196 protein-coding genes, 1 tRNA gene, 1 other RNA gene and 1 pseudogene (1 of these 199 cut by a window edge) are annotated in these 230,686 nt (G+C 54.6%); 124 read left to right on the forward strand and 75 right to left on the reverse strand.

The genetic code is table 11. The annotated features are described in order from the left end of the window. Positions 1-217: 217 nt before the first annotated feature. On the reverse strand, positions 218-1,045 hold the full coding sequence (gene dkgA, locus PZBJ_RS06650; protein WP_101761794.1) for a 2,5-didehydrogluconate reductase DkgA: 828 nt from the start codon (positions 1,043-1,045) through the stop codon (positions 218-220). A 205-nt stretch (positions 1,046-1,250) separates the two neighbouring features. Between dkgA and PZBJ_RS06655 the strand changes: the two genes are divergently transcribed. Beyond that, positions 1,251-2,162, forward strand: a complete 912-nt coding sequence (locus tag PZBJ_RS06655; RefSeq protein WP_101761795.1) for an AraC family transcriptional regulator — start codon at positions 1,251-1,253, stop codon at positions 2,160-2,162. On the opposite strand, the gene PZBJ_RS06660 is transcribed toward PZBJ_RS06655, so the two are convergent. Together PZBJ_RS06660 and metC are read right to left on the reverse strand one after the other, a co-directional pair. Further along, positions 2,163-2,825: a DedA family protein gene (locus PZBJ_RS06660; RefSeq protein WP_101761796.1), complete on the reverse strand. Its 663-nt coding sequence runs from the start codon at positions 2,823-2,825 to the stop codon at positions 2,163-2,165. Between the two features lie 98 nt (positions 2,826-2,923). Continuing rightward, on the reverse strand, positions 2,924-4,114 hold the full coding sequence (gene metC, locus PZBJ_RS06665; RefSeq protein ID WP_101761797.1) for a cystathionine beta-lyase: 1,191 nt from the start codon (positions 4,112-4,114) through the stop codon (positions 2,924-2,926). Positions 4,115-4,374: 260 nt separating this feature from the next. Here metC and exbB point away from each other — a divergent pair, with 260 nt between their 5' ends. The 3 genes from exbB (at position 4,375) to tcuC (ending at position 7,059) form a co-directional block, all read left to right on the forward strand. Beyond that, a complete protein-coding gene (gene exbB, locus PZBJ_RS06670; RefSeq protein ID WP_192236537.1) occupies positions 4,375-5,103 on the forward strand; it encodes a tol-pal system-associated acyl-CoA thioesterase in 729 nt (242 codons plus the stop codon). A gap of 5 nt (positions 5,104-5,108) precedes the next feature. Next, the gene (exbD, locus tag PZBJ_RS06675) at positions 5,109-5,531 is read left to right on the forward strand and encodes a TonB system transport protein ExbD (RefSeq protein WP_008103349.1); all 423 of its coding nucleotides are present in this window, start codon (positions 5,109-5,111) and stop codon (positions 5,529-5,531) included. 181 nt (positions 5,532-5,712) lie between these two features. After that, positions 5,713-7,059 (forward strand): MFS transporter, encoded by a 1,347-nt coding sequence (gene tcuC, locus PZBJ_RS06680; protein ID WP_101761799.1) that lies wholly within the window; start codon positions 5,713-5,715, stop codon positions 7,057-7,059. A 65-nt stretch (positions 7,060-7,124) separates the two neighbouring features. Here tcuC and PZBJ_RS06685 read toward each other — a convergent pair whose 3' ends face one another. Genes PZBJ_RS06685 through PZBJ_RS06705 form a run of 5 tightly spaced genes read right to left on the reverse strand, consistent with a single transcriptional unit; the run spans position 7,125 to position 12,347 of the window. Next, positions 7,125-8,090, reverse strand: coding sequence for a Csu type fimbrial protein (locus tag PZBJ_RS06685; RefSeq protein WP_101761800.1), 966 nt, complete (start codon positions 8,088-8,090; stop codon positions 7,125-7,127). Further along, positions 8,087-10,522: a fimbria/pilus outer membrane usher protein gene (locus tag PZBJ_RS06690; protein WP_101761801.1), complete on the reverse strand. Its 2,436-nt coding sequence runs from the start codon at positions 10,520-10,522 to the stop codon at positions 8,087-8,089. Before PZBJ_RS06690 ends, PZBJ_RS06685 begins: the two co-directional genes overlap by 4 nt. Next, positions 10,522-11,220: a fimbrial biogenesis chaperone gene (locus PZBJ_RS06695; RefSeq protein WP_206098205.1), complete on the reverse strand. Its 699-nt coding sequence runs from the start codon at positions 11,218-11,220 to the stop codon at positions 10,522-10,524. The genes PZBJ_RS06690 and PZBJ_RS06695 overlap by 1 nt, the downstream gene beginning before the upstream one ends. A gap of 24 nt (positions 11,221-11,244) precedes the next feature. Continuing rightward, complete coding sequence (locus PZBJ_RS06700) at positions 11,245-11,754, reverse strand: Csu type fimbrial protein (protein ID WP_192412114.1); 510 nt, start codon at positions 11,752-11,754, stop codon at positions 11,245-11,247. Positions 11,755-11,777: 23 nt separating this feature from the next. Next, entirely contained in the window at positions 11,778-12,347 is a 570-nt protein-coding gene (locus tag PZBJ_RS06705; protein ID WP_101761803.1) for a spore coat protein U domain-containing protein, read from the reverse strand. 548 nt (positions 12,348-12,895) lie between these two features. Between PZBJ_RS06705 and PZBJ_RS06710 the strand changes: the two genes are divergently transcribed. The 3 genes from PZBJ_RS06710 (at position 12,896) to PZBJ_RS06720 (ending at position 18,741) form a co-directional block, all read left to right on the forward strand. Further along, positions 12,896-14,998, forward strand: a complete 2,103-nt coding sequence (locus PZBJ_RS06710; RefSeq protein ID WP_101761804.1) for a putative bifunctional diguanylate cyclase/phosphodiesterase — start codon at positions 12,896-12,898, stop codon at positions 14,996-14,998. A gap of 158 nt (positions 14,999-15,156) precedes the next feature. Further along, positions 15,157-17,247, forward strand: a complete 2,091-nt coding sequence (locus PZBJ_RS06715) for a putative bifunctional diguanylate cyclase/phosphodiesterase (protein WP_101761805.1) — start codon at positions 15,157-15,159, stop codon at positions 17,245-17,247. Positions 17,248-17,328: 81 nt separating this feature from the next. After that, positions 17,329-18,741: an aminotransferase-like domain-containing protein gene (locus PZBJ_RS06720; protein ID WP_101761806.1), complete on the forward strand. Its 1,413-nt coding sequence runs from the start codon at positions 17,329-17,331 to the stop codon at positions 18,739-18,741. Here PZBJ_RS06720 and PZBJ_RS06725 read toward each other — a convergent pair. Further along, a complete protein-coding gene (locus PZBJ_RS06725; protein ID WP_101761807.1) occupies positions 18,738-19,220 on the reverse strand; it encodes a YlaC family protein in 483 nt (160 codons plus the stop codon). The genes PZBJ_RS06720 and PZBJ_RS06725 overlap by 4 nt on opposite strands. Before the next feature lie 71 nt (positions 19,221-19,291). On the opposite strand from PZBJ_RS06725, the gene PZBJ_RS06730 reads away from it, so the two are divergent. After that, positions 19,292-19,729 (forward strand): endonuclease domain-containing protein, encoded by a 438-nt coding sequence (locus PZBJ_RS06730; protein WP_240632894.1) that lies wholly within the window; start codon positions 19,292-19,294, stop codon positions 19,727-19,729. Positions 19,730-19,938: 209 nt separating this feature from the next. Here the strand turns inward: PZBJ_RS06730 and PZBJ_RS06735 are convergent. Continuing rightward, a pseudogene (locus PZBJ_RS06735) lies at positions 19,939-21,654 on the reverse strand (flagellar biosynthesis protein FlhA); the annotation flags it as partial. Between PZBJ_RS06735 and PZBJ_RS06740 the strand changes: the two are divergent. The 6 genes from PZBJ_RS06740 (at position 21,626) to PZBJ_RS06765 (ending at position 27,426) form a co-directional block, all read left to right on the forward strand. Continuing rightward, a complete protein-coding gene (locus PZBJ_RS06740) occupies positions 21,626-22,540 on the forward strand; it encodes a flagellar motor protein MotB (RefSeq protein ID WP_101762018.1) in 915 nt (304 codons plus the stop codon). The pseudogene PZBJ_RS06735 and the gene PZBJ_RS06740 sit on opposite strands and share 29 nt — an antisense overlap. Before the next feature lie 279 nt (positions 22,541-22,819). Continuing rightward, positions 22,820-23,434 carry a cupin domain-containing protein gene (locus PZBJ_RS06745; RefSeq protein WP_101761810.1) on the forward strand — a complete coding sequence of 205 codons (615 nt, stop codon included), beginning with the start codon at positions 22,820-22,822 and terminating at the stop codon, positions 23,432-23,434. A gap of 110 nt (positions 23,435-23,544) precedes the next feature. Beyond that, positions 23,545-24,984 (forward strand): circularly permuted type 2 ATP-grasp protein, encoded by a 1,440-nt coding sequence (locus PZBJ_RS06750; protein ID WP_101761811.1) that lies wholly within the window; start codon positions 23,545-23,547, stop codon positions 24,982-24,984. Further along, the gene (locus PZBJ_RS06755) at positions 24,978-25,907 is read left to right on the forward strand and encodes an alpha-E domain-containing protein (RefSeq protein ID WP_101761812.1); all 930 of its coding nucleotides are present in this window, start codon (positions 24,978-24,980) and stop codon (positions 25,905-25,907) included. Before PZBJ_RS06750 ends, PZBJ_RS06755 begins: the two co-directional genes overlap by 7 nt. Then, positions 25,904-26,704 (forward strand): transglutaminase family protein, encoded by an 801-nt coding sequence (locus PZBJ_RS06760; RefSeq protein ID WP_101761813.1) that lies wholly within the window; start codon positions 25,904-25,906, stop codon positions 26,702-26,704. Before PZBJ_RS06755 ends, PZBJ_RS06760 begins: the two co-directional genes overlap by 4 nt. Positions 26,705-26,721: 17 nt before the next feature. Beyond that, positions 26,722-27,426 carry a proteasome-type protease gene (locus tag PZBJ_RS06765; RefSeq protein WP_101761814.1) on the forward strand — a complete coding sequence of 235 codons (705 nt, stop codon included), beginning with the start codon at positions 26,722-26,724 and terminating at the stop codon, positions 27,424-27,426. A gap of 35 nt (positions 27,427-27,461) precedes the next feature. On the opposite strand, the gene PZBJ_RS06770 is transcribed toward PZBJ_RS06765, so the two are convergent. After that, positions 27,462-28,082 (reverse strand): response regulator, encoded by a 621-nt coding sequence (locus PZBJ_RS06770; protein WP_101761815.1) that lies wholly within the window; start codon positions 28,080-28,082, stop codon positions 27,462-27,464. 275 nt (positions 28,083-28,357) lie between these two features. On the opposite strand from PZBJ_RS06770, the gene olsF reads away from it, so the two are divergent. The 5 genes from olsF to PZBJ_RS06795 all read left to right on the forward strand — a co-directional run bounded on the left by olsF (position 28,358) and on the right by PZBJ_RS06795 (position 37,020). Beyond that, entirely contained in the window at positions 28,358-30,058 is a 1,701-nt protein-coding gene (gene olsF / locus PZBJ_RS06775; RefSeq protein WP_101761816.1) for a bifunctional ornithine lipid synthase OlsF, read from the forward strand. 96 nt (positions 30,059-30,154) lie between these two features. After that, entirely contained in the window at positions 30,155-31,222 is a 1,068-nt protein-coding gene (locus PZBJ_RS06780; protein WP_101761817.1) for an ABC transporter ATP-binding protein, read from the forward strand. 49 nt (positions 31,223-31,271) lie between these two features. Next, positions 31,272-32,237 (forward strand): ABC transporter substrate-binding protein, encoded by a 966-nt coding sequence (locus PZBJ_RS06785; protein WP_240632900.1) that lies wholly within the window; start codon positions 31,272-31,274, stop codon positions 32,235-32,237. 2 nt (positions 32,238-32,239) lie between these two features. Further along, positions 32,240-33,976: an ABC transporter permease gene (locus PZBJ_RS06790; RefSeq protein WP_101761819.1), complete on the forward strand. Its 1,737-nt coding sequence runs from the start codon at positions 32,240-32,242 to the stop codon at positions 33,974-33,976. 200 nt (positions 33,977-34,176) lie between these two features. Further along, positions 34,177-37,020 (forward strand): bifunctional diguanylate cyclase/phosphodiesterase, encoded by a 2,844-nt coding sequence (locus PZBJ_RS06795; RefSeq protein WP_101761820.1) that lies wholly within the window; start codon positions 34,177-34,179, stop codon positions 37,018-37,020. Between the two features lie 59 nt (positions 37,021-37,079). Here the strand turns inward: PZBJ_RS06795 and ftnA are convergent, their stop codons facing one another. Next, complete coding sequence (gene ftnA, locus PZBJ_RS06800) at positions 37,080-37,586, reverse strand: non-heme ferritin (RefSeq protein ID WP_101761821.1); 507 nt, start codon at positions 37,584-37,586, stop codon at positions 37,080-37,082. Between the two features lie 238 nt (positions 37,587-37,824). Here ftnA and PZBJ_RS06805 point away from each other — a divergent pair, with 238 nt between their 5' ends. The 11 genes from PZBJ_RS06805 (at position 37,825) to mrdA (ending at position 50,609) form a co-directional block, all read left to right on the forward strand. Next, complete coding sequence (locus PZBJ_RS06805; RefSeq protein WP_101761822.1) at positions 37,825-38,928, forward strand: amidohydrolase; 1,104 nt, start codon at positions 37,825-37,827, stop codon at positions 38,926-38,928. A gap of 238 nt (positions 38,929-39,166) precedes the next feature. Further along, positions 39,167-40,756, forward strand: a complete 1,590-nt coding sequence (prfC, locus tag PZBJ_RS06810; RefSeq protein ID WP_101761823.1) for a peptide chain release factor 3 — start codon at positions 39,167-39,169, stop codon at positions 40,754-40,756. Between the two features lie 261 nt (positions 40,757-41,017). Further along, positions 41,018-41,632 carry a molecular chaperone OsmY gene (osmY, locus tag PZBJ_RS06815; protein ID WP_101761824.1) on the forward strand — a complete coding sequence of 205 codons (615 nt, stop codon included), beginning with the start codon at positions 41,018-41,020 and terminating at the stop codon, positions 41,630-41,632. Positions 41,633-41,725: 93 nt separating this feature from the next. Beyond that, entirely contained in the window at positions 41,726-41,887 is a 162-nt protein-coding gene (locus PZBJ_RS06820) for a DUF1328 domain-containing protein (RefSeq protein ID WP_007893192.1), read from the forward strand. A gap of 179 nt (positions 41,888-42,066) precedes the next feature. Then, positions 42,067-43,119: a patatin-like phospholipase family protein gene (locus PZBJ_RS06825; RefSeq protein ID WP_101761825.1), complete on the forward strand. Its 1,053-nt coding sequence runs from the start codon at positions 42,067-42,069 to the stop codon at positions 43,117-43,119. Beyond that, on the forward strand, positions 43,116-43,895 hold the full coding sequence (locus PZBJ_RS06830) for a TatD family hydrolase (RefSeq protein WP_101761826.1): 780 nt from the start codon (positions 43,116-43,118) through the stop codon (positions 43,893-43,895). The genes PZBJ_RS06825 and PZBJ_RS06830 overlap by 4 nt, the downstream gene beginning before the upstream one ends. A gap of 291 nt (positions 43,896-44,186) precedes the next feature. Continuing rightward, positions 44,187-44,966, forward strand: coding sequence for a deoxyribose-phosphate aldolase (gene deoC, locus PZBJ_RS06835; protein ID WP_101761827.1), 780 nt, complete (start codon positions 44,187-44,189; stop codon positions 44,964-44,966). Between the two features lie 157 nt (positions 44,967-45,123). Further along, complete coding sequence (gene deoA / locus PZBJ_RS06840; protein ID WP_101761828.1) at positions 45,124-46,446, forward strand: thymidine phosphorylase; 1,323 nt, start codon at positions 45,124-45,126, stop codon at positions 46,444-46,446. A gap of 94 nt (positions 46,447-46,540) precedes the next feature. Next, complete coding sequence (deoB, locus tag PZBJ_RS06845) at positions 46,541-47,764, forward strand: phosphopentomutase (protein ID WP_101761829.1); 1,224 nt, start codon at positions 46,541-46,543, stop codon at positions 47,762-47,764. A 33-nt stretch (positions 47,765-47,797) separates the two neighbouring features. Beyond that, complete coding sequence (deoD, locus tag PZBJ_RS06850; RefSeq protein ID WP_008103284.1) at positions 47,798-48,511, forward strand: purine-nucleoside phosphorylase; 714 nt, start codon at positions 47,798-47,800, stop codon at positions 48,509-48,511. A gap of 223 nt (positions 48,512-48,734) precedes the next feature. Further along, positions 48,735-50,609 (forward strand): penicillin-binding protein 2, encoded by a 1,875-nt coding sequence (mrdA, locus tag PZBJ_RS06855; protein WP_101761830.1) that lies wholly within the window; start codon positions 48,735-48,737, stop codon positions 50,607-50,609. Positions 50,610-50,683: 74 nt separating this feature from the next. Here mrdA and PZBJ_RS24460 read toward each other — a convergent pair whose 3' ends face one another. Then, a complete protein-coding gene (locus PZBJ_RS24460; RefSeq protein WP_101761831.1) occupies positions 50,684-52,006 on the reverse strand; it encodes a methyl-accepting chemotaxis protein in 1,323 nt (440 codons plus the stop codon). Between the two features lie 193 nt (positions 52,007-52,199). Here PZBJ_RS24460 and PZBJ_RS06865 point away from each other — a divergent pair. Next, positions 52,200-52,275: transfer RNA gene (locus PZBJ_RS06865), tRNA-Phe, on the forward strand. Positions 52,276-52,734: 459 nt separating this feature from the next. Here PZBJ_RS06865 and PZBJ_RS06870 read toward each other — a convergent pair. Next, a complete protein-coding gene (locus PZBJ_RS06870) occupies positions 52,735-53,481 on the reverse strand; it encodes an SDR family NAD(P)-dependent oxidoreductase (RefSeq protein ID WP_101761832.1) in 747 nt (248 codons plus the stop codon). Positions 53,482-53,617: 136 nt separating this feature from the next. On the opposite strand from PZBJ_RS06870, the gene PZBJ_RS06875 reads away from it, so the two are divergent. Beyond that, a complete protein-coding gene (locus PZBJ_RS06875; protein ID WP_240632896.1) occupies positions 53,618-54,217 on the forward strand; it encodes a TetR/AcrR family transcriptional regulator in 600 nt (199 codons plus the stop codon). Between the two features lie 16 nt (positions 54,218-54,233). Then, positions 54,234-54,626 (forward strand): VOC family protein, encoded by a 393-nt coding sequence (locus PZBJ_RS06880; protein ID WP_101761834.1) that lies wholly within the window; start codon positions 54,234-54,236, stop codon positions 54,624-54,626. A gap of 140 nt (positions 54,627-54,766) precedes the next feature. Here PZBJ_RS06880 and PZBJ_RS06885 read toward each other — a convergent pair whose 3' ends face one another. After that, a complete protein-coding gene (locus PZBJ_RS06885) occupies positions 54,767-55,717 on the reverse strand; it encodes an AraC family transcriptional regulator (protein ID WP_101761835.1) in 951 nt (316 codons plus the stop codon). Positions 55,718-55,813: 96 nt separating this feature from the next. Here PZBJ_RS06885 and PZBJ_RS06890 point away from each other — a divergent pair, with 96 nt between their 5' ends. The 3 genes from PZBJ_RS06890 to PZBJ_RS06900 are packed head-to-tail and all read left to right on the forward strand — an operon-like array spanning position 55,814 to position 57,959. After that, positions 55,814-56,557 (forward strand): SDR family NAD(P)-dependent oxidoreductase, encoded by a 744-nt coding sequence (locus PZBJ_RS06890; RefSeq protein ID WP_101761836.1) that lies wholly within the window; start codon positions 55,814-55,816, stop codon positions 56,555-56,557. 17 nt (positions 56,558-56,574) lie between these two features. Further along, on the forward strand, positions 56,575-56,979 hold the full coding sequence (locus PZBJ_RS06895) for a VOC family protein (protein WP_101761837.1): 405 nt from the start codon (positions 56,575-56,577) through the stop codon (positions 56,977-56,979). Continuing rightward, on the forward strand, positions 56,976-57,959 hold the full coding sequence (locus PZBJ_RS06900; RefSeq protein WP_101761838.1) for a saccharopine dehydrogenase family protein: 984 nt from the start codon (positions 56,976-56,978) through the stop codon (positions 57,957-57,959). The genes PZBJ_RS06895 and PZBJ_RS06900 overlap by 4 nt, the downstream gene beginning before the upstream one ends. 158 nt (positions 57,960-58,117) lie before the next feature. Here PZBJ_RS06900 and PZBJ_RS06905 read toward each other — a convergent pair whose 3' ends face one another. Further along, positions 58,118-58,864 (reverse strand): SDR family NAD(P)-dependent oxidoreductase, encoded by a 747-nt coding sequence (locus PZBJ_RS06905; RefSeq protein ID WP_101761839.1) that lies wholly within the window; start codon positions 58,862-58,864, stop codon positions 58,118-58,120. 996 nt (positions 58,865-59,860) lie between these two features. Here PZBJ_RS06905 and PZBJ_RS06920 point away from each other — a divergent pair. After that, entirely contained in the window at positions 59,861-60,250 is a 390-nt protein-coding gene (locus tag PZBJ_RS06920) for a cupin domain-containing protein (protein ID WP_101762019.1), read from the forward strand. A 104-nt stretch (positions 60,251-60,354) separates the two neighbouring features. On the opposite strand, the gene PZBJ_RS06925 is transcribed toward PZBJ_RS06920, so the two are convergent. Then, positions 60,355-61,221, reverse strand: coding sequence for a LysR family transcriptional regulator (locus tag PZBJ_RS06925; RefSeq protein WP_101761841.1), 867 nt, complete (start codon positions 61,219-61,221; stop codon positions 60,355-60,357). A 105-nt stretch (positions 61,222-61,326) separates the two neighbouring features. Here PZBJ_RS06925 and PZBJ_RS06930 point away from each other — a divergent pair, with 105 nt between their 5' ends. From PZBJ_RS06930 to gfa, 5 genes are all read left to right on the forward strand, one after another. After that, entirely contained in the window at positions 61,327-62,697 is a 1,371-nt protein-coding gene (locus PZBJ_RS06930; protein WP_101761842.1) for an MFS transporter, read from the forward strand. Between the two features lie 290 nt (positions 62,698-62,987). Then, a complete protein-coding gene (locus PZBJ_RS06935; RefSeq protein ID WP_101761843.1) occupies positions 62,988-63,263 on the forward strand; it encodes a metal/formaldehyde-sensitive transcriptional repressor in 276 nt (91 codons plus the stop codon). A 173-nt stretch (positions 63,264-63,436) separates the two neighbouring features. After that, positions 63,437-63,925: a helix-turn-helix domain-containing protein gene (locus PZBJ_RS06940; protein ID WP_101761844.1), complete on the forward strand. Its 489-nt coding sequence runs from the start codon at positions 63,437-63,439 to the stop codon at positions 63,923-63,925. Between the two features lie 308 nt (positions 63,926-64,233). Next, positions 64,234-65,343 (forward strand): S-(hydroxymethyl)glutathione dehydrogenase/class III alcohol dehydrogenase, encoded by a 1,110-nt coding sequence (locus PZBJ_RS06945; RefSeq protein ID WP_101761845.1) that lies wholly within the window; start codon positions 64,234-64,236, stop codon positions 65,341-65,343. Between the two features lie 58 nt (positions 65,344-65,401). Continuing rightward, the gene (gene gfa, locus PZBJ_RS06950) at positions 65,402-65,977 is read left to right on the forward strand and encodes an S-(hydroxymethyl)glutathione synthase (protein WP_101761846.1); all 576 of its coding nucleotides are present in this window, start codon (positions 65,402-65,404) and stop codon (positions 65,975-65,977) included. A gap of 109 nt (positions 65,978-66,086) precedes the next feature. Here gfa and PZBJ_RS06955 read toward each other — a convergent pair whose 3' ends face one another. After that, positions 66,087-66,524, reverse strand: a complete 438-nt coding sequence (locus PZBJ_RS06955) for a hypothetical protein (RefSeq protein WP_101761847.1) — start codon at positions 66,522-66,524, stop codon at positions 66,087-66,089. A 117-nt stretch (positions 66,525-66,641) separates the two neighbouring features. Here PZBJ_RS06955 and PZBJ_RS06960 point away from each other — a divergent pair, with 117 nt between their 5' ends. Further along, positions 66,642-67,535, forward strand: a complete 894-nt coding sequence (locus PZBJ_RS06960; RefSeq protein ID WP_101762020.1) for a LysR family transcriptional regulator — start codon at positions 66,642-66,644, stop codon at positions 67,533-67,535. A gap of 25 nt (positions 67,536-67,560) precedes the next feature. On the opposite strand, the gene grxB is transcribed toward PZBJ_RS06960, so the two are convergent. From grxB to PZBJ_RS06990, 6 genes are all read right to left on the reverse strand, one after another. Continuing rightward, positions 67,561-68,208 (reverse strand): glutaredoxin 2, encoded by a 648-nt coding sequence (gene grxB, locus PZBJ_RS06965; protein ID WP_101761848.1) that lies wholly within the window; start codon positions 68,206-68,208, stop codon positions 67,561-67,563. Between the two features lie 33 nt (positions 68,209-68,241). Then, complete coding sequence (locus PZBJ_RS06970; protein WP_101761849.1) at positions 68,242-68,595, reverse strand: putative quinol monooxygenase; 354 nt, start codon at positions 68,593-68,595, stop codon at positions 68,242-68,244. 124 nt (positions 68,596-68,719) lie between these two features. Then, entirely contained in the window at positions 68,720-68,917 is a 198-nt protein-coding gene (locus PZBJ_RS06975; RefSeq protein WP_101761850.1) for a tautomerase family protein, read from the reverse strand. 122 nt (positions 68,918-69,039) lie between these two features. After that, positions 69,040-69,960: a LysR family transcriptional regulator gene (locus tag PZBJ_RS06980; protein WP_101761851.1), complete on the reverse strand. Its 921-nt coding sequence runs from the start codon at positions 69,958-69,960 to the stop codon at positions 69,040-69,042. 159 nt (positions 69,961-70,119) lie between these two features. After that, positions 70,120-70,527, reverse strand: coding sequence for a DoxX family protein (locus PZBJ_RS06985; protein ID WP_007886514.1), 408 nt, complete (start codon positions 70,525-70,527; stop codon positions 70,120-70,122). A 98-nt stretch (positions 70,528-70,625) separates the two neighbouring features. Continuing rightward, positions 70,626-71,528: a LysR family transcriptional regulator gene (locus tag PZBJ_RS06990; RefSeq protein WP_101761852.1), complete on the reverse strand. Its 903-nt coding sequence runs from the start codon at positions 71,526-71,528 to the stop codon at positions 70,626-70,628. Positions 71,529-71,688: 160 nt separating this feature from the next. On the opposite strand from PZBJ_RS06990, the gene PZBJ_RS06995 reads away from it, so the two are divergent. Then, positions 71,689-73,248 (forward strand): carboxylesterase/lipase family protein, encoded by a 1,560-nt coding sequence (locus PZBJ_RS06995; RefSeq protein WP_101761853.1) that lies wholly within the window; start codon positions 71,689-71,691, stop codon positions 73,246-73,248. A gap of 45 nt (positions 73,249-73,293) precedes the next feature. Here the strand turns inward: PZBJ_RS06995 and PZBJ_RS07000 are convergent, their stop codons facing one another. Further along, on the reverse strand, positions 73,294-73,989 hold the full coding sequence (locus PZBJ_RS07000; RefSeq protein ID WP_101761854.1) for a 3-keto-alpha-glucoside-1,2-lyase-like domain-containing protein: 696 nt from the start codon (positions 73,987-73,989) through the stop codon (positions 73,294-73,296). Between the two features lie 248 nt (positions 73,990-74,237). Next, on the reverse strand, positions 74,238-74,555 hold the full coding sequence (locus PZBJ_RS07005) for an ASCH domain-containing protein (RefSeq protein WP_101761855.1): 318 nt from the start codon (positions 74,553-74,555) through the stop codon (positions 74,238-74,240). Positions 74,556-74,758: 203 nt separating this feature from the next. On the opposite strand from PZBJ_RS07005, the gene PZBJ_RS07010 reads away from it, so the two are divergent. Both PZBJ_RS07010 and PZBJ_RS07015 read left to right on the forward strand, forming a co-directional pair. Further along, positions 74,759-74,974: a YdgH/BhsA/McbA-like domain containing protein gene (locus tag PZBJ_RS07010; RefSeq protein ID WP_101761856.1), complete on the forward strand. Its 216-nt coding sequence runs from the start codon at positions 74,759-74,761 to the stop codon at positions 74,972-74,974. 293 nt (positions 74,975-75,267) lie between these two features. Beyond that, positions 75,268-75,726, forward strand: coding sequence for a GNAT family N-acetyltransferase (locus tag PZBJ_RS07015; RefSeq protein WP_101761857.1), 459 nt, complete (start codon positions 75,268-75,270; stop codon positions 75,724-75,726). A gap of 6 nt (positions 75,727-75,732) precedes the next feature. Here PZBJ_RS07015 and PZBJ_RS07020 read toward each other — a convergent pair whose 3' ends face one another. The 7 genes from PZBJ_RS07020 to PZBJ_RS07050 all read right to left on the reverse strand — a co-directional run bounded on the left by PZBJ_RS07020 (position 75,733) and on the right by PZBJ_RS07050 (position 83,698). Next, positions 75,733-77,775, reverse strand: coding sequence for a 2Fe-2S iron-sulfur cluster-binding protein (locus PZBJ_RS07020; RefSeq protein WP_101761858.1), 2,043 nt, complete (start codon positions 77,773-77,775; stop codon positions 75,733-75,735). 10 nt (positions 77,776-77,785) lie between these two features. After that, positions 77,786-78,403, reverse strand: a complete 618-nt coding sequence (locus PZBJ_RS07025; RefSeq protein WP_101761859.1) for a glutathione S-transferase family protein — start codon at positions 78,401-78,403, stop codon at positions 77,786-77,788. 129 nt (positions 78,404-78,532) lie between these two features. After that, on the reverse strand, positions 78,533-79,045 hold the full coding sequence (locus PZBJ_RS07030; RefSeq protein WP_101761860.1) for a ferritin-like domain-containing protein: 513 nt from the start codon (positions 79,043-79,045) through the stop codon (positions 78,533-78,535). Positions 79,046-79,115: 70 nt separating this feature from the next. Further along, positions 79,116-79,298, reverse strand: coding sequence for a con-10 family general stress protein (locus tag PZBJ_RS07035; protein WP_101761861.1), 183 nt, complete (start codon positions 79,296-79,298; stop codon positions 79,116-79,118). Positions 79,299-79,712: 414 nt separating this feature from the next. Continuing rightward, complete coding sequence (locus PZBJ_RS07040; protein ID WP_101761862.1) at positions 79,713-81,119, reverse strand: MFS transporter; 1,407 nt, start codon at positions 81,117-81,119, stop codon at positions 79,713-79,715. Positions 81,120-81,280: 161 nt separating this feature from the next. Beyond that, positions 81,281-82,369, reverse strand: coding sequence for a tartrate dehydrogenase (locus tag PZBJ_RS07045; protein WP_101761863.1), 1,089 nt, complete (start codon positions 82,367-82,369; stop codon positions 81,281-81,283). An 18-nt stretch (positions 82,370-82,387) separates the two neighbouring features. After that, positions 82,388-83,698, reverse strand: coding sequence for an MFS transporter (locus PZBJ_RS07050; RefSeq protein WP_101761864.1), 1,311 nt, complete (start codon positions 83,696-83,698; stop codon positions 82,388-82,390). A 129-nt stretch (positions 83,699-83,827) separates the two neighbouring features. Here PZBJ_RS07050 and PZBJ_RS07055 point away from each other — a divergent pair, with 129 nt between their 5' ends. The 12 genes from PZBJ_RS07055 (at position 83,828) to PZBJ_RS07110 (ending at position 94,438) form a co-directional block, all read left to right on the forward strand. Continuing rightward, positions 83,828-84,736: a LysR family transcriptional regulator gene (locus PZBJ_RS07055; protein ID WP_101761865.1), complete on the forward strand. Its 909-nt coding sequence runs from the start codon at positions 83,828-83,830 to the stop codon at positions 84,734-84,736. 207 nt (positions 84,737-84,943) lie between these two features. Then, complete coding sequence (locus PZBJ_RS07060) at positions 84,944-85,903, forward strand: LysR family transcriptional regulator (RefSeq protein ID WP_206098203.1); 960 nt, start codon at positions 84,944-84,946, stop codon at positions 85,901-85,903. Between the two features lie 340 nt (positions 85,904-86,243). Beyond that, positions 86,244-87,698 carry an NAD(P)-binding domain-containing protein gene (locus tag PZBJ_RS07065; protein ID WP_101761867.1) on the forward strand — a complete coding sequence of 485 codons (1,455 nt, stop codon included), beginning with the start codon at positions 86,244-86,246 and terminating at the stop codon, positions 87,696-87,698. Further along, the gene (locus PZBJ_RS07070) at positions 87,695-88,177 is read left to right on the forward strand and encodes a CMD domain-containing protein (protein ID WP_101761868.1); all 483 of its coding nucleotides are present in this window, start codon (positions 87,695-87,697) and stop codon (positions 88,175-88,177) included. The genes PZBJ_RS07065 and PZBJ_RS07070 overlap by 4 nt, the downstream gene beginning before the upstream one ends. Continuing rightward, a complete protein-coding gene (locus PZBJ_RS07075) occupies positions 88,174-88,740 on the forward strand; it encodes a peroxidase-related enzyme (protein WP_101761869.1) in 567 nt (188 codons plus the stop codon). Before PZBJ_RS07070 ends, PZBJ_RS07075 begins: the two co-directional genes overlap by 4 nt. Before the next feature lie 10 nt (positions 88,741-88,750). Further along, positions 88,751-89,488 (forward strand): amino acid ABC transporter ATP-binding protein, encoded by a 738-nt coding sequence (locus PZBJ_RS07080; RefSeq protein WP_101761870.1) that lies wholly within the window; start codon positions 88,751-88,753, stop codon positions 89,486-89,488. 20 nt (positions 89,489-89,508) lie between these two features. Next, positions 89,509-90,324, forward strand: coding sequence for a transporter substrate-binding domain-containing protein (locus PZBJ_RS07085; RefSeq protein WP_101761871.1), 816 nt, complete (start codon positions 89,509-89,511; stop codon positions 90,322-90,324). Positions 90,325-90,406: 82 nt separating this feature from the next. Further along, a complete protein-coding gene (locus PZBJ_RS07090; protein WP_154155525.1) occupies positions 90,407-91,093 on the forward strand; it encodes an amino acid ABC transporter permease in 687 nt (228 codons plus the stop codon). A 15-nt stretch (positions 91,094-91,108) separates the two neighbouring features. Continuing rightward, on the forward strand, positions 91,109-91,801 hold the full coding sequence (locus tag PZBJ_RS07095) for an amino acid ABC transporter permease (protein WP_101761872.1): 693 nt from the start codon (positions 91,109-91,111) through the stop codon (positions 91,799-91,801). A 172-nt stretch (positions 91,802-91,973) separates the two neighbouring features. Further along, positions 91,974-92,519, forward strand: coding sequence for a winged helix-turn-helix transcriptional regulator (locus PZBJ_RS07100; protein WP_101761873.1), 546 nt, complete (start codon positions 91,974-91,976; stop codon positions 92,517-92,519). A 42-nt stretch (positions 92,520-92,561) separates the two neighbouring features. After that, positions 92,562-93,824 carry a beta-ketoacyl-ACP synthase II gene (gene fabF / locus PZBJ_RS07105; RefSeq protein ID WP_101761874.1) on the forward strand — a complete coding sequence of 421 codons (1,263 nt, stop codon included), beginning with the start codon at positions 92,562-92,564 and terminating at the stop codon, positions 93,822-93,824. 191 nt (positions 93,825-94,015) lie between these two features. Further along, positions 94,016-94,438 (forward strand): MarR family winged helix-turn-helix transcriptional regulator, encoded by a 423-nt coding sequence (locus PZBJ_RS07110; RefSeq protein ID WP_101761875.1) that lies wholly within the window; start codon positions 94,016-94,018, stop codon positions 94,436-94,438. Here the strand turns inward: PZBJ_RS07110 and PZBJ_RS07115 are convergent. The 4 genes from PZBJ_RS07115 to PZBJ_RS07130 all read right to left on the reverse strand — a co-directional run bounded on the left by PZBJ_RS07115 (position 94,421) and on the right by PZBJ_RS07130 (position 100,141). Continuing rightward, positions 94,421-94,834 carry an ester cyclase gene (locus tag PZBJ_RS07115; RefSeq protein WP_101761876.1) on the reverse strand — a complete coding sequence of 138 codons (414 nt, stop codon included), beginning with the start codon at positions 94,832-94,834 and terminating at the stop codon, positions 94,421-94,423. The two genes, PZBJ_RS07110 and PZBJ_RS07115, sit on opposite strands and share 18 nt — an antisense overlap. A 198-nt stretch (positions 94,835-95,032) precedes the next feature. After that, positions 95,033-96,097: a mannonate dehydratase gene (gene uxuA / locus PZBJ_RS07120; protein WP_101761877.1), complete on the reverse strand. Its 1,065-nt coding sequence runs from the start codon at positions 96,095-96,097 to the stop codon at positions 95,033-95,035. Positions 96,098-96,215: 118 nt separating this feature from the next. Then, positions 96,216-96,920, reverse strand: coding sequence for a response regulator (locus PZBJ_RS07125; RefSeq protein WP_101761878.1), 705 nt, complete (start codon positions 96,918-96,920; stop codon positions 96,216-96,218). Then, positions 96,917-100,141, reverse strand: a complete 3,225-nt coding sequence (locus tag PZBJ_RS07130; protein ID WP_240632897.1) for a transporter substrate-binding domain-containing protein — start codon at positions 100,139-100,141, stop codon at positions 96,917-96,919. The genes PZBJ_RS07125 and PZBJ_RS07130 overlap by 4 nt, the downstream gene beginning before the upstream one ends. A 350-nt stretch (positions 100,142-100,491) precedes the next feature. Between PZBJ_RS07130 and PZBJ_RS07135 the strand changes: the two genes are divergently transcribed. Beyond that, positions 100,492-101,439, forward strand: coding sequence for a sensor domain-containing diguanylate cyclase (locus tag PZBJ_RS07135; protein ID WP_101761880.1), 948 nt, complete (start codon positions 100,492-100,494; stop codon positions 101,437-101,439). Positions 101,440-101,562: 123 nt separating this feature from the next. Here PZBJ_RS07135 and treF read toward each other — a convergent pair whose 3' ends face one another. Next, on the reverse strand, positions 101,563-103,221 hold the full coding sequence (treF, locus tag PZBJ_RS07140) for an alpha,alpha-trehalase TreF (RefSeq protein WP_052026007.1): 1,659 nt from the start codon (positions 103,219-103,221) through the stop codon (positions 101,563-101,565). A 413-nt stretch (positions 103,222-103,634) separates the two neighbouring features. Next, positions 103,635-104,489, reverse strand: a complete 855-nt coding sequence (locus tag PZBJ_RS07145) for an SDR family oxidoreductase (protein ID WP_101761881.1) — start codon at positions 104,487-104,489, stop codon at positions 103,635-103,637. A gap of 97 nt (positions 104,490-104,586) precedes the next feature. Here PZBJ_RS07145 and PZBJ_RS07150 point away from each other — a divergent pair, with 97 nt between their 5' ends. Then, on the forward strand, positions 104,587-104,949 hold the full coding sequence (locus PZBJ_RS07150) for a winged helix-turn-helix transcriptional regulator (RefSeq protein ID WP_101761882.1): 363 nt from the start codon (positions 104,587-104,589) through the stop codon (positions 104,947-104,949). A gap of 33 nt (positions 104,950-104,982) precedes the next feature. On the opposite strand, the gene yghX is transcribed toward PZBJ_RS07150, so the two are convergent. Then, positions 104,983-105,873 (reverse strand): YghX family hydrolase, encoded by an 891-nt coding sequence (gene yghX / locus PZBJ_RS07155; protein ID WP_101761883.1) that lies wholly within the window; start codon positions 105,871-105,873, stop codon positions 104,983-104,985. 565 nt (positions 105,874-106,438) lie between these two features. Between yghX and PZBJ_RS07160 the strand changes: the two genes are divergently transcribed. The 4 genes from PZBJ_RS07160 (at position 106,439) to PZBJ_RS07175 (ending at position 110,125) form a co-directional block, all read left to right on the forward strand. After that, positions 106,439-107,860: a cytochrome ubiquinol oxidase subunit I gene (locus PZBJ_RS07160; protein ID WP_101761884.1), complete on the forward strand. Its 1,422-nt coding sequence runs from the start codon at positions 106,439-106,441 to the stop codon at positions 107,858-107,860. Position 107,861: 1 nt separating this feature from the next. Further along, positions 107,862-108,866, forward strand: a complete 1,005-nt coding sequence (gene cydB, locus PZBJ_RS07165; RefSeq protein WP_064738586.1) for a cytochrome d ubiquinol oxidase subunit II — start codon at positions 107,862-107,864, stop codon at positions 108,864-108,866. A 1-nt stretch (position 108,867) separates the two neighbouring features. Then, on the forward strand, positions 108,868-109,035 hold the full coding sequence (locus PZBJ_RS07170) for a DUF2474 domain-containing protein (RefSeq protein WP_101761885.1): 168 nt from the start codon (positions 108,868-108,870) through the stop codon (positions 109,033-109,035). A gap of 223 nt (positions 109,036-109,258) precedes the next feature. Beyond that, a complete protein-coding gene (locus PZBJ_RS07175; protein WP_101761886.1) occupies positions 109,259-110,125 on the forward strand; it encodes a helix-turn-helix domain-containing protein in 867 nt (288 codons plus the stop codon). A gap of 195 nt (positions 110,126-110,320) precedes the next feature. Here the strand turns inward: PZBJ_RS07175 and PZBJ_RS24495 are convergent, their stop codons facing one another. Next, on the reverse strand, positions 110,321-110,377 hold the full coding sequence (locus tag PZBJ_RS24495) for an SEC-C metal-binding domain-containing protein (protein ID WP_137386906.1): 57 nt from the start codon (positions 110,375-110,377) through the stop codon (positions 110,321-110,323). On the opposite strand from PZBJ_RS24495, the gene PZBJ_RS24200 reads away from it, so the two are divergent. The 3 genes from PZBJ_RS24200 (at position 110,378) to PZBJ_RS07190 (ending at position 112,207) form a co-directional block, all read left to right on the forward strand. Beyond that, a complete protein-coding gene (locus PZBJ_RS24200; RefSeq protein ID WP_167391184.1) occupies positions 110,378-110,521 on the forward strand; it encodes a hypothetical protein in 144 nt (47 codons plus the stop codon). A 274-nt stretch (positions 110,522-110,795) separates the two neighbouring features. Then, positions 110,796-111,578, forward strand: coding sequence for a siderophore-interacting protein (locus PZBJ_RS07185; RefSeq protein ID WP_101761888.1), 783 nt, complete (start codon positions 110,796-110,798; stop codon positions 111,576-111,578). 89 nt (positions 111,579-111,667) lie between these two features. Beyond that, the gene (locus PZBJ_RS07190; protein ID WP_101761889.1) at positions 111,668-112,207 is read left to right on the forward strand and encodes a PadR family transcriptional regulator; all 540 of its coding nucleotides are present in this window, start codon (positions 111,668-111,670) and stop codon (positions 112,205-112,207) included. Between the two features lie 69 nt (positions 112,208-112,276). Here the strand turns inward: PZBJ_RS07190 and PZBJ_RS07195 are convergent, their stop codons facing one another. Beyond that, on the reverse strand, positions 112,277-112,564 hold the full coding sequence (locus PZBJ_RS07195) for an Rdx family protein (RefSeq protein ID WP_101761890.1): 288 nt from the start codon (positions 112,562-112,564) through the stop codon (positions 112,277-112,279). Between the two features lie 220 nt (positions 112,565-112,784). Here PZBJ_RS07195 and PZBJ_RS07200 point away from each other — a divergent pair, with 220 nt between their 5' ends. The 5 genes from PZBJ_RS07200 to PZBJ_RS07220 all read left to right on the forward strand — a co-directional run bounded on the left by PZBJ_RS07200 (position 112,785) and on the right by PZBJ_RS07220 (position 118,897). Next, a complete protein-coding gene (locus PZBJ_RS07200) occupies positions 112,785-115,118 on the forward strand; it encodes a TonB-dependent receptor domain-containing protein (RefSeq protein ID WP_101761891.1) in 2,334 nt (777 codons plus the stop codon). A gap of 48 nt (positions 115,119-115,166) precedes the next feature. Further along, positions 115,167-116,189, forward strand: a complete 1,023-nt coding sequence (locus PZBJ_RS07205) for a hemin-degrading factor (protein WP_101761892.1) — start codon at positions 115,167-115,169, stop codon at positions 116,187-116,189. Continuing rightward, entirely contained in the window at positions 116,186-117,028 is an 843-nt protein-coding gene (locus PZBJ_RS07210; protein ID WP_101761893.1) for a heme/hemin ABC transporter substrate-binding protein, read from the forward strand. Before PZBJ_RS07205 ends, PZBJ_RS07210 begins: the two co-directional genes overlap by 4 nt. 95 nt (positions 117,029-117,123) lie before the next feature. Continuing rightward, a complete protein-coding gene (locus tag PZBJ_RS07215; RefSeq protein ID WP_101761894.1) occupies positions 117,124-118,125 on the forward strand; it encodes a FecCD family ABC transporter permease in 1,002 nt (333 codons plus the stop codon). After that, positions 118,118-118,897, forward strand: coding sequence for a heme ABC transporter ATP-binding protein (locus PZBJ_RS07220; protein ID WP_101761895.1), 780 nt, complete (start codon positions 118,118-118,120; stop codon positions 118,895-118,897). The genes PZBJ_RS07215 and PZBJ_RS07220 overlap by 8 nt, the downstream gene beginning before the upstream one ends. 72 nt (positions 118,898-118,969) lie before the next feature. Here PZBJ_RS07220 and acuI read toward each other — a convergent pair whose 3' ends face one another. Continuing rightward, positions 118,970-119,953 carry an acrylyl-CoA reductase (NADPH) gene (acuI, locus tag PZBJ_RS07225; protein ID WP_101761896.1) on the reverse strand — a complete coding sequence of 328 codons (984 nt, stop codon included), beginning with the start codon at positions 119,951-119,953 and terminating at the stop codon, positions 118,970-118,972. Between the two features lie 290 nt (positions 119,954-120,243). On the opposite strand from acuI, the gene PZBJ_RS07230 reads away from it, so the two are divergent. After that, a complete protein-coding gene (locus tag PZBJ_RS07230) occupies positions 120,244-122,394 on the forward strand; it encodes an ornithine decarboxylase (protein WP_101761897.1) in 2,151 nt (716 codons plus the stop codon). Positions 122,395-122,534: 140 nt separating this feature from the next. Here PZBJ_RS07230 and mltC read toward each other — a convergent pair whose 3' ends face one another. From mltC to mutY, 3 genes are read right to left on the reverse strand one after another with little or no spacing between them, the layout of a single operon-like run. Continuing rightward, positions 122,535-123,614, reverse strand: coding sequence for a membrane-bound lytic murein transglycosylase MltC (gene mltC / locus PZBJ_RS07235; RefSeq protein ID WP_101761898.1), 1,080 nt, complete (start codon positions 123,612-123,614; stop codon positions 122,535-122,537). A 54-nt stretch (positions 123,615-123,668) separates the two neighbouring features. Next, positions 123,669-123,941: an oxidative damage protection protein gene (locus PZBJ_RS07240; RefSeq protein WP_007890330.1), complete on the reverse strand. Its 273-nt coding sequence runs from the start codon at positions 123,939-123,941 to the stop codon at positions 123,669-123,671. Next, entirely contained in the window at positions 123,941-125,026 is a 1,086-nt protein-coding gene (gene mutY / locus PZBJ_RS07245) for an A/G-specific adenine glycosylase (protein ID WP_101761899.1), read from the reverse strand. The genes PZBJ_RS07240 and mutY overlap by 1 nt, the downstream gene beginning before the upstream one ends. A 154-nt stretch (positions 125,027-125,180) precedes the next feature. Between mutY and trmB the strand changes: the two genes are divergently transcribed. The 4 genes from trmB to PZBJ_RS07265 all read left to right on the forward strand — a co-directional run bounded on the left by trmB (position 125,181) and on the right by PZBJ_RS07265 (position 129,039). After that, positions 125,181-125,900, forward strand: a complete 720-nt coding sequence (gene trmB / locus PZBJ_RS07250) for a tRNA (guanosine(46)-N7)-methyltransferase TrmB (RefSeq protein ID WP_101761900.1) — start codon at positions 125,181-125,183, stop codon at positions 125,898-125,900. After that, positions 125,900-126,226: a YggL family protein gene (locus PZBJ_RS07255; protein WP_008107231.1), complete on the forward strand. Its 327-nt coding sequence runs from the start codon at positions 125,900-125,902 to the stop codon at positions 126,224-126,226. Before trmB ends, PZBJ_RS07255 begins: the two co-directional genes overlap by 1 nt. 156 nt (positions 126,227-126,382) lie before the next feature. Beyond that, on the forward strand, positions 126,383-127,099 hold the full coding sequence (locus PZBJ_RS07260; protein ID WP_101761901.1) for a YggN family protein: 717 nt from the start codon (positions 126,383-126,385) through the stop codon (positions 127,097-127,099). Positions 127,100-127,275: 176 nt separating this feature from the next. Beyond that, positions 127,276-129,039, forward strand: coding sequence for an Ig-like domain-containing protein (locus PZBJ_RS07265; protein ID WP_101761902.1), 1,764 nt, complete (start codon positions 127,276-127,278; stop codon positions 129,037-129,039). 40 nt (positions 129,040-129,079) lie between these two features. On the opposite strand, the gene hemW is transcribed toward PZBJ_RS07265, so the two are convergent. From hemW to PZBJ_RS07285, 4 genes are read right to left on the reverse strand one after another with little or no spacing between them, the layout of a single operon-like run. Next, positions 129,080-130,231: a radical SAM family heme chaperone HemW gene (hemW, locus tag PZBJ_RS07270; RefSeq protein ID WP_101761903.1), complete on the reverse strand. Its 1,152-nt coding sequence runs from the start codon at positions 130,229-130,231 to the stop codon at positions 129,080-129,082. After that, complete coding sequence (locus PZBJ_RS07275; RefSeq protein WP_101761904.1) at positions 130,224-130,817, reverse strand: XTP/dITP diphosphatase; 594 nt, start codon at positions 130,815-130,817, stop codon at positions 130,224-130,226. Before PZBJ_RS07275 ends, hemW begins: the two co-directional genes overlap by 8 nt. A 20-nt stretch (positions 130,818-130,837) precedes the next feature. After that, entirely contained in the window at positions 130,838-131,392 is a 555-nt protein-coding gene (locus tag PZBJ_RS07280; RefSeq protein ID WP_008107240.1) for a YggT family protein, read from the reverse strand. A gap of 12 nt (positions 131,393-131,404) precedes the next feature. After that, entirely contained in the window at positions 131,405-132,112 is a 708-nt protein-coding gene (locus PZBJ_RS07285) for a YggS family pyridoxal phosphate-dependent enzyme (protein WP_101761905.1), read from the reverse strand. A 16-nt stretch (positions 132,113-132,128) separates the two neighbouring features. Here PZBJ_RS07285 and PZBJ_RS07290 point away from each other — a divergent pair, with 16 nt between their 5' ends. After that, positions 132,129-133,121, forward strand: coding sequence for a type IV pilus twitching motility protein PilT (locus PZBJ_RS07290; RefSeq protein WP_101761906.1), 993 nt, complete (start codon positions 132,129-132,131; stop codon positions 133,119-133,121). Positions 133,122-133,265: 144 nt separating this feature from the next. On the opposite strand, the gene ruvX is transcribed toward PZBJ_RS07290, so the two are convergent. The 8 genes from ruvX to metK form a co-directional block, all read right to left on the reverse strand. Further along, positions 133,266-133,682, reverse strand: coding sequence for a Holliday junction resolvase RuvX (ruvX, locus tag PZBJ_RS07295; protein WP_101761907.1), 417 nt, complete (start codon positions 133,680-133,682; stop codon positions 133,266-133,268). Continuing rightward, a complete protein-coding gene (locus tag PZBJ_RS07300) occupies positions 133,682-134,245 on the reverse strand; it encodes a YqgE/AlgH family protein (RefSeq protein ID WP_101761908.1) in 564 nt (187 codons plus the stop codon). The genes ruvX and PZBJ_RS07300 overlap by 1 nt, the downstream gene beginning before the upstream one ends. Before the next feature lie 82 nt (positions 134,246-134,327). Next, positions 134,328-135,272 (reverse strand): glutathione synthase, encoded by a 945-nt coding sequence (gene gshB / locus PZBJ_RS07305; RefSeq protein WP_101761909.1) that lies wholly within the window; start codon positions 135,270-135,272, stop codon positions 134,328-134,330. 77 nt (positions 135,273-135,349) lie between these two features. Then, positions 135,350-136,081, reverse strand: coding sequence for a 16S rRNA (uracil(1498)-N(3))-methyltransferase (rsmE, locus tag PZBJ_RS07310; protein ID WP_101761910.1), 732 nt, complete (start codon positions 136,079-136,081; stop codon positions 135,350-135,352). Positions 136,082-136,154: 73 nt separating this feature from the next. Then, on the reverse strand, positions 136,155-136,862 hold the full coding sequence (gene endA, locus PZBJ_RS07315; protein WP_101761911.1) for a deoxyribonuclease I: 708 nt from the start codon (positions 136,860-136,862) through the stop codon (positions 136,155-136,157). Positions 136,863-136,950: 88 nt separating this feature from the next. Further along, positions 136,951-137,463, reverse strand: coding sequence for a SprT family zinc-dependent metalloprotease (locus tag PZBJ_RS07320; RefSeq protein WP_137386420.1), 513 nt, complete (start codon positions 137,461-137,463; stop codon positions 136,951-136,953). Positions 137,464-137,545: 82 nt separating this feature from the next. Continuing rightward, positions 137,546-138,940 (reverse strand): sugar porter family MFS transporter, encoded by a 1,395-nt coding sequence (locus PZBJ_RS07325; protein ID WP_101761913.1) that lies wholly within the window; start codon positions 138,938-138,940, stop codon positions 137,546-137,548. A gap of 471 nt (positions 138,941-139,411) precedes the next feature. Next, on the reverse strand, positions 139,412-140,566 hold the full coding sequence (gene metK / locus PZBJ_RS07330; RefSeq protein ID WP_061720231.1) for a methionine adenosyltransferase: 1,155 nt from the start codon (positions 140,564-140,566) through the stop codon (positions 139,412-139,414). Positions 140,567-141,348: 782 nt separating this feature from the next. Here metK and speA point away from each other — a divergent pair. The 10 genes from speA (at position 141,349) to PZBJ_RS07390 (ending at position 172,663) form a co-directional block, all read left to right on the forward strand. Beyond that, positions 141,349-143,328: a biosynthetic arginine decarboxylase gene (gene speA, locus PZBJ_RS07335; RefSeq protein WP_101761914.1), complete on the forward strand. Its 1,980-nt coding sequence runs from the start codon at positions 141,349-141,351 to the stop codon at positions 143,326-143,328. Positions 143,329-144,042: 714 nt separating this feature from the next. Beyond that, complete coding sequence (locus tag PZBJ_RS07345; protein WP_101761916.1) at positions 144,043-144,732, forward strand: EAL domain-containing protein; 690 nt, start codon at positions 144,043-144,045, stop codon at positions 144,730-144,732. A gap of 307 nt (positions 144,733-145,039) precedes the next feature. Next, positions 145,040-161,134 carry an Ig-like domain-containing protein gene (locus tag PZBJ_RS07355; RefSeq protein WP_101761918.1) on the forward strand — a complete coding sequence of 5,365 codons (16,095 nt, stop codon included), beginning with the start codon at positions 145,040-145,042 and terminating at the stop codon, positions 161,132-161,134. A gap of 74 nt (positions 161,135-161,208) precedes the next feature. Beyond that, positions 161,209-162,660 (forward strand): TolC family outer membrane protein, encoded by a 1,452-nt coding sequence (locus tag PZBJ_RS07360; RefSeq protein ID WP_101761919.1) that lies wholly within the window; start codon positions 161,209-161,211, stop codon positions 162,658-162,660. After that, the gene (locus tag PZBJ_RS07365) at positions 162,657-164,828 is read left to right on the forward strand and encodes a type I secretion system permease/ATPase (protein WP_101761920.1); all 2,172 of its coding nucleotides are present in this window, start codon (positions 162,657-162,659) and stop codon (positions 164,826-164,828) included. The genes PZBJ_RS07360 and PZBJ_RS07365 overlap by 4 nt, the downstream gene beginning before the upstream one ends. After that, a complete protein-coding gene (locus PZBJ_RS07370; RefSeq protein ID WP_101761921.1) occupies positions 164,825-166,051 on the forward strand; it encodes an HlyD family type I secretion periplasmic adaptor subunit in 1,227 nt (408 codons plus the stop codon). Before PZBJ_RS07365 ends, PZBJ_RS07370 begins: the two co-directional genes overlap by 4 nt. Positions 166,052-166,541: 490 nt before the next feature. Continuing rightward, positions 166,542-167,690 carry a capsule biosynthesis protein gene (locus PZBJ_RS07375; RefSeq protein WP_101761922.1) on the forward strand — a complete coding sequence of 383 codons (1,149 nt, stop codon included), beginning with the start codon at positions 166,542-166,544 and terminating at the stop codon, positions 167,688-167,690. A gap of 23 nt (positions 167,691-167,713) precedes the next feature. After that, positions 167,714-169,390 carry a polysaccharide biosynthesis/export family protein gene (locus PZBJ_RS07380; RefSeq protein ID WP_101761923.1) on the forward strand — a complete coding sequence of 559 codons (1,677 nt, stop codon included), beginning with the start codon at positions 167,714-167,716 and terminating at the stop codon, positions 169,388-169,390. 12 nt (positions 169,391-169,402) lie between these two features. Next, positions 169,403-171,433 carry a capsule polysaccharide biogenesis protein gene (locus tag PZBJ_RS07385; protein WP_101761924.1) on the forward strand — a complete coding sequence of 677 codons (2,031 nt, stop codon included), beginning with the start codon at positions 169,403-169,405 and terminating at the stop codon, positions 171,431-171,433. A gap of 3 nt (positions 171,434-171,436) precedes the next feature. Continuing rightward, positions 171,437-172,663, forward strand: a complete 1,227-nt coding sequence (locus PZBJ_RS07390; RefSeq protein WP_101761925.1) for a capsule polysaccharide biogenesis protein — start codon at positions 171,437-171,439, stop codon at positions 172,661-172,663. 98 nt (positions 172,664-172,761) lie between these two features. On the opposite strand, the gene PZBJ_RS07395 is transcribed toward PZBJ_RS07390, so the two are convergent. From PZBJ_RS07395 to PZBJ_RS07420, 6 genes are all read right to left on the reverse strand, one after another. Then, on the reverse strand, positions 172,762-173,403 hold the full coding sequence (locus PZBJ_RS07395) for an acyltransferase (protein ID WP_158238600.1): 642 nt from the start codon (positions 173,401-173,403) through the stop codon (positions 172,762-172,764). A gap of 84 nt (positions 173,404-173,487) precedes the next feature. Next, a complete protein-coding gene (locus tag PZBJ_RS07400; RefSeq protein ID WP_240632898.1) occupies positions 173,488-174,606 on the reverse strand; it encodes a Stealth CR1 domain-containing protein in 1,119 nt (372 codons plus the stop codon). A gap of 56 nt (positions 174,607-174,662) precedes the next feature. After that, positions 174,663-175,583, reverse strand: a complete 921-nt coding sequence (locus tag PZBJ_RS07405; RefSeq protein WP_101761928.1) for a hypothetical protein — start codon at positions 175,581-175,583, stop codon at positions 174,663-174,665. Then, entirely contained in the window at positions 175,580-177,982 is a 2,403-nt protein-coding gene (locus PZBJ_RS07410) for a glycosyltransferase (RefSeq protein ID WP_101761929.1), read from the reverse strand. Before PZBJ_RS07410 ends, PZBJ_RS07405 begins: the two co-directional genes overlap by 4 nt. 46 nt (positions 177,983-178,028) lie before the next feature. Beyond that, positions 178,029-178,712 (reverse strand): ABC transporter ATP-binding protein, encoded by a 684-nt coding sequence (locus PZBJ_RS07415; RefSeq protein WP_101761930.1) that lies wholly within the window; start codon positions 178,710-178,712, stop codon positions 178,029-178,031. After that, the gene (locus tag PZBJ_RS07420; RefSeq protein WP_101761931.1) at positions 178,709-179,485 is read right to left on the reverse strand and encodes an ABC transporter permease; all 777 of its coding nucleotides are present in this window, start codon (positions 179,483-179,485) and stop codon (positions 178,709-178,711) included. Before PZBJ_RS07420 ends, PZBJ_RS07415 begins: the two co-directional genes overlap by 4 nt. Before the next feature lie 488 nt (positions 179,486-179,973). Between PZBJ_RS07420 and speB the strand changes: the two genes are divergently transcribed. After that, entirely contained in the window at positions 179,974-180,894 is a 921-nt protein-coding gene (gene speB / locus PZBJ_RS07425; protein ID WP_101761932.1) for an agmatinase, read from the forward strand. Between the two features lie 54 nt (positions 180,895-180,948). Then, positions 180,949-181,353 carry a YidB family protein gene (locus tag PZBJ_RS07430; RefSeq protein ID WP_101761933.1) on the forward strand — a complete coding sequence of 135 codons (405 nt, stop codon included), beginning with the start codon at positions 180,949-180,951 and terminating at the stop codon, positions 181,351-181,353. Positions 181,354-181,514: 161 nt separating this feature from the next. On the opposite strand, the gene loiP is transcribed toward PZBJ_RS07430, so the two are convergent. Next, positions 181,515-182,267 (reverse strand): metalloprotease LoiP, encoded by a 753-nt coding sequence (gene loiP / locus PZBJ_RS07435; protein ID WP_101761934.1) that lies wholly within the window; start codon positions 182,265-182,267, stop codon positions 181,515-181,517. Positions 182,268-182,540: 273 nt separating this feature from the next. Between loiP and tkt the strand changes: the two genes are divergently transcribed. The 6 genes from tkt (at position 182,541) to argO (ending at position 190,109) form a co-directional block, all read left to right on the forward strand. Next, a complete protein-coding gene (tkt, locus tag PZBJ_RS07440) occupies positions 182,541-184,532 on the forward strand; it encodes a transketolase (RefSeq protein WP_101761935.1) in 1,992 nt (663 codons plus the stop codon). A 343-nt stretch (positions 184,533-184,875) separates the two neighbouring features. Beyond that, positions 184,876-185,895 carry an erythrose-4-phosphate dehydrogenase gene (epd, locus tag PZBJ_RS07445; protein WP_101761936.1) on the forward strand — a complete coding sequence of 340 codons (1,020 nt, stop codon included), beginning with the start codon at positions 184,876-184,878 and terminating at the stop codon, positions 185,893-185,895. 51 nt (positions 185,896-185,946) lie between these two features. Further along, entirely contained in the window at positions 185,947-187,110 is a 1,164-nt protein-coding gene (gene pgk / locus PZBJ_RS07450) for a phosphoglycerate kinase (RefSeq protein ID WP_101761937.1), read from the forward strand. A gap of 104 nt (positions 187,111-187,214) precedes the next feature. Beyond that, positions 187,215-188,294: a class II fructose-bisphosphate aldolase gene (gene fbaA / locus PZBJ_RS07455; RefSeq protein ID WP_101761938.1), complete on the forward strand. Its 1,080-nt coding sequence runs from the start codon at positions 187,215-187,217 to the stop codon at positions 188,292-188,294. Positions 188,295-188,481: 187 nt separating this feature from the next. Then, the gene (gene mscS / locus PZBJ_RS07460; RefSeq protein WP_101761939.1) at positions 188,482-189,357 is read left to right on the forward strand and encodes a small-conductance mechanosensitive channel MscS; all 876 of its coding nucleotides are present in this window, start codon (positions 188,482-188,484) and stop codon (positions 189,355-189,357) included. A gap of 128 nt (positions 189,358-189,485) precedes the next feature. Further along, positions 189,486-190,109 (forward strand): arginine exporter ArgO, encoded by a 624-nt coding sequence (gene argO, locus PZBJ_RS07465; protein WP_101761940.1) that lies wholly within the window; start codon positions 189,486-189,488, stop codon positions 190,107-190,109. On the opposite strand, the gene PZBJ_RS07470 is transcribed toward argO, so the two are convergent. Next, positions 190,106-192,364, reverse strand: a complete 2,259-nt coding sequence (locus PZBJ_RS07470; RefSeq protein WP_420818498.1) for an FAD-dependent oxidoreductase — start codon at positions 192,362-192,364, stop codon at positions 190,106-190,108. The genes argO and PZBJ_RS07470 overlap by 4 nt on opposite strands. 57 nt (positions 192,365-192,421) lie before the next feature. Between PZBJ_RS07470 and PZBJ_RS07475 the strand changes: the two genes are divergently transcribed. After that, positions 192,422-193,120 carry an IclR family transcriptional regulator gene (locus PZBJ_RS07475; protein WP_101761942.1) on the forward strand — a complete coding sequence of 233 codons (699 nt, stop codon included), beginning with the start codon at positions 192,422-192,424 and terminating at the stop codon, positions 193,118-193,120. Here PZBJ_RS07475 and PZBJ_RS07480 read toward each other — a convergent pair. Beyond that, entirely contained in the window at positions 193,107-194,414 is a 1,308-nt protein-coding gene (locus tag PZBJ_RS07480; RefSeq protein ID WP_101761943.1) for an MFS transporter, read from the reverse strand. The genes PZBJ_RS07475 and PZBJ_RS07480 overlap by 14 nt on opposite strands. A gap of 217 nt (positions 194,415-194,631) precedes the next feature. Here PZBJ_RS07480 and PZBJ_RS07485 point away from each other — a divergent pair, with 217 nt between their 5' ends. Next, a complete protein-coding gene (locus PZBJ_RS07485; RefSeq protein ID WP_101761944.1) occupies positions 194,632-195,360 on the forward strand; it encodes an oxidative stress defense protein in 729 nt (242 codons plus the stop codon). A gap of 38 nt (positions 195,361-195,398) precedes the next feature. Here the strand turns inward: PZBJ_RS07485 and PZBJ_RS07490 are convergent, their stop codons facing one another. Further along, positions 195,399-196,304 carry a LysR family transcriptional regulator ArgP gene (locus tag PZBJ_RS07490; RefSeq protein WP_007890292.1) on the reverse strand — a complete coding sequence of 302 codons (906 nt, stop codon included), beginning with the start codon at positions 196,302-196,304 and terminating at the stop codon, positions 195,399-195,401. A 181-nt stretch (positions 196,305-196,485) separates the two neighbouring features. On the opposite strand from PZBJ_RS07490, the gene rpiA reads away from it, so the two are divergent. Continuing rightward, a complete protein-coding gene (rpiA, locus tag PZBJ_RS07495) occupies positions 196,486-197,145 on the forward strand; it encodes a ribose-5-phosphate isomerase RpiA (RefSeq protein WP_101761945.1) in 660 nt (219 codons plus the stop codon). Positions 197,146-197,424: 279 nt separating this feature from the next. Then, complete coding sequence (gene serA / locus PZBJ_RS07500; RefSeq protein WP_101761946.1) at positions 197,425-198,663, forward strand: phosphoglycerate dehydrogenase; 1,239 nt, start codon at positions 197,425-197,427, stop codon at positions 198,661-198,663. 38 nt (positions 198,664-198,701) lie between these two features. Here the strand turns inward: serA and PZBJ_RS07505 are convergent, their stop codons facing one another. From PZBJ_RS07505 to zapA, 3 genes are all read right to left on the reverse strand, one after another. Next, positions 198,702-199,298: a 5-formyltetrahydrofolate cyclo-ligase gene (locus tag PZBJ_RS07505; RefSeq protein ID WP_101761947.1), complete on the reverse strand. Its 597-nt coding sequence runs from the start codon at positions 199,296-199,298 to the stop codon at positions 198,702-198,704. Between the two features lie 80 nt (positions 199,299-199,378). Then, a non-coding RNA gene (gene ssrS / locus PZBJ_RS07510) (6S RNA) lies at positions 199,379-199,562 on the reverse strand. Between the two features lie 39 nt (positions 199,563-199,601). Then, positions 199,602-199,931, reverse strand: a complete 330-nt coding sequence (zapA, locus tag PZBJ_RS07515; protein ID WP_007890288.1) for a cell division protein ZapA — start codon at positions 199,929-199,931, stop codon at positions 199,602-199,604. A 170-nt stretch (positions 199,932-200,101) separates the two neighbouring features. Between zapA and PZBJ_RS07520 the strand changes: the two genes are divergently transcribed. From PZBJ_RS07520 to trhA, 9 genes are all read left to right on the forward strand, one after another. Continuing rightward, positions 200,102-200,683 carry a YecA/YgfB family protein gene (locus PZBJ_RS07520; protein ID WP_101761948.1) on the forward strand — a complete coding sequence of 194 codons (582 nt, stop codon included), beginning with the start codon at positions 200,102-200,104 and terminating at the stop codon, positions 200,681-200,683. A 50-nt stretch (positions 200,684-200,733) separates the two neighbouring features. Further along, a complete protein-coding gene (gene pepP, locus PZBJ_RS07525; protein ID WP_101761949.1) occupies positions 200,734-202,056 on the forward strand; it encodes a Xaa-Pro aminopeptidase in 1,323 nt (440 codons plus the stop codon). Continuing rightward, the gene (ubiH, locus tag PZBJ_RS07530) at positions 202,053-203,231 is read left to right on the forward strand and encodes a 2-octaprenyl-6-methoxyphenyl hydroxylase (RefSeq protein WP_101761950.1); all 1,179 of its coding nucleotides are present in this window, start codon (positions 202,053-202,055) and stop codon (positions 203,229-203,231) included. The genes pepP and ubiH overlap by 4 nt, the downstream gene beginning before the upstream one ends. Before the next feature lie 20 nt (positions 203,232-203,251). Continuing rightward, the gene (ubiI, locus tag PZBJ_RS07535) at positions 203,252-204,454 is read left to right on the forward strand and encodes an FAD-dependent 2-octaprenylphenol hydroxylase (protein ID WP_101761951.1); all 1,203 of its coding nucleotides are present in this window, start codon (positions 203,252-203,254) and stop codon (positions 204,452-204,454) included. Positions 204,455-204,876: 422 nt separating this feature from the next. Continuing rightward, the gene (gene gcvT / locus PZBJ_RS07540) at positions 204,877-205,974 is read left to right on the forward strand and encodes a glycine cleavage system aminomethyltransferase GcvT (RefSeq protein WP_101761952.1); all 1,098 of its coding nucleotides are present in this window, start codon (positions 204,877-204,879) and stop codon (positions 205,972-205,974) included. A 23-nt stretch (positions 205,975-205,997) separates the two neighbouring features. Then, entirely contained in the window at positions 205,998-206,384 is a 387-nt protein-coding gene (gene gcvH / locus PZBJ_RS07545; protein ID WP_101761953.1) for a glycine cleavage system protein GcvH, read from the forward strand. A gap of 99 nt (positions 206,385-206,483) precedes the next feature. Further along, positions 206,484-209,357 (forward strand): aminomethyl-transferring glycine dehydrogenase, encoded by a 2,874-nt coding sequence (gcvP, locus tag PZBJ_RS07550; protein ID WP_101761954.1) that lies wholly within the window; start codon positions 206,484-206,486, stop codon positions 209,355-209,357. Between the two features lie 185 nt (positions 209,358-209,542). After that, complete coding sequence (locus PZBJ_RS07555; RefSeq protein WP_101761955.1) at positions 209,543-210,286, forward strand: SDR family oxidoreductase; 744 nt, start codon at positions 209,543-209,545, stop codon at positions 210,284-210,286. 207 nt (positions 210,287-210,493) lie between these two features. Further along, a complete protein-coding gene (gene trhA / locus PZBJ_RS07560) occupies positions 210,494-211,147 on the forward strand; it encodes a PAQR family membrane homeostasis protein TrhA (protein WP_101761956.1) in 654 nt (217 codons plus the stop codon). A 60-nt stretch (positions 211,148-211,207) separates the two neighbouring features. On the opposite strand, the gene ygfZ is transcribed toward trhA, so the two are convergent. Then, positions 211,208-212,191 carry a tRNA-modifying protein YgfZ gene (gene ygfZ, locus PZBJ_RS07565; protein WP_101761957.1) on the reverse strand — a complete coding sequence of 328 codons (984 nt, stop codon included), beginning with the start codon at positions 212,189-212,191 and terminating at the stop codon, positions 211,208-211,210. Positions 212,192-212,409: 218 nt separating this feature from the next. Between ygfZ and sdhE the strand changes: the two genes are divergently transcribed. Continuing rightward, a complete protein-coding gene (gene sdhE / locus PZBJ_RS07570) occupies positions 212,410-212,676 on the forward strand; it encodes an FAD assembly factor SdhE (protein ID WP_101761958.1) in 267 nt (88 codons plus the stop codon). Between the two features lie 34 nt (positions 212,677-212,710). Next, the gene (locus PZBJ_RS07575; protein WP_240632899.1) at positions 212,711-213,070 is read left to right on the forward strand and encodes a protein YgfX; all 360 of its coding nucleotides are present in this window, start codon (positions 212,711-212,713) and stop codon (positions 213,068-213,070) included. Here PZBJ_RS07575 and fldB read toward each other — a convergent pair. After that, positions 213,067-213,585, reverse strand: a complete 519-nt coding sequence (fldB, locus tag PZBJ_RS07580; protein ID WP_101761960.1) for a flavodoxin FldB — start codon at positions 213,583-213,585, stop codon at positions 213,067-213,069. The genes PZBJ_RS07575 and fldB overlap by 4 nt on opposite strands. Positions 213,586-213,685: 100 nt before the next feature. On the opposite strand from fldB, the gene xerD reads away from it, so the two are divergent. Genes xerD through recJ form a run of 3 tightly spaced genes read left to right on the forward strand, consistent with a single transcriptional unit; the run spans position 213,686 to position 217,049 of the window. Then, positions 213,686-214,579, forward strand: a complete 894-nt coding sequence (xerD, locus tag PZBJ_RS07585) for a site-specific tyrosine recombinase XerD (protein ID WP_101761961.1) — start codon at positions 213,686-213,688, stop codon at positions 214,577-214,579. 22 nt (positions 214,580-214,601) lie between these two features. Further along, positions 214,602-215,315 (forward strand): bifunctional protein-disulfide isomerase/oxidoreductase DsbC, encoded by a 714-nt coding sequence (dsbC, locus tag PZBJ_RS07590; RefSeq protein WP_101761962.1) that lies wholly within the window; start codon positions 214,602-214,604, stop codon positions 215,313-215,315. Positions 215,316-215,321: 6 nt separating this feature from the next. Next, the gene (gene recJ, locus PZBJ_RS07595; RefSeq protein ID WP_101761963.1) at positions 215,322-217,049 is read left to right on the forward strand and encodes a single-stranded-DNA-specific exonuclease RecJ; all 1,728 of its coding nucleotides are present in this window, start codon (positions 215,322-215,324) and stop codon (positions 217,047-217,049) included. Positions 217,050-217,144: 95 nt separating this feature from the next. Here recJ and PZBJ_RS07600 read toward each other — a convergent pair whose 3' ends face one another. Further along, the gene (locus PZBJ_RS07600; RefSeq protein ID WP_101761964.1) at positions 217,145-219,907 is read right to left on the reverse strand and encodes an autotransporter domain-containing protein; all 2,763 of its coding nucleotides are present in this window, start codon (positions 219,905-219,907) and stop codon (positions 217,145-217,147) included. A gap of 554 nt (positions 219,908-220,461) precedes the next feature. Here PZBJ_RS07600 and prfB point away from each other — a divergent pair. The 9 genes from prfB to PZBJ_RS07645 all read left to right on the forward strand — a co-directional run bounded on the left by prfB (position 220,462) and on the right by PZBJ_RS07645 (position 228,560). Then, a protein-coding gene (gene prfB, locus PZBJ_RS07605) for a peptide chain release factor 2 (protein WP_101761965.1) occupies positions 220,462-221,560 on the forward strand; the annotation gives its coding sequence in 2 pieces (ribosomal slippage) (positions 220,462-220,536 and positions 220,538-221,560; 1,098 coding nt in all). Positions 221,561-221,569: 9 nt separating this feature from the next. Then, positions 221,570-223,090, forward strand: coding sequence for a lysine--tRNA ligase (gene lysS, locus PZBJ_RS07610; protein WP_101761966.1), 1,521 nt, complete (start codon positions 221,570-221,572; stop codon positions 223,088-223,090). Between the two features lie 249 nt (positions 223,091-223,339). Next, complete coding sequence (locus tag PZBJ_RS07615; RefSeq protein WP_101762021.1) at positions 223,340-224,191, forward strand: MurR/RpiR family transcriptional regulator; 852 nt, start codon at positions 223,340-223,342, stop codon at positions 224,189-224,191. Positions 224,192-224,453: 262 nt separating this feature from the next. Beyond that, a complete protein-coding gene (locus PZBJ_RS07620) occupies positions 224,454-225,290 on the forward strand; it encodes a transporter substrate-binding domain-containing protein (RefSeq protein WP_101761967.1) in 837 nt (278 codons plus the stop codon). A 2-nt stretch (positions 225,291-225,292) separates the two neighbouring features. Further along, positions 225,293-225,925: a DUF1989 domain-containing protein gene (locus PZBJ_RS07625; RefSeq protein ID WP_101762022.1), complete on the forward strand. Its 633-nt coding sequence runs from the start codon at positions 225,293-225,295 to the stop codon at positions 225,923-225,925. Next, complete coding sequence (locus tag PZBJ_RS07630; RefSeq protein WP_101761968.1) at positions 225,909-226,556, forward strand: urea carboxylase-associated family protein; 648 nt, start codon at positions 225,909-225,911, stop codon at positions 226,554-226,556. Before PZBJ_RS07625 ends, PZBJ_RS07630 begins: the two co-directional genes overlap by 17 nt. 3 nt (positions 226,557-226,559) lie before the next feature. Then, positions 226,560-227,210: an amino acid ABC transporter permease gene (locus PZBJ_RS07635; protein ID WP_101761969.1), complete on the forward strand. Its 651-nt coding sequence runs from the start codon at positions 226,560-226,562 to the stop codon at positions 227,208-227,210. Beyond that, entirely contained in the window at positions 227,210-227,875 is a 666-nt protein-coding gene (locus PZBJ_RS07640) for an amino acid ABC transporter permease (protein ID WP_101761970.1), read from the forward strand. The genes PZBJ_RS07635 and PZBJ_RS07640 overlap by 1 nt, the downstream gene beginning before the upstream one ends. A gap of 13 nt (positions 227,876-227,888) precedes the next feature. Next, a complete protein-coding gene (locus PZBJ_RS07645; RefSeq protein WP_101761971.1) occupies positions 227,889-228,560 on the forward strand; it encodes a DUF1989 domain-containing protein in 672 nt (223 codons plus the stop codon). A 198-nt stretch (positions 228,561-228,758) separates the two neighbouring features. On the opposite strand, the gene PZBJ_RS07655 is transcribed toward PZBJ_RS07645, so the two are convergent. Further along, positions 228,759-229,385 (reverse strand): hypothetical protein, encoded by a 627-nt coding sequence (locus tag PZBJ_RS07655; protein ID WP_101761972.1) that lies wholly within the window; start codon positions 229,383-229,385, stop codon positions 228,759-228,761. 362 nt (positions 229,386-229,747) lie between these two features. On the opposite strand from PZBJ_RS07655, the gene PZBJ_RS07660 reads away from it, so the two are divergent. After that, positions 229,748-230,686, forward strand: the 5' portion of a protein-coding gene (locus PZBJ_RS07660; protein ID WP_101761973.1) for an MFS transporter. It continues 225 nt past the right edge of the window; only the first 939 of its 1,164 coding nucleotides appear in the window; it begins with the start codon at positions 229,748-229,750; its stop codon lies beyond the right edge, outside the window.

Consider the following 230,686-nt stretch of genomic DNA (forward strand, 5'->3'; position numbering starts at 1 on the left):
GACATGGTATCTCTCGCATCCCAGGACATAAGCGACTCCATAAACGGGTTCTTATGCCTTAGTTGTAAGTGTCTACCATGTCCCCGAACAAGTGTTCACCATGTCCCCGGACTGTACACCCGCAAGCGGGCGAGGGAGCAGAGCGAGCAAAACGCACCTTACGGTTCCCTCTCCCGCTAGCGGGAGAGGGTTAGGGTGAGGGGAAACGCGCGCCATTCTACCCGTTAAACGCCTCCGGATCCGGTCCCAAACGGTTGCCGCTATCCAGCTTACTGATCTCACTCACTTCAGTTTTATCCAACCTAAAATCAAACACCTGGAAATTCTCACGAATGCGTTCCGGGGTAATCGACTTCGGAATCACCACCAGGCCGCTATCCAGATGCCAGCGAATCACGATTTGTGCCGGCGTCTTGCTATATTTTTTCGCCAGCTCGCGGATAATCTCCTGATCAAACACGCCTTTACCGCCTTGCGCCAGCGGGCTCCAGGATTCGGTTTGAATCTGGTGCAGCGCATTCCACGCATGCAGCGTGCGCTGTTGCAGCATAGGATGCAGCTCGATCTGGTTCACCACCGGCGACACGCCGGTTTCATCGATCAAACGCTTCAGATGCGCCTCGTGGAAGTTACATACGCCGATGCTCTTGGTTAAGCCCTGTTGCTGCAGCTCAATCAAACCTTTCCAGGCTTCAACGTAGTTATCTTTTTCCGGGCACGGCCAGTGCATGAGATACAAATCCACCTGCTCTAACTGCAGCTTCTTCAGGCTGGTTTCCATTGCCTGTTGCCAGTTGGTCTGGTCGTCGTTCCACAGCTTGGTGGTGATAAAAATGTCATCGCGCGCCACGTCGGTCTCTTGCAGCGCTTGCCCAACCGCTTCCTCATTTTTGTAGATAGCGGCGGTATCGATGGAGCGATAGCCAACTTTCAGGGCTTCCAGGATGGCGTTGCGCGCATCCTCAATGCTCGCTTGCCACACGCCGAGGCCAAGCTGCGGCATCATGTTGCCGTCGCGCAATTTAATAATGGGTTGATCTGCCATAATTGCTCCTTATCTGTTGCAGGGACTTACCGTAGAAAAGATGTGCTTAAGTCTAGTCAACAAACCTCACCTCAGGATCATTGTGGCAAGCGGGCGGCACTTTTGCCTGATGGATTTCTGCAAGAATCTTGCCTGATTCTCCAGAATAGTGGAGCTTTGCACAGCCTTGCGGCAAACTGAATTTTTAGCTGCCTGAGAGAGATGCATGCCAAACGACGCCCTTTGCCGCCAGCTAGCGCAGCGCGTAGTTGCGCTGATGAGTGACCTGCATAAGCCGCTGTGCGCGGTAGAAAATGTCAAATTGATCTATGCCTGCGAAACCTTGCCGCGTACGCCGATGATGTATCAACCCGGCATCGTGATTCTGTTTCAGGGGCGTAAAACCGGCTATCTCGGCAGCACCGTTTTCCACTACGACGCCACCAAATATCTGATGCTCACCGTACCGCTGCCAGTGGAGTGCGAAACCGAAGCCACGCTGGCGGAGCCGCTGGCCGGCATGTGTTTGAGCGTGGATGTCGCCAGCCTGCAGGATTTGCTGATGGATATCGGCGATGACGAGCAGTTCCAGCCGCAGGCACAAACTTCCGGCATCCATTCGGCGTTCATGAGCGAAGAGATGCTGTGTGCGGCCGAACGCTTGCTGGATGTGATGAATAACCCGCGCGACGCCCGCGTGCTGGGGCCGCAGCTGGTGCGCGAGATCATCTATTACGTGTTAACCGGACCGATTGGCGGCGCGCTGCTGTCGCTGGTCAATCGTCAGACGCAGTTCAGCCAGATTGCGCGCGCGCTGCGTCGCATCGAAAATCATTTCGCGGAGAGTTTGAGCGTCGACATGCTGGCCGCTGAAGTGAACATGAGCGTTTCGGCGTTTCATCATAACTTCAAAGCGGTGACGCAAACCTCGCCGCTACAATACCTTAAGCGCTATCGCCTGCATCAGGCGCGCCTGATGATGCTGCAGGATGGCATGAAAGCCAGCGCGGCGGCGGTGCGCGTCGGTTATGAAAGTCCATCGCAGTTTTCGCGTGAGTTTAAGCGCTATTTCGGCGTGACGCCGGGAGAAGAGGCGAGCCGCGTGCGTCAAACCTTACCGTTTGACGCCGCGTCGTAATCAGGAGAGTTTCTGGCGGCGTTTTTTCCAGATCACCACAATGCTGCCGGCCAAGCCGATAAACAGCAGCGCGATCGGCAGAATCATCAGGATCGCCATCACCTGATCTTCATGGCGCTTGATAAAGGGCACATGGCTGATGCCGTAGCCCAGCGTCACCACAATCCCAACCCACAACAAGCCGCTCAGCCAGTTAAACAGCTGGAAGCGGCCATTGTTTAAGCCGGAAATCCCGGCCATGGTCGGCAGTAAGGTGCGCACAAAGGCCAGGAAGCGGCCAACCAGCAGCGCCATCAAACCGTGGCGGTTAAACATATTCCACGCGCGCTGATGATATTGCGCGGGCAGATGCAGCAACCAGCTTTTCACCAGTTTGGTGTTGCCGAGCCAGCGTCCTTGCAGATAGCTGAGCCAGCAGCCGAGACTGGCCGCCGTGGTCAGAATCACAATGGTCGGCACGAAGTCCATCACACCTTTGGCGACCATCGCGCCCGCCAGTAACAGCAGGCTATCGCCCGGCAGGAATGACGCGGGCAGCAAACCGTTTTCCAGAAACAGCGTTAAAAACATCACGCCGTAGACAATCCAAACCACATCCGGATTGCCGAGCGCGGCAAAATCCTGATGCCAAAGCGCCTGGACAATCTCATGTAAAACACCCATCAGCTATTCCATCGAGTCACAAGGAGTCTAATTTTAACCTTCTGTGGCATCGCATACGTTGATCTCTCATCGCCGCCACAGCGTGGTTTATCTTCTGTTTAACTTCTTAAACGAGCAAAACCGGCTTTAAGATCATCCAGCAAGTCATCGACATGTTCGAGGCCGATATGCAGACGCACCAGCGTGCCGTCAAAATCCACGCCGCCCGCCGGACGAATCGCCGCCAGCTCTTCAGGCTGGTTCGCCAGAATCAGGGATTCATAGCCGCCCCACGAATACGCCATGCTGAAATGGTGGAAGTGATCGAGGTAATTTGCCAGCTGCTCACGGCTCAGTTTTTCATGCAGGATGAACGAGAACAAACCGCTGCTGCCGCTGAAATCGCGCTGCCAGAATGCGTGGCCTTTACACTGCGCCAGCGCCGGATGATTAACGCGCGCCACTTCCGGCTGCGTGGCCAGCCATTCGGCCACCTGCAATCCGCTCTCTTCGTGCTGACGCAGACGTGTGCCCAGCGTACGAATGCCGCGGCTCGCCATATAAGCGGTATCGGCATCGACCATTTGGCCCATCAGATAGGAGTTCTCGCGCAGCTGCGGCCAGCAACGCTCATTTGCTACCGCCGTGCCAATCATCGCGTCGCTGTGACCAATAATGTATTTGGTGCCGGCCTGAATCGAAATATCGATGCCATGCTCCAGCGCGTTAAACAACACGCCCGCCGCCCAGGTGTTATCGATCATGATGATCGCCTCCGGCGCTTTGGCGCGCACGGCGGCAACAATCGCGGGAATATCCTGCACTTCCATGGTGATCGACGCCGGTGATTCCAGGAACACCACGCGCGTATTCGGCTGCACCAGTTCGCCAATTTCGCTGCCGATGCAGTGATTGAAATAGGTGGTGGTGACGTTCAGCTTACTGAGAATTTTCGAGCAGAAATCCTGCGTCGGTTCGTAGACCGCGCCGCTCACCAGAATATGGTCGCCGGCTGCGACAAAGGACAAAATGGCATTAGAGACCGCCGCCGCGCCGCACGGATAGAGCGCGCAACCTGCGCCGTCTTCCAGCTCGGTCATGGCGTCTTGCAGCGAGAAATGGGTGAGGGTGCCGCGACGACCATAAAACAGCTCGCCTGACGCGCGGCCAGCGGTAGCACGTTTCTTGTCGGCGACCGTGTCAAAAACCAGGGATGAAGCGCGTTGAATTACGCTGTTAACTGAGCCTTGCGTGTAACGTTTACTGCGTCCCGCGCTGACAAGCGTGGTGTCTATTTTTTTCGTTGCCATCACTGCCTTTCCTGACATTTCCCACAAAACATTCACGTTACCACGAATCAGTGTAGCGGGTTGAGCCTGATTGCGGATTATCAGAGTGAGGCCAGTATTGCGCATATCATCCGCTAACTTGTGGAAATAGCGGGCATCTTTGCTTTGTAAATAGTAATGAGAACCACTATCACTTCGGTGGTGTTTTTTGCTATGATCCGCGCTTCAATCGTGAACTGTGCAACAGAAGTTGGAGATGCAGCGTGGTAGCCAGTGATTTGATGCAAACGGATCTCTCCGTTTGGGGCATGTATCAGCATGCCGATATCGTGGTAAAGATTGTGATGATTGGCCTGTTACTGGCTTCCGTTGTCACATGGGCAATTTTCTTCGGTAAGTTTGCTGAGCTGAGCGGGGCGAAACGTCGCCTGAAACGCGAGCAGCAAGCGCTGGGCGAAGCCCGCTCATTAAACGATGCTTACCGTGCTGCTGAAAACTTCAAAAGCAACAGCCACAGCGCTGTGCTGCTAAACGACGCGCAGAATGAGCTGGAGCTCTCCGCTGGTACTGAAGATCTGGATGGCATCAAAGAGCGCACCAGCTTCCGTCTCGAACGCCGCGTGGCTGCATTTAGCCGTCATGCCGGTCGCGGTAATGGATTCCTCGCCACCATCGGTTCCGTTGCGCCGTTTATCGGTCTGTTCGGTACCGTTTGGGGCATCATGAACAGCTTCATCGGCATCGCGAAAACGCAAACCACTAACCTCGCAGTCGTCGCGCCGGGCATCGCCGAAGCGCTGCTGGCTACCGCGATTGGTCTGGTGGCGGCAATCCCCGCCGTGGTTATCTACAACGTCTTCGCGCGTATGATTGCCAGCTACAAAGCGTCGCTGGGCGATGTCGCCGCGCAGGTGATGTTGCTGCAGAGCCGCGATCTGGATCTCGGCAACGTTGATACCGCGAAAGAAGCCAACCGTCCAGCGGCGGCACAGAAACTGCGCGTAGGATAAGTATTATGGCGATGCGTTTAAACGATGACTCGGTCGGCGATGGCGAAATGCACGAAATCAACGTGACGCCGTTTATCGACGTCATGTTAGTTCTGCTGATCATCTTTATGGTCGCCGCGCCATTAGCTACCGTCGATGTGCGCGTTAACCTGCCAGCATCGACCAGCGCGCCGCAGCCGCGTCCGGAAAAACCGGTTTATCTCTCCATCAAGGAAGATAAGCAGATCTTCATCGGAAACGATGCAGTCACCAAAGAGACGCTGGTGAATGCGCTGACGGCACAAACCGAAGGCAAGAAAGACACCACCATCTTCTTCCAGGCGGATAAATCGGTGGATTACGCCACCCTAATGGAAGTGATGGATCAGCTGCGTGAAGCCGGTTATCTGAAGATTGGTTTGATGGGCATGGAAACAGTGAAGAAGTAACGTCACTCCACTTAGCCTTGCCGTAAAGGTCGCTCCCGCAGCGGCCTTTTTTAATGCCTGCACGCGATTTGTTAATTTATTGTTACTATTGGTCGTATTTTTGTAAACTGCAATGGTGAAGAAGATCACGTTTATTCCTGGCCCGGCACGCTACAACGGAAGAAAAACCAGGAAGGACAATATGAGCGCGAGTCACTCTTTACAAAAGTCGCCGCAAAGCGGTGCCAAAACCATCTTTAGCGTTACCAGCGGTAACTTCCTTGAGATGTACGATTTCATGGTGTTTGGCTATTACGCCACGGCGATCGCCAAAACCTTTTTCCCCGGCGATGATCCCTTTGCCTCTCTCATGCTGACGCTGATGACCTTCGGCGCAGGCTTCCTGATGCGCCCGCTCGGCGCGATTATTCTTGGCGCTTACATCGACCATCATGGCCGTCGTAAAGGCTTGCTGTTAACGCTCGGCTTGATGGCGATTGGGACCTTAACCATCGCGCTGGTGCCCGGATACGCCACGCTCGGTGCCGCCGCACCGATCCTGATTCTGCTCGGTCGTTTATTGCAGGGCTTCTCGGCGGGCGTTGAGCTGGGCGGCGTCTCGGTGTATCTGGCGGAAGTGGCGCCGAAAGGGCGCAAAGGCTTCTATGTCAGTTGGCAATCGGGCAGCCAGCAGGTTGCGGTGATCTTCGCCGCGCTGCTGGGTTTGGGTCTGAATCATCTGCTGGCGAAAGACGCCGTCACTGAATGGGGTTGGCGTATTCCGTTTGTGGTGGGATGTATGATCGTGCCGTTCCTGTTCTATATCCGCCGCATGCTGGAAGAAACCGAAGCTTTCAGCCAGCGTAAACATCATCCCTCAATGAGCCAGATTATGCGTTCGGTCGGGCAGAACTGGGCGCTGGTGCTGGCAGGGATGTTGATGGTGGTGACCACCACCGTGATGTTCTACATGATTACCGCCTTTACCCCGACCTTCGGCAAAACCGTGCTGATGATGAGCGATAAAGAGAGCTTCCTGGTGACGCTGTTTGTCGGCATCTCCAATCTGTTCTGGCTGCCGCTGATGGGTTCACTGTCAGACCGCGTCGGTCGCCGTCCGCTGCTGATCATCTGCACCATCTTGATGATTGTCACCACCTGGCCGGTGCTGCATTGGCTGGTGGGATCGCCGACCTTCTCCCATCTGGTTGAGGCCGAGTTGTGGCTGTCGTTCCTGTATGCCAGCTACAACGGCGCGATGGTGGTTTATCTGGCTGAGATCATGCCAGCAGAAGTGCGCGCTTCGGGCTTCTCGCTGGCCTACAGCCTGGCAACCGCGCTGTTTGGCGGCTTTACGCCAGCGGTGTCGAGCTATCTGATTCATGCGACAGGCGATAAAGCGATGCCGGGCGTGTGGCTCTCTTTTGCTGCGGTATGCGGATTGGTCGGTACGCTGCTGATTGGCCGCATGGTGAAGCAATATCAAGCGCAACACCGTTCCCCTCACCCTAACCCTCTCCCGCAAGCGGGAGAGGGAATGTTTAGGTAACGGCGCGATCAGCTCCTTCTCCCGCCTGCGGGAGAAGGCTAGGATGAGGGACAGCGCGCACCCCGCTAAAACGACACATCCACCACCACGCTATCGGTATAATTCCCCGCCGCGGGCGTATTCTGCGTGGTCAAAATCTGCGCCGTATAGGTAAAGTTGCGCGTCACGGTATCCGCATTCAACGATGTCGAGGTGGTGCTGCTCCAGCGATCGGTGCCGGTCGGTCCCCAGCGCGATGTGGTGGTGGTGCCTTTGTAGATGTCATACGCCAGCCGGTTAGTTCCGCTCGCCATCTGCCGCGTGGTGCCGCTGTAGTAACTGCCGTTGCTCAAGCCCACGGTATAAGTGCTGCCCTTCGAACACACCACGTTAATCGTCTGCTGCACCGTTGAGAAACTGCCCACCAAAGGCGCGCTGCCAAAACTGACGTTGGGCGCAATGATGGTGGTGCAATCGTTGGTCACCACCAGATTCACGGTAATCGGCATCGCCGTACCGGTGCTGGACTGCACCGTTCCCACACACAATCCTGCCACGTTCAACCCGGCGCACACCGTATAACTGACGGTCAACGTAATAGTGGTGGTGTAAGTGCCTGCGGCGATCACCTGTCCGGGAATGGTACGGAAATAGAGCGGAATATTGAAGTTAAGGGTGTTTCCCAACGCCAGCAGCGAGGCTGAACTCCAGCGATAGCTGCCGCCCTGCTGTAATTCGGTGGCGCAGGCGCTGTCGATACACAGCTGAATCGGAATGTTATCGGTGCCGCCGCTGGCGGTTTTCAACACGGCGCGCGTGCCGCTGAGGTTTGAGGCGGTGGTAAAAGCGTAGGTAATGTTATCGGAGCCCAGCAGCGAAAGTGTACCCGAACCGCAGTTCACGTTGGTGGTGCTTGAGGTGTTATTCACCGTTGAAGCGACGGAAAACGTGGTAACCGATCCGAACGTGGCGGCGGGGGCCGATAAGCTACACAACGCATAGCTGGTGCCCGGCAGTAAAAACAGCGCCAGCAGGAGCAGAAGCTTTCTCATGGTGAAATCCCTGACGGTGAATTATCCGCGCTGCTCACCGCAGAGCCTTGCGGTGGCGGTGGCAGCGGGCAGGTAAGCGGTCCGTAAGTTTCCAGCGCTTTTGGCTGCCCGTCGGCGATAGCCAGTTGCGTATCGCAGCTGCGTCCATCCGGCGTCACCACATGAATCGGGTTATTAGCACCGAGATCTTCCATCCACACAATGCCGTCCCAGCCGACATATTCGGTGGCCTGATTCGGACGTAACACCTGGCTGGAAATCGGCAGCGGCTGATGATTGCTGTCATGCAGTACCACGCTGGCGGCGCGCAGACGCTCCACCGGGAAATTGAGCAGGTAGCCACTTTTGCGCTTCACCGCAAAGCGTTGTTCAACCTTCGGCGCGGTGCGATCGGCGGGCAGATCCAGCGTATCGATATCGTACTTCGCACCGTAATAGCTGCTGATCGATGGCACCAGCAGATAGCCTTGTTTATCGGTGCGGCCCATGGTCTGGTTCTCATAACGCACCGTTACGTCGGGATAATCAGTTTTCACCACCACAAAGGCATCGTTGATGTCATTGGCAGCGAACACGCGGTTATCCATCAATACCACCGAGCCGGTAAAATCGGCCCATTGCGTGGTGTTGTCGTTATCGCCGTAGAAACCGGCTGAGGTATCAATTTTGTTATTGCGATAACGCAGGCTGCCCTGGCGATAATCGCCGCTGTCGCTGGCCTGATTAGCCCAGGCCGCATCCCAGGAGAAGCCACCGTCGGTTGGCATCGCGCGCGACACATACAGACGCTGGCTGTTATTGCCCTCCTGATCGCGTTCCGTACTTACCGAGGCGCTGCTCTGTTCGCCGAACGGGATGATCAGCGAAATGGCGCCGCTCCAGTTACCCTGATCCTGATCGCGGCTGGCGGAGATATACAGGCTGCTGTTGCCCCACAGATTTTTACTCCACGACAGATTCAGTAAACGGGTGCGGTCACCGTTGCCGCCGGAGATATCAAAATAAGCCAGGCCAAGGCTGCCGTAGTCACTTAGCGACACGCTGGCGGTGTATTGCGCGCTGCGTCGCGCCAGCGAGTAACTGGTGTTCGCGCTGTCGCCACGGCTGCCGACCAGCGCGAGATTCCCGAAATCGACGCTGCGAATGATGTGCTGGGTTCCCAGGCTGAACCAACTATTGTTGTACTGATAGCCCCAGCTGTATTGCGTGCCGGGATTACCGTCCATCTGGCTCTGCGCCAGCGCGCCATTCACCACGCCAAAACTGCCCAGTTTCAGCAATCCACCCGCGCCGCCCATCGCCACGCTGTCGCTGCCTTCCGCATGGCTCTCCAGCGTCAGCCAGTCGTTCAGCCCGTAGCGATAGGAGCCGCTGGCCGCCGCTGCGCCATAATCAAAATTGCTTATGCCGTAGTTTTCGCGCATCGCACCGGCGGAGAACGAGTAATCGGATAATCCGGTTTTCAGCAAGCTGCTGGAGACGTAAAACGGCAGCGTGGTGGTGACTTGTCGGCCCACCGCATCGGTGGTGGTGATCACTGCATCGCCGGCGCCGTTAACGAAAGGGACATTGGTGAGCGACCACGGGCCCGGTTGCACGTCGGCCTGTGTGCTGCGATAGCCATTGATAAACAGATCGACCGAAGAGGGCACCGCCGCCTGGCCGGAAAAGGCGGGCAGCGGATAGGTCACCAGATCCGGCCGTACGCTGAAGTCGCGGCCAATCTGCACGCCACCCAGCCGCACGCTGTTGCTCCAGCTCAGCGCATCAGTAACCAAATCCCCGGCGCGCCAACTGATCGCTGCGTTCTCGTTTTCATTACTGAACCACGTATCGTAGCGGATATAGCCTTCCTGCTGACCGGCAACGCCACCTTCCAGTTGCTGCACGTAAACGCCGTTGGTAGAAAACTGACCAGCCGGGCCAAACAAGCGCAGTTCGTTCCAGCTGGAGAGGCGCGAACCGGCGTTATCGGTACGGGTGGCGTAAAAGTCATAGTTGAGCAGCGCGCCATTGCTGGCGCGACCGGGAAAGCGCGGTGCATTCTGTAACTGGCCAATGGTTTGACCCGGCAGCCAGGCAGGTGGCACCGTCAATAACAGGCGCTGGCGTCGTTCGTCATACTCCACTTTCGCTCCGCTGAGTTGATTGACATCGATCTGCTGGCCTTGCAGTTTCTCGGCCGGAATACCGGCGCGTTGCAGATCGCCGCGTCGCAACCAGAAATCACCATTCTTACGTTCAACCGGCACGATGTCGCCACGTTCGCCCTGATTCACCACCAGTTCCAGCATGTATTGCTGACCGCTGGCATTATTCTCCAGCGCAGGCGGCGGTGGCAATTCGGAGAAGGTCTCCGCGCTGCTACTCATCGGACTGATACAAAGCACGCTGGCGACGGCCAGCGCGCAGGGATGCGGCGTAAACTTCATCAACGCGCGGCCGCGCTGCTCCAGTGACCTTTATTCATTTCGGCCGACAGCTCACCGCTCACGCTGCGGGTTAACGGCCAGCGATGGCTGCTGTTGGCCAGCACATAGCCAAACAAGCCGTTGCCCATTTTGCGTCCGCCAATGGTGACGTTACTTAAGCGCGCGTGGCCATTACCGCGATTAGTCAGCTCCAGCCAGCGTTTGCCGCCGCTGTTCACTTCCTGCCAGCTCAGCTGCGGTTTTGCCGTGTCGCGCGTCACGCCGCTGCCGTAGATGAACAGCGGCACCGAATAGCGCATCTGGAAAGTGAGTCCGGCCTGATTCTCGCCTGGCGTGCGCGGCGTAGGGATCTCATCCAGCACCACGCGAAAGGCCACTTCACGTCCGGCTTCAGGTGGCGTTTGCTTAATTAAACGCACCAGCTGCTTCTGCCCTGGCTCGAGGCGCACCATCGGCGGGCTCGCCACCACTTGCTGCTGGGTTTGATACTGCTCCTGGCCGTTAACCTGCTGCCAGCTGAAGATGCGCACCTGCATCATGGTGGTGGCATTGCCGCGATTCTCCAGCCACAGCTCGCTGGCTTTATCTTCCGGATCAATCGCCGGATCGATCGGCCACACCATCAGCGAATTGGCGGCGTGCACCGCAGGCGTTAGGGCCACAAATAACAACAGGATCAGGGCGCGCAGGTTCATCATCATTCCTCCTTTTAAGTGACGCCATCACCAACTCAGCGTGACGGTTAAAGTGTCGGTATAGGTCCCGGCGCGCGTGGGGCCGGGCAGCGTTAATAAGCCGTAAATCGGCAACGTGATGTTGTTGGCATTGCTGTAGCTCAGCGCCATCGGGCTATTCACCGGAATAGCCGTGGTGTGTGCCGCATTGGTATACAGGCTGTACGCCACGGTATTGGTGTTACTGGTGTGTTTGAGATTGCGCGTGGAGGTGTAATGACTGCCGCCGTTGATGCTCATACTCACGGCGGTGCCTGGCGTGCAGGCGAGCGTGATGGTGGTGCTTTGCACATAGCTGGCGCTGACGCTGCTTGCGGCCACGCCAGATTGGGTACCAAAATTAAGCGTGCCAAATACCCCGGTATTGGTTCCGGAGACAACACAGCCTGCCACTACTGATGCTGAAACCTGAAACGTTGCGGTCGGCAACCCCCAGGCGGAGACGCTCCCTATCAGCAGGGCAAGGCCGCCTGCACTGTGCACCCAACGCTGCACCACGGCCTCCCTGATTATCCTTTCCCTCAGTAATTCACCGCCACGTTGATGGTGTCGGTGTAGGTCCCTGCCGGAATCAAGGGGTTAAACCCGCCGCCCACAACCTGACCGTAAATGGCGTAGTTGGTCCCGAGTGTGGGATCGGTGGTACCACTGGCAGCGATATTGGTGTTGTTGGCGATGGCGGTAGTGAATGCGGCGTCGCTATACAGCGTATAGGCAATGCCTTGCGTATTGTTGGAGCCGAGGATCAGGTAGCGTGGCTGGCCACTCACCGTGCCGTAAACGGTCGCCGGTGCAGCGTTGCTGCTGGTGACCTGCACGTTGAAAGTTTGTCCGGTGGTGCAGCGAACAAAGATGCCGTTACCTGCTGCGCCAACCAGGGTGGCATTGAGTGTATCAAAAGTGGCTGCGCTGCTACCAAAGTTCAGGGTACCGAAGTTCACTCCCGCCGTTGCCGATTGACCGTTCACCAAACAACCGGTGGTCAGCGTCAACGTCGCATTGATGGTTCCCGTTGTGGTGGCGGCAAAAACAGCATGAGGTGCCAGTGCGGCGCTTAGGCTAGACGCCACAAGAAAAAGCTTGAGTTTCATAATCATTCCTTACTGATTATCCAAGGTCAGTGCTTTTTCACCTGGTCATACATTTATGGAAATACATCCGAAATCAAACAAGAGCCGCAATGGACTCGACAGCGTAAGCGCCTGCCGCCTAAGAAAATTCCTGGATGGCGGATTAATGATTTATATCAGTTTTCTTTACTATAGATCAGCAAATTGGCCCCTGTATGCAGATGGTTCAATTTTTCCCTAATCAATTCACACTTTTCGCCGATAACTCAGTAATCACAAGGGGTAGCGAGCGGTTAAAAAAACTAAATAGACGATGATTTCACCCTCTACCGCGCGCTTCGGTTCAATGTTATGTTCGTGCATTAATCAGATATTATTAATTTTTCGCTTAACGACTGACGATGAAAATAAAAAAAATCCGCACGACAACTCCAGATTTTTCTGGACCAGTTCTGTATTGAACTGCGCCGCAGGGGGACATTTATCGCCCTTGATCGGCGCTTTATCATTCTTGTTTTGTTTTGACGACACCGCACCCGCTCCGCAGCGGGTGGAGTTTAGGAGCGCACATGCTGCTGGTTACCTGGGATAGCGTTCTGGTTACCGTTTCACTGATCGTGGCCTTCATTGCCGCGTTCACCGCCTTAGATACCGCCGGGCGCGTGGCCGTTTCACGCGGTTATCTGGCAACACTGTGGTTGATCGGCGGGGGCACCGCGATGGGCATCGGCGTGTGGGCAATGCACTTTATTGGCATGCTGGCGATGATGATGCCAATGACCATGCGCTACAACGTCGAGCTGACCGCCTTCTCATTGCTGGTGGCGATTATCAGCGCCATCTTCGCCTTTGCGCAGGGCGTGCAGGGCAGTCATCTCACCCGACGCCGCTTAATTCGCGGCACCCTTATCATGGGAAGCGGCATCATTGTCATGCACTACCTCGGCATGAACGCGCTGATGATTGCCACCCCGATTTACTGGAATCTGCCGCTGGTGGCGCTCTCGGTGCTGATTGCCTACGCAGCATCAGGTGCGGCGTTATGGCTGGCGTTTCATCTGCGCCAGGGCGAAAGCCTGCTGCTGCTGCGCGCCTGTGCAGCACTGGTGATGGGCATTGCGATTGCCGGCATGCATTACACCGGCATGGCGGCAGCAGAATTCGTTATGCCGGTGAGCATGCAACATCACGGCGCCAGCGAAGAGGGAATGGCGGTGTGGGTCACGATTATCACGCTGAGCATTCTGGGGCTGATGTTGCTGATATCGATGCTGGATGCGCAACTGCGTGCCGCGCGTCTCGCTGCCAAACTCAAGCGCGCCAACAGCGAGCTACGTCAGCTGGCGATGCATGACAACCTCACCGCGCTGCCAAATCGCGTGATGCTGGAGCAGCAACTCACCACGGCGATCAAGCAGGCGACGCTGCAGGATGAAAACTTCGCGCTGATGTTCATGGATCTGGATGGTTTCAAAGCCATTAACGACACATGGGGCCATCACGTTGGCGACCGCTTGCTGATCGCGGTAGCCGATCGTTTGCGCGATGAACTGAGTGAGGAGATTCTTTTGGCGCGTCTGGGCGGCGATGAATTCGTCATACTGTGCCCGCAATTTCATCTGCATCAGGCCACCAAACTGGCGCAGCGTTTGGTTCAAATCATTGATGCGCCTTTCGAACTTGATCGCTATTCGCTGCGCGTCTCGCTCAGCGTCGGTATCGTTATCTTCCCGCTGCATGGTCGCAGCCAGCAGGAGCTGATGTTCAACGCCGACTCCGCCATGTATCACACCAAACACAGCGGGCGTAACGGCTGGTGCCTGTTTGAACCGGCGATGAGCGCGGTGGCGCAGCATCAGTTGGCGCTGGCTAACGATCTGTGGAACGCGCTGGAGTATCAGGAGATGCGCCTGTTCTATCAGCCAAAATTCCGCGCGGGCGGCACCGTATTGATGGGCTTCGAGGCGCTGCTGCGCTGGCAGCATCCGCGTCGCGGCCTGCTGATGCCCGATATGTTTCTGGCGCGCGCCGAGAAAACCGGGCAAATTGTCGCGCTGGGTAACTGGGTGATCAATGAAGCCTGCCGCCAGCTGAAGCAGTGGCACGATGAAGGTAACGGCGACTGGACGGTATCGGTCAATCTCTCGGCTCTGCAGTTTCAGCAGCGTGATTTGATTGAGAGCGTGCGCCAGGCATTGCAGCGCCATCAAATCCCTGACGGGGCGTTGATGCTGGAAATTACCGAGAACATTGCGATGCGCGATCCGCAGTTCAGCCAGCAGCGCATTGCCGAACTGCATCGTCTTGGGGTGAAAGTGGCGATTGATAACTTCGGCATCGGCTACGCCAACTTGCTGCACTTGAAACACCTCGAAGCCAGCGAGTTGAAAATCGACCGCGCCTTTATCAACAGTTTGCGCGCCGGCAGCGAAGACGCCACGGTAGTCACTGCGATGTTGACGCTGGCACAAACGCTTAACCTGCGCATGGTGGCGGAAGGGGTCGAAACCGAGGAGCAGCAGCGTTTGCTCACCGGGTTAGGCTTCGACACGCTGCAAGGTTATCTGCTCGGCAAGCCCACGCCAGCCGATCGCATCGGTGAATTTACCGCTGCGCTTGCGGTGCCGCTAGCCTTTAGCGATAACGTGGTGCCGCTGGCGGGCGCGCAATAAACAATTTTTAGTTTCTTCCCCATCGGAAGGTTTCATCGTTCAAAAACTCATATCGGCAGTTACGCTGCCGATAATTCCTACAATAAAACCAATAGACCGCACTTTTTTAACAACAACACCACAGCTGACTTACACCGGCTTTTACTTGGGAAATCACTATGTTAGTGACTTCGTACGATTCGTTTACCGTCATCGTCTCGATTCTGGTAGCGATGCTGGCCTCGTTTACTGCGCTTGATATGGCAGGGCGCGTGGCTTCCTCAACTGGCAAGGTGGCGCTGGTTTGGTTATTCGGCGGTGGATTCGCTATGGGCGTGGGCATCTGGGCGATGCACTTCATTGGCATGCTGTCGATGAGCCTCGATATGGTCATGAGCTATGATCCCACGCTCACCGTCACCTCCATGGTGGTGGCGGTATTAGCCTCGGTTTTTGCGCTGTGGCTGGTGTGCTCAACGCCGACCTTGCCGTGGCTGCGACTGTGTGGAGGCGCTGTGGTGCTGGGTTCCGGCGTTGTAGCAATGCACTACACCGGCATGGCGGCGCTGATGTTTACGCCCGGCATCACCTGGAATTGGGGTTGGGTGGCGGCATCGGTGGCGATTGCGCTGGTGGCCTCAGGCGCCGCGCTCTGGCTGGCGTTTAACCTGCGCGAAGGCCATGGCCGCGTCACCGCGCTGCGTTTAGGCGCCTCGGTGGTGATGGGCTGTGCGATTGCCGGCATGCACTACACCGGCATGGCGGCGGCCAATTTCCCGATGCACAGCCATGCGACGCACATGGGCGTAAACAGCAACTGGCTGGCGGTGGTGGTGACGGTGGTGACGCTAGCGATCCTCGGCATTACTTTGCTGGTCTCAATGCTCGATGCACGTCTGCAAGCGCGCACCTCGATCCTCGCCCACTCGCTGGCGGAAGCCAACCGTGAGCTGGCACAGCTGGCGCTACACGATAACCTGACGCGTCTGCCTAACCGTATTTTGTTGGAAGATCGTCTGGAGCAAGCCCTCAATAAAGCCAACCGTGAGAAAACGCAGTTTGCGCTGATGTTTATGGATTTGGATGGCTTTAAAGCGGTAAATGACGCTTTTGGCCATCACGTGGGCGACAACCTGCTGATTGGCGTGACCGAGCGCATGACCGAACAGATGAAAGGGCACTACACGCTGGCGCGCATGGGCGGCGACGAGTTTGTGCTGCTGCTGGAAATTGATGAACCCAATGATGCCGCAGCGGTTGCTGATACGCTGGTGAAAGCGGTGGATCGCCCATTCGATATCTCGCGCTATGAGCTGGTGGTGTCGCTGAGTATTGGAATTGCGGTTTACCCTGGTGACGGCAAAGATGATCGCGAGCTGATGTTCAACGCCGATGCCGCCATGTATCACACCAAGAACAACGGCCGCAACGGTTACACCTTCTTCCAGCCGTCAATGAACACGCTGGCGCAGTCGCAATTGCAGCTGAACAACGATCTGTGGCAAGCGCTGGATAACGAAGAGTTACGCCTGTTCTATCAGCCAAAATATTGCGCGCCGAGCGGCCCGATCCTTGGCTTTGAAGCGCTGCTGCGCTGGCAGCATCCTTCACGCGGTTTACTGGCACCGGACGCCTTTCTGCCGATGGCGGAAAAGACCGGCATGATCATTAACATCGGCAACTGGGTGATCAACGAAGCCTGTCGCCAGCTGCGTGCCTGGCATCTGCAGGGCCACCCGCACTGGTCGGTGGCGGTCAATTTGTCGGCTGTACAATTTGAGCAAAGCAATCTGGTGGAAACCGTCACCGAGGCGCTGGCGCAGCACCAGATTCCGGCTGAACTTTTGACGCTGGAAGTGACCGAAACCACGGCGATGCGCGATCCGGAAGAGAGCGTGCGTATCCTCACCGAACTCACCAACATGGGCGTAAAAGCCTCGATTGATGATTTCGGCACCGGTTACTCCAGCTTGTTGTATCTCAAGCGGTTACCGGCCAGCGAGCTGAAAATCGATCGCGCTTTTGTTAATGAACTGCAGGCGCATTCGGAAGATGCCACCATCGTCTCCGCCATTGTGGCGCTGGCGCAGTCGTTGCATCTGAAAGTGGTCGCCGAAGGAGTAGAAACCCAGGATCAACAGGCGTTCCTCACCGGTTTAGGCTGCGATACGTTGCAGGGCTATTTGCTGGGTAAACCGGTGCCGCCGGAACGCATTGGCGAGTTGCCGAATTTTTATCAAGAAGAGTTAGCGCTGGAGCAGGTGCCTTAACGCCTTCATTCCCTCTCCCGCTTGCGGGAGAGGGTTAGGGTGAGGGAAACTAGCCGCCAAATCCTCTACATCGGAGTTCGGGTGGCGAAATATCAGCAGTTGGTCGAGCAGCTTCGCACGCAAATCGAGGCGCGCATCTGGCCGCCGGGCGAAAAACTGCCGTCGCTACGTCAGCAGGCGGAGCAGAGCGGGTTGAGCCTGATGACGGTGATGCACGCCTATGAAGTGCTGGAGAGTCAGGGCTGGATCGTCTCAAAGCCGCAATCCGGCTATTACGTGGCGCCGCGCGCCGCCGAAAGCCGTCCGCGACTGCCCACGCAAGAGATCGGCAAAACCGATCAGGCGGATACCAACAGCTTCGTGTTCGACGTGCTGCAAGCCACGCGCAATCCCGTCATCATGCCGTTTGGCTCAGCCTTTCCCGATCCCGAACTCTTCCCGCAGCGCCAGCTGATGCGCTCGCTGGTAAAAGTCTCACACAACTTAAAGCCCACCGATGCGCTCAACAACCTGCCGCCAGGCAATGAAGCGCTGCGCAAAATTCTCGCCCAGCGCTATGCACAGCAGGGCATCACGCTGTCGCCGGATGACATCGTCATTACCAATGGCGCAATGGAAGCGCTCAACCTCAGCCTGCAAGCCGTCACCGAACCCGGTGATTGGGTGATCCTCGAAAACCCATCGTTTTATGGTGCGCTACAGGCGATTGAACGCCTCAAGCTGAACGCGATTGCCATCGCCAGCGATGTCGAACACGGCATGGATCTGGATGAGCTGGAGCAGGCCTTGCAGCGCTGGCCGGTGAAAGCCTGCTGGCTGATGACCAACCGACAAAATCCGCTCGGCTTTACCCTGAGCGCCGAGCGCAAGCAGCAGTTGGTGGAACTGCTGTCGCGCTACAACGTGGCGATGATTGAAGACGATGTGTACGGCGATCTGTATGAAGGCCATGACAAACCGCTGCCGGCTAAAGCTTTTGATCTTGATGGCAACGTGCTGCACTGCGGAAGTTTCTCGAAGAATCTGGTGGCGGGATTTCGTGTCGGTTGGGTCGCGGCCGGACGTCATGCGCAGCGCGTGCAGCGTATTCAGTTGATGAGCACGCTTTCGACCAGCGCGCCGATGCAGCTGGCACTGGCCGATTTCCTCAGCACGCGCAGCTACGATACGCATTTAAAAAAGCTAAGGCAGACGCTGGCTAAACGTAAGCAGCTGGCGCAACAGGCGCTGCGCCGTGTGTTGCCGGCCGATGCCAGTATCAGCGATACGCCGGGCGGTTATTTTCTCTGGGTTGCGCTGCCAGTGCAGATCAATACCACTGAGCTGTATCATTTGGCCTTGCAGCAGGGCATCAGCATCGCGCCCGGCCAGCTGTTTTCCAGCCGCGAGGGCTTCAGCCACTGTTTCCGCTTCAACACCGCCTGGCCGTGGGATGCACGGGCCGAGGCGGCGGTAGAGACGTTGGGAAAACTGATTGGCAAGCTAAACGGTTAAACCTGGGCCGCCTGCTGGTGGCCCCAGGTGAGATAGTAAACGTCGTAGAAATCCACTTCACCTTTCTGCTTCATCAGGCGATCAATGCCGCTGCGTACGCGCTCCGGCGTGTGGGGGTTATCAAGGATCTTATCCAGCGCTTGTTGAGAAACCGGCTGCACGTAATACCATTCGCCGTTATAACAAACGCGCAAATCCAGCGTGTCGATATCTTCGAAGCGATACTTCGGGTTGATATCCATCAGCATCAGCACGCTCATCACCACCACAAACACCGTGGCAAACCAGAACGCTGGCCAGCCGAGCATGTCGGTTGAAAAGATCAGCGCCACGCACAGCGCGTAGCACAGATACATAATGGCCCAGAGCCCCGGATGGGTTTTGAGGAAGGAAAAGCTAAAGCGCGGCAAATTATCACGCTGTCCTTCGCGGTTCAGCGTGGCGATTTCGTCGAGCAGGATTTGTTTGATCGCGTCCATTGTTCACCTCTAATTATCACTGCCTGCCAGTAAAGCACATAACAGTGAAGCGAATTAGAGACAGATTCGCTGTGTTTTTTTATAACAGTTGCGATGTGTTGCTCAAGATTGCACTGCATGCGTTGAGATTGAGCCATTGCGGAAACAAGATGCGCTTTTTCAGGATGAATAACATGCGACATCATGTGCTGCGCGCGAAGGGACTGAGAAATAACATGACCCCGGCAGAGCGAAAGCTATGGTCTCTGCTGCGTGCCAGACAATGTGGCGGTATGCGATTTCGCCGACAGAACCCTTTCGGCCCGTATATTTTGGATTTCGCCTGCCTGGAGAAGCGGCTAGCGATTGAACTTGATGGATCGCAACATGGTGAAACTATCAGATATGACGATGAACGTACGCAACGGTTAAATAGACATGGCTGGCGGGTGCTGAGATTTTGGAATCATGAGGTGATGCTGCAGCCGGACGCGGTTTTTGCGGTGATTATGGCGGCGTTGATGGGATAGTGCCGGGTGTTCGAATTCGCTCGTGCTCGCTGTCCCCCTCCTCGGTTGGTGCTTGCTGTCCCCCTCCTCGGTCCTCCCCCATAAATGGGGGAGGAAGATGCTGCCACATGCAGCTTCAGCACTGGCATGTGGCAGCGTCTCCTTCCCCCGCTTGCGGGGGAAGGCCGGGATGGGGGACAGCCAGCACAATCTGTGACAGCCAGCACGATCTAACTCACCTGACCCACAATCTGCAAATTCGCATCATCGGGCACTTCGTTGTACGACAACACATTCAATCCATTGGCAAACAGACGGGCGTAGCGCGCAATCAGCGGGCGCAATTGCGGTGTTACCAGCAGCACCTGCGTCAGGTTCTGCGCTTTCAACTGCTCCACCATCACCGGCAGCGTGCTCTGCAGCTGCGTCAGGATATTCGGATCAACCGGGAAGCTATCCAGCGCCACTTTGCCGGCTTGCTGTGCCTGATTCAGCGCCGCCAGCAGCAGATTCTCCAGGCTGTTTTCCAGCGTATAAGCCGACAGCGGTTTGTTGTCCGGCGCAATCGCCGCCACCATGGCGCGACGCAGGGCATAGCGCACATCGGAAGTCAGCAGGATCGGATCTTTGGTGATCGCCGCGCTCTCCAGCAACGTCGTCGCGATGGTGGTGATGTCTTTCAGCGACACCTGATCGTTCAGCAGCAGACGATACACTTTCAGCTGCAAGCTGTAGTTCACCGCTGCGTTCACATCTTCCGACAGCTTAGGCGCCACATTCGCCAGACGCTGATGCAGCTGAGTGATGTCATCGTAGTTAAACAGCTCCGGCAGATTCTCGCGCACCACTTTATTCACATGGGTGGCCACCACGCTGGCGCAATCCACCACCTGATAACCCAGGTTCAGCGCTTTGGCTTTCTGCTCGGGCAGAATCCACGTCACCGCCATGCCGTAGGCCGGATCGGTATCTAATACGCCATCGATTTCGCCGTACTGTTCTGGCGTCGGGATTGCCATCAGACGATCGGCATGCACTTCGCCGACGGCGGTGCGCACGCCATTGATCTTGATTGCGTACTGCGCCGGCTTGAGGTGGAAATCCTCGCGCAGCGCAATCTCCGGCAGCAGTACGCCGCTGGTTTCTGACACCACTTGCCGCACGCCACGCATACGCAGCGTCAGCGGCGCACCTTTGCCTTTATCCACCAGCGTCACCAGCTTGTAGCCGAGATTCAGCCCGATCGGCTCAACCATCGGGATAGTGTCCCAACCGATGGCGGGCTGATCGTCCGGCTGCGTCAGCGCCTGGTTGATCGCTTCCATAGCGTGATGATCTTGCGTCGGCGCTTTGATTTTCTGGCTTTGACGCCACGCAGCGAACAGCAGCAGGCCGGTAAATACCAGGAACACCAGATGAGGCATGCCCGGCACCACCGCCAGCACAAACATCACGGCCGCAGCGGTATATAGCGTACCTGGCTTAGCCAGCAGCTGAGACTTGATGTCATCGCCCATGTCCGCACCATCGCTGATGCGCGTCACGATAATCGCCGCCGCCGTTGAGAGCAGCAGTGAAGGAATTTGTCCGACCAGGCCATCACCGATGGTCAGCAGGACATATTGTTCAAACGCTTGTCCTGCCGGTAAACCGTACTTGAACACGCCAATCAAAATACCGCCAACCACGTTAATCAGCAGGATCATGATGCCGGCGATGGCGTCGCCGCGTACGAATTTGGACGCGCCATCCATTGCACCGTAGAAGTCGGCTTCGTTTGCCACATCCTGGCGACGCGTGCGCGCCTGTTCCTGATTGATTAACCCGGCATTGAGATCGGCATCGATCGCCATCTGTTTGCCTGGCAACGCATCAAGCGTAAAGCGCGCCGAGACTTCAGATATACGTTCGGCACCTTTGGTGACCACCACAAAGTTGATCATCAAACGCGGCGGCAAAAAGGCACACCATGCGCATCATGGCGGCGCGTGGAAAGTGGCCTTTGCGGACTTCACGTTGGCGATGATGGCGCTGTTTATGGTGCTGTGGATCATGGGCGCGGTGAGTGAAGAGGAGCGTAAAGAGATCGTCGCGCAATTGAACGGCACGTCGGTTTTTGATGGCACCAATTTCAATCCTTTTGACGTTGAGAACTCCGGCGGATCGGCGATTATCGGCGAAACCATGGCAATTTCCCCGCCGACGCAAACAGCGACTGTCAGCCAAGGTAAGGCTGACATCAGTTTGAACGCCGGCAGCAAGCCACAGGAAGATTTAGACAGCGTGCTGTCACGCTCGGATGCGGAGTTGGTGTTGTTACACAACCAGCTGCAACGGATGATCAACAGCTATAACGCGCAAAATTACCTGATGCTGGAAACCTTGCCACAAGGGCTGCGCATTCTGATTCAGGACGATCAGGATCGCATGATGTTCCCACGCGGTAGCGCGGTACTAACGCCATTCTTCCAGAAACTGCTTACCGAGCTCGGCCCGGTGTTTAACCGCATCGACAACAAAATCATGATCAGCGGCCACACCGATGCCGCGCAGTACAGTGGCAACGCCGCCTACAACAACTGGAATCTGTCTGGCGATCGTGCGCTGGCGGCACGCCGCGCGCTGGAGCGTGGCGGGCTGGAGAGTGCGCGCGTATTGCAGGTTAATGCCATGGCGTCACGCATGCCGCGAGATCATAACGATCCCATGAGTGCGCGTAATCGCCGCATTGAAATTCTGGTGTTAACCGATGCCGCTGCAGAAACCCTGTTCCAGTTTTATGGCCGCGAAGGGGAGAACGTTGTGAAACCTATCGCTGAGCGCCTGCGATAACCTGTCAGTGCCTTTGAATCGCTTTTTTTGATTCGGCCGGTGGCGAAATCCACCGGTTTTTTTTGCATTAAATTCATGCCGCTTTGCGGCCTGGTGCGCATAAATGCGCGCCAGTTATGGCGATCCTCATTCACCCGCACGAGATGTTAATTATGTTGCTAATAAATTTGGCTTTAGTTAGCTAAATCATTCTTTTTTGTGAATTTTGTTGGTGGGCGCACATTGCAATGCCACTTTGGTAAGCCACAATTAAGCATCGTGATTAACCGGAGAAAGAGTATGACTGCCAACCACTCCAGCCTGCTGTTACTGATGTCTTTCGCCGCCGGCACCTTTTCCGCTGGATCCTCCAGCAATCCGCAACATCTGATGTTATCGCTGCCGTCGGGCGGCGTGCCCAACAGCCCGCTGCCGCTGATCATCTGGCCCGGCATTGTGCCGTATGACGATGAAAATCCGACGGAAGACAGCGCCGCCTGGTTTGAAAAAACCTTTACCCGCAACGGCTGGCCCGCCGCATGGCGTGCGCCGATCTTTCCTTATACGCATTACCATCCGAACACCCATGAAGTGCTGGGTGTTGCGGCTGGCTGGGCGGAAGTGCTGTTCGGCGGCGACAGCGGTCGCATGGTGACGCTGCGTGAAGGCGATGCGGTACTGATCCCGGCGGGTGTCGGCCACAAACAGGTATTTGCCTCAGAGGATTTTTTCACCGTTGGCGCCTATCCTGAAGGCATGTCCCCGGAAACCGTGCGTGATGAGCCGTCGCGTTTACGTGCGTCGAAGGAGAAGATCCAGCAGGTGCCGCTGCCATCCCGCGATCCTTTTACCGGTGGCGAAGGCGCGATGACGGAGATCTGGCTGCCAATCGCGCAGCAGCTAATGCACCAGTAAAGTGCAAAACAGCCATTTCCGTTGATGCGGCGCGTGTGCCTGCCGGGGCAAGCCTCTGGCACAGTTTGTGCAGGAGAGAGTGAGGTCCTCTGACAAGCGCCGGGTAAATCATGAAAGAAAGCTACCAGATAGCATCACAATTCTATGATGAGATGTGGCTGAGCGATGGCCAACACCGCGCTCACTACCAGCAATACTGGGAATGGTTACAACAGGCGGACAAAGAGGCCGTGGCGCGCAAACGTGAAGAAGCGGAACTGCTGTTTCATCGCGTCGGCATCACCTTCAACGTCTACGGTGATGACGGCGGCGCGGAACGTTTAATTCCTTTCGACAGCGTGCCGCGCATCATTCCTGCCAGCGAGTGGGCGATGCTCGATCGCGGCATTCGCCAGCGGGTACAAGCCCTCAACGCCTTCCTGCACGACATCTACCATCAGCAACTGATCCTCAAAGCCGGCATCGTGCCCGCTGAACAGGTGCTGGTGAACGATCAATATCAGCCCTGCATGCAAGGCGTTGATCTGCATCGCCACATCTACGCGCACATTGTTGGGGTAGACATGGTGCGCAATAACGACGGCGAATATTACGTACTCGAGGACAATCTGCGCACGCCGTCTGGCGTCTCCTATATGTTGGAGAACCGCAAGATGATGATGCGCCTCTATCCGGAACTGTTCGCCGGGCAGCACATCGCGCCGGTAGAGCGTTATCCTTCGCATCTGCTGCAAACCCTGCGGGAAAGCTCGCCGGTCAACGATCCGGTGGTGGTGGTGCTGACGCCGGGCCGCTTTAACAGCGCCTACTTCGAGCACAGCTTCCTCGCGCAGCAGATGGGCGTTGAGCTGGTGGAGAGCGCCGATCTGTTCGTCAAAGATGGCGCGGTGATGATGCGTACCACCGCCGGGCCGTGCAAAGTCGATGTGATCTATCGTCGCGTTGATGATGCCTTCCTCGATCCACTGGCGTTCCGCCCGGATTCGATGCTCGGCGTGCCGGGCTTGTTGTCGGTGTATCGATCCGGCAACGTGGTGCTGGCGAACGCGATCGGCACCGGCGTCGCCGATGACAAATCGATCTATCCGTACGTACCGGACATGATCCGTTTCTATCTCGATGAGGATCCGATCCTCAATAACGTACCCACCTGGCAATGCCGCAAACCGCAGGATCTCACCTATGTGCTGGCCAACCTGGCGAAAATGGTGGTGAAAGAGGTGCACGGCGCAGGCGGTTACGGCATGTTGATTGGCCCGGTGGCGAGCCAGCAGGAGCTGAGTGATTTCCGCGATCGCCTCAAAGCGCGCCCGGAAAACTACATCGCGCAGGACACGCTATCGCTCTCCACGTGTCCAACCTTTATCGACAACGGCCTCGCGCCGCGCCACATCGATCTGCGCCCGTTTGCGCTGTGCGGCGCGGATATTCGTCTGGTGCCCGGCGGCTTAACCCGCGTGGCGCTGAACGAAGGTTCGCTGGTGGTGAACTCGTCGCAGGGCGGTGGCACCAAGGACACGTGGGTTCTGGAGGATGACGCATCATGCTAAGCCGCACGGCCAGTGGCCTCTATTGGATGGCGCGCTATCTTGAGCGCGCAGAACAACTTGCTCGCGTGTTAGACGTGACCAACCGTTTGTCGTTAATGCCGGTGCGCGGTGACCAGGGCGACGATCTGCTGCTGCCGCTTAATCTCACCGGCACGCGTGAACTGTTTGAAACCCTCAACGGCCGCTTCACCATGCCGCAGCTGTTCAACTTTTTCGCCCTCGATGATCGCAATCCGTGCAGCATTTTCAGCTGCTGGCAGGAGGCGTGGAACAACGCGCATGCGGTGCGCGGCAGTTTGTCGTCGGAAGTGTGGGAGAGCATCAACTCGACGTGGATTGAGATGCGCAATACGCGGCGGCGCGGTATTACCAGCGCCAACGCCGATAGCTTTTTCGATTGGGTGAAAGAGCGCTCGCACCTGTTTCGTGGCGCGATGTTCGGCACCTTGCTGCGCGGTGATGCCATGAGTTTTATCCGCATCGGCACGCTGATGGAGCGCAGCGACGGCACCGCGCGTTTGCTGAGCGTCAATCAGCAACTGCTGGAACAACAGTCCGATTCGGTGCGCGAATATTATCGCCTCGATACCTTGCTGCGCGCGGTGTCGGCGCGTGAAGCCTACAACGCCATCTTTAAGCAGCAGCTGTTACCGGATCTGGTGAATGAGATGCTGATCCTGCGCAGTGAAAGTCCGCGATCGCTGCACTCCTGTATTGATGAGATCGCTACCCAGCTCGAGCAGATCGGCAGCAGCGGCGAAGATCGTCCGCGTTATCTGATCACCGTGCTGCTGGCGGAAATCAGGTTTAGTACCTGGGAAAGCCTGACCCAGGAAGGGTTAACGCACTGGCTCAATGCATTCCTGACGCGCCTGAACGCGCTGGCAGACAGCATCAATCACACCTATCTGGAGGCGAAATGAGACTGAACATCGAGCACAAAACCCGTTACGCCTACGAGCAGCAGGTGACACTCAGCACCCAGTATCTGCGTTTGACGCCGCAAAATTCGGTGCATCAGCAAATTATCTCGTGGGATTTGGAGCTGCCCTGCGCAGCCACCTGCACGCAGGATGCTTACGGCAACGTGATGCATGTGCTAACGCTGGATACGCCGCATCAGCAACTCGATATCGCCGCGCGCGGTGTGGTGGAGATCCTTGATGCCGGCGAGTGGGCACCCGATCCGGAGTGCGCGTTGTCGCCGCTGGTGTTTCTGCGCGCCACGCCGCTGACGCTGCCCAATCCCGAGATCCGCGAGTTTGCCCAGCGCTACTGGCGGCCGGAAAAGCCGCTCGCCAGCCTGGAAAAGTTGATGGATGAATTGCTGCTGAAGATGCCGTATCGTCCCGGCAGCACCCAGGTAACTGATACCGCCGCGAAAGTATTTGCCGCAGGCAGCGGCGTTTGCCAGGATCACAGCCACGTGTTTCTCGCCTGCTGTCGCACTCTGGGAATTCCGGCGCGCTATGTAAGCGGCTATCTCTATACTGAAAACGTTGAGCACGTCGCCACTCACGCCTGGGTTGAAGCCTGGCTGGATGGCAGTTGGCACAGCTTTGATATCACCAATAATACCCGCAGCACCCGCCAGCATTTACGTCTGGCGGTTGGTGTGGATTATCTCGATGCCTGTCCGGTGCGCGGTATGCGGCTGGGCGGCGGCGGTGAAGATATGCTGGCGGTGGCTGCGGTGCTTCAGGTGCATGCGCAGCAGTAATCAGAACAGGCGTAACTATGACTTATTGTGTGGCAATGCGTTTATCGTCAGGGATGATTTTTGTCTCTGATTCGCGGACCAATGCGGGCGTCGATCATATTTCCTCGTTCCGTAAATTGCATGTGTTTCAGGTCGATGATGAACGCACGCTGGTGCTGCAAAGCGCTGGCAATCTGGCTACCACGCAGAGCGTGCTGAGCCTGCTGCGACGGCATAACGGCGATAACGATCAACCTAATTTGCTGAATGGACGATCGCTGTATGACATTGCGTTGATGGTAGGTGAAACGCTGCGCGAGGTGATCAAGCGCGATGGCGAGGAGTTTGGCGGCACGCTGCTGCTGGGGGGACAGATTCGTGGCGAGGAGCCGCGTCTGTTCCAGATCTATCCGCAGGGCAATTTCATCGAAGCCAGCGTTGATACGCCTTATTTCCAGATTGGTGAGAGCAAGTACGGCAAACCGATTATTGATCGCGTGCTGCGCTATGAAACGCCGCTCAGTCAGGCGATGCAGTGTGCGTTGATTTCAATGGATTCCACGTTAGCGAGTAATATTTCGGTGGGATTACCGCTGGATGTGATGGTCTATCGCACCGACAGTTTCAGCGATAGCGAGCAATATCACATCACCGAACAGCATCCCTATTTTTCACAAATTCGTCAGCTGTGGAGCAAAGGATTGTTGAGCGTGTTTTCGCAGCTGCCACCGTTAAAACTCTAATTGAGTGGGGTCGCCATTCATGGCGACCAGGTTTTTCACACTAACTCATTCAATTTTGCTGTCATATTAATGCCACTAATCCCTTTTAAACCTAATTTACGCAGGATTTTTATTTTATAGGTACTCACGGTTTTACTACTGAGTTGTAATTGTGAGGCGATCTCTTTATTTGTCATTCCCGACGCCAGTTTTACCAATACCATCAGTTCCCGGCGCGTCAGGCTCATCAATTTTTCACTCTCAATTAACTCGTTTACCTCTGCCGCTTCCTCCGTTACCGGATAAAAACGCTTACCACATTCCACCTCTTTTATTGCGGTAAGGAGAGTGTCTAAATTGCCGCGTTTACACACATAGCCTTCCACGCCTAATTGCAAGCAACATCGTTGATAAAAAAGGCTTTCTGAAGCGGTATAAACAATGATTTTGAGGTCTGGCAACGCGCGCTTGATATCTGTAATCAACGGAATGCCAGCGCGTCCAGGCATGGTGAGATCGAGCAGCAAAACGTCCGGACGTGTCCTATGCAGCTCGGTAATTAACAGATCGCTTTTATTAGCAGTGCCAGCGATGGCGTAGTGATATGACTGCAGTAATGCCTGAATGCCCGTACAGATTAACGGATGGTCATCAACAATAAATACCGAATGAATCATATGTGTAGCCCAGAGGAAAAAATAAAAAATAAACGCAAAGTTAAAACACCCTTTAACAAACAATTTAACTGGTGTGACCAGATTAATTCACGCTGCTTAACAATAAGCTTTAAGTCATGTCTTGAATTTGGGGTTTTAAGGTGAGTTTTTGTTTTTTATGCGCAAGAACAATGCAAGTGGCTGCTTTTTAGGCTTTCACGACGCCGCAGTCATAAATCTGAAAACAAGCCGTTTTAACGTCGAGGCGATAAACCGCTGCGTGTAAAAGGTGAATGATGTTTTCCGTTGATCAGCTTCTCGATACCTACTGGCCAGGTCATCAACCGGCAAACTGGCAGAAAAGCGCCCTGAAATGGGCAGTTCGCGAACATGAATTCCAGGCGTTTGCCGCCCGCTATCGTCATCTGAAAGGCGTGGATATGGTGGAGCAGGTACTGGAGCATCTTGATGTGCGCTGTGAACTGAGCGAGCGCGATTTGGAGCAGATTCCCACGCGTGGCCCGGTGGTGATTGTTGCCAACCATCCGCTCGGTGCGCTGGATGGTTTAGCATTGCTGGCGGCGGTTTCGCAGGTGCGACGCGATGTGAAAATTGTCGCCAACCGCATGTTGATGATGCTGGAGCCGATCAACAACATGATGTTGCCGGTGGATAACATGGGCAACCGTACCAGCCGCGAACAGCTAACGCGCATGCAGCAGCATCTCGATAATCAGGGCGTGCTGATTATCTTCCCGGCGGGTGAAGTGTCGCGCCTTTCCAGCCGAGGCGTGCGCGATCGTCACTGGCATCACAGCTTCTTACGCCTCGCGGCCCGCGCTCGCGCGCCCATCGTGCCAGTGCACGTGGTGGGGCGCAACAGCCTGGCATTTTACGCCGCCGCAAAAATTGCCTCGCCGCTCGCGTTACTGATGCTGGTACGCGAAATGTTTCGTCAGCGCGGTTCGCGCATTAAGTTGCACATCGGCGAACAGATCCCGTTTGCCAACTGGCATGATGGCCACACGCCGGGCAAAGAGCTGGCGAAGCGGCTGCGCAAACATCTGTATCGCATTGGTCAGGGACGACGCGGCTTGTTTCAGACCGAAGCGGCGATTGCGCGGCCGGAAGATCGCGCCGAACTGAAAAAAGCGCTGATGGAGAGCGAGCGACTCGGCACGCTGCCGGATGGCAAGCAGATCTACCTGTGGCGACGCAACGGTGCCAGCTGGGTGCCGCTGCTGCGTGAGCTCGGGCGCTTACGGGAAGTGGCATTCCGCGCGGTGGGTGAGGGTAGCGGGCGTCGTCGCGACCTCGATAAATACGATGACGATTACTATCATCTGATTCTGTGGGACGACGATGCGCTGGAGATCGTCGGCGCCTATCGCTTTATTCCGGGCGCCGAGCAGCTGGAGCGTCGTGGGCTGGAAGGCATCTACAGCGACAGCCTGTTTCACTACGACGAGCGCATGTTGCCGATCATCAATCAGGGGCTGGAGCTGGGCCGCAGTTTTATTCAGCCTGCCTATTGGGGCAAACGCGGCCTCGATTATCTGTGGATGGGCATTGGTGCCTACATCGCTAAATATCCCGAAACCCGCTACTTATTTGGTCCGGTCTCGATCTCGGGCGGCATGCCGCTGGCGGCGCGCGATCTGCTGGTAGCGTTCTATCGTCTCTATTTCCCTACCGAACTGCCGCTGGCGACTTCACGCCGCCCTTATCCAGCCTCGTTACCGGAAGTGCTGGCGCAGTTCACCGGCGATAATTACAGCGAAGATTTACGCCGGTTGAAACATCTGCTGGCGAATCTCGGCACCGCCATTCCCACGCTCTACAAGCAATATTCCGAGGTGTGCGAGCCGGGCGGCGTGCAGTTTATCGATTTCGGCAGCGATCCGGATTTCAACAATTGTATTGATGGCTTAGTGCTGGTGGATCTCACGCGAGTGAAGCCCGCACGTTATGAGCGCTATATCGGCATGCATCTGTGAATCGGTCGCGATGAATGGCGACCAGCCTCAATGTCATGGAATCGTCATCACAGTGTCGTAGGGTCTTAGCCGGACGGTTAGCGAAAGGCCAGAAACATGGCATCAATCACACTGCGCGGGCTGCGCAAATCCTTTGCGGCGCAGCCGGTATTGCAAGACATCTCGCTGCAGATTGCGCAGGGAGAATTTATCGCCGTATTGGGCCCGTCAGGCTGCGGCAAAACCACCTTGCTGCGCCTGCTGGCCGGTTTTGAAACCGCCGATGCCGGAGAGATCCACGTGGGCGAACGCTGCTTCGCTGCGCCGGGCGTGCATCTGCCTCCGGAAGATCGTCAGCTTGGCGTGGTGTTCCAGAGCTACGCACTGTGGCCGCATATGACGGTGGCGGAAAATGTTTCCTACAGCCTGAAAGTGAACGGCGTCGCGCGTGCCGAGCGCGAGCGCCGCACGCAGCAGGCGCTGGAGCTGGTGGGATTGGAAGCGTTCGCCGCCCGTCGTCCCGCCGATCTCTCCGGCGGTCAGCGTCAGCGCGTGGCGCTGGCGCGCTGTTTAGTGGCGCAACCGACCTTAGTTCTGCTCGATGAGCCGCTCGCCAACCTCGATGTCCACCTGCGCGCCACCATGGAAGAGGAGTTCCGCCGCTTCCATCAGCACAGTCACGCCACCTTGCTCTACATTACCCACGATCAGCATGAAGCGATGGCGCTGGCCGATCGCATCGTGGTGATGGATGCCGGCCGTGTGATGCAGTTCGCCACGCCGCAAACGCTGTGGCGCGAACCGGCGAACGCCATGGTCGCGCGCTTTATTGACGACGGCAAAGTGCTGCCGATCAGCGATATCGAACCGCTCGGCGAGGGCCGCGCTTATGCCACGCTGTGCGGCCTGCGCGTGTCGTTACGCTGCGCGCCGCATCAGCGCCCGCAGCCGCAGGCGCAAGCCAGTTTTCACGCAGTCGATTTCCACTTAGCCGCGCCGGGCGAACCACAGTTTGCCGCGCGCGTGCAGCGGGTGATCTATCGCGGCGGCCACTATCAGCTCAACGTGACGCCGCTGGCCGCGCCCGAATGCAGCATCACGCTGCTGCTGGCCGATCAGCCTTTACCCGTTGTCGACGCCACCGTGGGTGTGGCGCTGCGTGACGGCTGGATTCTTCCTTCTTAATCTTCTAAACCTTCAGGGAAATGCTATGCGTACGACGTTAAACGTGTTGATGTTAGCCAGTGGATTCGTGATCTCTGCCGCCAGCTTTGCCGACGAGGCGCCAGCAGGGAAATTGGTGGTTTATACCTCGCAGGCACCCGAAATTGCCCAGCAAACCATGGATGCGTTTAAAGCCGCCTATCCCAATGTGCAGGTCGAGTGGACGCGCAACGGCACCACGCAGTTAATGAACGTGCTGCGCACCGAAATGATGAGCGGCGAAGCCAGGCCGGATGTGCTGCTGATTGCCGACGCCATCAACCTCGGCGCGCTGAAAAACGAAAACCATCTCTACAGCTACAGCGATGCGCCGCTCAGCCACATCAATCCATCGTTCTATGACAAAGACAAAACCTTCTTCGGCACCAAAATCATCGCCACGGTAATTGCCTACAACACCCAGCATGCGCAGCCGATTGATAGCTGGAACGCGCTGGCGGTGGAAGCCAACAAAGGGCAGATTGCGGTACCAAGCCCGCTTTACTCCGGCGCGGCACTCTACAAGCTGCACACCGATATCAACACGCCATCGATTGGCTGGAGCTTCTACAAAAAGTTGGCGGCCATCGGCATCGCGCCGCAGGGCGGCAACGGCCCGGCGCTGAAGGCGGTCGCCAGCGGGCTGGATAAGTACGGCATCATCACCGACGCCGACGTGATTCTGGCGAAGAAAAAGGGTTCGCCGGTGGATCTGGTCTATCCCAAAGAGGGGGTGTCATATGTCACCGAACCGGTTGCCATCATGAAAACCGCGCACAACCTGCCGGCCGCCAAAGCCTTCGTTAACTTTATGCTTTCCGAGCCAGGCCAGAAGCTGGTGGTCGAGCAGGGCAACCGTCCGGTGGATGATCGCGTCTCAGCACCGGCAGGTTTCACGCCGATCAATAAAATCAAGCTGCTGTCGCCGGACGTGGCGAAAGCGATCAAAGAAGATGCGGCAGTGCGCGATCGGTTCAGCGCGCTGTTTGGTGGCTAAGCATGAGCGTGTTGAGCAACGAATGGCGCAATGTGACGCGCAAAGCGCCGCGCGTTAACAGCGAACGGCTGATTCTGGCGCTGCTGGTGCTGCTGATTGGTTTGCTGTCGGTGGCGCCGCTGATGCGGCTGGTGTGGACCGCCATTGCGCCCAGCGGCGTGCCGGATATCGCACGCTTAACGCGCCTGCTGGCGAGCGATCGCGTGTTGATCGCCAGCGGCAATACGTTGCTCATCGCGCTCAGTTCTACTCTGATTTCCGTGGTGCTCGGCACTGCCGCTGCGTGGCTGGTGGCGCTTAGCGATCTGCGCGCCAAAACCGCGTGGGTGTTTGCGTTTATCCTGCCGCTGATGATTCCGCCGCAGGTGACGGCGCTGGCCTGGCTGCAGGCGCTGGCTCCGAGCAGTCCGCTGGCGCTGCTGTTCGCCACGCTTGAGTTGCCGTGGTTTGCGCCCGGCGAGCAGCCGCTCTACTCCTTAACCGGCATTGTGCTGCTGCTCGGCACGCACAATGCGCCGTTGGTGTTCCTCACCGTGCGCGCCGGTTTGCGCCGCTTGCCCGCCGACTTGGTGGAAGCGGCCCAGGCCAGCGGTGCGTCACGCGCGCGCATCCTGTTCACCATTGTGCTGCCGCTGGCGCGCCCGGCAATTTTTGCCGGTGCCGCGCTGACCTTCGTTGCGGCGGCGGGCAACTTCGGTATTCAGGCGATGCTGGGGATTCCGGCGCGCGTGCCAACGCTGATCACGCTGGTGTATCAGCAGTTGAATGGCATTGGTCCGAGCGCGCTGCCAAACACCGCGGTGTATGCGTTATTGATTGCGGTAATTACGCTGGCGGGCATGGCGGCCAGCGCCTGGTTGGGCGGACGCCATGATGTGCGCGTCAACGGTGCACCGCGCCTGTGGCAGCAATCGCTGGGGCGCGGGCGTATGGCGGTTGAGGGCGTCGCCTGGCTGTGGATGGCGCTGACCTTGCTGTTGCCGCTCAGCGCGCTGTTGATCACCGCGCTCACCAGCGGTTTTGGCCAGGCGCTGAGCTGGCAAACGCTGACGCTGGAGAACTTCCGCGCCGCGTTGTGGGGTTATCCGGCGGTGCGACAGGCGTTTCTCACCAGCCTCGGATTGACCACGCTGGCGGCGCTGATTTTAACGGTTTGCGCGCTGTTTCTCGCCTATTTCCTCAGCTGGCGGCGAACCAAATTAGTGCGCGGTTTGTGGCTGGCGAGTGAACTGACTTACGCGCTGCCGGGCATTGTCACCGGCGTAGCGGCGATGCTGTTCTTCCTGCGTCCGCTGCCGATCGTCAATGTCTCGCTGTATGGCACGGTGTGGATCATCCTTGCCGCCTATCTGGCGAACTTCCTCGCGCTGGTGCTGCGCCCAACGCTGGCCGGATTCGCCCAGCTGGAACCGGCATTAGATGAAGCGGCACGTTTGTGCGGCGCCGGTTTTCTGCGCCGCATGCGCGACATCTTATTGCCACTGGCGGCACCGTCGGCGCTGGCGGGCAGCGTGCTGGTGTTTCTCACCGCGCTGAATGAAATCCAGGTTTCGGTGCTGCTGGTCACCTCGCAAACGCAAACCATCGGACCGACCATCGTATTCCTTGATGAAGGCGGATCCGCGTCGCTGGCGGCGGCGGTGGGCTGCCTGATGATTGTGGTGGTTTGCTTATTAATGGCGGTTGCCACACGCCTGACGCGACGCTTGCCGCACGGCATTTTACCGTGGCAAGCGTAACGCCAGCCTGCCGTCAACGTATGATGATTTGTGAAGTATCCTACTGAACATTTTCTCGCCACTGCCGATAACTTACCTACCAACATTTGTCTGCGGATGAATAGCGCTTGTCAGCGCTGCGTATTTGCGCTTAAGTCTGCATGATAATTAAGAATTTTCTTAAGTTTCGACGATACCAGCCCAGCAATAGGCGAATAACAATGAATAATAACTCTGACGTCATGTACCGACTTTTGGTACAGAGCGTGGTGGATTACGCCATTTACATGCTCAAACCCGATGGCACGGTGGCGAACTGGAATAGCGGCGCGCAGCGCGCCAAAGGTTACACGCCCGATGAAATCGTAGGGAAGAATTTTGCGCTGTTCTACAGCGAAGACGATCGTAAAAACGGCGCGCCACAGCGCGGACTGGCGACCGCGACAGCAAACGGGCGCTTTGAAACCGAAGGCTGGCGTTACCGTAAAGATGGCAGCGCGTTTTGGGCGCATGTGGTGATCGACGCTATCCGCGATGAGTTTGGTGAGCTGCTGGGTTTTGCCAAAATCACCCGTGACTGCACCGAGCAGCAAGAGCAGCAGCGCAAACAGCGCGAGCAGGAACAGCGCTTTCGCATGCTGGTGGAAGGCGTCAGTGATTACGCCATCTATATGCTCGACTTGGACGGCAACGTGGAAAACTGGAACGTAGGCGCACAGCGCGCGAAAGGCTACGTTGCCGAAGAGATTGTTGGACAGCACTTCTCACGCTTCTACAGCGCCCAGGATCGTAAAAACCATATCCCGGAAAAAAACCTCACCACCGCCTTCAAAACCGGTCGTTTCGAAGACGAAGGCTACCGGTACCGCAAAGATGGCAGCGCGTTTTGGGCACATGTCATCATTGACGCAATCCGTGATGATGCCGGCAAGCTGATTGGCTACGCCAAAATCACCCGCGACTGCACCGAACAACAGGCGCTGCTGCGTAAACAACACGAGCAGGAGAAGAACTTCCGTCTGCTGGTGGAAGGCGTGCGCGATTACGCCATCTATATGCTGGATGTGCAGGGCCGCGTGGTGAACTGGAACAACGGTGCACAGCGCGCTAAAGGTTATCTGGCTGACGAGATTGTCGGTCAGCACTTCTCGGTGTTTTACAGTTCAGCGGAACGTCATGCCAATGCGCCCGAAGCTAACCTCGGCATTGCGTTGAAAACCGGGCGTTTTGAAGATGAAGGCTGGCGCTACCGCAAAGATGGCTCGGCATTTTGGGCCCACGTTGTTATCGAAGCGATTTATGATGAAAACGGCAAACTGATCGGCTTCGCCAAAATTACCCGCGATATCACCGAACGGCGTGAGAACGAGCAGCAACTGCTGCGCGCACGGGATCTGGCGCAGTCGCAGAGCGCGAAAATGTCGGAGCTGTCGGGTTTTCTCGACACCATCATCAGCAATATTCCCTCATGCGTGATCGTTGAAGATGCCATCAGCCGTGAAATCCTGATGGTGAATGACAAAGCTGAGCAGCTGTTTGGCATTAACAAAGCGCTGATCATGCACAAGCGCCCGCACGAATGTATGTCGGCGGAGCTGGGTGATTACTTCAACAGCCTGGCGGATGTGGCGCTGCGCAGCGAAGGCATCCACTCGCGCGAACAGCTGCTGCTGACGGCGGGCGGCGAGCGCATTCTGCATACGCGTGCCACCACCATCAGCGGCAAAGATATGCGTCAGAACTATGTGATGCTGATTGTCGAGGACGTGACCGATCAGCGCGAAGCCGATGCGCGCATTCGTCATATGGCGCATCACGACAATCTCACCAGCCTGCCGAATCGCGTGCTGTTCCGCCAGAAGCTGAGTGAAGCGCTGCGCGTCGATAGTCAGAACCACCAGGTCAGCGCCACGCTGTGTCTCGATCTCGATAACTTCAAAAACGTCAACGATGCGCTCGGCCACCAGATTGGTGATGACCTGCTGCGCGTGGTCGCGAAACGCCTGCGCAGCGCGCTACGCGATCACGATACGCTGGCGCGCATTGGCGGCGATGAGTTTGCCATCGTGTTACCCAATGTTCGTGCTGCCGATGAAGCAGCGGTGGTGGCGCAGCGGCTGATCGAGGCGATTCGTCCGCCGATCAACGTTGAAGGGCATAATCTGTCGGTGGGCTTGAGCGTTGGTATCGCGCTCACCTCGCAGGCCACCAACACGCCGGAGCATATGCTGCGCTGCGCCGATATGGCGCTGTACGAAGCCAAACGTAATGGCCGTAATCGCTTCGAACACTTCACCATTGAGATGGACAATCAGGCGCGCAGCCGTCGCGTGATTGAGAACGATCTGCGTGATGCGATTTCTGGTCGTCAGCTCAAGCTTTACTATCAGCCGATTACCAACGAGCAGGGCATCATCGGCTATGAAGCGCTGATGCGCTGGCATCACCCGATCAAAGGGCTGATCATGCCGAACGACTTCATCCCGATCGCTGAAGAGACCGGTTTGATTCACATGCTCGGCGCCTATGCGCTGTATGAAGCCTGCCGCGAAGCGCAGAGCTGGAACACCGAACAATCGGTGTCGGTGAATCTATCGCCGCTGCAGTTTAAGAACAGCTCGCTGGTGTCGGTGGTGGAAGGTGCGCTGCGGGAATCCGGGCTGGCGCCGCATCGGCTGGAAGTGGAGATCACCGAATCAGTGCTGCTGGACGACACGCTCGGTAATATCCGCACCTTGCAGAGTTTGAAAACGCTTGGCGTGCAGATTGCGCTGGATGATTTCGGCACCGGCTACTCATCGCTCAGTTATCTGCGTTCGTTCCCGTTCGACAAAATCAAAATCGATAAGTCGTTTATCAACGATATGGGCGACAGCCGCGAGGCGCTGGCGATTATCCGCGCTATTACCGGCATGAGCCGCAGCCTCGATATTCAAATTACCGCTGAAGGCGTGGAGAACGGCGAGCAGTTTGCGAAGCTGCGCGAAGAGGGGTGTACGCTATTCCAGGGCTATTTCTTTGGCCGTCCGCAGCCGTCGGAGTTGCGGTTGAAAGAGTTGGAATAGGCATAAAAAACGCCCGACATGTCGGGCGTTCTCTATTTTGCTGTGTGTAATCTTTATTATTATGCGCCGTGGCCGTCGACGGACATGTGGCCGAGATCTTTGTCCACCAGGAACAGGCCTTCGCCTTTGTTGCCGACCATCGCCAGTTTATCCAGCACGGTTTTGAACAGCTTCTCTTCTTCATGCTGCTCGGCAACGTACCACTGCAGGAAGTTGAACGTTGAGTAATCCTGGGTGGTTAAGGCGGTGTGCACCAGCTCGTTGATTTTTTTGGTAATCAGCTGCTCATGCTTCAGCGCTTCTTCCAGCACGTCGTTCAGTGAAGTCCAGCTAATCGCTGGAGCCGCAATGCTGCCCAGCACCGGCAAAGCGCCGGCATCGCTGACGTAATCGAACAGCTTCTGCATGTGCTGCATCTCTTCGCGAGAATGCATTTTCAGGAATGAAGCGGCACCTTCATAGCCTTTATCGCTGCACCAGGCACTCATCTGCAGATAGAGGTTGGCAGAGAAGAATTCGAGGTTCAGTTGGTCGTTTAAACGCGAGGTCATTTCAGCAGTTAACATGGCTGAGTCCTTTTTAATTTGTCAGGTGAAGTACGGCGAATTATGCATCAATCTATACTTTTTTGTGAAGGGTTTTTCGCAAAAAGGTTGAATTTATCTTATTGATTGTAAATGGAATTATTCCACATGTTGAATGCGAGGAGTTCTCATTTTTGACTAATTTTCATTCACGCTGGATTGATTATAGCTGCGCATCGGGCGATGCTGAGGCTTGCCTTTACTTGTCAGGAGCTTAGCGGTGTCGAACGTCTTAGAGCATTACCATTTTCTGCATGAAATTCCCGAACTGGGTTTTCAGGAATTCAAAACCTCTGCTTATATTGCCGAACAGCTGGAAAGCGCCGGAATTAAGGTGACGCGCGGCATCAATAACACCACTGGCATGGTGGCGGAAATCGACAGCGGCGTGCCCGGTCCGGTGCTGGCACTGCGTGCGGATATGGATGCGCTCGGCCACATCATTGATGGCGTAGCCTGTGCGCGTCACACCTGCGGCCACGATGGCCATTCGTCGGTGGTGCTGACGGCAGCGCAAGAGCTGATGAAAGAGGGCGCGATCAAGAAAGGGCGGCTCAAGCTGCTGTTCCAGCCGGCGGAAGAGCTCGGTGCGGGTGCGTTGGCGATGATTGAGGGCGGCGCGCTGGAGGATGTGGAGATGATTCTCGGCTTCCATGTGCGTCCGCTGGAAGAGTGTCATGTGGGACAGGCGACGCCAGCGGTGATCTACTCCGCCTGCAGCACGCTGGAAGCCACCATCAAAGGTGCTCCGGCACATGCGGCGCGCCCGCATTTGGGCGTCAACGCGCTGGATGCGGCGGTGCAAGCGGTACAGGCCGTCAACGCCATCCATCTGCCGCCGGGTTTGACCTGGAGCGTGAAAGCTACACGCTTTCTGTGCGATGCGGGCGTGACCAACTCGGTGCCGGATGAGGCGCGCGTGGTGTGGGATCTACGTTCGCAGGAAAACGCGCCAATGGCGGTGCTGAAAGAGAAAGTCACACTGGCGATTCAGCACAGCGTGGCGGCGCTGGGTGCCACGGCGGACGTGGTGGTGCTAAAAGAGATGCCGGCGGCAGAAATTCATGAGGAAGCCACGGCGGTGATTCGCGCGGCGATTGTCGACGTGCTGGGCGAAGCCGGTTTGCTGGATACCAAAACCACGCCGGGCAGCGAAGATTTCTTCTATTACCCGGTGAAAAAACCGCAGGTGAAAGCCGGTTTCTGGGGATTGGGAACCAATCTGGTGCCGGGTTTACATCATCCTGAGATGCGCTTTGAGCTGAGCTCGCTGGAGATTGGGGTGAAGATCTTCAAGGCGGCAGTGGTGCGGGTGTTGGGGTGATTAGAGGGTTAGGGTGAGGGCTATTAGGGCACCGATTCCCCCTTTCGGCGAAATATTGTATGCTATGCCGCCTCAATGCTGACGGGATTCAGGACTGCCGCCAATGTAGATCGCACACCTCTTGCTGTGAACCGACGCCACTGCGTCGCCATTGGCCGCGTTATCCTGCGGAATGACCTCGAAACGATTTATTCGCAGCGCGCTGTCCGCGTGTTGCCCTTGAAGAAGAATTCACTCAATGTCTAATGCCTCCTTTTTAGAAGAAGTGGCGCGCCGCCGTACCTTTGCGATCATCTCGCATCCGGACGCCGGTAAAACCACAATCACCGAAAAAGTGCTGCTGTTCGGACAGGCGATTCAAACCGCCGGTACCGTCAAAGGCCGCGGCTCCAACCAGCACGCGAAATCGGACTGGATGGAGATGGAGAAACAACGTGGTATCTCCATCACCACCTCGGTGATGCAGTTCCCGTATCGCGACAGCCTCGTGAACCTGCTGGATACGCCAGGACACGAAGACTTCTCTGAAGATACTTACCGTACGCTGACGGCGGTTGACTGCTGTTTGATGGTGATCGACGCCGCGAAAGGTGTTGAGGATCGCACCCGCAAGCTGATGGAAGTGACGCGCCTGCGCGATACGCCAATCATCACCTTTATGAACAAACTCGACCGTGACATCCGCGATCCCATGGAGCTGCTGGATGAAGTGGAGAGTGAGCTGAAGATCGCCTGCGCACCTATTACCTGGCCGATTGGCTGCGGCAAGTTGTTCAAAGGGGTTTATCACCTCTACAACGACGAAACTTACCTGTATCAAACCGGTAAAGGCCACACCATTCAGGAAGTGCGCATTGTTAAGGGGCTGGCGAATCCAGAACTGGATGCCGCAGTGGGCGAAGATCTGGCACAGCAACTGCGCGATGAGCTGGAGCTGGTACAGGGCGCTTCGCACGAGTTCGATCAGGAGCTGTTCCTGAGTGGCGAAATCACACCGGTGTTCTTCGGTACCGCGCTGGGTAACTTCGGCGTTGATCATATGCTGGATGGCCTGGTTAGCTGGGCGCCGCGTCCAATGCCGCGCAACACCGACGCGCGTTTGGTGGAAGCAAAGGAAGAGAAATTTAGCGGCTTCGTGTTTAAGATCCAGGCAAACATGGACCCGAAGCACCGCGACCGCGTCGCCTTTATGCGTGTGGTATCCGGCAAGTACGAAAAAGGCATGAAGCTGCGTCAGGTGCGTACCGGTAAAGATGTGGTGATTTCCGATGCACTGACCTTTATGGCCGGCGACCGTTCGCACGTAGAAGAAGCCTATCCGGGCGACATCATTGGTCTGCACAACCACGGCACCATTCAGATTGGCGACACCTTTACGCAGGGTGAAAACATGAAGTTCACCGGCATTCCGAACTTCGCGCCAGAGCTGTTCCGCCGTATCCGTCTGCGCGATCCGCTGAAGCAGAAACAGCTGCTGAAAGGGCTGGTTCAGCTGTCGGAAGAGGGCGCGGTGCAGGTGTTCCGCCCGGTACACAACAACGATCTGATTGTGGGCGCGGTCGGTGTGCTGCAGTTCGAAGTGGTGGTGGCGCGCCTGAAAAGCGAATACAACGTTGAAGCGATCTACGAAGCCATCAACGTCTCAACCGCTCGCTGGGTTGAGTGTGATGATGCGAAGAAATTCGACGATTTCCAGCGTAAAAACGAAGTAAACCTGGCGCTCGATGGCGGTGATAACCTCACGTATATCGCGCCAACCATGGTGAACCTCAACATCACTCAGGAACGCTATCCTGACGTGAGATTCCGCAAAACGCGCGAGCACTAATCGCCGTTGCCAGCAGGGCCTGTGATTTTCACTGGCCCTGTTTTGTTTGTTACAGACTCCTCCTAATTCCGCTGTTTTTTTCTCTTTTTGGCGATATATCAACCACAAGAGCCAGCAAAAGCTGTAATCCCTACTACTATTATCCTGTCGGACGAGAAAAGAGACCTTTCGGGTTTCATTACGTCCAGTAACTCAGCAACGCCGTTCGTTGCTGGCGCATCCGCGATAACGGATGAGTTAACTGATAGAAGGATGATATCGATGAATAAGACTAAGATTGCTAAAACCCTGATTGCTGCCCTGGCCGGTTCTGCTCTGCTGAGCGGTGCGGCGTTTGCAGATGAATCACTGTCGCAGAAAGCACAGCAAACCTCCGACAGCGCGGGTGCGAAGATCGATAGCTCTATGAAAAAAGTCGATGGCTATATGGATGACAGCGGCATCACGGCTAAAGCCAAAGCGGCGCTGGTGGATGATGACGCAATTAAAAGCACGGATATCTCCGTCAAAACGCACGATGGCGTGGTGACACTGAGCGGCTTCGTGGCTTCTCAGGATCAGGCTGAAAAAGCCGTCGCGCTGGTGCAGAAAGTCGAAGGTGTGAAATCCGTCAGCGACAAACTACACGTTAAAGACAGCAAAAATGCTTCTCTGAAAGGTTATGCGGGCGATACCGCAACCACCAGCGAAATTAAAGCTAAGCTTTTAGCAGATGATATCGTGCCATCACGCAACGTTAAGGTTGAAACCACCGACGGCGTGGTGCAGTTATCAGGGGAAGTGGCGAATCAGGCACAGTCCGATCGTGCTGAGAAGATCGCCAAAGCCATTGAAGGCGTGAAAAGCGTGAAGAATGACCTGAAGGTGAAATCTTAACGCGAGCGACTCGGCACCAGCAGGTGCCGTTTCGTAATAAAAACAAAGGTGTAAATAAGCAGTTCGATTTTCACAATGGTAAAGGAGAGGCTTATGTTTCGTTGGGGTATTATCTTTCTGGTCATCGCTCTGATTGCTGCGGCATTAGGTTTCGGCGGTCTGGCGGGTACGGCAGCATGGGCAGCTAAAATTGTCTTCATTGTCGGTATTATTCTGTTCCTCGTGAGCCTGTTTACCGGGCGCAAACGACCCTGACTACTTGCGTCTCAATAGACGCTAACCCGCGAGTCACCTAAAGCGGAGACCGGTCTTGTGCGGCATACTACGAAGCCGCAACGATTGCAGAAGCAATTGGTCAGGGAACGACAATGACTGGTTCTCCGGGATGCTGCTTCGGCGACTCCCTCAGAGCAAGCAACACTGAGGGACATCCATTGGGCACACGTATTCCGTTGACATTAGGTTCATTCGAACCGCTGGCTTTAACTCCTTTCAAATCAAATAAAATCGCCTTGGTGTGCGAAGGCGGCGGTCAGCGCGGCATCTTTACCGCAGGCGTGCTGGACGAATTTCAACGCGCAGGCTTCAATCCTTTTCAACTGTTACTCGGGACCTCGGCCGGGGCGCAAAACCTGTCGGCTTTTGTCTGTGGCCAGCCTGGCTACGCGCGACGCGTGATCTCCCGTTACACCACCAGCAAACTGTTCTTTGATCCGCTACGATTCGTGCGCGGCGGGCATCTTATCGATCTCGATTGGCTGATCGATATCACTAAACAGGAATTCCCGCTGGCGCTCAACACCGCAGAAGGGCTGTTTGCCAAAGGCAGCGAATTCTATATGTGCGCCTGCCGCAGCGACGATTACCGCGCCGAGTACTTCAACCCGATCAGCACCAACTGGCACGACATCCTAAAAGCGTCCAGCGCGATCCCCGGTTTTTACCGCAGCGGCGTGCAGATGGACGGCGTGAGCTATCTTGACGGCGGCATCAGCGATGCCATTCCGGTACGCGAAGCTGCGCGCCGTGGCGCGGATACCATTGTGGTGATCCGCACCGTGCCGTCGCAGGTGTCGTACACGCCGAAGTGGTTTAAACGCATGGAACGCTTTTTGTCCGACAGCGCATTGCAGCCGATGATCAACATCCTGCATCAGCATGAAGAGAGCTATCGCGAGATTCAGCAGTTCATCGAGCAGCCGCCGGATAATCTGCGCATCATCGAAATCTGTCCGCCAAATCCGCTGGCGAGCATGGCGCTTGGCAGCCGCTTGTCATCGCTGAATCAGGATTACCATTTAGGCCGCCGCAGCGGGCGCTATTTCCTCGCCACGCTTGGTCAATGGTTGAGTGATGCTGAGCCGCTGGTGCGTTCAACCACGGTTACGCCGCCGGCCGCCGTGGCGAATGCGCCTGACAATCGCCCGCTGATTACGCCCGCGCTGGCGGAAAACGATGCCGATTTTGATAAAGGCTCGCTGGCATGAAGTTTATCGACACGCATTGCCACTTCGATTTCCCGCCGTTCGTTGATGATGCGCACGCCAGCATTGCACGCGCTGCGCAGGCCGGCGTGGAACGCATCATTGTACCGAGCGTGGATGCCAGCCGTTTCGCGCTTGTGACGCAACTGGCGCAGCAGCATCCGGCGCTATATGCCGCGCTGGGCCTGCATCCAATCAATATTGCTGAGCATCAGGAAGATGCGCACCTTGATGAATTAGCGCGCTGGCTGAAAAAGCCGGATAGCAAGCGTGTGGCGATCGGCGAGATCGGCCTCGATCTCTATATGGACGATGCGCAATTTGCCAAACAGACGCGCCTGCTCGATAAGCAGCTCAAGCTGGCGAAGCAGCACGATCTGCCAGTGATTCTGCACTCGCGCCGCACCCACGATCAGCTGGCGCTGCATTTACGTCGTCACGATTTACCGCGTCGCGGCGTGGTACACGGTTTTGCGGGTAGCCAGCAGCAGGCGGAGCGCTTTATTCAGCTTGGCTATGCCATTGGCGTTGGCGGCACTATCACCTATGAACGCGCCAGTAAAACCCGCAACACCATCGCCAGCCTGCCGCTCAAGGCGTTATTACTGGAAACCGACGCGCCCGATATGCCGCTGCACGGTTTTCAGGGCCAGCCCAATCGTCCGGAGCGGGCGCGCAACGTGTTTGACGTGCTGTGTCAGTTACGCAGCGAATCCCCTGAAGCGATCGCCGATGCGCTGTGGCATAACAGCCAGCAGCTGTTCGCCTTGCCTGCCTGATTCTCACCCGACAGATTCTGCATTTACGCTGCCTTACGCCTGATTAGCTACATTGATAAAGCTTAGAGTACACTTTTGCGTCCATTTTTGTGATAATAATAACAATGGCCATCACGGCGCATTCCCGCCTGGTTAGCGATTATTTGTGATAATCATCACTAAATAATTGTATTTAAATGACGTGTTTTCTTTTTCGTGTGACGTGAAGCGCAATTTAACGTCACGGTAGTTGTTAGAATTATCACATTCCCCGGTGGGTTGTGCCCGCCGATCTGAATTTTGGAGAGCATCATGACCGACTTGAAAGCAGCAGCACAGCGCGCATTGCAACTGATGGATTTAACCACCCTGAACGAAGACGACACCGACGAGAAAGTGATCGCGCTGTGCCGTCAGGCGAAATCCCCAGCCGGTAACACCGCTGCCATCTGCATCTATCCACGTTTCATCCCGGCAGCACGTAAAGCGCTGCGCGAGCAGGGTACGCCGGAAATCCGCATCGCCACCGTCACCAACTTCCCGCACGGCAACGATGACGTTGAGATAGCGCTGGCCGAAACCCGCGCGGCAATCGCCTACGGCGCTGACGAAGTGGATGTAGTGTTCCCGTATCGTGCGCTGATTGCCGGTAACCGTGATATCGGTTTCGAGCTGGTGAAAGCCTGTAAAGAAGCCTGCGCACAGGCAAACGTGCTGCTGAAAGTGATCATCGAAAGCGGCGAGCTGAAAGATGAAGCGCTGATTCGTGCCGCTTCGGAAATCGCTATCGATGCGGGTGCCGATTTCATCAAAACCTCCACCGGTAAAGTGCCGGTCAACGCGACGCCAGAAGTGGCGGCGATCATGATGCAAGTGATCCGCGACAAAGGCGTGAAGCAGCAGGTTGGTTTCAAACCGGCGGGCGGCGTGCGCACTGCAGAAGACGCGGCGCTTTATCTGCAGCTGGCGGACGACATTCTGGGTGAAGGCTGGGCGGATGCGCGTCATTTCCGCTTCGGTGCCTCCAGCCTGCTGGCAAGCCTGCTGAATACGCTGGGCCACGAAACCGCGACCAGCAAAGCCGGTTATTAATCTCTTTCGCTGATGGTTTCGCGATTCGTAGCGGCGCGATTTATCGCGCTGGTTTTTACGCTTCAGCCCCGACTTAACATCGCGCGATAAATCGCGCCGCTATGGCAGGTGCAAGCTGCCGTATCATTTCAATTTCTATCCCTTCAGGGAGGCAACCGTGTTCCTGCCACAAGAAATTATTCGAAAAAAACGCGACGGCCAGGCGCTGAGTGAAGCGGAGATTCGCTTCTTCATCAACGGCGTGCGCGACAACAGCGTTTCGGAAGGTCAAATTGCCGCATTGGCGATGACCATCTATTTCCATGATATGACGCTCGACGAGCGCGTGGCGCTGACTATGGCGATGCGCGACTCCGGCACGGTGCTGAACTGGAAATCGCTGAATCTCAACGGCCCGATTGTTGATAAACACTCCACCGGCGGCGTTGGCGATGTCACTTCGCTGATGCTCGGCCCGATGGTAGCGGCGTGCGGCGGTTATGTGCCGATGATCTCCGGGCGCGGCCTCGGCCACACCGGCGGCACGCTGGATAAACTGGAAGCGATTCCGGGCTTTGATATCTTCCCGAGCGACGACCGTTTCCGCCAGATTATCAAAGACGTCGGCATCGCGATTATTGGCCAGACCAATTCGCTGGCGCCGGCCGACAAACGTTTTTACGCCACGCGCGATATCACCGCCACCGTGGACTCCATTCCGCTGATAACCGCATCGATCCTCGCCAAAAAACTGGCGGAAGGATTGGATGCGCTGGTGATGGACGTGAAAGTGGGCTCCGGCGCCTTTATGCCGACCTTCGAAGCCTCAGAAAATCTGGCGCAGGCGATTGTTGGCGTCGCCAATGGCGCAGGTTGTAAAACCACCGCGCTGCTCACCGACATGAATCAGGTGCTGGCTTCCACCGCCGGTAATGCGCTGGAAGTGCGTGAAGCGGTACAGTTCCTGACCGGCGAGGCGCGCAATCCGCGCCTGCTGGAAGTGACGATGGCGCTGTGCGCGGAAATGCTGATCTCCGGCAAACTGGCTGAGAATGACGCCGATGCGCGCCAAAAGCTGCAGCAGGTGCTGGATAACGGCAAAGCCGCTGAAGTATTTGCCCGCATGGTGGCGGCGCAAAAAGGGCCGGTAGATTTCATCGAGCGCATGGACAGCTATCTGCCCGCGCCAACGCTGAGCAAAGCGGTATACGCCGATGGCGCCGGTATCGTCAGCGCAATGGATACGCGTGCGCTCGGCATGGCGGTGGTTGCGCTCGGCGGGGGGCGCCAGCGCGCCAGCGACAGCATTGATTACAGCGTGGGCTTGAGCGACGTGACCACGCTCGGCACGCAGATTGACGCGCAGCGTCCGCTGGCAATTATCCACGCCGCGTCGGAAGCGCAGTGGCAGCAGGCCGCCGCCGCCGTTAAAGCAGCCATCACGCTGAGCGATACTGCGCCAGCGATCACGCCGGTAGTTTATCGTCGCATTAGCGAATAACTGGCGCTTCTTCGTGCCAGGCAGCGGCCGTTCGGGTATACTGATCTGATCGCTTTTTTTTGACTTGTCATCGCGCATTGCGCAGGAGACTTGCATGAAACGTGCTTTTATTATGGTTCTCGACTCCTTCGGGATCGGCTCCAGCAAAGACGCCGATAAATTCGGTGATGAAGGATCGGACACGCTCGGCCATATCGCCGAAGCCTGTTTCGAAGGCCGCGCCAATGAAGGTCGCGAAGGCCCGCTGCACTTACCTAACCTGACCAAACTGGGCCTCGGCAAAGCGGCTGAGCTCTCTACCGGTCGTTTCCCGCCAGGCCTCGATCCCAACGCGGAAATCATCGGTGCGTATGCTTACGCCAGCGAATTGTCGTCCGGTAAAGATACGCCGTCGGGCCACTGGGAAATCGCCGGCGTGCCGGTGCTGTTTGATTGGGGCTACTTCAGCGATAAAGAGAACAGCTTCCCGCAGGCGCTGCTGGATACTCTGGTGAAACGTGCCGATCTGCCGGGATATCTCGGTAATTGTCACTCATCGGGCACGGTGATCCTCGACCAGCTCGGCGAAGAGCACATGAAAACTGGTAAGCCGATTTTCTACACCTCGGCGGATTCGGTGTTCCAGATTGCCTGCCACGAAGAGACCTTTGGCCTTGACCGTCTGTACGAACTGTGTGAAATCGCCCGTGAGGAGCTGACCAATGGCGGCTACAACATCGGTCGCGTGATTGCGCGTCCGTTCGTGGGCGACAAAGCGGGTAACTTCGAGCGTACCGGCAACCGTCATGATCTGGCGGTGGAGCCGCCTTCAGCGACCATGCTGAAAAAACTGGTCGATGAGAAGGGCGGTGAAGTGATTTCGGTGGGTAAAATTGCCGATATCTACGCCGAGCAGGGCATCACGCAGAAAGTCAAAGCCACCGGCTTAGACGCGCTGTTCAACGCTACCATCGAGCAGATGAAGAAAGCGCCAGATACTTCGATTGTGTTCACTAACTTCGTTGATTTTGACTCAACGTGGGGACATCGTCGCGATATCGCCGGTTATGCAGGCGGACTGGAGTTGTTCGATCGTCGTTTGCCAGAGCTGATGGAGTTGGTGAAAGAGGGCGACATTCTAATCCTCACCGCCGATCACGGCTGCGATCCAAGCTGGAAAGGCACCGAGCACACGCGTGAGCACATTCCGATTCTGATCTACGGCCCGAATGTGAAGCCAGGATCGCTGGGATACCGCGATACCTTCGCGGATATCGGCCAGACCATCGCAAAATATTTTGGCCTGTCCAGCATGGACTACGGCAAGAGCATGCTGTAAAACAGCGCCCCAAATTTAATAAGGAAAATAACCATGGCAACGCCTCATATTAATGCAGAAATGGGTGATTTCGCGGACGTCGTGCTGATGCCAGGCGATCCGCTGCGCGCAAAGCACATTGCGGAAACCTTCCTCGAAGATGTGGTGGAAGTGAACAACGTGCGCGGCATGCTGGGTTACACCGGGACTTATAAAGGCCGCAAGATTTCGGTGATGGGTCACGGCATGGGCATTCCATCCTGCTCGATCTACACCAAAGAGCTGATCACCGATTTCGGCGTGAAGAAGATTATCCGTGTCGGTTCTTGCGGCGCAGTGCGCGCAGACGTGAAACTGCGTGACGTGGTGATTGGTATGGGTGCCTGCACCGATTCCAAAGTGAACCGCATGCGCTTCAAGGATCACGACTTCGCGGCGATTGCTGACTTCGACATGGTGCGTAACGCCGTTGATGCCGCGAAAGCGCTGGGCGTTGATGCGCGCGTGGGTAACATCTTCTCCGCCGATCTGTTCTATACGCCAGATCCGCAGATGTTCGACGTGATGGAGAAGTACGGCATTCTGGGTGTGGAGATGGAAGCGGCGGGTATTTACGGCGTGGCAGCAGAGTTTGGTGCGAAAGCGCTGACCATCTGTACCGTGTCGGACCACATCCGCACCCACGAGCAGACCACGGCGGCTGAGCGTCAGACCACCTTCAACGATATGATTAAGATCGCGCTGGAGTCAGTGCTGCTGGGCGATTAATCTCTTTTCCCTCACCCTAACCCTCTCCCGCACGCGGGAGAGGGGACCAGTCGGCGCTTTTTTTCTCCCTCTCCCGGTGGGAGAGGGCCGGGGTGAGGGCACCAGACCGCACCATCCCGTAAACATCTGACACACTTTTACCCAGGCTTGTGCATCTTCGTGCTGGCTCTGAAACAATCTCTGCTTATCATTAGCGTGATAACAAAGAGACTAAGCCCACCTGATGAATTTCCGTAATTTCGAAGCAGAAGAAAAGCTGTTTGCCCGCCGTGCGATTGTCGCTTTTGCCCTGGTTGTCATCTGCTTTACCATTTTAGGCATCAACCTGTATCGCCTGCAGGTCGATCAGCACAGCTATTACCAGACGCGTTCCAACGAAAACGACATCAAAATGATCCCCATCGCGCCCACGCGTGGATTGATCTTCGATCGCAACGGCATTCCGCTGGTGCGCAACGTCAGCTGGTATGACATTCACATCACGCCGTACAAAATCGACAACATGCAGGAAACGCTGAAAGAGCTGACGCCGATTGTCGATCTTACGCCGGAAGAGATTGAAACCTTCGAGCATGAACTCAAACAGAACAGCCGCTACAAGCCGGTTGAACTGAAAGCGGAACTGACTGACGAAGAAGTCGCGCGCTTCGCCGTCAATCAATTCCGCTTTAGCGGCGTCACCGTCGATACCTATCAGGACCGTGAATATCCTTACGGTGCCGACCTGGCGCACGTGCTTGGCTATGTTTCGAAAATCAACGATAACGACTACAAACGCCTGAACGCAGAAGGCGTTGGCGAGAACTACGCGGCTGACCACAACATCGGTAAGCAGGGCATTGAAGGCTATTATGAATCGCTGCTGCACGGCAAAACCGGCTATCAGGAAGTGGAAGTGGATAACCACGGCCGCATCGTGCGCGTGCTAAAAGAGGTGCCGCCGGTGGCCGGTCAGAACATCACGCTGACGCTCGATCTGCATCTGCAGCAGTACGTCGAGAGTCAGCTAGCCGGGCAACGTGCCGCGGCGCTGATTGAAGATCCGCACGACGGCAGCGTGCTGGCGATGGTTTCCGCGCCGAGCTACGATCCCAATCCGTTCGTCAAAGGCATCAGCTACAAAGCCTATAAAGCCCTGCTGCAGGATAAAGACCTGCCGCTGATCAACCGCGTTACGCAAGGCTTGTATCCACCGGCGTCCACCGTGAAGCCTTATATGGCGATGTCGGCGCTGCTGACCAAAGTCATCACACCGAGCTTTACCCTATTTGGCGCGCCGACCTGGACGCTGCCGGGCACCGATCGTAAATATCGCGACTGGAAAAAAACCGGTCACGGCATGCTGGACGTCACCAAAGCCATCGAAGAGTCGGCGGACAGCTTCTTCTATCAGGTGGCGTTTATGATGGGCATCGATCGCATCCACACCATGCTGAGCCAGTTTGGCTACGGCAAATCGACCGGCATCGATCTTAACGAAGAGTACGCTGGATTGCTGCCGAGCCGCGAATGGAAGCAGAAGGTGCACAAACACGTGTGGTATCAGGGCGATACCGTTTCGGTGGGCATTGGGCAAGGTTATTGGGTGGCGACGCCGATTCAGATGGTGAAAGCGATGGTGGCGCTCATCAACAACGGGCGTGTGATCAATCCCCATCTGCTGGAGAAATCACAGCGCGGCAAGGAGGTGCAGCTCTACCAGGCAAAACTACCGCAGCCGCAGATTGGCGATGCTAAATCGCCGTATTGGTCGCTGGTGCGCCACGCCATGTTCGGTATGGCGAATGCGCCGAACGGCACCGGCTACAAATACTTTCACACTGCGCCTTATGGCATTGCAGCGAAATCGGGCACCTCGCAGGTGTTCAGCCTGAAACAGAATCAGGTGTATAACGCCAAAATGACGCCGATGCGTCTGCGTGACCACATCTTCTACACCGCGTTTGCGCCGTTTAACGATCCCAAAGTGGCGGTGGCGTTGATACTGGAAAACGGCGGCAACGAAGGCGTCACGGCGGCACCGCTGATGCGTAATATTCTCGACCACATCTTTATGCCGGAAGCCACACCGCCGCCGGTGGCGACGGCGGCGCAGTAAACCATGCGGCCATGGCAGGTTATTGTCATGCCGCATAGTTTGTGGGGGCGCGGTGCATTGCAACCTGCAACGCATCACTCCTCTCGCAATGTCGCGGTAACATGCCCAATCGCGCGTACCACTTCGCTGGAACTGTCACGAATATCCGCCATCATGCCTCCAGCTTCCTTCGCCAACCCCACGCCCTGATCGGCGCGTTTCAGGTTGGAGGCGATACCTTTCAGCGCTTTCTCCGCCAGCGTATGGTTCTGCTGCACCATGTTCTCAATTTCGGTGGTGGCGCGATTGATGTTGGCCGCCAGCGTGCGCACTTCATTGGCCACCACGGCAAAGCTGCGACCATGCTGACCGGCACGCGCCGCTTCCACCGCGGCGTTCAGCGCCAGCAGGTTGGTTTGATCGGCAATCCGGCGAATACTCTCAACAATGGCGCCAATGCGATCCGACGACTGACTCAGATCGTTGATATCACCAGAAATGCCGTGCAGCTCGCCCGCCAAATCATTCATGGTCTGCACGCTGTTCTCAATCACCGTGGCGCCAAGGCGCGTGCTTTCACTGGTTTGCAGCGCAGTTTGATACGCCTGCTGCGCCGCGTCGCGCTCTTGCTGATTCTTCTCCACCTGCGCGGTGACATCGGTAGCGAACTTCACCACTTTGTACAGCTCGCCGGTTTCGTTAAACACAGGATTGTAAGTGGCGCGCAGCCACACCGTTTGGCCGCGTTTATTCACGCGCTGGAACTGGCCGGAGATAAATTCGCCCTGATTCAGCTTGTGCCAGAAGCGGCGATATTCGTCGCTGTTGCGCATCTCCGGCGGGCAGAACTGGCTGTGATGCACGCCGATCACTTCTGACGCGTTATAGCCCATGGTTTTCAGGAAGTTGTCGTTGGTCATCAACACTTCGCCTTTGAGATTGAAGGCGATCACCGCCATCGAACGCTCAATCGCAGTGGTCATGGCGCGCTGCTCTTGCGCGTCCATGATGCGCGCGGTGATATCGCTCGCCAGCTTGACGATTTTAATCACGCGGCCGCTGCGATCCTGCACCGGCACGTAATTCGCCTCCAGCCAGATAGGACGGCTGTGTTTTGCCACGCGCAGGAATTTATCGCTGAAGCCTTCGCCGCGATTCAGGCGTCGCCAGAAGTCGCGGTATTGCGGCGAGTTAAGCATATCTGTGGTGCAGAACATGCTGTGATGCTGACCAACAATCTCTTTGAGCGTGTAGCCCATGCGCTCGAGAAACAGCTCGTTGGCGGTAAGGATCTTCCCTTCTGGGGTGAATTCGACCATGGCGATGGCATCTTGTAATGAACTGAGCGTTGCCTTGCTGTGACCGCGTTTTTGCCACGCAAGGCGTGACAATATTCCTGATGTAATAGTGCTGAACATGGTGGACCTTATTATTGGTATCGGTTGTCAGCAAGGTTATCGGCATAAGCGACTAAAAATTCACCTATACCAGCGATAGGCGAATGAATTTTTACCGGTTGGTCTGGAGGTTGCTGTAAAAGGCATCAGTCAGCTGATTTTTGCCGAAAAGCGTTTGACGGTGCCGCGCGAGTAGGGTTTAATGCGCCCCGTTGCCCGGATAGCTCAGTCGGTAGAGCAGGGGATTGAAAATCCCCGTGTCCGTGGTTCGATTCCGCGTCCGGGCACCATACATCGAAGCACACTGGTTAGAAGTGAGATCTCTAACGGGTGTCTAAACGAAGATGGTGTTCAAAGCAACGGTGACTGCATTTGCAGATGCATCATCCAAGATTGAACATAAAAATCTTCAAGAAAGGGTACCAGTTCGTGCTGGTGCCCTTTTCTCGTTGGCGTAAATAATTGCAATGATTGCGACACCTGTCAATAAAACCTCAGATTTTGTCAATTCTCGCTATCCCTCATCTGCACCAAGAATCGTTTTTGCTATGACAAATATGAATTATCCTTTAGGGTTTATCCGTAATGTCCCCATGTCCGCGAACATCATTTCAACGGCCATTTGAGCTCAATGCTCTAATTCGATAAGAAGCACCAAAATGTCCGCATCTCCAAAGCAGACATCTGCGTTCTGGGCTAACACAACGGGTAAAAGAGTAATTTTGTTAAATGAACATACCTACCCTCTGTCAGTACTGAGAGGCGCCACCGTCAGCGAACAGCTCTATACCATGCACATAACTTGAGGCATCACTGGCTAGGAAAGAAACAATAGAGGCTATTTCTTCCGGCTCTCCGATACGTCCCAACGGACTTTTAGCGGTGAGGAAGGCGATCCCCTCTTCGGCATTATCGCCAAATGCGGCTCTGAGCGACGCTGTATTCACAGGACCTGGGCTGACAATGTTTATGCGTATACCCGATCCGTGCAGCTCTGTAATCCAGCTTCGCACCATGTTTCTGACTGCGGCTTTGGTCGCACCATAAATACTCATGGTAGGACCCGGGTCTGCTGACGCCGTCGAACCAATGATAATCACGCTTGAACCCTTTCCAAGCAGGGGCAAAGCCTGCTGAACAGTCAGCACAACACCTGTAACATTTGTGGCAAACTGGTCGTGGATCTGTTTTTCAGTGATTTCACCAAGCGGAGCATGCACCCCACCGCCAGCATTAGCGACAAGAATATCGATGCAACCGAATTCCACTCTAACCTGTTCATAAAGCTCATCAAGACTAACTTTGCTGCTGACGTCAGCAACGATACCTTTTACATTTTCCCCCAGAGTCTTTAACGCCTCCTGAAGGGTTTGTGCATTCCGGCCAGTGATAATGACGTCTGCGCCTTCGTCGCTCAGATTTTTCGCTATAGCCAGACCAATGCCGCTTCCACCACCAGTGATAACGGCAACCTTTCTATTAAATGACTGATTCATAATTGCACCATGTATTTTTTTGTAGTGGTCACTATAAGAAATTCTGAGCGGGCTGTCACTAACTTCTTGTAGCGGTCACTACAAAAAAGTTTTAAGATGGCAAACAGAAACACTTCTGATGCAACGGATAAAAACTATGAGCGATACCGAAAAAACAATTAAAGCACCCAGGCGGGTATTTGACAGAGAGTCCGGCGTGCAGACAGCTAAAGCGCTGTTTCATCAGCGTGGTTATGATGCTGTGGGTATCACGGAACTGACAAAGATGCTGAATATAAATCCTCCCAGCCTTTATGCCGCTTACGGTAGTAAAGCAGGGCTGTTTGAACGCTGCCTGGATCTCTATGTTGCAGAGGGAAACCTACCGGCGGACAAAATCCTGACTCCGGGCAGGCCGCTGAATGAGGCGGTTGCAGATCTTTTTATGACTGCTGCACGTTTATACGCCCGATCCTCAGTCCAGCGAGGCTGTCTTGTGGCTGAAGGTATGCGTGCCGATGATCCGCAGGCCCGCGAGCTGGCAAGCCGCTATGGTGAGGCAGGAATTCAGTTCATCAGAAGTTATATCCGGCAGTATGAACCTGCACGGGACCGGGAGCTTTCTGATTATGTCGTGACAACGTTGCGGGGATTTTCTGCAGCCGCAGTAACGGGACTGTCAAAAGCCAGGTTAACTGCCGTGGCTCAGCTGGCCGGTCAGGCATTCAGCACTCTCCTGACGCCAAAAAATGTTTAATCAGGAGGTAAAAGTTATGTCTGTTATCGACCATGTTGAGATTGCTGTAAAAAATGCTCTGGTATCGCTCAAATTCTTTGAAGCAGCCCTCGCTCCGCTGGGGTTCAGCTTGGTTGTTTCTGTACCCCCGGATCGGACTCTAACTGGTGGTGCCCGGTATGGATTGGGCCCGGAGGGGTACCCGAGGCTCTGGCTTCATGATAAAGACATAACAGGCGCCTCAACACATCTGGCTTTTGCTGCCAGTGAACGGGCCATAGTTGACGAATTCTGGCGTGCCGCTCTACAGGTAGGCGGTAGAGACAATGGCGAACCGGGAATTCGCAATCATTACCACTCTCACTATTACGCCGCTTATATCTTAGACCCTGACGGTAATAACATCGAAGTCGTCTGTCAGAAAGGATGAGTAAGATGGCCGGACGTCACTTTGCGAAATTGAATCCCATCTGAATTACGGCCTGTTAGTTTCGCCTGGCTGCTACCCGCGAAGTGAAATATCGTGTGGTGAGTTATTGCTTTGTTACGGCAGCAAAATTTACTGCCGCATCAAACGTGGTGATTCAGCGGGCTTTCTGCACCATCAGCGTCGTACCTTAGACTTGCAACGTCTTTCAAAGGAGTGCGGCCAAAGAAACGGGCGTACTCGCGATTAAACTGAGGCACGCTGCGATAACCCACCTCCATGGCAACAGACGTGACGCTCTGCTGGCGCGCCAGTAATTTGGTTCTGGCATGGAGAAGACGGACGCGCTTCTGATACTGGACCGGACTCATGTTTGTCACGGACTTAAAATGACGATGAAAAGCCGATACGCTCATGGCTTCCTGTGCGGCCAGTGATTCAACCACAAATTCATCAGCAAAATTATGTCTTATCCAGCGAATAGCATTACCTATCCGCGCCAGCATGGTTCCCGGTGAAGCAATATCCCTCAGCATCCAGCCATGTGGGCCTTTCAGAACATGATAAAGGATTTCACGTTCATATACCGGTGCGAGAGCCGGGATATCTTCAGGGCTCTTCATCAGGCGAAGCATTCTTACCCAGGCATCCAGCAGCTCGGGCGTGACGGCAGCAACGGAAAAAGCACCCGACTGTGGATCAGCCTTCACGGGAGTTAAATCAGCCAACAACGTCGCTATCCGCTCAGGTGTCAGGGTCAGACTGACCGCGAGATAAGGAGCACCGGTGGCCTCGGGAAGGACTTCGCCTACGGCTGGCAAATCTACTGACATGACAAAGTAAGAAGCAGGGTTGTAGTGGAATACCCGGTCACCTACCGTCATGGATTTACTTCCCCGCAGTATGAGATTAACCATCGGCTCATAGACCGCAGCCAGAGCATGCGCGGGAACGTCCCCCTGCACCATTGCCACACGCGGTATACCGGTTTCGGTTCGCCAGAGTCGGGCATGAGCGGCCAGAAGGCGCAGTTCGTCAAGCAGGGGTTCCAGTGTCAAGGTCAGCCTCCTCAGTATGATGATTAAAGCGAGCATAAAGCAGAAAAAGGCAAGAATCGAGCAGGAACGCAGAGGCAGAGCTGTCCCGGAGGTTTTATCCTTTTTCCTCTCGCAGACAGAAAGGATGAAACCTTGAAAATTGTACTGATTACCGGCGGCAGTGGCGGAATTGGCGCCAGTGTGGCGCAGCAGTGCGCGGCTAAAGGGATGGGGGTGATTGTGACTTATAACAGCCATCCTGAATCTGCCCTGAGGGTTGTGAAGGAGATTGAAGCGTCAGGCGGCCATGCCGTTGCGCTGCATCTGGATGTGGCTCGCACCGAAACCTTCGGCACTTTCCGCGATGCCTTACTTGAGATAGTCAGTATCACCTGGGAACGTGAGCACATTGACGTGCTGGTAAACAACGCCGGGTTTGGACTCTTCAACCCGATTGAAACGGTGACGGAGAGTGAGTTCGACACTCTTTTTGCCGTGCACCTGAAGGGCCCTTTTTTCCTGACCCAGAAGCTGCTGCCACTGATTTGCGATGGAGGACACATCATCAACGTTACCAGCGCCACCACGCGCGTGGCGACGGCAGGTGTTGCGCCCTACGCTGCCTTTAAAGGCGGCCTTGAAGTACTGACCCGCTATATGGCCAAAGAGTTCGGGCCGCGGCGCATCCGGGCAAACGCAGTCTCTCCGGGTGCAATCCGTACGTCGCTTGGCGGAGGGCTGAATGATGAATTTGAGGCGCTACTCGCCTCACAGACCGCGCTGGAACGCGTGGGGGAGCCGGATGATGTCGGCCGGGTTATCGCAGGCCTGGTCTCTGATGACGGCGTCTGGATCAACGCACAATCCATTGAGGTTGCCGGCGGCTACCAAATCTGAATCCTTCCGGAGGTTTTATGCTGGATCATCTGTTTCTTACGGTCAGCGATACAGACCGTTCTGTCCGTTTTTATACGGAAGCGCTTGCTCCTCTCGGCATCACGGTTCGTCATGATTATGACGGAAAAGAGGGGCCGCCCGGCCACCCGGATTTGAAAGGGTTCGGTGCTCAGGGCCGGATTTTTTTCTGGCTACGCGAAGGAACTGTTGCACCAGCTTCTGTACATGTCGGGTTTGTCGCACGAAATCAGACAATGGTGAACGAAGCCTATGCTTCAGCCATGCGTGCCGGCGCGTCTGACAATGGCGCACCTGGCGCCCGGCTTCACTACGATCCCCGCTACTACGCCGCCGGCGTTTTCGACCCCGATGGCTACAGCCTGGAATTTGTTTATAAAAAATGGCAGCACCCTCAACCATGAAAACATTACTGATTTATGGCGCCACCGGTTACACGGGACGCATGACCGCCGCCCAGGCTAAAAGTGCCGGCTTGAATATTATTATTGCCGGCAGAAACATGCAGCGGCTGGCCGCACTTGCCGGTGAACTTGACGTCAGTATGCGGGTATTCGGCCTGGAGGACGCTGCTGAAACCGCGCTGCAGCTGGCGGGCGTCGGCGTTGTGCTGAACTGCGCCGGGCCGTTTGCTGCTACAGCAGAACCGCTGATGAAAGCCTGCATAGACCAGGGTATTCATTACCTTGATATCACAGCGGAAATTAACGTTTACCGGCTGGCTGAGTCACTGGGAGATAGAGCGGCGGTGGCCGGAAGTATGCTACTGCCGGGCGTGGGCTGGGACGTGGTGCCTACCGACTGCCTGGCCGTTCGCCTTGTACGACATGTACCGGAACCACGACGGTTGCGTATAGCATTACAGGTGGCCGGAACGATGTCCCGGGGGTCTGCCGTCAGCGCAGGCGAAATAATCGCAGCCGGCCTGCTGGAACGTGTTAACGGTATTCTGATGACGAAAGAGAATGCGCAGCCCGGCTGGTTTGATTTTGGTGAAGGCCCTGTGGCCTGTGCGCCGCTTTCCTTTGGCGATCTGGTGACGGCATGGCATTCAACCGGTATTCCAGATATTGAGATGTTTGTGAATGTAACAGGGGATGCCTTTCCGCAGGGTGATTTGTCCCTGCTTCCTGAAGGGCCCGGGCAGGATGAACGCGATGCAACTCGTGCACGCGCTGTTGCTGAGGTCACCGGAGCTGACGGAAGGGTCCACCGGGCTGTGATCGGGACGGTTAACGGATATTCCTATACGCCGCTTGCGGCCACAGAGGCTGCGAGGCGTGTTCTGAACGGTGACTGTTTTCCCGGTTTTCAGACGCCGGCGATCGTTTTTGGTAGTGAGTTTGCGCTGAGTATTGCGGGTACGTGGCTCCAGCTCTCCTGACTCTGTTAATAAGCTGCACCGGTCAGCAATGAGCTGGCCGGTGCCCCGCAATTAAACGTCAGGGTAAAAGCGACGCTTTTTTCAGCGTGATAGCAGAGAATTCATTTTTCGTGGTACCGACAGTTGTTTTACTGATGTTGCCCAAAAATATTCCTTAGTCAGATCTGAGATGCACCGCCATCGGCAAAAATTTCCGCGCCGTTAATATAACTGGCATCTTCACTGGCGAGGAAGACTACAGCTTTTGCTATTTCTTCAGTCTGGCCGATACGGCCAATCGGACTGCGGTCACGCAAAGATTGCAGAATGGCGTCAACGGGCTCGGGAAGGAAATCGTGTAAGGATTGAGTATCCACCGGTCCGGGGCTGAGGATATTAATGCGAACGCCAGCACCTTTTATGTCCAAAATCCAGCTGCGTACCATTGCACGTAAAGCAGCCTTGGTGCCTCCATAAACACTGAGGCCCTGACCAGGATTAATGGAGGCCGTTGAGCCTGTGATAATAATGCTGCTGCCTGGTTTCATAAGTGGTAATGCTTTCTGAACGGTAAACGTGATACCCCTTACGTTCGTTGTGAACTGACGATCGAACTTCTCCGGGGTAATCTGCCCGAGGGGTTCAAATTCGCCCATGCCGGCATTTGCTATCAGAATGTCAATACGACCAAACCGGGACAATATTTGCTTATAAAAACTATCCAGTTCGGAGAGGCTGGATACATCCACCTGAAACTGACTCGCATCCGGCCCAAGAGTACTAAGTGCGGATTTAAGTTTATTTTTGTCCCGGCCGGTAATGATCACAGTTGCACCGAGTGCTGCTAATTCCTGTGCGATCCCAAGACCAATGCCAGATGATGCGCCGGTCACAACCGCGATTTTGTTCTGAAAAGAGTGAGTCACTATGTATTCTCCTGATTATCGTGAGCTGGATTTATAGTGATCACTACATTAAAAATTAAATCCTCACAAGTTAAAATTCAAATTAGATTTAAAAGATGATTTATATCAACAATATGATTAAGTTGGTGTATGTAGATTGTTTTAGTGGTTACTACATTAACTTTTTCAGAAATGAAGTTAAAACAAGAGAGCAGGTTGCGACGATCTGCATTTTAACGCGAAGCATTAGTCGCAATTGCACAGGCACTCTTTCATGAGCATGGCTATGACGCTGTCAGGATTGCTGACCTGAAGCGGGGGCTGAACACCAAGCCGGATATCAAGGCACATACCTGACTGTTCATCGATAATCATGAGGGTCCATACAGGACAACGGTCAAACGTGACGTAAAACATTCCAAATCCGGTAAATTTCCGACATTTCAGATCCGGATCGCACTTGAGCTAAAAGCGCAGTTCAAAGTTGCAGCGACAGAGGCGTGGATGGGGCTTGGGAACTGGTTGAAAATGCCTGGACGGAGGGGGTTGGAGCAATGGGGGTTGAATTTAGAAGTAGGTTGTATTAGCTCATGGTTGATGTGATGTGTTTGTTGAACAGCGCAAAAGTTTATTTGATAGTCCGCTGTGTGCCAATAGCGGACGTCGCCGTTCAATTTTTATGAAAAAAAGCCCAAATCATTTGGGCTCGAAATTGTGGAGTAAATATTTTCATTCTTCCCTTTTGCGGTAGGGTTGAGTGAATTGTAATCGTGATTAGCTTCAGCCTTTTATTATTCTATGCTTTAAAGAAATTTGGTGGTTTATTTATCCATCGGTTAGGTGATTGTTTTATCAATATATGCTTTTAATTGGCTTCGTTTCTTGACGGATTTCTCTATAGGTACGATTAATTAATAGGGACATATTTAATGGCTTGGTAATGTTGAGGTTGGAAATTCATAAGGACCAAACTGCTCATTTATCAATATGTTAAATTTAATAACCACAGGGGAAATGATGAAAAAGAACACTAATGAACATACAAATGAATCAGAGACCTTGCTTAAGAGCGGACTTGCCTGGAATGGCCAACGTTTAGAGAGCTATCCCTCTGGCGAACTTGAAATTACTGTTATGAAAATGACCATCCCCGCTCATTCAGAGTTACCATGGCATACTCATCCCATTCCTAATACTGCCTACATTCTGTCCGGCTCTCTGACCATTGAAGACAAAGACAGCGGAGAAACCAAAACCTTTCATGCTGGCGAGGCTTTCAATGAGTCCATCGATATAGCACACCGAGGATTCACCACGGATGAAAGCGTTGACGTCATCATCTTCTACGCAGGCGCAAAGGGTGAGGAGCTCTCCGTCCCTTTACCTGGAGAAGAATCTGAGTATTAAGGCATCCAGTGCTTACTACTAATTGATTTTTAGAATGAATGGCGGTGGTGAAAGCTACCTCCATTCATCTGCATTACCTGTATGAGGCCGACACGTTTGACTCCTTACTGGTTCAACCCTAATCCTTTTTTATCTAAAAACTCAGTAATTGTTTGCGCGAGTTTTCGTATCTGGGAATCGTCACGCAGGTCTGGATGTTTCGCTAACCAGATATCCAGCGTTAGCATTGGTTGTTCAGTGGGCAATTTAATCAGCCGTGGTTCTTTATCCGCTAAAAAACAGGGTAAACCCGCTACACCAATTCCTGAACAAGCTGCCTCATATTGATTGCTCAAATCGCTGACTTCACAACTAACCCGCCTGTTTCCTCTAACCTCATACAGCCATCTTTTATGCGCGAAACTGGGTTCCTTGTGGGAATAAGCAATAAAATCCCAGCTTGAAGGATTTTTAATATTCCTGTAATCAGGCGTGGTATATAAACCAAACTTCATCAGACCTGCTTTTTTTATAATATCGGTCTCTTCTATTGGCGGAGAGAGGCGCAGCGATAAATCAGCTTCCATTTTTGAAAGAGACACAAATTGTGGTTCACTCTGAATAGAAAGCTGTATGTCAGGATTTTGCTGCGTCATCTCAAAAAGAGCGGGAGCAAAAAAATGTCGGGCGAGTATTGGTGGAGCCGAGATCGCTACCCTTGAACGGGTAGATGTTTTACCGGAGGAGGAAAGTCGCGCAACGGAATAAACTTTCGCCTCAATATCCTTTGCCTCTTTTAAAATTTTTTCACCAATCGGTGTCAGGCGTGCTTCACGAGGTCGTCGGATGACAAGTTGAATGCCCAATACTGCTTCAAGCGATGCAAGCCTGCGACTCACTGTGGCTTGATCAACTTTCAAATCTTTTGCAGCACCTGAAATCGTACCGGCTTTAGCAATGGCCAGAAAAAAACGGAGATCTTCCCAATTCATGATGTATGCGTTTTTGCATGGATGGTGTGCAAATTTTAGTATTTACGCATGTCGTGTCAATTCTTATCCTTTAGTCATGATTCACTCATTTTGGCTTAGTTTGTAATGTCGAAAATAACGCCCACTTTAGCGGCAACACTCATCTCATCCTGCATGGGCTTTTTGGTCGTTCAACTCGATGTCAGCGTGGTTAATGTTGGATTGAGCGCATTGAGAGAGGCGTTTAAAACCGACCTTACTGGCCTTCAATGGGTCATCAATAGTTATGCTTTAGTGTTTTCAGCACTGCTAATTCTTGGAGGCGCATTAGGGGATAAGTACGGTGCAAAGACTGTCTTTGCCTGGGGATTTGGCATCTTTACGTTCGGATCGATCGGCTGTGGGTTAGCTGACGGCATGGCAATGTTGATTACGCTGCGTGGTATTCAGGGAATTGGCGCTGCCCTGTTGGTACCCACCTCCTTAACGTTAATCAGGCTGACTTTCCAGGATACAAATACCCGTCGTACGGCCGTTGCTATGTGGGGTGCCTGTGGAGGTATCGCTCTTGCTGCAGGACCGGTGCTGGGCGGCATCCTCATCCAGTATTTGGGCTGGCGAAGCGTGTTTTTAATCAATGTTCCCATTGGCCTTATCGCAATTATCCTCATCCTGCGTTTTGCTCCAGCTTCTCCACGTGTTGATAAGAAAGTCGATGTGCCGGGTCAGATAGCAAGCGCTATTGCCATCGCTTCCCTGACATATGCCCTGACAGAATCGAGCGATCGGGGCTGGACAATGTTGCCTCTTGTAGCGTTATGTCTGGCAATCCTCTCAACCTTAATATTTACAGTCACGGAAAGGCATGTGGCGGATCCTATGCTGCCTCCTCGTTTAGTCAAAAATAAGATGCTGATTGCAATGTGCCTTAGTGGCGCCGTCATCAACCTGGTTTTTTACGGCACCGTTTTTGTTCTAAGCCTCTTTTTCCAGACCGTTAAAGGCTACGGTGCATTCCAGACTGGCATCGCTTTCATTCCTTTGACTGCCGTGCTGACCGTATCAACGATGATATCTTCACGAGTTGCACGTCGGGTAAGTGCGATACGTATCATCACCACCGGATTTAGCGTGCAAATTATCGGGTTTTTATTGTTATCCCAATTATCGGTTAACTCATCTTTATGGCTACTGAATGGCGCACTAATGCTGGTCGGTATGGGTAGCGCGATGTCAGTACCCTCAGTTACAAATACGATGCTCGCTTCAGTTTCACAGCACGATGCCGGTATATCCTCGGGTTTGATGGCGTCAGCAAGACAGTTAGGTGGGGTCGTTGGCGTCGCCATCTTTGGGGCGCTAATAACACATACCGATACTGCAACATTTTCGCGCGGTATGGCTAAAGCGATGCTGCTCTCTGCCTTGGTTTTGTTGTTCTGCATAGTGATAAATCTCATTATGACGAGACGCGCACGCGAAGCAGTCGAGATTTAGTTCTCACTGTCAAGATGGATGCCGACATTGAACACAACCATTGCAAACGCCCTGTTTGTTAACTTCAAATGAACTGACCCTTTATCATGATGCATGACCAAATTTACACTGTAAATTAGAGTTATCAGGGGGTATTGGAGTCATAGTTCCCATCTGGCAAACTGTCCGGCAACGCTCATAGCTGCAGGCAAATAAGTCTATTTTCAGGTGATCAACTGTTATGGCAGTAATCGCTAATGAAGATAGCGCCTTCATGTTATGATATACCCCGGTACAGTATGTGAGGATGTATGCCACACTCTCCTGAAGATAAAAAGCGAGCGCTTAACAGAATTAAAAGGATACAGGGTCAATGCGAAGGCATTCAGCGATCGCTGGAAGCTGGGGTGGATTGTGCTCCTGTATTGATGCAAATGGCTGCTGTCAGAGGCGCAATTAATGGTCTGATGACCGAGATCCTGGAAAGCTACATAAAAGAAGAGTTCGCAGGGAAGTTAACATCCGAAAGCGGTAGCGATCAGGAGATCGGTGAACTGGTTAAATTAGTTCGCTCTTATTTTAAGTAATCAGTTTGACGGTGGCTCATTTAGGGCCTTGGTGAAGCAGCGTTTTTTGGCGCTGCTTTTTTATGTCTACAGTTAAGAAGCTCAGTCTATTAAATTATCATCGTTAAATTATTTGAACGAGCCGCCATTAATCTATGTGCTAAAGTTTGTTCAGTATTTTACGGACGATCAATATGACTATTTCAAGCAATCAGAAAACCGGCCCCAGAGCGATAAATTATTCAATTAAATCAGATGACTGCAATAGTAGGGATCTTGTTTTGCACGCAGTTGTCAGAGACATTATAAAGTGGATTGATGGCAACCTTGATGTAAATCTTAGAGTTGATGTTATTACCAGAAAGAGTGGATATACCCACTGGTATTTTCAACGAAGATTCAAAGAAATAACCGGAATATCAATAGCGGATTACATCCGGATTTGTCGTGTTATAAATGCTACCAGTGCGCTAATCACTACCGACAAAAACATTATGTCGATCGCAATGGATAATGGTTTTAGTAGTCAGCAAACCTTCACGCGCGTCTATCGTCACTACGTTAACGAACCACCAGGAAGCATCCGCAAGGCCTATTGTGGCGAACCTGCATATGTTGAAAATATGAGGTCAGAAATGTTTCAGAGCTATCCTTTCTTCCAGAGTAGAGAAACGACTCATTAACCTTTTCTCACCTTCTTTTATGGCGATAGCTAACAGCGGTCGCCGCTCTCATTGCATCATCATAAAGCGGGCGTTTGCAGAGGTTATGGGAACTACAAACAATTTCGTTGTTGTTTAATGTCATTAAAAAACAATTATATATATTGATTTTCATGTAAGATTCAAAAATTATATATACCCCATAGGGGTATGCGATCTATACTCCCCCTACTCAATAAACATTTACCACCTCTTTAGAGCGGCGTGATTAGCATTTTGCGAATAACCACTCCGCTCAATCCGAACCCTCAATTAAGTGGAGTGCAGTTATGAAATCACGCGCTGCTGTTGCATTTGGCCCAGGCCAGCCTTTAAAAATTGTTGAAATTGACGTCGAGCCACCACGCGCTGGCGAAGTGTTAGTAAAAATCAGTCACACCGGCGTCTGCCACACTGACGCCTTTACCTTATCAGGTGATGATCCTGAAGGCGTTTTCCCTGCAGTACTTGGACATGAAGGTGCTGGCGTAGTCGTTGAGGTTGGCGAAGGTGTTACCAGCGTAAAACCTGGCGATCACGTCATTCCTCTTTACACCGCTGAATGTGGCGAATGCCTGTTCTGCAAATCCGGCAAGACCAACCTGTGCACCGCAGTGCGTGCCACTCAGGGTAAAGGCCTGATGCCAGACGGCACAACGCGCTTCTCATACAACGGTCAGCCGATCTACCACTACATGGGTTGCTCAACTTTCAGTGAGTACACTGTGGTGGCTGAAGTCTCTCTGGCGAAAATAAATCCAGAAGCCAACCACGAGCATGTTTGCCTGCTCGGCTGCGGTGTAACCACCGGTATCGGCGCTGTTCACAATACGGCAAAAGTGCAGCCTGGTGATTCAGTGGCCATCTTCGGATTGGGTGGCATCGGTCTTGCAGCCATTCAGGGTGCGCGTCAGGCGAAAGCGGGCCGCATCATTGCTATTGATACCAACCCATCCAAGTTTGAGCTGGCTAAGCAGTTCGGCGCAACAGACTGCATCAATCCAAACGATTTCGACAAACCTATTCAGGAAGTCATTATTGAAATGACTGGCTGGGGTGTCGATCACTCTTTCGAATGTATCGGCAATGTGAACGTGATGCGTGCAGCGCTTGAGTCTTCACACCGTGGCTGGGGTCAGTCGGTCATTATTGGCGTAGCCGGTGCGGGCAAAGAGATTTCCACACGTCCGTTCCAGCTGGTTACGGGCCGTCAGTGGAAAGGCTCTGCATTTGGTGGCGTTAAAGGCCGCAGTCAGCTGCCAGGAATGGTTGAAGATGCCATGAAGGGTGAAATTGAGCTGAAGCCATTTGTTACTCACACAATGTCACTTGATGACATTAATGATGCATTTGACCTGATGCATGAAGGCAAATCTATCCGCACCGTTATCCACTACTGATCTCTTAACGCATCAGGTGCGGCGCGCTTGTCGCACCTGTTTAATCAAGGATTAATTCATGAACGTTCAGAAAATCCATCCAGCGGTAGACGCCGACATTAAAGCTGCAAATGAGCATTTTTCTGGTGGCGTGCTGCATTGCCACTGCACGGAAAATCAGGTTGAAGTAAAGCTCGATAGCCAGACCATGTTTAATCACGCCTGTGGTTGCACGAAATGCTGGAAACCTTCAGGTGCTTTATTCTCACTGGTTGCAGTTGTTCCCAAAGGTAAAGTCTCTGTAATCGCAAACGCAGAGAAATTGAAAGTCGTTGATGAAAATGCCCTGATTAGACGTCATGCCTGTACCCAATGTGGCGTTCATATGTATGGCCGCATTGAGAACGAGCAACATGCATTTTACGGTCTGGATTTTGTTCATACTGAACTGTCTGATGCCGAAGGCTGGTCTGCGCCAGGATTTGCAGCTTTCGTTTCGTCCATTATTGAAAGCGGTGCGCCTGTTTCTAAAATGGCCGACGTCCGTGAGCGCTTGTCTGAGCTGGCGTTGACGCCATACGATTGTCTGTCACCAGAACTGATGGACATGCTGGCAGCTCACAGCGCCAAACAGGCTGGAACCTGGCAGGAATAAACGTCTCACGGTGAGTGTCGGGCGTTAATATTTTCTACTATAAAAACGATATGCAATGATGCTTAGCCGGTTACTCACCTCGCAGTAACCGGCTTTTTTTGTACCTGAATCATGTGGAATGAATCGCTGTAATTCCGAGGTGGTGGGTTATCTCACGGACAAAAACAAATCCTGCGAGCACCTGCAACGCCTCTTCCGATAAAGAGAGTGGATGGTAGGAAATATCATCCGCCAGTTTATTGAAGGCTTCCTCAATGTGCTCGGGTGTGGCTAAAGATGCATCTTCTAAATAGCCAGTACACACGGCCTTTAACAAAGGATCTCGGCTGCTTGCCTCACCATGGATCGGGGTGATTGTCGAATCGGATTCAATAATCTCCTCAGTGCGGTAAATCATCATTTCAAGGTGCCAGGCGGTAAGCGATGTCTGCGCCGTTATTCCGGATAGGATGTAATCCAGGCCTCTCGCTATATCAATTCTTTTGCCTGATTCGGGCCAATAAAAATGTGTGCTTTCACGTAATAGGGAAAATTCAGCGTTAATCATTTCACACCCTTAAGCTGTTAAAGGAGGTCGTTAAGCGTCCGTCTGACGTTGAACGCGTTAAAAATAGATGACATCATAAATACCACTAACGGGCTCATCTACAACAAGGTGTTTCTAATGGATCGTCTTACCAGTATGACGGTTTTTACGCGTTCCGTAGAATTGGGCTCATTTACCGCCGCTGCTGAAGCGCTGGATATGTCACCTCAGCTGGTTGGAAAAAACGTTTCCTTCCTTGAACAACATCTGGGTGTTCGCCTGATAAACCGCACTACACGACAGCACAGCGTGACTGAAGCTGGTCGCGACTTCTATGAGCGGGCAAAGATTATTCTTGCTGAGCTCGAGGCAGCAGAATCCTTTGCAGCCGAGACACGGGCGACACCGCGAGGCCGCATCCGTATTAATGCTCCTGTCACCTTTGGCGTTCATGCGCTTGCACCATTACTGCCGGTTTACCTTAAGCAAAACCCAGACGTTACTGTTGAACTGATGCTGGCGAACAGAATGGTAGACCTGATTGATGAAGGTTTTGACATCGTTTTTCGGGTTGGACATCTCCCGGACAGTGGTTTGGTTGCGCGCGCGCTACATCCATACCAGCTGATTGCCTGTGCTTCACAAGCTTACCTGGATGATGCGCCGCCTTTGGTTCATCCCAGCGATCTCAGCCAACATGAGTGCCTGATTTTCAGTCATACCTCGTTGAGAACACATTGGGAGTTTGAAAGCGCTGAAGGGATGCTACGTGTTGCCATCGACGGAAGGTTGATGCTGGACAGTGGAGAGGCGCTCATCAATGCTGCTCGCGCCGGACAGGGCGTGGCGCTACAACCTGCAGAGCTGGTTAAGCCACTGATTGATGAAGGCTACCTGATACAGGTATTGAGCGAGTTTAAAATTCCCACGCGTCCTTTGCATATTCTTCACGCACCCGATCGTCGCCTGACGCCTAAGGTACGCAGCTTCCTTGATTTTGCTTCAGACCACTTTGGTTCCGGACGGCTTTGAGTATCTGCCGCCCATAAACATTGAGTCAAATAGCGATGTCGTCATTGAGATTAACCTGTGATCTCAATGCCATCTCTCTGCGCCATGCATCAATTTTTTGCGGCCATTTAATCCCTTTAACGATGGATAATGAGCGCAGTAGTGGGAAGAGACGAATATCCGTGAGCGAGAAATGCCCGGTCTCTTTCTCTTGCTGCGAGAACAACACCTCAAGAATCTCGAGTTTTGCGTTTATCTCAGTCACCATGGTTTCGGTTTGTTCCAGCAAACGTGGGAAGGGACCGAAGACTGCTTCTTTTTTACTGACGAAATATTTTCTCGCCGCATCCTGACGAAACTCTTCAAAATCAGCGCTTGCCCAGCGCGGGATCGCCAGCGGATAAATCACTTTTGTCGCCTCTTCCATCCAGGCTTCGATGGCTGGATCGTCAGCCACGGTTAGGACAGAAGCTCCATAGTTCTCATCAATATACTTAACGATGTCCAGGCTTTCGCCAATCGCTTCATTGCTCTCTGTAACCAGTACCGGGAGCATTTTTTTACCGATGAGGCGAGTTGGTGTTTCTTCGTCATCATTTGGCAGGACAATGATTTCGCACTCAACATCTTTTAAGCCAAAAATCATGCGTGAGCGCACACAGAACGGGCAGTGATCGTACACATAAAGTTTCATAGCGGAGCCTTTCATCGTTTTTAATCTACAAAATTAACGGGTAAATCCATCAAAAGGCGTCATATACACGGCACCAAACGGATCTAAACGTTTACGGATTTCATCATCGGGTTCGCCGTAAACCGTCAGGCCGGTGATGGTGACTAAAGAGAGGAAGGTTTCAGCGAAAGGTGCGAACGTGTGATCAACATGGCTCACCAGGTCTTGCTGACGATAACGCTCAACGATGTGCGCTGTTTTCTGATCGTCGCTGACGCTGTAGACATAACTCAGCGTGCCGGGTTCTTTACTGGTGGCTTCTACAACGCGTGAAACCAATTCTTTAAACGCCGGAAATTGTCCGTCATTAACGGCCAGATTAAACACGCAGGTAATTTCATTTTTCATCGTAATCTCCAGAACTATGGGAGCAGGCGAATGTGCAAAGAAGAGAGGCAGGCATTCCCCGCAAGAGGAATATGCCGTTATGCGCTGGGGCATAACGGCGAATTTGACTAAGGTGCGCTGCTGGTCAGCTCGACTTTTTCAGCGTCTCGGCAAAAATTTCACCTGAGATTGCCCAGTTGTCGGTGGTTACGTCGTTGAAAATGACATAGACATACTGTGGGTCAACTTTAGCGTGGGTTGCGATAGCTTCAGTCACTGCTTTAGCGATAGCAGGTTTAGCATCATCACGACCATCGAACATCTGGATATTAACTACTGGCATGGTAGAACCCCTTCATGAGTGGATGAATTGTCAGACAACCTGACGTTGAAGAAATCCTACGCTGATAGCTGAGGTGGATAAACAGGCTCAAAGGGGACAGAGTGTAGAACTGATGTCTACAATCATTCGAATGCTTTTTGTGCCGCTAATTCAATCAACTCATCAATGATAAAACGTACGCCGGGTAGCAAGTGTCGGGCGCGGGGCCATATGACATTTAGCTCGGTGGGCGCTGGATTGCAGGCGGCAAGCAGGGGAACCAGTTTTCCTGTTTGTATATGTGGTCGTAAAAGCGCTTCAGGAAACTGAATTAAACCGGCACCGGCAATGCAGGCATCGATCATGGCATCGCCATCACTGATTTGATGAAAAGGTGTGGGTTTAAGTCTAATGTCCTTGCCGCTCTCGTCACGAATTAACCAGCTAAGCGGTGCGCCGCCGCGCCAGGCAAGAATACAGCGGTGCCCGGCCAGTTCGGTCAGCGTCTCAGGCTTACCGTACGTCGAAATATAGGCGGGTGATGCGCAGATAATCAGATGCTGGTCGTTCAGCTTACGCGCGATAAGATCGGTGGTGTCTTTAACTGGACCAAACCGGATGGCAAGATCAAAACCAATATCCAGTGGGTCAATGATGCGATCGTTAAACGTGATGGTTAGCTTCAGATGTGGATAGCGCTTAGTCATGTCCATCAATACCGGCATCATCACCGATCGGCCAAAGGCAGCAGGCAGATCGATCCTCACTGTTCCCGTGGGTTCCGTTAGCTTTGAACGCAGCGCCATCTCGGCCATTTGCAGGGTTTCCAGCGCACTCTGGCAGCTTGCCAGATACGCTTCGCCTTCCGTGGTCAGGCTGATTTTACGCGTGGTGCGATGAAAGAGTGGAATGCCGAGATTATGCTCAAGTCGCTGAATACTTTTGCCAATGGCTGATTTCGACACGCCCAACTGTTCAGCAGCTTCGGTAAAGCTACTTGCGTTAGCCGCCGTCACAAAGTGGACGATGCTGCTGAAAGATTCGGTAGAAATCACTGTTGGCATCGTGAGCGCCTGGATGAAAATCAGAGGGTTACTTTAGCGTAAACTCGAAATGCAAAACAGCGAACTGGAAGGATCATCTTGTCGAAAGGCACTCGGCCAAAACGTGGGGGGCAAGGAATGGTTGAATGGCGAACAATCTGTTCGCCATCTTCAGAAATCTTATTTTTTTACTGTCGTAGGTTTAAGGGCAAATTTGCCGTCGCCGGTCAGTGCCAGAACAATCAGACCAACAATCCAGAATGCAGGGAATTCCCAGCCACCGTTAGGATTAGTAAAGAAGAAGCCTGCAGGTCCGTGGACTGTGACAATCGCGCCCAGTAACACCGGAATCAAAACCACAGCAACAATTCGAGTGTAAATACCCAGAATCAATGCAATCGCGCCAATTAACTCGACTGCCATGGTCAGGTAAGCCAGACCACCCGGCAATCCTAGCGATGCAAAAAATTTAGCGGTACCTGCCGGTGTGAAGACAAAAAACTTCAGCCCAAAGTGCGCGAGAAAAAGGATGCCTAAAGACAGGCGCATAACCAGAGCTGCATAAGGTGTTGTACGGGTATCAAACATGGTGTGTTCCTCTCATTAAGTTGATGAGAGAACTCTACACTTATTCCTTTGAGGATATTATCCGATTAAAAAAGGTGACTTTGTTTCCAAATTGGAAATTAATCCCAGCGAGGTGCTCCATCAAAGGCTTCAACCAAAAAATCGATAAGTGCCCGGGATTTATGGGCAATATATTTAGCCGGTGGATAAACGGCATAAAGCCCCATTGGCGGTGCTTCGAAGGATGGAAGAACGGTCTGCAGTTTACCCGCTTTAAGCGCCTTGCTGACCACAAACGATGGCAGGCGGGATATGCCTAACCCTGCAGTGGCTGCATTTAAACAAACTTCGGCATTGGAGAATTTCATCCTTCCTTTAACAGGCTGAGTGATGAGTTGCTTGTTCTCATTCAGAAATGGCCACAAGTAAGGCTCACGAAAGTTCGTGTCCACCACGCAGTCATGCTCAGTGAGTTGCTCCCAATGGCTGGGTGTTCCCCGCGCGGAGAGGTAGTCAGGAGAGGCGACAAGAACAATCCTGATATCACAGAGTTTTCTGGCAATTAAGCTGCTGTCCTCTAACTTTCCAATACGTAAGGCCAGATCAAAACCTTCATCGATAACGTTTACCAGGCGGTCAGCAAAACGCACGTCGAGTTCAATATCAGGATATCGATGTGCGAACTCAATTAATAAATCTGGCATTTGTAGTGTGCCGAAGGTAACCGGCGCTGAAATTCGTAATATACCTGAAGGTGTATTCGAGGAATTTCGGACCGAGTCATTGAGGGCATCATAGTTGGCGATGAGTTGACGAATCTGCTCGTAATAAGCACGGCCCACTTCAGTCGGGGTCAACGAGCGGGTGCTTCGTCGAAGCAAGGTTACTCCCAGATCACGCTCAAGGCGTGAGATCAGCTTTGATGCCTGTCCATGGCTGGCACCCAGGCGCTGCGCTGCCGCCGTAAAACTACCGGTTTCCATTACCGCTATGAACATGCGGTCACACTCAATTCTTTCCATAATCCCTCGGGTTGATCGTCACCCTTCATTAAAAACAAATCATATACAAAGCATCTATGAAATGGACATTTATTTCATTTTGTTCCGAATCTAAGGTGTGAAGCATTAATGCTCAAATCCAGGGGGTTGAGCTCAATTCTTGAATACCGAGGTTAATACTATGGAAGATAATAAGCTAACGGGCCTGAACCGCTGGCTGTCGGATTTTCTGACGCCAGTCAGTGCCCCTCAATGGCCAGGAGAAATTCCACACGAGGTTGACCCACCAATTGGCAAGTTGCGCGGTAGCCGGTCCGACGGCGTCTATATTTATCGTGGCATTCCCTACGCGCAGCCACCGGTGGGAACGCGTCGTTTTGCGCCTCCTGTTCCAGTTCATCCATGGGAAGGCATCAAAGATGCGACTCAGTTTGGACCGATGAGCTATCAAGATGGCGAGGGTAATTTCTCCGAAGACTGCCTGTATCTGAATATCTGGAGCCCGGAGGTCAGTAATACAGCGGCACTTCCGGTTTACGTTTTTATTCATGGTGGCGGCTACGTTTTAGGAAGTGGCTCCCAACCACTTTACGAAGGAAAACACCTGGCTCAGCAAGGTATCGTGGTTGTCACTCTGAACTATCGTCTGGGCACTTTGGGCTTTCTGCCCTCTGCTGCGGCGTATGAAGAACATGGCACTACGGGAAACTGGGGGCTCCTCGATATTGTTTCTGCTCTCGAATGGGTAAAGGAAAATATCCGTGCATTTGGTGGCGATCCTTCGCGCGTCACGGTTGGGGGAGAATCAGCTGGCTCTTACGCGGTCAGTACGCTGATTGTTTCTCCGCTTGCGAAAGGCTTATTTGACCAGGCGATTATGCAAAGCGGAAGTCTGCCCAACGCCACGGCGGTTGCGCCAGAAAATGTTCTCTCTCTTGAACAGGCCCACGGTAAGGCATCACGTTTTTTTGATAAGTTGGGATTGAAGGATGATGCAAAAGGTCTGGCCGCTTTAAGGGAAGAGCCTGCCTATAAATTGCTGGCCGTATCTGCACAGTCAACACTGCAGCCGCCGCAAGTCGCCGGTTTCTGGCCCGTGCCTGACGGGCATGTTTATCATGCTGACCCCATTGAAACTGTCGCGAAAGGTGAGATAAACCCGGTCAGGTTGCTTGCAGGGTTTAATACCGATGAAGGCAGCCTTTTCGTACCGCCAGATGCGACTGAACAGCAATATGTCTCATTAATTAATAGTGCCTTTGGTGACAGTGCCGCTGAGGTTTTGCAACGTTTTCCGGTCAATATGGAACACAGCGCTGCTGCACGCATGAACCAACTCATTACGCTGGGATTACTGCGCAGCGGTCTATATCTGTATGCGGATACGCTGGCACGTCACCGCGAAGTCTATATCTATCATTTCGATTATGTCGATCCGGATATCGCTGCGACAGGATTGGGCGTTATTCATGGCTCTGAGTTAAAGTTTATTTTCAATAATCTTATCGATCATGATAACTGGAATGATGATTCGATTCAGGTTGCGCGCGAAGTGCAATCGGCGTGGATTAATTTTATTAAGTTTGGCAATCCCAATGCGCCGTCTGAAAACCAGCTATGGCAAAAATATGATTCCGCGTCGCCGCAAGAGATGCATATTGCTGAAGAAAGAACTATGCAGCCGGTTTTAGACCGGGATGATGTGGTGTTCATTAATCAACGATTACAACGTCAGCGCTAAATCAGTGTTATCATTAATAGCGGCATATAATTAGCCGCTATTAAATCACTCGCTTACAGGTGTGACTTTTAAATCTTTGAACCATGCAACCGTGCCTGACTCAATCCAGATGCCAACACCACCCTGTGCTGAACTACCCAACTTGAGGTCATTGACCATGAAGGCAGGTGTGGGATTGTTATTCAAATACAGTGTGGCATGCTGACCAGTGACCACGATTTTCATATGTATCCATTGGTCAGGTTCGATATCAGCGTAGGTTTCATAGCGTTCCGGGGCTTCTTTACGCAGCCTATCGAAACGAAAGTTTGGATAGGCAAAATACTGAACGCTGTGATTACGACGAACTTGATCCTGCGACTGGCTATTGGTTGGACGTAGGTAAATGTTTTCAAAACTGCCATCTGGCTGAATGCGAAATGACACACCCGCAAAACCTCTCGCGTAGTCAGGCGCTCCTGTCGCCAGCGTACTGGCAAGATCTACTTCAATAATACCGTTATGAAAGCTGACGGGTAACCATGCCATGAAGTTACGATCGGTTAATGTCTCTTTGTTTGGATCTTGCCAGTGATTGGAGGGTAAAGACATCCGCAATGCTTTACTTCCTTTGAAATTATCGTCCTCCAATGTGACACCTATCAAGTTAAATTCCTCAACAGGCTTAAGTAGCGCTGTATTGGCATCTGAGCTGAAGGCAAGAATGCAGCCAACCGTTAACAATCCACTTTTTTTAATCATGAGTGACGGCCTTAAAAATTGAGTCGTGTTTTCGTCAGATTACGATAGGCGCATTACTGATAAGGATAAATATTAACGTGGTATCGACAGAATATATGTTTTGTTTGGAATAGCCTTAATCAGGTCTATCCATGTCAAAATATTAAGTAATGGAGAATGTAAGTCTTTGCTGTTGGCACACGCAGATAGGTATATTTTTAACACGCCTCCTAATGCTGTAAAAACGACTTGAATGCCTTGGCCAGCTTTCATGAAGAACCTGAAGTAATGTGATGGATTATATCCACAACAGAATCCAATTCGATTTCAGGATAGTGTTCACGCATGCCCAGAAGTAACCCATCATCTGTCCACTCGTTCTGCCTACCCAGATAAAAGGCAACTGCAGATAACGGCATCTTCTCGACCTTAGTCACCAACACTAAGATCTTATCCGAAACATCCGAAGCATTTACGTACAACATTGGGCCCGGGACTATCTTCTTCTCCCGCCAGCGTATGGTATGCGTTTTAAGTCCTGACCGAACTTCAGGTAGCAAGCGTGAAACGATTTTAAGGCTCTGCACAAATACTCCTTCAAGGTTAAGAGTGGGTTATCGCTAAGCATAATAGGACGCAGAGGTGCGCTGATAAGATATGCCTATCAGCGCGATAGTTAGCCCGATCACAATACCAGCATTTATTGTTAACATTGAAATGGTAACCATGGTTATCATTATTCCATCGAAAGCAAACAAGCTTTCAACCATACATACTAAGGAATATGACCATGAAAACTATCAAAGCAATGTCTATCGCCGCTGTAGCCGCTCTTTCACTGATGTCAGCAGCAAGCTTCGCGCAGAGCGTTACTGCGACTTCCCTGACACTGGATGGTGCTGAAGCGAAAATCGCCGCACAGGCACAGCAGCAGGGCCAACAGTATAAAATTCTTGAAGCCAGCAATGGCAATGTTGTTCACATGACCGCTGAGCTGTACAAATAACGGATGGTCTCAAATGGAAGTTCCAGAAGAGGTCACCCTATGGGCGGCCTTTTTTGCGTTTGAATCTATAAGGTGTTTTTGCCTTGTCCCCGGTTCACTAAAACACTTAGGTGTTATCTAGGGCCCTGTTCTCAGCTTAAAACAAATTGAATTATTGATAAGCCTGTAAAAAGGTTAACTCCAGAAATCAGCCTAACCACAGCAGCTATGCCCAAATAAAGAATCGCTTGTCGCCCACAACAATCCTTCATAAATTCTCTTACACCCCAACCCAATTATCGTAGGCCGCAGAGATGAGTGAGTTCGTTACAGAGGAGTGGAACAAAGAGGGTTATTTAATCAGCACGGATGAAAATAAACTGGACCTCGCCGCCATACACCGTTATCTCACCACCTCGACATGGGCAGCAGGCATTGATGAAGAGACGGTTTATACTTCGGTACAAAACAGCCTTAACTTTGGTCTTTACCATCAGGGCGAACAAATTGGGTTTGCGCGGCTCATCACGGATTACGCCACCTTCGCTTATCTGTGCGATGTTTACGTGCTCGACGCGTATCAGGGAAATGGCCTGGCACGCTGGTTGATGGCGTGTATTCATGCGCATCCGGTTTTCGCGCGGCTGCGCAGAATTACGCTGTTCACCAGCACGGCGCCGTGGCTGTATGAAAAGTTTGGCTATCAACCGGTTAACCAGCCGAATTACGCGTGGACGATTACCCGGCCTGATATCTACAAAAACAAAGCGTGATAAATCTCACAGCGCCAGCTGAATCGCCTGCACCTCATCCTCCTGCTGCGCCGGCCGCGCGCAGCAGATCAGCACTTCATCATCCGCCACTTGCGCGCTCGGTGGCGTTGGGTAAGTCACCGCGCCTTGCAGCAGTTTGGTTTTACAGCTGCCGCAATGTCCGGCGCGACAGCTGTACGCTGGGCTCAGGCCACGCGCTTCAGCCAGCTCAAGCAGCGAACCGGTATCCGGCGTCCAACGCGCCTCTTTCAGTGAATCCATGAACTTCACCGGCACCGATTGGGTTGCTATCGGCAACAGCGGTTTTGCTTCTTTAACAATATCGTTGGTGCGCTGCAGCGACGATGGCCCAAAGGCTTCGGCGTGAATGCGATCGTCGGCGATATTCAAGGCGCGCAGCCCGTCGTACAGCGCCTGGGTAAATTGCGGCGGACCGCACAGATAGAAGTCGTAATCGTTAAACGGCAGCACCCGCGAGAGCAGCGCCATATCGATGCGGCCGGCAAAATCGTAATCAACATCCGGTTCTGCATCCGCCGTCTGGCTTAGCACGCGCACCAGTTTCACCGCGCCGTGCGCCGCCGCCAGCAACTGGTCGAGTTCGCGCACAAAAGGGCGCTCGGCTTTGCTGCGCGCCGACTGGAACAGAAACGTAGGGCGCAGGCGCTGTTTGCGCACTCCTTCGTATATCAGATGTCGCAGCATCGCCAGCATCGGCGTGATGCCCACGCCGGCGGCAAGCAGCACCGCCGGACGTGGTTCGCTGGCGTCGAGAGTAAAATCACCCGCCGGCGCACGCGCTTCCAGCGTATCTCCGGTGTGGAGATGATCGTGCAGGTAACGCGAAACCACGCCATCGCGCTTGACGCTGATGCGGTAAAAATTCTCCGATGGCGCGACCGAAAGCGTGTAGGCGCGCATCAGCGGCTTATCCGTACCGGGCAACTGCAGGCGAATCGGCAGATGTTGACCGGCCAGATGCGGCAACAGACCCGCGCCATCATCCGGCACTAAATGAAACGAGCGGATCGTGGCGCTCTCATCCACCACCTTAATCACCTTGAGCGGACGCCAGCGCGAAGCCAGATCTGCTGCACGCAGGCGTTCGGCGGCGGCTTGCCAGTCGCCGGTCATCAGCGAACTGGGTGCGACGCCATCCGGCGGCGTTAACCAGCGTAAGGCGAGGGCGGCACGACGACGCACGATACGGCGCGGGCGAAACGTCCACAGCCGCTCGGCACCCTGAAAAGCGGCGATCTCGGGCGAGTCGAGAATCACTTCGGCATCGCCGCTCAGTTGCAGCGTGTCGCCGCTGGCGTAATCAACAAACAGCAATCCCGCTTTGCCATTATGGTGAATGTTGCCCAGCGTGGAGAAAAACAGATTGCCGTTGAAGTCGGGAATGGTCAGCAGACCATCTTCGCTGACGCGCACGAAACCCGGTTTGCCGCCGCGATGCGAGGCATCAACCTGGCGTTCGGCATAGGTGGCGACGTAGAAGGTATCCGCCGCGCCGATGCTGGCGCGCGCGGCATCATCCAGCGCGCTCAGGGTTTCCACCTCACCGCGATAAGGTTCGGCGGGAGGATGTGCAAAGTGAAAGTCACGCAGCTGGATATAGCGCGGGCAGTTGCCAAAACTCTGCTCCACCTGCACGCGAAAACCAGCGCCAATCGCCTGCAGCACGCCGTTCATGCGGTTACGTCGCCGCGTGTGCAGTTCGATGCCGAGCAGCCCAATCGGCGCGCCATCATGCATGCCCGCCGCCGCGGGATCGCCTTGATGCGGACGCGCCTCGATATCCAGCGTGGTGGCATTGGGCGAGAAGATAAAACCGGGTTGGCCTTCCAGCAGCGTGGCCCACGCATCGCCGTGCGCATCCACGCTGCCCGCCACAATAAACGGCAGCTGCGCGTAGAAGTCGCGGTGTTGATCTGGCATGTGATCGCGGATCACACGCTGGCCGACGTCCGCCATGCGCTCCGCCACGCCCGCCTGTTGCTGAAGCGCAATTTCACCCTGATGCCAAACCGGCAGTTTCTTGCTCATGATGGTGGACTCAGGCGATGCTGCGCAGGCCAGCCGCAGTTTGGGGGAAGGGCACAAAGCCCGGCAGCGCTTCGATGCGACGCAACAGCGCGTTCACCGCCGGATAGCCGGAGAGATCGACATTGCCTTCTGGCGCACCCACGATATAGCTGTACTGCGCAACGTCGGCAATAGTCGGGCGATCGCCAACCAGCCATTCACGGCCTTCAAGATGCTGCTCAATGCGTGACAGCACCAGATGCGCGCGGGCAATCACCTCTTCAGGATTGAACGGGCGGCCAAACACGGTAATCAAACGCGCCGCGGCTGGACCAAAGGCGATATCACCGGCTGCCACGGTGAGCCAGCGCTGTACCGCCGCCGCGCCCAGCGCATCTTCCGGCAGCCATTCGCTGCGACCGCTTTTCTTCGCCAGATAGACCAGAATGGCGTTGGAATCGGCAATAAACACGCCGTCATCCTCCAGCACCGGCACCTGACCAAACGGATTCATGGCGAGGAATTCCGGCGTTTTGTTTTCGCCAGATTTGAGATCAACATCGATGACTTCATGCGGTAAATCCAGCAGCGACAGGAACAGACGTGCGCGGTGAGCATGACCAGAAAGCGGGAAGTGATAGAGTTTCATGTTGCGGTTCCTTAGGTGTTGCTCGGGATAATCCCGAGCCTTGCCATAAGGTTCGCACAGACAATTTAGCGGCAGAATAGCCGGGTTAGCGAAGTCATTGTTGCGAAAAATGGAAGAATCGTGCCGGAGCTACTTCTTAGCTTCCACGCCTGGCGTAGCGGAGCGAACCAAATACTGTTCGGTCACGTCCGGCAAATGCGTCAAGGTCCAGTCGGCCATGGCGATTTCCTGCTCACGGATGCGCGAGAAGATATCGGCACTTTCGTGATCGTTGAGATGCTGCGCCGCCGCAATCAGTGAGGTGTAACTGGCAATCTCAAGGTGCTCAAACACGTGGCCGCTGATCGCGCCTTTCACCACTTCATCTTCCACCATCACGCCGCCAATCGACTGACCGAAAGCAGAGATTTTGCCGGCGAGGTCTTTCAATACCGATTGAGAAGTGGAGTAGCGATCGATCACGCTCTGCACCAGCGTCTGATGTTCACGGGTCTCAACAATATGCTGTTCGATACGCAGTTTAAGGTCGGGATAGTGTTCAAGGCGCGAGGCCATTTTTTCCAGCATGCTTTCAGCCTGTTTTTCCATGGCATGGGCATCTTTTACCCAATCGAGAAAGTGCTCTTCGCTGTTGTGGCTCATAATATTTTCCTGACAAATAAATAAAAGGAGATTGCGGCTGTTGCCGAATTACCGGCCAGCCGCAATAACGTTATGCGGGAGATTTATCGACGACTCGACGGCTTTTTTTACCGCCTTTTCGTCCCGCTTCAATCGCACGCTCTGGATTATTACGAAAATTGCCGCCGCTTAATTGGCCGCCTTTTTTACCCGCTTCGCGGGCTCTTTCCGGGTCCATGGCAAAATTGCCAGAACCGCCACGTGGTGCTGTCATAATGAATACCTCAGATAAAGGGGATAACGCATATTTCATTTGCTACTTAAGGTTAGCCCTAAAAGCCAAACGTACAACCAATTGAAATTAGGAATTATCCTAAGGGTATTGAAATCGTTCAGTTATTTTTTATACTTAAAAAAAGTTGATTTGATAAAAAAGATAATTAAAAATTCGCGATTAATGGATGAGATAAAATAATTGACCGCTGCGCTTATAATTTTTTTCTCTTCCAACGTGATGAAATGAATTAACATTCCTGATGCTTTTATTTTTTTCTCAGACAGAGAGTGGCGACCAGATCATTAGCCATAATCTTAAAAGGGGTTTAATAAATATAAATGCTAATAAAAAGGGATTATTTTAAGCGAAGCGCACTATTTCTGCTTTTTAACCATAAATAGTGCGTTGGGATTATTTTACCAGCACCTGCGCACCGGCGTTTTTCTCCAGTCGCGTTACGTCAAACAGCGACAGCAGCACCAACAGCGCCACACCGGCAAAGGCGATATGAATATCGCTTTGCGCAATTTCGCTATGCTCCTGCCACAACATGGATGCGCGCAGGAACAGCGCCGCCAGCGCAATACCCGCGCTCATGCTGAACTGGAAGAAGATGCTGAACACCACCGAGGCATCGCTCATCTTGTTTTGCGGCACATCGGCGAAGCCCAAGCTGTTGTAGCAGCTGAACTGCAGCGAGCGCGACAGCCCGCCAACAAACAGAATCGCGGCAATCGCGAAGTAGCCCAGCGACGGAGTGAGCAGCAAGCAGCCGAGCATCGCTGCAAGGCTGATCATGCCATTGAACATCAGCACGCGACGAAAGCCCCAGCGCTTCATCAACCAGGTTGTCGCTGGCTTCATCGCCAGGTTTCCGGCAAATACCCACAGCACCATCGCACCGGCCTGCGCCGCGCTCCAGCCAAAGCCAAGCTGAAACAGCAACGGCAGCAAATAGGGCACCGCGTTGATCGAGGCGCGGAAGAACGAGCCGCCAATCACCGCATTACGGAAGGTGGCAATTTTCATCGCGCTAAACGGCAGCAGCGGCTGCGCATGGCGGAAGCTGTGACGATACGCCAGCCAGCTGCACAGCATGCCCAGCAGCAGCAACGGAATGCCAAAACTGAGATGCATCTGCCCGAGCGCTTCCAGCGCGATAATTAATGAGGTGCAGGCGGTGGCGGTAAGCACAAAGCCGCGCACATCAAACGGCCGCCGCTGTTCGCTTTTAAACTGCGGCACCAGATAAGCGGTGGCGATAATGGCGAGGATGCCGAGCGGAATATTGAGCCAGAAAATCCACGGCCAATGCCCGTAGGTGACAATCAAACCGCCCAGCGGCGGGCCGAGCACCGGCGCAATCAAACCCGGCCAGGTAATAAAGGCGATGGTTTTCACCATCTCCTTTTTCTCCGTGACGCGCAGCACTACCATGCGACCGACCGGCACCATCATCGCGCCGCCAATGCCTTGCAGAATGCGGCTCAACGTGAACATCGCGAGCGTGTCGCTCAATCCACACAGAATCGACGCGAGGGTGAAAATCAGGATGGCGCTGGCAAACACCGTACGCGCGCCAAAGCGCTCTGCCAGCCAGCCGCTCATCGGAATAAATACTGCCACCGCCAATAAATAGGCGCTGACGCCAATGTTCAGCGCCACCGGGCTGGAAGCGAAGTCGCGCGCCATCTGCGGAATCGCGGTGGTGATCACCGTGGCATCGAGGTTTTCCATAAAGAAGGTCACGGCGACCAACAACGCTAACAGCAGGGTGCGATGGGAGTTCGGTCTGGCTTCTCTGCCTGAGTCGATCATGCGAGGTCCTGCGAAAACAGAAGGATGCAAAGACTTTTAATGAAAAGCGCGGCAGGTGCAAATCAAAATCACAGAATGTATAAGTCTTAGCGGCGCAATTCATTGCTCGATGAATCGCGCCGCTAAGCAATGTGCGATGACAGGATGCGCACTGGATAAAATCAGATGGTTTCTGCCACGGTAGCTTTTGCCTCAATAAACGCTATCACCGCTTTCGTCACCTCTGCCGTATTCGCTGTGCCGCCAACATCCGGTGTCAAAATGCCCTGAGCGCAGACATATTCAACACCTTGCATAATCAGCGCCGCAGCATCCCGCTCGCCGAGGTGCTCCAGCATCTGTACCGCCGTCCAGAACGTGGCGATCGGATTGGCGATGCCTTTGCCGGTGATATCAAACGCCGAGCCGTGAATCGGTTCGAACATCGACGGGAAGCGACGTTCAGGATCAATGTTGGCGGTGGGCGCCACGCCCAAACTGCCCGCCAGCGCGCCGGCCAGATCCGACAGAATATCGGCGTGCAGATTGGTGGCGACAATGGTATCGAGGCTCTGCGGATGCAGCGTCATGCGATGCGTCATCGCATCCACCAGCATCTTATCCCACTGCACATCCGGGAACTCCTGCGCCACTTCAGCGGCAATCTCATCCCACATCACCATGCCGTGACGCTGGGCGTTGGATTTGGTCACCACCGTCAGCAGCTTGCGTGGACGCGACTGCGCCAGTTTGAAGGCATAACGCATAATGCGCGTCACGCCAACGCGGGTGAAGATCGCCACTTCGGTGCCGACTTCTTCCGGCAAACCACGATGCGCGCGCCCACCATTACCGGAATATTCGCCTTCTGAGTTTTCCCGCACAATCACCCAGTCGAGATCGCCGGGGCCGCGATTGCGCAGCGGCGAGGTGACGCCCGGCAGAATTTTGGTCGGACGCACGTTGGCGTACTGGTCAAAGCCCTGACAAATTGGCAAACGCAAACCCCACAGCGTGATGTGATCCGGCACGTCGGGCGCGCCGACCGCACCAAAGTAAATCGCATCAAACGTCTTCAGCGTTTGCAGGCCATCTTCCGGCATCATTACGCCGTGTTGCTTGTAGTAATCCGAGCCCCAGTCAAAGGTTTGCACCGTAAACGTCAGCTGCGGATCGTGACGCGTCAACGCGTGCAGCACGGCTACGCCAGCAGAGATCACTTCCGGGCCAATACCATCCGCAGGAATCGCGGCAATTGAGTAGTTACGCATGATGTTTCTCCAGTTAGGTCAATGTGTATGAGGATGAGCAAGCTCTGCGGGATGCGGTGTTTTGCCGCGGGCAGAGAGAATCAGAACTACAATCGCCGATAGCACCAGCAGCCCGGCAACAAAATAGAGTCCCCACGTATAGCTGCCCGTTTGCTGACGGATCACGCCAATCATCATTGGGCCGACAAAACCGCCAAGGTTGCCGATAGAGTTGATGGTGGCGATGCCCGCGGCCGCCGCGGGACCGCTCAGGAACAGCGTCGGCATGCTCCACAGCGGCGGTTTGGAGGCGCTGATGCCGACGGTGACCAGCGTCAGGGCGATAATCACCGTAAACAGCGTGCTGACGTTCCCGGCATAAATCAGTCCGGCAGCCGCCAGCAAACAGGCACCGATAACATGCCAGCTGCGCTCTTTGGTGCGGTCCGAATGGCGCGCCCACAGAATCATGCCGATCACGCCCAGTACCGCCGGGAAGGCGTTGAGGAAACCAATTTCTATTGAGGACGCGCCGAAGCTGCGGATGATTTGCGGTGACCAGATGCCGAGGGTGTACAAACCTGCGGATGTGCCGAAATAGACCAGCGCCAGCGCTAACACACGCTTATCGGCCAGTCCGCGCCAGGCGCTGCTGTGGCTTTGATTGGCCGCGCGCGCCTGTTCTTCGGCCTGCATGGTCTTTTCCAGCCACGCCCGTTCTTCATCGGTGAGCCACTTGGCTTTCGCCGGGCGATCGGTGAGGTAAAACAGCACCACGATGCCGAATATCAGTGCCGGTATCGCTTCCAGCACAAACATCCATTGCCAACCGGCGTAGCCAAGCAGGCCATGCATCTCCAGTAATGCGGCGGAAATGGGCGAACCTAACGCAGTGGAAAGTGGGGCCGCAGCCATAAAGATGGCGGTAACCTGCGCACGTTTCGCCGCCGGGAACCAGTAACTGAGATAAAGGATGATGCCGGGGAAGAAACCGGCTTCCGCTACGCCAAGCAGAAAGCGCAGCAGGTAGAAGCTGGTGGTGCCCTGCACAAATGCCATGCAGCCGGAAACCAATCCCCATGTGATCATGACGCGCGCAATCCAGATGCGGGCGCCGACTTTATGCAGAATTAAATTCGACGGCACTTCAAACAGAAAATAACCGAGAAAAAAGATTCCAGCGCCAAAGCCAAATACCGTGGGCGAGAAACCTAAATCCTGATTCATAGTTAATGCAGCAAAACCAATATTGACGCGATCGAGAAAAGCGATGAAGTAGAGCAGCATGATGAAGGGCACAATGCGTAACGTCACTTTACGCATCACCCTTTTTTCGAGGTGAGAGTTCATATTAAAGTGCTCCAGATTGTGTAGGGTGGTGTTATTTTTTGTAATCGAGTTCAGTATGCAGTTTTACTTTGGCTTATCATCAGATGTGGATTATATAAACTATTTGCATAATCAGCGGGTGAGGGGAATGTGGATATAAATCAATTGCGTTGCTTTATTTCGGTCGGTAAAGAACTGCATTTTGGCCGCGCCGCACAAAAGATGGAAATGATGCCTGCGTCACTTTCTCGCTTCATTCGTTTACTGGAAGAGGACCTCGGCGTGCGTCTGTTAAATCGATCGACGCGTAATGTTTCATTAACTGCCGAAGGCGCGCTCTTTTTTGACGACGCCAGCAAATTAATCGATCAATTTGATGCGCTGGCGAAACGTTTTAAAGTGGGATTAAAAGATGAACGCCGCACATTACGTATTGGTGCGATTGATAGTGCCGCGCGTGGGTTAGTTCCGGCGTTACTTAATTTATTTGTTCCGCTGCATCCGCACAGCGATATTCATATTATTGAAGACAAAACCATTAATTTAATTCCGAAATTAAAGTCGGGTTGGCTGGATATGATTTTTATTCGCGAGCCGCAAAGTATTGATGCGTCATTAGCGGTGCGCTTTATCACGCGCGAAAGCTGCGTGCTGGCGGTGCCGATTCAGCATGCGCTGGCGGCTCGTGAACGGGTGGCGGTGGCCGATTTTCAACACGAAGCGATGATCATTCCAGACCGGCGCACACGCCCGCACAGTCACGATCTCACCATGAGCCTGTTTAAACTGGCGGGATTCACGCCGCACATCGCGCAGTTTGCCGAAGAGAAGCAAACCATCCTGAGCCTGGTTGCTGCGGGGCTGGGATTGGCGGTGGTGCCCGCCTCGTATCGCACCATGAACAGCGACAGCGTTAGCTATATTGCGCTGGATCTGCCGGAGCAGATTAAAGGATTGCCATTGAGCATTGCCTGGCAGAAGGGCAACGAAGATCGGTTTCTGCGCGAGATGCTGCGCCTGTTGCATGAGCATCAGCGTGAGCTGACGGATAAGTTGTGATTTCCCTCACCTTAACCCTCTCCCAGAGGGAGAGGAAACTGGCCGCTGCGGAGTTTAACAATTCCCTCTCCCGCCTGCGGGAGAGGGCCAGGGTGAGGGGCAAAGCGCACTTTCCACCCTGTGGCTAATTCCCACCACTCTCTCTATGATGAAAACTTTCCCGCGCCAATGTCGGGAACGATCAATGAGTTAGGGAAAAATTGCGCGATGACCATTTTAAACGACCTGGATTTGCGGCAGCTGGAAGCCTTTTCGGCGGTGATCTCTGCCGGTAGCATCACGGCGGCGGCGAAGGCGCTCAATCGCTCGCAGCCGGCGGTGTCGCGTTTGATTCAGGAGCTGGAACAATCGCTGGGTTATCCGCTGTTTATCCGCAACGGGCCGCGCATTCATCCTTCGGAAGAGGCGCTGCAGCTGCATCAATACGTGCAGAAAGCGCTGCTCTCGCTGCAGCAGATTCGCCTGCGCGCGCAGGAGATCGCCCATCAGCAGCATCGTCCGCTGAGCATCGCCGCCACGCCGGCATTGGCGGCGGGTTTGCTGCCGCAGGCGCTGGCCGCGCTGAATCTGCAGAACAAAGTGCAGATCATCAGCGAATCCGCCGTGCAGACGGCGCATGCGGTGATCACTGCCGAAGCCGATCTCGGTTTATGCAGTTTGCCGCTGGAGCATCACGCGGTGGAACTGCACTGGATTGGCCAGTCGCAATGCGTGGTGGCGCTGCCAGAGCATGACGAGCTGGCGGCGCAATCTCAGCTGTCGTTAAGCAGCCTGGCGGGACGCCGTTTGATTGCACCGTGGAGCCCGCAGCGGTTGCGCGGGCGCTACGAAAAGGCGCTGAAAATGGTCAAAACGCCGCTGCACGAAACCATCGAAACCAACTCCTCCGCCAATATTCTTGGCTGCGTGCGCGCCGGGCTGGGCGTGGCGATTCTCGAACCGGTCACCGGTTGGGGCATGCCGCTGGCCGGTGTGGCGATTCGTCCAATTGAGGAGGATATTCCCTACTACTTTGGCGTGATCACGCCGCAGGGAAGACAGATTTCAGCTGCCGCGCAGGCGCTGGTTGAGGCGTTAGCCAGCGCGGCCGCCGATTTGCTGCCGGGTTTTGAGCGTCTGCCCGCCAGCGAGCATCCGCGTATTATGCGGTTGATTAATCAGGATTAAATATCTCACCCCAATCGTATTTTTTAGCGGTGCGATAAATCGCGCCGCTCCGAAATATACGTGATGTCAGTCATCACCCAGCGTATAAAAATCTTCTTTTAACAAGCCTTATAACATTTCCGGCATAAGATATAAGAAATCCATTGGTCAAAAGCTGAGCGCGATTATTGACTCTGTTTTAGGGCAAGAGGATTATGCGAAGCCTTAGCTCTTACTATGCGTTTTGGTGATTATCAACCATTAACTATGCGTTATCAGGATAATGGAAATGCATAGTCACTCACGCGCTTTGGTGGTTTCGTCCGCACTCTGGCCACCGCTTATTTCTGGGAAAACATGTATGACTTATGCCGCCGATGGCCTTGCCACGCTGGAAGCTCAGCTTCAGCAGGATCTGGAATATCTTGAACTGCCCGCTAAATCCTGGGTGCCCGAGCGCACGCAGGATGGCGCACCCGTGCGTGACGTGGTGGTGATCGGCGCGGGCATGTGCGGGCTGGCGGCGGTGGCGAAATTGCAGTTCAGCGGCATCAGCAATGTGGTGGCGTATGACGCCGCACCCGCCGGGCTGGAAGGTCCGTGGGTGACCTTTGCGCGCATGGAAACGCTGCGTTCACCGAAATCTCTACAAGGCCCGGCGCTCGGCATGGCGCAACTGACGTTCCGCGCGTGGTTCACCGCGCAGTGGGGCAAAGAAACCTGGCAAGCGCTGGATAAAATTCCCAAAGCGCAGTGGATGGATTATCTGATTTGGTATCGCAAGGTGCTGAATCTGCCGGTGCGCAACAATGTGCGCGTCACCCACATTGGCTTTGCTGGCGATCTGATTGCGCTCGATGTAAGCGGTGCCGAAACCGGCCGCATATACACTCGCCGCTTGGTGCTGGCCACCGGACGTTCTGGTCTTGGCGGCTTCGCCGTGCCGGATTTCCTGCAAGGTATTAGCCGCCAGTTCTGGGCGCACTCCGCCGACGACATTGATTTCGCTGCCCTGCAGGGCAAACGCATCGCGGTGATTGGCGCAGGTGCATCGTCAATGGATAACGCCGCCACCGCGCTGGAAAACGGCGCGGGCGCGGTGGATCTGCTGATTCGTCGTAAGCAGATGCCGCGCATCAACAAAATGACCGGCATCGGCAGTCAGGGCGTGGTGCACGGCATGCATCAGCTGCCGGACGCGTGGAAGTGGAAGTTTGTCGATTACACCGCCACCACGCAAACGCCGCCGCCGCGCTCATCGACGCTGCGCGTATCGCGTCATGCCAATGCTCGCTTCTTGCTTGATTGCGGCATCAAAGCGGTCAAGCAAGAGGTCAATGGGCTGCTGATCGAAACCACGCAAGGCGCGCTGCGCTACGACTACCTCATTGCGGCTACCGGCTTTAGTAACGATTTCCACGACCGCCCGGAGTTTGCCGCGCTCGCGCCACATATCCGCAGCTGGCGCGACGGACGTTATCAGCCCGAAATGGGCGCGCCGCGGGCCAATCTGCTGGAAGCGCCGGATCTCAGCCCCGCCTTTGAATTTCGCGAACTGACACCAGGCGCATGCCCGCTATTGGCGCACATTCACTGCTTCAACGATGCCGCGATGCTGACGCACGGCAAAGTCTCCGGCGATATTCCGGCGGTGAGCGCCGGTGCCGATCGTCTGGTGCGCGGCATTACCGCTTCGCTGTTTGCCGAAGACGTCGAGCAGCATTACGCCAACTTACAGGCTTTTGACACCCCTGAATTGCAGGGCGATGAATGGGTGGATTCCACGCCCTTACTCAACCAGGAGAACGCGCAGTGAGTGACGCAATTGATCGCGCAGTCGGCTTAAACGCTGAAGATGCGCTGTACGGCACGCGCCGCCTGCGCCCGGAATTTGTTGACGGCGCGGAGCAGTGCCGCATCTCGGTGCTGGCACCCAACGACGATCAGGGCTTAGCGCCGGATGTACGTTTTGCGCTGGCGCAGCGCATGGCGCAGATGAATAACGATGCCGCGCTGCAACAGGATTATCAGACGCAGCTGGCGGCGTTGCAGCCTTCAGAGGCGCTGCTGGCGCTGGCGGCAGGCGCCACCGATCTGCCAGAACCGCTGGCGACCATCGCGCGCCACGCCGATCTGGTTACCCAGCAGCCAATGCACGCCACCGAGCAGCACATTCGCCTGCTGGAGCAGGCCGGATTGACTCATCCGCAGATTGTGGCGCTCTCCGAGCTGATCGCTTTTATTAACTTCCAGACGCGCGTTGCGGCCGGATTACGCTTGTTGAGGTCTGCATGATTCCGTCGGTTAATCTCAAGCCGCTGCACTGGCATCCGTATATCGCGCCGGTTGAGGTAGAAGAGGCCACGCCCGCGCAGCTCGATGCGATGAAAGTGACGCCATCGAATAAGAAGATCTCCGAATATGTGCGCACGTTAGCACACGATCCCGACAGCTACGTGGCGCGGACCGTGCTGTTCAACGCCATTATGTATGTCGATGGCGGGCTGGATCGCGCGGATCGTGAACTCGGCGCGCTGGGCGCGTCGATCGTTAACGGCTGCAAATATTGCGCGGTGGTGCATGCGCGTCGCCATGCGCAGCTGGCGGAGAGCGATGCGGTGGTGAGCGCCATCTATTTTGATCGTGCGGATGTGCTCGGCGAGCGTGATGCGGCGATCTACCGTTTTGCCCGCCGCCTGTCGGTGACGCCGTCAGAAGCCAGCGTCGAAGATATAGCGGCACTGCGCGCGGTCGGCATGAACGATCAGGAGATTATCGATCTGATCCACGCCATCGCCATTTTTGGCTGGGCCAACCGTCTGATGCATGTGCTTGGCCATGCTGACCTGCACAAATAAGGGCTGCTGCATGTTAGAACTCAACGATATTACGCTCTCTTACGGCAGCACGCCGATTCTGAAAGGTGTCGATCTGTCGGTGAAACGCGGCGATGTGGTGTCGATCATCGGGCCAAGCGGCACCGGCAAAACCACGCTGCTGCGCTGCATTAACTATCTGGCGAAACCGGCGTCGGGCACCATTCAGCTCGATCAGATCCGCATGGATTATCAGTCACCGGATAAAGCGGCGATCCAGGCGATCCGCCTGCGCACCGCGATGGTGTTCCAGCAGTTCAACGTGTTCAAAAACATGACGGTGCTGGAAAACGTGATGGATCCGCTGATCGTCATTCAACGCAAAAGCAAACAGCAAGCGCGCGATATCGCCGTGCAGGAGCTGGAGCGCGTCGGATTGGGCGCCAAACTCGATCACTATCCGTCGCAGCTTTCCGGCGGTCAGCTGCAGCGTACCGGCATCGCCCGCGCGCTGGCGGTGCGTCCTGATGTGATGTTGTTTGATGAACCGACCTCATCGCTCGATCCGGAGCTGGTGGGCGAGGTGCTGAAAGTGATTAAAGATGTGGCGTCCTCCGGCATTACCTCGCTGCTGGTGACACACGAAATGCAGTTCGCCAAAAGTATCTCGAACCGCATCGTCTTTATGGATCAGGGCGTGGTGGCCGCGCAGGGCAGCCCGACTGAGATGTTTGATAATCCAACCCTGCCGCGACTTGCTCAGTTCCTCAATTCAGAACGCGTATTCTAATAATTAAAGGAATCAACGACATGCCTGCAATCAAAACCACTTTACGTCGCCTGGCCGCGCCTGGCATCATCGCGCTGGCACTCATCAGCGGTAACAGCTTCGCCGACGCGGTGCGCACTATCAAAATCGCCACTGCGGCGGAGTCTAAACCGCTGTCGTGGGGCGCGATTGGTCACGAGCCGCAGGGCTACGAGCCGGACGTGCTGAAAGCCATCAACGCTAAACTGCCGCAGTACAAATTTGTGATGGAAGGTGCGGCGGATATCGCCCAGGAAACGGGCCTCGCCACCGGCAAATATGACATGGCGACCGGCGGTTATTACAAAGCGCCAACGCGCAGCAAACAGTTCCTGATCCCGGATGCGCCGATCGGTGCCAGCCTGATGAAGATCTACAGCCGCAGCGATAGCACCATCAACAGCATGAAAGATCTGGTCGGCAAGAAGATTGTGCCGGTTACCGCCGGCGGCGGCGTGTACAAATTCGTGACGCAGTGGCAGCAGGACAACCCGAACGACAAAGTTGAGATCAAAGCTTCGAGCGCTGGCGTGCCTTATCCGGATCGTCTGAAAGAGGTGCAGCGTGGCAAATATGATGCGCTGATCCTGCCTTCGAACCTCGGCGAGCAAACGGTGATCGACAACCAGAAACTGGCGATCAAAGCCAGCGAGCCGGTTGCCATTAACAACACTTACGTGCTGATTCACCGTTCAGCCGAGAACCAGGCGCTGAACGATGACATCAACAAAACGCTGCAACAGCTGAAAGCGGACGGCACGCTGGATAAGCTGGCGCAGAAGTGGTTTGGCGAAGACGTCACGAAGTACATGAAGTAAGGATTCACTAAAGCTGCGCCCGGTGCTGAGCCGGGCGTTGCTTCATTGTTAGCAGGAGTGTTTCACCGTGAATCTGACTTCGATGATTCCCGAGCTGCTCTCGGCGCTGCCGTTGACGCTTGGCATAATGTTTGTCGCGATGATCGTCGGGTTCTTCCTGGCGCTGATCGCCACCGTATTCCGCGTGCGCCGCATCCCGGTTATCAGCCAGTTTGTGGATTTGTACGTCTCATACGCGCGCAGCGTGCCGGTGGTGCTGCAGCTGTTTGTCGCGTTTTATGGCTTGCCGCTGGTGGCCGAGCAGTTTGGCTTCAGCGATTTTGTCACCGCCAACATCGCGGCGATGATTGGCCTGAGTCTGTATCACGGCGGTTATCTGTCGGAAGTGATGCGCCCGGCGTTTCTCGCCGTGGAGAGCGGCCAGCATGACGCCGCCGACAGCATGGGCTACAGCTTCCGCCAGAAAATGCTGCGTATTGTCGGTCCGCAAGCGGTGCACTATGCGCTGCCGGGTTACGGCAATGCGATTATCTATCTGATTCATAACGTGGCGCTGGTGATGTACATCGGTGCGGCGGATGTGATGGCGACCGCGCATCTGATCATGGAACGCGACTACAACCAATATCAGTTCGGCACTTATCTGGTGCTGGCGGTGCTCTATTCGCTGCTGTGCGGCGTGGCCTGGTTGATTATCCGTTTCTTCGAACAACGTCACGCGAAGTACAGCTCGAAAACTGCTGCACGCGTCAAATTCACCAGCGTCTGATAAGGGAGAGAAACCATGTTTGATCTTGAGGTTTTACTGCCGGACTTCTGGAGCATTCTCGATGCGGTGCCGGTGACGCTGCTGATGGCGGTGACGGTGTTTATCTGTTCAACGCTGCTCGGCGGGCTGTTTGCCTTTGTTGAACATCGCCGCCTTCCGGTGCTGCGTCAGTTGGTGATCGCCTACAAAATTGCCTTTAAAGGCGTGCCGATGGTGGTGGTGATTTTCCTCGCCTATTACGGTTTGCCGCCGGCGCTGGATTTCGTCGCCACGCTGTTTGGCGTGAAAGTGAATGCGCACTCGCTGCCGAACTGGGTGATCATCATCGTCGCCCTGAGCGCCTGCGTCGCGGCGTTTCAGGCGGAAGTGTGGAAGGGCGCGCTCAACTCATTTGATAGCGGACAATCGGATGCAGCGCTGTCGCTCGGTTACAGCGGCGGCCAGCTGTTCCGCCGCGTAATGTTCCCGCAGATTATCGTGGCGGCGATTCCTGATCTGGCGAACGCCTTTATGGTGATCATGAAAGCGCTGTCGCTGGCGTTTGCCATCGAAGTGGTGGATATCTTTGCCCAGGCGCAGCTGACCGCGGCGCTGAATTTCTACTACCTCGAAGCCTTCCTGGTGGCGGTGGTGTTTTATATGGTGATTGCCTATGTGGTGACCAAGCTCGCCGATAAGATTGAGGCGAGATTGCGGGTACGGACCTGACCAAATCCGCGCGATAAATTGCGCCGCTACGATCAAGTGCGCCCAACCGTAGCGGCGCACTTTATTGTGCAAAGAAGCCATCGCCAAATCACTTTCACTCTGCAAGTTACTTGCAAAATGAAAGTCACTCTGCAACAGTATCCGCCATCAAACCGATGCGGGATAGCCAACCTTGAAAAACCAAACGCTCCACAACATGCCTTGTCCCATCGCGCGCAGCCTTGGGCGCATTGGCGATGGCTGGAGCATACTGATTATGCGCGATGCGCTGGCCGGTTTTACGCGCTTCGATGAGTTCCAGAAAAGCAGCGGTGTAGCGCCCAACATATTGTCGCGGCGGCTGAAAGAGCTGGTGGACGATGGCTTGCTGGAGAAGGTGTGTTACAGCACCAGCCCGGCGCGCTTCGAATATCACCTGACGGCCGTCGGTCGCGATTTTCGCGGCGTAATTCTGGCGCTCACCGAGTGGGGCAGCACGCATTTCTCGCCGGAAGGTCGCCAGATGCAGCTGGTGGAAAGCGCTACGCAGCGTCCGGTGAAGATGCAGCTGGTCGATAGCGAAAACGGCCAGCCGCTGACGCTGGATAACTATCAGATGGTGCCCGGCCCGGCAGCGGAGCCGATGATGCACTATCGCCATGATTATCTGCAGAAAAAACGCGCTGGAGATAACACCCAGAAATTTGCGCCGCCGCCGCTGCACCAGCCGCAGTCATAACGCTAACGCGCAAGTAAGCATCCGCAGATTAAGGAATGAAAAATGAAACGAATTGTCATTACCGGCATGGGGCTGCTATCGCCGCTGGGCTGCGGCACGGAAGCGGTTTGGCAGTCGCTGCTAGCGGGGAAATCGGGCATCAGCGCCTTGCCGCCAGAGATGGTGCAGGATATCGCCTGCAAAGTGGCGGGACAGGTGCCGACGCTGGAGCAGGATCCCCAGCACGGTTTTAATCCCGACGGCATTATCGCCGCCAAAGATCGCAAGAAAATGGATCGCTTTATCGAGTTCGCGCTGGTGGCAGCGCATGAAGCGCTGACGCAAGCCAACTGGTTCCCGCAGGACAGTGCGCAACAGCAGCGCACCGCCACGGTGATCGCCACCGGTATCGGTGGCTTTAACGAAATCGCCAACGCGGTTGAAACCACCGCCGAGCGTGGGCCGCGTCGCTTGTCGCCGTTTACTATTCCTTCGTTTCTCGCCAATCTGGCCGCCGGACACGTTTCGATTGCACACAGTTTTCGTGGGCCAATTGGCGCGCCGGTAACCGCGTGCGCGGCGGGTGCGCAGGCGATTGGTGATGCGGCGCGCTTGATTCGCAGCGGCGAAGCGGATATTGCGCTGTGCGGCGGCACCGAAGCGGCGATCCATCGCGTGAGCCTGGCCGGATTTGCCGCAGCGAAAGCGATGTCGGGCGGCTTTAACGATCGTCCAGAGCAGGCTTCGCGTCCGTTTGATCGCGACCGCGACGGTTTTGTGATGGGCGAGGGCGCGGGATTGCTGGTGATTGAATCGCTGGAACATGCGCAGGCGCGCGGCGCGACACCGCTGGCGGAGCTGGTGGGTTACGGCACCAGCGCAGATGCTTACCATCTCACCGCCGGTCCGGAAAATGGTGAAGGGGCACGCCGGGCAATGGAAACCGCGCTGGCGCAGGCGGGCATTACGGCGAGCGAGGTACAGCATATCAATGCACATGCTACGTCGACGCCGGTCGGCGACAAGGGCGAATTGGCAGCAATTAGCTCACTGTTCGCTGGCAGCAAGGTAGCAATCACTTCCACCAAATCGGCCACCGGACATCTGCTCGGTGCGGCGGGTGGCGTGGAAGCGATCTTCTCGATTCTGGCGCTGCGCGATCAGGTTGCTCCGCCAACGCTCAATCTGCAGCATCCGGATGAAGCGGCTGTTGGGCTGAATCTGGTGGCGCTGAAACCACAGCCGACGGTGATGACCTATGCGCTTTCCAACGGTTTTGGCTTTGGCGGCGTGAATGCCAGTTTGTTGTTTAAAGCCTGGCAATAGGTTTCCTAATGCTCGTCAGTCAAGACATGAAAACCCTTAATCACTGAGAGCACACATTGTAGCGGCGCAATTCATTGCGCGATAAATCGCGCCGCTACGAAATGTGCGGTGATTTGATAGGGTGCTTAACTGAGGCATTAGGCAAAAGGTTTCCTATAATGGACCGACGATAGCGCGCAGGAATCGCCCCTTTGAGCACTGAAAATGAAACCCAGCAGCTGGCGGAAGAGCTCCGTAAGATGGTCAGTCATTTGGTACGTAACGTCCGCGTCAGCACCGCGACCGTGCGCACCTCGCAATATGAAACCTTAGATCTGCTCGACAGCCATGACGCGCTTTCTATCGCCGATCTCGCGCGGCTGCGCGGCGTGAAGCATCAAAGCATGCGATTAGTGATTAACGAACTCGAGGCGCAAGATTTGGTGCTGCGACAAAAAAGCGCGCAGGACGCGCGGGCGCAGGTGATTGTGCTGAGCGATCAGGCGCGCGCTGCGTTGGCGGCCGCACGTCAACAGCGTGCCGACTGGCTTGCGGCGCGCATCAATGAAACACTCGACCAGCAGGATCGCGACGATCTGCAAAAAGGGCTGGCTGCGTTACGCAAACTGCTTTAACTGCGTCATCACCGCCGCCAGCGTGTTCATGCCCCAATGCTCCGCGTATTTTCCCTCTTCAATTCGCACCATATCGATCACCGCGATCGTTACAGGTAAACCGGTGGGCGCGATGCCCATCAGCGATCCGCTGTGAACGCCGGTTATTGTTTTGCGCGTGGTGACCCAATCGCGCTCGGCGATTTGATCTTCAATGTGCACCTGAAGATGGGAGAAAGCGGGGCGCAGGATCTGATCGAAGGTGTGCCAAAGACTTTCGCGATCGCTGGGCGCGCCGGCTGGCGCTGAGCGGTTAATGAAGTTTTCGCCGACGAGTTGATCGAAAGCCTGGCGATCGCCTTCGGCAATCACCTGCTGATTGAAACGACGCACAACGGCTTTGTTATGTTCTGACATGGTGAGTCCCCGCTGAATATGTACAGTTTAACTGTATATATTTAACGGCAAGTACGGAAGGCGAGTTTGTCAGGTTGTGCGGTGATTATGGTGCGCGCTGATGCCCTCACCCCGGCCCTCTCCCACGGGGAGAGGGAGCAAAAAGTTCCTCGCCCGCTTGCGGGAGAGGGTTAGGGTGAGGGACAAAGCGCACCCAACTCAGCGCTTACTCAGCGCTTCCCACAATCCCAGCAGATAGGTGGTGCCTAGCGCGCGGTCGTACAAACCGTAGCCCGGACGGCCGGTTTCGCCCCAGATAAAGCGGCCGTGATCCGAACGGATGTAGCCATCGAAGCCGTTGTCATGCATTGATTGCAGCACTTTATACATATCCAGCGAACCGTATTCGGTTGGGTGCGCGCACTCGTAGAAATCTTTATCCTGGATAATCTTGATGTTACGCACATGGGCGAACGGAATACGTTTGCGGCGCGAGAACTCCGCCAGAATGGCGTACACATCATTACTCGGATCTTCGGCAATCGATCCGGTACACAGCGTGATGCCGTTAGCCTCGGAATCGACCACGTTACAGATCCAGTCGAGATCGTCGCGGTTCTTCACCACGCGCGGCAGGCCGAAGATCGAATACGGTGGATCGTCCGGGTGGATCGCCATCTTCACGCCCACTTCTTCACATACCGGGATCACCGCTTTCAGAAAGTAAGCGAGGTTTTCACGCAGCTTAGCGTCATCAACATCTTTGTATTGGGCAAACAGATCCTGCACTTTTGCCAGACGCTCCGGTTCCCAGCCCGGCAGGGCGAAACCATTGGCGTTGCCCAGTACTTCCTGCACCACTTCGTCGAGGCTCTTATCAATGCCTTTCTTCTCGAACGCCATGGTGAGCGAGCCGTCTGGCAGCACGTAGTTCATGTCGGTCTTCATCCAGTCAAACACTGGCATGAAGTTGTAGCAAATCACTTTCACACCCGCTTCGGCCAGGTTACGGATGCTCTGCTGATAATTTTCGATGTAACGATCGCGGCTTGGCAGACCGATTTTGATGTCGTCGTGAATGTTGACGCTTTCGATCACTTCCACGGTCAGCCCGGCGGCATGCACCTGCTTAACCAGCGCGTTAATTTTCTCTTTCGGCCAGGTTTCACCTACCGGCACGTCATACAGCGCGCCCACGACGCCGCGCACGCCCGGCACCTGACGAATATATTCCAGCGAAACTTTATCTTCTTTCGGACCAAACCAACGCATTGTCAGTTGCATAATGTCATCCACCGTTATCGTGTCTGTGATAACTGATAAACTACCATTCTAGTAAACATCATGACAGCGCAGCGCGTCCAATAAGCCTTGATCCGCGTCACAGAACACAATTTATGCATCAGTGATGCAGCACAATTTCACCGAAATGCTCTTTGTATTTAAATAATTCCAAATCAGATCGCAGACCCAATTTACGCAGTGCAGTCTGTTTTTGCCCGCTGATGGTTTTACGGCTGCGCGCATATTTTCCGGCGATTTGCGTAATGCTTAATCCATCCAGATAGCAACGGATCACCTCGATCTCACGTGGGCTGAGATTGCGCAGCAGCAGCGTGATATCTTCGCCAGTTTGACGCGGCAATAAATAGTCATGCATTTCCCGATCGCTTTCCTGAAACTTATCCATCTCCAGCAGCATATCGGCGGTGAGAAAACGCTTGTTACGGCATACCTGATGCAGGGCGGTAATCAGCACTTCCTGATCTTCACTTTTACCCACAAAGCCATGCACACCCGCTTTTAACAGCAGTTGCACTATTGCCGGTTTTTCTACTGCCGAGGAGATCAGGATTTTCAAATCGGGATAACGCGCGCGCAGCTGTTTCACCATCTGCAGGCCGTCGAGTTCGTCTTCGCCAAGCATGTAGTCCAGCACCAGCACGTCCACTGAATGACGCTGCAAAAATGCCATCAGCTGCTGGCGTTGCGAAAAGGCGCCAGCCAGCTCCAGCGGCGCTTCCTGCGCCAGACGATACTGAATTGCTTTGCCGATCAGGGGATGATCGTCTAATACGGCAACCTGCCAGATTGCATCTTGTTTCATGGTTTCACCTCATTATCAGGATTATTTTTTAGTGCGTGAAGGAAGATCGCTTCCAGTTCGGCCACTGCTGTAGCGACTTCGGGAATCAGCTGCTGCAGGAACGCACTCTCTCGTTGTTCGGCTGCCTGCTCGGCGGCGAGGCAACTCTGTTGTAGGCTTTCAGCGCGCAGTAATTTGGCGCTGCCAAGTAATTGATGTGCAGCGTGGTGTGCACCAGGGAAGTCCTCCGCCATGGCAGCTTGCTCCAGTTGTGCAAGATCGCGCGCATTTTGCTGCTGAGCGGTGGTGACCAGATCGCGCCAGGCTTGCGGATCATTGGCCGCGAGGTTTTCCAGGGTAAGCAGGGTTTCATTACGCATGCTGCTGGCAGCGCTGCCGGTGACCACTCGCAGCAGCTGGGTGCGCTCCAGCGGTTTAAACAGGCAACCATCCATGCCAGCCTGCGTCGCGAGTTGTGCAACGCGCTCTTCTGCCATCGCCGTCAGGCCATAAATCGGGACTGCGCGGCGATTCATTAGCTTCTCCTCAATACGTAACTGGCGGGTAAATTCAAAGCCATCCATGCCTGGCATATTGCAATCGGTGATCACACGATCAACGTCATGTTCGCGCCACAGTGCCAGCGCCGTTTCACCGTCTTCTGCCACCAACACATGATGCCCGGCGTAACGCAACTGTTGTGCCAGTAGCAGGCGATTGGTGGCGTTGTCATCCACAACCAGCATTCTTAAGGATGCGTGCACAACGTCATCAACTGGCTCAGCTTCTGCTTCAGTCAGCGTGGCGGGCTGGGCGATGAAGCGCAGCATAAATACGCTGCCCTCATCGGGCTCGCTCTCTACATGCAGCTCGGTTCCCAGCATCACCGCCAGACGGCGACAGATGTTGAGACCCAGTCCGGTGCCACTGACGCGATTAGTGCCCTGATCCACCTGAACAAAGGGCTCGAAAATCGCCTTTTGCTGTTCTGGCGTGAGACCCACCCCACTGTCGCAGACTTCCAGTACGTATTCGGGTTTAGTGATATCTGCCTGGTAAAGCGCCACTTCAACTTCACCCCGCGCGGTAAACTTAATGGCATTGCTGACCAGGTTCGCCAGGATCTGCTTCAACGCCACGGGATCGAACAGCACGCTGTCCTGATCGATATCCAGCATGACATTGAGCGCCAGCCCTTTATTTAGCGCCACCTGACGGAAAAGCGCTTCAGTGTCGTAAACCACATCGCTCAGTGACATCGGCATGTGGCGAATGCTGAAATGACCGGATTCGATTTTCGCCAGGTCGAGAATATCGCCGACCAGCGAGAGCAGTGAACGGGAAGATTCCCACGCCAAATCGATATTCTTTTGCCGCTGCGCTTCGTCGCTCTGACCTAAATGTTCAATCTCCAACAGGCCAATCAGTGCCGCCAACGGCGTGCGGATTTCATGGCTCATATGTGAAAGGAAAGTACTTTTCGCCTCGCTGGAGCGCAGTGCCGCACGCTTCGCTTTACGCACGTCCTCTAACAAGGTTTCGATCGTGTGCAGTTGGTTGCTGATTTCGCGCTCGTGCTGGCGCTGCCTCGCCAGCGACGATTTCAGCAGATGGTTGCGCCACAGGAAAAACAGCAGGCAAATGCCGGCCACCGCAGCAATACGCAGCACGTAACTGCGATAGCTCTGCCAGGACGTGCTGGTTGCGGGCGGCGTGTACTTGATCCAGCGCTCCATCAGTGACTGCATGGTTGGCTGCGGAATATCGGACAGCGCTTTATTCAGGATTGAATTCAGATGCTCATCCGCCACATTGGTGGCCATCGCCATGCGAAACATCGGCAACGGTGCGACAAACGCCACTTTGAAGCGATCGTTGAAGTGGTTATTCAGCAAATATTGCGCCGATTCGTAGGGCACGATAAAGCCGTCAACCTCTTTGTCCTGCAGCTGCCCGAGGGAGTCGAGCGAAACCGCATTTTCACTAAAATCGATGGTTGGCCAGCGGCGACGCAGATCAAAGCGGTAATAAGAACGCTCGTAGATGCCGATGCGTTTCCCTGTCATCTCATCGAAACTGTGCCAGTTACTGTCGCTGCGGGTCATCACCACCCAAGGCGAATAGACATAAGATCGCGTGTATTGAATCTGCGGGCTCTGCTTTGACGCGCCGTCACTCACCACAATCAGGGAATCGCGTTGATTAACCAGCGCATCGCGCATATTGCTCAAGCCCCGCATTGGGTTGTAATGAAAACGAATACCGGTGCGTTGCGAGATGAGATTTAACAAATCAACGCTGAGTCCGGCGACACGCTGTTTGCTGTCGAGAAAGGTGAAAGGCAGATGTGTAGGGTCGTAATTCACCGTGATGTCGCGGTGCTCCGCCAGCCATTTTGCTTCGGCTTCGCTAAGGTCCAAAGGATGATTCTTCACCACCGACCGGTAATCAAGCCCCCAGGCTTCGGCAATTTGTACGGCATTACGTAGCGGGATATTTTTAAGAATTTCATTAATGGCGTCGATCAGCTCAGCATTGTCCGCGCGGGCGGCAAAGCGCGCATCCACATCATTCATGTAAGGCGTGCTATGGCCTTCAATGATGTTCTGCAAGCCGCGCTGCGACAAATAGCGCTGCGTGGCGGAGTTACTCCAGAACACCATGTCCTCATTAAAAGCGGTATCGGTATAGGCCCAGAGCGGCGGTGAGGCGGGCGCTAATGTGGCTTCGGGATAGCGTTTATGCAGCAGCGCTTTCAGTTCGTCGTCACCGTAGTACATCAGGCGGTAGCGGCTGTCATTCAGCTGACGATCAAATTTTGCCTGGCGGCGGCTAATCAACACGCTTTGCGCCAGCGAATAGGGAATACTCAGCGCCAGTTTGGTTTCATGATTAGCAGCCTGCGGGTAGTAAGGAATTAAATCGACTTGCTTGTTATTGAGCGCGTTAACCAGATCGAGACGGGTGTTATAGCGCTTAACTTCGACCGGGCGATTCAGCGTTTTCGCGATGATGGCCAGATAATCGGCGGACAGTCCTTCAAAGGTGTCCTCTTCGAATTCAACCGAATAGGGCGGTAACGTATGGCTCCATACGCCGACGCGCAGCACCGGATGACGTTTTAGCCACTGCTGTCCCTCTGCATTCAGCGTCACTTCAGGGGAAACCAGACCGTAACGCGGCGTGAATTTTAAGGTGGTGGCGCTCCAGGCCGACAGGCAAAAGCCCAACAAAAAAATCATGCTAAAAATGCGTTTGACCACGAATTGATTCTCAGTTTTCTTTGCTGCTGTAGGCACTGCCGTGCGGCGGTGCGGCCCTCTGGCTGCGCTTTAATGCGCCAGTGACCCTTCACAGCGGCACGAAACTCAACGGTTATTAAATGCTTTTTAAGAAATTTCTTACGTCTGTAGGCGGGGCTTATTAAAGGCTGGTACTTAAGTAAGTTAAGTCAGCTGTTTTGACAGGAAACTTTCGACGTAACTCCTGAAGTTTCTCCAATTTGCCGCTGCTAATCGGCTTTTCATTTGTTTTATTTACAGAAACTTCCCGGCAGGCAAAATAGCGCTTATTTCCTCTCCTTCAGCCAACCATGTCAGAAGAAGCGCTGCGTCAGCAGATTCAGAACCTGAAAAAACATAATGCGCGGTTAAAGCGTATAGCGCATGACGCGCGTAATAAGCTGAGTGCAGCGCTGGATGGAACCGGTTTATGTTTGTGGCAGCTGGATATTCCCAGCGGCAAGCTGGTGATTTTTAATCGTCGCTGGGGGGCGATGCTGGGTTTTCAGCCGAAAGAGACCAAAGCGCAGTTCGATGTGTGGCGCGGACGCCTGCATCCGGATGACGCCGACGAAGTGCTCAAAGCTTTTTACGATCACATTGAAGGGCGCGCGCCTTATTACGAAGCGCTGCACCGCATGCTGGGCAAAAACGACAACATTAAATGGGTGCTGGATCGCGGACGCGTTACCGAATGGGACGCAGCGGGCAATCCGCTCAAAGTCACCGGCACGCACATCGATATGACCAAAGAGAAGCAGTACGAAGCGCAGCTCTCATCGCTGGCGCATCACGATCCGCTAACCGGACTGACTAATCGCCATGCGCTCAATACGCAGTTCAGCAGGATGAAAGCGCTGGGCCCACTGTGCGTGGCGTTTATCGATCTCGATAACTTCAAACACGTCAACGATACCTTGGGACATCGCAGTGGTGATGAGGTGTTGATTCAACTGAGCCAGCGCATCATCGACGTGGTGCCGCCAAACGTGGTGATTGGCCGACTCGGCGGCGACGAGTTTGTGCTGCTGATGCCGTTCCTGATCGACTATCCGAAAGTGCGCATTATGATGCAGGCGGTGCTGGATGCCGCGCTGACGCCGTTTGATATTGATAATGGACATGCGCAGATTGGTGCGTCAATTGGCATTGCGCAGGTGCAGGAACGCGACAGCTTCGATGAAGCGCTGACGCGGGCCGATGAGGCGATGTATCAGATTAAGAAGAATGGTAAGCAGGGTTTTGGGTTGGCGGGGTAGCTTTTACCCTCGCCCTAACCCTCTCCCGCAGGCGGGAGAGGGGACTGATCGAGCTTACATATGGCAGCGTTTCCCTCTCCCTGTGGGAGAGGGTCAGGGTGAGGGCATCAAGCCGCACCAATCTCAATCCGCCAGCAAATGCCCATACATGGTCATCAATCTGCGGGTGACGCCATTAGTCCAGCCGAAGCCGTCCTGCAGCGGATATTCGCCACCACCACCCGGACGGGCGCGATCGCCGCTGATGTCATACTTCTCCACCAGCTTATGATGCAGTGAATAGAAATTATTCACCGTATTCAGCCAGTTAACGGCAATTTCTGTCGCCAGCGTCTCTTCACCGTAGTGATTCAAACCGACCACCGCCATCCACTGCAACGGCGCCCAGGCATTGGGTTTATCCCATTGTTCGCCGCTCTCCACCATTGAGGTTAACAAGCCGCCTTGCGTCAGTAACAGATGACGCAGCGCAACGGCCTGCAGGTGCGCCTGCTCGGGCGAGGCGAGGCCGAGGAACAGCGGCACCACCGCAGCAGCGGTGAAGGCGCCAAAGCGTTCGCGACGCCAGTCGTAATCGCGGTACACCCCGGCGGTGTTATCCCACAGATAGCGATGAATCGCCTGCTTACGCGCATCGGCTTTTTTCTGCCACGCCAGCGCCGTGAGCTCTTCACCTTTAGCGTGCGACAGCGTCGAAATCATCAGCTCCAGCTTGTAGAGGAATGCGTTGAGGTCGATCGGAATAAATTGCGTGGTGCGGATACTCGCCAGACGCTGCGGATCGCGCAGCCAGCGTGAAGAGTAATCCCAGCCCGATGCAGCACCGGCACGCAGATCGCGATAAACCTCATTAGCCGGACGACCTGATTTCTTCGCGGTTTCAATATCTTCCAGCCACGACTCATCGCGCGGCGTGTCGCGATCGTCCCAGTAACGGTTGAGCAGCGAACCATCTGGCATGCGCACCACGTGGCGATAGGCTTGATGCGGCATCAGCTCACCCGCGCCGTCCATCCAGAACTGGTACTCTTTCATCAGCTGATCGAGATAGCGTTTCGCACCGCGAATGCCATCCTCTTCAAACAGTTCCACCATCAGCGCAAACACCGGCGGCTGCGAACGGCTGAGGTAGTAAGTACGGTTGCCATTTGGCACGTGACCGTAGTTATCAATTAGCCAGGCGAAGTTATCCGCCATATGACGCAGCAGATCGTCGCGGCCTGCATCGGCGAGGCCGAGCATGCTGAAGTAAGAGTCCCAGTAATAGGTTTCTCCAAATCGGCCGCCGGGCACCACGTAAGGTTTCGGCAACGGCAGCAGCGATGAGTGCGCTAAATGTTGCTGTGGCATTTTGGTTAACACCGGCCACAGATCGTCAATATGTTCGGTTAAGGTTTTATCTGGATTGGAAACATAAAAACTCTCATTCACCTGAGGTGAATAAAAATGTTCGTGCACGAATGCTTCCAGATCAAAATCCGCTGCGCGTTTACGGCGACGAAAACGGATTAAAATATCCAGCGGATCGAATTTTGGTGCGCAGTCCGGAAACGTTTTGCTGTCAGCAAATATGTGCGATGTCTGTACCTGCTCAAACAGTTCCATGTAGCGATCGGCAGGCGTCAGCGCATCCGGCGCGGGCAAACCTTCAATCAGCTCGGGTTCCGGCTCCGAATCCTGCATACCTTCGCGAACGAACTCGTGAGGATTATATTGATACTCCAGTTCAGCATCAGCGCGTCGATCCTCGAAAGCGTTATATTGCTGTTGGTTAGTATTAATAGCAGCCTCCTGGTAAATTCTTGAATGCGTAAAGAACAAATTATAGAGCTCTGAACGGGCGAAACAACAATGCGATTTATCTATGAACGTAATAAATCATGTCGATAGATCCGGTGTTTTTATGAATTTTCAGTGATTACAACGGACTATATTTCAGGAAATGAAAGCGGCTTTTAGGATGGATGTTTAAATAGCTGCACAGAAATATCTGTATTTAAGAAAATCGCTAAAATTTGCGCAAAAAAGCGTGGAATGGCTTGATCAATTTATGGCAAACGCAGCGGAAATAGAGCTGTATTTCCCTCACCCTAACCCTCTCCCGCAGGCGGGAGAGGGAACCGATCGAGTTAGCATGTGGCAGCGACTCCCTCTCCCTGTGGGAGAGGGCCGGGGTGAGGGCATCAGGCCGCACCTTATTTCTGCAACGCCGCCTTTATCACGTCCGCATACGGTGTGGTGGGGCGACCAATCAGTTTGCTTAGCGTATGGCTATCGTCAAACAAACCGCCTTTTTCGGCGCCTGCATCTGAATCTGCCAGCATCTCTGACAAGCCATCTGGCAAACCGGCACCTTTCAGCGCGGCGGCAAATTCGGCTTGTGGCAGATTGATGTAATCCACCTGCTCGCCAGACTGTTTAGCAATCTCGGCGCTGAACTGCGCCAGCGTGTAGCTGTCGTCGCCAGCCAGTTCATACACCTTGCCCGCCTGATCGTCACGGCTGATCACTTCGGCCGCTGCCGCCGCATAGTCAGCGCGCGCCGCGGAAGCGATGCGACCTTCGCCGACCGCACCAATAAAGGCATGATGCGCCAGCGCGGGCGCAATACTCGCCGCGTAGTTTTCGGTGTACCAGCCGTTACGCAGCAGCGCGAAAGGAATGCCCGAGGCTTTCAGCTGGGCTTCAGTCGCACGATGCTCAACCCCTAAACCCAACGGCGAGGTATCGGCATGCAGTAAGCTGGTGTAGGCGATAAAGCCAACGCCGGCGGCTTTTGCCGCATCGATCACCGCCTTGTGCTGCACTTCACGCTGGCCGACTTCACTGGAAGAGATCAGCAGCAGCTTATCGACACCTGCGAAGGCGCTTTGCAGCGTTTCCGGTTGGCTGTAATCCGCCGCTCGCAGCGTTACGCCCAGCGCCTGCAGATCGGCCGATTTCTCGGGCGAACGCACCGCCGCAATGATTTCGCTAGCCGGCACTTTTTTCAATAACACGTTAATCACCAGACGGCCCAGTTGGCCTGTGGCACCTGTAATCGCAATCATGTTGTTCTCCTTTTGAACTGGTATGAAAACAGCCTAAGCGATAAACTAACTTTTAGTAAGTACTTACAGATTTGTTAGTTTGGAGAAGCTGAGTTAAATGTCTGAAAAGTTGAGTGAAAAGTTTACACGCGGTGAGTTGCTTAACGTGAATTGCCCCTCACGCGACGTGTTGAAGCGCATTACCAGCCGCTGGAGCGTACTGATTTTGCTGGCGCTGCGCGAAGAAACCCTGCGTTTTAGCGAGCTGCGCCGCAAGATTGGCGGCGTCAGCGAACGTATGCTGGCGCAGACGCTGCGCTATATGGAAGAGGATGGTTTTGTTGAACGCATTGCCTATGACGTGGTGCCACCGCACGTTGAGTATCGTTTGACGTCGTTAGGCCGCGAAGTGGAAGGGCAGGTGACCGGACTGGCGGATTGGCTGGAGAGCAATGTGCATCGGATTTTGAAGGCGCATTGAGAAGGGCCGCCATTTATGGCGACCGCCGCACCCTCAAGCGCGTAAATACTTCTCAAACCAACCCAGCGTGCGGCTCCATGCTAATTCGGCGGCGGTTTTGTCATAACGCGGCGTCGAATCATTGTGGAAGCCATGATTCACACCGGGATATACATAGCCTTCATGGATTTTGTGATTGGCTTTCAACGCCTCTTCATAGGCTGGCCAACCTTCGTTGATGCCTTTATCCAGCGCGGCGTAGTGCAGCAACAGCGGCGCTTTGATGCGCGGCACATCTTCCGCTTTAGGCTGACGGCCGTAGAACGGTACCGCGCAGGCCAAATCAGGGAACGCGACTGCCGCCGCATTGGCTACGCCGCCGCCGTAGCAGAAGCCGGTGATACCCACTTTGCCGGTGCCCTCTTCGTGGTGCATCAGGAAATCAATCGCGGCGAAGAAGTCATTCATCAACTTGGTGGGGTCGACTTTGGCCTGCATCACTTTGCCTTCATCATCATTCCCCGGATAACCGCCCAGCGAGCTCAAACCATCTGGTGCCAGCGCGATGTAACCGGCTTTCGCTACCCGTCGCGCCACGTCTTCGATGTAGGGATTGAGGCCACGATTCTCGTGCACCACTACCACCGCAGGCACTTTGCCGGATGCATTGGCCGGTCGCACCAGATAGCCGCGCACCTCGCCGTGACCTTGCGGTGACGGATAGTGAATGTATTCCGGTTTGATCGCTGGATCGGTAAATTCCACCTGCTGCGCCAGCGCATAATTGGGGCTCATGGCGCTGAGCAGCGTGGCGCCGGTCATGCCGGCGATGGTGAATTTCGCCGCCATCGCGATAAATTCGCGTTTGCTGATTTTGCCGTGCGCGTAGTAATCGTAAAGCTCGAGCAGTTCCTGAGGGAAATCCTGTGCAGTAAGACGGGCCATAACCTCTCCTTCGCTGTTTAACTGGTTGATTACTGCTCTAAAAAAGCACAGCTTGTCGCCGCTGGCAAATACCATGCCGCAGTAGGTTAACGTCACTGCGTTTACATCACCTGTTTAATAAACAGCAGAAATATATCTTTTTGTTCTAAAAATATTAGCTTTTAATTAACAATCCTGATCGTCCTGCGCTGTCCGGAAATATTTACATGCTCAACGTATTTACCGTAAATAACGCCATTTTTCTTCGCACTAAAAAATAAATAAATGAAGTGCTTACCTGATAAGCACAGCGGGAATAGGCGGAAAACAATAACAATATTGTCACAATGAATGAGGGTGATTAACCTTAACGTCGTGATTTTTAAAGTATTAGTTTCTGCTGAAAACAATGATCGAAATCAAAAAACACTGTTATAGTTTTACCGACTTCCCCTGTATCTTTTTGTTCGCACCACTTCCTTTTACATTGGCGCGACATTTCTTTAAGCACGGCGAAATAACCGCTGCGCTCTGCTTGTTAATTATAAGTAAAAATTCGGTGTAATTTGTGGCAATGAGGTAAGCAATGTTTGGATTAGACGCCTTTCATCTGGCCAGGATTCAGTTCGCATTTACTGTTTCCTTCCATATTATCTTTCCAGCCATCACCATCGGTCTCGCCAGTTTCCTGGCGGTGCTTGAAGGGATGTGGCTGAAAACCCGTAACGAGACCTATCGCGATCTCTACCATTTCTGGTCAAAAGCGTTTGCCGTTAACTTCGGCATGGGCGTGGTATCCGGATTGGTGATGGCGTACCAGTTCGGTACTAACTGGAGCGGTTTCTCACAGTTTGCTGGCAGTATCACCGGCCCGCTGCTCACCTATGAAGTGTTAACCGCCTTCTTCCTTGAAGCGGGCTTCCTTGGCGTAATGCTGTTTGGCTGGAACCGCGTCGGTCCAGGCTTGCACTTCTTTGCAACCTGCATGGTCGCGCTCGGCACCATCTTCTCCACCTTCTGGATTCTGGCGTCAAACAGCTGGATGCATACGCCGCAGGGCTACATCATCCAGAACGGCATCGTGGTACCGGAAGATTGGCTGAAAATTATCTTCAACCCCTCGTTCCCTTATCGCTTGTTCCACATGTCGGTCGGTGCCTTCCTGGCCAGCGCCTTCTTTGTCGGCGCGTCGGGCGCATGGCATTTACTGCGCGGTAACGACAATCCAGCGATTCGTAAGATGTTCTCGATGGCGCTGTGGATGGCACTGATCGTGGCACCGATTCAGGCGATGATCGGTGATGCGCACGGCCTGAACACCCTTGAGCATCAGCCTGCGAAAATCGCGGCAATTGAAGGACACTGGGAAAACAAGCCGGGTGAAGCCACGCCGCTGATTCTGTTTGGTGTGCCGGATATGGAGCAGGAGCGCACCAAGTACGCACTGGAAATCCCGTACCTCGGCAGCCTGATTCTGACGCACAGCCTGGAGAAGCAAATTCCTGCGCTGAAGAGCTTCCCGAAAGAGGACCGTCCAAACTCCACCATCATCTTCTGGTCATTCCGCGTGATGGTGGCGCTGGGCCTGCTGATGATTACGCTCGGCGTGGTGTCTTTGTGGCTGCGTTTCAAAGGCCGTTTGTATCACTCGCGTCCGTTCCTGTGGTTCACGCTGTTGATGGGTCCATCGGGTTTGATCGCCATTCTGGCCGGTTGGTTTACCACCGAGATTGGGCGTCAGCCGTGGGTGGTATATGGCGTGCAGCGCACCATTGATGCGGTCTCGGCACATGGCGATATGCACATGAGCATCAGCCTGCTGGCGTTCATTCTGGTCTACTCGTCGGTGTTTGGTGTCGGTTACCTCTACATGATGCGTCTGATCAAAGAGGGTCCGGTGACCGGCGAAGGTAAAGAGGTTGATCACGGTGGTCCGGGTCAGCATCACACGCCAGCGCGTCCGTTGTCGGCGGCCAAAACCCATAGCGAAAAGAGTGGGGAGCACTAAGATGATCGACTTTTCAATTATCTGGTTTGCCATCATCGTGTTTGGCACCTTAATGTACATCGTGATGGATGGTTTCGATCTCGGCATTGGCTTGCTGTTGCCGTTCAATAAAGATCCCATCGAACGCGACATGATGGTTAATACCGTTGCCCCGGTTTGGGATGGCAACGAAACCTGGCTGGTGCTGGGCGGCGCGGCGCTGTATGGCGCGTTCCCACTGGCTTACTCGGTGCTGCTGGATGCGCTGTCGATTCCTTTGACGGCGATGCTGATTGGCCTGATCTTCCGTGGCGTCGCGTTTGAGTTCCGCTTTAAAGCCACGCTAGAACACCGTGCGTTCTGGGATAAGTCATTCATTGCCGGTTCACTGCTGGCCACTTTCAGTCAGGGCGTGGCCGTGGGCGCTATCCTGAATGGTTTCCCGGTGGTGGGCCGTGAATATGCGGGTTCAGCGATGAGCTGGTTAGCGCCGTTCCCGCTGTTCTGCGGCGTCGGTCTGGTCATCGCCTATGCACTGCTGGGTTGTACCTGGCTGATCATGAAAACCGAACACGATCTGCATCGTAAGATGTCTGCGCTGGCGACGCCGCTGACGCTGACGCTGCTGCTGGTGGTGGGCATTATCAGTATCTGGACGCCGCTGACGCACGCGGATATCGCGCAGCGCTGGTTCTCGCGTCCGAACCTGTTCTGGTTCCTGCCGGTTCCGGTACTGGTGGTGCTGTGTTCGTGGGGGATTGTGCGCGCCATCAAACGTGAAGCGCATTACTCGCCGTTCATCCTGACATTGGCGCTGATTTTCCTTGGCTTCTCGGGCCTCGGTATCAGCATCTGGCCGAACATCATTCCACCGTCAATCACCATCTGGCAGGCGGCGTCTCCGGCGAGCAGCCAGGCGTTTATGCTGGTGGGCGGCCTGCTGATTATTCCGGTAATTCTGGGTTACACCTTCTGGAGTTACTACGTGTTCCGCGGAAAAATCAAAGCCGACGAAGGATACCATTGATATGAAAACCGAGGTCAGCAACATGAAAACTCACTCTGAAACGAAGATTCCGTGGTGGAAGCAGGTGATGTGGCTGGTAGTCATTTACGGCGCAAGCGTGCTGGCACTCGGTGTGGTGGCATCACTGTTTCGTATGATGATGACGGCAGCGGGCATGCGTTCGCACTGAGCCCGCGCACCGCTTCAAGCAGTTGATATCACCGCAAGGTCGTCATTCGTGACGACCTTTTTTCTTTTCATGCGCGATAAAAACGTTAGTAACCTAAGCAATTAATGCTTTTCCCGTTGCGCTACCTTTACTCTTCCTTACGTTGGTAATACGTTTTTGTTATATTTATGTGACGAATAACGCAAATTCATGACGTTAACCACCTCATTCGACTATCAAAATCATGCTCAGCCTGAATGTAAAAAAACAGTACATCAACGATCTGGTGGACTGGATAGAAGCGAACCTGACCGACGAGCTCAACATCGATCTGATTACCCTGAAATCCGGTTACTCCAAATGGCACATGCAGCGCATGTTCAAAGAGATGACCGGACAAACGCTGGCGTCCTACACGCGCAAACGTCGTCTGACCATGGCGGCGATGGCGCTGCGTCTGACCAGCATGCCGCTGATCGATATTGCGGTGCGCTTTGGTTTTGATAATCAGCAGAATTTTACCCGTGTGTTTAAAAGCCACTTCTCGATGACGCCGGGTGCTTATCGTCGCATTCCGGAAATGCTGATGAAGGATTTCCACAGCCGCATCTCCACGCAGCGTGAGTGGGTCAATGCGCGTCTGGCGCAGAAGCCGGAGATTCAGCTGTGTGGCGAAGTGATTGAGTGGGAATGCCGCTTCGGGGAATACATCGATCATCAAAATCATGTGGTGGCGCAGCATACGCGCGATTTCATCGCTTTTGCCGGTCAGCATGTGAACCGCGGCTGGCTGGGCTTTCAGTTCAGTCCGGGCGTGCATTCTGCTGACCAGCAACACATCAGCCTATTCCAGGCGCTGGAGAGTCAATACGCCGATGTGCTGCCGCGTAACGTGCAGAACTGGACCGGCGAGAGGGGTTTGTATGCGGAGATTGACTGGCACGGCGCGCCGGAAGAGATCAACGCATTCACCGCGGAGATTTACTACAACCATTTGCCAGCGCTGGGCGTAGCACGCCGTGCGGGCAAAGATTTGCTTAAGCTGGATCTGAAATACAGCACGCCCGATCTGCTGCAAGGCACCTTCTATATTCCGGTGACGGATAAGTAATGCATAATTCGTGCGGTAAACCGTGACAAACCGCACGATTTTATAAACTCACTGGCATAATGAGCGTAAAATTCTTCATCGAAACCTGATTGGCCGCGTAAATCACCAGCCGCCACACATCAGGCTGGATAATCACCTGCATTTCTGGTCCATTCCGGGCCGCTATAGTGAACAGACAAAAAAATTATGCGACTTCTACCGTTGTTCCTCATGACAGCGCTTGTAGCGTTTTCTTCGCTGGCAAGTGCACAAATGGCTGAGCCTTTTTCACCGCCGGGCGGACTGCATCCGCATCAACCGCATTGTGCGCAGCATGAAATTCTGGGCGACAATGTGCTGCCGAAACATAGCCAGGATGATGGCAGTTTCGTGACCTGCGGCAATCGCCAGGCGTAATCCGTTTTTAAAATCCGTGACCGCTGCAATCTAAGCGCGGTCTCGGCAGTCAAACGCATCTATGTATTGCGCAATAAATTGCGCCGCTACAATTCCAGCTTGTCATTTGCACCTTATCCCTCACTGCTCTTCATCGTAGCGGCGCGATTTATCGCGCTGTTTTAACGTGCCAATTTTCCAATAGCATTTTTCGGCATTGCGTCGAAGATATATCATAACTATTCTCTCCCCATCAGATGAGAATGACTTTCACTATCTTTTAGGGAGACACCACTTGCAAACTCACCCTTCCGAACGCGCGCCACGTCGTGTGCGCAATGAACTGCGTTTCCGCCACATCAGCGTGGTCAGCAAGACGCTGATTGCCGGTGAATTCTGGCGCATTGTTTTCAACGGCAGCGATCTGGCCGGCTTCAACTCGCCATCGTTTGACGATCACATCAAAGTGTTCTTCCCGGAACATGCCGGTGCAGAGCTGGCGCTGCCGCAGATCACCGATGAAGGCATCGTTTGGCCGAATGGTGTGCGTCCTGCCGCGCGTGATTACACGCCGCTGGAATTTAACGGCGTCGATTCTCTGACCATCGATTTCTACATCCACGATGGCGGCGTTGCCAGCAGCTGGGCAAACCAAGCCAAAGTGGGCGATCAAATCGCGATGGGCGGTCCGCGCGGTTCGTTGGTGATCCCGGCGGATTACGCCTGCCAGATTTACGTCTGTGATGAGACCGGTCTGCCCGCCTTTAAACGTCGTTACAGCGAAATCCAGGCGCAGGAAATTCACCTGCTGGCCTATGCCGATGAAGCCACCGGCCGCGATTATCTCGGTGATCTGCCAAATGTGCAGGTGAGTTGGTTGGGCAGCGGCACCATGCAGGCCGATAACCTAACACCGATTAAGGCGCAGCTGGATAGGATTGCGCTGCCTGCCACTGAATACTTCATCTGGCTGACGGGCGAGGGCGAAGCGGTGAAACTGCTGAGCGATTACTTCACCCAGGGACGCGGTGCACATACCGATTTCGTGCGCGCCGTAGCTTATTGGCATCAAAAATAACGCCAACGCCGCGCGCGCTGCCGCCTGTGTTGAATTTTGCCAGGTGGCAGACTACTATCAACCTCCCTTAATTAGCGCTCAGGAAGGCAATGAAACAGCAGCGGGATTTTCCATGGCAGTCCGATCACGCACAGCGCACCGTCTGTGCAGGCGCACGCAAGAAGCGTCGGGAGCGGATGCTGGATGCCAGCGATATCCGCTTGTTAATGCTGCACTTTCTCGCCATCAGCTCTGCGCACGGGTATGAGCTGATTAAATCGGTTGAAGAGCTCTCAAAAGGGGAATATTCACCCAGCCCCGGCATTATCTATCCCAACCTTACGTTGCTCGAAGAGATGGATGCGATTCGCGTGGTCGATGCGCAGGCATCTCGTAAAGCCTATGCGCTGAATGAAGGCGGCGAGGCGCTGCTGGCGGAGAATCGTGACAACGTGAATGCGATTATCGAGCGCTTAACCTCGCTGGCGATTCTGGTGAATAACCGCAGCATTCCGCAGGTTGAACAGGCGATTCATCTGATCAAACACACCTTGAATCATCGTCTGGCGCAGGAAGATATTTCGGATGAGGCGCTGGAGATCGTGATCAGCGCGCTGCAGGAAGCGGCGGAAAAAATCGCTAAAAGTTAGCAGGTCGCCATGAATGACGACCTTAGGTGCGTGTACATCCGTTTATTCCGATAACGCACGAACCCCAAATCAACTCTTCTTCTTATCCACATGCCCCAACGCGCGATCCGGCCAGCAGAGGTCGCGCACGCGCTGCTTCAGCGCTGCCGCATCCGGGAATCCGCCTTCCTGCTTACGCTCCCAAATCACCTGACCATCAATGGTAATCTCAAACACGCCGCCGGTTCCCGGCTGTAGCGTTACCGCGCTTAAATCCTCGGCAAAGGTATGCAGCAACTCCTGCGCCATCCAGGCGGAACGCAGCAGCCAGTTACATTGTGTGCAGTAATGAATGGTAATCGCTGGTTTCTGTGACATAACGTGTCTCATTTAAATAATGAAGTTAACAAAATGTGCGGTCCAAGATACATCTTAGCTTACTGCTAGTTGATAATGATTACCACTTGCATTACATTCCTGTCGACATCATTTATTACAAAAAATAAGTCCATAATTTTTACGGTCTTTTAACCAAGGTCCGTACTTTCCGGCAGCAAGCAAGTGAGCGAATACTAACAATTAACCAGGTATTTCGCGCATGTCTTCACTCTTTCAGGGAACAGCCCAGCAACGTCTTTTCAAAGTTGCCATCTTATCTTCAGCTATTCATGCCGCTTGCAGCTTTGCCGCCAGCTATAGCACCAGCAATGAACCGGTTCTCACCGTCACCGCGCCAAAACAGCAGGCCGGCAATAAAACCACCATCACAGCACAAGAGCTGCAAAAACGCGGTGCGAACGATTTCGGTTCGATCATGCGTTATGAGCCGCTGATCAGCGCCACCGGATCCAGCGGCGGATCCTCTGCCGGTAAAAGCGGTTTCGACCGCGCGGGTTACACCGGTTACAACATTCGTGGTCTGGAGAGTAATCGCGTCGGCATGGATATCGACGGCATTCCGATTCCGGATGCCACCGGCCGCCCTTACGTCAGCCGCACCGGCAACAACACCTTTGGTATTGGCCGCGATTACATCGATCCCTACCTGTTCGGCAGCGTTGATATTGAGAAGGGCGCCACGGCGGTGGATCAGCCGAATACCTCGATTGGCGGTAACGTCTCGTTCCACAATAAAACCGCTGACGATTACCTTAGCAGCGATAAAAATAGTTACTTCGGTTACCAGAGCGATTACGACTCATCGAATCGCAGCTGGCACAACGGCATCACCGCCGCTGCTGGCGATGACGAGCTGCGCGGCTTGTTTGTTTACAGCCGTCGCGACGGCCAGGAAACCCGCAACAACAGCGACGTGAAACAGGCTTATCCGGCCAACTGGCACTCTGACGCCTTTATGACATCCGGGATCTGGCAGCCGAATGATCAGCACAAGCTGAGCGCCACCTTTGATTACTACCACAAAACCAACCACAGCCATTACGATACCTGGGATACCAGCGGCAACACCGTTTGGGGCACCGCGCAGCAGCAGAGCGATACGCGCCGTTGGGGCATCAATCTGGCGGATGAGTGGACGCCGTATAACGACTTTATCGATACGCTGACCACGCGCCTTTACTGGCAGCAAACTCAGGCGCACGACAATACCTATCTGCCGACCAGCGCGAGCGAGTACGGCTTTGTCTATTCCGATTTCAACGTCGATAGCTATGGCTTCGACACGCGCGGCACCAAAACGCTTGGCCGCCACGAGCTGAGTGCCGGTGTCAATGCGCGCCTCGACAACAGCGAGCGTCCGTTCCGCCAGGAACCAGCGCCGAGCGCCTTTAGCGCCATCACCCAACCGCAGTCTGACAGCCGCACTTTCGCGGTGGCAGGATACCTGCAAGATAAGATCAATTTCGATCTTGATAGCCACAGCTTCGCGGTCATTCCCGGCGTGCGCGTAATGTATCAAAGCACCAAGCCGAAAAATCTCGGCGATCTCACCACCGGCAGCACGGTGCTGACCGAAGAGCAGGTTGATGCGCTGTATGGCAAAACTAACTCCGATACGCAGGTGCTGCCATCGCTGACCTTCCAATACGATTTAACGCCAGCGCTGACCACCTATCTGCAATACAAACGCGGCGTGCAGTTCCCCACCACCAGCCAGCTGTATGGCTCATGGAACCTGGGTTCCAGCTATGCGGGTAGCGCGCAATATGCGCTGATTGGTAACACCGATCTGAAAACCGAAACCAGCAACAACTTTGAGTGGGGCCTGAAAGGCCAGGCGACAGAAGGCGTAACGGTCAACACCTCGGTGTTCTATAACCAGTACAAAAACTTCATCGCCTACACCCGCTATCGCCGCGCCACCAATCCGGAGATGTTCGTCAACGTCCCGAGCAACATCTACACCAGCTATCAGGCTGAAAACCGCGATAAGGCCTACATTTATGGTGCTGAGATATCCACCAAAGTGAATTACGGCACCTGGTTCCCGCAGGTCAATGGCCTGAGCAGCACCTTTGCGCTGGGCTATAACGAAGGTAAATCCAAGTCCAGCTACGCCGGTGACAAGTACATCGATCTCGATAGCGTCGCGCCATTGAAAGCGATTGTTGGCCTGGCGTGGGATGACAAAGCGCGCGGCTACGGCGCAGCGCTGACCGCCACCTTCGTGAAAGGCAAGCAGGCCACGGCGACCAACCGCGAAAGCTACACCAACACCGGCACGGCGATCACTGATTCCACCACGGAATATATGCGCGTGCCGGGTTACGGCATGGTGGATGCAACGGCTTACTGGCAGGCGACGAAAAACGTCAAGCTGAGCGGCGGTATCTACAACATTACCGATCGCAAATACTGGGATTACACCAGCAGCCGCACGCTGACCAGCAGCAACGCCCAGGAACGCAACGACATCAACCTGGCGGTGATGCCAGGCCGCACCTTCCAGTTGGGTGTGAACGTCGATTTCTAATCCCTTTTCGCCCTGCGGCAGCGCAGGGCATTTTCATGGAGCAAGGCAATGAACTCACGTTACGATCACTATCTGGCGCTGAAAGGCGAGCATCCGAAAAAGTACGCGCGCGATCTCGCCGCTCTGATGGGCATTGGCGAAGCGCAGCTGTGTGAAGCGCGTGTCGGCCAGGATGCAAAGGCGTTAAAAGCTGATTTCCCTGCGCTGCTGGCAGCACTGGCGGCGGTGGGTGAAACCAAAAGCATCACCCGCAATGAATATGCGGTTCACGAGCAGGTGGGCAAATATGAAAACCTGCACCTCGGCGAACACGCCGGACTAATTCTCAACCCGCGCGCGCTCGATCAGCGTCTGTTCCCGCATCAGTGGCACAGCGCGTTCTTCCTGCGTGAGCAGAGCGCCCACGGTGAACGTCAAAGCATCCAGATTTTTGATCGCCACGCTGATGCGGTGCTGAAAATCTACACCACTGAAAATACCGATCGCGCCGCGTGGGATGCGCTGATTTCGGCGTTTGTGCTGGAGAACGCGGCGGCGTTAGATCCGCAGCCCGCCAGCGCGCCGCAATACAGAGGTACGGTTGATGCCAGCAAAGTGGAAGCCGAATGGCGCGCCATCACCGATGTGCATCAGTTCTTTGGTCTGCTGAAGCGCCACAACATCTCGCGCCCGCAGGCGTTTCGCGCGGTGGCGGACGATCTGGCGCGTCAGGTGAGTAATGACTCGCTGGCGCAGCTGCTGGATCTGGCGCAGCAGGATGGCAATGAAATCATGATTTTTATCGGCAACCGTGGCTGCACGCAGATCTTCACCGGCGCGGTGCAGAAGCTGATGCCGATGGATAACTGGATCAACATTTTCAATCCCACCTTCACGTTGCATTTAATGGCGGATCACATCAGCGAAAGCTGGGTAACGCGCAAACCGAGCGGCGACGGCTTCGTCACAAGCCTGGAACTTTTTGCCGCCGACGGCACGCAGATCGCGCAGTTGTACGGTCAGCGCAGCGAAGGCACGCCGGAGCAGGCGCGCTGGCGCGAGCAGGTGATGTCGCTGGAGGCGTCAGCATGAGAAAACTTCTGTTGCTGCTAACTGCGCTGGCGCTGCCCGCTGTTGCGGCCGAGCGGGTGATCTCGATTGGCGGTGACGTCACGCAAATCATCTATGCATTGGATGCGCAGCAGGATCTGGTAGCGCGTGACAGCACCAGCCAGCATCCAGCGCAGGCCAACAAGTTGCCGGATGTCGGTTATATGCGTCAGCTGAATGCCGAAGGGATTCTGGCGCTGAAACCGACGCTGGTGCTGAGCAGCGAGCTGGCAAAACCGTCGCTGGTGCTGCAGCAAGTGGCACAAGCTGGCGTAAAAGTGGTGGATGTCACCGGCAAAAACAGCCTCGACGCCATCGCGGAAAAAATCGCTACCATCGGCAAGGCGCTGCATCGTGAAGAGGAAGCCAACGCGCTGATCGAGAAGGTCAACAAGCAGCGCGCGCAGATCCCACAAAAACCGTTGCCGATCAAAGTGCTGTTTATCATGGCGCACGGCGGCATGCGCACACAGGCAGCGGGGGCACAAACCGGCGCGGACGGCGCGATTCGCAGCGCGGGTCTGATCAACGCGATGGCGGCGGTGCCGCACTATCAGCAGCTGTCGCAGGAAGGCGTGGTTGCGGCGGCACCGGATTTGATCGTGGTGGGTGAAGATGGCCTGCGTACGCTGGGCGGCGAAGAGAAAGTGTGGTCGCTGCCCGGTTTGGCACTGACGCCAGCCGGTCAGCATCGCGCGTTGCTGGTGGTGGATGAGATGGCGCTGCTGAGCTTTGGCCTTGATACGCCGGGCGCGATCATCAAACTGCGCCACGCAGCCGAAGCGGCTTCCCCGTCATACTTCAAGCCGCAGGCGCGTTAGCTGCGTGTTCTCACCCCAGTCACTTACTTGTGTAAGCTCCTGGGGATTCGAACACTTGCTGCCTTCCTGCACCTTGAATTATTTAGGGGAAAAATATGGCAACTACATCCGTGATGCGCTGGCTCGGTTTGATGGCCATCTGCATGCTGATAGTGATGCTGATGGCGGCCAACTTCGGCGCGATGCCGCTTTCAATGCGCACTTTGTTGCGTGCGCCGCTCAGCGATATGGCGTGGCAAATCTGGATCAACATCCGTCTGCCGCGCGTGCTGCTGGCGGTGCTGCTCGGCATGGCGCTGGCGGTGTCCGGCGCGGTGATGCAGGGATTGTTTCGCAATCCGCTGGCCGATCCCGGTTTGCTCGGCATCAGCAGCGGAGCGGGTTTAGCGGTGGCGATATCGATCGTTATCCCGCTCGGCTTGCCGCCGCTGCTGGCGCTGTGGCTGCCAACACTCGCCGCCTTTATGGGCAGTTTGGTGGTGACGCTGCTGATCTTCAGCTTTAGCCGTCTGGCGCTGGGCAATTTGTCGCGCTTGCTGCTGGTTGGTATCGCCATCAATGCCTTATGCGGCGCGGCGGTCGGCGTGCTGTCGTGGCTGAGTAACGATCAGCAGTTGCGTCAGTTGGCGTTGTGGGGCATGGGTAGTTTGAGCGCGGCGCAGTGGCCGAGCCTGGCGGTGTGCGCGGTGCTGATTCTGCCGGCGCTGATAGCGATTCAGCTGCGCGCGCGTCGTCTCAATTTGCTGCAACTCGGCGAAGAGGATGCACATTACATGGGCATCGACGTTAAGCGCACGCAGCGTCAGCTGCTGGTGTTGAGCGCGTTGCTGGTAGGCACCGCCGTGGCGGTGAGTGGCATTATCGGCTTTGTCGGTTTAGTGGTGCCGCACCTGATGCGTTTCTGTCTCGGCAGCGATCATCGCTGGATGCTGCCCGGTTCGGCGCTGGCGGGCGCGATTTTGCTGCTGCTGGCCGATACGCTGGCGCGCACCGTGGTGGTGCCGGCGGAAATGCCGGTTGGCCTGTTAACCAGCCTGCTGGGCGGCCCGTGGTTTCTCTGGCTGATTCTGCGTGAGCAAAGGGGGATGAATGAGTGACTGCATGCAGGCACGCGGGCTGCGATTTAGCCACGGCTCACGCGCGTTGATCGATGACGTTTCCCTGACTTTGCAGCCTGGCGAAATGATCGCGCTGATCGGCCCCAACGGCGCGGGGAAATCCACGCTGCTGCGCTTGCTGACCGGCTTTCTCACGCCGCAAGCGGGCGAGTGCTGGCTCGGCGATCGTCCGCTAAACAGTTGGCCGCGCGAACCGCTGGCGCAGCGCCGCGCGGTGATGCGTCAGCAAAATAGCGTCAGTTTTCCGCTGCCCGCTGCCGATGTGGTGGCGATGGGCCGCGCACCGTGGCCGCGCGCTCAATCCAAAGCGGTGATTGACGAGGTGATGCACATTACCGGCAGCCTTGAGCTGGCACAGCGCGACTATCGATCGCTTTCCGGTGGGGAACAGCAGCGCGTACAGCTGGCGCGCGTGCTGGCTCAGCTGTGGCACGATGATGGCCCGCGCGGCTGGCTGTTTCTCGACGAACCCACTTCCGCGCTGGATCTGTTCTGGCAGCAGCACAGTTTGCGTTTGCTGCATCGCCTGACGCGCAACGGACGCTTCAGCGTCTGCACCGTGCTGCACGATCTTAACCTCGCGTCGCTGTGGTCGGATCGCGTGCTGTTACTGCATCAGGGCAAGCTGGTGGCGGAAGGCGCACCCAATGAGGTGATGACCGAACACACGCTGACGCGCTGGTATCAGGCGGAGTTGGATGTGGTGATGCAAGATGAGAAGGGCAGACCGCAGATTCAACTGCGTGCCTGAAACCGTAGCGGCGCGATTTATCGCGCTCTGTGAAAAGACGCGCCATAAATTGCGCCGCTACGTAATGTGCGATTATCTGCAATCGACGATCAATCTGCCGCGTACTTTACCGGCCAGCAGCTGCTCGGCACCTTCGCGCGCTTCGCTCAGCGGAATCACCTTGGTTAACTGCTGTAGCAGGTCGCCATCCACCAGTTCCGCCAGGCGCTGCCACGCCTGCTGCCGCAGCGGTTTTGCACACATCACGCTATCCACGCCCGCCAGCACCACGCCGCGCAGTATGAACGGCGCGACGCTGGTCGGCAGATCCAAACCTTGCGCCATGCCGCACGCCGCGACCACGCCATCGCGCTTGATGCCCGCTAACACATTGGCCAGCGTGTGGCTGCCGACGCTATCAATCGCCGCCGCCCAGCGCTCTTTCGCCAGCGGTTTGCCCGGATCGCTCAGCTCTGCGCGATCAATAATCGACGTCGCGCCCAGCGTGTTGATCAGGTAATCGCTATCGCTGGCGCGACCGCTGGAAGCAATAACCTCATAGCCGAGACGTGCCAATAGGCTAACGGCAAAGCTGCCAACGCCGCCACTCGCGCCAGTGACTAAAACCGGGCCATGCTGCGGCGTGATGCCCTGTTTTTCCAGCGCCAGCACGCACAACATGGCAGTGAAGCCCGCGGTGCCAATTGCCATAGTTTGTAGCGGGCTCAGTGCGGCCGGCACTTGTACCAGCCAGTCGCCTGAGACGCTGGCTTTCTGCGCCAGCCCGCCCCAATGCTTTTCGCCTACGCCCCAGCCAGTGAGCAGCGCCACGTCGTCCTGCTGCCATTCGGCATGGCGGCTGCTGATCACCCGACCAACAAAGTCGATGCCCGGCACCATCGGGAATTGCCGCACAATCGGGCCTTTGTTGCAGATGGCGAGCGCGTCTTTGTAGTTGAGCGTGGAGTAGCTTACTTCGAGGGTGACATCCTGATCGGGCAGTTGTTTTTCTGACAGATCTTTCAGGGATGTGCGATATCCCTGTTCATCATTTTCAATGACCAATGCCTTGAACATGCAGCCTCCGGCTGGTTGAGGAAAGTGGGGGTATAGTACTCCTTTTTTGCCCTCACCCTAACCCTCTCCCACAGGTGGGACAGGGAACTGATCCAGCATACCTTAACTCTCGCTCGGACGGCGCCCTCGCCCGCTTGCGAGAGAGGGCCAGCGCAGCGGTTGTTCCGGCAAAAAAAAGATGACATGATTGCGCCCCAGTTAGTGTTCAACTCCCAGATTGACTTCGCCGAGGAAACCTCCTCATTGCTGTGCCATCGGCACCCACTCATCCTCTCTCAGGGATTTGTGTTATGAACCCATTGAAAATTGCTGCCAGCGTTGCTGTAGCGCCAACCCTTAGTCTTAACACTGCGCGCGACGTGGTGACGCTGGACAATACCGACTTTACCGATGTCGCTGCGGTCGTGATCACCTTGTCGGACACGCGCAGTGGCGTGCTGACGCTATTGCGCAAGGTCGGCTTTAATCTGCCGGTGTTTGTCGCCAATGCGTTCGATGAAGAAGTGCTGAAGCTGCCGGGCGTCACTGGCGAAATCAACGGCGCGCCAGAAGAGTGGGACGCGCTGGAGGACGCCGCGCAGGCGTATGAAGCCGAGTTGCTGCCGCCATTTTTCGACACGCTCACGCGCTACGTCGATATGCAGAACAGCACGTTTGCCTGCCCGGGACATCAGGGTGGTGCCTTCTTCCGCAAACATCCGGCGGGACGTCAGTTTTATGAGTTCTACGGCGAGAACGTCTTCCGTTCGGATATGTGCAACGCCGACGTCAAGCTCGGCGATCTGCTGATCCACGAAGGCTCAGCCAAAGATGCGCAGAAGTTCGCGGCGAAAGTGTTTAACGCCGACAAAACCTACTTCGTGCTTAACGGCACCTCCAGCGCCAATAAAGTGGTCACCAACGCGCTGCTGACGCGCGGCGATCTGGTGCTGTTTGACCGCAATAACCACAAATCCAACCATCATGGCGCACTGATTCAGGCGGGCGCCACGCCGGTGTATCTGGAAGCGGCGCGTAATCCGTTTGGCTTTATCGGCGGCATTGATGCGCACTGTTTTGACGATGCTTATCTGCGTGATCAAATTGCCAAAGTGGCGCCCGATCGTGCCAACGATCAACGTCCATTCCGCCTGGCGATTATTCAGCTCGGCACTTACGATGGCACGGTGTACAACGCGCGTCAGGTGGTCGATCGCATCGGACATCTGTGCGATTACATCCTGTTTGATTCAGCGTGGGTGGGTTACGAGCAGTTTATTCCGCTGATGGCCGGCTGTTCACCGCTGACGCTGGAGTTGAACGAGAACGATCCGGGCATTTTTGTCACGCAGTCGGTACACAAGCAGCTGGCCGGTTTCTCACAGACGTCGCAAATCCATAAGAAAGACAACCACATCCGTGGGCAGCAGCGTTTCTGTCCGCACAAACGCCTCAACAATGCGTTTATGCTGCACGCCTCAACCAGCCCGTTCTATCCGCTGTTTGCCGCGCTGGATATCAACGCCCGCATGCATAAAGGCGAGGCCGGACGCAGCATGTGGCACGAGTGCGTCACCATCGGCATTGATGCGCGTAAAGCGATTCTGGAACGTTGCGAAATGATTCAGCCGTTCCTGCCGGAGAAAGTGCACGGCAAGCTGTGGCAAGCGGCGGAAACGGAAGCTATCGCCGCCGATCCCGCTTACTTCAGCCTTGAACCGGGCGCAAAGTGGCACGGTTTTGAGGGTTACGCGCAGCAACAGTATCTTGTAGATCCCTGCAAGCTGCTGCTCACCACCACGGGGATTGATGCCGCCAGCGGCGAGTACACCAGCTTCGGCATTCCAGCGACCATTCTGGCCAACTATCTGCGCGAGAACGGCATCGTGCCGGAGAAATGCGACCTCAATTCGATTCTGTTCCTGCTGACGCCAGCAGAAACGCCGGAGAAGATGGCGCATCTGGTGGCGATGCTGGTGCAGTTTGAGCAGCACGTGCGCGAGGATGCGCTGCTGGCGGAAGTGCTGCCGAGCGTGTATCGCAAGAATATTGAGCGTTACAAAGGCTACACGCTGCGCCGCTTGTGTCAGGAGATGCACGATCTCTACGTCAGTTTTGACGTTAAGGATCTGCAAAAAGCCATGTTCCGCTCAGCCTGTTTCCCACCGGTGCAAGTGAATCCGCAGGATGCACATCAGGCCTATATTCGTGGCGAAGTGGAGTTGGTGAAGATTGCCGATGCTGAAGGGCGCATAGCGGCTGAAGGCGCGTTGCCATATCCGCCGGGCGTGTTGTGCGTGGTGCCAGGCGAAGTGTGGGGCGGCGCGGTACAGCGCTATTTCCTCGCGCTGGAAGAGGGCATCAATCTGCTGCCGGGCTTCTCGCCAGAGCTGCAAGGGGTTTACACCGAAGAAGATGAGCACGGGCGTAAGCATCTGGTGGCGAATATGATGGTGAGCTGATTGCACTTGTCCTCACCCTAACCCTCTCCCGCACGCGGGAGAGGGAATGTTTAGAGGGCGCTCATTGTTACGTACGTGCTGGATCGGCCCCTTCTCCCGCGAGCGGGAGAAGGTTGGGATGAGGGACAAACCGCACCAGCTTAATACCGTCGATAACTGCGCTGCGCCTGGCTCACTTTATACAGATAACGCCGTGATTCTGCCGATGGATGGTTGGTGGTCAGCGTCTGGTAAACTTCCGTCGGCGACATACTATTTATTGACGAGAACGCGCGATCCTTATCGCTGGAGAACACGCGTAGCACGCTGCCCGCGCCGCCGTTGTACGCGGTAATCACCGCATAACGCCGTGATGTCGGATCCTGAATCCCACCTAAATAACTTCTCTGCAGCAGCGACAAATACGCGGTGCCCGCATCAATATTATTCTCAGGATCAAGCAGATAGCTGCGGCTCGGTTTGCCACCTTTGCCCTTCATACGGAACACATCAACACCGGCGGTATGCTGCACCACCTGCATTAATCCCAGCGCATCAGCGTGGCTCACCGCATATGGGTTAAAGCTCGATTCAATCTGCATAATCGCCAGAATCAATGACGCATCCACGCCATATTGTTCAGCGGCTTTACGCACCATTGGCAGATATTTGTGAGCACGTTTGTCGAGGTGGTTTGGCACCATCGGAATGGTAACCGACCAGATGACGTGCAATCCGGAGGTGCGTTTCTGCAGTTTGTTTTGAATCAGATAATCAGCAAAGCTGCCGGCGCGGCCCTGCCAGCGGATCGGCTGGCCGGTATTATCCAGCACCTGGCCGTACAGCAGCGGCTCTTTACTGATTTGAATATCGTTGGCATCGGAGTAGAGATCGACATTGCCCGGATCTTCGCCAATCAACAGCGTGGTGATGATCGCCTGACGCAGGCTGGCCATCGGATCGGTGCCGGAAATGGTCTCAATGGTGATGCTACCGCTGTCAAAGTTGATGTGACTGCGGGTGTAATAACCGTCGCTATATTTGACGTAATCTTTCGGTCCGGCGATCAGAACTTCATTGATTCCCCAAATGTTTTCAATATTGTGGGCAAACTGGCCCATCAAAATATCGAAACCGTTGGTGTCCTTGACCCACTCTTCATGAAACTGCGATTTTTTTTGTCCGGAGCAGGAGACCAAAAGTGGTGCAATCACCAAGAGCGCTATCAGTTTTTTATTCATTGTTAATGCGTGCCTGAATCGAAAAAGAGGGCCTCAAAGGGAAGCCCTGAACGGTTATTTTTCTGGCGGGGTGTAACCTTCAATGTGCACATCTTTGCCTTCGAACAGGAAATTGATCATCTCCTTCTCCAGCACTTTGCGATCTTCCGGGTTCATCATGCTCAATTTCTTCTCATTGATCAGCATGGTTTGCTTGGACATCCACTGCTGCCAGGCCTCTTTGGAGATCTCATTAAAGATGCGCTTACCCAATTCGCCAGGATAGAGCTGAAAGTCCTGACCTTCAGCGTCGCGTTGCAGATAAGTACAAAAAATGGTGCGGCTCATTACTCTTCCTCTTCGGTCACGTCTGCTCGACGCGTAAGCTGCTGGGGATGGCGCAATTCATGCAGCAAGCGCTCAACCGGCGCCGCCAAACCCACTGACGGTGGTTGCGCTAAGTTATACCAGAGACCGCCCGCTTCATCCATCAGCGACCCAGCGGAAGGCTTTGCGAGCCACATAGGCACAATGTCTAAGTGGAAATGGCTGAAGGTATGGCGGAATGCGGTGAGCTGCTGCGGTTTAACATAAATGCCGCGCTCAGTTAGCCAGTCAGTTAGCGCTTGCTCACTTGTAAACTGCGGGAAGCAGAACAGTCCGCCCCACAGGCCAACCGGCGGGCGCTGCTCTAACCACACGTCATCGCCATCCTGCATCATCAGCATCCAGCCGCTACGTTCTGGCAAAGTCTGTTTGGGTTTCTTACCGGGATACGCCGCCCAGCTGTTATTGGCATAAGCTACGCATCTGCTGTTGAGCGGGCAAATTTCGCATTTAGGGCGTGAGCGAGTACATACTAATGCGCCAAGGTCCATCATTGCCTGATTGAATTGGCTTACGCCTGCCGCTGGCGTCACTTCTTCGCTGATCTGCCATAGCCGTTTTTCAACCTCCTTTTTACCCGGCCAGCCGCCCACCGCGTAGCAGCGCGCCAGCACGCGTTTTACGTTGCCATCCAGAATTGGGAAGTGCAGACCGAGCGAAAGCGATAACACCGCGCCCGCGGTAGAACGGCCAATGCCCGGCAGCGCTGCGACATCGTCGAAGTTTCGCGGGAACTCGCCGCCGTGCTTCTCCACCACCTGTTTCGCGGCTTTGTGCAGATTGCGCGCGCGCGCGTAATAGCCGAGACCGGTCCACAGATGCAGCACTTCGTCCAGCGGTGCCGCTGCCAGATCGGCCACCGTCGGGAAGCGCGCCATAAAGCGTTCAAAATAAGGAATGACGGTAGCAACCTGGGTTTGCTGCAGCATCACTTCAGAGAGCCATACCTTGTACGGCGTTTTCTCCTGCTGCCACGGCAGGGTTTTGCGACCAAAGCGCTGATACCAATCCAGCACTTGTTGGGCGAACGTCGGCGCTTGCATCATAAGAAGGAAATTTTCCGTGTTTACTCTACAATCAGGCAGGAATTCCAGCACAGAGACCTCAGGGTGTAAACCGGAACATTGCAAAGGCTTGCTTCTGCTTCCTAACTTTGCATAATGCCCGTTTCCCAGAACAGGCTAACCAGCAGGCTTCAACATGATTAATGACGTCATCACCCCAGAATTTGATGAGAACGGGCGGCCATTACGCCGTATCCGCAGTTTTGTGCGCCGTCAGGGGCGCTTAACGAAAGGACAGCAGCTCGCGCTCGATAATTTATGGCCGGAGATGGGCGTGGAGTTCCAGCAGGAGCCGCTGGATCTGGTGACGCTGTTTGGCCGTGACGCGCCGGTAGTGCTGGAGATCGGTTTCGGCATGGGCGCCTCGCTGGTGACCATGGCGCAGAACAATCCACATCAGAATTTCCTTGGCCTGGAAGTGCATGCGCCGGGCGTGGGTGCTTGCCTGGCGTCGGCGAAGGAAGCGGGCGTGAAGAACCTGCGCGTAATGTGTCACGACGCGGTAGAAGTGCTGCAGAAGATGATTCCGGATAACTCGCTGCGCATGGTGCAGCTGTTCTTCCCGGATCCGTGGCACAAAGCGCGCCATAACAAACGTCGCATCGTACAGGTGCCATTTGCTGAGCTGGTGATGCGCAAATTGAAGCTGGGCGGCGTATTCCATATGGCGACCGACTGGGAAGCCTACGCCGAACACATGTTAGAAGTGATGAGCAGCATCGACGGATATAAAAATCAGTCGGAAAGTAACAATTACGTGCCGCGTCCGGAAACGCGTCCGTTAACCAAGTTTGAGCAGCGCGGGCAGCGACTGGGCCATGGCGTATGGGATCTGATGTTTGAGAGGGTGAAATAATGGCCGTACAGCGTAGCCGTCGTTTGCGTAAAAAACTGCATATTGATGAGTTTCAGGAATTAGGCTTCTCCGTCGCCTGGCGTTTCGCCGAAGGCACCACCGAGGAGCAAATCGACGCCACTGTTGATCAGTTCATTAATGAAGTGATCGCGCCGAACGGTCTGGCGTATGACGGCAGCGGTTATCTGGTGTGGGAAGGTCTGGTGTGCTTGCAGGAAACCGGCAAATGCACCGACGAGCACCGCGAGCTGGTGCGTAAGTGGCTGGAAGCTCATAACCTGACGGATGTGCAGGTGACTGAACTCTTCGACGTTTGGTGGGACTAAAGATCGTATCGGGCTAGCTTACTTGCCCTTTTTGCACCGGGCAGTGCTCGCATTCCTCACGTACTTATGTACGCTGCGGATGCTGCGCGCTGGCCGCCACAAAAATGGCTGCGACGCTCAACCCCCGACCTTTCAGCGCGAAAAAAGGAAGATTTCATGGTTCGTAAGGCACTTATCGCCGCGCTGCTGCTGGCGGCAACTCAGGCTCAGGCTGCATACGAGTGCAGCGTCAAGCCACAGGATGATGTGATCATTAAACCGCAGAGCGTGCAGGTGGTGGGAACCAACGGCAACCTCGAAATCACTCCGCAGGGTGACGTGCAGTTTAATGGCCAGAAGGTCAACGTTGATAACGCCGCGCGCCAGAAAGCCATCGACTACCAGACCGCGCTGCGTCGCGATTTGCCGTGGATCGATAGCGGCGCAACCTCGCGTCTGGAACGCAGCCGCGTGGCGCTGGATAAAGTGATTGTCGAAAAGCTCGGCGCGAACAGCAATGTGCGTAATCGTCTCACCAAACTGGATGGCCAGCTCAAGCAACAAATGAACCGCATTATTGAGCATCGTCCAGACGGACTGACGTTCCATCATCAGGCTATCGATCAGGTGCGCGCGGAAGGCGAGAAGCTGGTGCAGAGCACGCTAGGCGGCATCATGCAGGATAGTCTCAACGAAATGGGCAGCAGCCAGGCGGCGAGTGGCAGCAATCCACTGCAGGCCATTATGGGCAACCTTGGCGGTTTACAACAGTCGGTGCAGGCGGAGTGGAATAAGCAGGAGCAGGATTTCCAGAACTTCGGCCACGAAGTATGCAACCGCGTAACCGTGCTGGAAGAGCAGCGCAAAGGACTGATGCAGAACGTTAAAAGCTAATGATTTGCTTCAGCTAACAAAGCCAGCCCAGTCCCGGCTGGCTTTTTGCTTTTAAGATGCACTGCATTTAAGAACCTTAGATTCGGGACGAATCTGATAACCGTAAAAACACCAAAATAATAAAGATGAAAGTGAGTTAGCAACTCATTGAAATCATTTATTTTTAAGGAGTTTTTATGTTATTTTTTAACGCCTCTGCTTCCAGTAATACCCCTTCACCTCACACCGTGCATATTCAATCCGACTGGTATAACGATGCGCAGAAGCGATGGGAAGGCAGTGCGCATTCGCCAGATACCGTTGCAGTCATCATCATGGTCAATGGTAAAAACCCAATAAGTGTGCCAGTGAGTGGCGGCCGTTTTTCCTGGACGCCTTCTCAACCCATGCCTGACGGTGAACATGTGCTGACCTTTGTTGCCGTTGATCGCGCTAATAACCAAAGTGATATCGTTTCGGTCAATTACAACATTGATACTATCGCGCCTGACAAGCCGCAAATTACTGCAATCGAAGACTATGCAGCGGGTGGAATACATAACGGCAATAGCATTAAGCGACATGGTTACACCAACGACGCAAATCCTGTCGTGCGCGGCGAGGCAGAAGCAAATAGCCTGGTATATATCTACAACAAAAACAGCAAAACGCCCCTGGCTTCGGTAACCGCTAATCAGCATGGCAAATGGGAGGTGGAAGTGAACCTGCCTAACGACGGTGCATATGAGTTGAGTGCCGTGGCAGAAGACCGGGCAAATAATCGCAGCCAGCCATCGCTAAAGTGGCCATTTCAGCTTGATACCGAGAAACCGGATAGCGCCACCATCAATTACTTTGAGGATGATGTTGGTTTGTATCGCGGACAGTTTGATCTCATCCGGGCCACTGACGATCGCCGCCCTGAGCTGTATGGCACTGGCGACCCTAATGAATATGTACGCGTTCAATACGCCAGCAAAAACGGCAGTTGGGTAACAACCGCGACCGTTGCGGTAGACAGTGATGGCACCTGGCTGTGGACTCCTCCGCAAAATCTCTCCGATGGTGAATGGAATTTTCGCGTACGTAACATTGATCATGCTGGCAACGTCAGTAAATGGAGCAGCACCGTCACGCTGCTGATTGATACCACAACAATTCAGCCCCTCATTATGCAGGTGCTCGATGATAGGGGACCCATTGAATCGGTATTGCCAGGGCAAAATACCGACGATGCACGTCTGGATTTTATCGGTAAGGCCGAAGTTAACAGCCTGGTGATTCTGTATCAGGATGGTACGGCGGTGGGATCGGCTTATGCAAATAGTCAGGGTGACTGGAGAATGACTCCGCAGCAAGATATGCGTGCAGGGCTGAATAATTTTGGTGTGAAGGCGATAGATGAAGCAGGGAATGAAAGTTCCTACTCTGCAAATTATCCGGTGAGATTCATCCCGTCACCCCAATATCAAGCCAATTATGAAAGTGAATCAAGAGATGATGGGAATGGGACGAGCTATTTGCCCATCCCAGGAGAACGCCACATTTATGATGTCGCGAGCTGGTTAAATACTTATCCGTCTCATTATCTGGTGAAAGCGGCAAATATTATTTTTTCGGGTGAAAACCAGATAATTGATTTTGCTGCGCTAAGTGCACGTGTGGAAGGTTTGCAGAAAATAGATATAAGTGGCAAAGGTAATAATCTGCTTAATCTCGATCTGCACTCGTTACTGAATGAAGGCGGTGAGGGGCTATTTATTAACGACGATAGTCAGCAATTGATGATTGATGGCGACATGGGCGACCGCATCACGCTTGATCGCACGCAATTCAGCGACGGCTGGTTAACTTCGCAGAATAAAGTCCAGATCGGCGGGGAAAACTGGACACTGTTAACCCATAGCCAGGCGCATTACACACTGTTAGTGAATCAGGAAATTGAAATTACTTACGGCTAATACGCAAAAAAGATGCCCGGTATAAGCCGGGCATTTTTCATTACTCTTCCGTCAGGAACAGTTCCAGCAGCGAGTTCAGGAACAGTTTGCCTTTCTCAGTGATCTGCCAGCTCTCCGTGGTTTCCTCCACGTATCCTGCACTTATCGCCGCATCGATTTGCGGGCGAATCACCTGCTCATCCATGCCGGTATAGCGGCGGAAATCGGCGCGCGGTGCGGCTTCCAGCAGACGAAAACGGTTCATAAAGAACTCGAACGGCTTGTCGTTCTCGGCCACGACGTGCTGCTTATCGAGATAGTTGCCTTTCATAAAGCCGCGCGGATGACGGGTTTTCACCGTGCGCACGATGCGACCATCGGCTTGCGTCAGCTTACCGTGGGCACCACAGCCAATCCCGAGGTAATCCCCGAAGCGCCAATAGTTGAGATTGTGCTCGCAGCGATAACCCGGTTTGGCATACGCCGAGGTTTCATATTGCTGATAACCTGCGGCGCTCAGCAGTTGATGACCTTGCTCAAAAATATCCCACAGCGCATCGTCATCAGGCAGTTTTGGCGGGCGCGAACCGAATAAGGTGTTCGGCTCAATCGTCAACTGATACCACGATAGATGCGGCGGATTAAGCGCAATCGCCTGGCGCAGATCATCCAGCGCTTCCTCCAGTGACTGATCCGGTAAGCCGTGCATCAGGTCGAGGTTAAAACTGCGCAGGCCTAATCCTTCCGCCAGCTGTGCCGCGCGCACGGCTTCTTCCGGCCCGTGAATGCGGCCTAAACGCGCCAGCTTCTGTGGACTGAAACTCTGCACGCCAATCGAAATACGGTTGATGCCGGCTTTCTGGTAGGCGCTAAAGCGATCGGCTTCAACGGTGCCTGGATTGGCTTCCATGGTGATTTCCGCATCGGCCGCCAGCGGCAAACGCGCACGCACGCCGTCCATCAGCATCTGCATCGCATTGCTGCTCAACAGGCTTGGCGTGCCGCCGCCGATGAAAATCGTGCGCACTTCACGGCCGCCGGTCAGCGGTAAATCCTGTTCGAGATCGTTGAGCAGGTGCTGTACATACTCAATGTGCGGCACCTCGCCTTTTAACGCGTGAGAGTTGAAATCACAGTACGGACACTTCTGCACACACCACGGAATATGGATGTACAGGCTTAATGGCGGCAACGTAGGTGAAAACTCAGGCATTGCGCATCGCTTCCAGCAGCAGCGTCAATGCTTTACCACGGTGAGAGACGGCGCGCTTTTCGTCTTTACTCAGCTCTGCCGCCGTTTTACCCAATTCAGGGACATAAAAGATGGGATCGTAACCAAAACCGCCTGCGCCCGCTGCCGCGCGGGTGATTTCCCCGGCCCAGCTACCGTGGAACACCAGCGGCGTGGGATCGGCGGCGTGACGCAGGTAAACCAGCACGCAGTGGAACTGCGCCTGACGTTTGCCATCCGGCACGTTTTCCAGCGCCACCAGCAGCTTGTCCAGATTCTGCTGGTCGCTGGCATCAACGCCCGCATAGCGCGCGGAGTAAATGCCCGGCGCGCCGCCCAGCGCATCAACCGCCAGACCGGAATCGTCGGCAATCGCTGGCAAACCGGTAATCTCAGCCGCATGACGCGCTTTCAGGATGGCGTTTTCGATGAAAGTCAGGCCGGTTTCTTCGGCCGAATCAACGCCGAGTTCGGTTTGCGCCACAATATCAAGTCCGAAGGCCGCTAACAGATCGGCCAGTTCGCGGACTTTGCCGGGATTTCCGGTCGCGAGTACAACTTTTTGCATAACAGTTCCAGATAGACGAATTACAGCAAATACCAGAGACCTGGGAACAGGTCCATGCCGAGGAAATTCAGCGCGTACAGCACCAGAATCACAATCATGGCAGAGAAATCGATACCGCCCATCGCCGGCAGAATACGGCGAATCGGTGACATCAGCGGTTCAGTCAGCTGCATCAGAACCTGATCCACCGGGCCGCGACCCTGGCTGATCCAGCTCATCAGCGAACGAATGATGATCACCCAGAACACCAGATAACCGGCGGACTTCACCAGCGACAGCAGGCCAACCAGCAGGTTGGTGGGATCAACGGAGAACACGCCGACCTGAATCAGCAGCAGGATCGGATATTTCAGCGTGGTCAGCACAAAGGCCAGCAGCAGCGATGCGGTATCAATCGGGCCAATGGCCGGGATGACGCGGCGCAGCGGCTTGATAATCGGTTGGGTGATCTTCACGACAAACTGCGCCAGCGGGTTGTAGAAGTCACAGCGCGACCACTGCATCCAGATGCGCAGCAGCAGCACCATCACGTACAAATCGATCAGCGTTTTGACTAAAAACGTCAGTGTTAACATGAGGTTCCTCAATTATTGTTGTGAAGGTCGCGCATAATCCCGCGCGCCAAAAACGGCGGTGCCAATACGCACCATGGTGCTGCCCGCGGCGATTGCCGCGTCCATATCGTCGCTCATTCCCAGAGAAAGCGTATCGACGTCAGGATAGTCCTGTTTTAAGGTTTGAAACGCGGCGGCCATCTGCTGACACACCGCCAGTTGCCGTGCGTATTCTGACTCTGGCGCCGGAATCGCCATCAGCCCACGCAAGCGCAAATTCGGCAGTGCGGCGATCTGCTGCGCCAGCTCCGGCAACGCCTCCAGCATGATGCCAGATTTGCTGTTCTCGTCACTGATATTTACCTGAATTAACACGTTGAGCGGCGGCAACGACGCCGGGCGCTGATCGTTTAGACGCTGCGCGATGCGCTGGCGGTCCACGGTGTGGCACCAGGCGAAGTTTTCCGCCACCAGACGGCTTTTATTGGATTGCAGCGGGCCGATAAAGTGCCATTGCAAATCAGGATGTGCGGCCAGCTCAGCCACTTTTTCAACCCCTTCCTGCACGTAATTCTCACCGAACGCGTGTTGTCCAGCGGCAATGGCTTCTGCGACCGCGCTCGCAGGTTTGGTTTTGCTTACTGCAAGCAGCGTAATTTCTTCTGGCGCGCGGCCGCAACGTGCGGCGGCGGCGGCGATACGCTCACGCACTTGCTGTAAGTTGTGCTCAATGGAAGTCATAGTCAGGAGAAGCTAAATGGAGTTGGATGAAATAGTGGCCCTTAGTGTAAAGCATAACGCCGCCGATCTGCACCTTTGCAGCGGACATTTGCCGCACTGGCGGCGACAAGGCGTGCTGGAGCCGATTCCGCAGCAGAGCGCGCTGGATGGCGGCTGGCTGGAAGCCTTTATGCAGCAGTGGCTCACGGCGTCGCAGCAGGCCGAGCTGGAGGAGAACGGCCACGTTGACTTCGCTATTACGCTTGCCAGCGGCATACGGCTGCGCGCCAACCTGTTTATGCAGCGTCACGGCTTATCGCTGGCGCTGCGGCTGATTGCCAGCCAGGCGCCCGATCTCAGCAGCCTGCATCTGCCCGAGGTGGTGAGCCAGCTATTACAGCTGGAAGAGGGGCTGATTTTAATTACCGGCGCCACCGGCAGCGGCAAATCCACCACGCTGGCGGCGATGGTGGATTGTCTGAATCGTCAGCAGGCGCGGCACATTCTGACGCTGGAAGATCCGATTGAGTTTGTGCATCGCAGCCAGCGCTCGCTGATTCAACAGCGCGAAGTAGGTGCGCACTGTGCCTCGTTTCAACACGGGCTGAAAGCCGCGCTGCGTGAAGATCCTGATGTGATTCTGCTCGGCGAACTGCGCGACAGCGAAACCATCCGCCTGGCGCTCACTGCAGCAGAAACTGGGCATCTGGTGCTGGCCACGCTCCATACGCGCGGCGCAACCCAGGCGGTTGATCGGCTGGTGGATGTCTTTCCCGCTGAGGAGAAAAACCTGGTGCGCACTCAATTAGCGGGCAGCCTGAAAGCGGTGCTGGCGCAACGTTTAGTGCCGGCAAAAGCGGGCGGGCGCATCGGCTTGTTTGAAGTGTTGGTGGCGACGCCGGCGGTGGCGAACCTGATCCGCGAAGGCAAGATGCATCAGTTGCCTGGCGTTTTGCAAACCGGCGCGCAGGCGGGCATGCAAACCTTTGCGCAGAGCGAGCAGGGGCGTCAGGCGGCGGGGATGATTTGAAGAGAGCCAGATAGGCGCTCAAAGGCGGAAAACCAACCCATTGTAGCGGCGCGATTCATCGCGCATGTTTATACCGCTGCCCTGCTCATCCCTGGCAATGCGCAATAAATGCGCCGCTACGCCATGTGCCAGATCTGGATGGCTTTAATGCGTATCAAACCAATCTTCGAGGATAATCACTGCGGATTGTGAATCAACCTGGCCTTTCTGCAACGCGCGAAAGCCGCCGCGTTCAAACAGATCAGCACGCGCTTCAACGGTGCTCAGGCGCTCGTCCTGCAATTCGACGCGTACGCCAAAACGACCATGCAGGCGATTGGCGAACTTACGTGCGCGCGCAGTAAGTTCCTGTTCGGTGCCATCCATATTCAGCGGCAAGCCCACCACCACATAATTGGGCTGCCACTCTTTCAGCAGCTTTTCGATCAGCTTCCAGTCCGGCGTGCCATCCTGCGCTTTTAGCGCCGTCAACGCGCGCGCGGTGCCCGTTAATTGCTGACCGACAGCAACGCCGATGCTTTTGGTGCCGAAATCGAAGCCCAGTAAAGTTTCACTGGCCATCAGGCGTGCCCTGCATCGGTGGCAATGTTGTGAATATCGACGCCCAATCCGCGTGCCGCTTCACGCCAGCGTTCCGCGATGGGCGTCTGGAACAGAATATTGGTGTTAGCGGGCGAGGTGAGCCAGGCATTCTCCAGCAACTCCTCTTCCAGCTGACCTTTCTCCCAGGCGCAATAACCCAGCGCCACCAGCACGTTATCGGGCTGTGAAGTGGTGCCGATCGCTTCCAGCACATCACGTGAGGTGGTGATTACCGTGGTGTCTGAAATACGAATGCTCGAGGAGTAAATGCGCTGCGCCGAGTGCAGTATGAAACCACGATCTTCCGCCAGCGGACCACCGGCAAACACTGGCTTGTCCAGTTTGATGGCAGGATCGCGTTCGGATGGGCTAATTTTAAGCTTTTTAAGGATGCCTTCGACCGTCAGGTTGTCCATTGGCTTATTAACGATCAAACCCATGGCGCCATCTTCATTGTGCTCGCAGATATAGACTACCGAGCGTTTGAACAGTGGGTCCTGCAGCGACGGCATCGCAATTAGAAAATGATGCTGTAAATTCATTATCACTCGTATACCAAAAATAACCGGCGCAGCCGCGGCAGCGCCGGTTTTGGGTGTTCACGGAGTGGAGACTCCGACGGCATCAGCCCAGGCGTTTCTCAATGGCATCCATCAGCATGCCAGTGATCGATATCGGGAACGCGGCCTCGATTTCACGTACGCAGGTTGGGCTGGTCACGTTAACTTCAGTCAGTTTATCACCGATAATATCCAGGCCGACAAAAATCAGCCCTTTGGCTTTCAGCGTTGGGCCAACGCGACGCGCAATTTCCCAGTCACTGTCGCTCAGCGGACGCGCTTCACCACGGCCACCGGCTGCCAGATTACCGCGCGTTTCGCCGCCTTGCGGAATGCGCGCCAGGCAGTAAGGTACGGGTTCGCCATCCACCACCAACACGCGTTTGTCGCCGTCTTTGATCGCCGGCAGATAGTTCTGCGCCATGCAGAAGTACTGACCGTGATTAGTCAGGGTTTCGGTGATCACGCCGAAGTTGGGATCGTCCTGTTTCACGCGGAAGATCGAGGCGCCGCCCATGCCGTCCAGCGGCTTAAGGATCACGTCGCCATGCTCCTGCCAGAAGGCGCGCAGCTGCTCTTTATTACGCGTGACCAGCGTATCTGGCGTCAGGTCGGCGAACCATGCGGTATACAGCTTCTCGTTGCAGTCGCGCAGGCTCTGCGGTTTGTTGACGATCAGCGTACCTTGCTCTTCTGCGCGTTCCAGCAGGTATGTGGCATAGATAAATTCGGTGTCGAACGGCGGATCTTTACGCATCAGCACCACGTTAAGATCGGCCAGCGGGATATTCTGCTCGCTGCCAAACGTGTACCAGTTGTCGTAGTTCTGCTCAACGCTCAGCAGACGCGTGCGTGCGTAAGTCACACCGCCGCGCAGGGAGAGATCGCCCATCTCCATGTAATGAATTTCGTAACCACGGCGCTGTGCTTCCAGCAACATGGCGAAGCTGGTGTCTTTTTTAATATTGATGGACGAAATCGGGTCCATAACGATGCCAAGCTTAATCATTATTCTCTCCTAAATGGGGAAGCATTTACCCCGAAAGCGTTGTGCTGTGAAGTTACGTTCGAACCCGAAAGTATCGCTTAACCGAGGTCACCAAACCTCACCTGAAGTGCCGTAATGGCGGTGAGTGCGGTGGTTTCGGTGCGCAACACGCGGGGTCCAAGCAGAATATCGGTAAAACCCTGCTGCGCGGTCATGGCAATTTCCTCGGCGGTTAAGCCACCTTCCGGCCCAATCAGCAAGCGCAGGCGCTCTACCGGCTGCGGCAGCGTGTTGATGCTGTGGCTGGCGCGCGGATGCAAATTGAGCTTCAAACCGTCTTCGGCTTCCGCGCACCAGGCTTGCAATGTCATCGGCTCGCGAATTTCCGGCACACGATTACGGCCGCACTGTTCACAGGCGGCAATCGCGATTTTCTGCCATTGCTGAATTTTTTTTGCCAGCCGCTCGGCATCCAGCTTTACGCCGCAGCGTTCAGAAAACAAGGGCGTAATCACATTCACGCCAAGTTCGATCGATTTCTGGATAGTGAATTCCATTTTTTCACCGCGCGACATCACCTGACCGAGATGTAAATGCAGCGGGGATTCACGGTCATCAGCCTGGCTGGCAAGGACCCTTACTTTTACACGCTTTTTATCAGCCTGGGTGATTTCGGCGCTAAAAGTCAGATTACTGCCATCAAACAGCTCAATTTGCTGACCGGCCGTCATGCGCAGCACGCGTCCAACATGGTTAGCGGCATCTTCATCGAGGAAGACTTCACTGTTAACTTCGAGAGATTCGGGATGATAAATGCGAGGTATACGCATGCGGTTCCTGCCAGCGTTATGCCGTGTCAGCGGACACGGCGCAATCGAAAAAAGCTAGTGTAGGGTAGCGCTTTTAGCGCTGGCAAGCCTGCTGTACGTAGGAATTGTGATTTCCCTGCACTTTGGCGATGCGATTGTCGCGCTCACACTCCCAGCTCGTCACCGGATATTGCTTATCCCACACGGTAAACAGCTGGGTTTGCTGACGCGACAGGCGCAGGTGATATTGGTCGCGCATATAGAAGTAAGTGCGGGCAATGGCGCCACGCGCACGCTCCGGCGGCTGCGCCAGTTTCTGCTTAAAATCGACCTTCATGCTGCATTGACCGTATTGCTGTTCGCCGCCGTTCCATTGGCTGTACTGAAAATTATTGCGGTCGCCGTTCACTTCACCAATCGCCGGCTGCAGGTTATGCAGATCGCTCTCGATGCGGCGGTAATCGGCATCTTTGCTGCAGCTTTTGCGGCCGCCGTTTTGCCAGCACTGACGCTGATGGCCGAACTCCCACGCGGGCATCACATGTTCCCACTCAATGCGTTCGGCGCGATTGGCGTTCTTACGCACGCTGTAGCCGCAACTGCTTAGATCCGGTACGCCCTTTTTGCCGTGCCAGCTGATTTTGCAGCCGCAGTAAAAGTCGGCGGGCGCATCTGCGTTGATCTGCGCGGCATAGGCTTTGGCCTGACTAAAATTGTTTTGATGATAGTGAGTGAAACTGAGGCTGTAAGCGCTAAGCGGGGCAACTAACAAGGTAAGTAACAGCAACGTTTTGCGAGACATATTCCAAAAATTAACCTGGTCCTGAAAAAGGGCGGCAGGGTAACAGAATGATGACGCACGGGATATGAGATTAGGCTAGGTTGCTGAACTAATTCGATAAAAACTCACCGGGTTGCAGCAGGGATTTGCAGTGCACACAGCGATATTCGCTTTCTCCGCGCAGCACGCGATTATGGCGCCGTACGGTGAGCTGATGCTGCTGACAGCGGCAGCGATAGGGGAAGGTGTTGCTGCGCACCGAGGCGATTTCAAACTGGTGGGTGCGGCGCGCAGGCACGCCAAGCACGCTCTCCATCATCCATTTCCACTCTTTGCCGTGCGGCGGCACGCGGCCAAAGGTTTTCCACACCAGCAGATGCGCCAGTTCGTGCGGCACCACTTCATCAACGAATGCCTGCTGATTCTCCAGCAGCAGCACCGGATTGATGCGGATTTCCCACTTCTCCAGCCATGCGGTGCCCGCAGCGGTGCCGCGCTGCTGATAAACCAGCGAGGGCTCATCAAAGCGGCGTTCCAGCTTCTCGTTGGCCAGCTGTAAATAGTGGCGCAGCGAGCGCATAACGGCTTGTTGTAAGGCGATGGGAAGGCGCGGTGTTTTCATGGGGGGCAGCATAAAAGGTTGCCGGAACGATCTCAAATAAAAAGGGCTGCCAATTGGCAGCCCTTGCATTCGCTCATCGGGATTACTTCTGACCGATATCGCGCAGCTTTTTGCCGGACATCAGGTTGCGCTCGATGTGCTCCAACGAAACGTTTTTGGTCTCTGGAATCAGCGCCAGCGTCAGCAGAATGAAGAACACGTTCAGACCGGCGTAAACCCAGAAGGTTGGCGCGTTGCCCAGCGTATTCAGCATGGTCAGGAAGGTCGCACCGACAATCATGTTGGCAATCCAGTTGGTCGCGGTGGACACCGTGATACCGAAGTCGCGGCCTTTCAGCGGCTGAATCTCGGAACACAGTACCCAAATCAGCGGGCCAGCAGACATCGCAAAACCAATGATGAACATCAGCAGCATCGCCACCGCGAAGTATTGCGCTTCTTGAGAATGGATGCCGATGTGCAGCATGGTGCCGAGAATGCCCATACCCAGTGCCATCACCAGGAAGCCCAGCAGCAGCGTAGGTTTACGGCCCCAGCGATCCACCAAACCGATAGCAATAAAGGTCGCCAACACGTTCACCAGACCAACAATCACCGTGCCCCACATTTGCTGCGTGGTGTTGGCAAAGCCAGCGATTTCGAAGATCTTCGGTGCGTAGTACATGATGACGTTCATGCCAGTGAACTGCTGCATCACCTGCAACAGCACGCCAAGGAACACTGCGCGGCGGAAGTTGCTGTTGCTCTGGAACAGCTGCCAGCCCGACTGTTTAATTTTCAGGCTTTCACGGATTTCATCCAGTTCACGTTTTGCTTGTTCGCTGGTATCACGCAGGCGCGATAACACGCGCTCAGCACTGCGGAAGTCACCTTTAGCCGCCAGCCAGCGTGGGCTGTTGGGCAGGAAGAAGACGCCAATCAGCAGCAGTACCGCAGGAATAGTGATGATGCCCAGCATCCAGCGCCATGCGCCAGCGTCGCTGAACGCGGTATCCGAGAGATACGCTGCCAGAATACCGATGGTGATCATCAGCTGATACAGCGAAATCATACTGCCGCGAATCTTCTCTGGTGCGATTTCCGAGAGATACAGCGGCGCGGTGTAAGAGGCAACACCCACGGCCAGGCCAAGCACCACACGCGCGGCGATCAGCATTTCCGGGCTGGTTGCACCCGCAGACCACAGTGAACCGATAACGAAAAGAATCGCACCGGCCATCAGGCTCTTTTTACGACCCAGACGCGATGACATCCAGCCGCTGCCCACCGCACCGACTGCAGCACCAAACATCATTGAGCTGACGATCCACTCTTGCTGGTGGGCAGTGACGTTAAAATCTTTCGCGATGAAAGGCAGAGCACCGGCGATAACACCGATATCCAGACCAAACAGCAAGCCGGCCAGCGCCGCTAAGAAGCAGACAAACAAGGTCATGACCTTATTTGAAGTTCTGCTCTTGTGATTATTACCAGGCATGAAGCCTCCAAAGTTTATCCATCGTTGTTGTTATCAATGTTATGAAACCTGTCGGCGGAAAAAAGTGAGTAAGATCACACCAGTGTAATCGGTTACACACGCTGAAACCCTGCAATCCAGCATTTTCCGCCCGAAATAGTTACGTAACCAGTAAGGTATAGCACCCTTTAAGTTTCTGACATCGCACTAAATACCGGCTATCAGACGACGCTGAAAATAACGCATTTTCAGAGTAATAACTACGCTGAAAAATCTCTAAATTGCCGATTGATAAAGGATTTCAAAATGTAATCGTTATCACTAAGTTGTAAGCGAGGTGAAAGAAGTGTAGACGGCGGAGAAAAATGTGCCTGACGATGCAAAGGCATAAAAAAAAGCCCGCCAAAAGCGAGCTTCGAAGTCAAATTGTGCAGTGTCGCCCTCTCCCGTGGGAGAGGGCCGGGCGAGGGCATCAGCCCGCAGAGTAGTCTATTACTTCAAACCCGCCGCTTCGCGCAGCTGCGCGGCTTTGTCAGTCTGCTCCCATGGGAAGTGCTCACGACCAAAGTGACCGTATGCTGCGGTCTCTTTGTAGATCGGTTTCAGCAGATCCATCATCTGAATCAGGCCGTATGGACGCAGGTCGAAGAACTCGCGCACCAGCAGCGTCAGCTGCTCGGTGGAGACTTTCTCGGTACCGAAAGTTTCAACCATGATCGAGGTTGGCTCAGCCACGCCGATGGCATAAGAAACCTGGATTTCACAACGGTCAGCCAGGCCAGCCGCGACGATGTTTTTCGCCACATAACGTGCAGCGTAAGCGGCAGAACGGTCGACTTTTGACGGATCCTTACCTGAGAACGCGCCGCCACCGTGACGCGCCATGCCGCCGTAGGTATCAACGATGATTTTACGACCGGTCAGACCGCAGTCGCCCATTGGACCACCGATGACAAAACGGCCAGTTGGGTTGATGTGGTATTTGGTGCTGGCGGTGATCCACTCAGTCGGCAGAACCGGCTTGATGATCTCTTCCATCACCGCTTCACGCAGATCGGCGGTGGTCACATCTTCAGCATGCTGGGTCGAGAGTACAACTGCATCGATACCGACAATTTTGCCGTCATCGTACTGGAAGGTAATCTGGCTTTTTGCATCCGGACGCAGCCACGGCAGTGAACCACTTTTACGCACTTCAGCCTGACGCTGCACCAGACGGTGCGCGTAGGTGACCGGCGCTGGCATCAGCACATCGGTTTCGTTGCTGGCGTAGCCGAACATCAGGCCCTGATCGCCCGCGCCTTGTTCCAGCGGATCGGTACGGTCAACGCCCTGATTGATGTCTGGAGATTGCTTACCAATCGCGCTCAGCACTGCGCAAGAGTTCGCATCAAAGCCCATATCGGAATGGACATAGCCGATTTCACGTACGGTATTACGGGTGATCTCTTCGATATCCACCCATGCGCTGGTGGTGATTTCACCGCCAACCAGCACCATACCGGTCTTCACGTAAGTTTCGCAGGCCACGCGCGCTTTCGGATCCTGCTCGAGGATCGCATCCAGCACGGCATCGGAAATTTGGTCAGCGATTTTATCAGGATGTCCTTCTGATACGGACTCAGATGTAAAAAGGTGTTTAGCCATTCTGTTCTTTACCTTAAAAATGGTTTGAATACGACTGCATAGCGTAAGCGGGATCAGACCGACTCGACGCCCCTTCAGGCAAAGCCGCAAGCAGTGGCAGCGAGAGCATTAACTCACACCGCCTGGATGTTAATCAGTTTAGATGGAAAACCATCTGGACGGCTATTCTAGGTTACTCAGTGAGCACTTTTCCAGTGCTTTTTCCGATCCCGCATTTTCCGCAACATCCTAAGTGGAATCATTTCCTGACACCGCGCGCAGTTACTGACAAAGATTTTGCAATTTACCCCGCGTGGCTGTATAAAACGCCGCTGCTGTCGACCACAGCCGCAAAGGATGACGCCGCCGTGCGTCGCGCCGTCAGATGCCATTTAATCTGACCTTCACCCAAGCCGTTTCTCGCATGCTTTAAGCAGGCGATGGAGGTGATTAAAGTAATGAACCACTCTTTCTTTCGCTTTGGTTCACTGCGCTGTTCCGGCGCGCTGGCACTCCTTTCACACTCCAAAACCGTTCTTTTCTCTTATCGACGTTGTGTTCATTCTCCCGACACGCGCGCCGGTTAACATTTCTCTGCATCTATTACTCTATTTCGCTGTCTACTGACCGTGGAAGTCTCAGGCTATTTGCCCCGACTTTGGCGCGGTGTTTTACACTTAGAGTCAGCATTGCACAGTGCAACCTTACAGAGGCAGCAAGCAGGATGAGGCAATTTTTACCTGGCGCCACCATGACAAAACTCGGTAACAAATTCATATTTCAACGGAAAATTGAGGTTCGCGATGTCTGACGACATGAAGAATATCAAGGGTTCGTCAGCTGGCGAACAAGGTGTACTCCGCTCCATGCAGGAGGTGGCGATGAACGATCAGGAAGCGAGCAGAATGCTGCGTACCTACAACATTGCCTGGTGGGGAAACAACTATTACGACGTCAACGAGCTGGGGCACATCAGCGTGTGTCCCGATCCGGATCAGCCGGAAGTGCGCGTTGACTTAGCGAAGCTGGTGAAAGAGCGCGAAGCCGACGGTCAACGTCTGCCGGCGCTGTTCTGCTTCCCGCAGATTCTCCAGCATCGTCTGCGTTCGATTAATGCCGCCTTCAAACGCGCGCGTGAATCTTACGGCTATAAAGGTGACTACTTCCTGGTTTACCCAATCAAGGTGAATCAGCATAAGCGCGTGATTGAGTCGCTGGTCAACTCTGGCGAACCGCTGGGCTTGGAAGCCGGTTCGAAAGCCGAGCTGATGGCTGTGCTGGCCCACGCCGGCAAAACCCGTTCGGTGATTGTCTGCAACGGCTATAAAGACCGCGAATACATTCGTCTGGCGCTGATCGGTGAAAAGCTCGGCCACAAAGTCTATCTGGTGATCGAGAAGATGACCGAAGTGCGTCTGGTGCTGGAAGAGGCCGAGCGTCTGAATGTGATTCCGCGTCTTGGTATCCGTGCGCGTCTGGCGTCGCAGGGCTCAGGCAAGTGGCAGTCGAGCGGCGGTGAGAAATCGAAGTTTGGCCTGGCGGCATCGCAGGTGTTGCAGCTGGTCGATATCATGCGCAAAGCGGGCCGTCTCGATAGCCTGCAACTGCTGCACTTCCATCTCGGTTCGCAGATGTCCAACATCCGCGACATCGCGACCGGCGTGCGTGAGTCGGCGCGTTTCTACGTGGAGCTGGCGAAGCTGGGCGTTAACATCAAATGCTTCGATGTGGGCGGCGGTTTGGGCGTGGATTATGAAGGAACCCGCTCGCAGTCAGATTGCTCGGTCAACTACGGTCTGAACGAATACGCCAACAACGTGATTTGGGCGATTGGCGATGCCTGTGAAGAGAACGGGCTGGAGCATCCAACCGTGATCACCGAGTCAGGGCGTGCGGTGACGGCACACCACACCGTGCTGGTGTCCAACATCATTGGTGTTGAGCGTAACGAGTTCAGCACGCCGGTGGCACCGGATGCCGATTCACCGCGTCCGATTCAGAGCCTGTGGGATACGTGGCAGGAGATGCACGAACCCGACGTGCGTCGTTCGCTGCGCGAATGGCTGCACGATAGCCAAATGGATCTGTTCGACATCCATACCGGTTATTCATCAGGCACCTACGATCTCGGCCAGCGCGCCTGGGCAGAGCAGCTTTATCTGAGCATCTGCCACTACATTCAGCAGCATCTCGATCCCAGCAACCGCGCGCATCGCCCGATCATTGATGAGCTGCAGGAGCGGATGGCGGATAAGATTTACGTCAACTTCTCGCTGTTCCAGTCAATGCCGGATGCGTGGGGCATCGATCAGCTGTTCCCGGTGCTGCCGCTGGAAGGGCTGAATAAAATGCCGAAGCGTCGTGCGGTGTTGCTCGACATCACCTGTGACTCCGATGGCACCATCGATCACTACGTCGATGGCGATGGCATTGCCACCACCATGCCGATGCCGGAATACGACATCGACAATCCGCCGATGCTCGGCTTCTTTATGGTGGGCGCGTATCAGGAAATTCTCGGCAACATGCATAACCTGTTCGGTGATACCGAAGCGGTTGATGTGTTTGCGTTCCCGGATGGCAGCGTGGAAGTTCAGCTGTCGGATGAGGGCGATACCGTAGCGGATATGCTTGAGTACGTGCAGCTAAATCCTAACGATTTGATGACGCTGTTCCGCGATCAGGTAACGCAACAAACGGATATAGATGAAGAGCTGCGCGCGCAGTTCTTGTCTGAATTCGAGAGTGGCTTGTACGGTTATACCTATTTAGAAGATGAATAATTAATTGCTCTCAAACCGAGCTCGCAAGGGCTCGGTTTTCGCTTTTCCTGCTATATCCGCGCCTGGCAACAATAATTTAATTTGATTTGTGAAGACGATCACCTTTGGCTTATTTGTAACCCGCCACGTAAATCCCACATTTACCTCCCCAAATGCTATCTCCTTCTTTTCTCTAATAAAGCGAGTCGGCAACGCTGATTATTTTCTTAATATCCTTACCTTACTTACTGATTCATCTTCGATTAAGCAGTTATTCTGTTATGTATTCTTTGCAATACATAATAAAAATTTAAACATTAAGGTTTTAATAGTCACCATAGAAATTAGTGGTTATTGGCGCTTTTTGGAAGCATAGATGCCAGATAAAACATTTTGCAATTTGAGTTAAGGAGAGCTATTAAATCGTGCAGAATCTTTTTTTATCGTTATTTTTCAATTCGATAAGGTTTTTACAGATCTCTTAAAGTAAACGATAAGTTAAATTATATTAAGAATTTTCTGAGCTTTTGTGAATTTTAGAGAAACTTACTTACGTTATTGATTGATTTAAACGATTGAAGTTACCTAAAGTGTTTACTGAAATCTATTTCTCAAAGTGTAAGTAGTACGTTAACCTTCAGTTAAGACATTAAGTTTTATCAATGTTTACCTTACTTCTTACATGAGAAATCCTGACAGTTTAAGGCTATCAGGCAGTTGCAGTAAGGATGTGAAATGAGCAATCAACCGAAGACAGTGTTCTTGTTGGAGCCGGTTTACGATTTATCCGGCCAGGTGATTGCCAGGGAATTGTTAACGCGTCTTGCAGACGACGCAAATATCAATAATAAGCGTAACCCTGAAAGGGATGTTGGGTTCTTCAGTCAGCTTTCTGCTGACGTTAAATGGCAGTTATTCCTCCACCAGATCGAAAAACTTATTCAGCTATACCAGAAAGGGTTCGACCAGATTGTCAGTGTCAATGTTGATAGAGATATCGTAGCCAGCATTTTTAAAGATGCTGAAATACAAGAAAAACTGGCTCAACTGACGCTGTTGCGTCTGGAAATATCAGCATTCTTTACTGCGCGATTTAATAGCGCCGATCTGTTGATTTTAAAAGGTGTCGCGAAAGTGACGCCAGCCCCTTTATGGCTCGATGACTTTGGTCCGGGTTATTCCAACCTTTCCATGTTTGATAGCGGAATATTTGAAATCGTCAAGATTGACAAAGAATTTTTTTGGCAATTTGGCGACGGTCGCACCTTTGACATTCTGCTCGACCATCTCAACGAATTATGCAACGGCGTCATCGTTGAGGGTGTTGAAAATCAACAACAGGTCGACCTGCTGTCGCATAAAGCAATTTATGGCATGCAGGGCTATTTGTGGCAGAGCGTCTATCTCGATGATTTATTAGCTTAATCCTGAAATTATTGAGTTGGTTTCATCCCTCGGGGAACTGAAAAAATGTCAAAGCCTGGGCTTTATGCGTTTCACGTCATTTGTGCCCGGCCGCTTGAGAATAAATATATTTTTCCCGTGGTGATTTTAAGAAATAAAACCAATCAGTTATCAGGATGGCGGCTAAACAAAACTCAACGCGATTTCATTCTCAGCCTGTATGAAATCGATCAAGAGAAGAAGTGAATAATCGTCGCGATTATTCGCTGTAAAAGCCGGTGTCTGCTGATACCGGGCGTGATTATGGAAACTGCGGGATCTCGATAACATGAATAATATCTCAGTAACCCCAAAAGGTGGGACCGTTGCTTCTGAGCTGAGTGGAAATCAAGTTAATTTGACCGCTCCGAGTTTGGTGAAGCTGCATCTTAATCAGTCTGATATTAAGTCTTTCACACGCAATGGTAATGATTTAGTCGTCACCACGAAGTCTGGTGAAGTGGTTGTTATTCATAATTTTTATAGCCCGAATGGCGATAGCGATCTGGTTCTGCAGGACGATCGCGGCGCCATGTGGTGGGTTGAAGATCCCGGTACAGAAGGTTTCCAGTACGTTTCAATCGACAGCACCGAAGGGCTGTTAGCGGAAAACACCACCAATAACGGCACCATTGCCGCCTTTGGTATCGGTGGTGCGGCGCTGGCGGGCTTAGGTGCGCTGTTTGCCGGTTCAGGTGGTGGTGGCGGTAATGCCTCGCCGACCAATCCCGATGACGGTAACAACGGCGGCAATCCCACCAACCCAACTAATCCTACCAACCCAACCAATCCCACCGATCCCGGTGGAAACGACACTACGCCGCCAACCGCCATCACGGATTTGGTGATCAACGACGCCGTAGGTCCGTACCAGGGCGCGATTGGCGCGGGTGCCATTACCGATGACAACACACCCACGCTGAGCGGCACCGCTGAAGCGGGCGCGATTGTCAGCATTTACGATGGCAGCACGCTGCTCGGCACTGTCACCGTTGGCGCTGATGGCCGCTGGAGCTTTACCACGCCAGCGCTGGCGGAGGGTCAGCATAGTTTGACCGCTACCGTCACCGACGCGGCGGGGAACACCAGCCCAGCGACCAATCCGGTGGATTTCACCGTGGATACCGTGGCGCCCGCAACGGTTGGCGACCTGAGCGTCATTAACAACAGCGGTTCGACTGCGCAGCCCATACCTAACGGCGGCGCGACCAAAGACACCACGCCAGTGCTGAGCGGAACGGCGGAAGCGGGCTCGATTATCACCATCCGCGATGGCGATACGGTGCTCGGCAGTGTCACCGTGGGCAGCAACGGCACATGGAGCTTTACCAGCCCAACGCTGGGCGAGGGCAGCCATACGTTGAGCATCACCGCCACCGATGCGGCGGGCAACGTCAGCACGCCAGCGACCATCACCTTCACCGTGGATACGCAAGCGCCAGCAGCAGTCATCGACCTGCAGGTTAACGATAATTCAGGCGGCAGCGGCGGCACCGTAAATAACGGCGGGACGACCGATGACAACACGCCGACGCTTACCGGCAGCGGTGAAGTGGGCGCGATTGTCAGCGTTTATGATGGGCAAACGCTGCTGGGTACGGCGGTCGTGGGTTCCGATGGCAGCTGGAGTTACACCACCAGCGCCCTGAGTAACGGCAGCCACAGCCTGACTGTGACCGTGACCGATGCGGCTGGCAACGTCAGCGCGCCATCAGCCCCTTATGAAATCACCGTGCAGGCCGCTATTCCGCCTGCCACAACGTCGCTGGAAATCACCGATGACTCCGGCAACACGCTGGTGCAGCTCAGCAACGGCGCCAGCACTCACGATAACACGCCAACGTTGAGCGGCCTGGCGACGGCGGGTGCGCTGATCACGCTGTATAACGGCACCACGGTGCTGGGTAGCGTGGTTGCGGGCAGCGATGGTCAGTGGACCTTTACCCCAACTGCGTTGGCTGACGGTGCCTACGCGCTGCACGCCACCGTTGATAACAACGCGGGCAGCGTGACGCAAACGCCAACCATCACCATCACGGTAGATACCGTCGCACCTGCTGCGGCCGGTGGCGTAACGCTGAGCGATAACGATGGCAGCACGCTACAACCGATTGCCGCCGGTGGCGCGACCAATAACACCACGCCGGTGCTGAGCGGCACCGCTGAACCGGGCAGCACCGTCACCGTGCGTGATGGCGATAGCGTGCTCGGTACGGCAACCGTGGGCAGCAATGGGTCATGGAGCTTCACTGCGCCGACCTTAACCGAAGGCGGTCACAGCCTGACCGCCACCGTCACCGACGCGGCAGGTAATGTGGGTCCAACCTCGACGCCGATCGCCTTCACCGTGGATACTCAGGCACCTGCGGGTGCCAGCAATGTGGTGATCAGCGATAACGTCGGTGCTGCAACCGGCCCAATAACCGCGGGCGGCACCACCGACGACAGCACACCCACGCTATCCGGTAACGGTGAAGCCAACGCCATCGTCAAAATTTATGATGGCAGCACGCTGCTCGGCAGCGTCACCGTTGGCAACGACGGCACCTGGAGCTTTACCACGCCAACGTTGAGCAACGGTAGCCATTCGCTCAGCGTAACGGTGACCGATGCGGCAGGTAACGTCAGCCCGGCGACAACCGGTGTTGGCTTCACCGTCAACGCTGGCGTACCGCCAACCACCAGCACGCTGGAAATCACCGATGACAGCGGCAGCACACTTCGCCTGTTGCCAGAAGGTTCCAGCACGCAGGACACCACGCCAACCTTGAGCGGTCTGGCCTCGGCGGGCGCGCTCATCGAGTTATATAACGGTACCACGCTGCTCGGCAGCACCGTCGCGGGTGCGGATGGGCAATGGAGCTTTACGCCAGCTACCGCGCTGGCTGACGGGACTTATGCCTTCCACGCCACGGCCACTGATACCAATGGCAATGTGACCGATTCCGGCACCCTCAACATCACTATTGATAACACCGCGCCGGCAGCGGCTGGCGACTTACAATTGAGCGATAACAGCGGCAGCACCGTGGTACCCATTGCCTCTGGCGGCACCAGCAATGACAACACGCCAACCTTGAGCGGCACCGCAGAACCGGGCAGCACCGTTACCGTGCTGGATGGCACCAACGTGATCGGCAGCGCAACGGTGGGCAGCGACGGCAGCTGGAGCTTCACCTCGCCAACCCTGAGTGACGGCAACCACAGCCTCACCACCACCGTCACCGATCCGGCCGGTAACACCGGTCCGGCGTCGCCAGCCGTTACTTTAACAGTGGATACCACGCCGCCAGCCGTTATTGCCGATCTGGTGATCGAAGATAGCGTCGGCGCGGTACAAGGACCGTTAACGTCCGGCGATACCACCGATGACCGCGCACCAACCCTGAGCGGCACCGGCGAGCCGAATGCCACCATCAGTATTTACGATGGCACCACGCTGCTGGGTAACACCACCGTGGACACCGACGGCACATGGCGTTTCACCACGCCAGCGTTGAGCAATGGCAGCCATACCCTCACCGTCACCGCCACGGACAGCGCCGGTAACGTCGGCCCAGCCAGTCCGCCGATTGTGATCAACGTTGATGCGGCTATCCCGCCAGCCACATCGTCGCTGGAAGTGACGGATGAAAACGGCAATACCGTGGGTCAGCTGACTGACGGCGGCAGCACCAACAATGACAGCCCGGTATTAACCGGTTTGGCGGGGCCCGGCAATATCATAACCCTGTATGACGGCACCACCGTGCTGGGCAGCACCACAGCGGGCAGTAACGGTCAGTGGATTTTCTATGTCACCGGTTTAGGCAATGGTCCGCATGCATTGCACGGCACCATTACCGATGCCAACGGCAACGTCACTGATACCGCAACCATTAACATCACCGTCGATACTATTGCGCCCGATGCCGCAACCGGCGTGGAACTCACCAACGATGCGGGCAGCATTACGCAGCCAGTTACCGCTGGCGGGGCCAGCAATGATGCGACACCAGTCTTAAGCGGCAGCGCGGAAGCGGGCAGCACCGTTACTATCCTTGATGGCACCACCGTGTTGGGTACCGTGACGGTCGGCAGCGACGGTAACTGGAGCTTTACCACACCGACGCTGGCGGAGGGCAATCACAGCCTGAGCACCACCGTGACCGATGCGGCGGGCAATGTTAGCCCGGCGACCACACCGATCGCCTTCAGCGTAGATACCACCGCGCCAGCGCCGGTGAGCGGTTTGGTGGTAAACGATAACGTCGGCGGCAGCACCGGTCCGTTGACTTCGGGCACTATCACCGATGACAGCACGCCAACCCTGAGCGGCACCGCCGAAGCGGGATCGGTGGTGCGCGTCTATGACGGCACCACGCTACTGGGCTCAGCGACAGCGGGCAGCGACGGCAGCTGGAGCTTCACGCCAGATGCTGCGCTGACTAACGGCCAACACAGCCTGACCACCACCGTCACCGATGCGGCAGGCAATGTTAGCCCGTCGTCGCCGGTATTTACCCTCAATGTCGATGCTGGCGTTCCGGCGACCAGCAGCCTGCTGGTGGTGACCGACGACAGCGGCAGCACGCTGGTTGAACTGCCAAACAACTCCAGCACTAACGACACCACGCCGATTCTTAGCGGCCAGGCGGGCGCGGGCGATCTGATCACGCTGTATAACGGCACCACCCTCATTGGCAGCACGGTCGCGGGTAGCGATGGGCAGTGGAACTTCACACCTGCGGCGCTGGCCGATGCCACTTACGCTTTCCATGCGGTCGCCACTAACGCGACGACCGGCGTGGAGACCGATTCGCCAACCATCAACATCACTATTGATACCGTGGTGCCGACCGCGCCAACCGGCGTGGCGCTGGAAGATGGTGCAGGTGTGCCGATCCCAGAAGGCAGCAGCACTAACACCAACACGCCAACCTTGAGCGGCAGCGGTGAAATTGGCAGCACAGTGACCATCTCGGATGGCACCACCGTGCTCGGCACCACCACGGTGGGCAACGATGGCAGCTGGAGTTACACCACGCCACCGTTGAGCGATGGCGATCATAGCCTGACCTCAACCGTTACCGATGCCGCCGGTAATACCGGCCCGGCTTCTACGCCGGTGACGGTGACCATCGATACCCAGCCGCCTGCCGCAGCGGGCAATGTGCAGTTCACCAACGATGATGGCACACCGCTGGCTTCAGGTAGCACTACCGGCGACACCACGCCAACCCTGAACGGCACCGCCGAACCGGGCAGCACCGTGACGGTGAGCGATGGCACTACGGTGCTCGGCACCGCAACCACCGGTACGGACGGTAACTGGAGCTTCACGCCAGCTACGCCACTGACTGAAGGCCAGCACAATCTCACCACCACCGTCACCGATACGGCCGGTAACGTCGGCCCTGCGTCGTCGGTAGTGATTGTGATTGTGGATACCACGCCACCGGCAGCGGCGACCGATTTGCAACTGAGCAACGATGGCAGCGGCACGCTGGTGCCGGTCGCGGATGGCGGCACCACCAACGATGTTACGCCGGTGTTGAGCGGTCGTGCGGAACCGGGCAGCGTCGTGACGGTGTCTGATGGCAGCACGGCGTTGGGTTCGGTGACCGTCGGCAACGATGGCAACTGGAGCTTTACCTCTCCGGCGCTCGGCGATGGCTCACACAGCCTGACCACCACCGTGACCGATGCGGCGGGCAATACCGGCGCGGCCAGCGCGCCATTGACCTTCACCATCGATACCACGGCACCGCCAGCACCGGGCGGTGTGCAGCTGAGTAACGACAGCAGCGGCACGTCTGTTCCTATTCCCTCAGGTGCGGCAACCAATGATGCAACGCCAGTATTGAGCGGCACCGCAGCAGCGGGCAGCACCATTACCGTTTCTGATGGCGCTACCGTACTCGGTACCGTCACCGTTGGCAGCGGCGGAACATGGAGCTTCACCACGCCAGCACTGAACGAGGGCAATCACAGCCTGACCGCCACCGTTACCAGTCCGGCGGGTAACACCGGTGCGCCCTCTGCGCCCATTGTGGTCACTGTGGATATCACGCCACCTGCGGCGGCAACGGGTCTGCAACTGAGCAACAACGAAGGCGCAACGCCGGTACCGATTGCCGCAGGCGGCACCACCAACGACACCACACCTGCGCTGAGCGGCATCGCAGAAGCGGGCAGCATCGTCACGGTGAGTGATGGCACGACCGTGATCGGCAGCGCAGCCGTTGGCAGTGATGGCAGCTGGAGCGTGATCCCCACCGCACCGTTGACGGCGGGAGAGCACACGCTTACTGCGACCGTCACCGATCCGGCCGGTAACGTTGGCCCGGCATCGGCCCCCATCGTCGTCAATATCGACACCGCCCAACCGCCAGTCGCAGCTGACCTTGAGCTGAACAATGATAACGGCGGCACGCCAGTTCCGATTACGTCCGGCGGCGCGACCAATGACACCACGCCGGTGCTCAGCGGTAGCGCAGCGGCGGGCAGCACCGTCACCGTACTGGATGGCACCACCGTGCTCGGCACCGTTGTGGTTGGCAGCGGCGGCAGCTGGAGCTTCAGTACGCCGGCGTTAAGCGAAGGCGCGCACAGCCTGACCACCACCGTCACCAGCGCATCGGGTAACGTCAGCGATCCGTCTGCGCCGATTAACTTCACCGTGGATACGCAGCCACCGGCAACCTCAACCGGCCTGCAACTGAGTAACGACGGCGGCACGGCGATTGCCGCTGGCGGTATCACCAACGACAGCACGCCCGTGTTGCGCGGCAGCGCCGAAGCGGGCAGCACCATCACCGTACTGGATGGCACCACCGTGCTGGGCACCGCCACGGCGGACACCGACGGCAACTGGAGCTTTACGCCAACGATCGCGCTGGGCGAGGGCGCACACAGCCTGACCACCACCGTCACCGATGCGGCGGGCAACAGCAGCGGCGCATCCACGCCGGTTACCTTTACCGTGGATACCACACCGCCAGCCGCCGCCACCGATCTGCAGCTCAGCAATAACAACAGCGGCACGGCGATTCCTGTTGATACCGGCGGTCGCACCAACGACACCACGCCAGTGTTGAGCGGCAGTGCCGAAGCGGGCAGCGTCGTAACCGTGCGTGATGGCACCGAGGTACTGGGCAGCACCACCGTCGGCACCGATGGCAAATGGAGCTTCACTCCGGCCAATCCGCTGGACGAGGGCGCGCACAGCCTGACCGCTACCGTCACCGATCCGGCCGGTAACGTCGGCCCGGCCTCTACGCCGTACGCGGTTACCATCGATACCACCGCGCCGCCAGCCGTGATTACGGTAGCACTCAGTAACGATCAGGGCAGCACGCCAACGCCAATCGTCTCGGGCGGAGCCACTAACGACACTACGCCGGTGCTGAGCGGTACCGCCGAAGCGGACAACATCATCATCGTGCGTGACGGCACCACCGTGCTGGGCTCGACGATTGTTGGCACCGATGGAACCTGGAGCTTCACCTCGCCAGCGCTGAGCCAGGGCGCGCACAGCCTGACGGCAACCGTCACTGACGCCGCAGGCAACAGCAGCGCTCCGTCTACGGCAATCGCCTTTACCGTCGATACCGAGGCACCGAATGCGGCGACAGGGCTGCAACTGAGCAATGATTCTGGCCAAACGCCGGTACCGATTGCTGCGGGCGGCGCCACCAACGACACCACACCAGTGTTGAGCGGCAGCGCTGAAGCAGGCAGCATCGTGATTGTTTCTGACGGCAGCAACGTGCTGGGATCTGTTGTGGTCGGCAGCGGCGGCAGCTGGAGCTTCACTTCGCCGGAGCTGGGCGAGGGCGATCACAGCCTGACCACCACGGTGACCGATGCTGCAGGTAACGTCAGTTCGCCGTCCGCGGCCCTGAACTTCAGTATTGATACCACGCCGCCAGTGGCGCCGGGCGCGATCGCGCTGAACAACAACAACGGCAGTTCACCGGTTACGATTGCGGCAGGCAGCACCACCAACGATGCCACACCGGCGATCAGCGGTACCGCTGCAGCCGGCAGCACCGTGACCGTGCTGGATGGCGCTACCGTGCTGGGCACCGCGATTGTTGGCAGTAACGGACAGTGGAGCTTCACCACGCCAACGCTGGGTGAAGGTGCGCACAGCCTGACGGCGACCGTCACCGATCCTGCGGGTAACGTCGGTCCTGCCTCCGCAGCCATTGCCTTTAATGTTGATACCGTTGCGCCTGTTGCGGCAACCGGACTGGTGCTGAACAACGACAACGGCGGTTCGCCGGAGCCGATTGCTAACAACGGCACCACCAACGACAACACGCCAGTGTTGAGCGGTACCGCAGAAGCCAACAGCATTGTGATTGTGTCTGACGGCACCACCGTACTGGGCAGCGCCGTCGCCGATGCGCAGGGCGCCTGGAGCTTCTCACCCAATCTGACCGATGGCACGCACAACCTGAGCGTGACGGTGCGTGACGCCGCAGGTAACACCGGACCGGCAAGCAGCACCATCACCGTCACCGTAGATACCGTGGCACCGCCAGCGGCGACCGGCCTGACGCTGACCAATGATATTGGTACACCCGTTAGCATTCCGAACGGCGGGCTCACCAACGACAGCACACCGGTGCTGAGCGGTTCCGGACAAGCGGGCAGCATCATCACCGTGTCCGATCAGAACGGCGTGTTGGGATCCACCACCGTCGGGGCGGGCGGAACCTGGACCTTCACGCCGGCGAGCGCGCTGGCGGATGGAACCCATACCTTTAGCGTCACGGCCAGCGATGCGGCAGGAAACGTCAGTGCGCCGAGCACCATTGGCGTCGTGATTGATGCCACACCGCCAGCGGCAGCGCTGAACGTGGTGGCCAGTAATGATGAAGGCACGTCGCCGGTGGCTATCACCAACGGCGGCTTCACCAACGACAACACGCCATTCCTCACCGGGACAGCCGAAGCGGGCAGCACGGTGATTATCCGTGACGGCACAACCATCATCGGTAGCGCTTCGGTGGGCAGCAACGGCCAGTGGAGCTTCACCTCACCCACGCTGGATGAGGGCGCGCACAGCCTGAGCACCACCGTGGTGGATGCGGCGGGCAACGTGAGTACAGCGTCAGCGGCGATTGATTTTACCGTCGACAGCGTGGTTCCAGCGCCAGCCACGCTGGTGGTGAACAATGACAACGGCGGGACGCCCGTACTGGTGCCGAACGGCGCCACCACCAGCGACAACACGCCGTTGCTGAGTGGCACAGCGGAAGCGGGCAGCCTGGTCACTCTTTATGATGGCACCACCGTTATCGGCTCGACCACCGCAACGGCGGGCGGAACCTGGAGCTTCAGCTCACCGACCTTAACCGATGGTTCGCATACGCTGACCGCCACCGTAACCGACGAGGTCGGCAACGTCAGTTCGCCATCCTCGACCTTTACCGTGGTGGTGGATGCCACCGCACCGCAACCGGCTGGCGATCTGCTGCTGCAAAATAACAATGGTGGCTCACCGGTGACCATTGCCGATGGCGGCATTACCAATGACAGCACGCCAGCCATCAGCGGCACGGCGGAAGCCAACGCGATTGTTCGCGTCTATGACGGCACCACCTTAGTGGGTTCAGCCGTAGCAGGCAGCAACGGCGCATGGAGCATCACCACCAGCGCGCTGACGGACGCAACGCATACGCTGAATGTCACCGTGACCGATGCGGCGGGCAACGTGAGCGCCAATGCCTCGGTATCATTGACGGTGGACACCTCTACGCCGGCAGCGGTGTCGAGCTTTGCTATTTACAATAATGCGGCCACTACCACCGTGCAGGTGGCGGATGACGGTGACTCCAACGACAACACGCCTTTGCTGAGCGGAACCGGTGTAGCGGGCACCATCATCAACATCTACGAGGGCAGCGATCTTCTTGGCACCACCACGGTAGGCGACAACGGCGAGTGGCGCTTTGAAACTGCGGCTTTAGATGATGGCCAGCACAGCTTCACCGTTTCAGTCACCAACGCTGCGGGCACCACGGGCCCGGAAGCGATACCGATTACGATTAATATTGATACGGCTGCACCGGCAACGGTCAGCAATCTTGTCGTAACAGACGATGAGGGGGGCAGCACCGGTCCGTTGCTGTCGGGTGACACCACCGATGACAACACGCCAACGCTGAGCGGCTCCGCTGAAGCGGGCAGCCGAGTGTCGGTTTACGATGGCACCACGCTGCTGGGCACCGTGATCGCCACTGGCGGCACATGGAGCTTCACGCCGGGCAGCGCGCTCTCTAACGGCGAGCATAACTTCATCTTCACAGTGACCGATGCAGCAGGCAACGTCAGCGCGGCAAGCAGTCCGGCGTTTACGCTGAATATCGCAGCGGATCTGCCGCCAGCGGTCAGTACGCTGGTGATCACCGACGATAGCGGCAATTCACTGGTTACCGTGAATGACGGCGCCAACATCAAGGACGGTACGCCGGTATTAACCGGTGCGGCGACGGTCGGTGATGTGATTACCATTCACGATGGTGCTACCGTGTTGGGTAGCGTTACCGTCGGTGCGACCGGACAGTGGACCTTCACGCCAACGCTGAATGATGGACCGCACGGCATCTATGTCACCACGGTCAATTCAGTGGGTAATCCGGGCGCAACCTCGCCAACGGTGAATTTCACTATTGATACCGTGGCACCGCTTGCAGCAACTAACCTCTCTGCCGCTAATAACAACGACGGCGTAACCGTGCCCATTGCTAACAATGGCACCACCAACGACAGTACCCCGCGGCTCGCCGGTCTCGCGGAAGCCAACGGCATTGTTACGATTTATGACGGCAACACGGTTATTGGCTCAACGGTCGCCAATGGTAGCGGTGAGTGGGACTTCACGTCGCCAACGCTGAGTCAGGGCGGACATGCGCTGAGCGTCACCGTGACGGATGCGGCGGGTAACGTCAGTCCACGCTCTGATGTTGTGAACCTCACGGTCGATACCGTGGCACCCAACGCTTCGACGCTGGTGGTCACCAACGACGTCACCAGCACGGTGGTGCCAAATGGCGGTTCGACCAACGACAACACGCCGACGCTGAGCGGTACCGCAGAAGTTGGCAGTGTGATCACCGTTTACGACGGTACGACCTTGCTCGGTTCGGTTGCTGCCGGAACAGGCGGAGCATGGAGCTTTATTTCACCGGTACTGGGCGAAGGCAGCCATTCGCTCACCGTTCGCGTAACAGATGCCGCCGGTAACACTAGCGCGGCATCCAGCACGGCAACGGTGACTGTGGATACCGTCGTACCAACGGCGGTGAGCGGTTTGACTGCTGCCAACAACAACGGCAGTTCGCCGGTGACCATTGCTGCGGGGGGGAACACCAACGACAACACGCCAGCGCTGAGCGGTACGGCGGAAGCGGGTAGCGTGGTGGTGATCCGTGATGGCACCGACGTTATCGGTTCTGTCACCGCAGGCAGCAACGGCGCATGGAGCTTCACGTCACCCGCGCTGGCTGATGGTCTGCATACCCTGAACGTGACGGCGACCGATCTCGCCGGTAACGTCAGCCCGAATGCGGCGATCAGCTTCACTGTGACCACTGCAGCACCAACGCCAGTCACCGATCTGGTGGTTTCTGACAACGTGGGCGCGACACAAGGACCGCTCACCAGCGGTGCGGCGACCGATGACAACACGCCAACGCTGAGCGGTAATGCCACCGCTGGCAACATCGTGATTATCTCGGAAGGTACCACGGTGCTGGGTTCTGTGGTGGCGGGCAGCAATGGTGCGTGGAGCTTTACCACTGCCGCATTGAGCGACGGATCGCATCCGCTGAGCGTGACGGTGCGCGATGCAGCCGGTAACACCAGCGCGGCGACCAACTTCACGGTCAATGTCGATACGGTGGCGCCAGCCAACGCAACCTTGTTAATCACTAATGATCTCACCAGCACCACGGTGCCGAATGGTGGTGCAACCAACGACAGCACGCCAACGCTGAGCGGTACGGCGGAAGCCGGCAGCCGCGTGTCGATTTACGATGGCAGCACCCTGCTGGGTACGGCGGTGGCAGGCAGCAACGGCGCATGGACCTTCACCACCGATGTGCTGACGCAAGGCGCTCATCCACTGAGCGTCACGGTCACCGATGCGGCGGGTAACGTCAGCGGCAGCACCTCGGCCACGGTGATTATCGATACCGTCGCGCCGGGGGCGGTAACCGGTCTGGCCGCGGCCAACAACAACGGCAGTACGCCGGTGGCGATTGCCAATAACGGCAGCACCGATGACAACACGCCAGCGCTGAGCGGTACGGCAGAAGCGGGCAGTCTGGTGATTATCCGCGATGGCACCTCGATTATCGGTTCTGTTACCACAGGCACTAACGGCGCATGGAGCTTCACCACGCCAACGCTGGCGGAGGGGCCGCACACCTTCAACGTCACGGCGACGGATGCAGCGGGCAACGTCAGCCCGAATGCGACGCTTACCCTGACCGTGGATACCGTGGCACCTGCGCCCGTCACTAACCTGGTGATCAACGACGATGTGGGCGGCATTCAGGGGCCACTGGCGGACGGTGCGGTGACCGATGATGCCACGCCAACGCTGAGTGGTACGGCAGAAGCGAATGCGATTGTCACTATCTACGACGACACCACGGTGCTGGGTTCAGTGGTGGCTGGCGCGGGCGGTGCATGGACCTTTACTACTGCTACGCTAGGCAACGGTGTGCATCCGCTGAGCGTGACGGTGAAAGATGCGGCGGGTAACACCAGTGCCGCCACCACGCCGGTTTCCATCACGGTAGACACCGTGGCGCCAACGGCTTCAACGCTGGTGATCACCAACGACATCACCAGCACCACGGTGCCGAGCGGTGGTGCCACCAACGACAACACCCCAACGCTGAGCGGTGTAGCGGAAGCGGGCAGCCGCGTGTCGATTTATGATGGCGCGACGTTGCTGGGGACGGCGATTGCGAATGGCACAGGCGCATGGACCTTTACCACCGGCGTGCTCACCACCGGCACGCATCCACTCAGCGTTACGGTCACCGACGCGGCAGGTAACGTTAGCGGCAGTACCTCGGCCTCGGTAACCATCGATACCACGCCGCCAGCGGCAGTCACCAATCTGGTGGCCGCTAACAATAACGGCAGTACGGCGGTGACCATTCCGAACAACGGCGTGACCAACGACAATACGCCGCTGTTGACCGGATCCGGCGAGATTGGCGCGAAGATCAGCGTTTACGATGGCACCACGCTGCTGGGCACCACCACGGTGGGCAGCGGTGGCACATGGAGCTTCGTCTCGACGGCGCTGAGCAACGGTGTACATACGCTGAACGTCACGGCAACCGATGCGGCGGGTAACGTGAGCCCGAACGCCTCAACCACCCTGACGATTGATACCGTGGCGCCGAATCCGGTGACCAATCTGGTGATCAATGATGACGTCGGCACTCTTCAGGGGCCGCTGGCGAACGGTGCCTTCACCGATGACGCCACGCCAACCCTGAGTGGCACGGCGGAAGCCAACGCGATTGTGACCATCTACGACGGTACCACCGTGATAGGTTCCACCACCGCCAATGGTTCAGGTGCATGGAGCTTCACCACCGCGACCCTGAGCAACGGTAGCCATCCGCTGAGCGTGACGGTGACCGATGCCGCGGGTAACACCAGTGCGGCATCGGCGACGGTTTCCATTACGGTGGATACCGTGGCTCCAGCGGCGTCAACGCTGGTGATCACCAATGATGTCACCAGTACCGTGGTGCCGAGCGGCGGTGCTACCAACGACACCACGCCAACGTTGAGCGGCGTGGCGGAAGCGGGCAGCCGCGTCTCGATCTACGATGGTGGCACCTTGTTAGGCACGGCGATTGCGGGTAGCACTGGCGCATGGACCTTCACCACCGCCGCGCTCACGCAGGGCACGCATCCATTGAGTGTGACGGTAACGGACACGGCCGGTAACGTCAGCGGGACGACGTCGGCGTCGGTCATTATCGATACCACGCCGCCAGCGGCGGTCACCAACCTGGTCGCTGCCAATAACAACGGCAGCACGGCGGTGACCATTCCGAATAACGGCATCACCAACGACAGCACGCCGCTGTTAACCGGTAACGGCGAAGTCGGGGCAAGGATAAGCGTGTACGACGGCACCACACTGCTGGGCACCACCACGGTGGGCAGCGGTGGCACATGGAGCTTTGTCTCGACTGCGCTGAGCAACGGCACTCATACGCTGAACGTGACGGCAACCGATGCGGCGGGCAACGTCAGCCCGAACGCCTCGACCACGCTGCGCATCGACACCGTGGCACCAACGGCCAGTACGCTCACCATTACCGATGACGCCGGCAGCACGCCGGTGACGCTGAACAATGGCGCGTACACCCGTGACACCACGCCAGTGCTGAACGGCACGGCGGAAGTGGGCGCGATTGTCACCATCTATGATGGCACCACCGCGCTGGGTTCAGTAACGGTTGGCGCCGGTGGCAGCTGGACTTACACCCCCAGCGCACTGGCGAACGGTGCGCATCCGTTGAGCGTAACGGTGACTGATTCGGCGGGTAACGTCAGCACCGGTAACACGGCGGTGACGGTGAACGTCGATACTGTGCCGCCTGCGGCGGTAAGCGCCCTGGCAATCAACGGTGCCGGTACCACGGTCACCGGTAGCGGTGAAGTGGGGGCAACGGTAACGGTACGTGATGCGGGCGGTAACGCGCTGGGTACAACGACGGTAGGCAGCGGCGGTTCATGGTCGGTGAGCCTGAGTACGGCGCAAACCACCGGTGCTTCGCTGTCGGTGATTCAGACTGACCGCGCAGGCAACGTATCGACCAGCACCCCGCTGACCGGTGCGATTCAAATCGTGGCAGCAAATGATGTCAACGAAGTGGATTACACCACCCAAATCGGCACCATCACCAATGCCAATACCAGTTCGACCAGCGTCGCATTGCTGAGCGTTAACCTCGGCAGCGTGCTGGGTGTGGGAGTATTGAGCAGCACTAACGCCTATATGTTTAACGTTGGCGCAGGGGATACGCGCACGGTGACATTACACGCCTCGGCCACCAGCCTGGCGGCGCTGACATCGACTTATACCTTGTACCTCTATCAACAGCAGGCGAACGGTACCTGGGCGCTGAAATCCAGCAACGCCAACTACATCACTACGGTTCTGACCATTGGTACACAAACCGGTGGCAACGTGACTTACAGCAACCTCGGTACAGGTAACTATGCCGTGCTGTTGGGCACCAGCACCGGTGTTGGCGTGTTGCCATCGACTACCGTCACCACCACGTCGGATATTACGACGCTGGCGTTGACCGTGGCGGCAACTGTCACCGGCAACCTGTTGACCAACGATACCAGCTCCGTCGCCGGTACGGTGCCGAACGGTACGGTGGTCACCCAGGTGACTGGCAATGCGATTGCGGCCACCGGTAACACGGTGATCACCAGCAGCTACGGTACGCTGACCATCGATTCGCACGGTAACTACACTTATACGCTGAAGGCGGGACTGGATGCCGATCTGGTGCCAGCCACCGACGTCTTCACCTATTCGGTGCGTGATGCCAGCGGCGCGGTGACCTCGGCGAGCCTGACGGTGAACCTGCACAACGGTGCATCCACCAGCACGCTGCTGGCGACCAACAGTCTGGTGGCCGAAGCCACCAATGACCACGACGCCAGCGGCAGCATCTACGGTTCAGCATCGGGCACGCACACCGGAACCTTGAGTATCACTAATGAACACGGCGATATCACCACGGTTCACAGCGTGGGTACGACGTCGATTGCCGGCGACTTTGGTGTGCTGAGTATTGCCGCCAACGGTAACTACACCTATTCACTGAACGCGGGCGTGGATGGACAATCCATTACCCATAAAGAGGTGTTCAGTTACACCCTGGCGGCGAGTGATGGCACCATCACCACGCAGTCGTTCACCATTGAACTGCATCCAACCATCACAGGAACCACGGGGGCTGACACGCTAACCGGCGGTGCCTACGACGACACCATCACCAGCGGTGCCGGCGCAGATACATTGGTGTATCACTTACTGGCGAGTGCGGATGCTACCGGCGGTAACGGTCACGATACCTGGACCGACTTCAATGTCGCGCAAGGCGACAAAATTGACGTCAGTAACTTGCTTATCGGCTGGAATGATTCCACAAGTAATATTAATGATTTCGTGAAAGTGGATCATACTTCAGATGGCAATACGGTGCTCTCCATTGACCGTGATGGTACCGGTACGGGTTACAGCACCACTCAGCTGATTACGTTAGAAGGCGTGAACGTTTCTCTGGAGGAGCTGCTGCAACAACCGCACCAAAACCACACGGCGTAATCGCTCTGTGATGCAGGGATGCAGTTAGGGCACAGGGATGTGCCCCTTTCTCTTTATTGACTGGTGGACTATCGATGGAACTGATGCACTCAGGCGCAACTTTTCGCCGTTCGTTTAAGCTCAGCGTTCTCTGTGCGGGCATGGCTTTACTTTACAGTTCTCCACTTTTAGCGGCCAGTGACGCGTTAACCCGGGCGGGGCACATCACCTCAGCAGGTTTAGCGCAACAGCAAGAACTGCCTTCATTAACCGGTGAAGTGGCGGAACCCGCCCTCGCCAACGTCCCCGACTTTCTCACCATCAACCAGGCGGTGCAGCGCGCCGTTCAGTGGCATCCCGATATCGCTCAGGCAGTAGGAAAAATGCTGGAGCAGGCTAATCAGGTTGATGTGGCGAAAGCCAAATACTATCCACAAATCAGTGCCGGCATGAACAACGGCTACAGCAATGCTTACAGCGAAAAGGGCTTCAGCCCGTCGTTTGTGCTGTCGGTTTCACAGATGTTGTATGACTTCGGCAAGGTCAGCAGTTCAGTGCGTTCCGCCGAAGCGGGCGTGGCGCAGGAGCAGGCCAACGTGCTGGTGAGCATTGATACCGTGGCGCACGATACCGCCGCGGCGCTGGTGGAAGTGCAGGGTTATCAGCAACTGGTCAAAATTGCGCGTGAGCAGCTCAAGGCGTTGAGTAAGATTGGCGATCTGGCGCGCCAGCGTAATGAAGAGGGCGCGGCGTCGCTTTCGGATGCCACCCAAACCGATGCGCGTATCGAAGGCGCGCGTACCACCCTAACGCAGTATCAAGCCAACCTCGACCGCTGGCGCGCCACGCTGGCAACCTATCTTGGCTGGCCGCTGGTGAAAAAGGTCAGCGACGATTTTCCCACTAAACTCACCCAGTCCTGTCAGGTGGCGAAAGCCGATGACAAGCTCAATCCGTCGGTGCTGGCGGCCTGGGCGCAGGCCAATCAGGCGCAGGCCAAACTCGATAATGCTAACGCGCAAAACATGCCAACCATCTCGCTGGAACCGCAGGTGACGCATTATCTCAATAATCACTACTCCGGCAGCGAATCGCTGGATCGCACCCAATATTCGGCGTTTGTGAAAGTGGAAATGCCGCTCTATCAGGGCGGCGGCATCACCGCCAGCCGGGACGCGGCCGCCAATGCATTGCAGGCCGCCAATGCGGCCGTCAACTCGGCGCGGCTTAAAGCGCGTCAGCAGTTGAGTGAGTCGCAGAACGCGTCGCAAAGCCTGGCGCTCAGCCTGGCGATCATGGGACGGCAACAGACGCTGGGCGAGAAAACCCAGTCGCTCTATCAGGATCAGTATCTGCAACTCGGCACCCGTCCGCTGCTGGACGTGCTCAACGCCGAGCAGGAAGTGTTCCAGACCCGTTTCACATTGCAGCAAACCATCAGCCAGTTACGCTCACTGCAGCTCGATTGCCTCTACAGCACCGGGCATATGCGGTCGGCGTTTGCTTTGAATAATCAGCGGATCCAGTCCGTGGAGATCCAGCCATGACGCAATTACAGATTCCCGACGCACCTGATAGCGCGTCCGGGGGAAACGTGCCCTTACACGGATGGGCCACCGCAATCATCCTGATCGCCAGCCATTATCGCTTGCCCTGTTCGCCGGGCATGATCATGGCCGCTGCCGAATGGCAGGGCAAACAGTCGCGCGATAAAGCGTTACGCCATCTGGCGCGCCAGGCCGGCTTATCGCTGCAATTATATGAAGAGAATAAGTGGGAGATCACCAGCTGGCGCTTGCCGCTGGCGATCGAGCTGGCCGACGGTCAGGTGGGCGTTATTACCCAGTTTGATGGCGACGATGACGTGCGGGTGCATTTTGCCGGTGATGAACAGCCAGCACCAATTGCGCTGGAGACGTTGCTGCCGGAAATCCGCTTTGCCGCCGCGCTGCGTCCGGTTACCGCCGCCAAAGATAGCCGCGTCGATCGCTATCTCGCCACGGTAAAACCGGATTGGCTGCGCCGTCTGGTGCTGCACGATCTGCGGCCGTACGGCTACGTGATGCTCGGATCCTTCCTGATTAACCTGCTGGCGCTGGTCGGCATTATCTTCTCAATGCAGGTGTACGATCGGGTGATTCCGGCGCAGTCCTATCCCACGCTGTATGTGCTGTATATCGGCGTGATCATCTCGGTGGTGTTCACTTATATTCTGCGTGTTGGACGCGATCACGTGACCGATCTGCTGGGCAAGCGTGCCGATATGCGCGTCTCCGATCGGGTATTTGGTCACGCACTGCGGCTGCGTAACAGCGCGGTGCCGCGCTCGACCGGCACCTTTATCTCGCAGTTGCGCGAGCTAGAGGCGATCCGCGAAATGGTTACGTCCACCACGGTCACGTCGATTGTCGATATGCCGTTCTTCCTGCTGTTCATGCTGGTGATGGCGATTATCGCGCCGCAGCTGGCGTGGATTGCGCCGGTGGCGGTGCTGCTGATGATCCTGCCGGGCGTGCTGAGCCAGAAGAAGCTGGCGAAGCTGGCGCAGCAGAACCTGAAAGAGTCGACGCTGCGAAATGCGGTGCTGGTGGAGAGCGTGCAAGGGCTGGAAGATATCAAGCTGATGCAGGCGGAAGATCGCTTCCTGCAACAGTGGAACAGCTACATTCGCATTACCGCGCAATCCGGCGTGGAGATGCGCAAAGTGATGCACTCGCTGATTACCTGGGGCGTGACGGTGCAGGGTTTGGTATACGCCAGCGTGATTGTGATCGGTGCGCCGATGGTAATCAACGGCGATATTACCACCGGTGCGATTGTGGCGGCGTCGCTGCTCTCCTCGCGCATGATTGCGCCGATGGCGACGCTGTGCGGCGTGCTGGCGCGCTGGCAGCAGGTGAAAGCGGCGAAAGGCAGCCTCGATGCGCTGATGAATTTGCCGGTTGAAAACAGCAAAGACGAAACGCGGATCCACACGCCGGTGCTGTTTGGTCACTATCAGTTCACCGACGCAATGTTCCGTTACTACACCGATTCGATGAACATCGCGCTGCGCATTAAAAGCCTGACCATCAAACCGGGCGAGCGTATTGCGGTGCTGGGACGCAACGGTTCGGGTAAATCGACCTTGCTGCAGGCGATGATTGGCGGCATCGATCTGGTCGGCGGTGAACTGCGGCTTGATAACCTCAGCCTGCCGCACATTGATGTGGCCGATGTGCGGCGTAACGTTGGCCTGCTGACGCAAAATGCGCGGCTGTTCCACGGCACGCTGCGCGAGAATCTCACCATGGGCGCGGCGCACGCCACCGATGATGCCATCTTTGGCGCGCTCACCGTCAGCGGCGGCGCAGATTTCATTCGTCGTCTGCCGCTCGGCCTCGACCATCCGATCATGGAAGGCGGCGTTGGGCTTTCCGGCGGACAGCGTCAGTCGCTGCTGCTGGCGCGCATGCTGCTGCGCGATCCCAACATCATCCTGCTGGATGAACCGACGGCGGCGCTCGACGATCACACCGAGAAAGAGTTTATCGAACGTCTCGGTCAGTGGCTCAACGGACGCACCTTGATCGTGGCGACGCACCGTGCGGCGATCCTCGCGCTAGTGGATCGTGTGCTGGTGCTGAAAGAGGGACAACTGGTGATGGACAGCCCGAAAGAGAACGCCTTGCCGGCACCGCGTGCTAACGACAGCATGCCGGAGGCGCAATCATGATCAGACATATACCGGCAAGACTGCGCTTAGTGACGGCGGCAGAAGTGGATTCCTCCGACGATCTGCTCGGCGAGCTGCGATCCGAAACCCATTACACTGGCGCGGTGCGGCTGATCGTCATCAGCACCGCACTGATCCTCGTTACGGTGATCTGGGCCTGGTTTGGCGTGCTGGATGAAGTCTCAACCGGCACCGGCAAAGTGATTCCCAGCTCGCGCGATCAGGTGCTGCAATCGCTGGAGGGCGGCATCCTCACCGAGCTGTATGTGCACGAAGGCGATCAGGTGCAGGCCGGGCAAGTGGTGGCGCGCCTCGATGCCACGCGCTCGCAATCCAACGTCGGCGAAAGTGCGGCACGCTATCGTGCGGCATTGGCTGCCGCCGCGCGTCTCAATGCGGAAGTGAACGATCAGCCGCTGAGTTTCCCGGCAGAGTTGAATAAGTTCCCCGATCTGATGGCGTCAGAAACGCGGCTGTATAAAACCCGCCGCGCACAGCTCACTGATGCGACTGCGCAGTTTAAAGAGTCGCTGGCGCTGGCTAACCGCGAGCTGGCCATCACGCAGCGTCTGGCCAAAACCGGTGCCGCCAGTAGCGTGGAAGTGCTGCGTTTGCAGCGCGATAAATCAGATCTGGAGCTGAAACTCACCGATATGCGTTCGCAATATTACGTGCAGGCGCGTGAGGAGCTGGCGAAAGCCAACGCCGAGGCCGACAGCATGGCGCAAGTGGTGAAAGGGCGTGAAGACACGGTGACGCGACTGACCATCCGTTCGCCGATGCGCGGCATCGTGAAAAACATCAAAGTCTCCACCGTGGGCGGCGTGGTCCCACCGAATGGCGAGCTGATGAACATTGTGCCGATGAACGATCGTCTGCTGATTGAAGCGCGTTTGTCACCGCGCGATATCGCCTTTATCCGTCCCGGCCAGCGGGCGGTGGTGAAGATCTCGGCGTATGACTACGCCATTTATGGCGGCCTGAACGGCGTGGTGGAGAGCATCTCGCCGGATACCATTCAGGATGAGGTGAAACCGGAAATTTACTATTACCGCGTGTTTATCCGCACCGATAACGACTACGTGCAGAATAAAGCCGGTAAGCGCTTCTCCATCAGTCCCGGCATGGTTTCTACCGTGGATATCAAGACCGGTGAGAAGACGGTGATGGATTATCTGATTAAGCCGTTTAACAAAGCGCAAGAGGCGATGCGCGAACGCTGATTGGAACGGTATAATGCGTTAGTTTAAAACCGCTGTTTTCCTCAGGAAACGGCGGTTTTTTATTTGGGTGATTGATGAGGGCACCATGAAGTTTTGGTAACTATTACACGAACCGTTAAATATCAAATCCCACACTTATATAATTAATTACAGCAAGAAATGTCTTGAGTTGGCTTGTTATTAGAGAAAAGGGTTTCCCGAAGTGAACGATAACAAGCCGTTTCTCAAATGCGCTAAGTGCGCTTAACGCTAAGCTGAGCGCTTTGATACGTTACGCACATGAAATTATGAACAAATCAATGTGGTTTTATTTTCGAGCGCGGGAAGACGGACGCGGTACTTTTATTTAATGCGCTGCAATTTGTCACCAAAAAACATCCCGAAATATTGGATTTTCCTCGAGGGGCGGCAGGGTTATTAATGCGCAGAGCCGCAGGCCGAACCTCAATGATGTGCTACGGCACGCTTATGAATATTTGATGATTGCTCCATGTTAATAAAAGAGAATTCCACCTTATCAAAATTTGAAAAAAGATTAGGCGTTGTTTCTTTCGCCAATCTTAAACGGCACCTCGGAAAAGGGATCATTTTTCTCCCAATGACGTTGCTGATTATTTATCTGGCAATATTCAGTCAGCCGCGTTTTGTGAGCGAATCCAAAGTCGCGATTAAACGCTCAGATGATCTTGCCAGCAATAGCGTGAATTTTGGCTTGTTGTTAGGGGCGATTAATCCCAGTTCGGTGGAAGATGCACTTTACTTAAAGGAGTACATCAATTCGCCGGATATGCTGGCAGTGCTAGATAAACAACTTAATTTCCGTCAAACCTTCAGCCAAAGCGGGCTGGATTTCTTGCACCATCTGTCTCCTGATGAAACTGCCGAAAAATTCCTGCGTTATTATCGTGAACGTATCAGCGTAACGTATGACGATAAAGCCGGATTGCTGGCTATTCGCACGCAAGGCTTTACGCCGGACTTTGCCCTTAACTTTAATAAAGCGGTGCTGAAAGAGTCCGAACGCTTCATTAATGAGTTGTCGCACCGTATTGCGCGTGATCAACTGGCCTTTGCGGAAAAGGAGATGGAAAAGTCCCGCTCACGCCTGAATAACAGTAAATCCGAGCTGCTGGCGTATCAGAACAGCAACAATGTGCTGGATCCTGAAGCGCAAGCGTTAGCAGCCAGTTCACTGGTTAACACGCTGATGGGCCAGAAGATCCAGATGGAAGCGGAGCTGCGTACTCTGCTGACCTATCTGCGTGATGACGCTGCGCAAGTTGTCAGCGTACGTAACGCCATTGCCTCGATGCAGGCGCAGATCGATAACGAGAAAGGCAAAATCACCGCGCCGCAGGGCGACAAACTTAACCGCATGGCGGTGGAGTTTGAAGAGATTAGATCGCGTGTCACCTTTGATAATGAGCTTTACAAGCTTGCGCTGACCTCTATCGAAAAAACACGCGTGGAAGCCGCTCGCAAACTGAAAGTGCTTTCGGTGATCAGTTCACCGCAGCAGCCGCAAGAGTCCACTTTCCCCAATATTCCGTATTTGATCGCCTGCTGGTTGCTGGTGTGCTGCTTAATGTTTGGCACCCTGAAACTGATATTGGCGGTGATTGAAGATCATCGGGATTAATGCTGTCGCAGAATGAGTCTGTTATGAAAATTTTAAAATCATTTGTAATGATCGCAGCTTGCTTCACTGCGCAGGCCAATGCGGCCTTAAATATTAACGCTGATGCAAACTTAACCGGTGTTAAAACACAATCTTTGCTCAATTCGGCACCGGTAAATATCAGCAGCAATAACAGCGGATTTGATGATACGCCTGTGCCAGTTGCACCTGTGGTACTTAGCCGTATGTTTGGTGCCCAGCTGTTTAATGGCAATAGCGGAGAGAACGGGGCAAGCGTAGGTTTCAATCCCGGCTATATCCTGAATCCAGGAGATAGCATTCAGGTGCGTTTATGGGGCGCATTTACTTTTGACGGCGCGTTGCAGGTTGATCCCAAAGGCAACATTTTCCTGCCAAATGTGGGGCCGGTAAAAGTCGCTGGCATCAGTAACAGCCAGCTAAACGCGTTAATTACCAGCAAAGTGAAGCAGGTCTACCAAGCCAACGTCAGTGTGTATGCATCGCTATTACAGGCACAGCCTGTGAAAGTCTACGTCACCGGTTTTGTCCACAGCCCGGGTTTATATGGCGGCGTGACGTCGGATTCCCTATTGAACTATTTGATTAAAGCAGGCGGCGTTGATCCTGAACGTGGAAGTTACGTCGATATTGCAGTGAAACGTGGCAATAAAGTGCGATCCAATATCAACCTGTATGATTTTTTGCTTAACGGTAAATTGGGATTATCACAATTTGCCGATGGCGACACCATTGTGGTCGGGCCGCGTCAGCATACGTTCAATGTGCAAGGCGATGTATTCAATAGCTATAACTTTGAATTTCGCAACAGCACTATTCCTGTCACCGAAGCTTTGAGCTGGGCGCGAGTCAAACCGGGTGCGACGCATATTACTATTGTGCGCCAGCAAGGTTTAGCAAAGCGCAGCGAATATTATCCAATTCGCGAGGCGAACGGCCGCTTCCTGCAAGATGGTGACAGACTGATTGTGAGCACCGATCGCTATGCCAGCACGATTCAGGTCCGCGTTGAAGGCGCACACTCAGGTGAACACGCGATGGTACTGCCTTACGGATCCAACATGCAGGCGGTGTTGAAGCAGATTCGACCTAATAGTATGTCGCAGATGAGTGCCATCAAGCTGTATCGTCCCTCCGTGGCCTCCCGCCAGAAAGAGATGATGAACCTGGCGTTGCAGAAGTTAGAGGAAGCCTCGCTTTCTGCGCAATCATCCACCAAGGAAGAGGCTGGCCTCCGCTTCCAGGAAGCGCAATTGGTCAGCCGATTTGTGGCGAAAGCGCGTCAGGTCGTGCCAAAAGGTGAAGTCATTCTGAACGAGAAAAACCTCGCGGCCACCCTGCTGGAAGATGGTGATGTGATTAGCATTCCTCAGAAAACCTCACTGGTGCTGGTACATGGTGAAGTGCTGTTCCCGAATGCAGTGAGCTGGGAGAAAGGCTTACGCGCGAAAGATTACATCGCCAAAAGTGGTGGCTTTACGCAGAAGTCCGGTAATGCGCGCGTCATCGTTATTCGCCAGAACGGCGCAGCCGAAGACGCGGAAGATGTCGGTGCGCTGAATCCAGGTGATGAGTTAATGGTGCTGCCGAAGTATGAATCGAAGAGCATCGAAGTGACGCGTGGCATTTCCACCATCCTGTATCAATTAGCCGTTGCGGCGAAAGTGGTTCTTACGCTGTAAGGGTGCATCGTGATGATTGGTATATTCTCTTCGGGCATCTGGCGAATTCCATTTTTGCGTAATTTCCTGGCCCAGCCGTGCCAGAAATTATCGCTGCAACGGCCTGTCGCCGATGCCGTGACCACCATTGCAGTGTGGGGATATCGTCCCAATACACGTCAGCCAGTGGCGTGGGCGCGTAGTGTAGGAAAATCAGTGCTGCGACTGGAAGATGGCTATATCCGCTCGCTGGATCTTGGCGTTAATGGCGCGCCACCTTTTTCACTGGTGCTGGATAGATTGGGGATCTATTACGATGCTAACCGGCCCAGCGAGTTAGAGAAGATGATCCAGGAAAGAGAAGTTAATCAACGGCTTGCCGATGACGCCAAACGAGCAATGAGCATCATCGTTGAGCAAGATTTATCGAAATATAATCAGGCCCCGGCTTTTATTGCAGGAGCATGTGCAACCAGCAATGTAGTATTAGTTATTGACCAAACGCTAGGTGACATGTCCGTAACCTATGGCAATGCGGGGCCGAATAATTTTGTCCTGATGTTAGAGGCGGCGATGCGGGAAAATCCTGGTGCCGTGGTCTGGATAAAGGTCCATCCGGACGTACTACAAGGCAAGAAGTCGGGATATTACCACTCCTTCCAATCCACGCATCATATACATCTCATGGCTGATGATGTGAGCCCACAATCTCTGTTGCGGCATGTCTCACGTGTCTATGTCATGACTTCGCAGTATGGATTTGAAGCATTGATGGCAGGTAAACCGGTGACGTGCTTTGGCCAACCCTGGTATGCCGGTTGGGGATTGACCGACGATCGCCATCCACAAGCTAAGCAGCTAAGTGAACGGCGTGGCAACGCTACGCTTGAGCAACTGTTTGCGGCGGCCTACTTGCGCTATAGCCGCTATATCCACCCGTTGACCGGCGAGCCCGCAACGCTGTTTGATGTTTTGCATTGGATCCAATTGCAACGCAACTATCAGCTACCACGTATCGGACACCTTTGGGCGCCGGGTTTATCGATGTGGAAATACACCATCCTTAAACCGTTTTTGCGTACCGCTACCAATACGCTGAGTTTTTCAAAAAGTAATAAGCTGGCTACCGCGTGTGTGGTGTGGGGAATTGCTGGCGAGCAGCGTTGGTTGGAAAAAGCGCAAGCCCAACAATTACCTGTTTGGCGGATGGAAGATGGTTTTTTACGCTCTTCGGGCCTGGGTTCAGATCTTATGCCGCCGTTGTCCTTGGTATTGGATAAACGTGGTATTTATTACGATGCCACGCGACCCAGTGATTTAGAGGTGTTGCTCAATGAAAGTGAATTAACCGATGCTCAATGTTCGCGGGCGAGGAAGGTTCATCATCGACTCGTAAATAACAGAATCAGTAAATACAATCTTGGAGTTGATTTTACTTTGCCAGCCGATTCAAAAGGGAAACGTGTATTATTGGTGCCAGGTCAGGTAGAAAATGATGCATCTATTCAGACCAGCACCTTTACAATCTGTACTAATCGGGATTTGTTACGAACCGTACGGGAGCGTAATCCTGCGGCATACATTATTTACAAGCCACATCCAGATGTAGTAGTAGGCAACCGCAAAGGGCATATTACTGATAGAGAAATTAATCAATATGCTGATTATCAGGCGCTGGATGCAGACATTATTCAATGTATTCAGGTTTCCAATGAAGTACATACCATGACATCGCTTTCAGGATTCGAAGCTTTATTGCATGGCAAACGCGTGTACTGCTACGGCATGCCATTCTATGCTGGATGGGGATTAACATATGACGAGCATGATTGTTTCCGCCGTGTGAAACAGTTAGGCCTTTACGATTTAATCTATCAAGCATTAATTGCCTATCCAACTTACATTCATCCGTTACGACTGGATGCTATTTCAGTCGAAGAAGCCATTGAAATTCTCATCAATACACCACGAGCAAATATGGTGATTGATAAAAATTGGCGAGACAGACTTATGCGGATGGGAAAAAAGTTATCAATGTTTATTAAGGTTAAGTTAGCATTTTAAACCATGAGTGAAGCTATTAAAAAGCTGCTAAAAGGAAAGCAGTTCCTGTTGTTGCAAGGCCCAATGGGGCCTTTCTTTAATGACATGGCTTATTGGCTGGAATCATTAGGGCGTAAAGCCGTGAATGTCGTATTCAACGGCGGCGACCGCTTCTATTGCCGTAAACGTAAATACCTCGCGTTCATGCAAACAGAAAAGGAGTTTTCGGCTTGGCTCAACCAAGTTAAGCGGGATTATGAATTTGATACGATTTTATGCTTTGGCGATTGCCGGACGCTACATAAGGTAGCGAAAGGCTGGGCGCATACGCAAGGGGTTAGATTTTTTGTTTTCGAAGAAGGATATCTGCGACCAAATTTTATTACGCTCGAGGAGGGCGGTGTCAATGCCAACTCTTCATTGCCGCGCGATGCTGAGTTCTATCGACAGCTACTGGCGCAGCCAGCAGCAAAAATAGAGGCATGTTATCCATCTAAAATTCGCAAGATGGCGCATGCCAGTTGGTATTACTTCATTAGCTGGTATTATCGACATACTTTTGACCAATATTGTCACCATAAACCATTTTCACCTTGGCGCGAAGCCACATATTGGTTTCGTGCTGGGTGGCGCAAGACATTATATCAATTTAAGCAGAGATATATACTTAATAGATTAACGATTGAGCTAGATCAACGCTATTACCTGGCGATTTTACAGGTTTATAATGACAGCCAAATAGAGCATCATAGCCCTTATAATGATGTGCGGGATTATATCTATGAGGTAATGTGCTCCTTTGCGCAGCATGCACCAGCGGATACTTATCTGGTGATTAAACATCATCCAATGGATTGTGGGCATCGCAATTACGCAGCGCTGATCAATGAGCTCTGCAAGCGTTTAAATATTATAGATAGAGTAGTTTATATTCATGACCTCCCTTTGCGGGAATTAATTTTACATGCTCAAGGTGTGGTTACGATCAACAGCACCGCAGGGATTTTAGCGTTGATGCATGGTAAGCGGATAAAAGTGATGGGAGAGGCATTGTACGACATTCGAGGAGTAACGTTTCAGTCGGGTTTGGATTTTTTTTGGCGGGATCAATTTACTATAGATGATTATTTGTTCAAAAATTTTATGTCACATTTGACCTGCCAGACGCAAGTTAATATCCATTATTACCAATGGAACGTTTTTTCGAGTAAAGTTTGGAGTGAATTAGAAGACGTGCAAAACTTTAAATGAGCTCAATTTCAGCGTTGTTAATTAACGCCATGCTGACACTCAAGCGCAGCATGGTTCGTCAATTGCGGGTTCCCATTGAATATTTACTCTATTTTAGTTTAGTAAGGTTCTGCTGGCAGGAAGTCCATAGGAATGAGTGCGCGCTGCCACCTGACGTTTTCTCTGATTATTTTTGCAGGAATACCAACGGCTAAACTTCCGGGCGGAATGGTTTTTGTCACTAATGCTCTGGAGCCAATTATACTATTCTTTCCAATCGTAATGCCTTTTTGAATTGTGACATTCTCACCCAGCCATACTGAATCCTCAATGACGATACATTTGGCAGGATTTATTCTTTCTCCAGTCATATCATCAATGATTGAATGCCAATCTGTCGTAGACATCGTTATGTCAGAGAAAAGGCAATCCTTGCCTATGATGATTGATGCGCCTTCAGTAGCAACAATAAGTACATGACGATTCATTGCTGTTTGATCTCCGATTTCAATTTTAGATCCAGCACCAATAAAGTAACGTCCGCGAATGTAGGTTTTTTTACCAACTTTCCATACACCGTTACCATTTTCCATATTAATAGATACATTATTTAATATGCATCCTTCGCTGAAAGTAATGCTGGAGTTCTTACCTGATTGGAAATTTAGACTGAAATCACCTAAAACTTTTTCGGGTTTACCTATAACAACATTCCCTGCTGCAATGAAGCTTGCAATCTGTTTCTCATAACTATCATTCATAACAACGTTGTTCCTATTCATTTTAAGTGTTTTTCGATTGCAATCACTATAAAGAAGCTTTGTCATTCTTTTTACGTCATGACTTTACGAGATAAAAAATGATGATAGAAATTCATTCAATCTTTCACTGTAACCATCATGATTAAATTCATTAGAGCTAAAGTCATTCGCACAAAATGAATGTGGGAGATTATTGTCTTTTTTGCCATTAATAAGCGCTCGATAGAAACTGCCTGATGCAGGAGAGCGGATGTTAAAATAAAAACAGATGTCCAGATTCGGCGCGGATTTGCCCAGAATATATTGATGATAAGGAACGAGAAAGGTAGCAACATTTAAGTCATTCTTCGCTCTGAATTTGTTTTTGGAAAATGCAGCGATTTCATGTTGAAACATAGACGCACTTTCTTCAAAAACAGATTTAATCAAAGGTACATACGTATGAGTCAGTGTATTGTCAAATCGAACAGCAAAGTTTGATTCGAAGATATCGTTACAATTCTGACATGCTGATAACGTTGCTGTTGTTCTTTCTTCCCCTGGAGAATATGAAGTACTTTTGTTGCTAACAAATAAACTCGCTATCCCATTTGACTTGAAGAAATGCTCAGGGTTGTTTTTTTGAGCAACAAAGAAGTCATCGTTAAAGTAAATAAAGTGTTCTGATAATCCCTTGATTTTGTGTAGGTAGGCTTCAACTACATGTGAGTTAAATGTGGGCAGATATTGTTGTGGAATGATTTCGGAATGATCAACTAACACCACTCTATCCTTGAGGCTATCTGGAATTAATGGTTTTTGATTGTCAGTGACTATAAATATCCTGTTTACCCACGGTATGTTTTTTTCAATACTGAGTAGAGAGTAATAGAGTTCATTATGGTTACTGAATCTCGATTCTTCAGTTGCATAAAGTGCATATGATATGTCTGCATTGCTGTGCAGCCTTTTTTTTTGCAACCATGCTGAATCATTTGCATCGACCCAAGTGTATACAACATCGATTTTGAAAGCAGGTTTGAAGGAAGCTATTGAATTTTGTAAAGCACTAACAATAATACCTTCTGTTGCATTGATTATATTGTTGTGATTTAAAACCAAAGGGTGTCGTTTTAATAGGTAATCTCTAAAAAAGAGTATTGGTGCTCTTTTTAATTTCCTGAATTTTCTAAGGGAAATAGTTAGCATCTTATTGGGTTTCATTTTTAAAATTAATCCGCCCTGTATTTTTAAGAATGGATTAATTTAATTCTTTTATTTTAATGACTCAATTCCTGCTTCACGGATAAATAGTGTTCGTCACGTGAAACATGAGGAACAATCGTATCTAAAAACATAGCATAATCATCGTTTTTATCATTCATCTTGTTAAATGTTACGGCGAGAGGACATCGTTTCGAACCATGTACAGATTGTATCCAGATGAATTTTTCTTCATATCCTCTATCAAGCAGGGCAAACTGTATGGGTGATTTAATTATACTTTGCTCTCCCTTGGTCATAGTGTTAGAAATGGGTAAGAACTCGAATAAGTAATCATGTGGGTTACTGACAGACTCAAGTATGTTGTTGTAATGACAAAGTTGCATGTTATCAACGCAACAGAATTTTTCAGCGGGTGAAAAATTATAATCAAATTCACAGAAGTGTTCTGCGAATGTGTTTTTTACTCGGTCGATATTTCTTTTTTTATTCTTAATGAAAGTATAAGGAATACCCGCTGGAGATATAAAATCTTTATTCGTTACCTTCTTAAGGAATAGAAAGTTCAAATCTATAAATATAAATAACTCTCGTTTTGGACTGATGTTTCTTATCTTGTTTTTGAAAGCCTCACTGTAGTTTTTAAAAACACTTATGTCACTGTTGTTGCTTATTATACTTTGGCTAATGTATGAGAGACTTTTAAAATTAGTGTACTTAATAATACTACGATATTGATACCTTATTAAGCTTTCTTTGAATTTTATTTTATCACTTACGGTGTCGATGACTATTAAATGAATGTTTAATTTTTCATTATCATATTTTAGTAATGGAGGCTCAGTGATTGTTTCAACCGTTGGCGTTATGTTTACTGCATTAATTATTTCTTTTGATCTTCCACCCAGAATATTCTTAAAAGCATCCTTAACGAAAAGACCGGGGGTATTTAATAATTTTGAAGCTTTAGTCATCATTCACACTCCTTTAATAGCTTATCCATAACTTTAGATATTTCGTATTTTTCAAGATAGGTTTTTCGACTGTTCTCTCCAAGTTGACTGAGTAAGTTCTCATTAGCCATAAGTCTTTCCATGTTCATGGCAAAGTGTTGAGTATCAAAACAGGGAGAAACTAAAGCGTTATATTCATTCACCAGGAAATCTTTAGGACCATAGCCTATATCATAACTAACCACAGGTTTGCTCATGCTAAAGCTTTCAATATAGACCATCCCAAAAGCTTCTTTAGCAGATGTGAGTGCGCAGAATGCACTATTGTAGATCTCTTCATAAACTAATGATGTCGGTGGATGAATGGTAACTTGCGATGTTAAACCTAGCGTTGAAATCTGATTGATAAGGTTTTCTTTTTCATCACCGTCACCAAAAATGTCTAAAATCCAATCTGGGAATTTTTTTGCTATTTTTGCAAAAGATTCTATTAATAAATTGAATTGTTTTAGCTCAACCAAACGACCAAAAGAAACAATTCTTTTCTTCTGGATATCCCTGCCCGATTGTGAAATTAGTGGGAACTTATCTTCGAGTCCATTTGGAATGGGGGTAACCTTACTAATTCCTTGAGCATTGTACTCTTCTTTTTGAAAAGAAGTGAGAGTAAGTACCTTATAGGCTTTAGGGTAGTTTCTTAACAATGTTTTCTGTATTTCTTTAGAGTGTGAGCTAAATTCACGATGTTCTTGAACAATGACTTTATTCGACTTATGGGCATGCTTAATGATATTCACACATAGGCCTGGGAATGTGCCTATAATTGTTGCGTTCTTAATGGTTTTTAAAATGCTTACCAGTTTAAAGTCTGTCAACAAAGATAAGCCATTATAAAGATCTTCTGATTTTTTAAAAATCTTTGAAGAATATTGAGCGAGGTGATTATCCAGCTTTGTGCGGAACTTGCCATTGCTGCGTGCGTCATTGAGATATTCAATACGTACACTGGGATCAAGTTGTAGCTTAGGTGTATCACTGGTGCGCCGCATTGAGATAATGGATACCTGATAGCCAACAGAAACCAGATAATTTGCCTGGTTTATAACTGTTTGTACTGTTCCACCTACGCCATAGATATTATAACAGCAGTAAACAATGTGCTGTTGTTTATCGGCAATCACGTTATCCAGAAATTTATTGGTTTTATTAAAATTTTCATAATCACGGATGACTTTAAGGAAATCCTTTCTGGCTCGATGTTTGATCTTGAAATCAATGCTTTTGTCTGAAAATAGGTCTTCAAGTTCATCAATAGTACGCACGACTGAACCGTTGAATTCATAGGGGGATTTTAAAAAATGACCTCGTTCAAACTTGTAATTATCATAGTCAAATTGTAGGAAAATAACCGGTGTTTTTATCAGGTTAAATTCAAAGGCAATTGATGAGTAATCTGTTATGCATACAGCCGTATCTTTTAATACTGCTGAAAAGTCATCATGCCCGACAAATGAAATAGCTCCATCAAAGAGTTTTTCTATCATTGGTTTAAGATGGAGTATCTTTTCATGCAAATAAAATGCGATGTTTAAATTTCTTTTATTTGCATAATCAATTATTCCTTGGCTGTTTTTAATCTGCTGGACTATGTCTAAAAATGGATTGTCATCGCCAGGTTTTGTCCACTCTTCACGCCACGTAAAAAAGAATAATATGTTTTTTTCATTTTTCTTCTTCATTGGTAGTAGCTCATGTCGCGACAAGCCACTATTGATCACTCTTTTGTCGAGGAAACCAATATTCAGTATGAGTTTCTTTAGCGCCTGTAAATCATCTACCTCAACAGAATTTTTGTTAACGTAATATCGCTGGAGTAGCAAGATATAGAAATCTTCTAGGTTATTCCTTGAAAAAAAGTCATCGTAGTGTGGTATTTTGTATTTGATGGCTAATCTTTTTGTTTGGTTAATATCTTTTTGTGTTTGTAGTGTATTGATAACGATATTTTTCTCTGACTTCAACGAAGTGCTAAAATATCTTATTCTACCGTTGTAGTGACCTTTAAATATGAATATTCTCTTGTAAGAGATGATTCCGTGTTGAAGGTATACGATGGGAGCCCAGCCCTTTTCTAATGGTTTTTTATTAAAAGAGGGGAAAGTATCAAGATATCCGTCATTAAGCAGGAGGTAATCTGCATCATAAAATATCTTATGATGCTTTTTGCTATCCTTAAGTATGATGTTTTTATTAAAAGGTAAAAGTTTTTCTATGTCGACATTCTGTTTGCTATAAATGAAAAAAGTGTTTTTAAATCCTGACTTCATTCTATGCTGAAAATAACAAAAGCCATTATCACGGGCTTGCAGCCCTCCTTTTTCTCCAATGAGTATCAACAAATCTTGATGTTCGATTCCCTTCATTTCTCTTACCTAAAATAGATTGTTGTAAAATGATCAGCGGTGTTATTTATATTGGAATAGTATTTTTGTTATTTTCACTTCTTAAGTAAGCTTCAATAGCATCATTTACCGAGTCATAATAATTGACATAATTATCCCTACCAATGAAAATAGCTGCGTCACAATACTCTTTGAGCGTATTTAAGCTATGCGACACCATCAAAAAACTCGCACTTTTATGTCGTTCCTGGAACATCCTTGAGCATTTTTCTTTAAAGCGCGCATCACCTACCGCGGTGACCTCATCCACAAGATAATAATCAAAATCAAAAGCCATGCTTAAACCAAAACTTAATCTTGATTTCATTCCGGATGAATAAGTTTTGATCGGCATATTGAAGTATTTACCCAATTCAGCAAATGACTCAACAAAATCTATTTTCTCTTTCATCTCACTATGTTTGGCATATAAACGCGCGACGAATTTAACGTTTTCCCTACCGCTAAGACTGCCCTGAAAACCGCCAGTAAGGCCAACCGGCCAGGAAATCGTTTTATTGGTAGTGATTGCGCCGCTATCAGGCCGGTCAATACCACCAATCATGCGCAGTAATGTTGATTTACCTGCGCCATTTCGGCCAACCAACGCCACACTTTTTCCACCTGGCAGAGTGAGATTCAAATCTTTAAACACGAAGTGCCGGCCTGATGAGGTGCGGTACGACTTTGTGAGATTTTCAATCTTAATCATGATGTCAGCATTGCCTCTTCACGGGTGCGATAGATGGCAAGCCCCAAAAATAATGTCGTTAGTGTGAGAATGGCGAGATAAATGAGGCTGACGCCTTCGCTACTATAGCCCGGCATCACTGCTGCTCGGCTGAGTTCCACCACATGCAGGAGGGGATTCCAGAGTAGAAATGGCCAGTAATCTTTCGGCACTGCGTGCAGTGGAAACATTATTCCCGAGATGAAATAGAGCGGTTTAAGGAGAATTGGCAAAAGCTTCTGCGTTTCTGTGTAGGTTTTACCTATCACCATAAAAATGAGTCCAGCGCCACATGAGAAAATAATCAAAAGACTCCATGCACCCACTAATTGCAGTAGATTTGCCACAGAAAAATACTCCCCGGCAGCCCAAACAATCAACATCAGAAATATATAGACAGTTACGTAGATAATCGTCTCTAACATCGCCCTTGCTAAAACAGTATCGATGGGTTTAACCGGACGATAATTAAATAAGCCTTGGTTCGCGTCAATTACTCCAAGTGATCGAGTAGAGATATTAGAAAAAATGAAATAGGGAATGATCCCATTAAGTAAGAATACAGGGAAGGAAATGTCTGGCATTGTCCTATGCATGATGAAGCCAAAAATGGCCATCAATATTAATAAATGGGCTGATGGTTCTAGTATCGCCCAGAGATACCCCAAACGGAACTTACCGAATCTGGTTCTTATCTCTCTAAAAAACAATGCGTTAATCGTGGCGCTTTGTACATTTAATCCACTTCTTGCCATTTAAAACTCACAGTATTCTTGATTAATAGATATGCTACCGCCCTTGGCTTAACAGTTACCAATGCGCTGAGGATAAGATAATAGATAATAAGCAGCCTCGAATGGTCGCGTTGATTTGCCATCTACAGTTAGCTGATTAAATGGGTTGTTATTTGATTTGTATCGTATTTGCTACTTTTCTATCGATGAAATTATTGCCTGCCTTCCTATGAAGATAATTGAGAAAAGGCTCAATTTTCCTTATTCACTTCGCCACAAACATTCGTGATTAAATTATTATCGTTTATGGTTTTAAGCTCTCTCCAGCCGAAATGATTGACCCTGATTTATCTGGAGGCTTACCGCGTCAAAGCATTGATTGCGCCCAACTTCAATCTTCGTAATAATCACGCCCATCTATCCCTTCCTCGTAGTGTTTACGTTGAGGGGATTTTTTTCATCTATACCTAAACAGACCTATCGACTTACGGATCTTAAGAGGACCAGTTATGCATAACACCTTGGGCAATCAGTATGATAACTCATTGGTTTCTAACGCTTTTGGTTTCATGCGCTTCCCCCTCAACTTCCAGCCTTACGACAGTGACGCTGAGTGGGTGATCACCGGTGTTCCTTTCGATGCCGCGACCTCCGGTCGTCCAGGCAGCCGTTTAGGTCCGGGGGCAATCCGCCAGATTTCCACCAACCTGGCGTGGGAAGGCTGTCGCTGGCCGTGGGATTTCGATCTGCGCCAGCGTTTGAACGTGGTGGATTGCGGCGATCTGGTTTATGCCTTTGGCGATTCACAGGATCTCTCTGACAAACTGCAGGCGCACGCCGAGAAACTGCTAGCGAACGGTAAGCGCATGCTGACCTTTGGTGGTGACCACTACGTCACGCTGCCGCTGCTGCGTGCACACGCTAAGCACTTCGGCAAAATGGCGCTGGTGCATTTCGATGCGCACACCGATACCTATTCCAATGGTCCTACTTTCGATCACGGCACCATGTTCTTCACCGCGCCAAAAGAGGGTTTGATCGATCCGCAGCACTCTGTACAGATCGGTATTCGTACCGAGTTCGATAAGAGCTTGGGCTTCAACGTGCTGGATGCCGCGCAGGTCAACGATCGCAGCGTTGATGACATTCTGGCGGAAGTGAAGCGTACCGTTGGCGATCTGCCGGTGTATTTGACCTTTGATATCGATTGTCTGGATCCCGCCCACGCACCGGGCACCGGCACGCCAGTGATTGGCGGCTTGAGCAGCGATAAAGCCACCAAGCTGATTCGCGGTTTGCAGGGCATGAATATCGTCGGTATGGATCTGGTGGAAGTGGCGCCGGGCTACGATCACGCCGATCTGACCTCGCTGGCCGCAGCCACACTGGCGCTGGACATGCTGCACGTGCAGGCGGCAAATAAAGGTTAATCCTTTCTCCTGCGGCTACACTTATTGACGGTTAATTAATCTGCGGAGGCGACTATGGGTTTACTGGACGATTTAGTAGGATCGCTAGGAAACAGCAACGGAAGCGGGCAGGGCAACCAGATGCAACAGCTGATGGCTATCTGGAACTGGGTGCAGGAACAGGGCGGCGTTGAAGTGCTGCTACAGAAGTTTCAACAGGGCGGACTCGGGCAGGTGCTGAATAGCTGGCTTGGCAGCGGCAGTAACATGTCGATTGATGGCGGCGAGATTCAAAATGCGCTTGGCAATGATCAGCTGCAGTCGCTGGCGGATAAGCTCGGCACCGATGTACAGGGTGCGTCCGGTACGCTGGCTGCCTTATTGCCGCAGGTGATTGATAAGCTGTCGCCGCAGGGCCACATTAAGACGTCGAATACTCAGGATTTGGGTGCGATGGTGGATGGATTGTTTAAGCGTTGAAGATTGTTTGCTTTGATCTTTGCTTACTGTCCCCCATCCCGGCCTTCCCCCATGAATGGGGGAAGGAGACGCAGCTAAATGCAGCTTCCTCACTGACATGTGGCAGCATCTTCCTCCCCCATTCATGGGGGAGGACCGAGGAGGGGGACAGCAAGCACGATCTATTTCCCAGCCGCAATACGCTCACGAATATGCTGGGCGCGGGCTTCCGAATCCGGATGCGAGTCAAACATCGAACTCTGTCTTCCTTGCTCCAGTTTCGCTAGCTTCTCAAAGCTGGTCGCTAATCCCATCGGATCGATGCCGCGCTTTTTCAGCAGGTCGAACGAGTAGTCATCGGCTTGTGTTTCCTGAGTTTGCGAGAATTGCGCATTCACCAGCTTTTCGCCCATTTCACCCAATTGTGATTGTGACAGCGAGCCAATTACGCCGCCGACGGAAGCCGCAGCGGTGCGCGTTGCGGTGGTCGTCAGCGCCACCTGCATCGCTTTGCGCGTATGGCCCAGCGCGACGTGGCCCATTTCATGGCCCAGCACACCTTCGACTTCGTTATCGGTCATCATATCCATCAACCCGCTATAGACGCGGATACAACCGTTCGCCATCGCCCAGGCGTTAACGTCTTTGGTCTGATAAACCTTGTAGTTGGCAGGCACGCCGTTGATGTTGTCGCCTAGCGCCGCCGCGATTTTGTTCAGGCGCTGCTGGTATTCACTGTTAGCGGGCGCAACCTGATTGTCTTTATCCATCTGCGCACAGGATTGATCGCTCAATTCTTTCACCTGCGTATCGTTCAGCGCATAGGCCTGATAAGCCTGCGCACCCGATTGTAGCAGCGCGTTGTTATCAAACCCTTCGCAGCCGCTCAGCAGCGAAGCCATTCCCAGAGCAACAATCGTGGCTCTCATTTTCATATCGGCATCCTTTGGGTAACAAGGTAAAGAAAACAAACACCTGAAACTGGCCCAGATGTTTAAACGCTTAGGTTATAGCTCGCATGTTGTTCAATGACTAGCAGACAAGCCCGGAAATGCAAACGGTTACCCGTGATTTAGCACCCAGATGCATGTACTTTTGTCCTGATTTTCATGTACATTGATGTGCGACTTTTTTCTCGCTTCGCCTTATAACTGATTAATTACAATAAGTTAAGCGTGGCGGAGCATTAATCCGACCTGGAGTAGAAGATGCCCTCTCGTAAAGAGCTTGCCAACGCCATTCGCGCGTTAAGTATGGATGCAGTACAGAAAGCCAATTCGGGACATCCGGGTGCCCCAATGGGCATGGCGGACATTGCCGAAGTGCTGTGGCGTGACTTCCTGAACCATAACCCTACTAACCCGCTGTGGGCAGACCGCGACCGCTTTGTGCTGTCGAACGGTCACGGCTCAATGCTGATTTACAGCCTGCTGCACCTCACTGGCTACGATCTGCCAATGAGCGAGTTGCAGAACTTCCGTCAGCTGCACTCTAAAACTCCAGGCCACCCGGAATACGGCTACACCGCAGGCGTTGAAACCACCACCGGCCCGCTGGGTCAGGGCATCGCTAACGCAGTGGGTTTTGCCATTGCCGAGCGCACGCTGGCGGCGCAGTTCAACCGTCCGGGTCATGACATCGTAGACCATAACACCTACGTGTTTATGGGCGACGGCTGCATGATGGAAGGCATCTCACACGAAGTCTGCTCCATCGCCGGCACCCTGAAGCTGGGCAAACTGGTCGCCTTCTACGATGACAACGGCATCTCCATCGACGGTCACGTTGACGGCTGGTTCACCGACGACACCGCCAAACGCTTCGAAGCCTACGGCTGGCACGTGGTGCGCGGCGTGGACGGTCACGATGCGGACGCGATTAAAAAAGCGGTGGAAGAAGCCAAAGCGGTTTCCGACAAGCCTTCGCTGCTGATGTGCAAAACCGTGATTGGCTTCGGTTCGCCGAATAAAGCCGGTACGCACGACTCGCACGGCGCGCCGCTGGGTGCCGATGAAATCGCGCTGACCCGCAAGCAGCTCGGCTGGAACCACGGTCCGTTTGAAATCCCTTCAGACATCTACGCGCAGTGGGATGCCAAAGAAGCCGGCCAGGCGAAAGAGTCGGCGTGGGACCAGAAGTTTGCCGCCTACGCCGCCGCGCATCCGGAGCTGGCTGCCGAGTTCAAACGTCGCGTGAACAATGAGCTGCCGGCGAACTGGGCCAGCGAGTCGCAGAAGTTCATCGAGCAGCTGCAGGCCAGTCCGGCGAAAATCGCCAGCCGTAAAGCCTCGCAGAACGCCATCGAAGCCTTCGGCAAAATCCTGCCGGAATATCTGGGCGGCTCCGCTGACCTCGCGCCGAGCAACCTCACCATTTGGTCCGGCTCGAAGCCAATCAACGAAGACGCGGCGGGCAACTACATCCATTACGGCGTGCGCGAGTTCGGTATGACCGCCATCGCCAACGGTATCGCGCTGCACGGCGGCTTCCTGCCGTACACCGCCACCTTCCTGATGTTCGTCGAGTATGCGCGCAACGCCGCACGTATGGCCGCGCTGATGAAGATCCGTCAGATCATGGTGTACACCCACGACTCAATTGGTCTGGGCGAAGATGGCCCGACGCACCAGCCGGTTGAGCAGATGGCCAGCCTGCGCGTGACGCCAAACATGAGCCTGTGGCGCCCGTGCGACCAGGTTGAGTCAGCGGTAGCGTGGAAGTACGCTATCGAGCGCGTTGACGGCCCGTCGGCGCTGATCTTCTCGCGTCAGAACCTGGCGCAGCAGGATCGTAGCGCTGAGCAGCTGGCTAACGTGGCGCGCGGCGGTTACGTGCTGAAGGACAGCGAAGGTACGCCGGAGCTGATCCTGATCGCCACCGGTTCGGAAGTGGAGCTGGCGGTGGCGGCGTTTGATCAGCTGACGGCGGAAGGCCGCAAGGTGCGCGTGGTGTCTATGCCATCCACCGACGCCTTCGACAAGCAGGACGCGGCGTACCGTGAATCCGTGCTGCCAAAAGCGGTTGCCGCACGCGTGGCGATTGAAGCGGGTATCGCGGATTACTGGTTCAAATACACCGGCCTGAACGGCGCGATCGTCGGTATGACCACCTTCGGTGAGTCAGCGCCTGCGGATCAGCTGTTCAAAGAGTTTGGTTTTACGGTTGAGAACGTGGTGAAAACGGCGAAATCGATTCTGTAACTTTGCGCAGTAAATTGCGCCGCTACCGGTTAAGCACAGCCTGTAGCGGCGCGATTCATCGCGAGCACCTGCAATGCAGGCGTATCTAACCTGAAACGGTTCAATTATTCCTGCAGTAATAATCCGCCAGTGCAAAATTTGTGACGTAGATCCAATATTCAGCCACTCACTTGATCGCAATCATTCCCGTTATTCCTCTCTTGCATTACTCTAGCTGAACCGTTTCAGTTGTGAGCGAAATCGTGCATCTCACTCATGTGGGTAAGCAATAATTCCCTGTACAAACCGGTGTGAAACGCTCAGGCTAATCGGCACGTTTTTTCGGGTGTGGTTGAAGGTAGAGATGACCGTTCGCGTAGCAATAAATGGTTTTGGTCGTATCGGGCGTAATGTGTTGCGTGCCCTGTATGAAACCGGTCGCCGGGCTGAGATCACCGTGGTCGCCATTAACGAGCTGGCAGACGCCGCCGGCATGGCGCATCTGCTGAAGTACGACACCAGCCACGGCCGTTTTGCCTTTGATGTGCGCCAGGAGCGCGATCAGCTGTTTGTCGGTGACGACACCATTCGCATCCTGCATCTGGCTGAAATAGATGTGCTGCCGTGGCGCGAACTGAATGTGGATATCGTGCTGGATTGTACCGGGGTGTACGGTAGCCGCGCTGATGGCGAAGCCCATTTGGCGGCGGGTGCGAAAAAAGTGTTGTTCTCGCATCCGGGCGGCAACGATCTCGATGCCACAGTCGTGTTCGGTGTTAACGAACAAGCTCTTAAACAAACTGACCGCATTGTCTCCAACGCATCCTGCACCACCAACTGCATTATTCCGGTGATCAAGTTGCTGGATGACGCCTTTGGCATTGAGTCGGGCACCGTGACCACCATTCACTCGGCGATGCACGATCAGCAGGTGATCGACGCCTATCACAGCGATCTGCGTCGTACCCGCGCCGCCAGCCAATCGATCATTCCGGTAGATACGCGTCTCGCTGCTGGCATTACCCGTATTTTTCCGAAATTTAACGATCGCTTTGAGGCGATTGCCGTGCGCGTGCCCACCATCAACGTGACAGCCATTGATCTGAGCGTGTCGGTGCGCGAAGCGGTGAAGGCGTGTGAGGTCAACGCGTTGCTGCAAAACGCGTCAGAAGGGGCGTTTCGTGGTATAGTTGACTATACGGAATTACCGTTAGTCTCAGTAGATTTTAACCATGATCCGCACAGTGCCATAGTCGATGGCACGCAAACGCGGGTCAGTGGTCATCACCTTATCAAAACGCTGGTTTGGTGTGACAACGAATGGGGCTTTGCTAACCGCATGATCGACACCACGTTAGCAATGGCCGCAAGCGGTTTCAGGTAAGACGCGGACTGCGTCTGGCAAAACTTATGAGAATCAACGAGAGGGTTCACCATGTCTGTAATTAAGATGACCGATCTGGATCTTGCTGGTAAACGCGTTCTGATCCGTGCCGATCTCAACGTGCCAGTGAAAGAAGGGAAAGTGACGTCGGATGCACGTATTCGTGCTTCTCTGCCTACCATCGAAGCGGCGTTGAAACAGGGCGCGAAAGTGATGGTTACCTCTCACCTGGGTCGTCCGACCGAAGGTGAATACAACGAAGAGTTTTCCCTGCTGCCGGTTGTTAACTACCTGAAAGATAAACTGAACGGCACCAACGTTACCCTGGCAAAAGATTACCTCGACGGCGTTGAAGTCGGCGCGGGCGAATTGGTTGTGCTGGAAAACGTGCGCTTTAATAAAGGTGAGAAAAAAGACGAAGAAGGGCTGTCGAAGAAATATGCCGCACTGTGCGACGTGTTCGTGATGGATGCCTTCGGTACCGCGCACCGCGCACAGGCTTCTACCCACGGCGTGGGCAAATTTGCCCCAATCGCATGTGCCGGTCCGCTGCTGTCAGCTGAGCTGGAAGCGCTGGGCAAAGTGATGAGTAATCCAGAGCGTCCGCTGGTTGCTGTGGTTGGCGGTTCTAAAGTGTCGACCAAATTTGATGTGCTGCAGTCGCTGGTGAAGATTGCTGACACCGTGATTGTCGGCGGCGGTATCGCGAATACCTTCGTTGCTATCGATAACAACGTCGGTAAATCACTGTACGAGCCAGACTTCGTCGAAGCAGCAAAAGGTCTGCGTGATCAGTTTGGTATCCCGGTTCCTACTGATTCTCGCGTAGGCACGGAATTCTCTGAAACTGCCCCGGCAACCGTGAAAAAGGTTTCCGAAGTGGCGGATAACGAAGAGATTATGGACTTCGGCGACGAAACCGCACAGGCGATGGCCGCGATTCTTAAAGGCGCGAAAACCATTCTGTGGAACGGTCCGGTTGGCGTGTTTGAGTTCCCGAACTTCCGTAAAGGTACCGAAATCGTGGCAAATGCTATCGCCGATAGCGATGCATTCTCGGTGGCAGGCGGCGGCGATACGCTGGCTGCAATCGATCTGTTCGGTATCGAAGATAAGATCTCTTACATCTCTACCGGCGGCGGCGCATTCCTCGAGTTCGTGGAAGGTAAAAAACTGCCAGCAGTTGCTATGCTGGAAGAGCGCGCGAAGCAGTAACTCTTTGGGGGCGACGCTTGGGCGTCGCCTGAAGGCTAGCCCTTTATGGGGCAAACAAATCGCAATCCCTTCGGGGATGAACGGTAACGAAACGGGACACAAACATGTCTAAAATTTTTGATTTCGTAAAACCCGGCGTTGTCACTGGTGACGACGTTCAGAAAATTTTCCAGGTAGCGAAAGAGAACAAATTCGCTCTGCCAGCAGTTAACTGCGTCGGCACGGATTCTATTAACGCGGTATTGGAAGCTGCGGCCAAAGTGAAAGCGCCGGTCATCGTTCAGTTCTCCAATGGTGGTGCTGCCTTCATCGCCGGTAAAGGTTTCAAAACCGACAAGCCGCAGGGCGCGGCTATCTTCGGCGCTATCGCGGGTGCATACCATGTGCATCTGATGGCTGAACAGTACGGCGTGCCAGTAATTCTGCATACCGACCACTGTGCCAAGAAACTGCTGCCGTGGATCGACGGTCTGCTGGACGCGGGTGAAGAGCACTTCAAGAAAACCGGTAAGCCGCTGTTCTCTTCTCACATGATCGACCTGTCTGAAGAGTCTCTGGAAGAGAACATCGAAATCTCTTCTAAGTATCTGGCGCGCATGGCCAAACTGGATATGACCCTGGAAATCGAACTGGGTTGTACCGGTGGCGAAGAAGACGGCGTGGACAACAGCCACATGGACGCTTCTGCGCTGTACACTCAGCCAGAAGACGTTGATTACGCTTACACCGAGCTGAGCAAAATCAGCCCACGTTTCACCATCGCTGCTTCATTCGGCAACGTGCACGGCGTGTACAAGCCAGGCAACGTGAAACTGACGCCGACCATCCTGCGTGATTCTCAGGAATACGTGACTAAAAAACACAACTTGCCGCATAACGCGCTGAACTTTGTGTTCCACGGTGGTTCAGGTTCTTCTGCTGCAGAAATCGAAGAGTCTATCGGCTACGGCGTGATCAAGATGAACATCGATACCGACACCCAATGGGCAACGTGGGACGGTATTCTGCAGTACTACAAAAAGAACGAAGACTATTTGCAAGGCCAGTTGGGTAACCCAAATGGTTCAGATAGCCCGAACAAGAAATATTACGATCCACGCGTGTGGCTGCGTTCTGCTCAGGCTTCAATGGTTGTTCGCCTGGAGCAGGCTTTCAAAGAGCTTAACGCTGTCGACGTACTGTAATTTTCGGTACAGTACAAAAAAGGCCCGCAAGGGCCTTTTTTTATGCGTCTCATTCAGAAAATCCCACGAATTCAGGCCATTTTTGGCGCTTCGCCTTATTTTTGTTTACCCTTGTATTCGGAGTGTCGGAGTCAATCTGGCAGTTTATGGCAATTTCCCGCGGGAAACTCAACAACAGGGCTAACAAATGGAAGATTTACATGTCGTTGATGGCATTAATAGTGCTGGTGGATGGCTGATACGTAATCAGGCGTTGATCCTGAGCTATGCGGTCAATATTGTGGCGGCGATTATTACCATCATCATTGGTATGTTCATTGCGCGCATCGTCTCCAATGCGATTAACCGCGTTCTGCTGGCGCGTCATATTGATGCCACTGTGGCAGATTTCCTTTCTGCAATGGTGCGCTACGGAATTATCGCTTTTACCGTCATTGCTGCACTGGGACGCGTTGGCGTACAAACCGCCTCTGTGATTGCCGTGCTGGGTGCTGCTGGCTTGGCTGTGGGTTTGGCGCTGCAAGGTTCGCTGTCCAACCTGGCTGCTGGCGTGCTGTTGGTGACCTTCCGCCCGTTCAAAACCGGTGAGTTTGTCGATCTCGGCGGCGTGATGGGTACCGTACAGAACGTGCAGATTTTCTCCACTACGCTGAAAAGCGCTGATGGCAAAATCGTGGTGGTACCCAACGGTAAAATTATCGCCGGCAATATCGTTAACTATTCACGTGAACCGATCCGTCGCAACGAGTTCATTATTGGTGTGGCTTACGATGCGGATGTCGATCAGGTTATTAGCCTGTTGCGTGAAGTGGTTGATGCGGACGAGCGCGTACTGCAAGACCTCGGCGTACAGATCGGCCTAAATGAACTGGCGGCTTCATCGCTCAACTTTGTGGTGCGTTGCTGGAGTAAAAGCAGCGATCTGCAAAACGTCTATTGGGATCTGATGAAGAACTTCAAACGTACGCTGGACGCGAACGGCATCGGCATTCCTTACCCGCAGATGGATGTGCATCTGCATCAGGTGAAGAGCGAGCAACAACAGCCTGCACGCAGCGAATAATAGAGAAGGGCACCTGCGGGTGCCTTTTTTATTACTCATGCTAATAGCCTATTAAATATTTCAATTTCCTCTAATATCTTCGCGTCACTATACTGCACCGCATCTCCCCAGTTATTAAGGTTATTTCCGTGTTATCTGTTTATTTACAAGGGCTTGCCCTTGGTGCTGCGCTGATTTTGCCGTTAGGCCCGCAAAATGCTTTTGTGATGAATCAGGGCATTAAGCGCCATTACCACCTGATGACCGCATCGCTGTGTACCCTTAGCGATATTGCGCTGATCTGTGGTGGGATTTTTGGCGGCAGCGCGTTGCTGAATCAATCGCCTCTCTTACTGATGCTGATCACTTGGGCGGGCGTGGCGTTTTTGCTGTGGTACGGTTGGGGCGCGCTGCGCGCTGCATCGCAAGGTGATGTGTCGCTGGCATCTGATGCGGAGATAAAGCAAGGTCGCTGGCGCATCATCGCTACTATTCTGGCGGTGACCTGGCTCAATCCGCACGTCTATCTCGACACCTTTGTGGTGCTCGGCAGCCTCGGTAGCCAGCTTCCGTCTGAAGAAGCGCGTCGTTGGTTTGCATTTGGCACCGTGAGTGCCTCAATTATCTGGTTCTTCGGCCTGGCGCTGCTGGCCGCGTGGCTGTCGCCGCGGCTGCGCACCGTGCGGGCGCAGCGCATTATCAATTTGCTGGTCGGCGGCGTGATGTGGTTTATCGCCATTCAGCTGGCGCGTCAGGGCATTGCTGCACTCTAATGCAGATGTAATCCGTACAGTGCGGGCAGCGCGCCCGCACTGGCGAGCAACTCCAGTCGAATCTGGCTAAAAATCACGCCTTCTGGCACCGCGTGATGACACAGCGAGTGATGATTTTCCGTCACGTCTGCCAAAAGCATCTCATCCAGCCATACGCGATAATGTGTGGTGCAGTGCGGCGTCACAGCCTGTGCGTGGCCCATTTGCACCGTTTCCATCGCATGGTCGAAGTCGTTGTCAAACAGCAAGGTAATGTGTTTCGCCTGCTGCGGTTCATTCCAATGCCAGCTGACGTTGGGATGCGTGTCATCCTGCGCCGGCACCCAGCAGTTAGTGTGCTGTTCCGGGCGCAGCTTGCCGTTGAGCAGATAGTCGCCGTGCCAAAGCTGCAGCGGCGTTTCCAGCGCAAAGGCCAGCAGGATTTGCTGTGGAGCCCGGCGCGGCAGCCAGAAATCAAACTCATCAACGCCGTAATCGCCATCGTTAATCTGGCGTGTGCGTTTCGCCACGCGCGGATTGAGACTGTTGAACACCATCATCACGCCCGGCAAACGCTGGCTGGTTAATGCAACCTCAATCGCAGCGTTCTCCTCAAAGGCGATAAATACATAGCGATCGCATTCGGCGCGATAATCAAAGCTCAGTCGATAAGTGCCTTGCTCAGTAACCGTGATACTTTGCGTGCTCAGTTGGCAGTCGCCGCAGGTATTGGCCGGATTAGTGCTGGTGAGCAGCGATACCTCTAATTTCTGCGCGTTGGCGGCACGCAGCTGCACGCTGATTGCCGGCAAGCGTTCGCCCGCTTTGAGCGGCAGCAGCAACGCACAGCGAGATTGCAGCGGCTGCCAACCGGCATCGGCGGGCAGGGCGCGCAACTCTAAGGTGCTGCTCACCGTGACATGCGCCTCGCGCGCTGGGTTGGCCAACGGATGTCGCGGGATAAACGCACCCTGACGCAGCAGATGCTGCTGCAGCTGCCCAACGCGCTCAGGCTGCGCCAGTTCGGCGGGCGTGATCTGCTGTTGCTGGCACAGCGCCGCCGCGCGGCCCACCACTTCGCCCAGCACGCCGCAGGTGCACATGACGCGTGCGCTGCCAAAGGCGACGTGCGTAGCGGAGATCAGTCGGCCGGTGAGCAGCAGATTGTCCAGCGACTGGCTGTAGAGCGCGCGGAAGGGAATGGTGTAAGTCCCTTTGCTGTGGAACTGACGACAGCCATCGTGTTCGCTGTAGACGCCGTCGGCCGGATGCAGATCAATCGACCAGCCGCCATATGCCACTGCATCGTAGTGGTCGCGTTGTTCGATGATGTCCTGCTGGCACAGCATCGTCTCGCCGAGAAAACGCCGGCTCTCGCGCTTGCCGGGAATCAGGCCAACCCATTCGATGGTGAGGTTATCGGCATCGGGAAATTCACCGGAGTTTTTGATGTAATCCCACACGCCCCAGACAATTTTCCATAGTTCCCACTTGATGGTTTCGCTCTCATGCACGGTATCGAGCCGTCCGCCCCATTCCAGCCACCATAAATCGCAGCCGTTCAGCTCTGAACTTAGCCGTTTATAGCGCGGAATGGCGGTGATCTCTTTTAGTGCGAAAGAGGGCGCAACGAAGCGTACCGGTTGTGCCGTGCGCTTGGTGTAGAAGTAAATGGAATGACCGAGCTTGTGGCCGAAATTCTCGCCCGGCGCCATCTTCTCGCCAAACTCCTCCACGGATTCCGCGCCCACGCGATGCGCCGCACCGGCCAGATAGCCCAATACGCCATCGCCGCTGGCATCGATAAATTGTGTAGCCGAAACCCGATAACGCGTTTGATTAATGGCGTTAAACGCCTGCACTGACAGCAAACGGCGGCCAGATTTTTCGATATCGGTCACCACCGTATTGAGCAGCAAAGTCAGGCCGGGCTGCGCCTGTACGATGTCCAGCAGCACCATATCGAACAGTACCGGATTGCCCTCTTTATTGCGCCACAGGTTCTCCTCCATGATCTCGCCCATGATGCCGCCTTCGCGCGCCCAGCGATTGTTATTGCCCATGTGTGAGGTCGCACCGTTGGCCCACAAGCGCACTTCGCTGGAAGCGTTACCGCCCAGCACCGGGCGATCCTGAATCAGCACCACATCCAGGCCATCGCGTGCGGCGGCCAGCGCGGCACACACGCCCGCCAGTCCACCGCCGACGATCAGTAACTCCGCTTGTAGTCGTTGTTGCGGAAAGTGGCGCTCATTTTGCGTAGAGAAAGTCTGCATCATTTCATTCCTCTGACTCTAAGGCTAAGATTGGAGTTTGCCCGCCGCAGGTGATCTATGTCTTCTCAACCGAACCAAAGCCTGATTGACGGTATTCGCTGTCTGCAATATCTGGTGTCCAGTGACAAGGCCGTGGGTTGCCGTGAACTGGCGCGCCAGATGGGGATGAACAGCACGCGTGTGAATCGATTGCTGATGACCATGGCGTCGATTGGACTGACGACGCAGGATGAGCATCGACGCTATCTGCCTGGCCCCGGTATTCACGCGCTGGCGGCACAGGCGATTCGCGGATCTTCGCTGTTCGCGCAGGCGTTGCCGCAGCTGGAACGCCACGCGCCGCGCGATATCGTGGTGGCGCTGGGCGTGTTGTGGGAGGATCAGGTGATCTACATCTGGCACTCGGAACCCGGTGAACGCATTAACGCCAGCCAGGCGCTGGCCGGTTTCCGCATGCTGCCCGCGTGGCAATCGGTGATTGGCGTGTCGTTGCTGGCGGCGGAAAGTGACGAGGCGCTGCGCCCGCGTTTTAGCGAAGAACAGTGGCTGCAAATCGCGCCGCTGCTGGCTCGTAAGCGTGCTGAGGGTTACCTGATCTGGCACCGCGATGATGGCGAAATCAGTATGGCGCAGCCGATTGATCACAATCGCGCGGCATTGGCGTTCGCCAAAATCTGGCAGGACGATGAGGCGCACCTCGCGCAGCGCCTGCAACAGTTGCAATCGCTGGCGCAAACCGTGTTCACCCCGCGCTAACATGATCGATTTTCCCGACAATAAACAGGTAACTGCAGATGCCAATCGCGGCCAGCACGGCAATAAATGCCAGGGCTGGCGCGAAGTTATCGCCGTCTATTAACGCACCAATGGCAATCGGTACCACGATGGATGACAGCGCACCGGTAAAGTTAAATACCCCGCCCGCCAGACCAATCAAGTGGCGCGGCGCCAGCGCCGTGACAAACACCCAGGTAATGGTCGCCAGGCCGTTGCCGAAGAACGCCAGCGACATAAACAGAATAATCAGCGTGGAATCGTCGGTGTAATTGGCACCAAGGATAAACAGCGTCAGGAACAGGCCGAGAATCACCGGTAGCTTGCGCGCCACGCTAGCGGAGATACCGCGACGTATCATGCGATCTGAGGCAAATCCGGCCAGCAGCACGCCGCAGAAGGCGGCGAAGTAGGGCACCGAAGCAACGTAGCCGCTTTTGATGAAGCCCATGTGACGATACTCCACCAGATACGTCGGGAACCAGGTGAGGAAGAACCAGAAGGTGGCGGAAATTGTGAACTGGCCAATGTAGATGCCGACCAATTTACGACTGCGGAACATCTGCGCCAAATCGCCCCAGCGCGCTATGGGCTGCTGCGAATTTTGTCGACTCTCCAGCAGCGCACCGTTGTCACGCAAATAGCTGAGCTCAGCTTTTGACACGCCTTGATGCTGATTCGGCTCGCGGTAGAGCCAATACCACACCAGCGCCCAAATCATCCCCGCAAGTCCGGTGATCAAAAACAGTCCGCGCCAGCCAAAAGCATCCTGCAGATGAAACAGCAGCGGCGTCATACACGCCAGGCCGACAAACTGCGCTGAGGAGTAAATGCCGATGGCACTGGCGCGCTCTTGCTCCGGGAACCAGCTAGAGATCACCCGGTTGTTGGAGGGCATCACCGGCGCTTCAAAAGCACCGACGCCGAGCCGCAGACCAAATAGCGCGCCAAAGCTGTTGGCAAGCGCGTGCAGCGCGGTGATCAGCGACCAGGCAAATAAACCGACGCCATAAACCACGCGCGCGCCAAGGCGATCGATGAGGAAGCCGCCGGGGATCTGTAGCGCAGCGTAGATCCAGCCAAAGGCGGAAAAGATCAATCCCATCTCCATGGGCGAGAAGCGCAATTCGCCAGCCATTGCCGTAGCGGCAACCGACAGGTTAGTGCGATCCATATAGTTGATAATGATGTTAATAAACACCAGACCGAGCATCAGAAAGCGCGTACGTCCCGCGCGAGCGCTGGCAACGGTTTGGCTAAGTGGCTGTTCTGTCATTGGCAACTCTCCCGAACTCAGGGGTGTTTCTTTAATAGAAACGAATAAGTGTTTTATTGGCGAATCCGTACAGCTAAATTTGCGATCGCGGCTACGTTAAAAAGGAGATTGCTCGAACTTTTGAGCCGTTTACTAATCAGATAAGCACACATGTTAATGTGTTTTGGGTTTAGCCATAATGGCGACCTGCAAATTGAATCCCTCAAGGAGGACTTTCGTGAAACTGAAAGCACTGGCGCTGGCCGCCGTAATGAGCACGGGCGCACTGTCCGGTTTAGTTCAGGCAGGCGAATTGCCAAATGGACCGCATGTGGTGACTTCTGGACAGGCAAGCGTTGATGCCACGCCAGATCTCGCGACGCTCGCGATTGTGGTGAATGTTTCGTCGAAAGACGCGGCAGAAGCGAAGAAACAAGCTGATGATCGCGTGGCGCAATATTTCGATTTCCTGCAAAAGAACGGTATCGAGAAAAAAGATATTGATGCGGCAAACCTCAGCACGCAGCCAGAGTACGATTACACCAAAGAAGGTAAGTCGGTACTGAAAGGCTATCGTGCCGAGCGTCAGGTACAGGTAACGCTGCGCCAGCTGGACAAACTCAACGAGCTGTTGGATGGCGCGTTAAAATCTGGCCTGAATGAAATTCGTTCGGTCGAGTTAGGTGTGGCGAATCCGGACAGCTACAAAGAGAAGGCGCGTAAAGTGGCCATCGCTAATGCTACGCAGCAGGCTAACGCGCTGGCAGAAGGGTTTAACGCTAAGTTAGGTTCGGTTTACAGCATCCGCTATCACGTTGCGAACTATCAACCGATGCCGATGGCGCGCATGTATAAGGCCGCCGCAGTACAAGCTGATACCACCGCGCAGCAAACTTACGAGCAGCAGAGCATTCACTTTGACGATCAGGTGGATGTCGTCTTTGAAATCAAACCAAACACGCCGTAAGGTTTGATATCAGGTCGCCATGAAGGGCGACCTGATCTTTACGCGGGCAACACATCCTGACGCAGCACGCGATGTCCGTGCGCAATCAGCGCGTCGGTCACGCTGCGCATTAAACGACTTTCCGGCGCAAACCGGTGCCAGTACAGCATACGACGCTGATACAGGCCTGGCGTCAAATCCACCAGTTCACCTTGCGCTAACTCGCGCTCAATCTGCAGATGCGGAATCATACAGCACACCGAACCCTGACGCGCCAGCTGCACAAAGGCTTCTGACGAGTTAACGATGTGGCAAGGCACGCTGCCCGGCGACAGGTCAAAGTTCTGCTGTAAAAACGCCTGATGCATATCGTCCAGATGATCAAATGCCACCGCCGGCGCTTTCAGCAGCGCAGAGCGTGTTACGCCGTTCGGGAAATAGCGAGCAGCAAAATCAGGTGAGGCGCAGAACAGATAATCGAGCGCACCCAGTTGATCCACCAGACAGCTTGGCAGCGGCTGCGGCTGAATACTCACCGCGCCGACCACTTCACCGCGACGTAGGCGTTCCTGCGTGCGGGTTTCATCTTCCACCTGCAAATTCAGGCGCACTGGGGAATCGGCCAGCACGTCTTTCAGCGCGGGCAGCAGCCAGGTGGCCAGGCTGTCGGCGTTGACCGCCAGCGACAGCAACAGCGGCGTGGTTCCACCGTTATCATCACCCAGCCACTCCTCTTCCAGCAGTTCAACCTGATGCAACAACGCCAGTAACTTTTGTCCCTGCTCGGTCGGACGCGGCGGCACGGTGCGCACCAGCAGCGGCTGACCAAATAAATTTTCCAGCTGTTTAATACGCTGCGAAACCGCCGATTGGGTAATGCAGAGTTTTTGTGCCGCACGCTCAAAGCCGCGCTCGCGAATCACAGCATCCAGCGCCTGAAGCGTTCGATAATCCGGGCGTTTCATTGTTGTTCTCTCTCGTTCAGGGTGGACATTACTATGCCATAAAACTGTCAAATTGTGCTGCGGCGCATTTTTGCGGGCTGGCTTCCAAAGCGTTAAATCGGCTGTCTAACTGTCGCGCTTTTTTACAGCGCCTTGTTTTATACTACGCGCACTTCGATGTCGCACAGGTTTTAAACATACCATGACCCAGGATGAACTGAAAAAAGCGGTAGGTTGGGCAGCCCTGCAGTACGTAGAGCCCGGCACCATTGTCGGCGTAGGCACGGGATCGACGGCAGCGCATTTTATTGATGCACTCAGCACCATGAAGAATCAGATTGAAGGTGCGGTTTCCAGCTCGGAAGCCTCAACGGAGAAACTGAAAGCGCTGGGCATTCACATCTTCGATCTCAACGAAATTGATGAACTGTCGGTGTACGTTGATGGCGCCGATGAGATCAATCCGCAGATGCAGATGATCAAAGGCGGTGGCGCAGCGCTGACGCGTGAGAAAATCGTTGCGGCGGTGGCGAAGAAATTTGTCTGCATTGCCGATGCATCGAAAGAAGTTGATGTGCTGGGCCATTTCCCGCTGCCGGTTGAAGTGATTCCGATGGCGCGTTCGTATGTGGCGCGTGAACTGGTCAAACTCGGCGGCTTGCCGGAGTATCGCCAGAACGTCATTACCGACAACGGCAACATTATTCTCGACGTGCATAATCTGCGTATTCTCGATCCCATTAAGCTGGAAAAAACCATTAATGCGCTGCCGGGCGTAGTGACCGTTGGCCTGTTTGCGGGACGTGGTGCGGACGTCGCACTGATTGGTACCGCAGAAGGCGTGAAAACCATCGTAAAATGATCTGTCCGGCGCGCGTAATGCGCCGGTTATTTCCATCCGCAAAACATCTTTTCTCACCAGGCTGAAATTTGGTGACTTATGTCACAAAAGATTCATCAGCAGTAAGTTCGTACTTCGTCCATTAAGGATGTCACGATTTTGTACGGCATTGTGCTGTCTCCGCGTGGGCGCGTGCTGGCTCCCAGGCAATCGTTTGTATTGCTGCGCACGAAATTTTTGATATTTTGACAGAAGGCTACCTTATGGTAGTCCTCATTGAATTCTGAATAGGGTCGGGAAATGGCAAAGGTATCACTGGAAAAAGACAAGATTAAGTTCCTGCTGGTGGAAGGCGTTCACCAGAGTGCGCTGGAAAACCTGCGTGCAGCAGGCTACACCAACATCGAGTTTCACAAAGGGGCGCTGGATGCGGAGTCGCTGAAATCCTCCATCCGCGATGCGCACTTCATTGGTATCCGTTCCCGTACCCAACTGACTGAAGAGATCTTTGCTGCCGCAGAAAAGCTGGTAGCAGTCGGCTGCTTCTGTATCGGTACCAACCAGGTTGATCTCGGTGCAGCGGCGAAACGCGGTGTGCCGGTGTTCAACGCGCCGTTCTCCAACACCCGTTCTGTTGCAGAGCTGGTGATTGGCGAAATGCTGCTGATGCTGCGTGGCATTCCGGAAGCCAACGCCAAAGCGCACCGTGGCATCTGGAATAAAGTCGCCAACGGTTCGTTTGAAGCTCGCGGCAAGAAACTGGGCATCATCGGTTACGGCCACATCGGTATGCAGCTGGGTGTACTGGCAGAAAGCCTCGGTATGCACGTGTTCTTCTACGATATCGAAAGCAAGCTGCCGCTGGGTAACGCCACTCAGGTGCGTCATCTCTCCGATCTGCTCAACATGAGCGACGTGGTCAGCCTGCACGTTCCTGAAACGCCATCCACTCAGAACATGATTGGCGCGGAAGAGCTGGCGCTGATGAAGCCGGGTGCGCTGCTGATCAACGCCGCGCGCGGTACCGTGATCGATATTCCGGCGCTGTGTGATGCCTTGGCGAATAAACATCTGTCCGGTGCCGCTATCGACGTCTTCCCGGTCGAGCCTGCGACTAACAGCGATCCGTTTAACTCACCGCTGTGCGAGTTCGATAACGTGATCCTGACGCCGCACATTGGTGGTTCAACGCAGGAAGCGCAGGAAAACATCGGTATCGAAGTGGCTGGCAAGCTGGCGAAATACTCCGACAACGGTTCTACGCTGTCTGCGGTTAACTTCCCGGAAGTCTCACTGCCGATGCATGCGGCAAGTGCTAGCCGTCTGCTGCACATCCATGAAAACCGTCCGGGTGTGCTGACCGCCATTAACCAGATTTTTGCCGAGCAGGGCATCAACATCGCCGCGCAGTATCTGCAAACCACGCCGATTATGGGCTACGTGGTGATCGATATTGATGCTGAGCAGGATGCAGCGGATAAAGCGCTGCAGGCGATGAAGGCGATTCCGGGCACCATCCGCGCCCGTCTGCTGTACTGATTAAACAGGGCGCCATTGGCGCCCTTTGTTTTTCCTGCTCACGCTTCCCACTGCCACAGTTTCGATGGCGTCAGTATCGCGGGGAGCGGCACATCCCAGGCGGCAACCGGCAATGCTTCTACGCGCTGACAATCATGTGCGATGCCCACCGGAAGAAAACCATGCTGCTGCCAGTTTTGCAGCGTGCGATCGTAGAATCCGCCACCCATTCCCAAACGTTGGCCAGCATAGTCAAACGCCACCAGCGGCACCAGCATCACATCCAGCTGATCCAACGTGGCCAGTTGCGTGATATCCAGCGGCGGTTCCGGGATGTGAAGTTTATTTGGCGCGAGTGGCGTTTCTGGCGTGTAACGGATAAACAGCAGATTGCCCGGCGAGAAGGGATGAAGCACCGGTAAATAAACCTGCTTTTTTTGCTGCCAAAGTTTGGCGATCAGTGGGCGGGTGTTGATCTCTCCATCGACAGATAAAAACAGCGCAATGCGTTGGGCATTAGCGATCGGCGCAATGTTGATGGCGTGTTCAGCCAACTGATCGGCGGCTTGTTCCTGTTGCTCAGACGTGAGATTACGGCGCAAATGGCGCACATGCTGACGGATGTCTTGACGGTCGAGAAGGGAGGGCGCTGGCATGATATCTATATCCCCGGAATAATCGCTTCTTAAAAGCGATTATATCATGCGAACCGGGGAAACAGACTTGCTACTAAATGGAGATCTCCGAGATGCCGCCGCAGGCTGTAACCCTTGAACCCTTGGTTCAAGGTGAACATGCCGTCACAACTATTAGGCTTCTCGGACGGACCGAGCATGCGCACAAATTGTGGAGCGTCACATTCTGTTGGTATGAAATATCGGCTCAGGGGACTGGCCCGCTTGCAAACATCTCAGAGAAAATTTACTTCACCGTCACTCTAACATGAGGACCATGAAGCTTTATTCAAAATTAGGGCCCTGGCGGTCAGTTATGCGACCTTGCTCTACTAACGCTTGTTCAATGGTCTGCTGCAGCATGCGGATACGTTGTTCCATGTTTGCTGCATAGTCGCGCGTCTTACCTTTCTCTTGTGCCAACTCGTGGCAGATGTTTAACGCGGCGATGAACACCAGTTGCTCTGTATTGGTGACTCTAGTGCGAACTTTTAAATCTTGCAACCGTTGATTGAGATCCTCTGCGGCCAGATTCAGCGCATCTTGCTGTTCAGGCGGGCAATTCACTCTTAACGAACGACCAAAAATTTGAATATCTACTGGTTGTGCAGACATGCCACCATCCTAACTGATTACTTCGATCGCATCTCCCTTACCGGTCAATGGGTTGGGAGGTGCGAAACTATATATACCCGAGTTATAAGTTACAACCCCTTTTCTGGAAACCCAGAGGCACCTGGTGGTAGCATAACACGAACTTATTCTGCCAACGACGACCAAAGCTTATGTCTTTACAGAACGCAACGCCGAGTTACAACGCGCTGGCCGCGGCCCTTTCACAGCAGGGCGTGGGCATGACGCCAGCCGAAATGCATGGTCTCCTTTCCGGGATTCTATGCGGCGGCAATCAGGATACCAGCTGGAAAACCATGGTTCACGATCTCACCAACGAAGGCATGGCGTTTTCGCAGAGCCTGTCTCAGCCGCTGCAGGCGCTGCATGAAAGCCTGGCGACCACGCTGGAAGACGAAGGTTTTATGTTCCAGCTGATGTTGCCGGAAGACGATGACATCACGGTATTCGATCGCGCGGATGCGCTGGCCGGTTGGGTAAACCACTTCCTGCTCGGTTTGGGTGTCACGCAGCCGAAGCTGGAGAAAGTGACCGGCGAAACTGGCGAAGCGATTGACGATCTGCGCACCATCGCACAACTTGGCTATGACGAAGATGAAGATCAGGAAGAGCTGGAGCAGTCACTCGAAGAGGTGATTGAGTACGTGCGCGTTGCCGCTCTGCTGTGCCACGACACCTTCACGCGTCCCCATCAGCCAACGGCACCAGAAGTACAGAAACCTACGCTACATTAAGCGCGTCAATGCGGGTGCGTTGTGGCCCGTCTTCAACAGGGAGTGCAAACATGATTACCTTGGATACGTTTCAACAACGTCGTCAGGCGCTGATTGCCCGCATGGCGCCAGGCAGTGCGGCGTTAATTTTTGCTGCACCTGAAGTGACGCGCAGCAACGACACCGAATACAGCTTTCGTCAAAACAGCGACTTCTGGTACTTCACCGGTTTTAATGAACCGCAGGCGCTGCTGGTCTTAATCAAAAGTGATGATAAGCACAATCACAGCGTGCTGTTCAATCGCGTGCGTGACCTGACGGCCGAAATCTGGTTTGGTCGCCGCCTTGGCCAGGATGCCGCACCGGCGAAACTGGGTGTCGATCGCGCTTTGCCGTGGGATGACATCGGCGAGCAGTTGCATCAACTGCTTAACGGCCTGGATGTGGTTTACCACGCGCAGGGCGAATACGCAGAAGCCGATCAGCTGGTGTTCAGCGCGCTGGACAAACTGCGTCGCGGCTTCCGTCAAAACCTTAGCGCGCCCGACACAGTTACCGACTGGCGTCCGTGGGTGCACGACATGCGCCTGTTCAAAAGCGCAGAAGAGATTGAGATTCTGCGCCGCGCCGGAAAAATCAGCGCGCTGGCGCACACGCGAGCGATGCAAGCCTGTCGTCCGGGCATGTTCGAATATCAGCTGGAAGGCGAAATTCATCACGAATTCAATCGCCACGGCGCGCGTTTCCCCTCGTACAACACCATTGTCGGTTCGGGCGAAAACGGCTGTATTCTGCACTACACCGAAAACGAATCGGAAATGCGCGATGGCGACTTAGTGCTGATTGACGCAGGCTGTGAATTCCACGGCTACGCGGGCGATATCACCCGCACCTTCCCGGTCAACGGCACCTTCAGCGAGCCGCAGCGCGCCATCTACGACATCGTGCTGGCTTCGCTCTACAAAGCGTTGTCGATGTTCCGTCCGGGCATCAGCATCCATGACGTTAACGACGAGGTGGTGCGCATAATGATTACCGGCCTGGTCGATCTCGGCATTCTGGATGGCAACATCGATACGCTGTTTGAAGAGCAGGCGCATCGTCCGTTCTTCATGCACGGTTTGAGTCACTGGCTGGGGCTGGATGTGCACGATGTCGGCCATTATGGCACGCCAAGCCGCGACCGCGTGCTAGAGCCGGGCATGGTGCTGACGGTTGAGCCTGGCTTGTATATCGCGCCAGATGCCAAAGTACCGCCACAATATCGCGGCATTGGCATTCGCATCGAAGATGACATCGTTATCACCGCCGACGGCAACGAAAATCTCACCGACAGCGTAGTCAAAGACGCTGACGCGATTGAAGCCTTGATGGCGGCGGCACGTCACGCATGAGCATTTTGATTGCCGGCGGCGGCATGACCGGTGCGACTTTGGCGCTGGCGATTTCACATCTGACGCAAGGCCAACTGCCGGTTACCCTGATTGAGCGCAGCCAGCCCGACAGCCGCGCGCATCCCGGTTTCGATGGACGCGCGATTGCCCTGGCGGCTGGCACCTGTCAGCAGTTAGCGGATATCGATCTGTGGCGCTCGCTGGCCGATTGCGCCACGCCCATCACCGATATTCACGTTTCCGATCGCGGTCATACCGGCTTTGTTTCGCTTAAAGCGCAAGATCATCAGTTGCCTGCGCTCGGTCAGGTGGTTGAACTGTTTGATGTCGGCCAGCGGCTGTTTCAACGCCTGCAAAAAGCGTCAGGCGTCACGCTGCGCTGCCCGGATCATGTAACTTCGGTAGCGCGTACGGCGGATAATGTGCAGGTGATGTTGAACAGCGGCGAACAGTTGGCAGGCGCATTACTGGTGGCCGCTGACGGTTCGCGTTCACCTTTAGGCGCGTCCTGCGGTATCACCTGGCAGCGCGATGATTATCAGCAGCTGGCGGTTATCGCCAACGTGTCGACGCAGTTGCCGCATCAGGGCCGCGCCTTTGAGCGCTTTACCGAATACGGCCCGCTGGCGCTGTTGCCGATGTCCGGCAACCGCATGTCGCTGGTGTGGTGCCACCCGCTTGAGGCGCAAGCAACGATTAAGCAGTGGGATGATGCGACCTTCCTGCAAGAACTGCAGCGCGCATTCGGCTGGCGTCTGGGGCGCTTCACGCATACCGGTCAACGCGAGCATTATCCGCTGGCGCTGCAAACCGCTGAACGTCAGGTGACACATCGTCTGGCGCTGGTGGGCAACGCGGCGCAAACGCTGCATCCCATTGCCGGACAAGGCTTCAACCTGGGTCTGCGCGACGTGATGTCGCTGGCGGAAACGCTGGCAGGCGCATATCGTCAGCAGCAAGATCCCGGCAGTTTCGCGGTATTACAGCATTTTGCCGCGCGACGTCAGCCCGATCGTGCCGCCACTGTTGGCGTCACTGACGGTTTAGTCCGACTGTTTGCTAACCGCTATGCGCCGTTGGTAGCAGGACGAAATCTTGGGCTGGTGGCGATGGACCATCTGCCTTGGCTACGAAATCCACTTGCCGCGCGCACGCTCGGCTGGGTTAAGCGTTAAGCACGAATTAAGGGGCAGCAATGCAAACTTTTGATGTGGCAATTGCCGGAGGCGGCATGGTGGGTTTGGCCGTCGCCTGCGGACTTCAAGGCAGCGGCTTACGCGTTGCCGTGCTGGAAAAAGCACCCGAGCCACAGTTTGATCCGGCGGCCAATGCGTCGATTCGCGTCTCCGCCATCAACGCTGCCAGTGAACGTTTGCTGCAAAAGCTCGATGTCTGGTCGAGCATCCTGGCGCTGCGCGCCAGCGCCTATCACGGCATGGAAGTGTGGGATCAGGACAGCTTTGGCTCAATCAGCTTTGATGACGAGCAGCAGGGTTTATCGCATCTTGGCCATATTATTGAAAACGAAGTGATCCATAGCGCGTTGTGGCAGCGTGCCAGTCAGAGCAGCGATATTACGCTGTTTGCCCCGGCGCAGCTGCAGCAAGTGGCGTTTGGCGACAACGAAGCCTTCATTACGTTGCAGGATGGCAGCATGATGAGCGCACGTTTGCTGGTGGCGGCCGACGGCGCCAATTCGTGGCTGCGCGATAAAGCGGATATCCCGCTGACTTTCTGGGATTACGAGCATCACGCGCTGGTGGCGAACATCCGCACCGATATGCCGCATGATGCGATTGCGCGTCAGGTGTTTCACGGCGACGGTATTCTGGCGTTCCTGCCGATGCAGGATCCACACTTATGCTCGATCGTCTGGTCGCTCGCGCCACAGGAAGCGGCACGCTTGCAATCGATGCCGGAAGCGCTATTTAATCAGCAGCTGTCGGTGGCGTTTGATATGCGGCTTGGCTTGTGTCAGGTCGAGAGTGAACGTAAAACCTTCCCGTTGACGGCACGTTATGCGCGTAACTTTGCCGCGCACCGTTTGGCGCTGGTCGGCGATGCCGCCCACACCATCCATCCGCTGGCCGGGCAGGGCGTAAATCTCGGCTTTATGGATGCGGCTGAATTAATTGGTGAAATTCGGCGATTGCATCAGGAAGGCAAAGACATTGGCCAGCATCTCTATCTGCGTCGCTATGAGCGCAGCCGCAAGCACAGTGCGGCGATGATGCTGGCGGGGATGCAGGGTTTCCGCGAGCTGTTTGCTGGCACCCATCCCGCGAAAAAGCTGCTGCGTGATGTTGGCCTCAAGCTCGCCGACACGTTACCTGGCGTTAAACCGCTGATGCTGAAACAGGCGATGGGGCTTAACGATCTACCCAGATGGATACGCTAATCATTTCAGCTGACGGCGCCCAATTGGGCGCCGTTTTTCTTTCCTGCACCCCAATGATGCAGCGATGCACCGCGATCGCGCCTCGTTTGATTTATTCTAATTTGACGCCGTAATTCGCATTAGATTAATTCATGTCATAGCCCTGCGTATGCCGGACCATTTCTTAATCCTGTGGCGTGTATTCCCTCAATTTGCTGCATGAAAGTAATTTAGTCGTATTTTGTGCGAGGCTAATCACAATAATGCAGTGATTTATGCTGGGCGTTGTTCGATGATTTGATGAAAGGTGGTAGTGTTTCGCCCTCGTTTTCCTCATGGTTAATTGCCACATTAGGTGATAACTTCAGCACAAAGAGAACGTTTGCGTCAGCCTCATTAGGCGACGCAGGCGCGTCACACTCACTTGTCTTCACAGGATGGTTATGACTCAGCAAACGCCTCTATTCGAACAGCATCAGGCAAGCGGTGCACGCATGGTGGACTTCCACGGTTGGATGATGCCGCTGCATTACGGCTCGCAAATGGATGAGCATCACGCGGTGCGTAACGATGCCGGCATGTTTGATGTTTCCCACATGACCATCGTCGATCTGCACGGCGCACGTACCCGCGAATTCCTGCGCTATCTGCTGGCAAACGATGTCGCCAAGCTCACCCAGCCGGGCAAAGCCCTGTATACCGGCATGTTGAATGCCTCTGCTGGCGTCATTGATGATTTGATTGTTTACTTTATGAGCGAAGATTTCTTCCGTCTGGTGGTGAACTCCGCTACGAGAGAGAAAGATTTAGCCTGGATTAAACAGCATGCGCAGCCGTTTGGCGTTGAGCTGACCGAACGTGACGATTTGGCGCTGATTGCGGTGCAAGGTCCAAACGCGCAGCAGAAAGCACAAACGCTGTTGAGCGCCGCTCAGCGTGATGCCGTTGCCGGCATGAAACCCTTCTTTGGCGTGCAGGCCGAAAACCTGTTTATCGCTACCACCGGCTACACCGGCGAAGCGGGTTATGAGATTGCCATGCCAGCGACTGAAGCCGCCGCTTTCTGGCAGCAGCTGTTGGCCGCAGGCGTTAAACCGGCTGGACTCGGTGCGCGTGACACGCTGCGTCTGGAAGCGGGCATGAACCTGTACGGTCAGGAGATGGATGAGGGCGTTTCGCCGCTCGCCGCCAATATGGGCTGGACCATCAGTTGGGAACCTGCCGATCGCGATTTCATTGGCCGTGATGCTCTGCAAGCGCAGCGCGAGCACGGCCCCGAACAGCTGGTTGGCCTGGTGATGACCGAAAAAGGGGTGCTGCGTAACGGGTTAACGGTGCGCTTCACCGATCAACAAGGTCAGCCGCAGCAAGGTATTATTACCAGTGGTTCCTTCTCACCAACCCTGGGTTACAGCATCGCGCTGGCGCGTGTGCCAGCCGGCATTGGTGAGCAGGCGATTGTGGAAATCCGCAACCGTGAAATGCCAGTGAAAGTCACCAAACCGATTTTTGTTCGCGCCGGTAAGCCGGTTGCCCAGTAATTTTTTTTCAGGAGAAATGGCCAATGAGCAATGTGCCAAATGAATTGAAATACCGCGATAGCCACGAATGGGTCCGTAAAGAAGCCGACGGCACCTTCACTGTGGGTATCACCGAACACGCACAGGAACTGCTGGGCGATATGGTGTTTGTCGATCTGCCAGACGTCGGTGCCACCTTCTCGGCCGGTGATGACTGCGCCGTTGCGGAGTCGGTAAAAGCGGCTTCAGACATCTACGCGCCACTGAGCGGTGAGATTGTGGCGGTGAACGACAATCTGGGCGATTCGCCAGAGCTGGTCAACAGCGCGCCGTACGCCGATGGTTGGCTGTTCCGCATCAAAGCCAGCGACGAATCAGAACTCGACGCGATGCTTGATGCCGATGCCTATAAAGCCGCAATCGACGAGTAACCGGTAGTGGCAGAAGGTGGCGCGCTGCGTCACCTTCTTTTTTATCTGCCTGATTTAACGCCATTTTTGTAACCCAGCCCGATTCAGGATTTACTGCAAATGACCCAGACTCTCAGCCAGCTTGAACACAACGGTGCTTTCATTGAGCGCCACATCGGTCCTACGCCGGAACAACAGGCCTTAATGCTGGAAGCGATTGGTGCCAGTTCGCTCTCCTCATTGATCAGTTCTATTGTGCCTGCCGACATCCAACTGCCAGGCCCGCCTGCAGTAGGCATTGCGGCGACCGAGCAGCAAGCGCTGGCAGAGCTGAAAGCCATTGCCAGTCAGAACCAACGCTATAAATCCTGGATCGGCATGGGCTACAGCGCGGTGATCACGCCGCCCGTCATCCTGCGCAATATGCTGGAAAATCCAGGCTGGTACACCGCGTATACGCCGTATCAGCCAGAAGTGTCGCAGGGCCGCCTTGAGGCGCTGCTTAACTTCCAAACTCTGACGCTGGATCTGACCGGTCTGGACATCGCATCCGCATCACTGCTGGACGAAGCGACCGCTGCTGCCGAAGCAATGGCGATGGCCAGGCGCGTTAGCAAACTGAAAACCGCCACCAAATTCTTCATCGCCGATGACATCCATCCACAGACGCTGGATGTGGTGCGCACCCGCGCAGAAACCTTTGGTTTTGAACTGATTATTGATCGTGCTGACAAGGCGCTGGATCACGATGATCTGTTCGGCGTGTTGCTGCAACAGGTGGGTACGCACGGTGAAGTGCACGATTACCGCTCACTGATTGCCGAGCTGAAAAGCCGCAAAGTGGTGGTGAGCGTCGCCGCAGATTTCATGGCGCTGGTGCAGCTAGAGGCGCCAGGCAAGCAGGGCGCAGATATCGTCTTTGGTTCTGCCCAGCGTTTCGGCGTGCCGATGGGTTACGGCGGACCACACGCCGCGTTCTTCGCCAGCCGCGACGAGCACAAACGCTCGATGCCTGGTCGCATTATTGGTGTATCGCGCGATGCCGCCGGGAACACCGCGCTGCGTATGGCGATGCAAACCCGCGAGCAACATATTCGTCGTGAGAAAGCCAACTCCAACATCTGTACATCGCAGGTGCTGCTGGCGAATATCGCCGGTCTCTACGCGGTGTATCACGGTCCGGTTGGCCTGAAACGCATTGCCTCACGTATTCACCGTCTGACCAGCATTCTGGCCGCGGGCCTGCAAAACGGTGGCCTGAAGCTGCGCCACAACAGCTGGTTCGATACGCTGACGGTTGAAGTGGCCGATAAAGCGGCGGTGCTGAACCGCGCGCAGAGCTTCGGCGTCAACCTGCGCAGCGATATCCACAATGCGGTTGGCATTACGCTGGATGAAACCACCGCCCGTGAAGATGTGCTGGCGCTGTTCGCCATTCTGCTGGGCGATGCGCACGGTCAGGACATTGATGCGCTGGATGCCGCTGTTGCTGCGGAAAACAGTGCGATTCCGGCTGGTCAGGTGCGTGAAAGCGCCTTCCTGACGCACCCGGTATTCAATCGTCATCACAGCGAAACTGAGATGATGCGCTACATGCACAGCCTTGAGAAAAAGGATCTGGCGCTGAACCAGGCGATGATCCCACTCGGTTCGTGCACCATGAAACTTAACGCCGCGGCGGAGATGATTCCAATCACCTGGCCGGAATTTGCCGAACTGCATCCATTCTGCCCGGCTGAGCAGGCGTCGGGTTATCTGCAGATGATTGGCCAGTTATCGCAATGGCTGGTGCAGTTGACCGGCTACGATGCGCTGTGCATGCAGCCCAACTCAGGTGCGCAGGGCGAATACGCCGGCCTGCTGGCGATTCGTCGTTACCACGAAAGTCGTAACGAAGGCGGCCGTAATGTTTGCCTGATCCCGAGCTCGGCGCACGGCACCAATCCGGCATCGGCGCAGATGGCGGGCATGTCAGTTGTGGTGGTGGCGTGTGATAAACAAGGCAACATAGATCTTGGCGATCTGCGTGAGAAAGCCTCGCAGGTGGGTGAGCAGCTGTCGTGCATCATGGTGACCTATCCGTCAACACACGGCGTTTATGAAGAAACCATCCGCGAGGTGTGCCAGATCGTGCATCAGCACGGCGGCCAGGTGTATCTCGACGGCGCCAACATGAATGCGCAGGTCGGTATCACCACGCCAGGTTATATCGGCGCGGATGTATCGCACCTTAACCTGCACAAAACCTTCTGTATCCCGCACGGCGGTGGCGGTCCGGGTATGGGGCCAATCGGTGTGAAAGCGCATCTGGCACCGTTCGTGCCGGGTCACAGCGTGGTGCAAATTGATGGCGTGCTGACACAGCAGGGCGCGGTATCTGCCGCACCGTTTGGTAGCGCATCGATTCTGCCAATCAGCTGGATGTATATCCGTATGATGGGCGCAGAAGGTCTGAAGCAAGCGAGTTCGGTGGCGATCCTGAACGCCAACTACATTGCCAGCCGTCTGCAATCGGCCTATCCGATTCTGTATGCCGGCCGCGATGGCCGCGTGGCGCACGAATGTATTCTCGACATTCGTCCGCTGAAAGAGCAGACCGGTATCAGCGAGCTGGATATTGCTAAGCGTCTGATAGATTACGGTTTCCACGCACCAACGATGTCATTCCCGGTTGCGGGTACGCTGATGGTTGAACCCACGGAATCGGAAAGCAAAATCGAGCTGGATCGCTTTATCGATGCGATGCTGGCTATTCGCATGGAAATCGATCGCGTTGCCGATGGCGAATGGCCGCTAGAAGATAACCCGCTGGTGAACGCACCGCACACGCAGACAGAAATCGTTGGCGACTGGGCGCATCCGTATACCCGTGAGCTGGCCGTATTCCCGGCCGGTAGCGCCAACAAATACTGGCCGACGGTGAAACGTCTGGATGATGTATTTGGCGATCGCAATGTCTTCTGTTCGTGTGTACCAATGAGCGAATACCAATAATTTAGCCGTCATACTTTGAGCCACAGCGGCGTTGGCTGCGCTCATTCACCCCGGTCACTTACTGATGTAAGCTCCCGGGGATGAACGAACTTGCCGCCTTGCTGTATCTCAAATTATTTAGGCTAAAGTTGCGGGTGATATTTATGAAAGGGCCGATTGTTCGGCCCTTTTTTGTGGAGGCAAAAATGGATCTGGCTTTGATTACTGGCGGTAGCCGCGGCATTGGACGCGCAACCGCACTATCGCTGGCGCAGGCGGGTTATCGCGTGGCGATCAACTATCGTCAGCGAGCAGCCGAAGCGGCAAGCGTGGTGGCAGAGATTAAAGCGCAGGGCGGCAGTGCGTTTGCGCTGCAGGCCGATATTGGCGATGAAGCGCAGGTCATACGTATGTTTGCCGAATTGGATCAGCAAAAGGGCGCGCTGCGAGTGCTGGTGAATAATGCCGGTATTTTGTTTACCCAATGTCGGGTGGAAGATCTGGATGCCGAACGTATTCAGCGCGTGTTCGCCACCAATGTCACCGGCACGTTCATCTGCTGTCGTGAGGCGGTAAAACGCATGGGCACGCATCATGGCGGCAAAGGGGGCGCCATCGTCAATGTGTCATCCGCTGCGTCACGTCTCGGTGCGCCAGGCGAATATGTGGATTACGCCGCCTCAAAAGGGGCGATGGATACGCTGACTAAAGGGCTGTCGCTGGAAGTGGCATCGCAAGGCATTCGCGTCAACAGCGTGCGTCCTGGCCTTATTTATACCGACATGCACGCCGATGGCGGCGAGCCGGGTCGGGTCGATCGCCTGGCGAGCGCATTGCCAATGGGACGCGGCGGCCAGGCAGAAGAGATTGCTGCAGCAATTGTCTGGCTAGCGAGCGATGCCGCGTCATACGTGACGGGCACCTTTATCGATGCGGCTGGCGGACGATAATCACCAAGCCGGTATCAATACCGACCCCATAAAACAGTATCCGTGCGGAGTGTCGCCTCGCATGGCGACCGATTCATTCAAACCCTCGCCTGTCACACCCACTCACAGATTTATTTTAGCGTACATGTGTACTCTGAAAATTATCCCGGTTACTCTGGTTGCTCAGAAATAGCACACTCGCTTTTTCCGTTGTTCAGGAATCCCCTCATGGTACAAACCCCAGTTCTTGCCCAGGGCTACTCATTGGCCGAAGAGATCGCCAATAGTATCAGCCACGGAATCGGCTGCATTTTCGGCATCATCGGCCTGGTGTTGATGTTGACACAAGCCGTTGAATCCCAAGCTAACGTTACCGCGATCACCAGTTACAGCCTGTACGGCGGCAGCATCATTCTGCTCTATCTCGCCTCAACGCTGTATCACGCCATTCCCCATCAAAAAGCCAAATACTGGCTGAAGAAATTTGACCACTGCGCCATTTATCTGTTGATTGCTGGCACTTATACGCCGTTCTTGCTGGTGGGGCTCAATTCGCCGCTGGCACAGGGCTTAATGGTGGTGATCTGGAGCCTGGCGCTGGCCGGTATTCTGTTTAAAATCGCCTTTGCCCACCGCTTTGAAGCGCTGTCGCTGGTGACCTATCTCGGTATGGGATGGTTGTCGCTGGTGGTGATTTATCAGCTGGCGATCAAACTGTCGCCGGGCGGGATTTGGCTGCTGGCTGCCGGTGGCATTGTCTATTCGCTAGGAGTGATATTCTACGTCTCGCGCCGTATTCCTTACAGTCACGCCATCTGGCACGGTTTTGTGCTCGGCGGCAGCGTATTGCACTTCTGCGCGATTTATTTTTACGTGATGTAAGCTCAATCCAGGTCGCCGAAAATGGCGACCTTACGTGTTTAGTACGGACCCGGCCCGCAATTATTCGGTTAATGAATACGGCAGCGGCTGAATGGTCAATTTGCCACTTTCGTCGCCTTCCACGCGCAGTACGCTATCCGGCTCCAAATCATTATTCATCACCACCTGCACCCAAACGCTGCCGTCATCCAGCTGCACACCGCTCAATACGGTGCCGGTGCGACGCCATTTATCGCCCATCTGCAGCTCCATCGAACCGCCAACCTCCGGCACTTTGCTGGCTTTACCTGCCAGCCAATAGAGTGCGCGTTTGTTCGCACCGCGGAATTTGGCGCGTGCCACCATCTCCTGGCCGGTGTAACACCCTTTTTTGAAGCTGATGGCATCCAGCGCCTGTAGGTTAGTGGCTTGTGGAATCAACTGCGCGCTGGTGGCGCTTTCAATCACCGGAATGCCGGCTTCGATATCCAGCGCCAGCCATTGCAGGCTGTCGTTGAACTGCGCTTCTCCCGCCAGTTTCTCTTTCAACGCATTCGCCTGTTCTGGCGTGGTCACCAGCAGGAAACGTTCGGCTGGCTGATCAAACCACAAAAGCGTGCTCTCACCTTGCTGTACTACCGGCGTTTCGGCATCCGGCAGTGTGCTGAATACGCCTGCCAGCGCGGCGCGCGCCTGGAAACCGGCAACGCCGAGCAGCACCGCTTCATCGTCAGCCACGATGGTGACTTTGGCGAACACCGCGTATTTCTTCAGTTCGGTAAGCTGCTGCTCACGCAGGTTGCGACGCACCACGTAAGCGTAACCTTCGCTGCGATGGAACAGACGAATGTTGCTCCACATTTTGCCTTTGGCATCGCAGTGCGCGGCGGGACGATGCTGCGTCTCGCCCATCGCCGCGACATCCAGCGTCAACTGACCTTGCAGATAAGACGTGCTGTCGTTGCCCTGCACCTTAACCAGCGCCCATTCGTCGAGCGAAATCAGGGTTAAAGGCAGGCGTGACGATGCAGCAGGCTGGCGAGGTGGAAGGGTAAAAATCGACATGTCTCTTTCCTGATTAATGAGGTAATAGGTTGCAATGGTAAAAGAGCAGTGCGGCTTTGCAACCTGTTTACTGAATATGGCGCACAAATCGCGTGATACCCATTGCAAACTGGGGGATGTAACACCGAGGTATTGCACAGGGTTAAGCACAGCGCCTGCAGCGAGAAAAAAAAGCAGGTACACTGAGCCCCACTGTTTTTAGTCATGGAACCTGAGACATGGAAATTAACGACAAAGCCCGCGTCCAATGGGCATGCCGTCGCGGCATGCTGGAGCTGGATATGGCTATCATGCCGTTTTTCAAATTTGAATATGATTCGCTGAACGACACCGATAAGCAGGTTTTTATTGCGCTACTAAAGAGTGACGATCCCGATCTGTTCAACTGGTTGATGAATCACGGTGAACCGGTTGATCCCGAGTTCAAACGTATGGTGAAACTGATTCAGCAGCGCAACCGTGAACGCGGTCCGGTGGCAATGTGATCTGCGAGCGTCACGCAGTGCGCGCGCACTGAATGTGACGCTTTCTCTACTGTGCACCGGTTTGCTGCTGGCGCTGGAGTGGCCTGACGCGTGGGCGTGGAGCAAAGCGCCGGTGTTAGTGCTGCTGCTGGCGGAGTGTTGGCACAATGAGCGGCGTTTGGTTCAGCGCGTAGGTCATTTGGTGCTGGACGTGAAGGGCAATTGGCTGTGGCGCGGCGTGCGCTGGCGAGCGGAACGTAATGCGGATTGGTTGCCGTATGGCGTTTTGCTGGTGCTGCGTAATCAGCAGGGAAAACGCTGGCGGCTGTGGTTAATGCATGACAACCTGCCGCCCGGTGAATGGCGCACGCTGCGCGCCTGCTGTTTTCTGCGAGACGGGCAAACGCTGCCTTAAAGCAGCGCTGCGGTTTCCGTCAGAATCTGTTCGCACCACTGCTCAATGCGCTCATCGCTCTGTTCGAACTGGTTAACATCGTCGAGCGCCAAACCGACAAACTGCGTGCCATCGGCGGTCAGCGGTTTTTTGCTGGTGAACTCATAGCCTTCCAGCGGCCAGTAACCCACAAACTGCACGCCCATCGGCTGCAGCAGTTCGTGCAGCATGCCCAGCGCATCAAGGAACCATTCGGCGTATTCGCCCTGATCGCCCATGCCGTACAGCGCCACGATTTTTCCGCGCAAATTCAGCGCCGGAATCTGCGGCCAAATCGCTTCCCAATCTTCCTGTAACTCACCGAAATCCCACGTCGGAATGCCAAGGATCAGCAAATCGTACTGCTCCATCAGCGACGGATCGTCATCTTTCAAATTGTGCAGCGTGACTAATTCTTCACCGATAAAGTCGCGAATCTTCTCCGCCGTCATCTCGGTGTAACAGGTGCTCGAACCATAAAACAAACCGATATTCATGCAATTAATGCTCTGTCTGAACCTGACTCGGGGGCAATTGTACCAGAAGCAGGCTACTTTCAGGCATAATGAGCACGATTTCACACGGGCGGAGAGTACAGTGCAGGACAGCGATCTGATCGAACAGTTTCTGGATACGCTTTGGATTGAGCGTAATCTGGCGCAGAACACGCTCGCCTCTTACCGGCAGGATCTGCAAACGCTCACCGGCTGGCTGCATCACCACGATCGCACGCTATTAACGCTTGAAGCGCTTGATTTGCAGCAGTTTCTTGCCGAACGCGTTGAGGGCGGCTACAAAGCCACCAGCTCGGCGCGCACCCTCAGCGCCATTCGCCGCTTGTGCCAATATCTCTATCGGGAAAAAGTGCGCAGCGACGATCCCAGCGCGCTGCTGTCGGCACCGAAACTGCCGCAGCGTCTGCCGAAAGATCTCAGTGAAAACCAGGTCGAACGCTTGCTACAGGCACCGAGCATTGATGTGCCGCTCGAACTGCGCGACAAGGCGATGCTGGAGCTGCTGTACGCTACCGGTTTACGCGTAACGGAGCTGGTGGGTTTGACCATCAGCGATATCAGCCTGCGTCAGGGCGTGGTGCGCGTAATCGGTAAAGGCAACAAAGAGCGTCTTGTGCCGTTAGGTGAAGAAGCGGTTTACTGGATTGAATACTATATGGAACATGGTCGGCCGTGGCTGCTCAACGGGCAAACGCTGGACGTGATGTTTCCCAGCCAACGCGCGCAGCAAATGACGCGGCAGACCTTCTGGCATCGCATTAAACACTATGCGACCCTTGCCGGTATCGATAGCGAAAAGCTGTCGCCGCACGTGCTGCGCCACGCATTTGCCACACATTTACTGAACCACGGCGCCGATTTACGCGTCGTACAGATGTTGCTGGGCCACAGCGACCTCTCGACCACCCAAATATATACGCACGTCGCCACTGAGCGCCTGCGTCTGTTACATCAACAGCATCATCCGCGCGCTTGAGATGCGGTAACAAGGATTTAAGATGAAAAAGCAGCTAACGATGCTGGCTCTGCTGGTCAGTGCATTCACTGGATTGGCGCATGCCGATGACAACGCTATTCAGCAAACGCTGAAAAAACTGGGATTGCAGCAGGCTGAAATCCAGCCGTCCCCGCTGCCGGGTATTAAAACGGTGCTGACCGAAAGCGGCGTGCTTTACGTCTCCGAAGACGGCAAGCACATGATTCAGGGCCCGCTGTATGATGTCAGCGGCACCCAGCCGATCAACGTTACCAACCAGCTGCTGGACAAAAAAGTTACTGCGCTGGCGCCAGACATGATTGTCTATAAAGCGCCGAAAGAGCAGCACGTCATCACCGTGTTCACCGACATCACCTGCGGCTACTGCCGCAAGCTGCATGAGCAGATGGCCGACTACAACGCGCTCGGCATCACCGTGCGCTATCTGGCCTTCCCGCGTGAAGGTCTGAATGGTCAGGTAGAAAAAGCCATGCGCGCCATCTGGTGCAGCGCCGATCGTAACAAAGCTTTCGATGCAGCAATGAAAGGCGATGCGCCGCAGATGGATGCGCCAGCGACCTGCAAAATCAATATCGAGCAGCAGTACAAACTCGGCATCCTGTTTGGCATTCAGGGTACGCCAGCCATTCTCACGGATAGCGGCATGATGATTCCTGGCTATCAGGGACCGCAAGAGCTGAAGCAGGTGCTTGACGGCCAGAAGCGTGGCGGTTAACGCACAGTGATTCATTCTGTTGAATTGCGTCGGCGCGAAGCCGAGACCGAAGCCAGCTTACCCGCTGATTTGCCCCCTTTGCTGCGCCGCTTGTATCTGCAACGCGGCGTGAAAGAGGCGCTGGAACTGGAGCGCGGCGCTAAACATCTGCTGCCGTGGCAAACGCTGGGCGGCATCGAAGCCGCCGTAACGTTGCTGCATCAGATGCTGCTGGCGGGCAAACGTATCGTGGTGGTGGGCGATTTCGATGCCGATGGCGCCACCAGCACCGCGTTAACCGTGCTGGCGCTGCGCAGCCTCGGCGGTAATGTGGATTATCTGGTGCCAAACCGTTTCGAAGATGGCTACGGTTTGAGTCCGGAAGTGGTCGAGCAGGCTAAAGCGCGCGGTGCGGAGATGATCCTCACCGTCGATAACGGCATCTCATCACATGCCGGAGTGGATACCGCGCATCAGCACGGCATTCCGGTGCTGGTTACCGATCACCACTTGCCGGGCGAAACCTTGCCCGCCGCCGAAGCGATTGTTAATCCGAACCTCAACGACAGCGAATTCCCCTCACGTTCGCTGGCGGGTGTTGGCGTGGCCTTCTATCTGATGCTGGCGCTGCGTGCGCACCTGCGTCAGCAAAACTGGTTTAGTGAGAGCCGAGCCGAGCCAAATCTGGCGGAGCTGCTGGATCTGGTGGCGCTGGGCACCGTGGCCGATGTGGTGCCGCTGGATGCCAACAACCGCATTCTGGTGTGGCAAGGTTTGAGCCGTATTCGCGCGGGCAAATGCCGTGCCGGGATTCGCGCGCTGCTGGAGATTGCCAACCGCGATGCGCGCCAACTCGCCGCCAGCGATCTCGGTTTTGCCGTGGGTCCGCGCCTGAATGCTGCCGGTCGTCTGGATGATATGTCGGTCGGCGTGGCGCTGCTGCTCACCGAAGATATTTCCCAGGCGCGCATGCTGGCGAATGAACTCGATGCGCTGAATCAGACGCGCAAAGAGATTGAGCAGGGCATGAAAAGCGAAGCGCTGGCGCTGTGCGATGAGCTGGAGCGTCAGCATACCGATCTGCCGCTTGGACTGGCGTTCTACCATCCCGAGTGGCATCAGGGCGTGGTGGGGATTCTGGCGTCGCGCCTGAAAGAGCGCTTCCATCGCCCGGTGATCGCCTTCGCCCCCGCCGGAGACGGCACGCTGAAAGGTTCGGGCCGCTCAATTGCGGGTTTGCATCTGCGCGATGCGCTGGAGCGTCTCGACACGCTGTTCCCTGGCTTAATGATCAAATTTGGTGGTCACGCCATGGCGGCCGGATTGTCACTGGAAACCGCGAAGTACGAGGAGTTCCGTGCGCGATTTGCCGCGTTGATTGATGAGTGGCTGGATGGCGAAGCGTTGCAGGGCGTGATTTGGTCGGACGGCGAACTGCATGCGCAGGAGTTTACCCTGCATACTGCCGAAATGCTGCGCGAGGCCGGTCCGTGGGGCCAGGCATTCCCGGAACCCGTGTTCGATGGCAAGTTCAAGCTGTTACAACAGCGGTTAGTGGGCGAGCGTCATTTGAAAGTGATGGTCGAGCCGCTCGGCGGCGGCCCGCTGTTGGATGGAATTGCCTTCAACGTGGATACCACGCTGTGGCCAGACAGCAGCGTGCGTCAGGTGCAGCTGGCCTATAAGCTGGATATCAACGAATACCGCGGCAATCGTTCGGTGCAATTGATCATCGATCACCTTTGGCCGCTGTAGTTCACTACCAAAACGCGCAATGCATCGCGCCGCTACCTGTGCACGTATCCGTAGCGGCGCGATTTATCGCGCTCAGTTGACCGATTAAACGTTTATCAGAAACTCACATCCACACCGCCGCGCAGCACTTTCTCGTCACCGCGATCGGCGAAGTGCTGATCGGCGCGCAGGAACAGGCGCGCGCGTGACGTCTGCGCCACATCCAACCGCACACCTAACCACTGCGAACGGCGATCAAGCTGCATGCCGGGAATCGTGAAACGGTTCTGGTCATCGCCAAATCCGCCCCAGCGCGCGCTGACATCCATCGACGGATTGTTGAATGCGTACTGGTATTCGCCATAAAGACTCAGCATGCTCCACAATCCAGCCGACCAATCCTGCCGTGCGCTGAGACTCAAACCGCTATAACCGACGCTGCGTCGATAGCTGTCGCCGTCGCCGCTTAGACCAAACGCGCTGCCCTTATCCTCAAACGCACCGGTATCCAGCCCCGTTTCACGCCAGCCGAGATAGGGTTCGAGGCGATAATTCTCCTCAATTGTCCAGCGATAGCCGCTTTGCAGCGCCGCCTGCCAGCTGTTGCTGCTGGTGGTCGATGACACCGGCGAAGCTTCATCCAGCAACACCAGACGCTTTAACTCATCGCGACCATGTTGATAGCTGAGATTGCCCTGCAGATACCATGCTGGCGTCAAATCGTAGCGGCCATACAGCATCGCGCCTTGCAGGCGATTACGGCTGGTGCCGCCAGTTTGGTCGTAGGTGGAGTCGATCTGATTCTGCGTCCAGGCCACGCCCACACGCAGACCAGAAATACCCAAATCGCTATCCACGCCCAATGCGGTAAGCGTGTTGCGGTAATCGGTGCCGAGGTAGCCCGCCTGATCCAGTGAACCGCGCAGTTGACCGCTCTCCAGCCAGAAACCGTAACGATTGTCGGCGCTGGCATCGGCGATACGGTTACTCAACAGGCGGCTTTGATAATCCAGCGCGTTAAACAGTACCGCGTTGCTGGAAGCGTGCGCCTGACCGGAAAGTGAATTGATGGCGGCCTGCGCACTGCGGGCATCTGCCAGCGACTGAAACGCTCCTGCTGCGCCCAGCGCTGACTGCTGCGCACTGCTCAGTGAACCCTGTTGCTGCCAGCTGTCCGCTACGCTAAACGCCTGCTCCAGATTCGCGGCCGTTTGCTGAGTGCTGGCGCTGTTCATGCCCAGCGCTGCCGCTACTGCTGCGGTATTTTTACGCGTCAGTTGGCCAGTGACGCTGTTAGCGTTGTAGCTGACCGAACCATCAAGAAACACGCCAGTATTGACCTGACTGAACTGGCCGCTAACACCCGCATCGCTGGTCAGCAGCGTTTCCTGCTGTTTCACCACATAAGTTGATGAGGGTGGCGCGAGGTTCAGCGTGCCGTCCAGCGTAGAGTGGCCTGCTACACGCAGCGGGCTGTTTAACGCGATATTGAGCACGCCATTACTGCGTTGCTGGTAATCGCCTTGCACCTGCAAACCGCCGTTGACCGTTCCCTGATTGAGTAAGCTGCCGCCAATCACACCGCTGCCACCTAAAGTGCCGCTGCCGCTGACGTTGGCACTGCCAGCAATCGCACCCTCAATCAGCAACGTATTGGCGGCAACGCTGGTCTGGCCGAGGTAACTGTTGTTAGCGGTTAACCGCAGCACGCCGCCATTATTGGCGCCGTCGAGTATCAGGCCACGATCGCCGCTGATGGCATTCGAGAAGACATAGCTACCCGCATCCAGGCTGGCGTGAAAATCATTGGCCCAGAACATTGCCGGACCGTTGAGCGCTTTCGCCTGGTTGAGGTCGCCCCAGCCGAAGGTGTTGTTGTAAGGCCGCCCGTTGGCGCTATCCGCAGCGCCTGCGTAAGCATCACTGCGATAAGTGGCGGTGGTCAGCAACGTTTGCTGCAGATTGTAACCGCTCATCCACGGAAAGCGCTGCAACACTTGCGAAGCGGCCGCAGCGGCGCGCGGTGCGGCAAACGAGGTGCCGTAGCTACGCGCATTTACCCAGGTACCATCGGCGTTCTGAAAGCGATAATCGTTGTATCCCGGTGCGCTCAGGCACCATGCGGCAGCGTTACCACAGGCATCAAACGGCCCGGTTAACGCCGCGCGGTTCGCCGTGTCGTATGAGGTGCTGTCCATCACGCCGGTAACGGCCAGCATATTCTTTTGCAGTGCGCTGTCCTGATAAATCAGCGGCAGCTGCGCGTTAGGGGACGGTGTTGCAGTGCCGCCATTGCCGGTGATCACCACCGCCAAACCGTTAGCCGCCGCAATCTCACGCATGCTTTGCACCAGCACCTGATAGTGCGGCTGCGCATCGGATAGCGCCTGTGCGGAGGTTAAGCGCTCGCTGGAGGCGTACGACATATTGAAAACCCGCACTCCCTGGCTCAGCAGGCCGCTCACCGCACGGGCGGTATCGTCGTATTGAAAGATATTGTTCTGCGATGCCTGCGCCACATACAGTGTGCTGCCCGGCGACAGGCCTAATAACGTCAGCGCCACCACGGTGCCGTGACCGTTAATGCCCTGATTATCATTCAAACTACTGCCGCCGCCGACGTAGCTGGTGAACTGCGCGTTGGCGTAATTGATTTCACTGCGATCGGGCGATAACCCTGAATCAATAATGCCGACTTTGCTGGCATTGCCTGAAGCGCTGGGCTGAGCTGGCGTGGGTGTCTCAGGGGTGCCGGTGGTGGGCGAGGTTGCCGCGCTACCGCCACCTCCGCCGCCGCCACCGCCTCCGCAGGCGGTAAGTAACAAAGGCATTAACAAGGCAAGCAGGCGCGGTGAAGTGCGCAAACCGGGAATAAACATCGATACTCCTTCATGTCTCTTAGGACATGTTGTGCCCGCTCACGTTTACGGGCGCTGATTACTGTGTCATTCCCTGTCGAAGCTGCGCATTCCTGGCGATCGTGGTGACAAACGGTCTGGACGTCAGTGATGTCCATCGGGGGGATAGTCACTGAGCAAAATGATAAAAGGGCGCTAATAAATCGATAGGCTGAATATCAGCTGCTTAATGGCGTTATTTGAGACGCGTCTGCTTTCTTGCAGGAAATTTCTCACAAGACAATTCTTAATGATTTATCGTTATAAATCATGATCTTTAATGACGTCATCTGGCGCCAATTGCCTAATTTTTGCAGGAAAATTCCTAAGAAGGTTCTGAAGGCGAGGTATTTGCGGAGGTGTTTGGGAAAGCGTAGCGGGTAAAGCTTTCCAGAAGGATAAGAACTTTTTTTCTTACGGCGGAGGCGCGCTCACTCAGGCGGCGTGCAATGCTACAAAGTGCGCACACTTTCGGGTAAACTAGCGCGTTAGTTTTTATCTCCTTTCACCGAATCGTCAAAAAAGACTGAAAAGCCATGTTTGAAATTAATCCGGTCAAAAATCGTATCCAGGACCTCACCGAGCGCAGCGACGTTCTTCGGGGGTATCTTTGACTACGATGCCAAGAAAGAACGCCTTGAAGAAGTAAACGCCGAGCTGGAGCAGCCTGACGTCTGGAACGAACCTGATCGCGCACAAGCGCTGGGTAAAGAACGTGCTTCACTGGAAGCGGTAGTGGAAACCTTAGATCACATGACGCAAGGCCTGGAAGATGTGCAGGGCCTGCTGGATCTGGCGGTGGAAGCTGACGACGAAGAGACTTTCAACGAAGCGGTTGCCGAGCTTGATGCACTGGAAGTGAAGCTGGGCGAACTGGAATTCCGTCGTATGTTCTCAGGTGAATATGACAGCGCCGACTGCTACATGGATATTCAGGCCGGTTCCGGCGGCACCGAAGCGCAGGATTGGGCCAGCATGCTGCTGCGCATGTATCTGCGCTGGGCGGAAGCCAAAGGTTATAAAACCGAAATTATCGAAGAGTCAGACGGTGAAGTGGCCGGAACCAAATCCGCCACCATTAAAATCATCGGCGACTACGCGTTTGGCTGGCTGCGTACCGAAACCGGCGTTCATCGCCTGGTGCGTAAGAGCCCGTTCGATTCCGGCGGCCGTCGTCACACCTCATTCAGTTCGGTGTTTATCTACCCGGAAGTGGATGACAACATCGATATCGATATCAATCCTGCCGATCTGCGTATCGACGTTTACCGCGCCTCCGGTGCGGGTGGCCAGCACGTAAACAAAACCGAGTCTGCAGTGCGTATTACCCACTTGCCGACCAACATTGTGGTGCAGTGCCAAAACGACCGTTCACAGCACAAGAACAAAGATCAGGCCTTCAAGCAGTTACGCGCCAAGCTGTACGAATATGAGATGCAGAAGAAAAACGCGGATAAGCAGGCAGCGGAAGATAACAAATCTGATATCGGCTGGGGCAGCCAGATCCGTTCTTATGTTCTCGACGATTCACGCATCAAGGATCTGCGTACCAGCGTAGAAACCCGCAACACCCAAGCGGTGCTGGATGGCGATATCGATCGTTTTATTGAAGCAAGTTTAAAAGCAGGGCTATAAGGAACCGACATGTCTGAACAACAACCGCAGAGCGCTGATGCCGCCCTTGAGTTAAACAACGAACTGAAAGCGCGTCGCGAAAAACTCAGCGCGCTGCGTGAAAAAGGCGTGGCGTTTCCTAACGATTTCCGCCGCGATACCACGTCCGATGTGCTGCACGCCAGCTATGACGCGAAAGAGAATGAAGAGCTGGAAGCGCTGGGTGTTGAGGTGAGCGTGGCCGGTCGTATGATGACGCGCCGCATCATGGGTAAAGCGTCATTCGCGACCCTGCAGGATGTCGGCGGCCAGATTCAGATCTACGTCTCACGCGACGATCTGCCAGAAGGCGTCTACAACGAACAGTTCAAGAAGTGGGATCTCGGCGATATCCTCGGTGCGCGCGGTAAGCTGTTCAAAACCAAAACCGGTGAGCTGTCGATCCACATCACTGAGCTACGTCTGCTGACCAAAGCGCTGCGTCCGCTGCCGGACAAATTCCACGGCCTGGCCGATCAGGAAACCCGTTATCGTCAGCGTTATCTCGATCTGATCTCCAACGACGATTCGCGCAAAACCTTTAAAATTCGCTCACAAATCATGGCCGGCATTCGTCAGTTCATGGTTAACCGCGATTTTATGGAAGTGGAAACCCCGATGATGCAGGTGATTCCGGGCGGCGCGTCTGCGCGTCCGTTCATCACCCATCACAATGCGCTTGATATCGATATGTACCTGCGTATTGCGCCAGAGCTGTATCTAAAGCGTTTGGTGGTTGGCGGTTTTGATCGCGTGTTCGAGATCAACCGTAACTTCCGTAACGAAGGGATTTCGCCACGCCATAACCCAGAGTTCACCATGATGGAACTCTATATGGCGTATGCGGATTACAAAGATCTGATCGAACTGACCGAAAGCCTGTTCCGTACGCTGGCGCAGGATGTGCTGGGCACCACGGAAGTGCCGTATGGCGATCACAGCTTCGATTTCGGTAAGCCGTTCGAGAAGCTCACCATGCGTGAAGCGATCAAAAAATACCGTCCGGAAACTGACCTGAGCGATCTGGAAGACTTTGATAAAGCGGTAGCGATTGCCCAATCACTGCACATCAAAGTTGAGAAGAGCTGGGGCCTGGGCCGCGTCGTTACAGAGATCTTCGAAGAGACCGCTGAAGCGCACCTGATTCAGCCAACCTTCATCACCGAATACCCGGCTGAAGTATCACCGCTGGCGCGTCGTAACGACGAGAACCCGGAAATCACTGACCGCTTTGAGTTCTTCATCGGCGGCCGTGAAATCGGTAACGGCTTCTCAGAGCTCAACGATGCAGAAGATCAGGCTGAGCGTTTCCTGCAGCAGGTGAATGCGAAAGAGTCTGGCGATGACGAAGCGATGTTCTACGACGAAGACTACGTCACCGCGCTGGAGCACGGCCTGCCGCCAACCGCAGGTTTGGGTATTGGTATCGACCGTATGGTGATGCTGTTCACCAACAGCCACACCATCCGCGACGTGATCCTGTTCCCGGCACTGCGCCCGACCGGTAAGTAGTATTTCGCCGCAGTCCCCCATCCTGGTCCGTGCTGGCTGTCCCCCTCCTCGGTCCTCCCCCATAAATGGGGGAGGAAGATGCTGCAAAATGTGACTTCTGAAGCTGCATGTGGCAGCGTCTCCTTCCCCCGCTAGCGGGGGAAGGCCGGGATGGGGGACAGCCAGCACATTCCCTCCCAACACAAAATTCCTGATGACAACCCGGCACGCTCTGTGCAGGATGGTTTTTTTCTTTTTCAGGGAATCACCATGAGTGCAAAAGCGGCAACGTTAGAGGGCCGGATTCGTCAGCACTGGGATCAACTCTCCAGCCACGAGCAGCGACTTGCCGATGTGCTACTCGCCGCACCAGGCCAGTTAGCCATGAACACCGCCACCGAACTGGCACACAGCGCGGGCGTGTCCAAAGCCACCACCACGCGCTTCTTCCGCCATCTCGGCTATGAAAGTTATGAAGCCGCACGTCGCCAGGCGCGTGACATGCAAAGCAGCGGTTCACCGCTCTATCTGCAACCGGCACCTAGCGCGTCGCCGCTGGCGAGCATCATGCAGCAGCATCTGGAAAGAGAGATCGCCAACCTGGTCAACAGCTATCGCACGCTGGACAGCGAACAGCTGCAGCAGGCGGTCAGCGCCATCAGCCAGGCGCGACGCGTAGTGGTAATGGGCTGGCGCCACAGCCAAACCATCGCGCATCTGATCTATCGAGACCTGATCCATATTCACTCCGATGTGCGTCTGCTGCCGCGTCCCGGCGATTCGCTGGCGGAACATGTAGCGGCGTTGACCGCCGAGGATGTGGTGATCTGCGTCGGTCTGCGTCGTCGCATGCCCGCGCTGGAGGCGGCGATGAACGCGCTGGCCGAGCGCAATGTGCCGATGTTGTATATTGCCGACGTGCTTTCCGGCAAACCGGCGCGCCATGCGCAGTGGGTAATCCGCTGTCACACCGACAGCAGCCTGATTTTCGACAGCACCGCCGCGCTCTCTGGCGTGTGTAACCTGCTCTGTTCACTGGTGGCCCGGCAAATGGGTAAAGCCAGCAACGATCATCTCGCGCAAATCGAAGCGCTGCACCAATCCCTCGACGAACTGGAATAATGCGCCTTGCTGGCGCATTGTGCGCCAGAAAAATCACCAAAACGGTGCAATTCTGTCCAGTGCCCACCCATCCAATTATCCCCGTCTTACCGCGTGTGAAATCATAGAAATTAAAAATAAAAATTAAGAAACAACTGTTTCAATTTGATTTTATTAAATAAAATCTAGTTTTTATCAGGTCTCCCTGCACGGTAGTGAAAAAGCTGGCACAAAATATGCTCAGTAGAAAATGACATTTCACCAACACCAGGGAAACACCATAATGAAAAAAACAGCACTGCTGATTGCCGCACTTCTCTCTGTCGGCACCATGGCGCAGGCACAAGCCGATACGCTGGCCGACATCAAAAGCAGCGGCAAAATTACCGTCGGTATCGATCCAACCTTTCCTCCCTACGAATACACCGATGACAAAGGTGAGATCACCGGTTACAGCGTGGCGATCATGCAATCCTTTGCCAACGATCTCGGTGTGAAACTGGAGTTTCAGAAAACCGCCTTCAGCGGCATTCTGCCGGGCCTGATTTCGGGCTCTTTCAATGCCGAAGGTTCATCCCTCAACGTCACGGCGGAACGCGCGAAAAAAGTGCTGTTTACCGTGCCGTACAGCAAAACCGTCAACGGCGTGCTGGTGCGTGAAGCCGAAGCGAAAACCTTCAGCGGCAAAACCCTGAGTCCGGAAAGCTTGTCGGGTCTGCGCGGTGCGGTGAAAACCGCCAGCGTGCCAGAGCAGCTGCTGAAGGGCTTCAACGAACAGTTGAAGAAGGAGGGTAAAAAACCGATCACCATCATCAACGTCGATTCACTCGATCAAACCGTCAGCACGCTGATGACCAAACGCGCCGACTTCGTTTATGACGACATCTCGGTACTGGCGCCGGTAGCAAAAAAATATGCCGGCAAAGTGGCGCAGGTGGGCGAAGTCGGCCCGTCGCAGTGGATGGGTTGGGCGACACGTAAAGAAGATGGCAGCCTGAACAAAGCCATTAGCGACCACATCCTCGCGATGCAGAAAGACGGCGAACTGACCAAACTGCAGCAGCAATATCTCGGCACCACCTTTACCGTGCCCGCCAGCGACTTCATTCCGCAGGAGTAATTATGTGCCAGTCCAACCTGACGGTGCCTGCCGGCTTTGGCAAAACCTTCCGCGTGCGCAAGGGCCAGTTTATTACCGTGATTGACAGCGAAGGGCAGCAGGCGGCCGATTTTGTCGCGGTGAATGCCGATGACCTGAACGAGAAGCTGTCGCCGGTGCACACGCGCCAACAGCTGCGCTCGCTGTTCTTTAAGCCGGGTGACGCGTTGTGGTCGAGTGAAAACCGCCCGATGCTGCGCATTCTTGCCGACAGCATCGGCATCCACGATGCCAACGTACCGGCCTGCGATCGCACCCGTTTCAGCATTGATTTCGGTGTCGAAGGGCATCGCAACTGCGTCGATAACCTGCTGGAGGGGATGAAGGCGTTTGGCGTCACCTACTTCTCGCTGCCGGAGCCGTTCAACCTGTTCCAGAACGGCCCGGTCACCGCCGATGGCCGCATGGAAGTGACCGATCCCAACAGCAAAGCGGGCGATAGCATCACCTTTGAAGCGCTGTGCGATCTGATCTGCGCGGTCTCATCCTGCCCGCAGGACATTATTCCCGGCAACGGCCTGCAGGTGACGCCAATCGACATCGTGGTCAGCGACCATTTTCACGCTCAGGAGATGAATCATGCTGTTAATGCGTGAAAGTTATCAGGAAACCGCCGTGCGCACGCTGGCTGAACCGGTGCAGGTTGCAGCGGGCAGCATCGGTTCGATTCGCGTGCTGCGCGGTCAGTTGCTGCGCATCACCGCTCAGGGCGACGGCGCGGTGGCTTCGCTGTTTGGCTTTAGCCTGGCCGATCCCGCCGTGTGGCTGTCGGTGCATCACACGCGGGTGTTTAGCAACAGCTACCTGCTCGGTTCCGGCATGCGTCTGGTGAACAACCGTCGTCGTCCGATGATGGTGCTGGGCAAAGACAGCGTGAAGCGTCACGACCTGCTGTTGCCGGCCTCCACCACGGCGTTTCTTGCTGAGCGCGGTTATCCGGACGAAGGTTGCCTCGATGCGCTGCGCGGCGAGCTGGCACGTCTGGGCATGGTGGTGCCGAAGCTGCCGGATCCCATCAATCTGTTTATGCACGTCAAGCTGACGCGAGAAGGCGAGATTCTGCCGGAAACCAACCTGACCCAAGCTGGCGACAGCATTACCTGTCGTGTGGTGATGGACACGCAGTTCATCGTCTCCGCCTGTAACACCGGCATTGAGGGCAACGATCGTCCCGCGCCGCTGCTGCTGTCAGTGGCGGAAAACTTGCACGACTTTAACGCGGAGTAACGCATGGGGCTGGATCAACAGGTAGTGGCCGCGCTGCCGGAACTCGGACACGGCCTGCTGATGACGCTGGTGCTCACCGTGCTGGCGTCATTAGTCAGCGTGGTGATGGGGCAGCTCGGCTGCTTCCTGCAGCTGCGTCGTGCCTGGATCTGGCGCGCCATCGGGCGTTTCTATGTCAGCGTGATGCGCGGAACGCCAGCGATTGTGCAGCTGTTTGTGGTGTTTTTCACCCTGCCGCGGCTGGGATTGGGCGGTCAGCCGATGCTGGCGGCGGTGATTGCCATTGGCCTCAACAGCGGCGCGTACGTGGCGGAAATCCTGCGCGTGAATCGCAGCCTGGTGACGCGCGGACAGCTGGAAGCATCGCGCACGCTGGGTCTGAGCCGCCTGCTGACGTGGTGGTACGTCATCAATCCCCAAGTGATGCGCGCCAGTCTGCCGATGCTGGTGAATGAATTTACCATTCTGCTGAAAACCACGCCGCTAGCGTCGGTGGTGGCGCTCACTGAACTGACCTACGCCGGACAGATCGTCATCGCCCGCACCTACGAAGCTACGCAAGTGCTGCTGCTGGTGGCGGCCGGTTATCTGCTGATCGCCATGCCGTTAATTGCGGCGGCGCGCCGTTTAGAAGCGAAGCGGAGGTTGGTGTAATGGATTGGCAGGCAATTATCACCTCTCTGCCGTCGCTCGGTGACGGCCTGCTCGCCACCTTGCAGCTTTGTCTGGTGGCGGCGCTCTGCTCACTACTGTGGGGCGCGCTATTGGCCGTGCTGCTGATGCGTGCCTCGCGGTTCTGGCTGCGTTTGCTCAATCTTTACAGCGGCTTAACCCTCGCGCTGCCGCTGCTGGTGGTGATCTATCTGCTCTATTTTGTGTTGCCGGAATATGACATCACGCTGTCGTCGCCGGTGGTGGGCGTGCTGGCATTGACGCTCTACTACGCGCCTTACATTGCGCAGGTGATCCGCTCGGCGATTGATGCGCTGCCGCAAGGGCAGTGGGAAGCGTGCCGCGTGTTGGGCCTGAGCCGCAGCGAACAACTGCGTGACGTGGTGCTGCCGCAAACGCTGCCGCAGATGTTGTCGCCGCTGGTCGGGCTGATGATCGGGTTGATTAAAGACTCCGCGCTGCTGTCGATTGTCTCGGTGCAGGAGTTTATGTACGCCGCCAAACAGGCGATTTCGGATACCTACGCGCCGCTGGAGATCTATCTCACGGTGGCGCTCTGTTACTGGCTGCTCAACAGCATTATCGACTGGCTGGCGCGCGGCCTTGAATCTCGCATGACGCGCTATCGTCGTGCCATGCAGCATTAATCAGGAGAACAACATGTCGGCTGAATTTCAGCATCGTGAAGCGATGACCATCCCGGCGCGCTACGGCAAAGCGGTGCGCTTGAAGCAAGGTGAAGCGGTGCAGGTGATTAACCTGCACGGCACGCAGGTGGTGGATTGCTGGGCGTACAACGCTGAGGATGTGAGTGAATATATGTGTATGGAGGCGACGCGCGTGTGGAATCAGCGTCTCAATCCCAAAGTGGGCGACAGCTTTATCACCAGCCAGCGCCATCCGATTTTGACGCTGGTGGCGGATACCTCGCCAGGCGTGCACGACACCTTTATGGCGGCCTGCGATGCGCGTCGTTATGAGCTGCTCGGCTGCACCGAACCGCATCGCAACTGCCATGACAATCTGTTTGAAGGCATGCGTGAGCTGGGCGTGACGCTGCCGCATGGCAATCTGGCCTCGTTTAATATCTTTATGAATATTCAGGTGCAGCCGGATGGCATCACGCTGAAGACGCTGCCGGTGGTGACGAAGCCGGGTGACTATATTGTGCTGCGCGCCGAGATGGACTGTTTTGTGGCGTTTTCCGCCTGTCCGCAGGATATCGTCAGCATTCAGGGGCAGGGCGACAACACCCCGCGCGATGCCGAGCTGCGTATTCTGACCAGCGGTTTCCCGCAGGTGCAGGTACAGGGGGCATGGGTTCCGGCTTGACTGTGCACGCTGTCCCTGTGCACGCTGTCCCCCATCCCGGCCTTCCCCCATGAATGGGGGAAGGAGACGCTGCCACATGCAGCTTCAGAACTATCATATTGCAGCATCTTCCTCCCCCATTTATGGGGGAGGACCGAGGAGGGGGACAGCAATCACCGACCGAGGAGGGGGACAGCCAGCACCGACAGCCAGCACGATCTAAGACTTCACCACCCCATCCAGCCACGCCTGAAAGCGTGCGTACGGTACATACAGCGCCACATTCTTAAACAGCGTTTTGCCGCTTTTATTGTCATCAATCTGGCTGCTGTAACCGACAATCACCCCCGCCAGCGTATCATCGCTGGCGTTATACACCGCGCCGCCGGACATACCTTTCACCACGCCGGCATTGGCCGCCACCACCACACAGCTGGCTTTGTTCCAGTCATTCGCCAGCGTGGTATTGATCAGATTCTTGCCGCTTGACGCTACCGGCATCGCGGAAATAAAGCTGTAGCCATACAGATTCACGTCGTCGCCGATATGGCTATTGCGGAACGGCGGCGGCAAATTGGCTTCGCTGTTTTTATGGTACACCACGGCGATATCGCATTCGGGATGCCAGGCTTTCACCCGATAGAGTGAATACTTCGCCACGTGGGCCGCCGTCAGGCTGTATTCGGGCGTGAGAGGAATGGTGGTGCCAAGCGCACCAATGCCCAGCACCGTTGGAATGCCGGTGACGGTCATATCGACGCGTTTTGCTGCTTCTTTGCTGTATTCGTAATGCCCAACAGAGCAGCCGCTTAGGCAGCCAACCGTTAGCGCGATGAGCCATCGCATACGCTTTCCCCTCGATTTTTGACACCCCATAACCGGGCAATCCATTGAGGTATCGGCAGTGCACGCCCATCCTTTACTGTTTGATTTTTCGCCAAAAGCTGACTCACTGTGATAACGATCACACCCTTCTCAAGCGTAGCGCGGAAACCTCCATCTGTCTCAATGGTTAGTCAGTGACATTTTCGCGCGCAGGGATTATTGCTACGGGCGCAAAATAGTCTTGCGGCGCGCAGGGTGGTTGGCATGGAAGGGCTATGCTTTAATAACAATGTGACGCAGTTCAAATTTTAATAAGCGTCTGTTGTCACCGTACTGCGTTCGCAGTGCGGCCCGCCTGCAAAAAATTATTGGGAGAGTGTGTTATGCCTGTTGCATTACTGGCGCTGGCGCTGAGTGCGTTCGCCATCGGCACCACGGAATTCGTCATTATGGGATTGCTGCCCGAGGTGGCGGGTGATCTGCAAGTGACCATTCCTTCTGCGGGATGGCTGATCAGCGGCTACGCGCTGGGCGTTGCTATTGGCGCGCCGATCATGGCGTTGCTGACCGCCAAACTGCCGCGTAAACGTACTCTGATTCTGCTGATGATCATCTTCATCATCGGTAACGTGCTCTGTGCATTGGCCTACACCTACAACCTGCTGATGCTGGCGCGAGTGGTGACGGCGCTGTGTCACGGTGCGTTCTTCGGCATCGGTGCAGTGGTGGCGGCGAGCCTGGTCGCTCCAGGTAAACAAGCTTCTGCCGTGGCGCTGATGTTCACCGGTTTGACGCTGGCCAACGTGCTCGGCGTGCCGCTCGGCACCTGGTTTGGTCAGATGTTTGGCTGGCGCGCCACCTTCTGGGGCGTGGCGATCATCGGCATCTTCGCCTTTATCGCGCTGATGGTGAGCCTGCCGACCAACAAAGAAGAGAAGCCGGTGCATCTGGCGAGTGAAATCAGCGCGCTGGCCAACGGCAAACTGTGGCTGTCGCTGCTGATGACGGTGTTCTTTGCGGCGGCGATGTTTGCGCTGTTTAGCTACATTGCCCCGTTGCTGCTGCAGGTGACCGGTATCTCGGATCGGGGTGTTAGCTGGACGCTGTTCCTGATTGGCGCGGGGCTGACCGTCGGTAACATCCTCGGCGGCAAGCTGGCCGACTGGAAAGTGTCGTTCAGCCTGATCCTCAGCTTTGTGCTGATTGCAGTGTTCTCGCTGCTGTTCAGCTGGACCAGCCATGCGCTGTGGCTGGCGGAAATCACGCTGTTCCTGTGGGCGATGGCGACCTTCGCCACCGTGCCGGGCTTGCAGATTAACGTG

The organism is Pantoea endophytica (assembly GCF_002858935.1).
Lineage (GTDB): Bacteria > Pseudomonadota > Gammaproteobacteria > Enterobacterales > Enterobacteriaceae > Pantoea > Pantoea leporis.

What these genes read in the sequence shown, in the direction of transcription:
- PZBJ_RS06895 (WP_101761837.1), top strand. Translation starts at nt 56,575, where the DNA reads ATGCTGGATCATCTGTTTCTTACGGTCAGCGATACAGACCGTTCTGTC.
- gcvH (WP_101761953.1), top strand. Translation starts at nt 205,998, where the DNA reads ATGAGCAATGTGCCAAATGAATTGAAATACCGCGATAGCCACGAATGG.
- PZBJ_RS06765 (WP_101761814.1), top strand. Translation starts at nt 26,722, where the DNA reads ATGACTTATTGTGTGGCAATGCGTTTATCGTCAGGGATGATTTTTGTC.
- PZBJ_RS07480 (WP_101761943.1), bottom strand. Translation starts at nt 194,414, where the DNA reads ATGACAGAACAGCCACTTAGCCAAACCGTTGCCAGCGCTCGCGCGGGA.
- PZBJ_RS07395 (WP_158238600.1), bottom strand. Translation starts at nt 173,403, where the DNA reads ATGAATGATAGTTATGAGAAACAGATTGCAAGCTTCATTGCAGCAGGG.
- PZBJ_RS07520 (WP_101761948.1), top strand. Translation starts at nt 200,102, where the DNA reads ATGTCTTTACAGAACGCAACGCCGAGTTACAACGCGCTGGCCGCGGCC.
- PZBJ_RS07470 (WP_420818498.1), bottom strand. Translation starts at nt 192,364, where the DNA reads ATGCAGACTTTCTCTACGCAAAATGAGCGCCACTTTCCGCAACAACGA.
- endA (WP_101761911.1), bottom strand. Translation starts at nt 136,862, where the DNA reads ATGTCTCGCAAAACGTTGCTGTTACTTACCTTGTTAGTTGCCCCGCTT.
- PZBJ_RS07145 (WP_101761881.1), bottom strand. Translation starts at nt 104,489, where the DNA reads ATGATTGCGATTACAGGTGCCACAGGCCAACTGGGCCGTCTGGTGATT.
- PZBJ_RS06935 (WP_101761843.1), top strand. Translation starts at nt 62,988, where the DNA reads ATGCCACACTCTCCTGAAGATAAAAAGCGAGCGCTTAACAGAATTAAA.
- fbaA (WP_101761938.1), top strand. Translation starts at nt 187,215, where the DNA reads ATGTCTAAAATTTTTGATTTCGTAAAACCCGGCGTTGTCACTGGTGAC.
- PZBJ_RS07195 (WP_101761890.1), bottom strand. Translation starts at nt 112,564, where the DNA reads ATGTCACAGAAACCAGCGATTACCATTCATTACTGCACACAATGTAAC.
- PZBJ_RS07220 (WP_101761895.1), top strand. Translation starts at nt 118,118, where the DNA reads ATGAGTGACTGCATGCAGGCACGCGGGCTGCGATTTAGCCACGGCTCA.
- PZBJ_RS07130 (WP_240632897.1), bottom strand. Translation starts at nt 100,141, where the DNA reads ATGATTTTTTTGTTGGGCTTTTGCCTGTCGGCCTGGAGCGCCACCACC.
- PZBJ_RS06745 (WP_101761810.1), top strand. Translation starts at nt 22,820, where the DNA reads ATGACTGCCAACCACTCCAGCCTGCTGTTACTGATGTCTTTCGCCGCC.
- PZBJ_RS07645 (WP_101761971.1), top strand. Translation starts at nt 227,889, where the DNA reads ATGTCGGCTGAATTTCAGCATCGTGAAGCGATGACCATCCCGGCGCGC.
- PZBJ_RS06985 (WP_007886514.1), bottom strand. Translation starts at nt 70,527, where the DNA reads ATGTTTGATACCCGTACAACACCTTATGCAGCTCTGGTTATGCGCCTG.
- PZBJ_RS06870 (WP_101761832.1), bottom strand. Translation starts at nt 53,481, where the DNA reads ATGAATCAGTCATTTAATAGAAAGGTTGCCGTTATCACTGGTGGTGGA.
- PZBJ_RS07030 (WP_101761860.1), bottom strand. Translation starts at nt 79,045, where the DNA reads ATGAGCCACAACAGCGAAGAGCACTTTCTCGATTGGGTAAAAGATGCC.
- PZBJ_RS07400 (WP_240632898.1), bottom strand. Translation starts at nt 174,606, where the DNA reads ATGAAACCCAATAAGATGCTAACTATTTCCCTTAGAAAATTCAGGAAA.
- PZBJ_RS07600 (WP_101761964.1), bottom strand. Translation starts at nt 219,907, where the DNA reads ATGTTTATTCCCGGTTTGCGCACTTCACCGCGCCTGCTTGCCTTGTTA.
- cydB (WP_064738586.1), top strand. Translation starts at nt 107,862, where the DNA reads ATGATCGACTTTTCAATTATCTGGTTTGCCATCATCGTGTTTGGCACC.
- metC (WP_101761797.1), bottom strand. Translation starts at nt 4,114, where the DNA reads ATGGCAACGAAAAAAATAGACACCACGCTTGTCAGCGCGGGACGCAGT.
- deoD (WP_008103284.1), top strand. Translation starts at nt 47,798, where the DNA reads ATGGCAACGCCTCATATTAATGCAGAAATGGGTGATTTCGCGGACGTC.
- PZBJ_RS07230 (WP_101761897.1), top strand. Translation starts at nt 120,244, where the DNA reads ATGAACCCATTGAAAATTGCTGCCAGCGTTGCTGTAGCGCCAACCCTT.
- PZBJ_RS06715 (WP_101761805.1), top strand. Translation starts at nt 15,157, where the DNA reads ATGTTAGTGACTTCGTACGATTCGTTTACCGTCATCGTCTCGATTCTG.
- zapA (WP_007890288.1), bottom strand. Translation starts at nt 199,931, where the DNA reads ATGTCTGCACAACCAGTAGATATTCAAATTTTTGGTCGTTCGTTAAGA.
- PZBJ_RS07200 (WP_101761891.1), top strand. Translation starts at nt 112,785, where the DNA reads ATGTCTTCACTCTTTCAGGGAACAGCCCAGCAACGTCTTTTCAAAGTT.
- PZBJ_RS07430 (WP_101761933.1), top strand. Translation starts at nt 180,949, where the DNA reads ATGGGTTTACTGGACGATTTAGTAGGATCGCTAGGAAACAGCAACGGA.
- fldB (WP_101761960.1), bottom strand. Translation starts at nt 213,585, where the DNA reads ATGAATATCGGTTTGTTTTATGGTTCGAGCACCTGTTACACCGAGATG.
- PZBJ_RS07175 (WP_101761886.1), top strand. Translation starts at nt 109,259, where the DNA reads ATGCTCAGCCTGAATGTAAAAAAACAGTACATCAACGATCTGGTGGAC.
- PZBJ_RS06820 (WP_007893192.1), top strand. Translation starts at nt 41,726, where the DNA reads ATGTTTCGTTGGGGTATTATCTTTCTGGTCATCGCTCTGATTGCTGCG.
- PZBJ_RS07020 (WP_101761858.1), bottom strand. Translation starts at nt 77,775, where the DNA reads ATGAGCAAGAAACTGCCGGTTTGGCATCAGGGTGAAATTGCGCTTCAG.
- hemW (WP_101761903.1), bottom strand. Translation starts at nt 130,231, where the DNA reads ATGCCTGAGTTTTCACCTACGTTGCCGCCATTAAGCCTGTACATCCAT.
- trmB (WP_101761900.1), top strand. Translation starts at nt 125,181, where the DNA reads ATGATTAATGACGTCATCACCCCAGAATTTGATGAGAACGGGCGGCCA.
- PZBJ_RS06900 (WP_101761838.1), top strand. Translation starts at nt 56,976, where the DNA reads ATGAAAACATTACTGATTTATGGCGCCACCGGTTACACGGGACGCATG.
- gfa (WP_101761846.1), top strand. Translation starts at nt 65,402, where the DNA reads ATGAACGTTCAGAAAATCCATCCAGCGGTAGACGCCGACATTAAAGCT.
- PZBJ_RS06705 (WP_101761803.1), bottom strand. Translation starts at nt 12,347, where the DNA reads ATGAAACTCAAGCTTTTTCTTGTGGCGTCTAGCCTAAGCGCCGCACTG.
- PZBJ_RS24200 (WP_167391184.1), top strand. Translation starts at nt 110,378, where the DNA reads ATGGCTGAGCCTTTTTCACCGCCGGGCGGACTGCATCCGCATCAACCG.
- pepP (WP_101761949.1), top strand. Translation starts at nt 200,734, where the DNA reads ATGATTACCTTGGATACGTTTCAACAACGTCGTCAGGCGCTGATTGCC.
- PZBJ_RS07345 (WP_101761916.1), top strand. Translation starts at nt 144,043, where the DNA reads ATGAGCAATCAACCGAAGACAGTGTTCTTGTTGGAGCCGGTTTACGAT.
- PZBJ_RS06725 (WP_101761807.1), bottom strand. Translation starts at nt 19,220, where the DNA reads ATGGACGCGATCAAACAAATCCTGCTCGACGAAATCGCCACGCTGAAC.
- PZBJ_RS06920 (WP_101762019.1), top strand. Translation starts at nt 59,861, where the DNA reads ATGAAAAAGAACACTAATGAACATACAAATGAATCAGAGACCTTGCTT.
- PZBJ_RS06785 (WP_240632900.1), top strand. Translation starts at nt 31,272, where the DNA reads ATGTTAGCCAGTGGATTCGTGATCTCTGCCGCCAGCTTTGCCGACGAG.
- PZBJ_RS06750 (WP_101761811.1), top strand. Translation starts at nt 23,545, where the DNA reads ATGAAAGAAAGCTACCAGATAGCATCACAATTCTATGATGAGATGTGG.
- tkt (WP_101761935.1), top strand. Translation starts at nt 182,541, where the DNA reads ATGCCCTCTCGTAAAGAGCTTGCCAACGCCATTCGCGCGTTAAGTATG.
- exbD (WP_008103349.1), top strand. Translation starts at nt 5,109, where the DNA reads ATGGCGATGCGTTTAAACGATGACTCGGTCGGCGATGGCGAAATGCAC.
- PZBJ_RS07285 (WP_101761905.1), bottom strand. Translation starts at nt 132,112, where the DNA reads ATGACTTCCATTGAGCACAACTTACAGCAAGTGCGTGAGCGTATCGCC.
- PZBJ_RS06960 (WP_101762020.1), top strand. Translation starts at nt 66,642, where the DNA reads ATGGATCGTCTTACCAGTATGACGGTTTTTACGCGTTCCGTAGAATTG.
- PZBJ_RS07360 (WP_101761919.1), top strand. Translation starts at nt 161,209, where the DNA reads ATGGAACTGATGCACTCAGGCGCAACTTTTCGCCGTTCGTTTAAGCTC.
- gcvP (WP_101761954.1), top strand. Translation starts at nt 206,484, where the DNA reads ATGACCCAGACTCTCAGCCAGCTTGAACACAACGGTGCTTTCATTGAG.
- osmY (WP_101761824.1), top strand. Translation starts at nt 41,018, where the DNA reads ATGAATAAGACTAAGATTGCTAAAACCCTGATTGCTGCCCTGGCCGGT.
- PZBJ_RS06945 (WP_101761845.1), top strand. Translation starts at nt 64,234, where the DNA reads ATGAAATCACGCGCTGCTGTTGCATTTGGCCCAGGCCAGCCTTTAAAA.
- PZBJ_RS07405 (WP_101761928.1), bottom strand. Translation starts at nt 175,583, where the DNA reads ATGATGACTAAAGCTTCAAAATTATTAAATACCCCCGGTCTTTTCGTT.
- PZBJ_RS06795 (WP_101761820.1), top strand. Translation starts at nt 34,177, where the DNA reads ATGAATAATAACTCTGACGTCATGTACCGACTTTTGGTACAGAGCGTG.
- PZBJ_RS06880 (WP_101761834.1), top strand. Translation starts at nt 54,234, where the DNA reads ATGTCTGTTATCGACCATGTTGAGATTGCTGTAAAAAATGCTCTGGTA.
- PZBJ_RS06790 (WP_101761819.1), top strand. Translation starts at nt 32,240, where the DNA reads ATGAGCGTGTTGAGCAACGAATGGCGCAATGTGACGCGCAAAGCGCCG.
- PZBJ_RS07420 (WP_101761931.1), bottom strand. Translation starts at nt 179,485, where the DNA reads ATGGCAAGAAGTGGATTAAATGTACAAAGCGCCACGATTAACGCATTG.
- PZBJ_RS07095 (WP_101761872.1), top strand. Translation starts at nt 91,109, where the DNA reads ATGTTTGATCTTGAGGTTTTACTGCCGGACTTCTGGAGCATTCTCGAT.
- PZBJ_RS07260 (WP_101761901.1), top strand. Translation starts at nt 126,383, where the DNA reads ATGGTTCGTAAGGCACTTATCGCCGCGCTGCTGCTGGCGGCAACTCAG.
- deoB (WP_101761829.1), top strand. Translation starts at nt 46,541, where the DNA reads ATGAAACGTGCTTTTATTATGGTTCTCGACTCCTTCGGGATCGGCTCC.
- PZBJ_RS06955 (WP_101761847.1), bottom strand. Translation starts at nt 66,524, where the DNA reads ATGATTAACGCTGAATTTTCCCTATTACGTGAAAGCACACATTTTTAT.
- PZBJ_RS06990 (WP_101761852.1), bottom strand. Translation starts at nt 71,528, where the DNA reads ATGGAAAGAATTGAGTGTGACCGCATGTTCATAGCGGTAATGGAAACC.
- PZBJ_RS07265 (WP_101761902.1), top strand. Translation starts at nt 127,276, where the DNA reads ATGTTATTTTTTAACGCCTCTGCTTCCAGTAATACCCCTTCACCTCAC.
- PZBJ_RS07365 (WP_101761920.1), top strand. Translation starts at nt 162,657, where the DNA reads ATGACGCAATTACAGATTCCCGACGCACCTGATAGCGCGTCCGGGGGA.
- dsbC (WP_101761962.1), top strand. Translation starts at nt 214,602, where the DNA reads ATGAAAAAGCAGCTAACGATGCTGGCTCTGCTGGTCAGTGCATTCACT.
- PZBJ_RS07320 (WP_137386420.1), bottom strand. Translation starts at nt 137,463, where the DNA reads ATGAAAACACCGCGCCTTCCCATCGCCTTACAACAAGCCGTTATGCGC.
- grxB (WP_101761848.1), bottom strand. Translation starts at nt 68,208, where the DNA reads ATGAAACTTTATGTGTACGATCACTGCCCGTTCTGTGTGCGCTCACGC.
- PZBJ_RS07060 (WP_206098203.1), top strand. Translation starts at nt 84,944, where the DNA reads ATGACCATTTTAAACGACCTGGATTTGCGGCAGCTGGAAGCCTTTTCG.
- mrdA (WP_101761830.1), top strand. Translation starts at nt 48,735, where the DNA reads ATGAATTTCCGTAATTTCGAAGCAGAAGAAAAGCTGTTTGCCCGCCGT.
- olsF (WP_101761816.1), top strand. Translation starts at nt 28,358, where the DNA reads ATGTTTTCCGTTGATCAGCTTCTCGATACCTACTGGCCAGGTCATCAA.
- PZBJ_RS06930 (WP_101761842.1), top strand. Translation starts at nt 61,327, where the DNA reads ATGTCGAAAATAACGCCCACTTTAGCGGCAACACTCATCTCATCCTGC.
- speB (WP_101761932.1), top strand. Translation starts at nt 179,974, where the DNA reads ATGCATAACACCTTGGGCAATCAGTATGATAACTCATTGGTTTCTAAC.
- PZBJ_RS07635 (WP_101761969.1), top strand. Translation starts at nt 226,560, where the DNA reads ATGGGGCTGGATCAACAGGTAGTGGCCGCGCTGCCGGAACTCGGACAC.
- trhA (WP_101761956.1), top strand. Translation starts at nt 210,494, where the DNA reads ATGGTACAAACCCCAGTTCTTGCCCAGGGCTACTCATTGGCCGAAGAG.
- PZBJ_RS07160 (WP_101761884.1), top strand. Translation starts at nt 106,439, where the DNA reads ATGTTTGGATTAGACGCCTTTCATCTGGCCAGGATTCAGTTCGCATTT.
- PZBJ_RS07190 (WP_101761889.1), top strand. Translation starts at nt 111,668, where the DNA reads ATGAAACAGCAGCGGGATTTTCCATGGCAGTCCGATCACGCACAGCGC.
- PZBJ_RS07035 (WP_101761861.1), bottom strand. Translation starts at nt 79,298, where the DNA reads ATGACAGCACCACGTGGCGGTTCTGGCAATTTTGCCATGGACCCGGAA.
- speA (WP_101761914.1), top strand. Translation starts at nt 141,349, where the DNA reads ATGTCTGACGACATGAAGAATATCAAGGGTTCGTCAGCTGGCGAACAA.
- mscS (WP_101761939.1), top strand. Translation starts at nt 188,482, where the DNA reads ATGGAAGATTTACATGTCGTTGATGGCATTAATAGTGCTGGTGGATGG.
- PZBJ_RS07355 (WP_101761918.1), top strand. Translation starts at nt 145,040, where the DNA reads ATGAATAATATCTCAGTAACCCCAAAAGGTGGGACCGTTGCTTCTGAG.
- PZBJ_RS07380 (WP_101761923.1), top strand. Translation starts at nt 167,714, where the DNA reads ATGAAAATTTTAAAATCATTTGTAATGATCGCAGCTTGCTTCACTGCG.
- PZBJ_RS07290 (WP_101761906.1), top strand. Translation starts at nt 132,129, where the DNA reads ATGGAGTTGGATGAAATAGTGGCCCTTAGTGTAAAGCATAACGCCGCC.
- PZBJ_RS06975 (WP_101761850.1), bottom strand. Translation starts at nt 68,917, where the DNA reads ATGCCAGTAGTTAATATCCAGATGTTCGATGGTCGTGATGATGCTAAA.
- mltC (WP_101761898.1), bottom strand. Translation starts at nt 123,614, where the DNA reads ATGAATAAAAAACTGATAGCGCTCTTGGTGATTGCACCACTTTTGGTC.
- sdhE (WP_101761958.1), top strand. Translation starts at nt 212,410, where the DNA reads ATGGAAATTAACGACAAAGCCCGCGTCCAATGGGCATGCCGTCGCGGC.
- PZBJ_RS07655 (WP_101761972.1), bottom strand. Translation starts at nt 229,385, where the DNA reads ATGCGATGGCTCATCGCGCTAACGGTTGGCTGCCTAAGCGGCTGCTCT.
- PZBJ_RS07170 (WP_101761885.1), top strand. Translation starts at nt 108,868, where the DNA reads ATGAAAACCGAGGTCAGCAACATGAAAACTCACTCTGAAACGAAGATT.
- PZBJ_RS06980 (WP_101761851.1), bottom strand. Translation starts at nt 69,960, where the DNA reads ATGCCAACAGTGATTTCTACCGAATCTTTCAGCAGCATCGTCCACTTT.
- loiP (WP_101761934.1), bottom strand. Translation starts at nt 182,267, where the DNA reads ATGAAAATGAGAGCCACGATTGTTGCTCTGGGAATGGCTTCGCTGCTG.
- gshB (WP_101761909.1), bottom strand. Translation starts at nt 135,272, where the DNA reads ATGATTAAGCTTGGCATCGTTATGGACCCGATTTCGTCCATCAATATT.
- serA (WP_101761946.1), top strand. Translation starts at nt 197,425, where the DNA reads ATGGCAAAGGTATCACTGGAAAAAGACAAGATTAAGTTCCTGCTGGTG.
- PZBJ_RS06770 (WP_101761815.1), bottom strand. Translation starts at nt 28,082, where the DNA reads ATGATTCATTCGGTATTTATTGTTGATGACCATCCGTTAATCTGTACG.
- rsmE (WP_101761910.1), bottom strand. Translation starts at nt 136,081, where the DNA reads ATGCGTATACCTCGCATTTATCATCCCGAATCTCTCGAAGTTAACAGT.
- PZBJ_RS07390 (WP_101761925.1), top strand. Translation starts at nt 171,437, where the DNA reads ATGAGTGAAGCTATTAAAAAGCTGCTAAAAGGAAAGCAGTTCCTGTTG.
- PZBJ_RS07090 (WP_154155525.1), top strand. Translation starts at nt 90,407, where the DNA reads ATGATTCCCGAGCTGCTCTCGGCGCTGCCGTTGACGCTTGGCATAATG.
- PZBJ_RS07415 (WP_101761930.1), bottom strand. Translation starts at nt 178,712, where the DNA reads ATGATTAAGATTGAAAATCTCACAAAGTCGTACCGCACCTCATCAGGC.
- PZBJ_RS06755 (WP_101761812.1), top strand. Translation starts at nt 24,978, where the DNA reads ATGCTAAGCCGCACGGCCAGTGGCCTCTATTGGATGGCGCGCTATCTT.
- PZBJ_RS06760 (WP_101761813.1), top strand. Translation starts at nt 25,904, where the DNA reads ATGAGACTGAACATCGAGCACAAAACCCGTTACGCCTACGAGCAGCAG.
- PZBJ_RS07255 (WP_008107231.1), top strand. Translation starts at nt 125,900, where the DNA reads ATGGCCGTACAGCGTAGCCGTCGTTTGCGTAAAAAACTGCATATTGAT.
- PZBJ_RS07375 (WP_101761922.1), top strand. Translation starts at nt 166,542, where the DNA reads ATGTTAATAAAAGAGAATTCCACCTTATCAAAATTTGAAAAAAGATTA.
- PZBJ_RS07370 (WP_101761921.1), top strand. Translation starts at nt 164,825, where the DNA reads ATGATCAGACATATACCGGCAAGACTGCGCTTAGTGACGGCGGCAGAA.
- PZBJ_RS07065 (WP_101761867.1), top strand. Translation starts at nt 86,244, where the DNA reads ATGACTTATGCCGCCGATGGCCTTGCCACGCTGGAAGCTCAGCTTCAG.
- PZBJ_RS24460 (WP_101761831.1), bottom strand. Translation starts at nt 52,006, where the DNA reads ATGTTCAGCACTATTACATCAGGAATATTGTCACGCCTTGCGTGGCAA.
- PZBJ_RS07205 (WP_101761892.1), top strand. Translation starts at nt 115,167, where the DNA reads ATGAACTCACGTTACGATCACTATCTGGCGCTGAAAGGCGAGCATCCG.
- PZBJ_RS07325 (WP_101761913.1), bottom strand. Translation starts at nt 138,940, where the DNA reads ATGCCTGGTAATAATCACAAGAGCAGAACTTCAAATAAGGTCATGACC.
- ubiH (WP_101761950.1), top strand. Translation starts at nt 202,053, where the DNA reads ATGAGCATTTTGATTGCCGGCGGCGGCATGACCGGTGCGACTTTGGCG.
- acuI (WP_101761896.1), bottom strand. Translation starts at nt 119,953, where the DNA reads ATGTTCAAGGCATTGGTCATTGAAAATGATGAACAGGGATATCGCACA.
- PZBJ_RS07210 (WP_101761893.1), top strand. Translation starts at nt 116,186, where the DNA reads ATGAGAAAACTTCTGTTGCTGCTAACTGCGCTGGCGCTGCCCGCTGTT.
- PZBJ_RS07125 (WP_101761878.1), bottom strand. Translation starts at nt 96,920, where the DNA reads ATGAAACAAGATGCAATCTGGCAGGTTGCCGTATTAGACGATCATCCC.
- fabF (WP_101761874.1), top strand. Translation starts at nt 92,562, where the DNA reads ATGAAACGAATTGTCATTACCGGCATGGGGCTGCTATCGCCGCTGGGC.
- PZBJ_RS07085 (WP_101761871.1), top strand. Translation starts at nt 89,509, where the DNA reads ATGCCTGCAATCAAAACCACTTTACGTCGCCTGGCCGCGCCTGGCATC.
- PZBJ_RS07625 (WP_101762022.1), top strand. Translation starts at nt 225,293, where the DNA reads ATGTGCCAGTCCAACCTGACGGTGCCTGCCGGCTTTGGCAAAACCTTC.
- metK (WP_061720231.1), bottom strand. Translation starts at nt 140,566, where the DNA reads ATGGCTAAACACCTTTTTACATCTGAGTCCGTATCAGAAGGACATCCT.
- PZBJ_RS07300 (WP_101761908.1), bottom strand. Translation starts at nt 134,245, where the DNA reads ATGAATTTACAGCATCATTTTCTAATTGCGATGCCGTCGCTGCAGGAC.
- epd (WP_101761936.1), top strand. Translation starts at nt 184,876, where the DNA reads ATGACCGTTCGCGTAGCAATAAATGGTTTTGGTCGTATCGGGCGTAAT.
- PZBJ_RS07475 (WP_101761942.1), top strand. Translation starts at nt 192,422, where the DNA reads ATGTCTTCTCAACCGAACCAAAGCCTGATTGACGGTATTCGCTGTCTG.
- PZBJ_RS07150 (WP_101761882.1), top strand. Translation starts at nt 104,587, where the DNA reads ATGTCTGAAAAGTTGAGTGAAAAGTTTACACGCGGTGAGTTGCTTAAC.
- PZBJ_RS07555 (WP_101761955.1), top strand. Translation starts at nt 209,543, where the DNA reads ATGGATCTGGCTTTGATTACTGGCGGTAGCCGCGGCATTGGACGCGCA.
- PZBJ_RS06660 (WP_101761796.1), bottom strand. Translation starts at nt 2,825, where the DNA reads ATGGGTGTTTTACATGAGATTGTCCAGGCGCTTTGGCATCAGGATTTT.
- PZBJ_RS06885 (WP_101761835.1), bottom strand. Translation starts at nt 55,717, where the DNA reads ATGCTCGCTTTAATCATCATACTGAGGAGGCTGACCTTGACACTGGAA.
- ubiI (WP_101761951.1), top strand. Translation starts at nt 203,252, where the DNA reads ATGCAAACTTTTGATGTGGCAATTGCCGGAGGCGGCATGGTGGGTTTG.
- PZBJ_RS07015 (WP_101761857.1), top strand. Translation starts at nt 75,268, where the DNA reads ATGAGTGAGTTCGTTACAGAGGAGTGGAACAAAGAGGGTTATTTAATC.
- PZBJ_RS06780 (WP_101761817.1), top strand. Translation starts at nt 30,155, where the DNA reads ATGGCATCAATCACACTGCGCGGGCTGCGCAAATCCTTTGCGGCGCAG.
- PZBJ_RS06830 (WP_101761826.1), top strand. Translation starts at nt 43,116, where the DNA reads ATGAAGTTTATCGACACGCATTGCCACTTCGATTTCCCGCCGTTCGTT.
- PZBJ_RS07280 (WP_008107240.1), bottom strand. Translation starts at nt 131,392, where the DNA reads ATGTTAACACTGACGTTTTTAGTCAAAACGCTGATCGATTTGTACGTG.
- deoC (WP_101761827.1), top strand. Translation starts at nt 44,187, where the DNA reads ATGACCGACTTGAAAGCAGCAGCACAGCGCGCATTGCAACTGATGGAT.
- PZBJ_RS07025 (WP_101761859.1), bottom strand. Translation starts at nt 78,403, where the DNA reads ATGAAACTCTATCACTTCCCGCTTTCTGGTCATGCTCACCGCGCACGT.
- PZBJ_RS06710 (WP_101761804.1), top strand. Translation starts at nt 12,896, where the DNA reads ATGCTGCTGGTTACCTGGGATAGCGTTCTGGTTACCGTTTCACTGATC.
- ftnA (WP_101761821.1), bottom strand. Translation starts at nt 37,586, where the DNA reads ATGTTAACTGCTGAAATGACCTCGCGTTTAAACGACCAACTGAACCTC.
- exbB (WP_192236537.1), top strand. Translation starts at nt 4,375, where the DNA reads ATGCAAACGGATCTCTCCGTTTGGGGCATGTATCAGCATGCCGATATC.
- pgk (WP_101761937.1), top strand. Translation starts at nt 185,947, where the DNA reads ATGTCTGTAATTAAGATGACCGATCTGGATCTTGCTGGTAAACGCGTT.
- PZBJ_RS07115 (WP_101761876.1), bottom strand. Translation starts at nt 94,834, where the DNA reads ATGTCAGAACATAACAAAGCCGTTGTGCGTCGTTTCAATCAGCAGGTG.
- PZBJ_RS07215 (WP_101761894.1), top strand. Translation starts at nt 117,124, where the DNA reads ATGGCAACTACATCCGTGATGCGCTGGCTCGGTTTGATGGCCATCTGC.
- PZBJ_RS06655 (WP_101761795.1), top strand. Translation starts at nt 1,251, where the DNA reads ATGCCAAACGACGCCCTTTGCCGCCAGCTAGCGCAGCGCGTAGTTGCG.
- PZBJ_RS06925 (WP_101761841.1), bottom strand. Translation starts at nt 61,221, where the DNA reads ATGAATTGGGAAGATCTCCGTTTTTTTCTGGCCATTGCTAAAGCCGGT.
- PZBJ_RS06940 (WP_101761844.1), top strand. Translation starts at nt 63,437, where the DNA reads ATGACTATTTCAAGCAATCAGAAAACCGGCCCCAGAGCGATAAATTAT.
- PZBJ_RS07080 (WP_101761870.1), top strand. Translation starts at nt 88,751, where the DNA reads ATGTTAGAACTCAACGATATTACGCTCTCTTACGGCAGCACGCCGATT.
- PZBJ_RS07040 (WP_101761862.1), bottom strand. Translation starts at nt 81,119, where the DNA reads ATGATCGACTCAGGCAGAGAAGCCAGACCGAACTCCCATCGCACCCTG.
- PZBJ_RS07490 (WP_007890292.1), bottom strand. Translation starts at nt 196,304, where the DNA reads ATGAAACGCCCGGATTATCGAACGCTTCAGGCGCTGGATGCTGTGATT.
- PZBJ_RS07045 (WP_101761863.1), bottom strand. Translation starts at nt 82,369, where the DNA reads ATGCGTAACTACTCAATTGCCGCGATTCCTGCGGATGGTATTGGCCCG.
- PZBJ_RS07135 (WP_101761880.1), top strand. Translation starts at nt 100,492, where the DNA reads ATGTCAGAAGAAGCGCTGCGTCAGCAGATTCAGAACCTGAAAAAACAT.
- ruvX (WP_101761907.1), bottom strand. Translation starts at nt 133,682, where the DNA reads ATGGCCAGTGAAACTTTACTGGGCTTCGATTTCGGCACCAAAAGCATC.
- PZBJ_RS07615 (WP_101762021.1), top strand. Translation starts at nt 223,340, where the DNA reads ATGAGTGCAAAAGCGGCAACGTTAGAGGGCCGGATTCGTCAGCACTGG.
- PZBJ_RS07630 (WP_101761968.1), top strand. Translation starts at nt 225,909, where the DNA reads ATGCTGTTAATGCGTGAAAGTTATCAGGAAACCGCCGTGCGCACGCTG.
- PZBJ_RS07505 (WP_101761947.1), bottom strand. Translation starts at nt 199,298, where the DNA reads ATGCCAGCGCCCTCCCTTCTCGACCGTCAAGACATCCGTCAGCATGTG.
- PZBJ_RS07000 (WP_101761854.1), bottom strand. Translation starts at nt 73,989, where the DNA reads ATGATTAAAAAAAGTGGATTGTTAACGGTTGGCTGCATTCTTGCCTTC.
- dkgA (WP_101761794.1), bottom strand. Translation starts at nt 1,045, where the DNA reads ATGGCAGATCAACCCATTATTAAATTGCGCGACGGCAACATGATGCCG.
- PZBJ_RS07050 (WP_101761864.1), bottom strand. Translation starts at nt 83,698, where the DNA reads ATGAACTCTCACCTCGAAAAAAGGGTGATGCGTAAAGTGACGTTACGC.
- PZBJ_RS06685 (WP_101761800.1), bottom strand. Translation starts at nt 8,090, where the DNA reads ATGAGAAAGCTTCTGCTCCTGCTGGCGCTGTTTTTACTGCCGGGCACC.
- gcvT (WP_101761952.1), top strand. Translation starts at nt 204,877, where the DNA reads ATGACTCAGCAAACGCCTCTATTCGAACAGCATCAGGCAAGCGGTGCA.
- prfC (WP_101761823.1), top strand. Translation starts at nt 39,167, where the DNA reads ATGTCTAATGCCTCCTTTTTAGAAGAAGTGGCGCGCCGCCGTACCTTT.
- PZBJ_RS07620 (WP_101761967.1), top strand. Translation starts at nt 224,454, where the DNA reads ATGAAAAAAACAGCACTGCTGATTGCCGCACTTCTCTCTGTCGGCACC.
- lysS (WP_101761966.1), top strand. Translation starts at nt 221,570, where the DNA reads ATGTCTGAACAACAACCGCAGAGCGCTGATGCCGCCCTTGAGTTAAAC.
- PZBJ_RS07240 (WP_007890330.1), bottom strand. Translation starts at nt 123,941, where the DNA reads ATGAGCCGCACCATTTTTTGTACTTATCTGCAACGCGACGCTGAAGGT.
- mutY (WP_101761899.1), bottom strand. Translation starts at nt 125,026, where the DNA reads ATGATGCAAGCGCCGACGTTCGCCCAACAAGTGCTGGATTGGTATCAG.
- PZBJ_RS07410 (WP_101761929.1), bottom strand. Translation starts at nt 177,982, where the DNA reads ATGAAGGGAATCGAACATCAAGATTTGTTGATACTCATTGGAGAAAAA.
- PZBJ_RS06875 (WP_240632896.1), top strand. Translation starts at nt 53,618, where the DNA reads ATGAGCGATACCGAAAAAACAATTAAAGCACCCAGGCGGGTATTTGAC.
- PZBJ_RS07075 (WP_101761869.1), top strand. Translation starts at nt 88,174, where the DNA reads ATGATTCCGTCGGTTAATCTCAAGCCGCTGCACTGGCATCCGTATATC.
- PZBJ_RS07010 (WP_101761856.1), top strand. Translation starts at nt 74,759, where the DNA reads ATGAAAACTATCAAAGCAATGTCTATCGCCGCTGTAGCCGCTCTTTCA.
- PZBJ_RS07640 (WP_101761970.1), top strand. Translation starts at nt 227,210, where the DNA reads ATGGATTGGCAGGCAATTATCACCTCTCTGCCGTCGCTCGGTGACGGC.
- uxuA (WP_101761877.1), bottom strand. Translation starts at nt 96,097, where the DNA reads ATGCAACTGACAATGCGTTGGTTTGGTCCGAAAGAAGATAAAGTTTCG.
- rpiA (WP_101761945.1), top strand. Translation starts at nt 196,486, where the DNA reads ATGACCCAGGATGAACTGAAAAAAGCGGTAGGTTGGGCAGCCCTGCAG.
- PZBJ_RS06995 (WP_101761853.1), top strand. Translation starts at nt 71,689, where the DNA reads ATGGAAGATAATAAGCTAACGGGCCTGAACCGCTGGCTGTCGGATTTT.
- yghX (WP_101761883.1), bottom strand. Translation starts at nt 105,873, where the DNA reads ATGGCCCGTCTTACTGCACAGGATTTCCCTCAGGAACTGCTCGAGCTT.
- PZBJ_RS06970 (WP_101761849.1), bottom strand. Translation starts at nt 68,595, where the DNA reads ATGAAAAATGAAATTACCTGCGTGTTTAATCTGGCCGTTAATGACGGA.
- PZBJ_RS06695 (WP_206098205.1), bottom strand. Translation starts at nt 11,220, where the DNA reads ATGATGAACCTGCGCGCCCTGATCCTGTTGTTATTTGTGGCCCTAACG.
- PZBJ_RS07385 (WP_101761924.1), top strand. Translation starts at nt 169,403, where the DNA reads ATGATTGGTATATTCTCTTCGGGCATCTGGCGAATTCCATTTTTGCGT.
- tcuC (WP_101761799.1), top strand. Translation starts at nt 5,713, where the DNA reads ATGAGCGCGAGTCACTCTTTACAAAAGTCGCCGCAAAGCGGTGCCAAA.
- PZBJ_RS07275 (WP_101761904.1), bottom strand. Translation starts at nt 130,817, where the DNA reads ATGCAAAAAGTTGTACTCGCGACCGGAAATCCCGGCAAAGTCCGCGAA.
- PZBJ_RS06690 (WP_101761801.1), bottom strand. Translation starts at nt 10,522, where the DNA reads ATGAAGTTTACGCCGCATCCCTGCGCGCTGGCCGTCGCCAGCGTGCTT.
- ygfZ (WP_101761957.1), bottom strand. Translation starts at nt 212,191, where the DNA reads ATGTCGATTTTTACCCTTCCACCTCGCCAGCCTGCTGCATCGTCACGC.